Origin of the sequence: Okeania sp. SIO2C2 (assembly GCF_010692625.1) — a bacterium.
GTDB classification, from domain to species: domain Bacteria; phylum Cyanobacteriota; class Cyanobacteriia; order Cyanobacteriales; family Microcoleaceae; genus Okeania; species Okeania hirsuta.
This window is the reverse complement of record NZ_JAAHGM010000006.1, coordinates 115,343-290,310: the sequence shown is the minus strand read 5'-3', so window position 1 is coordinate 290,310 and position 174,968 is coordinate 115,343. Positions and strand designations below refer to the sequence as shown.

133 protein-coding genes, 1 tRNA gene and 3 pseudogenes (1 of these 137 cut by a window edge) are annotated in these 174,968 nt (G+C 36.3%); 85 read left to right on the top strand and 52 right to left on the bottom strand.

What is annotated here, in order from left to right; genetic code table 11:
• Positions 1–54 precede the first annotated feature (54 nt).
• The 6 genes from F6K18_RS06445 to F6K18_RS06420 all read left to right on the top strand — a co-directional run bounded on the left by F6K18_RS06445 (position 55) and on the right by F6K18_RS06420 (position 6,238).
• Positions 55–600 carry a lysozyme gene (locus F6K18_RS06445; protein ID WP_287519598.1) on the top strand — a complete coding sequence of 182 codons (546 nt, stop codon included), beginning with the start codon at positions 55–57 and terminating at the stop codon, positions 598–600.
• A gap of 493 nt (positions 601–1,093) precedes the next feature.
• Positions 1,094–1,639 carry a lysozyme gene (locus F6K18_RS06440; RefSeq protein WP_287519598.1) on the top strand — a complete coding sequence of 182 codons (546 nt, stop codon included), beginning with the start codon at positions 1,094–1,096 and terminating at the stop codon, positions 1,637–1,639.
• 310 nt (positions 1,640–1,949) lie between these two features.
• Entirely contained in the window at positions 1,950–2,693 is a 744-nt protein-coding gene (locus tag F6K18_RS06435) for a C39 family peptidase (protein ID WP_287519597.1), read from the top strand.
• Positions 2,690–2,830 (top strand): hypothetical protein, encoded by a 141-nt coding sequence (locus F6K18_RS06430; protein ID WP_287519595.1) that lies wholly within the window; start codon positions 2,690–2,692, stop codon positions 2,828–2,830. The genes F6K18_RS06435 and F6K18_RS06430 overlap by 4 nt, the downstream gene beginning before the upstream one ends.
• A 392-nt stretch (positions 2,831–3,222) precedes the next feature.
• Positions 3,223–3,708, top strand: coding sequence for a hypothetical protein (locus F6K18_RS06425; RefSeq protein WP_287519593.1), 486 nt, complete (start codon positions 3,223–3,225; stop codon positions 3,706–3,708).
• Positions 3,709–3,808: 100 nt separating this feature from the next.
• Positions 3,809–6,238: a caspase family protein gene (locus F6K18_RS06420; protein ID WP_287519591.1), complete on the top strand. Its 2,430-nt coding sequence runs from the start codon at positions 3,809–3,811 to the stop codon at positions 6,236–6,238.
• A 6-nt stretch (positions 6,239–6,244) separates the two neighbouring features.
• On the opposite strand, the gene F6K18_RS06415 is transcribed toward F6K18_RS06420, so the two are convergent.
• Entirely contained in the window at positions 6,245–6,415 is a 171-nt protein-coding gene (locus F6K18_RS06415) for a hypothetical protein (RefSeq protein WP_287519589.1), read from the bottom strand.
• 171 nt (positions 6,416–6,586) lie between these two features.
• On the opposite strand from F6K18_RS06415, the gene F6K18_RS06410 reads away from it, so the two are divergent.
• From F6K18_RS06410 to F6K18_RS06400, 3 genes are all read left to right on the top strand, one after another.
• Positions 6,587–6,739: a hypothetical protein gene (locus tag F6K18_RS06410; protein ID WP_287519587.1), complete on the top strand. Its 153-nt coding sequence runs from the start codon at positions 6,587–6,589 to the stop codon at positions 6,737–6,739.
• A gap of 183 nt (positions 6,740–6,922) precedes the next feature.
• The gene (locus tag F6K18_RS06405) at positions 6,923–7,939 is read left to right on the top strand and encodes a CHAT domain-containing protein (RefSeq protein WP_287519586.1); all 1,017 of its coding nucleotides are present in this window, start codon (positions 6,923–6,925) and stop codon (positions 7,937–7,939) included.
• A 432-nt stretch (positions 7,940–8,371) separates the two neighbouring features.
• Positions 8,372–8,530 (top strand): hypothetical protein, encoded by a 159-nt coding sequence (locus F6K18_RS06400; RefSeq protein ID WP_287519584.1) that lies wholly within the window; start codon positions 8,372–8,374, stop codon positions 8,528–8,530.
• A 212-nt stretch (positions 8,531–8,742) separates the two neighbouring features.
• Here F6K18_RS06400 and F6K18_RS06395 read toward each other — a convergent pair whose 3' ends face one another.
• Positions 8,743–9,375: a hypothetical protein gene (locus F6K18_RS06395; protein ID WP_287519582.1), complete on the bottom strand. Its 633-nt coding sequence runs from the start codon at positions 9,373–9,375 to the stop codon at positions 8,743–8,745.
• A 217-nt stretch (positions 9,376–9,592) separates the two neighbouring features.
• The gene (locus F6K18_RS06390; RefSeq protein ID WP_287519581.1) at positions 9,593–11,239 is read right to left on the bottom strand and encodes a collagen binding domain-containing protein; all 1,647 of its coding nucleotides are present in this window, start codon (positions 11,237–11,239) and stop codon (positions 9,593–9,595) included.
• Positions 11,240–12,560: 1,321 nt separating this feature from the next.
• Between F6K18_RS06390 and F6K18_RS06385 the strand changes: the two genes are divergently transcribed.
• On the top strand, positions 12,561–17,735 hold the full coding sequence (locus F6K18_RS06385) for a tetratricopeptide repeat protein (RefSeq protein WP_287519579.1): 5,175 nt from the start codon (positions 12,561–12,563) through the stop codon (positions 17,733–17,735).
• 37 nt (positions 17,736–17,772) lie between these two features.
• Complete coding sequence (locus F6K18_RS06380; protein WP_287519578.1) at positions 17,773–18,006, top strand: hypothetical protein; 234 nt, start codon at positions 17,773–17,775, stop codon at positions 18,004–18,006.
• 162 nt (positions 18,007–18,168) lie between these two features.
• Here F6K18_RS06380 and F6K18_RS06375 read toward each other — a convergent pair whose 3' ends face one another.
• Positions 18,169–19,695: a tetratricopeptide repeat-containing serine protease family protein gene (locus tag F6K18_RS06375; RefSeq protein ID WP_287519576.1), complete on the bottom strand. Its 1,527-nt coding sequence runs from the start codon at positions 19,693–19,695 to the stop codon at positions 18,169–18,171.
• Between the two features lie 154 nt (positions 19,696–19,849).
• On the opposite strand from F6K18_RS06375, the gene F6K18_RS06370 reads away from it, so the two are divergent.
• Positions 19,850–19,993: a hypothetical protein gene (locus F6K18_RS06370; RefSeq protein WP_287519574.1), complete on the top strand. Its 144-nt coding sequence runs from the start codon at positions 19,850–19,852 to the stop codon at positions 19,991–19,993.
• Positions 19,994–20,607: 614 nt separating this feature from the next.
• On the opposite strand, the gene F6K18_RS06365 is transcribed toward F6K18_RS06370, so the two are convergent.
• From F6K18_RS06365 to F6K18_RS06355, 3 genes are all read right to left on the bottom strand, one after another.
• Positions 20,608–21,558: a serine protease gene (locus tag F6K18_RS06365; protein WP_287519573.1), complete on the bottom strand. Its 951-nt coding sequence runs from the start codon at positions 21,556–21,558 to the stop codon at positions 20,608–20,610.
• Between the two features lie 200 nt (positions 21,559–21,758).
• A complete protein-coding gene (locus F6K18_RS06360; protein ID WP_287519572.1) occupies positions 21,759–22,451 on the bottom strand; it encodes a COP23 domain-containing protein in 693 nt (230 codons plus the stop codon).
• Positions 22,452–22,975: 524 nt separating this feature from the next.
• Positions 22,976–23,422: a helix-turn-helix domain-containing protein gene (locus tag F6K18_RS06355; protein WP_287519570.1), complete on the bottom strand. Its 447-nt coding sequence runs from the start codon at positions 23,420–23,422 to the stop codon at positions 22,976–22,978.
• 383 nt (positions 23,423–23,805) lie between these two features.
• On the opposite strand from F6K18_RS06355, the gene gatA reads away from it, so the two are divergent.
• The 5 genes from gatA to F6K18_RS06330 all read left to right on the top strand — a co-directional run bounded on the left by gatA (position 23,806) and on the right by F6K18_RS06330 (position 30,322).
• Positions 23,806–25,263, top strand: coding sequence for an Asp-tRNA(Asn)/Glu-tRNA(Gln) amidotransferase subunit GatA (gatA, locus tag F6K18_RS06350; protein WP_287519569.1), 1,458 nt, complete (start codon positions 23,806–23,808; stop codon positions 25,261–25,263).
• Between the two features lie 267 nt (positions 25,264–25,530).
• Positions 25,531–26,442: an alpha/beta hydrolase gene (locus F6K18_RS06345; protein ID WP_287519568.1), complete on the top strand. Its 912-nt coding sequence runs from the start codon at positions 25,531–25,533 to the stop codon at positions 26,440–26,442.
• Positions 26,443–27,401: 959 nt separating this feature from the next.
• On the top strand, positions 27,402–28,592 hold the full coding sequence (locus tag F6K18_RS06340) for a retropepsin-like aspartic protease (protein WP_287519567.1): 1,191 nt from the start codon (positions 27,402–27,404) through the stop codon (positions 28,590–28,592).
• 569 nt (positions 28,593–29,161) lie between these two features.
• On the top strand, positions 29,162–29,353 hold the full coding sequence (locus F6K18_RS06335) for a hypothetical protein (protein ID WP_287519565.1): 192 nt from the start codon (positions 29,162–29,164) through the stop codon (positions 29,351–29,353).
• Positions 29,354–29,827: 474 nt separating this feature from the next.
• Complete coding sequence (locus F6K18_RS06330; protein WP_287519563.1) at positions 29,828–30,322, top strand: tellurite resistance TerB family protein; 495 nt, start codon at positions 29,828–29,830, stop codon at positions 30,320–30,322.
• 348 nt (positions 30,323–30,670) lie between these two features.
• On the opposite strand, the gene hpsP is transcribed toward F6K18_RS06330, so the two are convergent.
• On the bottom strand, positions 30,671–31,855 hold the full coding sequence (hpsP, locus tag F6K18_RS06325; RefSeq protein ID WP_287519561.1) for a hormogonium polysaccharide biosynthesis glycosyltransferase HpsP: 1,185 nt from the start codon (positions 31,853–31,855) through the stop codon (positions 30,671–30,673).
• Positions 31,856–33,305: 1,450 nt separating this feature from the next.
• On the bottom strand, positions 33,306–33,842 hold the full coding sequence (locus tag F6K18_RS06320) for a P-loop NTPase family protein (RefSeq protein WP_287519559.1): 537 nt from the start codon (positions 33,840–33,842) through the stop codon (positions 33,306–33,308).
• Positions 33,843–34,610: 768 nt separating this feature from the next.
• On the opposite strand from F6K18_RS06320, the gene F6K18_RS06315 reads away from it, so the two are divergent.
• The 4 genes from F6K18_RS06315 (at position 34,611) to F6K18_RS06300 (ending at position 40,054) form a co-directional block, all read left to right on the top strand.
• Entirely contained in the window at positions 34,611–35,159 is a 549-nt protein-coding gene (locus tag F6K18_RS06315) for an adenylate kinase (protein ID WP_287519558.1), read from the top strand.
• A gap of 164 nt (positions 35,160–35,323) precedes the next feature.
• Positions 35,324–36,052, top strand: coding sequence for a ribonuclease PH (gene rph / locus F6K18_RS06310; RefSeq protein WP_287519556.1), 729 nt, complete (start codon positions 35,324–35,326; stop codon positions 36,050–36,052).
• 1,428 nt (positions 36,053–37,480) lie between these two features.
• On the top strand, positions 37,481–38,218 hold the full coding sequence (locus F6K18_RS06305) for a hypothetical protein (protein WP_287519555.1): 738 nt from the start codon (positions 37,481–37,483) through the stop codon (positions 38,216–38,218).
• A gap of 9 nt (positions 38,219–38,227) precedes the next feature.
• Positions 38,228–40,054 carry a S8 family serine peptidase gene (locus F6K18_RS06300; RefSeq protein ID WP_287519554.1) on the top strand — a complete coding sequence of 609 codons (1,827 nt, stop codon included), beginning with the start codon at positions 38,228–38,230 and terminating at the stop codon, positions 40,052–40,054.
• A gap of 829 nt (positions 40,055–40,883) precedes the next feature.
• Here the strand turns inward: F6K18_RS06300 and F6K18_RS06295 are convergent.
• The 4 genes from F6K18_RS06295 to F6K18_RS06280 all read right to left on the bottom strand — a co-directional run bounded on the left by F6K18_RS06295 (position 40,884) and on the right by F6K18_RS06280 (position 47,205).
• Positions 40,884–41,582, bottom strand: coding sequence for a tellurite resistance TerB family protein (locus F6K18_RS06295; RefSeq protein WP_287519553.1), 699 nt, complete (start codon positions 41,580–41,582; stop codon positions 40,884–40,886).
• 585 nt (positions 41,583–42,167) lie between these two features.
• Positions 42,168–43,349 (bottom strand): aldo/keto reductase, encoded by a 1,182-nt coding sequence (locus F6K18_RS06290; protein ID WP_287519608.1) that lies wholly within the window; start codon positions 43,347–43,349, stop codon positions 42,168–42,170.
• A gap of 22 nt (positions 43,350–43,371) precedes the next feature.
• Positions 43,372–43,875, bottom strand: coding sequence for an AP2 domain-containing protein (locus tag F6K18_RS06285; protein ID WP_287519552.1), 504 nt, complete (start codon positions 43,873–43,875; stop codon positions 43,372–43,374).
• 1,932 nt (positions 43,876–45,807) lie between these two features.
• Positions 45,808–47,205, bottom strand: a complete 1,398-nt coding sequence (locus tag F6K18_RS06280) for a TldD/PmbA family protein (protein ID WP_287519550.1) — start codon at positions 47,203–47,205, stop codon at positions 45,808–45,810.
• 315 nt (positions 47,206–47,520) lie between these two features.
• On the opposite strand from F6K18_RS06280, the gene F6K18_RS06275 reads away from it, so the two are divergent.
• From F6K18_RS06275 to F6K18_RS06260, 4 genes are all read left to right on the top strand, one after another.
• On the top strand, positions 47,521–47,802 hold the full coding sequence (locus F6K18_RS06275) for a hypothetical protein (protein WP_287519548.1): 282 nt from the start codon (positions 47,521–47,523) through the stop codon (positions 47,800–47,802).
• Positions 47,803–47,829: 27 nt separating this feature from the next.
• Entirely contained in the window at positions 47,830–48,234 is a 405-nt protein-coding gene (locus F6K18_RS06270; protein WP_287519547.1) for a DUF1361 domain-containing protein, read from the top strand.
• A 1,089-nt stretch (positions 48,235–49,323) separates the two neighbouring features.
• On the top strand, positions 49,324–51,309 hold the full coding sequence (locus tag F6K18_RS06265) for an ABC transporter ATP-binding protein/permease (protein WP_287519545.1): 1,986 nt from the start codon (positions 49,324–49,326) through the stop codon (positions 51,307–51,309).
• 33 nt (positions 51,310–51,342) lie between these two features.
• Positions 51,343–51,504: a hypothetical protein gene (locus F6K18_RS06260; protein WP_287519544.1), complete on the top strand. Its 162-nt coding sequence runs from the start codon at positions 51,343–51,345 to the stop codon at positions 51,502–51,504.
• 295 nt (positions 51,505–51,799) lie between these two features.
• On the opposite strand, the gene F6K18_RS06255 is transcribed toward F6K18_RS06260, so the two are convergent.
• The 4 genes from F6K18_RS06255 to F6K18_RS06240 all read right to left on the bottom strand — a co-directional run bounded on the left by F6K18_RS06255 (position 51,800) and on the right by F6K18_RS06240 (position 56,618).
• Positions 51,800–52,669 carry a carbohydrate ABC transporter permease gene (locus F6K18_RS06255; RefSeq protein WP_287519543.1) on the bottom strand — a complete coding sequence of 290 codons (870 nt, stop codon included), beginning with the start codon at positions 52,667–52,669 and terminating at the stop codon, positions 51,800–51,802.
• Between the two features lie 508 nt (positions 52,670–53,177).
• The gene (locus tag F6K18_RS06250) at positions 53,178–54,074 is read right to left on the bottom strand and encodes a sugar ABC transporter permease (RefSeq protein ID WP_287519541.1); all 897 of its coding nucleotides are present in this window, start codon (positions 54,072–54,074) and stop codon (positions 53,178–53,180) included.
• Between the two features lie 562 nt (positions 54,075–54,636).
• A complete protein-coding gene (locus F6K18_RS06245) occupies positions 54,637–55,986 on the bottom strand; it encodes an ABC transporter substrate-binding protein (RefSeq protein WP_287519539.1) in 1,350 nt (449 codons plus the stop codon).
• 479 nt (positions 55,987–56,465) lie between these two features.
• Positions 56,466–56,618 carry a hypothetical protein gene (locus F6K18_RS06240; RefSeq protein ID WP_287519537.1) on the bottom strand — a complete coding sequence of 51 codons (153 nt, stop codon included), beginning with the start codon at positions 56,616–56,618 and terminating at the stop codon, positions 56,466–56,468.
• A 62-nt stretch (positions 56,619–56,680) separates the two neighbouring features.
• Between F6K18_RS06240 and F6K18_RS06235 the strand changes: the two genes are divergently transcribed.
• The 12 genes from F6K18_RS06235 (at position 56,681) to F6K18_RS06180 (ending at position 66,895) form a co-directional block, all read left to right on the top strand.
• Positions 56,681–56,830 (top strand): hypothetical protein, encoded by a 150-nt coding sequence (locus F6K18_RS06235; RefSeq protein WP_287519536.1) that lies wholly within the window; start codon positions 56,681–56,683, stop codon positions 56,828–56,830.
• A gap of 265 nt (positions 56,831–57,095) precedes the next feature.
• Positions 57,096–57,569 (top strand): type II toxin-antitoxin system VapC family toxin, encoded by a 474-nt coding sequence (locus F6K18_RS06230; protein ID WP_287519535.1) that lies wholly within the window; start codon positions 57,096–57,098, stop codon positions 57,567–57,569.
• A 6-nt stretch (positions 57,570–57,575) separates the two neighbouring features.
• Entirely contained in the window at positions 57,576–57,761 is a 186-nt protein-coding gene (locus tag F6K18_RS06225) for a hypothetical protein (protein ID WP_287519534.1), read from the top strand.
• A 13-nt stretch (positions 57,762–57,774) separates the two neighbouring features.
• The gene (locus tag F6K18_RS06220) at positions 57,775–60,483 is read left to right on the top strand and encodes a CHAT domain-containing protein (RefSeq protein ID WP_287519532.1); all 2,709 of its coding nucleotides are present in this window, start codon (positions 57,775–57,777) and stop codon (positions 60,481–60,483) included.
• 76 nt (positions 60,484–60,559) lie between these two features.
• Positions 60,560–60,931 carry a hypothetical protein gene (locus F6K18_RS06215; protein WP_287519530.1) on the top strand — a complete coding sequence of 124 codons (372 nt, stop codon included), beginning with the start codon at positions 60,560–60,562 and terminating at the stop codon, positions 60,929–60,931.
• A complete protein-coding gene (locus tag F6K18_RS06210) occupies positions 60,928–61,614 on the top strand; it encodes a hypothetical protein (protein WP_287519529.1) in 687 nt (228 codons plus the stop codon). The genes F6K18_RS06215 and F6K18_RS06210 overlap by 4 nt, the downstream gene beginning before the upstream one ends.
• A gap of 72 nt (positions 61,615–61,686) precedes the next feature.
• Positions 61,687–62,343 (top strand): hypothetical protein, encoded by a 657-nt coding sequence (locus F6K18_RS06205; protein ID WP_287519528.1) that lies wholly within the window; start codon positions 61,687–61,689, stop codon positions 62,341–62,343.
• A gap of 343 nt (positions 62,344–62,686) precedes the next feature.
• Positions 62,687–63,262 carry a Uma2 family endonuclease gene (locus F6K18_RS06200; protein WP_287519527.1) on the top strand — a complete coding sequence of 192 codons (576 nt, stop codon included), beginning with the start codon at positions 62,687–62,689 and terminating at the stop codon, positions 63,260–63,262.
• 75 nt (positions 63,263–63,337) lie between these two features.
• The gene (locus F6K18_RS06195) at positions 63,338–63,664 is read left to right on the top strand and encodes a DUF433 domain-containing protein (protein WP_287519606.1); all 327 of its coding nucleotides are present in this window, start codon (positions 63,338–63,340) and stop codon (positions 63,662–63,664) included.
• Between the two features lie 3 nt (positions 63,665–63,667).
• Positions 63,668–64,009, top strand: coding sequence for a DUF5615 family PIN-like protein (locus tag F6K18_RS06190; protein WP_287519526.1), 342 nt, complete (start codon positions 63,668–63,670; stop codon positions 64,007–64,009).
• A gap of 230 nt (positions 64,010–64,239) precedes the next feature.
• Entirely contained in the window at positions 64,240–66,735 is a 2,496-nt protein-coding gene (locus F6K18_RS06185; protein ID WP_287519525.1) for a penicillin-binding protein 1C, read from the top strand.
• On the top strand, positions 66,686–66,895 hold the full coding sequence (locus F6K18_RS06180; protein WP_287519524.1) for a hypothetical protein: 210 nt from the start codon (positions 66,686–66,688) through the stop codon (positions 66,893–66,895). Before F6K18_RS06185 ends, F6K18_RS06180 begins: the two co-directional genes overlap by 50 nt.
• Before the next feature lie 372 nt (positions 66,896–67,267).
• Here F6K18_RS06180 and F6K18_RS06175 read toward each other — a convergent pair whose 3' ends face one another.
• Both F6K18_RS06175 and cpdA read right to left on the bottom strand, forming a co-directional pair.
• A complete protein-coding gene (locus F6K18_RS06175) occupies positions 67,268–68,131 on the bottom strand; it encodes a DUF72 domain-containing protein (protein WP_287519522.1) in 864 nt (287 codons plus the stop codon).
• Positions 68,132–68,422: 291 nt separating this feature from the next.
• Positions 68,423–69,223 carry a 3',5'-cyclic-AMP phosphodiesterase gene (cpdA, locus tag F6K18_RS06170; RefSeq protein ID WP_287519521.1) on the bottom strand — a complete coding sequence of 267 codons (801 nt, stop codon included), beginning with the start codon at positions 69,221–69,223 and terminating at the stop codon, positions 68,423–68,425.
• Between the two features lie 173 nt (positions 69,224–69,396).
• Between cpdA and F6K18_RS06165 the strand changes: the two genes are divergently transcribed.
• The 3 genes from F6K18_RS06165 (at position 69,397) to pruA (ending at position 75,296) form a co-directional block, all read left to right on the top strand.
• Positions 69,397–69,468: transfer RNA gene (locus tag F6K18_RS06165), tRNA-Cys, on the top strand.
• A 519-nt stretch (positions 69,469–69,987) separates the two neighbouring features.
• Complete coding sequence (locus tag F6K18_RS06160) at positions 69,988–71,817, top strand: VWA domain-containing protein (RefSeq protein WP_287519520.1); 1,830 nt, start codon at positions 69,988–69,990, stop codon at positions 71,815–71,817.
• A 500-nt stretch (positions 71,818–72,317) separates the two neighbouring features.
• On the top strand, positions 72,318–75,296 hold the full coding sequence (pruA, locus tag F6K18_RS06155; protein WP_287519519.1) for an L-glutamate gamma-semialdehyde dehydrogenase: 2,979 nt from the start codon (positions 72,318–72,320) through the stop codon (positions 75,294–75,296).
• A 977-nt stretch (positions 75,297–76,273) separates the two neighbouring features.
• On the opposite strand, the gene F6K18_RS06150 is transcribed toward pruA, so the two are convergent.
• From F6K18_RS06150 to F6K18_RS06135, 4 genes are all read right to left on the bottom strand, one after another.
• Complete coding sequence (locus F6K18_RS06150; protein WP_287519517.1) at positions 76,274–78,292, bottom strand: tetratricopeptide repeat protein; 2,019 nt, start codon at positions 78,290–78,292, stop codon at positions 76,274–76,276.
• Between the two features lie 258 nt (positions 78,293–78,550).
• Complete coding sequence (locus F6K18_RS06145; protein ID WP_287519516.1) at positions 78,551–78,916, bottom strand: four helix bundle protein; 366 nt, start codon at positions 78,914–78,916, stop codon at positions 78,551–78,553.
• 54 nt (positions 78,917–78,970) lie between these two features.
• Complete coding sequence (locus tag F6K18_RS06140; RefSeq protein WP_287519514.1) at positions 78,971–79,180, bottom strand: hypothetical protein; 210 nt, start codon at positions 79,178–79,180, stop codon at positions 78,971–78,973.
• The gene (locus F6K18_RS06135) at positions 79,122–80,423 is read right to left on the bottom strand and encodes an AAA-like domain-containing protein (RefSeq protein WP_287519512.1); all 1,302 of its coding nucleotides are present in this window, start codon (positions 80,421–80,423) and stop codon (positions 79,122–79,124) included. Before F6K18_RS06135 ends, F6K18_RS06140 begins: the two co-directional genes overlap by 59 nt.
• 858 nt (positions 80,424–81,281) lie before the next feature.
• Between F6K18_RS06135 and F6K18_RS06130 the strand changes: the two genes are divergently transcribed.
• From F6K18_RS06130 to F6K18_RS06120, 3 genes are all read left to right on the top strand, one after another.
• Positions 81,282–83,318 carry a DUF6851 domain-containing protein gene (locus F6K18_RS06130; RefSeq protein WP_287519510.1) on the top strand — a complete coding sequence of 679 codons (2,037 nt, stop codon included), beginning with the start codon at positions 81,282–81,284 and terminating at the stop codon, positions 83,316–83,318.
• A gap of 921 nt (positions 83,319–84,239) precedes the next feature.
• A complete protein-coding gene (locus F6K18_RS06125) occupies positions 84,240–84,749 on the top strand; it encodes a ferric reductase-like transmembrane domain-containing protein (protein WP_287519508.1) in 510 nt (169 codons plus the stop codon).
• Positions 84,750–84,937: 188 nt separating this feature from the next.
• A complete protein-coding gene (locus F6K18_RS06120) occupies positions 84,938–86,326 on the top strand; it encodes a WD40 repeat domain-containing protein (RefSeq protein WP_287519507.1) in 1,389 nt (462 codons plus the stop codon).
• 30 nt (positions 86,327–86,356) lie between these two features.
• Here F6K18_RS06120 and F6K18_RS06115 read toward each other — a convergent pair whose 3' ends face one another.
• Together F6K18_RS06115 and F6K18_RS06110 are read right to left on the bottom strand one after the other, a co-directional pair.
• Entirely contained in the window at positions 86,357–87,034 is a 678-nt protein-coding gene (locus F6K18_RS06115) for a discoidin domain-containing protein (protein WP_287519505.1), read from the bottom strand.
• Between the two features lie 142 nt (positions 87,035–87,176).
• Positions 87,177–88,226, bottom strand: coding sequence for a low specificity L-threonine aldolase (locus F6K18_RS06110; protein ID WP_287519503.1), 1,050 nt, complete (start codon positions 88,224–88,226; stop codon positions 87,177–87,179).
• An 875-nt stretch (positions 88,227–89,101) separates the two neighbouring features.
• Between F6K18_RS06110 and F6K18_RS06105 the strand changes: the two genes are divergently transcribed.
• Positions 89,102–89,590 (top strand): GNAT family N-acetyltransferase, encoded by a 489-nt coding sequence (locus F6K18_RS06105; RefSeq protein ID WP_287519501.1) that lies wholly within the window; start codon positions 89,102–89,104, stop codon positions 89,588–89,590.
• Between the two features lie 338 nt (positions 89,591–89,928).
• On the opposite strand, the gene F6K18_RS06100 is transcribed toward F6K18_RS06105, so the two are convergent.
• The 3 genes from F6K18_RS06100 to F6K18_RS06090 form a co-directional block, all read right to left on the bottom strand.
• Positions 89,929–90,876, bottom strand: a complete 948-nt coding sequence (locus tag F6K18_RS06100; RefSeq protein ID WP_287276688.1) for a sensor histidine kinase KdpD — start codon at positions 90,874–90,876, stop codon at positions 89,929–89,931.
• A gap of 34 nt (positions 90,877–90,910) precedes the next feature.
• A complete protein-coding gene (locus F6K18_RS06095) occupies positions 90,911–91,498 on the bottom strand; it encodes an L-threonylcarbamoyladenylate synthase (RefSeq protein WP_287519500.1) in 588 nt (195 codons plus the stop codon).
• A 447-nt stretch (positions 91,499–91,945) separates the two neighbouring features.
• A complete protein-coding gene (locus tag F6K18_RS06090; RefSeq protein WP_287519498.1) occupies positions 91,946–92,098 on the bottom strand; it encodes a hypothetical protein in 153 nt (50 codons plus the stop codon).
• Positions 92,099–92,813: 715 nt separating this feature from the next.
• Between F6K18_RS06090 and F6K18_RS06085 the strand changes: the two genes are divergently transcribed.
• On the top strand, positions 92,814–93,380 hold the full coding sequence (locus tag F6K18_RS06085) for a hypothetical protein (protein ID WP_287519497.1): 567 nt from the start codon (positions 92,814–92,816) through the stop codon (positions 93,378–93,380).
• 44 nt (positions 93,381–93,424) lie between these two features.
• On the opposite strand, the gene prmC is transcribed toward F6K18_RS06085, so the two are convergent.
• Both prmC and F6K18_RS06075 read right to left on the bottom strand, forming a co-directional pair.
• The gene (prmC, locus tag F6K18_RS06080; protein ID WP_287519495.1) at positions 93,425–94,330 is read right to left on the bottom strand and encodes a peptide chain release factor N(5)-glutamine methyltransferase; all 906 of its coding nucleotides are present in this window, start codon (positions 94,328–94,330) and stop codon (positions 93,425–93,427) included.
• Between the two features lie 35 nt (positions 94,331–94,365).
• The gene (locus F6K18_RS06075) at positions 94,366–95,115 is read right to left on the bottom strand and encodes a Tic22 family protein (protein WP_287519493.1); all 750 of its coding nucleotides are present in this window, start codon (positions 95,113–95,115) and stop codon (positions 94,366–94,368) included.
• Between the two features lie 1,639 nt (positions 95,116–96,754).
• Between F6K18_RS06075 and F6K18_RS06070 the strand changes: the two genes are divergently transcribed.
• The 5 genes from F6K18_RS06070 (at position 96,755) to F6K18_RS06045 (ending at position 101,755) form a co-directional block, all read left to right on the top strand.
• Entirely contained in the window at positions 96,755–96,910 is a 156-nt protein-coding gene (locus tag F6K18_RS06070; RefSeq protein WP_287519491.1) for a hypothetical protein, read from the top strand.
• Between the two features lie 124 nt (positions 96,911–97,034).
• Positions 97,035–99,755 (top strand): chloride channel protein, encoded by a 2,721-nt coding sequence (locus F6K18_RS06065; RefSeq protein ID WP_287519490.1) that lies wholly within the window; start codon positions 97,035–97,037, stop codon positions 99,753–99,755.
• A gap of 112 nt (positions 99,756–99,867) precedes the next feature.
• Positions 99,868–100,011: a hypothetical protein gene (locus F6K18_RS06060; RefSeq protein WP_287519488.1), complete on the top strand. Its 144-nt coding sequence runs from the start codon at positions 99,868–99,870 to the stop codon at positions 100,009–100,011.
• Positions 100,012–100,293: 282 nt separating this feature from the next.
• A complete protein-coding gene (locus F6K18_RS06050) occupies positions 100,294–100,470 on the top strand; it encodes a hypothetical protein (RefSeq protein ID WP_287519487.1) in 177 nt (58 codons plus the stop codon).
• A gap of 757 nt (positions 100,471–101,227) precedes the next feature.
• Positions 101,228–101,755, top strand: coding sequence for a hypothetical protein (locus F6K18_RS06045; RefSeq protein ID WP_287519486.1), 528 nt, complete (start codon positions 101,228–101,230; stop codon positions 101,753–101,755).
• Here the strand turns inward: F6K18_RS06045 and F6K18_RS06040 are convergent, their stop codons facing one another.
• Entirely contained in the window at positions 101,756–101,938 is a 183-nt protein-coding gene (locus tag F6K18_RS06040; RefSeq protein ID WP_287519484.1) for a hypothetical protein, read from the bottom strand.
• 501 nt (positions 101,939–102,439) lie between these two features.
• On the opposite strand from F6K18_RS06040, the gene F6K18_RS06035 reads away from it, so the two are divergent.
• The 3 genes from F6K18_RS06035 to F6K18_RS06025 all read left to right on the top strand — a co-directional run bounded on the left by F6K18_RS06035 (position 102,440) and on the right by F6K18_RS06025 (position 108,487).
• The gene (locus tag F6K18_RS06035) at positions 102,440–105,421 is read left to right on the top strand and encodes a GEVED domain-containing protein (RefSeq protein ID WP_287519482.1); all 2,982 of its coding nucleotides are present in this window, start codon (positions 102,440–102,442) and stop codon (positions 105,419–105,421) included.
• A gap of 262 nt (positions 105,422–105,683) precedes the next feature.
• Complete coding sequence (locus F6K18_RS06030) at positions 105,684–106,577, top strand: hypothetical protein (RefSeq protein WP_287519481.1); 894 nt, start codon at positions 105,684–105,686, stop codon at positions 106,575–106,577.
• A gap of 653 nt (positions 106,578–107,230) precedes the next feature.
• Positions 107,231–108,487 carry an RNA-guided endonuclease TnpB family protein gene (locus tag F6K18_RS06025; protein ID WP_287519480.1) on the top strand — a complete coding sequence of 419 codons (1,257 nt, stop codon included), beginning with the start codon at positions 107,231–107,233 and terminating at the stop codon, positions 108,485–108,487.
• A gap of 34 nt (positions 108,488–108,521) precedes the next feature.
• On the opposite strand, the gene F6K18_RS06020 is transcribed toward F6K18_RS06025, so the two are convergent.
• The 7 genes from F6K18_RS06020 to F6K18_RS05990 form a co-directional block, all read right to left on the bottom strand.
• Entirely contained in the window at positions 108,522–109,583 is a 1,062-nt protein-coding gene (locus F6K18_RS06020; RefSeq protein WP_287519479.1) for an LOG family protein, read from the bottom strand.
• 755 nt (positions 109,584–110,338) lie between these two features.
• Positions 110,339–110,671: a thioredoxin gene (trxA, locus tag F6K18_RS06015; RefSeq protein ID WP_287519477.1), complete on the bottom strand. Its 333-nt coding sequence runs from the start codon at positions 110,669–110,671 to the stop codon at positions 110,339–110,341.
• A 1,665-nt stretch (positions 110,672–112,336) separates the two neighbouring features.
• Positions 112,337–113,500 carry a GuaB3 family IMP dehydrogenase-related protein gene (locus tag F6K18_RS06010; RefSeq protein ID WP_287519475.1) on the bottom strand — a complete coding sequence of 388 codons (1,164 nt, stop codon included), beginning with the start codon at positions 113,498–113,500 and terminating at the stop codon, positions 112,337–112,339.
• Positions 113,501–114,275: 775 nt separating this feature from the next.
• Positions 114,276–115,325, bottom strand: coding sequence for a DMT family transporter (locus tag F6K18_RS06005; protein ID WP_287519473.1), 1,050 nt, complete (start codon positions 115,323–115,325; stop codon positions 114,276–114,278).
• Positions 115,326–115,728: 403 nt separating this feature from the next.
• Positions 115,729–116,265: a hypothetical protein gene (locus F6K18_RS06000; protein WP_287519472.1), complete on the bottom strand. Its 537-nt coding sequence runs from the start codon at positions 116,263–116,265 to the stop codon at positions 115,729–115,731.
• A gap of 599 nt (positions 116,266–116,864) precedes the next feature.
• A complete protein-coding gene (locus F6K18_RS05995; RefSeq protein WP_287519471.1) occupies positions 116,865–118,100 on the bottom strand; it encodes a response regulator in 1,236 nt (411 codons plus the stop codon).
• A 294-nt stretch (positions 118,101–118,394) separates the two neighbouring features.
• Positions 118,395–119,597, bottom strand: a complete 1,203-nt coding sequence (locus F6K18_RS05990) for a response regulator (RefSeq protein ID WP_287519469.1) — start codon at positions 119,595–119,597, stop codon at positions 118,395–118,397.
• Between the two features lie 605 nt (positions 119,598–120,202).
• Here F6K18_RS05990 and F6K18_RS05985 point away from each other — a divergent pair.
• The 7 genes from F6K18_RS05985 to F6K18_RS05955 all read left to right on the top strand — a co-directional run bounded on the left by F6K18_RS05985 (position 120,203) and on the right by F6K18_RS05955 (position 130,308).
• Positions 120,203–123,109 carry a tetratricopeptide repeat protein gene (locus F6K18_RS05985; RefSeq protein WP_287519467.1) on the top strand — a complete coding sequence of 969 codons (2,907 nt, stop codon included), beginning with the start codon at positions 120,203–120,205 and terminating at the stop codon, positions 123,107–123,109.
• 689 nt (positions 123,110–123,798) lie between these two features.
• Positions 123,799–124,245 (top strand): hypothetical protein, encoded by a 447-nt coding sequence (locus tag F6K18_RS05980; protein ID WP_287519466.1) that lies wholly within the window; start codon positions 123,799–123,801, stop codon positions 124,243–124,245.
• Positions 124,246–124,527: 282 nt separating this feature from the next.
• The gene (locus F6K18_RS05975; protein WP_287519465.1) at positions 124,528–125,946 is read left to right on the top strand and encodes a hypothetical protein; all 1,419 of its coding nucleotides are present in this window, start codon (positions 124,528–124,530) and stop codon (positions 125,944–125,946) included.
• 25 nt (positions 125,947–125,971) lie between these two features.
• Positions 125,972–127,369, top strand: coding sequence for a DUF1822 family protein (locus F6K18_RS05970; protein WP_287519464.1), 1,398 nt, complete (start codon positions 125,972–125,974; stop codon positions 127,367–127,369).
• Positions 127,370–127,420: 51 nt separating this feature from the next.
• On the top strand, positions 127,421–127,567 hold the full coding sequence (locus tag F6K18_RS05965; RefSeq protein WP_287519462.1) for a hypothetical protein: 147 nt from the start codon (positions 127,421–127,423) through the stop codon (positions 127,565–127,567).
• 604 nt (positions 127,568–128,171) lie between these two features.
• Positions 128,172–129,140, top strand: coding sequence for a tetratricopeptide repeat protein (locus tag F6K18_RS05960; protein ID WP_287519460.1), 969 nt, complete (start codon positions 128,172–128,174; stop codon positions 129,138–129,140).
• Between the two features lie 232 nt (positions 129,141–129,372).
• Complete coding sequence (locus tag F6K18_RS05955; protein WP_287519459.1) at positions 129,373–130,308, top strand: tetratricopeptide repeat protein; 936 nt, start codon at positions 129,373–129,375, stop codon at positions 130,306–130,308.
• 860 nt (positions 130,309–131,168) lie between these two features.
• Here F6K18_RS05955 and F6K18_RS05950 read toward each other — a convergent pair.
• Complete coding sequence (locus tag F6K18_RS05950; RefSeq protein WP_287519458.1) at positions 131,169–132,602, bottom strand: GUN4 domain-containing protein; 1,434 nt, start codon at positions 132,600–132,602, stop codon at positions 131,169–131,171.
• 740 nt (positions 132,603–133,342) lie between these two features.
• A complete protein-coding gene (locus tag F6K18_RS05945; protein ID WP_287519456.1) occupies positions 133,343–134,215 on the bottom strand; it encodes a PhzF family phenazine biosynthesis protein in 873 nt (290 codons plus the stop codon).
• Positions 134,216–134,249: 34 nt separating this feature from the next.
• Here F6K18_RS05945 and F6K18_RS05940 point away from each other — a divergent pair, with 34 nt between their 5' ends.
• The 16 genes and pseudogenes from F6K18_RS05940 to F6K18_RS05870 all read left to right on the top strand — a co-directional run bounded on the left by F6K18_RS05940 (position 134,250) and on the right by F6K18_RS05870 (position 149,260).
• Entirely contained in the window at positions 134,250–134,609 is a 360-nt protein-coding gene (locus F6K18_RS05940) for a hypothetical protein (protein WP_287519454.1), read from the top strand.
• Between the two features lie 27 nt (positions 134,610–134,636).
• Complete coding sequence (locus F6K18_RS36470; RefSeq protein ID WP_353735018.1) at positions 134,637–134,813, top strand: IS1 family transposase; 177 nt, start codon at positions 134,637–134,639, stop codon at positions 134,811–134,813.
• Positions 134,814–135,263: 450 nt separating this feature from the next.
• Positions 135,264–135,527 (top strand): hypothetical protein, encoded by a 264-nt coding sequence (locus tag F6K18_RS05935; RefSeq protein WP_375341293.1) that lies wholly within the window; start codon positions 135,264–135,266, stop codon positions 135,525–135,527.
• Between the two features lie 805 nt (positions 135,528–136,332).
• A complete protein-coding gene (gene metH / locus F6K18_RS05930; protein WP_287519453.1) occupies positions 136,333–139,908 on the top strand; it encodes a methionine synthase in 3,576 nt (1,191 codons plus the stop codon).
• 181 nt (positions 139,909–140,089) lie between these two features.
• A complete protein-coding gene (locus F6K18_RS05925; protein ID WP_287519452.1) occupies positions 140,090–140,917 on the top strand; it encodes a hypothetical protein in 828 nt (275 codons plus the stop codon).
• Between the two features lie 271 nt (positions 140,918–141,188).
• Entirely contained in the window at positions 141,189–141,359 is a 171-nt protein-coding gene (locus F6K18_RS05920) for a hypothetical protein (protein WP_287519451.1), read from the top strand.
• A 382-nt stretch (positions 141,360–141,741) separates the two neighbouring features.
• Entirely contained in the window at positions 141,742–141,948 is a 207-nt protein-coding gene (locus F6K18_RS05915; protein WP_287519449.1) for a hypothetical protein, read from the top strand.
• Between the two features lie 51 nt (positions 141,949–141,999).
• Positions 142,000–142,290, top strand: coding sequence for a hypothetical protein (locus F6K18_RS05910; RefSeq protein ID WP_287519448.1), 291 nt, complete (start codon positions 142,000–142,002; stop codon positions 142,288–142,290).
• 124 nt (positions 142,291–142,414) lie between these two features.
• Positions 142,415–142,660, top strand: a pseudogene (locus F6K18_RS05905) (DUF6516 family protein); the annotation flags it as partial.
• A 67-nt stretch (positions 142,661–142,727) separates the two neighbouring features.
• The gene (locus F6K18_RS05900) at positions 142,728–142,940 is read left to right on the top strand and encodes a hypothetical protein (RefSeq protein WP_287519447.1); all 213 of its coding nucleotides are present in this window, start codon (positions 142,728–142,730) and stop codon (positions 142,938–142,940) included.
• Between the two features lie 457 nt (positions 142,941–143,397).
• A complete protein-coding gene (locus tag F6K18_RS05895) occupies positions 143,398–144,297 on the top strand; it encodes a hypothetical protein (protein ID WP_287519446.1) in 900 nt (299 codons plus the stop codon).
• A gap of 16 nt (positions 144,298–144,313) precedes the next feature.
• Positions 144,314–145,492 carry an aspartate aminotransferase family protein gene (locus F6K18_RS05890; RefSeq protein ID WP_287519445.1) on the top strand — a complete coding sequence of 393 codons (1,179 nt, stop codon included), beginning with the start codon at positions 144,314–144,316 and terminating at the stop codon, positions 145,490–145,492.
• 4 nt (positions 145,493–145,496) lie between these two features.
• On the top strand, positions 145,497–146,921 hold the full coding sequence (locus tag F6K18_RS05885) for an aminotransferase class I/II-fold pyridoxal phosphate-dependent enzyme (protein WP_287519444.1): 1,425 nt from the start codon (positions 145,497–145,499) through the stop codon (positions 146,919–146,921).
• A gap of 35 nt (positions 146,922–146,956) precedes the next feature.
• The gene (locus F6K18_RS05880; protein ID WP_287519443.1) at positions 146,957–147,850 is read left to right on the top strand and encodes a class I SAM-dependent methyltransferase; all 894 of its coding nucleotides are present in this window, start codon (positions 146,957–146,959) and stop codon (positions 147,848–147,850) included.
• Positions 147,847–148,584, top strand: coding sequence for a class I SAM-dependent methyltransferase (locus F6K18_RS05875; protein WP_287519441.1), 738 nt, complete (start codon positions 147,847–147,849; stop codon positions 148,582–148,584). Before F6K18_RS05880 ends, F6K18_RS05875 begins: the two co-directional genes overlap by 4 nt.
• 49 nt (positions 148,585–148,633) lie before the next feature.
• A complete protein-coding gene (locus tag F6K18_RS05870; RefSeq protein ID WP_287519439.1) occupies positions 148,634–149,260 on the top strand; it encodes a YbhB/YbcL family Raf kinase inhibitor-like protein in 627 nt (208 codons plus the stop codon).
• A gap of 497 nt (positions 149,261–149,757) precedes the next feature.
• Here F6K18_RS05870 and F6K18_RS05865 read toward each other — a convergent pair whose 3' ends face one another.
• Genes F6K18_RS05865 through F6K18_RS05855 form a run of 3 tightly spaced genes read right to left on the bottom strand, consistent with a single transcriptional unit; the run spans position 149,758 to position 152,174 of the window.
• Entirely contained in the window at positions 149,758–150,519 is a 762-nt protein-coding gene (locus F6K18_RS05865; RefSeq protein WP_287519437.1) for a class I SAM-dependent methyltransferase, read from the bottom strand.
• An 18-nt stretch (positions 150,520–150,537) separates the two neighbouring features.
• Positions 150,538–151,920 carry an MmgE/PrpD family protein gene (locus tag F6K18_RS05860; protein WP_287519435.1) on the bottom strand — a complete coding sequence of 461 codons (1,383 nt, stop codon included), beginning with the start codon at positions 151,918–151,920 and terminating at the stop codon, positions 150,538–150,540.
• Entirely contained in the window at positions 151,917–152,174 is a 258-nt protein-coding gene (locus F6K18_RS05855; protein WP_287519434.1) for a hypothetical protein, read from the bottom strand. Before F6K18_RS05855 ends, F6K18_RS05860 begins: the two co-directional genes overlap by 4 nt.
• A gap of 172 nt (positions 152,175–152,346) precedes the next feature.
• Between F6K18_RS05855 and F6K18_RS05850 the strand changes: the two genes are divergently transcribed.
• Together F6K18_RS05850 and F6K18_RS05845 are read left to right on the top strand one after the other, a co-directional pair.
• Entirely contained in the window at positions 152,347–153,351 is a 1,005-nt protein-coding gene (locus F6K18_RS05850; protein ID WP_287519433.1) for a gamma-glutamylcyclotransferase family protein, read from the top strand.
• 487 nt (positions 153,352–153,838) lie between these two features.
• On the top strand, positions 153,839–154,471 hold the full coding sequence (locus tag F6K18_RS05845) for a GUN4 domain-containing protein (RefSeq protein WP_124146681.1): 633 nt from the start codon (positions 153,839–153,841) through the stop codon (positions 154,469–154,471).
• A gap of 212 nt (positions 154,472–154,683) precedes the next feature.
• Here F6K18_RS05845 and F6K18_RS05840 read toward each other — a convergent pair whose 3' ends face one another.
• The 5 genes from F6K18_RS05840 to F6K18_RS05820 form a co-directional block, all read right to left on the bottom strand.
• Positions 154,684–155,667 carry a zinc-binding dehydrogenase gene (locus tag F6K18_RS05840; RefSeq protein ID WP_287519431.1) on the bottom strand — a complete coding sequence of 328 codons (984 nt, stop codon included), beginning with the start codon at positions 155,665–155,667 and terminating at the stop codon, positions 154,684–154,686.
• Between the two features lie 9 nt (positions 155,668–155,676).
• Positions 155,677–156,675: an NAD(P)-dependent alcohol dehydrogenase gene (locus F6K18_RS05835; protein ID WP_287519430.1), complete on the bottom strand. Its 999-nt coding sequence runs from the start codon at positions 156,673–156,675 to the stop codon at positions 155,677–155,679.
• Positions 156,676–156,819: 144 nt separating this feature from the next.
• On the bottom strand, positions 156,820–157,623 hold the full coding sequence (locus tag F6K18_RS05830; protein WP_287519429.1) for a hypothetical protein: 804 nt from the start codon (positions 157,621–157,623) through the stop codon (positions 156,820–156,822).
• 438 nt (positions 157,624–158,061) lie between these two features.
• Complete coding sequence (gene glmU / locus F6K18_RS05825; RefSeq protein WP_287519428.1) at positions 158,062–159,429, bottom strand: bifunctional UDP-N-acetylglucosamine diphosphorylase/glucosamine-1-phosphate N-acetyltransferase GlmU; 1,368 nt, start codon at positions 159,427–159,429, stop codon at positions 158,062–158,064.
• A gap of 869 nt (positions 159,430–160,298) precedes the next feature.
• A complete protein-coding gene (locus tag F6K18_RS05820) occupies positions 160,299–161,189 on the bottom strand; it encodes a tRNA (5-methylaminomethyl-2-thiouridine)(34)-methyltransferase MnmD (protein ID WP_287519427.1) in 891 nt (296 codons plus the stop codon).
• A gap of 42 nt (positions 161,190–161,231) precedes the next feature.
• On the opposite strand from F6K18_RS05820, the gene F6K18_RS05815 reads away from it, so the two are divergent.
• From F6K18_RS05815 to F6K18_RS05785, 7 genes are all read left to right on the top strand, one after another.
• Positions 161,232–162,647: a hypothetical protein gene (locus F6K18_RS05815; protein WP_287519426.1), complete on the top strand. Its 1,416-nt coding sequence runs from the start codon at positions 161,232–161,234 to the stop codon at positions 162,645–162,647.
• A 451-nt stretch (positions 162,648–163,098) separates the two neighbouring features.
• Entirely contained in the window at positions 163,099–163,656 is a 558-nt protein-coding gene (locus tag F6K18_RS05810; protein ID WP_287519425.1) for a hypothetical protein, read from the top strand.
• A 10-nt stretch (positions 163,657–163,666) separates the two neighbouring features.
• Positions 163,667–164,494: a sulfurtransferase gene (locus F6K18_RS05805; RefSeq protein WP_287519424.1), complete on the top strand. Its 828-nt coding sequence runs from the start codon at positions 163,667–163,669 to the stop codon at positions 164,492–164,494.
• 173 nt (positions 164,495–164,667) lie between these two features.
• Entirely contained in the window at positions 164,668–164,856 is a 189-nt protein-coding gene (locus F6K18_RS05800; protein ID WP_287519423.1) for a hypothetical protein, read from the top strand.
• Complete coding sequence (locus F6K18_RS05795; protein ID WP_287519422.1) at positions 164,843–165,097, top strand: hypothetical protein; 255 nt, start codon at positions 164,843–164,845, stop codon at positions 165,095–165,097. Before F6K18_RS05800 ends, F6K18_RS05795 begins: the two co-directional genes overlap by 14 nt.
• 1,467 nt (positions 165,098–166,564) lie before the next feature.
• Positions 166,565–168,247 (top strand): tetratricopeptide repeat protein, encoded by a 1,683-nt coding sequence (locus tag F6K18_RS05790; protein ID WP_287519421.1) that lies wholly within the window; start codon positions 166,565–166,567, stop codon positions 168,245–168,247.
• Positions 168,248–168,593: 346 nt separating this feature from the next.
• Positions 168,594–169,355, top strand: a complete 762-nt coding sequence (locus F6K18_RS05785; protein ID WP_287519419.1) for an FkbM family methyltransferase — start codon at positions 168,594–168,596, stop codon at positions 169,353–169,355.
• A 1,389-nt stretch (positions 169,356–170,744) separates the two neighbouring features.
• Here F6K18_RS05785 and F6K18_RS05780 read toward each other — a convergent pair.
• The 4 genes and pseudogenes from F6K18_RS05780 to ltrA all read right to left on the bottom strand — a co-directional run.
• Positions 170,745–172,256 (bottom strand): MBOAT family protein, encoded by a 1,512-nt coding sequence (locus F6K18_RS05780; protein ID WP_287519418.1) that lies wholly within the window; start codon positions 172,254–172,256, stop codon positions 170,745–170,747.
• Between the two features lie 573 nt (positions 172,257–172,829).
• Positions 172,830–172,955 (bottom strand): annotated as a pseudogene (locus tag F6K18_RS05775) (photosystem II q(b) protein); the annotation flags it as partial.
• A 630-nt stretch (positions 172,956–173,585) separates the two neighbouring features.
• A pseudogene (locus F6K18_RS05770) lies at positions 173,586–173,672 on the bottom strand (HIT domain-containing protein); the annotation flags it as partial.
• 110 nt (positions 173,673–173,782) lie between these two features.
• Positions 173,783–174,968: the 3' portion of a group II intron reverse transcriptase/maturase gene (gene ltrA, locus F6K18_RS05765; protein ID WP_375341292.1), read on the bottom strand. Its footprint extends 656 nt past the window's final position; only the last 1,186 of its 1,842 coding nucleotides appear in the window; the start codon falls outside the window, past its right edge; the stop codon is at positions 173,783–173,785.

The window sequence follows — 174,968 nt, the reverse complement described above, 5'->3', positions numbered from 1 at the left end:
AATTAACCTATTCCAACAACTAATCTACTTTTACTATTTTACAGGAGTCAAATAATGCAAGCTCTACTAACAAGATCACAAAACTGCCTAAATCTAATCAAAAAATGGGAAGGATTATCTCTTGATGCTTATCTCAACTCAGTAGAAATATGGAGTATTGGTTATGGAACTACCGAATATCCTGATGGTAAAAAGGTGAAACAAGGAGATGAAATTAGCATAGAGCAAGCCAGAAAATTCCTTCAAGATCAAGTCGATCGGGTTGCTGATGAAGTTAATCAATTAATTAGAGTTTCTCTTACCCAAAACCAGTTTGATGCTTTAATATCTTTCTGTTATAACGTAGGAATTGGTACATTCAAATATAGCACTTTGGTAGAAAAACTCAATCAAGGAGATTATCAAGGTGCTGCTAATGAGCTTCCCAAATGGAACAAGGTTATGGTTAATGGGGTAAAAACAATACTGCCTAGTTTAGTTGATCGTCGGGATGATGAAAAAAATCTTTTTTTAAGCAATAATTTGATCAGCAATAATGAATTATCATATCTAGCTGGATTAGGATTATTTGACCCGATGGCAGTATTATTAAAACCCTGACATTGAGTCAATGCACAAATCAAAAATTGTATTAGTAGGATCAACTCTTTTAATACAACAAAGTCGATATAAACTATTCTCATTAACCTGCTTCAGCAACTAATCTACCCTCACTATTTTTTTCGGACGTTTGATCTCAATAATTTCCGCTCAATCACTTCTGATAATTTGTCCAGTTCCAATGATTTTTGGGCAAGTAGCATAACCCAAAAATCACGAGAGATAAGTATAGGTAGAACACAAAAGGTCAGGATAAATTTACCTGAGATTAGCAACTAATCTACCCTGACTATTTTTAAGGATTCCAATGATGAATAATACCAGATTTCCTGACTCAAAACTGCTTGATTTTGTTAAGTATTATGATAGTAACAACCCCAACCATCGTAATGCTTTCTTGAAAATCGCTTCCTCTTTGCCCGATGACTTTTACAATAACAATTAACCTATTCCAACAACTAATCTACTTTTACTATTTTACAGGAGTCAAATAATGCAAGCTCTACTAACAAGATCACAAAACTGCCTAAATCTAATCAAAAAATGGGAAGGATTATCTCTTGATGCTTATCTCAACTCAGTAGAAATATGGAGTATTGGTTATGGAACTACCGAATATCCTGATGGTAAAAAGGTGAAACAAGGAGATGAAATTAGCATAGAGCAAGCCAGAAAATTCCTTCAAGATCAAGTCGATCGGGTTGCTGATGAAGTTAATCAATTAATTAGAGTTTCTCTTACCCAAAACCAGTTTGATGCTTTAATATCTTTCTGTTATAACGTAGGAATTGGTACATTCAAATATAGCACTTTGGTAGAAAAACTCAATCAAGGAGATTATCAAGGTGCTGCTAATGAGCTTCCCAAATGGAACAAGGTTATGGTTAATGGGGTAAAAACAATACTGCCTAGTTTAGTTGATCGTCGGGATGATGAAAAAAATCTTTTTTTAAGCAATAATTTGATCAGCAATAATGAATTATCATATCTAGCTGGATTAGGATTATTTGACCCGATGGCAGTATTATTAAAACCCTGACATTGAGTCAATGCACAAATCAAAAATTGTATTAGTAGGATCAACTCTTTTAATACAACAAAGTCGATATAAACTATTCTGATTAACCTGCTTCAGCAACTAATCTACCCTCACTATTTTTTTCGGACGTTTGATCTCAATAATTTCCGCTCAATCACTTCTGATAATTTGTCCAGTTCCAATGATTTTTGGGCAAGTTGCATAACCCAAAAATCACGATAGATAAGTATAGGTAGAACACAAAAGGTCAGGATAAATTTACCTGAGATTAGCAACTAATCTACCCTGACTATTTTTAAGGATTCCAATCATGAATAATACCAGATTTCCTGACTCAAAACTGCTTGATTTTGTTAAGTATTATGATAGTAACAACCCCAACCATCGTAATGCTTTCCTGAAAATCGCTTCCTCTTTGCCCGATGACTTTTACAATAACGATGCAGAGTGGGTAAAAATTTACCGTTCTCACCCTGCTAAAAAAATTGGTCGTTCCTCTGCTGGAGTAAATCTAGATGTCACTTACTTTTCTCAGGGTGACAACTATCGCGATGCTCATCGCACTTGTTTTTCTTCTTCTTGTGCGATGCTGTTAAATTATCTCCGACCTGGAGTCATCAGGGGTGATGATGATTACGTTCGTGAAGTTTTCAACAGAGGAGACACTACTGACTCCTGGGTTCAAATTCAAACTCTGCGACACTTTGGAGTTACTGCTGATTTTGTTCAAAACGCAAATAATAATACTCTCAAGAAGTACCTCAACCGAGGCATTCCTGTTCCCTGTGGGATTCTTCACAAAGGCTCTTCTAATAACCCATCGGGTGGAGGCCACTGGATTGTAGTTATTGGTTATGAAGACAACAAAAATGCTCCAGGTGGGGGATATTGGGTAGTTAACGATCCCTGGGGGGAGATCGATCATGCCAGTGGCACTTACATTTCCGAAAATGGTAAAATGTTGAAATATTCTTATAGTCTGATGAACGCCCGTTGGACTGTGAGTAATAGTACCGATGGATGGTGTGTTTTGGCAAAATCTTGGATTGATTGAACAAGGAGTCAGGAGACAGCAATTCTGGAGACAGAATCAATATTCGTGGGGATAGTCTCCGACACGCCACTTCGTGTCTACAAAACCCCAACCAATTGTGGATACCACGGGTTATGGGTCGCGCAACCCCGCCTTGACTGGCGAAATATTTTTGGAGCGAAGCTCAAATCCCCTACTTCCCCTCCTGGGAGGGGTTAGGGGTGGGTTGGGAGGGGTTAGGGGTGGGTTGGGAGGGGTTAGGGGTGGATTAACTTCTGACTTCTGACTTCTAACTTCTGACTTCGTTAAGGCCTACTTGTGGCATAAGGTGCGTTGCAACTGAGCCTACGAGTACAAAGGTTTCTAAGTATAAATACTAGAATACCCAATAATATTTTTGACCGGAATTGCCAGCATAATTACTGTGATATGATAGTCATAGGTAATTTCACAAGCTTTATTGGGACTTTGGTGTCCTGAATTATCTTGGACTCCTACAAATTCTCTCAAAGCTCAATACAACAACTTGAGAAAATATTAGAGGAACTTTATGGCAGACATTAATGAGTTAATTGAAAAACTGGCAGAACTTGATGAGGAGACATTGCAAGCTCAACTTGGGATGCAACTACAAAGCTTGGAAGATGATTTAACCACAAGTGCTTCTGTAGAATCTATCAATATCAATACCCTGACGGCTGTTCCCAGAGGTCCAGAGGGTAATAAATTTATAGAATTTGGTCAGAATTTTTTTAAACGCCTGAATGGAGAAGCTTACGATTTCTTATGCGATCGTGACCCCTTTGGTGACGGTTGTAAAACAATGCAAAAAATTGAGGATGCTTACAATGAAAGTTCCACAAAAGCTGCGGGTATGTTAACTCCCATTTTGGTTACTAATTTAGGGTTAGCTCCGGCGATCGCTGCTATTGTTGCTACCTTAATTGTGCAGAAAATTGCTAGTGCAGCAGGGGAGACAATTTGCTCAATGTGGCAAGACAGTTTTGATGGGTCTAAACCACCTGAAATAGAGTAGGAAATGTTTTGCTTTTGCTGAAAGTTTTTTCAGCTTAAAATATCAACCCCCATCCTTAAAAATGAAGTTTCAATAACAAAAAAATTAACAGAGGAAGACTATGAATTTAACAACATTATTATCATCAAATAATTGGTCAATTTTTTCTGTAAGAGCTGTTTTAACTACTGTTATTCATCAGCTTCGATTATTAGTAACATCCGAAGAAAATCTTGGCATAACAACTACTAATATTTTGCACTCCGAAAAATCCAAGGCTTCAGACAGACCAAAAAATAGAACAGACGGAGGTCGTAGAGGAAGTTCTAGGGTTTCAGATAGACCAGAAAATAGAACAGACGGAGGTCGTAGAGGAAGTTCTAGGGTTTCAGATAGACCAGAAAATAGAACAGACGGAGGCCGTCGAGGAAATACAGATGATGATTCAATATTATTTCCTGAAACACCTAACCAAACCCCCAACTTTCACGCTTTGCTCATCGGAATTGACTTCTATTTTCCCCATGAATTAGAAGGTGGCAGCTATAAAAATTTACGGGGTTGTGTTCGAGATATTAATCATGTTGAAACCTATTTAAAAAATACTTTCAACCTCACATCCGACCAAATTATTAAACTCACAGCTACTGCTTCAGATAATCCTAAGCAACCCAAAGAATCACCCGAATTTTTACCAACTTATGAGAATATAGTTGCTAAATTTAAAGAGGTAACTGCTAAAGCAAAACCTCAAGACCAAGTATATATTCATTACTCTGGTCATGGTGGACAAGCGAAAACAATTTTTACAGATATTAAGGGTATTTCTGGTATAGATCAAGGCTTAGTTCCCACAGATATTGGTCAACCAAATTCACGCTATTTACGTGACTTAGAATTTGCCCAACTTCTCGAAGAAATGGTGAATAAAAAATTAGTTGTAACTTTGGTACTCGATAGCTGTCATTCCGGTGGTACAACAAGATGTGGAGAAGACAAGATTCGTGCTGGAGGTTTTATTGATATGACTCCCCGACGAACTAATAGTTTAGTTGCACCTATTCAAGAACTAACAAAAAATTGGCAAAATCTAACAGCAAATAGTCGCAACCTTACCGTGGCCAATGGTTTGTTGCCACAACCAAAAGGTTATACTTTAATCGCAGCTTGTCGGGATAATGAATTTGCTTATGAGGATGTTTTTGAAGGAACAGAACGCAACGGCGCTTTAACTTATTTTCTCTTAAAAAATCTGCGCAAATTTGGCACAGAAATTGCTGTAGAAGAGCTATTTAATCGCATTTCTAATTTCGTTCATAATCGCTTTGAGCGACAAACACCGATGCTAATTGGACAGACAAAGCAGACTTTTTTTGGTGGTCAATCTGTTGTTAGTAGGCCTACTCCTACGGTCATGGATGTAGATATTACTAAAAACCGAGTCAAAATCCAAGCTGGTCAAGCTAATGGCATCAAAAAAGGGGCAGAATTTGATATTTTCCGATTTACAACCAGAGATTTTCAAGACAGCAAAAATCTAATTGCTACAGTAAAAGTAGTAGAATTAGGAGCATCTGATTGTTGGGCAGAAGTAACAGAATTACACAATATCAGAACCATCAATAATAACTTGAGCGAAGGAATGATTGAAATAGGTTCACCTGCGATATATTTAGGACCAGGGGTGAAACAAATTCGTAAAGTTTGTGTTCTTTTTCCAGACCCATTACCGCAAATTCCTGGTGTAAATGTGGCATTATTGCCTAATATTCTCGCAGCTAAGAAAGAACAAATTGAAGGTCATCGCTGGATAGAATTTTGTTCGGAAACAGAAATTGATGTAGATTATTTTGTTTCACTGAATGCTGCTGGAGAATATTGGGTTTTAGATGCTCTGAAACAGCCAATTAAAAATATTATTTTTCCAATAAAAGCGGATGATCCAGAAGCTAGTGAAAAGCTAATTAATCGCTTAATTCATCTTGCCAAATATCAGACTATTTGGGATTTGGATAACGAAGAATATTTAGCTCCCTTAAATGGAAAGCTTAAGCTTGAATTAGGTACGTCAGTGAAACGAGAATTTGTACCTTTAGAAACTGACAATAATATTTATGAATTGGAAGAGGGCGAACGGGTTGTTCTCCGAATTCATAATCTATCTAATCAAACTTTAAATATTACGGCTTTGATACTTCAGGCAGATTTAAGTATTGTAAAATTCTATCCAAAAGCTGTGCCTTATGAAGTTTTAGAACCAGGAAAATATAAAGAAACTCGCTTTGACCTCGAACTGCCAAAAAATCATCAGGAATGGGTGGATATAGTTAAAGTATTTGCGACTGTGGATGGAACGAATTTTGAATTGTTGGAATTACCAGTATTAGACCAATCTCGAAGAGGTTTTGGTAATCAACAACCTACTAATAAATTAGAGGAATTATTGGCTGCTGTTGTAGATGAAGATAGTCCTCAGCGAAATATTAAAGTTGTTACTGACGCTAGTGAGGAATGGACAACAGAAAAAGTGGTGCTAGTGGTGAAGAAATAATATTAATCATGTCATGGCGAGGCGTTCATTAATTGATAATTGATCATGGATAATTGATAATTTCCTCTGGTTAAAACCGTTACGGAATTGAATATAAGGAAATATTATTTCTTCTCTTGGTCGATTGGAGATGGCGAGGAGACCCGCTCTTGACAGAGCCGCTCCGAAGATCGCCATCTCACCCTTCGGGAAGCTGCGCTAACGACTGCTGTCTTGGTTGATTGGATATGGCGAGGGGACCTCGCCATCCCTCAACCGCTTTTTTCCCCTTAAAAGGGGAGAGTTTAAACCAGAATTATTTAATTATTAATTATTAATTATTAATTAGGGTTTGCGCTCAAAAGTCTTATGGGTGAGGGTAGGAGACAGGAGACAGGAGACAGGAGACAACCCACCCCTAACCCCTCCCAGGAGGGGAGAAATGGGAACGAGCGAGGAGGTAGGAGCGGGCGTTTTGTCCCAAGATTGTTCTGCTCAACTCTTGACCAAAATAATGCTTAAATTTTCCCCTCATATAGCAATGAACAAGTTGCTTAGGACTTATGCTGATGATGAACCTCAGACAGGGAAATATTTTTCCCCCTGTTCCCCGCTATAACTGTTTAACCGGACATGATATTAATGGTGATAAATTGGCGATAATATTCAACTAATTTTATAGATTTGATTTAGTAACTTAAACTTATGAAAAACATTTTAATTCTCTCAGCAAATCCCTCAGATACAAGTCGATTACGTCTGGGAAAAGAAGTCAACGATATCCGCAAAACTCTTAGACAATCAAACCATAGAAACGAATTTCAAATTATTCCAGTTGGAGCGGTTCAGATTGATGATTTACAACAAACACTCTATGATTATCATCCCACAATTGTCCACTTTTCCGGTCATGGAACAGGAAATAATGGGTTAGTTTTAGAAGATAATTATGGTAAAACTGTATTAGTTAGTGAAGAAGCTTTAGCTCGATTATTTCAAAGTTTTCAAAATCAATTAGAATGTGTTTTACTTAATGCTTGTTATAGTGAAATTCAAGCTCAAGCTATTCATCAACATATTGATTGTGTTATTGGCATAAATCAAGCTATGGGAGACGAAGCTGCGATCAAATTTGCCGTTGGTTTTTATCGAGCATTAGGTGCTGGAGAACCCTACGATCGCTGCTTTGAATCTGGCTGTACTTTAATTGATTTAAACAGTATTCCAGAGTCAGAAAAACCGCAATTAAAATATCGACCTAGGAAGGAAAATTTAGCCATGAATTCTCAAAACAAATTTAATCATAATTCTTCTCAATCAAATCCCAAATCTTTCAATCAATCCCAAAATTTTGGCAACATTAGTATTGGTGGAACAAATAATCCTTTTAACCCAACAAATACTAGAAGTAGCAATGTGAATATTGACCAAAGCCATACTCAAACTATCGGAGAAAATTCTGAATCAAAAATAGATACAGCATTAGCTGAATTAGGAAAGCTTAAACAGGAAATTTCTGCCACAAATGCTCTCAGTTTAATTCAGAAAAAACAAGCAGAAATTCCTGTTGAAATACTAGAAACAGAATTAAAGAAACCTCAACCTGACAAAGGCTTGATAGATGAAGCAGTTGAGGCACTTAAAAAAGGATTAGAAGGTGTAGAAAAATTAGCTGGACCTGTGATGAAAGTTGCAACAATTTTAGCCAAAGTTTGGATTTAATTTTCTCTCTTAATCAAGGGTGAGATTACTTCGAGGGGTTCGCGTCTACCTATTTAGGGTTTGCTGAAAAAGTCTTTTTGTGAGGGTAGGAGTCAGGAGACAGGAGACAGGAGACAGGAGAAAAGGGAATGAGCGAGGAGGTAGGAGCTAAGTTTTGTAAGAATGATTTTTCTGCCTAACTATGCACCTAAAATACGCTACTTTTTGAGCGTGAAGAGCTGAAACAGGCGCACTTTTTTCGATATCAAAAAGGCTAAAACCTTTATCTGTAAATACTTTTATATTTAATCAGCAAGCCCTATTTATACCAATTTGATAAATGTTTGCTACATTTTCTTGAGCGGGGGAGTAGGGGAGTGAGGGAGTAGGGGAGAGGTAAAGTGAATTGGTATTAGTTAATTAGATTCAAATAATCTCTTTAATAACTATATTATGACTACAGAACAAAATGATCAACCCCTATCCAATCAAAATCAAACAGCCAGAGATTTGACAGTTTCAGGTAGTGAAAATCCTGTAAATTTTGTCAATACAACAGAGGGCACTACAAGTATTATTGTGCCTTACTACCACCATTCTTCACAAAGTTGACAACTCGTTCCCGTAAATCTATGCTGTAAGCCATAATCCAAAAAGTTAATTCTTCCCCCTATTCTACTGCTGGTTCTTATTTGTAACTACTAGAGTTGTCGCTAAATAGATAGAAAAAATCGCTCAAATTAAGACACAGTAGTAATTCCATACGTTTTGCACTGGAAATTGCTAAAATCCTTACATGATAAGGGTTTAGCAGTTTTTTATAGTTATAAAGCGACAAGTCTACTATAGATATTTTCACTCCAGACAAAAACATCCCGACTATTATTAGCATCTCCCACCACTAAATTAGTTGCAAAAGAGTCAAAAGCGACTACTTCCCCGGAAGCAGAAATCGCTGGATTAAAAGAAGTCAAATTTCCTTCTAACCCCTGATAATTTACTGATATTTTAGTCGTGACACCATTTAGCAAATCCCGCACGAATATATCATTAGTGCCATTGCTATCCCCAGGCACCAGTAACGGATCGAAAGAATCAAAAGCTACAAACCGACCATCGCCAGAAATCGTCGGTGCAAAGGAACTTCTACTGACTTGATTACCAAAAATATCCACAGAGACGCGAGTCGTGATGCCATTTAGTACATCGCGCACAAATATATCTCTGGCATCATTGGTATCTCCCGGTACTAGATTAGTTGCCCTAGACTCGAAGGCAATAAAGCGACCATCGGCAGAAATAGAAGGACTGATGGAACTGAAATCTCCTTGGTTGCCTAAAGCATCTACTGAAATACTGCTAGTAATCCCAGTTAGGATATCGTGCCAAAAAACGTCTCTGGTATTATTGGTGTCTCCTGCCACAATATTAGTCGCAAAATTTATCTTATTCGTCAAAGGGACATCTCCTGCAAATTATTTTTCTCACCCTTATTATTCGTAAAATTATTTTTTCAAATTAGTATGATAATTAATTTTGCCTAAATACTTATCATTTTTACTGAAACTTTGAGATTTTAAACAGAAATATTTTAGTTAAATCAAGTAGGGGTTTGGTGACTAAACCCCTACTACTATATCAGAAAATTTTTATCTACAAAAAAAGCACTATAGATTAGAAAAACCCTAAGTTAGAACTATTATCAGTTGCCACAATAGGAGAAGCTTCTGCTGTCAAACTATTGAACAGAAATTCACTAAAGTTGCCAATATTGACATTATTAATATCACTACCTGGAGTTACATCAACAACTGGATCGGCAGTAGTTTGAGAGAAGCCAAATTTTTGCACTTCTCGTATTGTGTAAGTATTAGGAGGTAAATCCTCAAAAGAATAGAAACCAAATTCATCAGTTATAGTTGCAGGTTCCCCAATATCTAAGAGACTATTGTTATTCAAATCTAGATACAAGGTGAAGTTATCTAAACCATTTTCTCCAAGGTCTAATATTCCATTAGCATTTCCATCATTAAATTTAATGCCATTAATTTGACCTCGGTTACTTACATTCCCAATATTGACATCTGTAATGTTACTTCCTGGAGTTACATTGATAATTGGGTCGGGAGTAGTTTGGTCAAAATTTGGTGCTTGATTTTCCCTAATTGTATAAGTATTAGGAGGTAAATCTAGGAAAGAATATTCACCATTAACACCAGTAATAGTTGGAGGTTCTCCCTCATCCAAAAATCCATTTTGATTCAGGTCTAAATATAAAGTAATATCTGATAAACCTAATTCTCCAGGGTCGAATATTCCATTAGTATTCGTATCATTAAATTTCGTGCCGCTAATTTGACCTCGATTATTTACATTGCTAATATTGATATTAGTAATATTACTTCCCGGAGTTACATTTAAAATGGGGTCGGGAGTAGTTGTAGCAAAACCTGGTGGAGAAATTTCTCTCAAGATATAAGTATTAGGAGGTAAATCTCGGAAAGAATATTCACCATTAATACCAGTAATAGTCGGAGGTTCTCCCTGATCCAAGAATCCATTTTGATTCAGGTCTAAATATAAAGTAATATCTTGTAAACCATTTTCTCCAGGGTCTAGTCTTCCATTAGTATTTGTATCATTAAATTTAATGCCACTAATTTCACCCCGGTTACTCACATTTCCAATATTAACTGTTAGATTACTTCCCGGAGTTACATTTAAAATTGGGTCAGGAGTAGTTTGGTCAAAATCTGGTGGAGAAACTTCTCTCAATATATAAGTATTAGGAGGTAAATCTCGGAAAGAATATTCACCATTAACACCAGTAATAGTTGGAGGTTCTCCCTCATCAAAAAATCCATTTTGATTCAGGTCTAAATATAGAGTAATATCTTGTAAACCATTTTCTCCAGGGTCTAGTCTTCCATTAGTATTCGTATCATTAAATTTAATGCCACTAATGCTACCCCGGTTATTTACATTCTCACTATTACCAATATTGATATTTGTCAGATTACTGCCCGGAGTCACATTTACAGTTGGAGTGGGGGTAGTTTGGAAAAATCCTGGTTGTTGAATTTCTCTAATTACATAAGTATTAGCAGGTACGTTATTGAATAAATAACCTCCGAAATTATTGGTAATATTAGCAGGTTCATTGAAGTCTAAAGAACCATTATTATTAATATCCAAATAAATTGTGAAATTAGGTAAACCAGATTCGTTAGGGTCTAACCTACCATTGGCATTAATGTCATTAAATTTTAAGCCACTAATATTACCTGTAGAGTTAAATTGAGATGCTGTTAATGTTGCCATATATTACTCCTTTAACTATATAAAAAATAATAGAATGTTATAAATTGAATGTATAAGGAAATATAAAAAAGTAGATAGAGGATAGAAAAATAACAAGAATATAAAACTATTGGTTGCCAGAAAATATGCCTGAAATATTGACTAAAATATAGCTATCGTTTACCGAAAAAATCTAAAAGCATTTACTCCTAAAGGTAACTGCTTTTTTCGGTATAAAAAAGTGCATATTTTCAGTTTAAATTCCTAAAAAAATTAGCAAAAAATGCAGGAAAATAGCATAAAAATTCAGGAACGAATATATCCGATTTATCTCCTAATTAATTTCTCGTTTCTCCTAACTACTGTCTACTACCCTACTCCCAATCCACTACTTCTGAAAAAGACCTTTGAGCGCAAACCGTAGCTAGTCTTCTTTAGGGCGTATACAGACTAATATCCTATCTTTACTATTAGCCATTAATGTAAATTCATCCCATAGGTTCCATCATTAATATTTTGTTGAAAAACACTTTCTTATATTCCTGTGTACTTTATTTTGAGAAAAATATTTTTGTCTGTTAAATCAAGTCAAGAAAAATTTTATCTGCTAGTTTTAATTTAAAATTCTGAACTATATTGATAAATCCGGATAGATAACTCAGTTTTATTACACAAGCCTAAATAGGGTTTGCTGAAAAAATTCTTTTTAAGGATGATGGGGAGCAGGGGGAGTAAGGGAGTAGGGCAGTGCTTACAAGGGTAAGTTTTTAAGATTTGACACGGAAACGCGGAGACACGGGGACATGGAGATGTCTATTAAGTAATTAATTCAATCTACTTGCTCTATTATATTCATTAAAGAAAGCCTCCGCGTCTATCTAGTTTGCGTGTCTTCCTCTCTCCGCGTCTCCATGTCTCCCTTTCCCCGCGTCCTCTCCACTTTTCTTATCTTGAGAAGAGGAACAAGTCTTTAAGAAAGTATCTATAAAATAAATCTTAAGGAATGCTCAAAAGTTCACGTTTTGGTAGGTTACGGCGAGTCACAAAGCTAACTATTAACTTTAACTATGTAATCTGCATAACCCACCCTACACCAGGATTTAATATTTTATTTACCGAGAAAAGAGGTCCAAAGCCTCCCCTTTTAAGGGGATGAAAAAGCGGTCGTTTGCGGAGAAGTCCGTTAGGATGGGATGCCGAGGTCTCCTCGGCATATCCAATCGACCAAGAGAAATATTTAATTCAGTATTTCAAGCCTCCGACTTTAGTCGGAGGTTCGCTGATAACTGATAACTGATAACTGAAATTACAGATACCCTCTAAATATTAAGAAACAAAAGTTATGTTACGAGCTTTAATTTTACTTACTTACCTTTTAATATTTTCAGAATCTGCTCTTGCAGAGTCTAGGCCAAATCATCGTAAATCATCACAACTTATAGAAACAACATCCACAAACAATCAACCTTTTTCTCCTCAAGAACAGATTTTTTCCCAAGCAGAAAAACTGAGGGAAGGAAAAACAATTGATTCTCAGTTACAAGCCATTAAAAATTTAGAACAAAGATTATTAAATTTCAAATCTTCAGGAGATAAATCTGAAGCAGCATTAACATTACTAAAGTTAGGCTCAATTTACAAAAATCTAGGCGCAACAAATCTCGCATTGGAAAGTTACAAAGAGGCTTTATCTCTATATCAAGAAATAGGAAATCGTCTCCAGGAAGCATTTACTTTGGGTGAAATTGGAGATATTTATGTAGTACAGTTAAAACAACTCAGACAAGAACAGCAATTTGCATTAAGAAATCGTTTATTCATAAATTCTCGCTTGCGGAAATTAGTCTTCGATAAACAGCGAAACAATGGCAAAAAAGCCAGTGAATTTTATCAACAATCTCTGGAGATTTACCAAGAAATTAATAATTCTACTAATGCCAATATTGATAAATTTGCTGCACGGCAAGGAGAAGCAAATATTATTAATAAAATGGCTCAAAGTCACAACGATTCCTACGAAAAAGAGAAATTACTTAAACAGTCTTTAGCAATTTATCAAGAAATAGGAGATAAAAAAGGAGAGGCTCTAATTTTAGGTGAACTGAGTGAGTTGAATCTCATTAGGCTTCATCAAGATCAAGCTGGTTGGGATTTATTTAATCAAGCTATAGCAATTTATCAGGAAATTTATGAATCTGCGGATGATGATAATTTTGCTGCACGTCAAGCTCAAGCAAAACTATTAAGTATTGCAGTTAGATATTGGTGGTCTGACAATCAAGAAAAAGCCTTGAAATTTCATAATCAGTCTTTGAAAATTTACCGAGAAATTGAGGATTTTCAGGGAGAAGCAGTGACTTTTATTAATATGGCTTATTATTATAATATGTCAGATAATGGGCCAAAAGAATTAGAGTTTTATAATCAAGCACTAAAGATTTATCAGGAAATCGGAGATGGTATTGGAGAAGCTAAAGTTCTCGATCGCTCAGGTAGAATTTACTATTTTTCAGGAGAGTTAGAAACAGCATTAGAATTCTACGAGCGAGAATTAGAAAAAATTCAGGGAGTTAGTCAATTTTACTCTCAATTGGGAGATTTAGAAACAGCGTTAATATTTGACTATCGTCAGTCTGTTATTTTGTTCAAAATAGGAGAGATTTACTCTCAATTATCAGAAGAGCAAAAAGAAGTAGAAGTTTATAAACAAGCTAGAAAAATTTATCAAAAATGGGAAGATACTGAAGGAGAAACAAGTTTTTTGATTAGAGTTGCTGAACGCTACGGAGAACAAGAAAACTCCGAAAGAATGCTAGAATTTTTCAATTCTGCTGTTAAAGTTTATCAGGAAAAGGGAAATATTCTAGAAGAAGCAAATCTCTGGCGCGACAAGATTGCAGTTATTTATTTCAATGTGTTGCAAGACTCTGAAAAAGGATTTGAAACTTTAAATCAAGCACTCAAAATTTACCAAGAAATTGGCGATAAAGCAGAAGTTGCATTGACTCTTAGAAAGATTGCTATTTTTTATCTGCGTTTAGAAAATCAAGAAAAAGCTTTAGAATTTTACAGTCAAGCTGTGGTTATTTCTCGAGAAATAGAAGATTTTAGTAGAGAAGTCTATACGCTTCGGAGCATAGGTAAAATTTATTACGAATTGGGCAACAAAAAGAAAGCATTAGAAGTATTTAATCAAGCCGGAAAGGTTTTTCAAGAAAATGGTGAGTATGAAAAAGCAGTTAATATTATCATTAATATTGCTAAAACCTACGCTCAACTAGGAGACAAAGAGACTGGATTGAAATTCTATCAGCAAGCCATCCCCATTTATCAACAATTAGGGGATTACGAAAAAGAAGCCTGGATTTTGAGAATAATAGGTCAGCTTTACTACAAATTAGACAATATAAATCAAGCTGTAAAAACCTTTAATCAAGCACCAAAAGCTTATCAAAAAAATAGCGATAATTCTGGGGAAGCCTGGACACTTTATGAAATTGGTAGAACTTATACGGAATTAGGAGATTTGAAAAAAGCTTTAGATTCCTATCAGCAAGCATTACCCATTTATGAGCAACAAAATGATGCTCCTTGGGGAGAAGAACGAACGCTAGATATGTTAATTAGAATGAGTCGTATTTCCACTTATTTTGGCAAATCAGAGTTAGCCTTAAAATTATGTAATAAATCCCTAAATCATGCTCAAGAAATGCTGTTATCTGAGGCTCGGATATCAGCAGAAGTCTTTAGGGAAATTGGCAAACTCTGCTATCAAATTGGGGATACAAAAACTGCTTTAAAAGCCTTCGATCAATATGGGAAACTTTATCAACCCCATAGAGGAAATCAAAAGGTACGGAATTTGACCTTTATCAATCAAAATTTCTTCTTGGTCGAGTCAGAAGAAGCTTTAGAATTTTGCAAAAAAAACTCACATTTTGCTCTACAAATTCCTGATGTACATCCTGCCCCTTGGGATCAAAGATATGATTCAAATCCTTTGAAAGCCTCAAATGAAGAAATCGGCCAAGTTTGTAATCAAATTGCTAATTCAGAAAACCCTTTAAAATCTTTCGATCGATTTAGAAGATTTTATCAACAAAGTGGAATACCAAAAGAGGTACGTGGTTTGATGCAGGTTGCTGAAGATTACACTGAATTAGGAGACTCAAAACAAGCATTAAACTTTGTTAATCAAGCTAAAAGTGTTAATCAAAAACGTAATTCTCCCGAAGGAGAAATCAATACTTTAATTTGGATATCTAGAGTTTATTTCCAGGCTGGGGATTATCAAAATACCTTAGATTTTTTAAGTCAGGGATTGAGAATTTCCCAGAAAATAGACAGTCGTAGTCAAGAAGCTTCTATACTCACAGAAATTGGTGATATATATTCTAAACTCGGAGATGAAGAACAAGCCTTAGAGTTTTACCAGAAAGCTTTGATCATTTACCAAGATTTTGATAATTATCGTAAACAAATCGAAATCTTAAATCGAATTGCTGTGAGTTATGATAAATTGAAAGATTTAGAAAAAGCTTTAGAATTTTACCAGAAAGCCCTGAAAATTGCCCAAGAAAATAACAGCCCTTATTTAATATTTATCTTAAGGAGTACTTCTAAACTGTACTTAAAACTTGAAGAGTTAGGAAAAGCTTTAAATTTTTTAACACAAGCTCTTAAACTTTCTAATGCTCCTTCTTACCTTTATACCGATATCGGTAAAGTTTACTCCGATTTAGGAGAACTCGAAAAAGCTTTGGAATCCTTTAATAAATCTCTAGATTTGCTGGGAAACAACTATCCTGAAGGCAGAGCAGAAAATCTCTTTGGTCTTGGGATAATCGAACGAAAAAAAGGTCATTTCAATAGGGCTTTAAATCACATCGAAACTGCAATTTCTTTGATTGAACAAACGCGAAGCCGTAAAATTTCATCAGAAGAACGTCAGACATTTTTTGCCTCCAAACAAGACTATTATGAATTTTACATTGATTTATTAATGGAACTCCATCAACAAAATCCTTCAAAAGGATATGATGCTCAAGCACTTAATATTAGCGAACGTTCTAAAGCTAGAAGTCTCCTCGAACTTCTCGCCGAAGCTAATACCGATATTCGCAAAGGTGTTGACCCAGAATTAGTAATTCAAGAGCAAAGTTTACAACAACAATTAGATGGAATTGAACGACGAAGGGTAGAACTTTTAAACAAAGAAGATTACAGTTTAGAAGCAAAAACTGCCATCGAACAAGAGCGACAATTTCTGCTCCGTAAATATGAAGCAGTTCAAACAAAAATCCGAGAAAAAAGTCCGAGCTATGCTGCTTTGACTCAACCTCAACCTCTAACTTTAGAACAAATTCAACAACAAATTCTCGATAAAGATACCCTTTTATTACAATACTTTCTAGGTGAAAAACGTAGTTTTCTCTGGGCAATAACTAAAGATAATATTACTAGCTATCAACTACCTCCAAAAGCATCAATTGAAAAAGCAGTCAGAGAATTTCGTGGCACTGTTACCGATAGACGTGCCAACTCCACTGCTTTAGTCGAAGCGTCTAAATCTCTTGATCAGATGATTTTAGCTCCTGTTGCTTCTCAATTGAAAAATCAACGCTTGGGAATTGTCAGCGATGGCATCTTACATTACATTCCCTTTGGTGCTATTTCCCTACCAACCACTTCATCAGAAGAAAAATATTTACCTTTGATAGCCAAACACGAAATTGTTAATCTTCCTTCTGCATCAACATTAAGTATTCTGCGCCGAGATACCAAACAACGAAAACCTGCACCCAAAACCATTGCCATCGTTGCCGATCCTGTTTTTAGTGGTGAAGATAATCGACTGGAAACTGCCGTATCAACTCCTAGTGAAAATTGGGGAAAATATAATCTCAGTCGTTCCGCTCGACAACTAGATGTGGGAATTTGGGATAGACTCCCAGCTACTCGCACAGAAGCAGAAGCAATTATTGCCATGTTGCCAGAGTCGGAGAGTATATCTTATCTTGATTTTGCTGCTAATCGTACTAATGCCACCAATCCCGAATTAAGTCAATACAAAATCATCCACTTTGCTACCCACGGATTACTAAATAGTATGAACCCTGAACTTTCTGGCATTGTTTTGTCGATGCTAGACAAACAAGGTAACTCTCTCAATGGATTTTTACGCCTCCATGATATTTTCAACCTTGATTTTTCTGCTGACTTGGTAGTGTTGAGTGCTTGTCAAAGTGGATTAGGTAAACACATACGAGGTGAAGGGTTAGTAGGATTGACTAGAGGATTTATGTATGCAGGTACACCGCGACTACTTGTGAGTTTGTGGAATGTAGATGATGCTGCTACTGCAAGATTGATGAGTAAATTCTATCAGTTAATGTTGAAAGAGAAATTATCACCAACAGAAGCATTAAGAAAGGCACAATTAGAAATGGTTTCTGAGACCGAGTGGCAATCTCCTTATTATTGGTCTGCTTTTACTTTGCAGGGGGAATGGCGTTGAATTTTTATAGAACCCCTAAGCGTCTCTTTGATTGGGAGTGTGGAAAGAGGGGGAAGAGGGGGAAGAGGGGGAAGAGGGGGAAGAGTGGGAAGAGTGGGAAGAGTGGGAAGAGGGGGAAGAGTGGGAAGAGAGGTTTTTAAGTGTTGATATCAAACAAGTGTGGGGAATATGGAGAAAGGTAGAAATTAAGAACCATAAATTAATTTTTTCCCCCTACTCCCTCTTTTCTGGAGATAAGCTTAGGGCTTCTATCTATATAGAATCTGGATAATTAGTTATATCAAATCCGCTTGATTCGGTATAAAAAAATATTCCATCTGAGCGCTATTACTAAATCTTTCTAGCTCTCCTCATCTAGCTCACTCCCCTACTCAAGAAAGTGTAGAAAAGTTTTTGATAAATTGTATTACCCGGATTCTATATCAAATATTAATTACCACAATAAATTAGGTTGTTTACCAGAAGGATAATTTCTTCTTTCTACCTCTCTTTGATTTGGTATCCACTCCACATCATCGGGTGGCAAACTATTTTCCTCCAGAGCATTTAAAAAACTCAAAATTTCTGGATCGTTAGGCTTAAGTTTCACTGCTTCCTTGGCAGCTTCTCTAGCTTTTTCATAATCCCCTAAACGATAAAAAGCTTCCCCTTTTCCCATCCAAGCATCAGCAAAATCAGACTTTAATTGAATTGCCTTATTATAAGCAGTGATCGCTTCTTCATATTCCTGAAAATTTGTTGTTAAAATATTTCCTCTGAGATACCAAACTGCAAAATCATCTGGCTTATATCTAATTACTTGATTGAAAGATATTAATGCTTCGTAGGGTCGATCTAAATAAGCAAATAAAGCTCCTTTATCTCGCCAAGCTAAATAAAAATCTGGTTTAATTTTTACTGTCTTTTTATAAGCATCTATTGCTGCATCATATCTACCTAAAGCAGACAATATATTTCCCTTGCCATACCAAGCTGGATAGAAATTTTCTCTGATTTTTATGGAGCGTTCAAAAGCTACTAATGCTTCTTCAAATTTCTCTAACCGATGCAAATTATTTCCACGGTTTGCCCATGCTGCTGCACTAGAAATATCTGTTGTTTCTGGAACTTTTAAATAAGCTTCTATAGAAAAAGCTTCTTTTTCAGTTAGTTGTGGTGGTGGGAAATGTTCCAATTGAAGATTTAATCTCATATTGAACTTATCTGCTAACTGTAAAAAGGTATTTATGGGAATTCCATAACTAAGACCAATACTCACTCTCTCCACTGAATTAGACTTTTCATCATAAATTTTTGTACCTTCAGAAGCACCATGAATTCCAATTACTCTTCCTTGAGTATCTAAAATAGGTGCGCCACTCAAACCTAACTCGGTAATATTGTTATAAAAAAGTTCATAACCATTAGAAACCGGGTCTTTGATAAAAGCTAATTCATAATCTTGATTAATTAATAATCCCGGACTAAATAAATGTTCTCTTTGGGAAAAAGGTAATCTCGATGCAGGCCAACCAGACACAAAAATATGACGAAATTCAGCTTGATAATCATAATCAGCTAAAGTAGCTATTTGATACTTTTTCTGACTCTGAAATTCTAAAAGTGCTAAATCTACTCCTGGTAATTTAATTATTCTTTGATAATCAATTTTATGTCTTTCTCCATCTTTGGTAATAACTGCATATTCATCTTGGGTTTCTACAACGTGCTTGGCAGTTAAAACATAATAAGTATCTTTTTTACGATAAATTATTACCCCAGAAGCTGGATTTATCGAATCAATTAATACTGTAAATTCTGCGGCAATTTGATTAATTTCATCTGCCATTAAAGCTATAGCAGTAGGTTGTATGGAAACAATTGCTGTAGAAGGAAAAAGTAAGAGAGAGGAAGTCAGAAGTAATGGCTGAATTGGGAATAATAAATTCACAAAAGTCCATAGATAATTTTTAAAGTTCATAGCATAAAGAAGAAGGAAGAAGGAAGAAGTAAGAAGGAAGATGGAAGATGGAAAAATCAAGAATTTAAGTAGGAAGAAGTAAAAAGGAAGATGGAAGATGGAAAAATCAAGAATTTAAGTAGGAATCAACATTTACGAAACTCCATAGATAATTTTGAAATCTATATTTGATAATTCAGCACTCAGATGGAAAATCAAGAATTTAATTAGGAATCAACATTTAGGAAACTCCATAGCAGAAGGAAGAAGGAAGATGGAAGATGGAAAAATCAAGAATTTAAGTAGGAATCAAAATTAACAAAAGTCGATCAACTATTTTGAAGTTCATATTTGATATAGCAGAATGAAGAAGTTTGATAATTGATTATTGATATTCCCAAGTTTGCAGCTATTTCATAAGTCAAAAATGGCGACTGCTATAATTCACCACTCAGACAGAAAATCAACAATTTAAGCAGGAATCAAAATGCACAAAATTCCATAAACAATTCTGAAGTTCATATTTTCCTCTTTTTAAGAGCTAGTAGTTTTATTGCGTATGTCGCAATAGGAGTTTTTGCTCAGTTCCATTTTCTGGAGTTAGTGGTTTTATTGCGTATGTCGCAATAGGAGTTTTTGCTTAGTTCCATTTTCTGGAGTTAGTGGTTTTATTGCGTATGTCGCAATAGGAGTTTTTGCTTAGTTCCATTTTCTGGAGCGAGTGGTTTTATTGCGTATGTCGCAATAGGAGTTTTTGCTTAGTTCCATTTTCTGGAGTTAGTGGTTTTATTGCGTATGTCGCAATAAGAGTTTTTGCTTAGTTCTATTAATACAGTAAAACTTTTAGTAAAATTAATATTTTTAATTTCAGTAGGAAATTATTTCATCTAAAAATAAACTTTTCTGCCGATACTCTTTGTATGAAACTTATTCCTACGACCTTGACCTTTCGCGAAACTCTTGACTCATATATGAAGTTGGCAAAATAGAAGGAGAAAATTTCCAATTCAGCACCTCAATAAAATCAGGAAACAATAAATAATTGAAAATCTTACTACTAGGAGTTTGAGTCACTTTAAAATTTGGTACAGATGCGAATTGGGGAGCTAATTTAACAACAATTTCAATGGGAATAGCAAATGCTAAATGACTCATTTGTTGACGCAAATTAATATTAGGCCGCTCGCCATCACTATACACATAAGGATCGCCCCATAAAGGATAAGCGTGCATTCCATTAATACCAATAACTTGCCCATAAATATTCAGCAACGGACCACCGCTCATCCCCTTTTTAATCAAATTAGTGTAGCCAATTTGATAACCTTTTTCTAAAGGTTTATCAGACAATATTGACACTTTTCCCCTGGTAAATAAAAACTCTGTATCTTGAGGTTTTTCTAAAATAGGAAACCCAGCAGCAAAAATCTTATCTCCTTCAGCAAGAGTATGAGAATTTCCTAGAGATGCAACAGTGTAGATATTATCAGCACTGCGAAATTGTAATAGAGCTAAATCATTTCCTTGAAGACCCTCATTTTCTATTTGATTTGCTTCATAGAAATTACCATCTGGAGTTTGAATCAGATAAGATTTATCTTGAGTATCTAAAACGTGCTGATTAGTAACAATTGTATAGATTTGTTCTTGCCGTTTTAAAATAATTCCTGAACCCCAACCATTTTCAGAAATAACTTTAACCGTGATTGATTTAGCTAAACCTTTAAGCTCTTCAATAGTACAAAAATTATTACAGTCAGTACAATTTTGAACTTGTATTTGAATTTCTGAATTTTTGAGGCGATCAAAATTTTTAGATAGTGCTTGTATTGGGAAGTAAAATAACCAATTACCAATACAAACTGTTAATATTAGCGATCGCAAATTCACAGAATATTATACCAATTTCCAAAAGTAATACTATACTTAAGTCGCACTTCAGTTATTAAATAATTAACACAAGTTGAATAGCCTTTTTGCTAATTAGCAGCTCAGTTAATGTTAATTATTATTATGTTTAATTCTCCCCTATTCCCCCGCTCAAGATGCTGGGAGAAAAGTTTTTGAGAAATGGTATTACTCCATTACCAACCAGTGAAACTAGAAGTTTGAGAATTATTAGAAGACCTGTCATATTTGTTTTTTACTAAATCTTCTATATAGTCATTAAAGTTTAAATAGAAACGGGAACCACTTTCATATAGTGGACCTGTAGAAGCACCAACTCGAATATCAAATAACTTTTGAACTGTTTCACTAGCACTTTGCTGAGGTTTGAGAGTAAATAATACCCCTTGGCAAGGACCTCCCTTTCTACCAGAAACACAAATTACTGGTTGACGATTAACAATACCAGTCGTAATGTAATCTAGTCTGCCATCGTCATAGAAAAATTGAAATTTATCTGATACTTGGCGGCAACGAGTCAGGGGACTATATCCAGCAGATAAGAAATAATTAGAAACCCAACGAATAACTGTATAAGTACCTTGTGGTGTTTTGACAAAAGTAGTTGGGATACCATTTTTACCCCGGTCACAATAAAATTTATTAGGTCGAATTATTGGTGAAACTTCTTTGACTACTGGCTTTGTTTTTTCAGAACAGCTTTCTTTTTCTGTACATACATTCTGTTCCTTTCTTTGACATAGTTCTTCTTTAATTTCACAAAGCAATCTAGGTTTTGGTCTAGCATGAACAGGATTATTGATAGTTAAATGAATCCCTAAACAGAAAGCAAATGCTAAACATATTTTTGTACAAATATTGATTTTCATAACCACGAAATCTTGGGATATTTATGTTGTAGGTTATTGCCATTGAAAAAGGTAGAAGGCATAAGGGAAAATTGCTTATGAATAGTCTTCGACAAGCTACGTTTGTGTCTACAAACCCCAAAAATTTTAAGCATCCCCGTCGTTGACAGTGGGCTATTAAACCCGCCACAGAAAAGATAAATAATTGATAATATCAAGCATTATTTATTACTTATAGCCTCAACAACCTTCATTCAATTTCTCAAGATTTTCGCTCTTGCTCCGGAAAAGCTTTTAATGTAAGCATTTGTTGCGGAATTTAGGTACAGTGAGGTTTCTTCGCCATACCTCAGTCCTTAATATTCGTCCCTAACACAACAGAAACTGCACCCTTGTTTCTTAATTCTCTTAATTCCAAAATATTTTCCTTACAACTTAACCTTACAACTTAAATAGCACTGCAATGCAGGATAAAAATCTAAAATTCCTGTAAAGAACAATTTCTCCAATTCAAAATCCCATTTAAGATACGATTCAACATTTTTCTACTTTTTTTTCCAGTCAATGCCTAGTCGTTTTAAGTAATCCCAACCTCGTTGAGGCCAGACATGGTCGCGACCAGTTTTCTGAGCAATCCAACGGGCTACTTTTGGACCAGACCATGCTCGACCATCAGGAGCAGGCCCTTGTAAAGCCTCTGAAAGTTCCTGCTGTTGAGCTGGTGTCAACAAAGATTTAGCAGGTGGTGGTTGACGGTCTTTACTGCGATTTTTCACAGATTCTGGCCCTTCCCTATTGTAGCGCCCAACAATTTCCTTAGCATAATCGTAGTTAAGTCCCACAACTTGAGATGCTTTTTTAATAGACCATTGTTGAGCAATTAGAAGCAGGAGATGCCACCGACGAGATTCGATGGTATCTGGAGCTTGTCGGTAGCGAATTTTCAATTCCTCTACCGTAAGATGTGGTTTCAAACTAGCTTTTGCTGGCATACCTCCTATTCGGAAATTATGGAAGTTTTTAATCTTATCTACCTCTATGTGCCAATCTCCGGATAAAATCTACCTTGGAATATATAGAACAAGTCAAAAGTTAAAAGTCAAAAGTCAAAAGTCATCATAGCCCTCGGCATGAGTGTTTATAATTGCCCTAACCTATTTGCGCAGTGCTATGTATAGCAATAGACAGGGCGCGGACATAGTAATGATAAAGCTCTTGAGACAGGGGAATATTTTTCCGACTGTTGCCTGTTGCCTGTTGCTTGTTGCCTGTTGCCTGTTCCCTGCCATAGGAATTTTTGATGGTTAATTATTTATTGTTAATTCGATATAAACGTATAATCTAATAGCTGAACTTTAGGAATGATGGTATAGGCATGGCATCCATTAGCGAGCTGCATCAACAACTAATAAGTAAAGAACGCTCTGCTGTAGAAATTACCCAAGAGGCCTTAAAACGCATCAGCCAGTTGGAGCCAAAGTTGAAAAGCTTTATCTGTGTCACGGCAGAAAAGGCCATAGAACAGGCACGTCAGGTGGATGCCCAAATTGCTGCAGGAGAGAAAATTGGACAACTAGCAGGGATTCCCATCGCTGTGAAGGACAATATGTGTACCCGAGGTATCCCTACTACTTGTGGTTCTAAGATTCTAGAAAATTTTATTCCTCCTTATGAATCGACTGTGACTCAAAAACTTTTAGATTCTGGTGCAGTTATTCTGGGTAAGACAAATCTAGATGAATTTGCTATGGGTAGTTCGACGGAAAATTCTGCTTATCAAGTTACGGCTAACCCATGGGATGTGGAACGAGTACCTGGTGGTTCTTCTGGGGGGTCGGCCGCAGCAGTGGCATCTGAAGAGTCTGTAGTTGCATTGGGTTCAGATACTGGTGGTTCTATTCGTCAACCAGCATCTTTTTGTGGAGTAGTGGGCATGAAGCCTACTTATGGTCTGGTTTCTCGCTATGGGTTGGTGGCTTTTGCTTCTTCTTTAGACCAAATAGGGCCTTTTGGTAGGACTGTTGAAGATGCTGCAATTTTGTTGCAGGCGATCGCTGGTTATGACCCTAAAGATTCTACGAGTCTTAATGTGTCTATCCCGAATTATACTAGGAACCTGAGACCGAATTTAAGACCAAAGGGGCAAATTAGAATTGGTCTAATTAAGGAGACTTTTGGTGAGGGTTTAGATTCTGTTGTTAATCAAGCTTTTACTAAGGCAGTGGAACAGCTACAGGAGTTGGGAGCGGAAATTCAGGTGGTTTCTTGTCCCAGGTTCCGCTACGGTTTGCCTACTTATTATATTATTGCTCCATCGGAAGCTTCAGCTAATTTAGCTCGTTATGATGGGGTGAAATATGGCTTCCGCGCTCCTAAGTCGGAAAATCTTTTGGAGATGTATGCTCAGACTCGTGCTGAGGGTTTTGGTACGGAAGTTAAGCGCCGAATTATGATTGGTACTTATGCTTTGTCGGCTGGATATTATGATGCTTATTATCTTAAGGCTCAAAAAGTCCGGACTTTGATTAAGGAAGATTTTGATAAGGCTTTTGCTCAGGTGGATATTTTGGCTTGTCCCACTGCTCCGACTACTGCTTTTAAGGCGGGTGAAAAGACTGATGACCCACTGAGTATGTATTTGTCTGATTTAATGACTATCCCAGTTAATTTGGCTGGTTTACCTGCTTTGAGTTTACCTTGTGGTTTTGATGAAAAAGGTTTACCTATTGGTATGCAATTAATTGGTAATGTTTTGAAGGAGGCTTTATTATTTGAAGTTGCTCATGTTTATGAACAATCAAATGATTGGTATAAACTTCTGCCTCGCCTTTAGAAAGTTGGTTTTTAGTTATTAGTTGTGAGGCGTTAGGTGTTGATTCAACAATTAATAATGAATAATTAATAATTAACAATTACCTCTCTTTGAAAAGAAGAAGATTGACGCGGAGCGTGAATTTTTTTTCTTCTCTTGGTCGATGGTCGGACAGCGAGGAGATATCGCCATCTCTCGACCGCTTTTTTCTCCTTTAAAGGAGGGGCTTTAAATCTTAATTATTGGATAAATTATTGGTTAATCAAAACCTAACTGCCGATTTTTATTATGTGGCAATTTCATTATTTTTTAGTTGCAAAGTTGATTTTAATTGTTGGGATAGTTTTAGCGATCGCTTATGTTGCTGTCTGTATATTTTTGGTATTTTTACAGCAGCGATTTATGTTTTTCCCTAGTTCTGTTATAAAAATAACGCCGAAAGATGTAAATCTTTCCTATGAAGATGTTTGGTTATCTGCTTCTAAGAAAAAAGGCAAGTTAGAGCAAATACATGGATGGTGGATACCTGCTAATTCTGAGGTATCAAATTTTCAGGGTGTGCTGTTATATTTGCATGGTAATGGTATTAATATTGGAGCGAATGTTGAACAAGCTTATAGATTTCAGAAATTAGGTTTTGATGTTTTATTGATAGATTATCGTGGTTATGGGCGAAGTAAAGGGAATTTCCCTAGTGAAGCACAGATTTATCAAGATGTAGAAATTGTCTGGAATTATTTAGTTAATCAAAGAGAAATTAATCCGCAAAATATACTGGTTTATGGTCATTCTTTGGGAGGTGCTATTGCTATTGAGTTGGCTATAAGACATCCGAAAATGGCCGGATTAATTATTCAAAGTTCTTTTACTTCTATGCAAGGGATGGTGGATTATAGGGGAAGAATGTATAGATTTTTTCCAATCAAATTAATCTTACATCAAATATTTGACTCAATTACAAAATTACGGAAATTAGATATACCTATTATGTTAATTCATGGCAGGGAAGATGGATCGGTTCCTGCCTATATGAGTGAAAAATTATTTGCAGTTACTCCTGCTAAAATCAAAGATTTATATATAGTTCCAGGTGCAGATCATAATGATGTTGCTGCTATTGCTGGTGATGAGTATTTAGAGAGACTTAATAAGTTTATTAATCGATTAAAAAAGAAGCAGAAACAAAGCATTGAACAATAGACATATCTATCTATAAAAGAGGGAGTAGGGGGAAATAATTGATAATTTATGGATAATAATTGATTATATTTTTGATTTTCACGCCTATGTCTAATAGACCTCGCAGCCAAAGTAAAATTTAATTTTTTTCTTCTATAATATTTATATTTGATGTTTTTGACTTCTGTTATTAAATCTAATAAATAGAAGAGTATTATAGTGTCGATCGGGAAGTGTGAATTACAGTTGTCTTTTTCCTCCTTGTTTTACCTATTTCCTAAAGCCTCAGAATTATGGAAATTGCTATATATTATAGTAGGGAACAAGGAAAATGAAACAGTGGGAAAAATATTTCCTCTAACTATCAAGGAGAAAAAAATCCTTTTTGTCAATCCTCTTGTTTTAAGGGGAAGTAATTATTAATTGTTAATGATTAATTGTTGAACTTACCGCTCAACTAAACTTACTCAAACTTACTCAAAAGTCTAAAAGTCTAGTCATTCATAGTGAGTCAAGCATTACAGGGTTAAACGGCAAACTCTTTATTCCCCAAAAACATCGGGAATTAATTTTCTAATAATATTAAATGCTCCATTCACATCAGCATTTAATAACTTATTATATCCTGTTTTATACAATCCTCTAGCCATTCTTTTCCCTTTAAATATCGGTTTTGATTCACCTTATGTTGGTAATTAATATTTATGTAAAGAAATTGATTGTGATGTATATGATTCTTCAGTAATTATTACTTTGAACCCAATTAATCTGAGCTTTATATCTTAACATCTCTATTAATCTATAATGAGGTATATTAACAAACTGTTGATTGTTCTTTTTCCCTAGATTAATAGATTATTTCCACTTCTTATGATGTCCAATTATTAAGGTTCCTATTTGGTGTACCTCACACCAATCTATTTATAACTCCTGAGGACTGAGGACTGAGGACTGACTCTTTTGCTATCGGATTTGATATTATGCCAAAAACTACCTCAATTAAATTAATTATTTCAGTCATAGGAATTATTGGTTTTCTTTTTGCACCTCAACCCAACTTTAGCGAACAAAATCATCCTACTACCCTTGCTCAAATACCATCATCAAAACCTAGTAGACTATCCCAAGAAGTTCTACAAGAACTCACTCAATGTCTCAGAGAAATAGTTAAACCCACAGAAGCATCTTTAGAAACTATACAAGTAGCTTCTATGCAATGCACAATGAGAGTAATAATGTTAACTCCAGATGGTAAATTTCGCCCAGATGCTAATCAAAGAATGGAAGCGTTATTAGAAATAAGTGGAGCTAGTTTACCAGAAATTCTGAGTCAAGGAAAAGCTACTGTCAAGCTTAAAAAACTTACAAATAGTCAGGTATTTACTCTTCCAGTAATAGTGGCAGGGGAAACTAAAATTTTTTTATTAGATACAGGTGCTTCTAATACAATTATAGACAGCAAAATAGCTCAAAATTTGGGTTTAGCAAGTACTCCTATTCCCAATGATTTATTATCTTATTTTGTTGTTGGTGATGACTGTTCAAATGTTAATGCTAATATCCATACTTTACCTACGATAAAAGTTGATGCAGCTACAGTAAATGGTTTGCAAGGAATGGGTTTGTCTAAAACAGCTATTCCTGGTAATTTATCAGGTGTTTTAGGTTTAGATTTTCTGAAAGGTTTTGATGTAATTATTAATCCCCAAACTTCCCAGTTGGAGTTACTACCTCCTTCTACTTCTGTTAATAATGCTATTCCTTTGATAGGTAGAATGGGAGTCATGTTAGCTGAGGTAAAAATTAATGGTAAAGGACCTTTTCTGTTTCTATTAGATACAGGAGCAGATTTGATGGTTTTATCTCAGAATTTAGCCAATAAATTGGGAATTGATATTGCTAATACAGAAAAAATAGATGTTTTAGGATTTTGTGGTACTGAAATTGCTCAGAAAACCAAGTTGAATACTGTGAGTTTACAGCAGTATGAAGTATCTCAATTAGATGGGATTATTATTGATAATCAAGTTCTTGATTTAATAGGTATTGATGGGATTATCGGTCAGAATTTTCTTAATCGTTATCAACAACATTGGCGATTTGATAAGTCTAATAAGCTAGGGTTTCCAGAAACGGGAAGCTTGTTTTTAACTCCATTAGGGAATGATTAAATGTAGGAATAAATCAAGAAATATTATGAGGGATTCAGAAGGGAATAAAGATGGAATATGGAATAATCAAAGATGGAAGATGAGGAGAAAGTTTTCAAACGCTAATTATCCGGACATGATATTAATACTAGCTCAAAATTCAAGATAGTAAAAGGGAGTTAAAGGGATGTTGAACATCATAAAAAAAAGCTGACTTGATTCAAAATATTGTTCTTAATATCTTAATCAACTTAGCTTTTTATTCAGACTTTCAGCACAACTTTAATACTTTTAATGAATTATCAATTTGTCAAAATAGTCTCATTAAAGAATAAGGAATAATGAATAATAGAGTTGTCGCTAAATAAAGGGAAAAAATCACTCTAACCTAGACAGAGCAATAATTCCAAGCATTTTTGCTATCCAATAGCTACAATCCTTACAGAACAAGGTTTTTGTGCATTTTTTAATTTATAAAGCGACAAGTCTAATGAATAAGGAAGAAGAGGATAAATTTTTCAAACGCTAATTATCTGAATATGATATTAATCCTACCTCAAAATTCAAGATAGCAAAAAGGAGTTAAAGCGATGTTTAATATCATAAAAAAAAATAATTTGATTCAAAATATTGCTCTTAATATCTCAATCAACTTAGTTTTTTATTCAGACTTTAAACAAAACTTTAATACTTTTAATGAATTATCAATTTGTCAAAATAGTCTCATTAAAAAAGAAGGAATAAGAGGAGAATATTTTGGCACCCTAATTATCCGGACATGATATTAATTCTACCTCAAAATTCAAGTTAGCTAAAAATATTTAAAGCGGTGTTTAACATATAGCAATATGATTTTAGTTGTGAGATATTGGAGACTTTTAGGCAACAGCTCCGAAAGGCAACAGGCAACAGGGAATAAGAAAAAAACGAATGTATATGAATAAGATAACTGCTATATTCTATACTTTAAAGGAACACCTCAATTCTCACATCTGATTTATGATTGCTATAATAATAAAATAATAAAAAAAAGCTGACTTGATTCAAAATATTTTTCTTAATACCTCAATCAACTTGGTTTTTTATTCAGACTTTCTGCACAAATTTAATACTTTTAATTAATTATCAATCTTTCACAATAGTCTGGTTGACAAAAAAAAAATCCTGTGATAGAAACAATAAACTATTAAAAGCTGTTATACAAGATAAAATAGTAAAGAAATAAACAAACAATAAATTGGGAGGCAAAGCCTAACATGAGTTTATTAAATAAGGTTCTTGGAGTTTACAATCCAAATCGAATGGCATTCTCACAACAAGAAGCAATAGCTGCTATTGCAATATCTGCCATTGCCTCAGATGGTTATCTTTTAGATCAAGAAATAGAAAGACTTATAGTACTTTTGACGCAAATGGAAATGTTTAAAGGTTATTCAGAAAAACAGATTACAAATATGCTAGATAGATTGCTCAATTTACTCAGTGAAAAAGGTATAAGTAATTTAGTTGCTATAGCCAACGATGCGCTACATCCAGAGTATAAAGAAATAGCATTTACATTAGCTATCGATCTAATCTTAATAGATGGAGTTTTTTCTGGTAAAGAACAAACATTTTTAACTCGTTTGTTTCAGGTATTGGAAGTGCCTGTAGAGAAAGCTTCAGCAATTTTTCAAGCTCAGTCAGCAAACCATCAGGAGACTAAAAAAAAGTCTAGAAAGTATAGAAATAATCAAAATTATGAAAAGTAAATAAAATGTGGTTATTTACTATTTGTAAAAAAATCACAAATTTATTGATAGATAAAAAGGTTTGACGATGACTATTTAGACTTAAATTAATTAATAGTGAACAGTTATCATTTATCAGGTGTATTATAGGGGGTTTAAACAGTTATTAGCACTCGACAAGTGCTTCAATATCAAAACTTTATCTGCTAAACTAGGCTAAAAAAAGTCATATCCTTTACCCTATACTACCTATCCTAATGCACCCCAAACACTTAAGATAAAATTCGTTTAATTAGCAAAAAAAATCGTTTATTGGAGTTAGCAAAAGTAAACTGATAACTGTTAACTGAATAATAGGCCAATTACGACTTATTGATAGGTAATAATTTTTTGGTAAGCCTGAATAGTTTGTATAGCGATCGCTTCCCAACTATAATTTTTTCTAGCTAACTCTTTAGCATTCAAACCTCGTTGTTTTCTTTCAGCTTCATTTTCCAAGGCTGACTTAATTAAAATAGCCATATCCTCTATTTTACAACTACCAACCCAACCTGCTTTTGCATCTGCTACATCTTGACAAATATGAACTCCATCGGAAATAACTACTGGTGTGCCTGCCACCATTGCCTCTGCTACTGCGATACCAAAATTCTCATAATAAGAAGGCAACACAAATACATCAGCAACCTGTAATAAACTTGCCTTAATTTCTCCTGTAACAAACCCCGTTATTTTTGTACATTTAGCAAGAGGTGAAACCTCTATTTGTGACCGAATTTTTGCTTCATAATTAGGGTCTTGAGGATTAGCACCTGCTAAAATAAATTGAAAATCTATCCCTTCTGCTAATAATTTTTCTAAAGCTGGTAATAATAAATCTAGACCTTTTTTAGGTTCAATTCGAGACATAAATAAAATCACAGGATGTTTAATTTCTATGGCTTGAGATTGAAGATAATTAACTAACTTTTCATCCTGAATATTATCTGGGGGGTTAACACCTAAAGGGATTACTAAATCTCGTGTCGATAAACCAAATCTTTCAGAAACTTTTGCCTCTTCTAAACTAGTAAAATGAAGTGCTGCAGCATGAGCAATATTCCGCTTTTCTAACAGAGAAACATAAATTTTTTTGAGTAAATTTTTTTTCCGTAAATCAGCCGGGTCTAAAGTACCTAAAGGTCTTAAAATATAGGGTAAATTATTAGCTCTAGCCACAGTTGCAGCTATAGTAGTTACTGGTGAAAAAAGAGCATGAATATGAGCCAAATCAAATTCAGAAGCGTGTTGATTTAACCATTGTAATAACTTCAGAGAAAATTTATAACGACGGAATGGAGAACAACGAAAATAACGAATTTGATAACCATTTTGTCTAACAGGTTTATCAAGAGGAACATCTAAAGGTGGTTGACCTATATCCCCATTAGAATCTGTAGTAAGAATAGTAACATCTATATTTTGAGCAGCAAGAGCAGTAGAAAGTCCTAATACCATTTGACTAGGGCCGCCATAAACAAGAGAAATAGATGGTACTATCTGTAATATTCGCATAATTTAATTTAACTATATTTGATACCCTATAGTATAAATCCCCATCAATTCTTTAGTTGTTCAACATTAATTTACTTCATCATTTGATAAATGTTGTCAAGTCTTAGAGACTATTTGTAAAAGGAATAAATTTAGTAGACTGACACAGCTAAAACTGTGCAATAGATTTTTCTTTCTAGCTGTCTTTATCTCCCCTATTCCCCTGCTCCCCTACTCCCATCTAACGCACCCTGTTCAAAAATCCAAAATTAGCGATCGCCTGACATATTTCTCCTTGCTTGAAAATTAATCAGGCCAAATAGACAAATCGAAAGTCCCCGCTAATTGAGTTAGCCACACTTACGTCTGCCACGTGTGAAATTTTCTGCCACATAGCAATTAATAACCCTCAGAGCATTGCAAGCTCCACCATCGCCCTGACTGCACAAACGAGCTAAGTTGCTAGGACCACCTGCTTAATTAACCTGGCGCAAAAAATCACAGGCCCTCCGTAGCAACTGTTTTGACTTCTCACCCGACTGAAGTACGGGTGATTCTAAGGAGTTGTTCCAAATCGGTTTAAAAACACGATTCGTCACACCTACTAGCTGTCACTGGACTTAATTTTCCCAGTGGTGGCAGTCAAAAACCACCTACAGACTCAGATGTGCTGACAAACATACCACACACATTGCCTTTACTTTTTTAGTCTGATTTTCAGAGTGGTTTTACTCAAGTCAGAGCTATAAATCCCTATCTCTGCTGCCTACTTGCCTGTGCCTTAGTCTTGATAGAACGGTACTACTAGTTTCTTACTGGCGGGAGTTTCACCCCTACTAGCAAAGAGTCTATGGGACAAACCTTGTTCCTACTCGCATTCATTAGTATTATTCCACATTTTGGGATACAAGGGATTAAATACCGACAACTTGTTTTCATCCAAGGGCTAAAGCCATTTGGCTTTCAACTGCACGTTTTTTTGTAAAGAGAGAATTTAGAAAGCAAAACCTCTTCCCTTTTCTCTCTCCTAGATAATTAGAGCTTGCTGAATAAAGCTAAAAGTTAGGATAGCTTACGTTCATTAATGGATAATTGATAATTGACAATTACCTCTGGTTAAAACCGCTCTTGATTGAAGATAAGGAGATATTATTTCTTCTCTTGGTTGATTGGATATGGTTAGGAAACCTATCCATCCCTCAACCGCTTTTTTCCCCTTAAAAGGGGAGGCTTTAAACCAGAATTATTTAATAATTAATAATTCGGTAATGGAGCTTTTGATATTTAATTTATCTCCTAGTTATTGGCTCTTATTAGCATCAATTTGCTGAAATTCAAGAAAATTTCTTAACATAAAATGACCGAAACCATTACCTGTTCCCCCGTCTCCGCGTCCCCGTGTCTCCGCGTCCCCGTGTCCTACCCCCACTAACTAATTTTTTTTAGCAGACCCTAATAAAAACTTTCTTCTTCATGGTCTATGACTGCGACGAATTTTAGTAATTTGGTCTGCCATGTCCAAAATTGCTTCTGGCATATCTGGTCCTGTCAAAATTACATCTACATGAACAGGACGTTTTTCTAGAAACTCTATTACTTCAATGTCTGGAATTAAGCCAAAATTAATAGCTACGCTTAATTCATCAAGAACTACTAACTCATACTTTCCTTCATCTACAACCCTTTGAGTATAGTCCCACAAATCCAGTAATGAATTTTTCTGACTTTCATCTATATCCGGCGTATCAATATAACCACGAAGACCACAACGAACCCAATCCAGATTTTGTCCTAGTTGCATTGGATGATCATGTCCCTGGTTAATTCCTCCTTTGAGAAACTGTACAATCAACACAGGAGTTCCTTGGCCAGCTATCCTCAAAGCTTGAGCCATAACATCAGTAAAGAAATTGCGCTGACCACTTGTGAATACTTGCACCAGACCTGGAACAGTGTATGGTAAATCGCTAGGAATATTTAGAGAAGGGGTTTGTAGTTGTGCAACCATTATGAAAATTAAAATTGAGAAATCTATTTTTGGTAATATACTGAATTTTTCCAGTTTGTAAGCTGGACTGAAACATTGCCCAAGGACAATACTTGTTTTACAATATATAGTGCTTTTTTTGATTATACTATAAATTTAACACTATATATATGTCAAATTCAAATAAATAGGTAATAGGGAACACAAGAGTCAACGGATAGTTCTAAGATTCTCTATCCTGACTATGTTAGGACTACCAAAGCACTTAATCAGGACTTATGCAAAAAAGAAGTTATACACCATTTGTAGGGGTTAACGGCCGTATACTCCTACCATAAGTGGTGGTTATGCATAAGTCCTGTTAATGATGAATTATGACTAAAAATACCAAATGGGTTCTATAGCAATATGATTTAGGTTGTGAGATATTGGAAACTTTTAGGGAACAGGGAACAGGGAACAGGGAACAGAGACCAGGGAACAGGGAACAGGGAACAGGGAACAGGGAACAGGGAACAGGGAACAGGGAAGAAAAAAAAGTACATTATATTATATAAGGAACAGTCAAATTCTCACAACTGATTCCTGATTGCTATTATATATATCTGAGTTTTTGATAAATCAATTAATCAGGACTTACGCATAACCACCATATCTAGTAGGGGGTGACGGCAGTTAACCTCTACAAATTGTATATAATTCCACTTTTTGTGTAAATTCTGTTAATGCTGCTATATAGATATATAAAATAATCAAGTATTGTATTGTGACTAATCAAGTTGAGGGACTGTGAGACTGATAATTTTAGGTGGTCCAGGTGCTGGGAAAGGAACTCAAGCACAATGGTTATGTAATCATCTACAGATACCTTTAATTTCTATTGGCGACTTACTTAGAGAAGCGATCGCTACTCAAACAACATTAGGCCAGATGGCGCAGCTTTATGTAGAAAAGGGGGAGTTAGTACCAGACCAAACAATGATCCAGTTTGTTCGTCAAAGACTTTTACAGTCTGATGTTAGCCAGGGTTGGTTAATTGATGGTTATCCGAGAACTGCTTTTCAGGCGGAAGAACTAAATTTTTTATTAGATGATTTAGGGCAAAAGCTAGATTGGGCAATTTATTTACAGGTATCTGAGGAGATACTTATGAATCGATGTTTTCAGCGATCGCGTGCTGATGATGACCCAGAAATTGCCCGTCGTCGGGTAGAGTTATTCTATGAGCGTACTATTCCTATTTTGGAATATTATGAATATAGTCAAAGATTACTTACTATTGATGGGGAACAACAAATTACCCAAGTTCAACAACAAATATTACAGCAATTTCAATAATTTAGAATTTAGAATGCGCGAATTTAGAATTACCTCTTCTTATAAATTAAGAGGATTGGATTATAAGGATTTTTTTCTTTTTTCTCCATGAATGAAGAGGCTTTATACCTGAATTTTTCGGTAATTCTCAGTAGTTTATTAATTAATCAATTTTATAGATATCTATGTCTTGGCAACGTCCTGATGGCAGACAACCAGAGCAATTGCGTCCTGTCAGTTTTGAATTAGATTATACTAAATTTGCTACCAGTTCTGTGTTAACAAAGTGTGGCGACACAAAAGTACTTTGCACTGTTACTATCCAACCAGGAGTACCTAAATTTTTGGCAGATACGGGACAAGGTTGGTTAACTGCAGAATATAGAATGTTACCTGGTGCAACTCCCCAACGCCAACAAAGAGAATTTATGAAACTTTCTGGACGCACTCAAGAAATTCAAAGGTTAATCGGACGTAGTTTGAGAGCATCTCTGGATATGAATTTATTAGGGGAACGCACTATTATTGTAGATGCTGATGTTTTGCAAGCAGATGCGGGTACTCGTACTACTTCTATTACTGGGGGGTTTGTAGCAGTGGCGAATGCTATTAATAAGTTGATGCAGCAGGGAGAATTGGAGCGATCGCCTATTTTGCATCAGGTTGCTGCTGTGTCAGTGGGGTTATTGGAGAGGAAAGAATTTTTGGATTTGAATTACACTGAAGATGTAGCTGCAGAAATTGATTTTAATGTGGTGATGAATGATAAACCTGCTTTAATTGAAGTTCAGGGAACAGCAGAAGCAGGTAGTTTTAGTCGTACTCAACTTAATCAAATTTTAGATTTAGCAGAAGCAGGAATTCAAGAGTTATTTGTAGCTCAACGTCAAGCTATTTCCAATTCGGTAGTGTAGGTTTTGCATAAGTAGAGAGCTTCTGAAAAGAAGGAAATTGACGGACAATTCTTACTCCTACCTCCTCTAAATTCCACGTTTCTCCTGACTGCTGACTCCTGAGGACTGACTCCTACCCTTACTAGAATACTTTATTCAGCAAACCCTAATTATGATGATTTACGACAAATTTAGGGTAGATATACCAGTCGCTACTATAGTTAGAAAATCGGGTAATTATGGCTTGTGGATTAACAATCAAAGCATTGAAATCTAAAGGTTTCAGCCTTATTAGATTGAAAAAAAGTGCCAGCTTTTCGGTCAAGAAAGCTCAAAAAGTTAACATTTTGTGCAACAGTTGGGCAGAAAAATTAAAGGATAATTCTTCCAACTACATCTTCTATAATACCCATTTCTCCTGACTCCTACCCTCAACCCCTCCCAGGAGGGGAAGACAGGAGACAGGAGACAGGAAGAACGGGGAATGAGCGAGGAGGTAGGAGCTAAGTTTTGTCCCAAGATTGTTCTGCCATAATCGTCCCAAAATACTAGCTTTATGCAGCTCTTTGAGCTAAAAAGCTGGCACTTTTTTAGACAAAAAAATCCTACAACCAATATCAGTCAATGCTTTTAGATTTAATCAGCAAACCCTAACTATAGATAAAACACAATGGACAGATCAGAATATATTTGTCATAGGAGTTATCTACCAAAAACGAGCCTCACCTATTTATTGGCAAGTTTGAGAAAAAAAAGGTAGTAGTAATTTAGGACAACAGAAGGCAGTTATTCGGCCAGTTTTACATTTTAACAGAGTTAGGGCGAAAAGAGGGAAGACATAGTAATTTTTGGGTAGATATGGTGAATTGTGGGCTATAGCTGGGGAATATTTAGTTAATATCATCCCATAAATAATCATTGTACGACATCTGTGGTACAATGATTAAGTTAGTTCGCAGTTGATTATTCTAAGATTCACAGGAATTACTTAAAACAAGGTATTTCTATCATTACCAGGGCTCGCTTTTGCGGAGAATTTCCTCAGGAAAGCAATCTCAACTGTCAAAATTGCGTTCCTCATGGGTAAGTCCTGATTCATCGTAAAATTTCGGTAAGTGGGAAACCACCGTCTTTTAAGCGGTGGATGGAAACGACTCGACGGATTTTAATCCGTGGTCAAAAAAATGTATTATAATTAACCAGAAACTTAAAAAGTAGCCTCAATGGCCTTTTTGCCGGAGAGAGTAGTGGCAATTGACACCGCCAAGTGGACTGCTGCTGTATACGTACTACGGTACGGTACTGGCAATGTGGTTGTTTCGAGCAATGTGGAAATCGTGGTTTTAACCCGATTTACAACTCCTCTGAAGAATCCACGCGGATTTATCCCGTGGAGTGTCAAAGTGATAGTTTCTTAGATTTCAGCAATACAATATTTAGGGAATAGTAATGAACAGTCAAAGAGTCTACACATATCGAGGTGGTCAACGAATCAATTTAATCAAAAGTCCTGACAAATTTGTGCCACGTATGTTGCCACAGGACTTAGGAGCAATAGGTATCCAAAACTCAGAACAGCTTTCTTCATCATCCTCTCGTGTCACATGTAGACCAGAGGAACTGGAAAACCTTATGCAGCAATGTCGTACAAAAGCATCTTGTCATCACCAGTATGAATTAGATGGGTCTAGTGATCAATATTTGATCACTGATCGAATATTTGTGAGGTTCAAAGATCCGAATATATCATTTGATAGGATTTCAGAATTAATAGGACGATATAGTCTTATTCTTTTAGAAAAGTATTCTGATAGAGATTATCTTTTTCAACTTACCAATGCCACGGGGATGAATCCTGTAAAGCTTGTTGTTGCTTTGACAGAAAATGAATCCCTTGTGGAGCTATCTGAAAATTCTCTAAACTATCAGATCCAAAAACATACGTTTGCACCCCCTACTGACCCCTCATACAATAGGCAATGGCATCTTCACACACATTTCAATCATCCACAGTTCGATCCAAGATCATCTTCACGTTGTGAAGATGCCTGGCAATTATTACAGGGTTATGGGAGCCATGATGTTGTAATAGGGATAACAGATGACGGTTGCCACATGGGTCATCCTGATTTCAATTCACAAGGTAAGTTTGCCGGATGGGGGTACTTTGAGGGAAGAATACATTAGACAAATCAAATGTATGGTTCTGATCCAAATCGTATGTATGAAGTAAATCGTAATCATGGTACAGCCTGCGCTGGTGTAGCTGCAGCGGAGGCTGATGCTGCGGTTACAGTCGGTGCTGCCCCTGGATGTCAATTGCTATTCATTAAATGGGAAAATGCATTCATAAATGGGAAATGGCCTATGCTTATTAATGATGATAAGATACTTACCGCCCTAAACTACATTGCAGACAAGGTGGATATCCTATCAAACTCTTGGGGAAATTCTAGCCCGCGGAGTTCCTACACGCAGGCGGTTAATGACAGAATAACTGAACTGGCCCAATACGGAGGACGCCGTGGAAAAGGTATAGTCTTCCTATGGGCAGCAGGTAACGAAAATACGCCTGTTAATGAAAACACCTCTATTGATGTCCCAAGTTTTCCACTGCAACAAGGTTTTGATATACAAAGAAGAGTGATAACAAAGACAGCTCGTTTGTTCCGTAAGGGATTGGCTGATCACCCTAATGTAATGTTTGTTGCTGCCGTAGGTAGCAATGCACAGCGGAGTCATTACTCTAATTACGGAGATGGTATTGATATCTGTGCTCCTAGTAACAATTCTAACACTTATAATGGTACACAATATGGTCTGGGTATAACTACAGCTCTTGGAACAGAGGTTCAATATATACCTCAACCGAATATATTTCAACCTATAAGAGTTCAACCTATAAGAGACACCGAACAGGAGAATTTTGGTGGCACCTCAAGTGCCACGCCATTAGTAGCAGGAATTGCTGCTCTTGTTATTTCCGCTAATCCAGAACTTCGTGCCTCAGAGGTTATCTCCATTCTTAAACGCACTGCAAGTAAGGACTTAAATTTCCAGGGTTATGAAAGAACACCTTCCCCTATCAATAATTCAGATACAAGTTGGGATGTTTCTCCGGTAAATAAACCACCCTTTCAGGGAGGCGAATTCAGAGATATTGGGTCTGCGGATGGAACCTGGAGCCGCTGGTTCGGACATGGTAGAGTTGACGCTCGTGATGCTGTAAATGAGGCACTTAACTGGAATAGTGAATCTAAATTAGAGAAGAAATATTATGCTAGTGTAGAGCCAATGGTAATTCCTGATGCTTATGTATATGGGGATTTCAACACTATATATATAGAGGAAAGGAAAAAAATCAACGAACTCCGAGTCAATGTTGATATTGTACACCCTCGTATTAGCGATCTGGGTATACGGCTTCATCCTCCATTTCCTAATGTCCCAATTATCCTTCATAACCGAACCGGAGCCTTCCAAGCCAATCTAAAACAGACTTACACAATTAAGGAAGTTCCTCTTTTAGCGTCCTTAAAGGGAGTGGATATTTTTGGTACTTGGGGACTACTCGTCAGTGACTTCGTTTTTGGTAATTATGGTACACTCCAGAGTTGGAGTTTGGAAATTGATGTTATGGATTCCCTGATCGTGGAAATGAATCAGCCAGTTGCGATACCTGATAATAACTTAGCAGGCATACCGAGTTCTATCCAAGTTGACACTGATTGGACTATCCAGGATCTTGATCTAACCGTAGATATCACACATCCACGGATATCTGATTTGCAGTTAAAATTGATAACGCCAGATAACAGGATGTATATACTCCAAGACCGTCAACATGGATTCGGTAACCGACTTATTAAAACCTGGAATACAAAATACTTCCCCATCTTCAACCAACTTCGTGGCACTGCTTCTCGAGGCCAATGGTTACTTAATGTTGCTGATGTGGCAGGTTTTTATTTTGGCCAACTTAATCGATGGAGTATAGATATTACTGGCGTTCCCAGAGGTTAGGAAAACTTTTGCCCATAATGATTGGGAGTGTGCAAGAAAAATAGGGTTGCACAGTGACGAATGATTTTATAGAGTTGTCGCTAAATAAAGGGAAAAAATCACTCTAACCTAGACAGAGCAATAATTCCAAGCATTTTTGCTATCCAATAGCTACAATCCTGACAAAACAAGGTTTTTGGGATTTTTTTAAGTTATAAAGCGACAACTCTTATATAAATCCCGAAAAAAAGCCTAATTATCAAATGGGATGAAGAGCTATGTCAAAACTACAAATTCTTTAACTTAATACAGGTAACTCTGATAATTTATCTGATCGCTTAAATTTTTAATTGACTCAAAAAAAGCTTTGATTCTAGTCTTTTGTTGAAAAAAAATCAAGCAAGGTGGGGGTACAGGTGTGCAGCGATCGCCTACACCCTTACTAATAATAGTGATCATTTTCAGATTATAACTTGCAGATTTAAACTCTTCCTTGTATCCTTTCAACCATTATCTGACAAGAGTTTTCAGGTACTTGTCACCCCGTGAGTGCTCGCACTAATTGTCAAACACCAACCAGTCGGTTGCTATATAGCGCTGTGCGCAGGCAACAGCTCATCTGGCAACAGGCAACAGGGGGAAGAAATTGCTGATAATATAAGACTTTTAGCTATTTGGCCTTTCCTGCAATTTGTAAATATACCAGCGCTCATTGCTATATCTCTTGAGTTTTTACACAAACGCGGCCCAGCGGACATAATGTTATTTCAAGTTCAGTAGCATCAGTATAACAAATAGTGCGAGCATCTTGCTCGCAATTAATGAAGAGGGAATAATATCATGTCCGCATTTAGAGCATCCAAGGTGGAGCTTCTTCCAATTCCATTTCTACTTGAGCTTCATCTCGAGTTTCATCAATATTAAGTATAACTAACTCGTTATCTGGGGTGCGGATTTTTATATTTAGCGATCTTAAACCTGTAGTTGAATTAATATAGCCTTCGTATTTAGATCCTATAGGTAATTCTGATAAAATTTCCTCTATTTTTTCAATTAATTTTTCAGAATTACGATAATACTTTGTTGCATCTGCAACTATTTTATTCACCTTTTGTTGACTAATTTTTAGAGTACTAGCTAACTCAAGCACAAAACTATTTTCTTCTTCTGTTACTTTATCATCTGCTATGGCAATTTTTACTGCTAAATCAAAAGCATTTTCTATTTCTTTTTCATCTTGAAGTGCTTGTTTCGCTGCCGAAAATAATGCTTCGTTTTTTTCTGTACGAATAATTCTTAAAACTTTTTTTCTAGCTGCATCAACTTCTTTAGCGTTAAATCCTTTTCTTAGTAAAAAACCCTCTAAAATTTCTACTTCATTCATATCAATATCACCATCAACTGCCATGACCATTAAACCAATAGCAAAAATGGCTTCATTAGGGGTTAATTCCTCTGAACATTTTACTTGACTGTTAAAAATATGTTCATACGACATAGATTTTCTTGAGACTATCAAATTTTGATTATATATGGATATATTTAACAATTAATTATTAATTATTAATTATTACCTCTCCTTGAAAAGAAGAGGATCGACTTAAAGGAAAATTTTTTCTCTCTTGGTCGATTGGATATGGCAAGGAGACCCGTTCTTACAGACCCGCTCCGAAGATCGCCATCCCACCCTACGGGAAGCTGCGAAGATCGACCGCTTGTTTCTCCTTTAAAGGAGAGGCTTTAAACTTTAATTATGGATGCATCTCATATTTGCAAAAATACTTTTTTACTATATATTCCCTGTTCCCTGTTCCCTGTTCCCTGTTCCCTAAAAGCAATATTTTTTTGGCTTTATTCAAAATTGAGATGCACCCTTAATTATTCCGTAATCAGTAAAGAATTTGTCATTTCAGTTATTCAGTACCGACCGCTAAGGTCAAAGGCTTGAAATACTAAAATTTACTTTTCTCATAGCCTGGAAAAGAGAGACTAGAAACCATCTTTTTTGGTCAAAAATTTAAAATTATAGATAACTAATTCAAGTCTAAAACTATTAGCACTTTTACTTACTCCGATATTAATTCCAAAATATTTTTTACACAATCAAAATAAACTGCTATAAATAAACTAATTTTTAACTTTTAGACAAACGTTCTACTGGCTTTCCTCCTAATAGTTTATGAGCATCTTGAAGAATATCCGGAACTTTTTCGGAATGGGGACTATTGGCCAGGCATTTGCTCAGGTCATATTTTTCTAATTCTTCAGCATTTGCACCAGGAAACCAGTGGCTACCATTACCCAATAAGTTATAGCGCATTTTACTGTATTCGACCATATCGTAGGCGATCGCTAGATTTCTTAACCATAAAATCACAGGGATATTGATATTTCCAGGAGTCTCTTCTAGAGGGGGCAAACCAATGTCCCAAGTTTTGAACCAATTTTCTCCTAGTTGAGCGATCGCTTCTTGCTCTAGTCTTGCCAATATTGATGGTAATATCTCATCAGCTTGATCTAACAATTCAATTGTTTTGAGATGTTCGTCAAAATCTGTTGGTTGTGATGCACCCAAACTCAATGTATGCACTTGAGGGTGACTCAAACAAAATAGATCGTTAAATACTATCGGACTGAGTGGAGAGCATAAATCTAATAATTTCTGTGGTGGTTGATACAGTTTACCTCCTTTATCAGAGGGGCTAATAATAAATACTCCCATATCAAAGCGATTAGCAGCCTCTATTGCTGGCCAATTATTTTGATTAATGTAGTACCAGTGTAAGTTAACATAGTCAAATTCATTTGTTTCTATAGTTTTAACTATGACATCAGTCGGCCCGTGAGTAGAAAAACCAATAAATCTGACTTTGCCCTGTATTTGGAATTTTCGAGCCACATCCAGACAACCTCCTGGCCTAATTGAGTTATGGAGTATTTCTAATGTGTTAATCCCATGTATGCCTAGCAAATCAATATATTCTAGTTGCAAAAATTCGAGGGACTGCTGTAACTTACTTTGGAATTCTTGAGGATCGGCGCTTGGGCTTACTTTTGTCTGGACAATCAGTTTTTCCCTTGGTAGCTTGGGTAAAATTTCTCCAAGCTGCATCTCGGATGTACCATAACCACGAGCGGTTTCTATGTGGTTAATTCCGCATTCTAGGGAGCGACGAATTGTATTTTCTAAGTTTTGTTGATTATTTGGTGGGATTTGATTTTTTGGAACATCTTGCCATTTATAGTTATACCTCATTCCACCGCAGGAAAATACTGGCATTGGTAATTCTGTTCGCCCGAAGCGTCGATACTGCATCATATGAATAATCTTTCTGAACTTACATTAAGGGATCTTCTACTACTTCTATATTATTATTCATAGTAAAATTCGTTCTGGCTAAGGAACCGTAATATTTTCTTGCTGCTTCGTCATAAGCAACAGCCGCATCTTTTTCTACATCAAAGCGACCTAAACGTATTTGTTTTTTGTACACTTTGATTTCAGCAATCCATTTTCGTTTATCTTTACACCAGTACACTCCCCGATATTTAGATGAATGTTTGACGCTAGGTCTCCTGTGCATTCGCGCACTTCCTTTGACTAGACGTAAATTCTCTCGTCGATTATCTAGTTTGTTGTGATTAATATGATAAACAGATACACCCATAGGAGCGTCCATAATCACTCTGTGCATATAAACTGTGGTTCTTTTGCCATCTTTCTTGATTGTTCTGGCAGCAAAACCATCTATCAAATACCATTTATGTTTTGATAATTCCTCATAGTCTTGTTCATCAACTATTACTACCTGTCCTCTGGTAATCAAGATTTCTTTTGACATTTTTTCGGCCTTCTTATTAAATTAATAAAGTTATTATTCTCCCTTGTTTATCTGAATTAAGAGAGTAGAATACAAAACATTTGAGGCCAGTACGGAGTATGTATGTTTTTTAGAACATTTTATTTAACTTTTTATCTCTCTAGCTACAGCTAGATTATTTTGTCTGACTGCACCCCATTTGTCATTAATAGATCAACACAAATTGATTTATTTTTTTCATTGTCTATGTCTATAAGTTGATAAGTTTAAGTTATGACTCTTATGGTCAATTTTTTTGTTTAGTGAATCTTTATTGTATTTATTCTTTAGTAGGTGTAGTTTGATTTTCTTTGTTTATCACCCCCCGAATTATAGCTACTTTTAACCTGTCTATAAGTTTTTGCTACTAATTAAGACTTCATCTATAAAATCAATGATAATCCCACCTTAAATTTTTTGCCACTTTCTAGAAATAAATTAAGTAAATTAGCGGAGTCATAGAATGATATTTCACGAAAGTAGAAATATCCTAACTTCTATTGATAGTCTCTATAGCCTTTCTAGATTGATGTTCAATCAATAGGAGTTTAAAGTTGGCTACTGTCGATTAGGTTGTATAAATTATTCTTCAGATACTATAGCACAGATAAGGAGGATGAAGCATGGTTAAGTCTATTACTTTATGAGTAATTAAAGCATCTATAACCCCTTTTTCCTGAAGTTTTTGATTTATAAATAATTAAAAAAAAAAAATAGATTTATTATAAATGTAGAACATGGTAAATTTTGGGCGCTATGTATCAAATTGTAAATTAGCTCAAAAGTTTATATTGATTGCCTTTAGGGTTTTTTTGATTAAAAATGCAACGTCTTTTTTCTAGCCTGCTCTACTTAGGTAAGAATAAAAAGTTATTAATTTGAAAAAAATCATTTCATAAAGTTATATGGAATAGCATAATGCAAATAAATATTCTCAAAAACAAGAACTTTCAAAACTCATAGGAAAGTTATTACAAAAAGCAGGTTTAATCACAGGAAACCAAGTATAATAAATTTTGCAATATCAACGTAGTAACTATCACCTAAGATTTGGATAAATTGCTGTAATGTGGAGAATAACTAATCAATAAACTGTAGATTTATTCGTATACCTATTTGCTCAACTAATTACGGATAATCATAAAAAAACAGTTGGTGAGTATCTGAAATTAGCAAAATTATTGAATGAGAAACAAATATATTCTATCTTGGTAGAACAAAGTCAAACAAATTTACGTTTTGGAGAGGTTGCAGTACAAAAAAGGATGGCTGAAGCAAGAAACAATTGATTTTGTATTGCAGTACATTCAAGGTGAATTTACTCCTGCTGTATAAAGCTAAACAGTTTTTTGATTCAGTGAAGTACATAACTTCTGCTTTTTGCTTTTATCTCTGTTTTGTCACTTTCGGAGAGGGCGATATTTACATCTGTTACAGGGTAGGCATTTGAGAAATTTGGACATATTTTATATTTTCTATTAGGAAATAAAGTAGCGATAGAACTCCGTTCCGCTGACATGATCGCTCTCTAGAGAATAGGTCTGAAACTTAGAAATTACAAGTCTTTTCCAAAAAGGATATGTCATATTTGACTATATTTTTATGAACTATCTGTACTCTACTCTCAATAAACATCTGGCTAAAAAAAATAGACTTTTTGTAGAAGTAGGCAATAGCTCATCTGCTCCAGAAGGCAAAGGGAAAGAAACTTTATGAGATAAAAACACAAAAAATGAGGCATTGCTGAGGGATGGGATGAATATAAGTAGGTGGACATCCGGCCGGCCCGAAAATATAAGAAATGGGCAAGATACCTATTCCACAAAACTATTAAAATCATCCTGCATTTATGCAACGCCAAAATGCTACCCACATATAACTTCCGGAGATATCTAATAAACACTTTTGATCTGCTCAATGTCCTCCAACTACTACATTTTTAATCATCAAGTGAGGACTGCCAATACTTACAGGCAAAGGTGCTTGACCTGCTTTACCACAACTACCACTACTGTAAGTAAAATCATTACCGATCGCTTCAATATCTTTGAGAGTTTGAAATACATTCCCTGTCAAAGTTACATCACTGACAGCTTCAGCAATTTTTCCATTACGAATCATATAACCTTCTGCCGCAGCAAATGTAAACATTTCTCCATTAGTTTGGCCACCTATACTCCCTATGGCATAAACCCCTCGATCGATATCTTTAATCATTTCCTCAACAGGGCGATCGCCTGTTTCAATAGCTGTATTAGTCATTCTGACAATAGGTGGATACATTGCATTTATCGCCCTAGCATTTCCTGTAGGTGCTTCTCTCATTTTTCCAGAAGTTTCTCGATTATGCAGACGAGTTGTTAATACTCCATTTTTAATTAAATATTTGCGCTGTCCAGGAACACCTTCATCGTCATATTTTATAGAACCACTCAAACAATCAATGGTAGCATCATCTATTACATTCAACTTTTCTGTACCTATTGGTTTACCTAATTTCAGTAACTCTTCCATATGAGGGTTCTCATAAATAGAGTCTGCCTCAGAAAGATGACCAAAAGCTTCGTGAATAAATACACCTGCCAGATGAGGATCTAACAATACAGTATATTGTCCACCTTTAACGGGTTTTGCCTCTAGTTGACGGATGGCCTGTTCTGCTGCCCCGATAACTTGGTTGTCAATGTCGCAGAGAGTGTGATAATCTGTACGAGAACTGATATATTTGATGCCCTGTTTAACTAAACTGCCTACTCCACAAGCAATGGCTCTGAATTTGCTATTGACATCTAGGCGTTCTTGTGCTATGCAACTGCCGATAGAATTGACAAAATAAGTAATAGCAAAGCGATCGCGATAACTGACATTTGTGGTCTGAATTCGAGGATCGAAGTGTAGCAATAATTGATTGTAGGTTTCAATTAATTGTCGCTTTTCTTCTAAAGATATGTCACGGGGGTCGCGGCCAAATTTGACTGCTACATAATCTTGAATAGGTTCAATGGGAGCTAGTTGAGTATTTTCTTTTCCTATTAAATAAGCGTAAGAAATTGCTTCTTCGATTCTATTTGATAGTTCTGAAATATTGTTGAAAGTAACGAAACTCCATCCTCCTTTGTGGCAAGCACGAATACTTCCGGCAAGGGAAAAATGAGAGTTAATTGTATTTAATTGTAGGCCAGAAAATGAAATAGTAGTTGATTCACTTTGTTCTAGGCGAATTTCTAGATAATCGACATGATTATGGTAGTTATAAATTTTATTTTGTAATTGCTCTAGAAGAGAATTATTTTTTGTGAGTTTTGTAGCCATTATCTATTTTTATGCTGATATTAGTTGTTCTTGAATCAAATAAATTTGATGAAAGTTTGTAGTTATTATTCACTTTTTTACTTGAAATTTTTACTTCTGGCTTATAGTTGCTTGTTCGGATATTATTTATAATAATAAATGTTTGTATGAAACACCAGTGTAACCTAATTAGAGAATACCTGCGTTCGGCTATTATTTATAATAATAAATGTTTGTATAGAACACCAGTGGAACCTAATTAGAGAATACCTGAAAATCTTAATTTCATCTTAGTTAGGATTGTAGAATAGTTGTACATACATTTTTGAGTTATGAATGAAAGGTGAAATAATAAATGTAATAAACACAGCTTGGCAATTTATAGAAGGTAATAGCAGATTCATGTCTTGGAATCTATTTTTAGCTTTATTTACTTTGGCCATGAGTTTTTGGTTGTTTTCCAAACCTCGCTCCATTTTTATACGATGGGGAGTTTTATTACTATTGGGTGCTAGTTTATTGCCAAATATAAATAGAGTTGTGGCCTATGGCAGTAAATTGAATATTGAAGTGGCGATCGCTATTACTTTAGTATTAATAATTTTAGATATATGTTGATTACGTCGTCCCCAGCATTCTTCTTTATTGTGGTGGTTTTGTTTATTAATTTTTATCGCTTTTTTACCTAATGCTCCTTATGTATTAACTGATATTATTCATCTCGATCAAGATCTTCGTCAAAGTAATTCTGTATGGGTTTTGACTTTAGCAGTAGTTCCCCAATATTTGTTATTTATGTTTATTGGGTTTGAAGCTTATGTTCTTTCTTTAATTAATTTGGGCTACTATTTACAGCGAGAAGGTTGGAGTAATTTTATTCTGGGAATAGAGTTAATTATTCATTGTCTTTCTGCTATTGGTATTTATCTGGGAAGGTTCAAGCGTTTTAATAGTTGGGATATAGTTACTAATCCTAATACTTTGATAAAAAGTGTTTATAGCGATATGTTTGGTCAAGGTCTTATTGGGTGCATCTCAATGCAAGAATAAAGCCAAAAATTTATCGCTTTTAGGCAACAGACAACAGGCAACAGGCAACAGGAGATATATAGGAAAAAAGTATTTTTGCTTGCTGTGAGATGCACCCGTCCTATTTTAGTAATATTAATTACTTTTATAGTTATTTTTAGTTTGTATTGGCTAATGAAATTAGTAACTTTAGCTATACTGCAACAATATCAAATAAATCAAGCAGAGGAAAAAAAATTCTAGAGCTTCACCAAAATTTTAGTCAGGTATTTCAGTCTTTAAATTGACTATTTAATTTACTATTTATTGTGCTAGAAAATTAAAATAATGAAGAGGGTCAATTTAGAGTAAGATTCAAACCTTCTTCTAATTTAATTGCATTTTTTTTGAAGTCACAGGGGTTTTCACTCATGTTGACTACAAAGCTTCTGCCTTCTGCCTTTAAGTAAAAATCTCTGTATTTTATGTTAATGAAAACTGCTATAGCAATCCTATTTTATTCGTGTCAAAAATCTTACTGCTTTTTAGGGAACACTTAACTGGGAACACTTAACTGGTAAGAGTTTCAGTTTTTTTATTTACTTTTTGATTACCCGCAACCTATTTAGGATTGCTATATAAACCAAAAATATAGGGAAGAAATATCTAGGAAAGACTAAAGTTTATGTAGTTAACATTTGATTTTTATTCAAAATTGAAGCAAGTCATTTCAGTTATCAGTTATCAGTATCTCTACCTGTTTGTGCAGCATTCCGCAGGAAAGTCAGAGGCTGGAAATATTGAACTTTATTTTCTCTTGGTCGATTGGATATGGCGCAGGGTTCCTCGCCATCCCACCCTACGGGAAGCTGCGCTAACGACCGCTTTTTCATCCCCTTGAAAGGAGAGGCTTGAGACCTTATTTTTTGGTTAAAAAAACTATTAACTTTTAGGAAATTTCATTACTTATTTGGGAAATATAAGTAGCTTTAATTAGCAATATATGGGCATGGTTTAAATCCTTTATAACCCTGTTTTTTTTTTGATTTTTTATATAATATATCACCGTGTATTTACAGATTAAAAATTATAGGTTATAATCTATATTAGTTAACTGTTAGAAAATCAAATATGAATAAATTTAACAATAAACTTTGGAATAGTTTTTTGCAGATTGCTCAACCGTATTTTTATCCACTAGAACCGGGGGGGAACAAAGTATTTTTAGGATTATTATTTCTGCTTTTAATGTTTTTATTTGCTGCTGTTTTTTTAGTTGTTAGTTTGATTTGCTTGGTTAATGAAGCTATATTTGGTGAGTCATTTAATAGTATTGCTCCTGGTTTAGTCAATACAATTCACAATATTATTAATTCGCACTGGATATTTGTTATTGCTTTAATGTTTGTCGTTCCTGCCATTGGTTTTTGGTACTATAAAAAACAGCTTATCCCACGTTGGCAACCTTGGGCATTGTTAAGTTTGTTACTATTATTATCTCTATCAGTTAGTGGTTTAAATGTAATTATTAGCTATGTAGGCAACTTTTTTACAACTGCATTATCTGAAAAAGACCAACCTACATTTTGGCGGTTCTTATATGTTTATGCTGGGGTTTTTATTGTTGGTACTCCTATAGTTGTTATTTACACGTATACAAGGCAAAAACTAGGACTTTACTGGCGAGAGTGGATGACAAATAAGTTTCTAAATAACTACTTAGAAAATAGGTCATATTATGAAATAGATTCAAAGGGGAAAATTGATAATCCAGACCAAAGAATTGCAGAGGATATTAAATCTTTCACTAACCAAAGTTTATTTTTTATCCTCACAATTCTCAACTCAATAATTGACGTTATTTCCTTCACAGGAATTCTGTGGTCAATATCAATACCACTCTCAATATTTCTCATTATTTATGCTGTGGCGGGAACATTAGTAGCAGTAATTTTTGGCAGAAAATTAATTCCTTTAAATTTCTACCAACTCAAACGAGAAGCAGACTTTCGTTATGGATTAGTTCATATCCGCGACCATGCCGAATCAATTGCTTTTTATCGAGGAGAAGAGCAAGAATTATCTCAAATTAGACAAAGATTTACTCAGGTTTTTAATAATTTTAATTTGCTGATTGGGTGGCAAAGAAATGTAGATTACTTTACTACAGGTTATCGATATGCAGTAATTATTTTGCCTTCTTTAATTATGGCTCCTATTTACTTTGCAGGTGAAATTAAATTTGGAGATATTAGTCAGGCAGGTTTTGCTTTTAGTCAGGTTTTAGGAGCTTTTTCTTTAGTAGTTAGTCAAATCGACAACTTAACTAATTTTGCGGCTGGTATTAACCGTTTGGATAAATTTAGAGAAACATTAGAAGATACTAGAAAAGTATCAGAAGTAGGAACTAGAGAAATTGATGTAACAGAAAGTTCTAGATTAGCGTTAGAAAATATTACTTTAAATACTCCTTTAAATCACGAAGAAATTAATGAAAGTCAAAAGACTCTGGTGAAAAATTTATCAGTAGCAGTAAAGTCAGGTCAAGGATTATTAATTGTCGGAAAAAGTGGAGCAGGTAAAAGTTCTTTATTAAGAGGAATAGCAGGTTTATGGACATCGGGTACGGGTCGTTTAGTACGCCCGAATTTGGAGGAAATATTATTTCTACCTCAGCGCCCTTATATGATTTTAGGAAGTTTACGAGAACAGTTGTTATACCCTCAAGTTAACCAAGAGTTTAATGAGTATGAATTAAGAAATATTTTGAAAGTGGTTAATTTAGAAGATTTACCAGACAGATTAGATGGTTTTGATGTGGAGTTACCATGGGAAAATGTTTTATCTTTGGGAGAGCAACAACGTTTAGCCTTTGCAAGACTATTATTAATTAAGCCTGATTATGCAATTTTAGATGAAGCTACCAGCGCTTTAGACCTACAAAATGAAGCGGAACTTTATGAAAAATTACAAGCAACTCAAACAACATTTGTCAGTGTAGGACATCGTTTAAGTTTGTTGAAATATCATCAACAAGTTTTAGAATTAACAGGTGATGCTAATTGGCGAGTATTATCAGCAGAAGATTATCAAGCAGAAGCTAGTTCTTATAATTAATAATTAATAATTAGGGTTTGCTGAAAAAGTCTTATGGGTGAGGGTAGGAGACAGGAGACAGGAGACAACCCACCCCTCGCCCCTCCCCCTCCCAGGAGGGGAAGACAGAAGAAATGGGAACTTAGAGGAGGTAGGAGTAAGAATTGTCCCTTGATTTTTCTGCCCAACTATGCGCCTAAAATACTAACTTTTTGAGGGTTTTAGACTGAAAACAAGGCACTTTTTTCGACCCCAAAAAGGCACTTACCTTTATATGTAAATACTTTTAGATTTAATCAGCAAGCGCTAATTAATTATTAATTATTAAACAATTCAGGTTTAAAGCCTCCCCTTTTAAGAGGATAAAATCAAAAATTTTCCTTTTAGTCAATCTCCTTATTTTAAGAAGGGGTAATTATTAATTGTTAATTGTTAATTGCACCCTTCCCAAACCTGAGAAGTAATTATTCACTACTAATTGTTGAAGGGCTAACTTCTAATAGCTGAATGCTTACCCTTTGACAGCTCCTGCAGTAATACCTTGAACAATTCGACGTTGAGCTATCAACACCAAAATTAACAAAGGAAATGTGCCTATTACTGTTGCAGCAGCAATTGGTCCGTAGGGAATTTCAAATACAGAAGTCCCCCCTATTTGAGCAACTGCAACGGGAATAGTATACATTTCGGAACGAGTAATAAAAGTCAGGGCAAAAATAAACTCATTCCAGGCAAAAATAAAGGTTAAAATTCCTGTGGTTACTAATGCTGGAATTGTTAGAGGTAAGACGATATTCCACAACATAGAAATTGTGTTGTAACCATCTATTTTAGCTGAGTCTTCTAAATCTTTTGGTAACTGTTGGAAAAAGCTTCTTAAGACCAGAATTGTCAGAGGTAAATTTATCCCAGTGTAAGGAATAATTAGGGAGATATAGTTATTACCTAAACCAAGAGATTTGATAATTTCTAACAGACCCAAAAATAATAATACATAGGGAAACAGACTGACGATTAAAATACAGGCAATAATAATATTTTCTCCAGGGAGTTTTAACCGTGCCAAAGTATAAGCAGCAGGCGCTCCTATTCCTAAACAAATAACTGTGGAAATAATAGACACAAAAGCACTATTAAAAACATAGCGGAGAAAACCCAAACCCAAACTAAGATAGTGGTCAAAAGTTAATTGGTTGGGAGTAGGGAAATAGATATTAGGAACTGCTGATATTGCCTCATTTGTTTTGAAAGAAGTTAGTAATTGCCATAAAACAGGAGCTAGGAAAAATATGACAATTAACACCACACTTACCCATAGAATTATTCTGCTAACTTTTACTGATGATTGATTTTTTGATGATGATTTTTCAGCTATAGACATTTTTTATTCCTTATTGACAGCAGTTATTGAGTTGATGAGGTACAAAGTTTTATTGCTCTAGGGAACAGAAAACAGGGAACAGGGAACAGGAAAGGAATAAATAGTCTTATAACCCACATTCCGCACTTCAATTTGTAACATAAAAATTAGTATAAAATCCGTAGCAAACTTAAGTATTTATGCTATATAAATTATCTTCATTTACCTCAATGGAGAGTCAAATTCTCAGTTAAATATTAAGCATAAATACTTACTGAATCCTTGACTCCTATTGACCACTATAATTTACTTCTTACTTCTTACTTCTTACTTCTTACTTCTTACTTCTTACTTCATTATTTCTTACTTTTGACTTTTGACTTTTGACTTGTTTGTTGACTTAATATTTAAATGTAGGATCTAACTTCTGCCTTCATATTACTTTAACTTTTGAGTTAATTTCTAACTTTTAACTTTATAACTTCATTTCTTACTTTTGACTTTTGACTTTTGACTTTTGACTTGTTTGTTAACTTTTGACTTTTAACTTTCGCATAGCGATACTAGCGATCGCTACGGCAAGAATTAACAGTAGAAATGTTACTACTACTAAAGAAGCTCCATAACCAAAGTCTAAATAACGTCTAATAGTGGCATATATATAGATAGAAACAGTTTCTGTTTTTCCAGCAGGTCCACCTCCAGTCATTACTTGTACCAGGTCAAAAGTACCAAATGCTTGAGCAAATCTGAATAACAAAGCAATTACTATTTGTGGAATTAATAATGGGATTGTAATTTGTCGAAAACTTTGAATAGAGTTAGCACCATCAATAGCATGAGCTTCGTATAAATCAGAAGAAATAGATTGTAATCCTGCTAATAAAATGATTGCTATAAAAGGCGTTGTTTTCCAAACATCAGCAATAATCATTGCTAACATTGCTCTGAATGGGTCGCCTAACCAAGTAATATTAGTTTGAATTAATCCTAAACGGAAAAGTAGGTCATTAACTATGCCAAATTGGTCATTAAAAATCCATGCCCAAGCTAATCCCATAACTGCAGTTGGTAATGACCAAGGAATAAGACTAACAGTACGAACAAAACCTCGTCCTCGGAATGATTTATCTAAGATAAGAGCGATACTCATTCCTAATATTAATTCTAGAAAAATGGAGATGGTGGTAAATATAGTAGTGTTCCATAAACTTTGCCAAAAACGACCATCAGTTAACATTCGACTGTAGTTTGTTAAGCCTGAAAAAATAGGTTTTAATTCGGTACCTAAATTTTCTGTAAATAGACTTAGCCAAAAAGCTCTGCCAATGGGATAAACAAATACGAATAGTAATATTAGAATAGCTGGTAAAATCAACAGGGACCCTATTAATTTTTCTCTTTTTTCAATTTTGTTTATTGTCATTAATTTATACTATTTTTGAGCAATCAATTGGTAAGTATTTCTCCATGAAGTTGCGCTTAATAAAAGATAACAGCTATTAGTAAAATTAAGGTTTGGGCAAGAATTATTAAGCGCATTATTACAGAGAAATGGTATTACATAATTTGGGAAGAAATAATAGCTTTTTATAGCCACATTACCGAATAATTAAGGTTTAAACTCTCTCCTTTAAAAGGGAAAAAGCGGTCGATCTTCGCAGCTTCCCGTAGGGTGGGATGGCGATCTTCGGAGCGGCTCTGATAAGAGCGGGTCTCCTCGCTGTCCGACCATCGACCAAGAGAAGAAAAAATTTTCCTTTTAGTCAATCCTCTCCTTGAAAAGAAGAGGTAATAATTAATAATTAATAATTAATTGTTGAAACAGCTATAGCTCTAAAATTATAATTATCTTTGCCATTATGGGTTTAATATCAAATCTGCTTAATTAGGTATAAAAAAATATTCCATCTGAGCGCCATTGCCAAATATTCCCTTACTCCCCCACTCCCTTACTCCCCCGCTCCCCTACTCCCCCACTCCCGGAGTCAAGTTCCTAACAAAGCACGAGTTTCTGCTGCAGCACTTTTCATTGCTAATTCTGGAGTACGAGAACCAGTTAAAGCAGAGCTAAGATAACGTTGTAAAATATCTGAAGCTTGAGCATATTGAGCAATAGGAGGACGTAATACAGAATTTTCAACTACTTGAAATAAGTTTGGTAAATAAGGAAATTTTGCTACTAGATTTTTTTCGTTAAAAAGTGATTTTCTCGCCGGAACAAAACCTGTTTCTAAAATTAATTTACGTTGAACTTCTGGTTTGTTGAAGTATTGAATAATTTCCCATGCTTCCTCTGGATGTTTTGTGCTTTTAACTATTCCTAATCCCCATCCACCTGAACAAGCTCCACTTTCTTTTCCTAAAGCGTGAACCATTGGTTTAATAGCAAATTTTCCAGCTATTTCTGATTTTGATGCTAATGGATATACATAAGGCCAATTGCGTAGAAAAACTGTCTTACCACTTTGGAATAAACGACGTGTTTCTTCTTCTGCATAAGTAGTTACTCCAGGAGGAGAAATTCCTGCGGTAATAGTTGTGCGTAAAAAGTTTACTGCTTCTATCGCTTCTGGTCGATCTAAACCTACTTCATTTGTTTCTGGGTTAATCCAAAAACCTCCATAACCTTTGAGAATTTCTATAAACATTGCGGATAAACCTTCATATTGTTTACCTTGCCAAAGATATCCCCATTCAACTAATCCTTGCTGTTGTAATTCTTGTGATATTTTGATTAGCTCTTCAAAGGTATTGGGAGGTTCAAACCCACCTTTTTTTAATAAGTCTGTGCGATAATAAAGCATACCTCCATTGGAGATTAATGGCATCCAATAAAGTTGATTTTTGTAAGTTCCTCCTTCTATATCTCCTGACAAATATGTTTCTTTTAATTGTTGTTTATCGATTTTTTCAGAAAGGTCTTGTAACCAGTTAGCAGCAGCAAATTTTGGCACCCAAACTGTATCCATATAAGCTAGGTCATAGGGTGAATCTCCTAGTAAAAAAGAGGATGTATAAAGGTCTTCTACTAAGTTAGTATCGTTAGGAGCTTTGACAATTTCTAAGTTAATATTGGGGTGAGCTTTGTTAAAGTCTGTTTGAATTGGTTCTAATTGAGTAGCTGTGATAGCTGACATTAATACTTGGATAGTTACAGGTTTTTCCTGGGTCAGTGCAGGTGAAATTGAGCTATATAAAATACCTAGGAAAGTTGCTACAATTAAGATGGTTATTTGAAATTGTTTTTTCAGTCTAATTATCAGGAATTTTAACCAGGCATGAATTTTTGGTATTAGTTTTTCTAGAGTAAGGTTGAAAAATTTAGTATATTTCATTATTTTTGTAGATTCAAGAATGAACAATGACTTCATCTAATTGAATAACTTTCATCATCCAAGCCCCCTAAATCCCCCAATTTTGGGGGACTTTTAAAAGCAAATTGACTCTTGTTCCCCCCAGAATTGGGGGGCTAGGGGGGCGAAATTCAGTATCAAAAAACTTTTCAGATATCCTCTAAGAAAGAAATCAATGCCCTCTAAATCCCCCAATTTTGGGGGACTTTTAAAAGCAAATTGACTCTTGTTACCCCCAGAATTGGGGGGCTAGGGGGGCAAAATTCAGTATCAAAAAACTTTTCAGATATCCTCTAAGAAAGAAATCAATAAATCCTCCTATCTAATTAGGATTATTTCAGCTCGTAAAGCTATTTCAGTTAAAGTTTATCAACAGAGGCAATTATGAAATCAGAATACGATTTTTCCCAAGCACAACAAAGCAAGTTTTACCATCCCGATGCTAAGTTTCATTACTCCATTTATCTCGAACCAGATTTAGAAATAGTATAAGGAACAATACGAGCAACTGGCAAACCTTGGCGGGTAATGACAACTTCAGACTGGTTAGTAGCAATTTCGTTAATAATTACTGTTAGATCGATATTAGTTTTGTCTATGTCGAGATGTTTCATGCTTTCACGGCGATAATGATTTTATCTTCTGATTTTAACATTAGAAAAGAGGGAATAGGGATATGAATAATCTGAAATATGAAGCTCAATTTGCAGTTTGTATTAAAAATAAAGATTATCCTGCTTCTTTGGAATTACATAAAATTTATGTAGCTTTAACTGATGAAGAGGTGACAAGAGATGGTGATTTAAGAATAGTTGATGAAAGCTGATTCTGGGTATGATGCAAGCCCCCCTAGCCCCCCAATTTTGGGGGGAATAAAACTCTAAAAGTCCCCCAATTTTGGGGGATTTAGGGGGCGTGGACTAGAACCAAACAATCACGCATTCATACTTCAATTCAGCAACGCCGATTATCTTTATCCTGCCGATTATTTTGTAATAATTGAATTGCCAAAAGTTGTTCAAGATGCTGTTTTAGCTATTGTTTGATTAAGTTATTATTAGAAAGTGAATAATTATGGATGAACAAAATTTGTGACTGAAACTGTATATATCGAAACCAGTATAATTGGCTATCTAACTCTGAGATCGAGTAATAACTTAATCCTGATGGCTAATCGACAAATTACTATGGATTGGTGGGAAAAATGCCGGAGTCAGTTCACACTTTACATCTCTCAGGTAGTTTTAGATGAAGTAGCTGAAGGAGATGCCGAAATAGCTACTAAGCGACTGGAGATTTTGCAAGATTTTCCCTTACTTGGATTAAATTTAACAGTGGAAAACTTAGCCAAAAAATTTTTGACTCTAAGCAACTTACCCCCTAAAGCTGCTAATGATGCATTACATATTGCCCTGGCTACATTCTATGGTTTAGATTACCTGTTAACATGGAATTGTAAGCACATTGCTAATGCCCAGATTCAGAAAAAATTAGGACAAATTAGTCTGGAATTTGGATATCCTTTACCAACTATTTGTACACCTTTGGAACTAATAGGAGATTAAATAAATATGTGGCATGATGAAGTATTAGCAGAAATTTATAAATACCGAGAAGAATATGCTAAATCTTTTAATTATAATTTACACGCTATGGTTGAAGATTTAGAAAAAAAACAAGCTGCTAGTGGCAGAAAAATCATTTCGACACCAATCAAACCTACTCGCCAAGAAAACAAGTCTTTAGTTGAAACTTAAGTGGTTTTAACTGATGAAGATGCAACAAGGTGAGATATTTAAAGTTCTATCTCGTTGGCCTTTTTTTTTGCGTGTATCGTACGCAATAGATACTAATAAAATTGTACCTAATAGCAGGGAACGGCAAATTGTTGAGCAACTTCTAAAAGATAACCCAGACCAAATTGATGATGATTTTTTTGCATTAATAAAAGGTGGGATAATAGAGCTTTTTTTGAGAGTGCTAGCACACTTTCCAAACCAGGCAGAAGGTATAGCAGCGTGTATGGTTAATTTCGTGGAGATTCTTTGCCAAAGTTCTCATGGCGATCGAGCTAGAAATGTGGAAATTACTATTTCAACTTACCAAGCTGCCATAACAGTATTTACACAGGAAGCATATCCTGAGTATTGGAAATCTATCCAAAATGATTTAGGTAGTGCCTATGTTTACCGAATTTATGGAGAAAAGGCAGAAAACTTAGAAAGTGCAATTAACTGTTATAAAAATGCCTTAGAATTATGTGAAGCAAATACGGAAGATTGGGCAAAGATAAATATCAGTTTGGGTGTAGCCTACGTTCAGAAACTTCGGGGTAATAATACAGAAAATGTGCAGCAGGGAATTAATTGTTTATCCAATGCTTTATCAATAATCACACGCCAAAACTTTCCTTTGGAATGGAGCAGAGCCAAAGCTAATCTCGGTATTCTTCATCTTGAATTATATCGCATAGAAAATAATGAGAATAATTGGGAAAAAGCAATTAATTATTTATCTCTTGCATTAGAAGAATGTACTCCTAATAGCGAAAAATGGGGAGAGCTGCAAATCAGTATAGGTTTTGCATATCTTGGGAATAAAACAGAAGCAAACTTATTAAAATCTATTGCCCATTTTGAAACTGCGTCAACAGTTTTTCAGTATGAAAATTATCCTGATAAATGGGCTATTACGCAAATCAATTTAGGTGCTGCTTTTCTTTCTTTATCTCAGATAAATTCAGAAAAAGAGTTGCTATTAAGAGCTAGGCATTATTTCAATAATGGAGCGACAATTTTTAAGCGCGAAGCTTTCCCAGAAAACTATGCAATAATTAATACTAATCTTAGTGTAACATATCAAAAAGAACAGCAATTTGCTGAAGCTTTTAATTACTTTCAAAATGCTATTAAAACCCTAACATCTATTCGTGGAGAAATAGTTTATGGCTCCGAGCGACAAGAAGACAAGCAAAAACTAGCTGAAGACTGGAATGCTCTCTATCAAAGCATAGTAGAAGTTTGCTTAAAACTAGATCGAAACATTGCAGCAATAGAATACGTCGAACGCAGCAAAACCCGTAATTTAGTAGAACAAATTCTCACAGACAAAAAAACTATTTCTTCCCCAGAAGTTATTAGTAAACTAGATAAACTTCGAGATGAAATTTCTAGTGGGCAATACAAACTCCAAACTGGTGCGTCAATGAAACCGACAGCATTAGTACAAAAACTAGAAAAACTTCGGCAGGAACGTAATGATTTACAAAATCAATACTTATCTGTTGGTTGGGATTTTCAATTTGATAGATTCCGGTCGAGTCTGGGCGATCGCACTGCTGTTGTTGAGTTTTATATTGCCAGCGAGCAGCTACTTGTTTTCATTATTACGAGGGAAACTCAACAACCAATCGTTTTATCACCAGATTTGATAGACCTGAAAAAATTAGAAAACTGGGCAAACAGCTACTTAAAAGCCTACAATCAAGAAAAATCAGATTGGTGCATAGAGCTATCTGACAACTTAAGTCAACTGGCAAAAATTCTGTGTCTGGATAAAATTATAGAGCAAATCCCTACAGAATGCGACCAGTTAATCCTAGTTCCCCACCGTTACTTGCATTTGTTGCCACTTCATGGCTTGCCTCTTGCTGGAGACTCTACCCTTTTTGATAGATTTCCCAAAGGCGTTAGTTATTCCCCTAGTTGCCAACTTCAGCAACTTTTCCAAACTCGACAACGGCCTGAATTTACTAACCTATTTGCTGTTCAAAATCCAACAGAAGACCTTGGCTATGCTGATGTTGAAGTTGAAGCTATCCAAAATTATTTTAATATTAATAATGTTCTCAAACAAAAAGCAGCAACAAAGGAAGCTATTGATAAAATATCCCTTGATATTTTCCACTGTGCCCATTTTAGCTGCCACGGCAAGTTTAACCTTAGCCAACCTCGTAAATCTGCTCTTGTCTTAGCCAATACACCTTTGAATTCTGTTGCTCAAGAAAAAGATGAGATTGACTTCGACAAGTGCATGACTTTGAATGACATTTTTAGGTTGAATTTAGAAAAATGTCGCCTTGTTACTTTATCCGCTTGTGAAACTGGATTGATTGATTTTCTGAACGCTAGCGACGAATATATTGGTTTACCCAGTGGGTTTCTTTACGCAGGTGCTTCAAATGTTGTCAGCAGTTTGTGGGCAGTAGATGAAGTCTCCACAGCTTTTTTACTCATCAAGTTTTATCAAAACCTCAAGTCTGGCTTAACCGTTGCTATAGCTCTCAACCAAGCTCAACTATGGTTGCGGGATGTTACGGTAGCCGAATTACAAAATTGGGCAAGCGAGCTAAAATTAGAAAAACAATTTGTTCAGCAGATTGAGAGAGACCTAAAAGACCTAATAAAATGGTTTGATTCTGATGAGCAACCCTACCAAGAACAATTCTACTGGGCAGCTTTCTGCGCTGTTGGAAAGTAACCTTTAGGCTTTTGTTCAATCTACTTTGAGTCAAAAGTATTACCAGTTAACTTACTATCAAAAATCCCAATTGAAAATGACAACTGACCCTCTACTTCAATCTCTTCCACTTCTTCTGGAAACTAAACCAGAACTGTTTTCTACTGACGACCTCCAAGACTTGCAGCAAACCTTGGCTCGTTTGGAAAATAATTCATCAGAAAATCCCGACCCAACTCTTATAGATTGGTGTAGACATAAAGAACGAGTACCTATTAAGAATGCTCTCAGAAGCTTGGCAATTAGAAGAAAAGAATTAGATGATGTCCCACCTTTCCCAGCAAGCCAATCTGCTAGTTCCACTGACTTCAAACAAGAACTGAGTCAAAAAGTTAAGGAAAAACTATCTGAAAGAACTGACTCAAGCAAATCTGATTCAGCTAAACTAGACCAAAATCAGAAACAATGACTAGAAAAGTCTATGCACCCAATGTCCATTTATTTGCTTTTCATTGGAAAAACGACAACCAACCCAACCAACTCTGGGACAAATACAGTAGCATTCTGTCCCAGAAGTTTGGCCTTACCAAACCCCTAGAAATTGAAGAGCAAATAGGATATCGGGTTAACTTGCTCAAACATAAAAATGTCGCTCTGCACTTTGAGAGTAAAGTCTCCCTAGATGGCACACAGTTCTCAATTACCGGACGTGTCACTCCCGTCCGCATTCACGATACCTACGGTCTCGCTTTCAACGCCCGCCGTCCCGAATTGGATGAGAATGGGAAAAAAACAAACTCCCTAGAACTGAACTTTCTGAAACTCCTTAACCCTTCAGAGTGCCTAATGCCCAAAGAAATAGGGAGTTCCCTTGGTCAAACCTTACTCCTAACAGTTTGGTACAAAGAAAAACAGGGGTTTCCGAGGAAATCTTTACAAAATCGCCAAAAACTTAGGGAACTGGCAGACAATTGTTTGAGAGAATTTATTCCCAATGAATATTCTTATCCTGACTTTTACCGAGAAGGTCAACTATTTGGCAGTTCTATTTTTGAATACGGCGTTCCTACTCAAGGAAAAGACTACTGCCATGTACTGGTTTGGATATTCTGTGAAACTGGCAGCGACAGGAAATTTACCCGCCATTATTAATATTTCATTAGTCTATTTTGTTATTTAAACAATGTCGTCACAGCTTACAAACTCAGTCGTAAAGTTCATAATGTGCTTCGCGAGGAGTATCTAGCTATTGAACCCTATATTGAAAAAATTTTCCAGGGAATGCCAGTCGATAAAAATCTAACTCAAGAAGAATTAAATAAGTTCAAAATATACTTAAAAGAAATTCCTCAAAAATATTTATCATATACTCAATTAACTCGTGACCTAGACCACTATCGCCTAACAATTGACATCAACGCCCAAAACTATAAACGAGAACTCAACCATATTCAAAGCCAACTTCCAGGGGAAAATCTCAGTTTCCTGTCTCAATTTTTTGACGAAGACTGTCGCTTATTCAGGGAACAACTCCAATCAGACTTAGGCTACTTTCAGCATGGAGCAGCATTACTAGAAAAGGCAATGACAGCAATTCAGGGAAGAGTAGACATCGAACAAGCTCAGAGCGATCGCTCTTTCCAAAATACTATAGCAATTATGGGTGTGGGTTTAACCTCAACAGCAGTTGGTGCTACTGTTGCTCCATATATAATTTCACCAGAACCCGGAAAACCTCTATTACTACCGTTTTCTTCTAACAATTTCCATCCATTGACTCAAGCACTATTTTTAAGTTTAGGTTTTGGTGTTGTAGGAGCAGCATTCACTGTTATTATTCAGATTCTGAAAAGGAGAATTGGCCGAATGAAGAAGTATTAACAGTACTTTGTAGTATCTGAATGATCGGCAGGACTTAAGCACTGACAATAGATATAGGGTTTTGGTGTGTTACGCTAGCACTTTTCATGTCGGCTCTTAGCCGAAACACACCCTAAAAATAGCTAAATATTAAGTTGTTTATTTATGGCTTTAACTTCTTTTATATAACACCATTTATCAAAAATAAATAGCCTACCAATTAACTTATGAAAAATGATTAAATATAGGTAAAAAACATCAAAGTAATACCAATTTCAAAAAATATTGTTACAATGAAATAAGTACAAAATAATTAAGCGATCGCGCTAAAAGTTTTTTTACTCATAAAGCCTTCTCCAAAACCATGATTGCTAACCAAAACACAGATTACATTCCTCCTGAAGAATATCTCACAGAAGAAGAACTCAGTCCCGTCAAACACGAATATATTGATGGACAAGTATACGCAATGGCAGGTGCTAGTGATGCTCATGTGACTATTTCTCTCAACCTAGCTTCAGCATTAAGAAATTATCTCCGAGGCAGTGGTTGTCGCGTCTATATGTCGGATATGAAAGCTCATATAGAAACTACCAATACATTCTATTATCCTGATGTTATGGTAACTTGCGACGCCAGAGATAAAGCTTTGCCAAATCATAAAAAATATCCTTGTTTAATAGTGGAAGTTTTATCCGAAAGCACAGAAGCATTCGATCGCGGTGACAAATTTGCCAATTATCAGCAATTACCAACCTTGCAAGAATACGTTTTAATTAACCAAAAACGCCAGCGTTTAGAATGTTTTCGTCGTAATGCTGAAGGTCTTTGGGTATTGCACACTTACACTCAAAGCAGTGAAATTATCCTGGCAAGCATTGACTTTCGGACTAGCATTGATAGTTTGTATGAAGATGTCACTTTTGGAGAAATTCCGTAGATTTTTTTCTGATTCTACCACATCAAAACTTTGATAAAAAACTTGCCAATTATAATAGATACTCAAGAGTCAACTATGAAATTAAAAGATTTAGAACCCCAACTTTTGGCACTAACTCCAGCAGAAAAATTTCAAGCTATTCAGCTTTTAACTCAAAGTTTAGCTAGTAGTTGGTCTGGTATTGAAAAGACCTCCGGTGTTTGTGGTGGTAACGCCTGTATTGCTGGTACTCGCATTCCTGTTTGGGTATTAGTTAATGCTCGTCGTTTGGGTGTGAGTGAGTCGGAATTGCTGCAAGACTATCCCAGTCTCCAAGCAGCGGATCTAGTTAATGCTTGGACTTATGCTGAGATATATTCTCAGGATATTGAGTTAGCTATTCGAGAAAATGAGGAGATTTAACCTATGGTACGTCTCTATGCTGACGAACAGTTTCCTAGACGAGTTGTAGAATTGCTAAGAACTTTTGGTCACGATGTTCTCACAGTACAAGAAGCAGGATTAGCTAACCAAAAGATTCCCGATCTAGAGGTACTAGCTTTTGCTACTCAAAATGAACGTGCAGTTTTAACCTTAAATAGAGTTGATTTTTTTCGACTGCATCGTACCTTATCAAATCATGGAGGTATTATTGCTTGCAAAGATGATTTTGACAGAGAAAGAATGGCTAACAGAATTAATGATGCTATTTCTGCACAAGAAACATTAACAGATCAATTGATTCGAGTTAAACGCCCACAGCATTAACTAAGTCAAAAGTCAAAAGTCAAAAGTCAAAAGTTAAAAGTAAGATTTTATCAGCTCAAAACTTTTACTATACAATAATTTCAGCCAATTATTTCACATTTAAAGTTGGAAACTATTTGTGACATCTTTAAAGTGAATTAGTATAAGTATGGCGATCGCTCAAGAGGTTCATAGTTGCTCTTTAGCACCAGAGGTCTATTATTTGAAAAGCTCTGATAATAAAATTTGTTATGATAAAAATTACGAAACATATATCAAAAAATATTAAACAAAAATGGCAGCACACCAAACCCAGGTCTAAATTTATTCTGAGTTTTGCACTATTGTGCTTAACTGCGCGATCGCTCCCTCTGTTTGCCCCCATTCGCCCTCAAGACATAGCTCAAAACCAACAAACTCTAGAATTTATCGACCGCAACGGTTTGCCACTCGGAACTATCCTCACCCGCGACCAAGAAAATACAGTAGTCGTCCCCCTAGAACAAATTTCACCTCTATTTATCAACGCCATCATCGCAGCAGAAGACAAAAGATATTATCAACATGGCGCTCTAGACATAAAAGCAATAGGGCGATCGCTCCTGGAAGCTATCCAAGCAAAACAAATAGTTAGTGGAGCTTCCACTATCACCATGCAACTTGCCCGAATGTTGGAACCCACACCACGCACCCTGGTCAACAAAGTGCGTGAAATTTGGCTATCTTGGCGCATTACAGCAGGGATGAACAAAAATCAAATCCTGCAATCTTATGTCAACCGTTTACCCATGGGAGGAAATATCTATGGGGTAGAAGCAGCATCCCGTGCTTATTTTGGCATCTCAGCTACAGACCTGAACCTTGCCCAAGCTACTATTCTTGCTGCTTTACCAAACGACCCCACTGACCTCAACCCTTACTATAATTGGAGTCTCCTCAAACAACGGCAAATTTACGTTCTAAAGCGCATGGTTGAAGACAATTATATTACCAGTGCTGAAGCTGAAAAAGTACTTGCTGAAAAAATAACTCTACAACCAAAAAATCAAGGTATTATTGCTGCACCACACTTTCTATTTTGGTTATCTCAAAATCAATCTACTGCCATAAATAAACATTTATCTACAACAACTACTCCTACAGTTATTCGTACTACTATTGACAGACCTTTACAACAATTTGTTACTACCCAAGTTCAACAAGTAATTCAAAATCTTACCCCTTATAATGTGCATCATGCTGCTGCTATCGTAATTAATAATCAGACTGGAGAAGTATTAGCTTATGTGGGTTCTCCAGATTATTTTAATACGCAAAAAATGGGTAGTAATGATGGAGTACAAGCACTACGTCAACCGGGTTCAACTTTAAAGCCTTTTTTATATCAATTAGCATTAGAAAATCAAGTAATTAATCCGAATACTATTTTGCCAGACGTACCGACATATTATGCAATTCCTGGAGCCAAACTTTATAGCCCTACTAACTATAATCAAGATAGATTTTTAGGACCTGTTATTGTCAGGGTTGCTTTAGCAAATTCTCTGAATATTCCGGCAGTAAGAGTATTAGAAAAAGTGGGAGTAGAGCAATTTTTAAACCGTCTACATCAATTGGGTTTTCAACATTTACAAGCTTCACCAGAACATTATGGTTTAGGTTTAAGTTTAGGCAGTGGAGAAGTTAGTTTATGGGAGTTGGCAAAAGCTTATTTAATTATGGCAAGACAAGGAGAAATTATTCCTGTTGTTACAAGGGAAAGGTGGGAAGCAGAAGGCAGAAGGCAGAAAGAATCCCCCCTATCCCCCCTACCCCCCTTTGAAAGGGGGGAAAGGCAGAATTATTTGGAAAAAATTACTTTTTTTCAAGATAGAATGAGAGAAGATTATTTACAGACAAAAAATAAAAATCTACCTCCACTACCTAAAGCAAAATCTGAATGGATGTTAATAGCAAATATGTTAAGCGATACTCATGCAAGAGCAGCAGAATTTGGAGTTAATTCGGCTTTGAATTTGCCATTTCCAGCAGCAGTAAAAACTGGTACTTCCTCAGATTTTCGTAATACTTGGACAGTAGGTTTTACTAATGATTATACAGTGGCGGTTTGGGTGGGTAATTTTAGTGGGGAATCTATGGTGGAAATATCAGGAGTGATGGGTGCTGCACCTTTATGGAATAGGATTATGTTACATTTGCATGAAAAGATGGAACCGAAAGGTTTTCGACCGCCAAAAAATATGGTTCAACGCCCAGTTTGTACAATTTCTGGGTTGCGCCCGAAATCTGATTGTCCGTCGGTAATAACGGAGTATTTTTACCCAGAACAATTGGCAGAATATGAAAATTTATCTGCTCTTTATTCGGTGGAAAATTTGCCTGATGAGTATAATGAATGGTTGGCAAAACAGAGTAAATCTAGTTTGGTTTCTGGTGGGTTAAAGATTTTGTTTCCTCAAGAAGATGATTATTTTTTAATGGATGATGTTGGAGGAGAGAAAAAATTAGAATTTAAGTTGGCAAATGCACAGGAAAATTCTGTGGAATGGTGGTTGAATGGAGAGAAATTAGCTGTTAATTCTGATAATTCTTTATTTTGGAAATTATCTCCTGGTAAATGGACTTTAGAAGTACGTTCAGCAGATATTATAGACAGAGTAAATTTTGAAGTTAAATTGCCGAGTAAGTCTCCTTATAATGGGTTTTCTATTCGTGTTAGGAGTCAGGAGTCATATCAAATCCGGTAGCATCGGTGTAATTAGATGGGGAGATGGGGGGATGGGGAGATGGGGGGATGGGGAGATCGAGAAATATTTGGCAATGGTTGAAGATGGAAAATTTTTTTATACTGAATTAAACGGATTTGATATCAGGAGGAAAAAAGTAAGGAAGAGGAAGGTTCATTAATTAATAATTGATAATGGATAATTGATAATTACTTATGGTTAAAACCATTACGAAATTGAATATAAAGAAATATTATTTTTTCTCTTGGTAGATTGGATATGAATCCGATACTTCGCTATCTATTGACCGCTTTTTTTTCCCTTAAAAGGGGAGGCTTTAAACCAGAATTATTTAATTATTAATTATTCGGTAAATATCTACAGGGAATTGAAGTTTTTTCAATCTTATAGCGGTTTTCACAAAAGTAGACTACAAAGCTTATGTCTTCTGCCTTTAAGCCAAAATCTCTGTATTCTATGTTCATTAAAACTGCTATAAAAGCCTTCTTCCTTCTTAATTCTGCTATATAACATCAGCAATTATTAGAAATAATTACCATAAACTTAACTGAGTAGGTGACTGGTTAAGTAAATTCCAAGGCAGGGATGGAATAGGAATTTTTGCTGTTTCTAATAACTGTTGAAAATGACGTGCTGTACCAGGCGATCGCTCTTCTTCAGGGCAATGAACAAAAAAGTAAATTGTTATATTTTGACGCAACCATTGCTCAATTTGAGTTACCCATTCTTTGAAAAAAATTTGATTTACTGACAACTGAGGATGAGAAATAAACCTCACAATGGTAAATGGAGCAGTCACCTTAAACTGTAAAGGTAAATTGGGTTTACGGTTTTGAGACCGCAACTGGGGGTTATCCTTGCCAGTGTAGACAGGACGCGAGTCTAGCAAAACTTTCCCCACACCCAGTTGTTTGAGAAGACTATTTAACTGTTGAACTTGAGAGTCTTCAAACCAGTCAGGATGGCGAACTTCCAAAGCTAAAGGTATCCGGTCTCGTGGCCAAGCTTGCAAAAATTCTGCGAGGTCATCAAATGAAGAGGGGCCGTAACTCGGCGGTAACTGAGCAAAAAATACACCCAGGCGATCGCCTAAAGGTTGCATCTGTTTGAGGAAGTCTAAAGCATCCGGGATAAAAGGTTTTAATAATCCATTATGAGTTATGTTGCGTGGTAGTTTTAGGCAAAATTGAAATCCAGGAGGCGTTTGTATTGCCCACTTCGTCACAGTCTCTGGTTTAGGGGTAGCATAAAATGTAGTGTTACCTTCAACGGTAGTGAAACGGCGACTGTAGAGATAGAGAAACTCAGAAGAAGAACTTTTGGGAGGATAAAACTCTCCCACCCAAGGTTTAAATGCCCAAACAGCGCACCCAAGAAAGAATTTTTTTTTAGTCATTTGAAGAAGGTTTTAGGTTGTAGATTAATTATTTAATATAGAATCCAGTTATACAGTATATGTTCATAATTCTATAATTACTTCAATCTTCCCATCTCCCCATCAACTTTTCCCAACTTAGATCCCTTCTTCTCTCCTTAGATAACTAAAACGCCTTCTTCCTTCTTCAATTACTAATAGACATCTCCAAAAATAAAAAATAAAATCAATTATCATACAGAGATTATCAATTATTTCCCCTCCTGGGAGGGGTTAGGGGTGGGTTCCCTATTCCCTCTTTTCTGGAGATATCTAATATCCACTAGCTGCCATATCACATTCATAAATATAGTTAATCCTTTCAATTTTGGTAGTATAATTTCCATCAGGATATAAGGTAAGTAATCGTAATCCAGGTGGTTGTTTATCTAGAAAAAAATTAGGATTTCCTGGTTCAAATTGAATACAAGTAGAAGGAGTTGATAAATAATGAATACCATTTATTTCCTTGGCAAATTCTTGATGAATATGACCAGATAAAACGATTTTTACTTGTGGATAACGATTAATTATACTTAAGAACTTTTCTGGGTTATGCAAAAGAATTTTATCCATCCATTCTGAATTTATTTTTACAGGAGGATGATGCAAAGCAATTAAAACTGGTTTATTTCCAGTCATTTTAATGTTATATTCTAACCACTCTAAACTTTCTGGAGAAATTTCACCATAAACACGTCCAGGCACATTGGTATTTAGTAAAAAAAAGTTCCATCCACCCATTTCAAAATATTTTGCCGCAGAAATAGGAGCAGAATTTAATACCCGTTCCATTGTAGGTAAATTATCGTGGTTTCCTGCTATCCAGTAAGTAGGAATGTTCAGAGGACTCAGTAAAGATGCTAAACGTTGATATGATTTAGAAGTTTCATCTTGGGAAAGGTCTCCAGTAAGTAGCAGTACATCTGGTTGAGGTTGCAACTGTTTGAGTTTCTCCAAGACTTTCACAAAGGAGCTTTCCGTAGGAAGTCCATACATTGTTCCTTGAGTAGGGTCCGCAAATAAATGGGTATCGGTGATTTGAGCAACAAGCACAGGAGGTTGGAAAATCATTGTTACTGAGTAAATTTTGTGATAACTGCTATAAGAGCGTTAAATTATTAAAATAGCTTCAAATATTTGTCCACAGTGCAATTCAAAACATCAGTTTAAGTGATCTATATCACATTTATCCTTGAACTTGCCATATATTTGTGGATGGTGTACTATACTAAAAAGATAGTAATGGCGGCATGGCCAAGCGGTAAGGCAAGGGTCTGCAAAATCCTCATCCCCCAGTTCGAATCTGGGTGCCGCCTTTTAATATAATTAATGCTTCTCCTAACAGAGACTTTGGATGAAGGGATATCCCTATCTTCTGACTCTCTTGCTGGAATATTTATCCCCGTCAAAATTTGAAACTCACAAAGGCATTCCCAATATTTTTTAATAGAACCCATAAAGATTTTATCTCTGAATTAAGCGATCGCTCTATGTATCTCAACTTAATTGAAATACATTCATATTACATTGTATTATTGCGACATACGCATTAGTAGAGAAGGAATCTGAATTAAGCGATCGCTTTATTATCCCCACCAATTTCAGAACTACATTCATATTACATTGTATTATTGCGACATACGCATTAGTAGAGAAGGAATCTGAATTAAGCGATCGCTCTATTATCCCCACCAATTTCAGAACTACATTCATATTACATTGTATTATTGCGACATACGCATTAGTAAAGAAGGAATATTTTGCCTAGTGCTATAATGAATTGAGTGCAAGATGTGAGTATTACACGATCGACTGTTTCAAAGAGGTAAAAACTGATGAAAGCAAATTATTCTCTTTCCCACTCTCTAATTGCCATTGATACTGAAACAACACTCGACTTAATTCTCAATTTCAATACTGAAGAACAAGTCCAAGCATCTAACCGTCGTTCGCTAAACTTGAACTTAGTTATCGATCGCTCTGGTTCAATGGGCGGTAAACCTCTACGTTATGCAATTAAAGCTGCTCAAAAGTTGGTGGAGTCGCTCAACCCTGATGATATTGTCTCTGTTGTTATCTATGATGACAGCGCAGAAACGATATTACCCCCACAGAAAGCAGCAGACAAAGCCAAAATTTCTACTCAAATAAATCGAATTAGAGCAGGAGGTTGTACGAACCTGAGTGGTGGTTGGTTGATGGGTTGCGAATGCGTTAAATCTCAACAAACTGAGGAACGACTGAATCGCGTCCTACTGCTGACCGATGGCCAAGCTAACATGGGAATTACCAACCCTCAAGCTTTAACAAAAACTGCCAAACAACAAGCTGAACAGGGAATTATCACTACAACTTTGGGCTTTGGAACTAACTTTAATGAAGACTTGCTCATCGATATAGCAGATGCTGCTGGCGGAAATTTTTATTTTATTCAATCTCCAGATGACGCAGTTGATGTTTACCGCATCGAGTTAGAAAGTTTGACTTCTGTTGTGGCAGAAAATCTCACAGTAACTCTGCACCCAGAACCATCAGTGCAGATTTCTGAAGTATTGAATAACTATCAGTCAACTACTCAGGGAGAAGCATGGGAAATTTTATTAGGAGATGTCTATCAAGTTGAAGCAAAACAGCTAGCTCTACAACTATTAATTCCTCCGCAAAAAAATCCTGGTCCTTTCACTATTGCTACTATAGAGTATCAGTATCAAACGACCATTGATGACAATATTCAACAGGTATCAGAACAAATTCCCGTTGTAATAACAGTGGGTTCTGCGGAAGAAGCAAGTCGCATCGAAGCTGATATGTTGGTACTCGAACAGACAAGTCAACTGAAAATAGCTCGCCTGAAAAATGAAGCGATCGCTATGGCAGATCGAGGACAGTACAAAGAAGCTGCGGAAGTATTACGTTCTCAGGTGGACGAACTCAAGAGTAAATTATTAAATGAAATATTTGAAGTAGCTGAGGAAATTGCCCAATTAGAATATTATGCTCAACGCATCGAAAACCGCAAACTAGATAGTGCCAGTCGCAAAGAAATGCGCGACCAATCATATCAAACTCTAAACCGGAGTCGCGATGATTTGAAATTACGAGGTTCTACTGCTGGAAATGCAGATAGTTTGGAAGCGGTTTCTACTGCTGAGGGCGGTATTTTAGTCAAATGTTTTCGAGAAGGTGGAAAACTACGAGTGCGTGTAATTTCAGAAGGGTATAATTCTGAATTTAATGTTCAGTTCCCCCGTGGAATTCGTCAAGAAGGAGTTACTTATGTTGTAGAAGAGATTCAACTTTCAGCTAATGGTAGTTTTTACCGTGCTACTGGCAAGATTTGTCGCTTGGTTGAACCCGGTAAGGAAAAAGCAGTAACTACTGAAAAGGGTAAATCTCAAAAGTTGGCAGCAGCTAAAGCAACAGGAGGATTGGAAGATTTGGAACCTGTTGATACTGTAGGTGATGGGGTTTTAATTCAGTGTATTAAAGAAAAAAGTAAGCTTAGAGCAAGAGTCGTTTCAGATGGATATAATCCCGATTTTAATATTCGTTTTCCCCGTAATATTCGGGCTGAAGGAGTATTATATGTGGTTGATGAAGTACGAGAATCTGCTGATGGTAAATCTTACATCAGTTATGGAAAAATTCGTCGGTTATTACAATAGACGGCGTTGGTAAATTAGTGTGTGATATTAATCTTAATTCTTTAGGAGTCAGGAGTCAGAAGTCAGGAGTCAGGAGGGAATAAAGAAGAAGAAACAGGAGTAAAAGGAGAAAGTTTTTTGGTCGCGTAAAGGTCACGGAGTTCTATCGGACTCTTATCCGGACATGATATCATACCTCTTTTCACCAACGTCCAATAGACATCTGCGGAAAAGAATATAATTTTTGCAGAAGTAGGCAACAGGCAAGAAAATTTCTGAAAAAAGACACAAAAAATGATCTATATGTGTAATTTCCACCAGGTGTCTAATAATAATGATAGTGCTTTATTTAAACTTTTCCTACAAAATATACTGTCAGATTAAATGATAATATTTAGATAAGTATAACGTAACGGAAATAGGCTCATAAAAACACTAACTTCAAAGAAACTTTAGTGAGAAAGACCCAAATTAATCCGATACACCTACTCAATTGATTCAACTACACTTTGTCAAAAAAAATGGTCGCACAAATACCTAATAGTAACTATGAAACTCAAACCCAAGAAATAGCAAAACAACTCTTGGCAGCAACTCAAGAAAAAAACCGTTCCTGGTTAGGCCAACTGCAAAATCAAATGCGGTGGGATGATAAACTCCTAGACTGGGCAATGGCTAACCCTGGTTTGCGAGTACAACTATTTCGCTTTATTGACTGTTTGCCAGCATTACACAGTAAACCCGAAATAGCTGCTCACCTCCAAGAATACCTGACTACTGAAGAAGTTGAGCTACCAGAAGCTCTCAAAAAACTCCTCAACTTTGCCAACCCAGACTCAGTTCCCGGTCAACTGGCAGCGACTACTGTTGCACCCGCAGTTGAAACCCTCGCCCATAAATACATTGCTGGGGAAAACATTAAACAAATAATCAAAACTCTAAAAAAACTACGGAAAGAAAAAATGTGCTTCACCGTAGACTTACTCGGAGAGGCAGTAATTACTGAAACTGAAGCACAATCATATTTAGACCGTTATCTAGAACTGATAACCCAACTAACCCAAGCTGCTAAAAATTGGTCGTCAGTACCTCAGATAGACGAAGCAGAAGGCGAACAACTATCACGAGTGCAGGTATCTGTAAAACTTACAGCATTCTATTCCCAGTTTGACCCCCTAGATGCTAAAGGTAGTCAGGAACGAGTGAGCGGACGCATCCGTACTCTACTCCGACGTGCCAAAGAACTAGGTGTAGCAGTTCACTTTGATATGGAACAATATAGCTACAAAGACCTGACTATAGCTATCCTCAAAGAACTGTTGATGGAGGAAGAATTCCGCAACCGCACTGACATTGGCGTTACTATCCAAGCATATCTGCGGGATAGCGAAAAAGACTTGCAAGGAATCATTGACTGGGCAAAACTCCGGGGTTATCCTGTTACCGTTCGACTGGTTAAAGGTGCATATTGGGACCAAGAAAGCATCACAGCTTTACAACACGACTGGCCACAACCTGTTTTCAACGATAAACCAGAAACCGATGCCAATTTTGAACAGCTGACTCAGATGATGTTAGAAAATCATCAATATATCTATTCAGCTATTGGTAGTCATAACGTTCGTTCTCAGGCAAGAGCGATCGCCATCGCTGAAGCTCTAAAAGTACCTAGACGTTGCTTCGAGATGCAAGTTCTCTACGGTATGGGCGACCAAATAGCTCAAGCATTAGTGGACAAAGATTATCGCATCAGAGTTTACTGTCCCTATGGCGATCTACTGCCAGGAATGGCATATTTAATTCGTCGTCTCCTGGAAAATACAGCTAACAGTTCATTCCTTAGACAAAGTTCAGAAAATGTTCCTGTTGAAGAATTGTTAGCGCCTCCCACTATTAACAGCAAAACAACAATTCACGATATTGTTAAACCTGTTTTTCCTAATGCTGCCGATAGCGACTATGCTGATGCTGCTCAACGAGAACAAGCTTATAATGCTATTGCTCAAGTACGACTACAGTTAGGCAAAACATATCTCCCGTTGATCGACGGCGAATACATAAAGACCGAGCAAATAGTAGATTCTGTTAACCCATCAAACCTGAAAGAGGTAGTCGGGAAAATTGGTTTAATATCTGTAGAACAAGCAGAGCAAGCAATTCAAGCAGCTAAAGCAGCATTTCCTAGTTGGCGGAAAACACCTGTTACAGAGGGAGCAAGGATATTACGAAAAGCGGCGGACTTAATGGAAAAACGCCGTCACGAACTTTCAGCATGGATGGTATTAGAAGTTGGGAAACCCCTTAACCAAGGTAATGCGGAAGTTTCCGAGGCAATTGATTTTTGTCGCTACTATGCTGACGAAATGGAAAGGTTAGACCAAGGTTATAAATATGATGTAGCTGGAGAAACCGATCGTTATTATTATCAACCTCGTGGTATTTCTTTGGTGATTTCACCTTGGAATTTTCCTCTAGCTATTCCTACAGGAATGACTGTTTCATCTTTGGTGACTGGAAACTGTACTTTGTTGAAACCAGCAGAAGTGTCATCTGTGATAGCATCTAAAATTGCTGAAATATTAGTAGAAGCTGGTTTTCCCAAGGGAGTATTTCAATTTGTGCCAGGAAAAGGTTCGACAGTGGGTGATTTTATGGTGAAACATCCAGATGTTAATAGTATTACTTTTACTGGTTCTCAGGAAGTTGGTTGTCAAATTTATGCAGAGGCGGCAATTTTACGCCCTGGGCAAAAGCACTTGAAGCGGGTTATTGCTGAGATGGGTGGTAAGAATGCGATTATTGTTGATGAGAGTGCAGACTTAGACCAAGCAGTTGCTGGTGTAGTGTATTCTGCTTTTGGTTATAGCGGACAAAAATGTTCTGCTTGTTCCCGGGTTGTGGTTTTGGCATCAATTTATGAAGCTTTTGTGAATCGTTTGGTGGAGGCTACGCGATCGCTCAATATTGGAGATGCGGAGAAACCAAGTACACAAGTTGGTCCGGTGATTGATGCTAAGGCACAAAAACGGATTAAGGAATATATTGAGCAAGGTAAGCAGGAAAATGAAGTTGCCCTGGAGATGGCAGCGCCAGATGATGGTTATTTTGTTGGTCCGGTGGTATTTAAGGATGTGTCACCCACGGCAACTATTGCCCAAGAGGAAATATTTGGTCCGGTGTTGGCGGTGATGAAAGCGCAAAGTTTTTCAGAAGCATTGGAAATTGCTAATGGTACAAATTTTGCTTTGACTGGTGGGTTGTATTCTCGTACTCCTTCTCATATCGAACAGGCAAAAGCAGAATTTGAAGTGGGGAATTTGTATATTAATCGTGGAATTACAGGAGCGATCGTTTCCCGGCAGCCATTTGGTGGGTTTAAGTTGTCTGGTGTTGGGTCGAAAGCTGGAGGACCTGATTATCTATTGCAATTTTTGGAACCACGCACGATAACTGAGAATGTGCAACGGCAAGGTTTTGCTCCTATTGAGGGCGTGCAGTAGCTTACTATGTGTGCAGTGTGGCAGGTGTAGGGAGTGTGGGGAGATGGGGAGATGGGGAGATGATATCAAATTCGAGGGAATTGGACATAAAAAAATTCTCCAATCCTCATAACTACTAAACCTTTGTGATTCTTTTTCCTCCTGAGGACTGAGGACTGATATCATGTCCGGTTGAATAGTTAAATAATTAGGCAAGAGACAGGATAAAGGAGATAGGAGATAGGATACAGGAGATAGGGAAAAAAGTGTTTTCATCACTATAGTCATTCCAGTTAAGATTGAGACAAGGGTTTCTTACCTTGAAAGAGTTTCAGCTAAAAAAGTGTTCCAGTCTTATTCAGAATGACTATAATTATCCGGACATGGTATGACTCCTCCTGAGTTAACCAATCTATAACTGTTTAACCAAATTTGATATGAGGAGGTGGGAAGATAAAGACAGATTTGCCAATGGCGCTCAGATGGAACATTTTTTTTTACCCAGGACTTACGCACGGACACTAAATTGAGTGATGGCGTCATATCAAATCCGCTCGGGTTCGGTATAAAAAAAATTTTCATCTTCATCCAAGAGCAAATGTTTCGCGCATTCTCTTCCCTCCTGACTCGGTCCTTCCCCTCCTGGAAGGGGGAGGGGCGAGGGGTGGGTTGACTCCTGACTCCTAGATTAACTATCTAATTACACCGATGCTACCGGATTTGATATCATTCGGATCTTTGCGGAGCGCAAATGCCATTTGCTCCTACATATGGCGTTTTAAAGGTTAATTTGCGTAAGTCCTGATACCTAATTAAACGGATTTGATATCAAATGGCGCACATTGCGTTATTCACTTTTATATCAGGTTTCATTAATTAGACGTAAATATTAATGATCTTCATAAATTATCTTGAGAATCTATCAAATTTCCCCCTACTCCCTACTTCCTACTCCCTACTACCAAGATGTACCTCATCCACTAGAAAACTGCTGTAAGTCAATGCTCCCTAATATCCAAAGCACGTTGTTGAAAAAGTTCAGCTTCTTTATACTTTCCTTGCTCATAATAGAGATCTGCTAAATTCTTCAGACTGTGTGCAACATTACGATGCTTTACACCAAAGGTTTTTTCATTGATAGTCAAAGCACGTTCCAACAATAATTCTGCTTCTGCGTACTTTCCTTGCTCAGAGTAGATTTGTGCCAAATTGTACAGACTGTGTACAATATGAGGGTGGTCTGTACCCAAAGCTTTCTCATTGATAGCCAAAACACGCTGCAAAATAGGTTCCGCTTTTGTATATTTTCCTTGGGAATAGTAGAGTGCTGCCAAGTTGTTGAGACTATCTTCGATGTCGGGATGCTCTGTACCCAAAGCTTTCTCATTGATAGCCAAAGCACTATGCAATAGTGGTTCTGCATCTTTGTACCCTTCTTGAGAGTAGAATTGTGCCAATTTTTTGAGATTTTTCCCCTCACCAGGTCTATGATGTGGTGGTGGTCGGCGATCGCCTCGTCCACGAAACCTTCGTGAGGAAGGTTGCTTGTAAGATCGTGAAAGTGGCAATAAGTTCAGAGCATCATCAGGTTTATGATGTGGCGGGTGTCGTCGATCGCCTCGTTGATCAAATCTGGGTGATGGTCGTCGATCGCCTCGTTGATCAAATCTGGGTGATGGTCGTCGATCGCCTCGTTGATCAAATCTGGGTGATGGTCGTCGATCACCTCGTTCATCAAACCTAGGTGGTGGTGGTTTGCGATCGGTGAGGGGAATTTGACTCTGCATCAAGCGATCGGAATCATGTAATTCAAGTTTTTGTTGCCGCCATCCCAAAGCAAGTAAACTAATAACTCCTCCCCAAACTAAACTAGGATAAACAAAACGCATCCACTTTTTTTTAGGAGTTTGTTTATCCCGATCTTTTGCTAAACTTGCCAACTGTTCCTCAATCCAATTTAGATTAAAAATTGTCCGATAAATTTTGTTAAAAACAACTAATCTATCTTGTTTTTTTACTACTATTCCTGACAAACGTAGTACCATTTGTATTCGACTTTCATCAGTTTTAACTCCTCCCCGCAGCAGAATTTTTCTATATAGTCTAAGTAATTCAGGTGTAAGTTGATTTTGACTAAGTAAATGATGCCGAATATATGTTAAATGAGTGGGATAATCTTTTTCTTGCCAATATGTCAAAATATGTTCTTCTACTAACTTATCAATATCCGGCTCAGTGTTATCTGTATGATCGACAATAATTTGACAAAGTTTCTGAGTTAAAAATGGTTGACCTCCAGTCCAATCGAAAACTCGCCGTAAAACAATTTCCGGCTCTTCTACTATTCCTATTAATCCCTGAGTTAAATTTTTTCCTTCTTGAAAATTTAATGCTGTTAATTCAATGGGATGACCAATATTAAAAGGAGTATGTCTTCCATCTCTAATTAAATCTTCTGGAGTTGCTACTCCAAAAAAACAAAAAATCAGCCGATGATAATCAGATTTTTCATCCTCAGATCGGTGATTATAACAAGAGCGAATAAAAGCTAAAAATTCATTTTTAAAGGGTAAATTTACCAGTAAATCAATTTCATCCAGAAAAATATAGATTTTTTCAGTGGAAAAATTCACAAATAAAATCTCTTCAATAAATCTAGCCAAACGCTGGATATTTGTCAAAGTTTGATAACCTTCAATCCAGCTTTGATAATCAATCCTATAAGCTAAACCAAATCCTCGAAATAGTTCTTCTAAAAAACCGTCATACCAAGATTGTTTTTGAATAGAAAAATCACCTAATCTACTCATATCTATTGCCGCACATTTACAACCTTGAGACCGTAATTTTTTCATCACTTTTACCCGCAAACTAGATTTACCCATTTGACGAGCATTAAACACATAACAATATTCTCCACTTTGCAGTTTTTCATATAATTCTGCATCTTGTTTTCTCATTACATAAGTAGGGTCATTAGCGGATAAACCCCCACCACTTAATTTATAACTAACCATAATATTTTAAGAAGGAGACAGGAGACAGGAGACAGGAGTTTTTTTAGGAGTCAGGAGACAGGAGTCAGGAGACAGGAGTCTTTTTAGGAGACAGGAGACAGGAGACAGGAGACAGGAGGGAGGAAGAGGGAGTAAGAAGGAGACAGGACTTACGCAAATTCACTTTGAAAGCGCCATATGTAGGGGCGAATGCCATTCGCCCTCACTCTATTTAGTTTCCGTAGGAGACAGGAGGAAGAAAGAGTAGGAATTAGGAGATTATTTGCGTTGTTCAATTGCGTTTATATATGAATCTAATAGTTTACTTACTTCTTCTAGATCCAGTAGAAGTTTTGAAGTATCTCCGTATCCAAGGTCATTTGCCAGAATTAGGTAATACCGACTTTCTTCTAATGAACCTTGTGCAATATTCAAAAATCGGATTTTATCTGCTAGACTCTTTTTTCTAAAGCCTTCTACTATATTAGCTGGTACTGATACGGATGCTCGCCTTAACTGACTTGTTAATCCATAGGTTTCTGTTTTTGGGAAATTGCTGCTAAAACCATAGACATCTAAAACAAGTTGATGTGCTTTTTGCCAAACTATTAAATCTCGAAAGTTTTTAGCAGGTTCTCTTTTCATTCTGACTCCTGATTCCATCTTCAAACTACGCTCCAAAAAGCATCATTCTAACTCCTAACTTCCAAAAAGCCAACTCCTGACTTCTAACTCCTTCTTCCAACTCCTGTCTCCTGTCTCCTGTCTCCTGACTCCTTCTTCCAACTCCTGTCTCCTGTCTCCTGTCTCCTGACTCCTTCTTCCATCTCCTGTCTCCTGTCTCCTTCTTTTATCCCAACCGTTCCTGAAAATATTGTCGATATAACTGACAACGAGGTTCAGCATCATCACCTTTAATTGTAATTAATCCCATAGCTTCTAATTGATGTAATTCTCGATTTTTATTGGGTAAACGTACTGGAGAATTACTTTGTAAGATTTTGTGAAAAACTGCTTTAATATTTGTCTTTTCTAATATTGTTTCTAAATGTCTACTTAAATGTTCTTGATAAATTCCGCTTTCAGTAGGAGCATATTTTAATAGTTCTGTAATGGTTAATTCATCCTGAGACATTTTGTACAATCCTAATCTGATTAAATAAGGATGTCCTCCCACCATTGACATTAAAGGAGAAACTATTTCTGACTCTAGTTGATGTAAATATGCTAACTGAGTTACCTGCTCTAATGTAAATTCTTTTAACTCTATAGGTAAACCAACATTAAAAGGAGATTGATAAATATTTAATTTGCCATGATATTCTGTGGAATAAGCAATTATCATTCGTAGATTTTCCCAAATTTCTAAGTTATTGCTTTCTTCATACCAACTCCTTAACATGGCAAAAAAATCTTTAGATATTTCTGGATAGTTAAAAATTTCATCTACTTCATCTAAGAGTAATACTACTTCTTGTTCTAAATGATATAGTAGTGCTTCAAATTCTTGAGTGCAAGATATTTTAGCATTGTGATTATCCCAAATTTTCCAGCTTGGACTATCAGTAAACCGACTTTTGATATTTTTGTTAAATGCTTTCAGAAAATTATTAATATTACTGATATTTTCTGGTTCAATTAGGCTATCAAATCTGAGATAAATCGGAATATAGTTGTTATTATTTGCTTTTGCTTGTATCCTCCGCAACAGAGAAGTTTTACCCATTTGTTTTGGTGCTTTTATTCTCACTAGCGAACCAGGGTCTTCTATTTTTTCATAACATTCAGACTCAATAGAACAACGTTTAATTCGATAACGTTCTATATAAAAGGGAGAGTCTGGTTTCTCTGGTCTACCAGGAATAATAATTTTGTTAGTCTTAAAACCATAGTCAGCTCTTAACTGAGGATGGACTAAGTTTGATTGATATTTGCTGAATGTTTCTAATAAAAATCCCCGAAATGAACTATGATTCTTGGGTAGATTAAATTTAGTAGCGATCGCCTTTAATTTTTTCCCTACATTTGACGTATCCCATTTCATTGACTGAGCAATTTGTTCATATTTATTGCCTGCCAAAAATAAACTTAATGTTTTTACTTCATCATCTGCCAAGCCAGAGTAAATGTGTTCAAAAATTTGTTGATTCATCAATTTTATTTTTAAATTTGACTAAAATTAATGTAAGCATTCAGCCGTCAGCTATCAGCTATCAGCTATTGCTTTTAGTTAGTAATAAAAGCTTTCTTATATTATATCCAGAGAATTAACGAAAAAAAAATTTTTGTTTTACGAGCTTTAATTATAACTATGCCTTTTAATTTGGATAAATTAAGTTTTACTAAGGTTGTTTAAATCAAGATAACTTAACAAAGATTAGAAAGTCAAGATTAACATTAATAAGATTAAAATTACAGCCAATATATTTTTCGGCGTTGCATAAATGCGGGATGATTTTAATAGTTTTGTGGAATGGGCATCTTGCCCGTTCCTGATATTTTCCCGTTCCTGATATTTTCACCGCAGACAGGGACAGGCAGGATGCCTGCCCCCACTGGAAATACATTCTTTTAATTCTATAAAGCTGATAGCTGACCACTGAATGCTTACTCTAAGAGAAACCTTGACTACTGGATAAAATGTGAATCATATTTTCAGGTACATTCCTTACTATCTGCTGAATGTGAAAATATTTTCACATTGATGAGGATTAATTCATTTTTCTAGTTAGTGAAGATGTAACCTGAAATTTACTGTCATTTATTCCCCATTTGAAATTTAGCTGAATTAAGATTATTTGTAAAGGGAAGAAAGATAATTTTAATCCAAGATAATAGCTTTTAGATTAGAATAAGTTAAGAAAAAATCATTAACTTGCCATTGTCCCAAAAATATCCCTTGTCTGATAGCTGATTATTTCACAGCTTGACTACTAGAAAATCATCATCAAGCAAAATAATTGCTTTCCTAATTCCCCTTTCACAATAATCAGAAATACAAACAAAAAAGATGAACTCATTATTAGAAGATCAGCAAAACTTTGACTCTGAAGATACTAATAATAACATCAATCTCACCCTCGATCCGGAAACTCAACTCGTAACAGTAGATGACTCTTCACCAAGTATTTCCGTTTTATGGGACCAAGCAGTACAACAAGCAGTTATCAATACTTCCCCAGGCCCAACCATTGCTTCCCGTGCTTATGCGATCGTACACACAGCTATCTACGATGCTTGGAGTGCTTACGACCCATTAGCAGTAGGAACTCAACTAGAGGATGACCTACAACGTCCCCTGTCAGAAAACACTGATGCCAACAAAACAGAAGCCATAAGTTTTGCTGCTTATCGAGTACTCTCAGAATTATTTCCCACTGAGACAGACCTTTTCAACGAATTAATGGCTGAACTTGGTTATGACCCTAACAACACAACCACTGATACTACTACTCCCGCTGGCATTGGTAACGTTGCCGCCGAAGCACTATTAACATTCCGTCGAAATGATGGCTCCAACCAACTAGGAAATGACCCCAATGGTGACGGTACTCCCTACTCCGACATCAGTGACTATGAACCTAGTAATCCCATTGGAGACCCCATTGACATCGAACTCTGGACTCCCGAAGCAGTTCCCATTGACGCTGAACCCGGTGAAGAAGAGCGAGTGCAAACATTCCTCACTCCTCAGTGGGGTGATGTGATACCTTTTAGTCTCGCTTCAGGTGATATATTTCGACCAACAGCACCAGAACCATTTTTGCTAGTAGATGGTGAAGTAGACTTGGAAGCACGCACAATTACTCTAGCAGACGGTTCAGTTGTCGAAATCACTCCAGATATTATTGGCACTATTATTAATCCTGCATTCATTGAGCAAACAGAAGAAGTTATCGCAATGAGTGCTAACCTCACAGACGAGCAAAAGTTAGTTGCAGAATTTTGGGAAGATGGCAGTGGAACATCCTTCCCTCCAGGAACTTGGATGACTTTTGGGCAATTTGTCTCAGCTAGGGATGACAAGACATTAGATGAGGATGTCAAACTCTTCTTTAACTTGGGTAACGCAGTATTTGATGCCGGAATTGCCACTTGGGAATCTAAAACTTTTTATGATTATGCTCGTCCAGTACGAACAGTAAGGGAACTAGGGGAATTAGGATTAATTGGTGAATTTAATCCAGAGCTTGGTGGTTTTGCTATTGATGCTTGGGCAGGTCCTGGAGAAGGCACTCAAACAATTTTGGCTACTGATTTTCTCACCTATCAAACTCCTGGTAGTGACCCTTCACCTCCTTTTGCTGAATATGTATCTGGTCATAGTACCTTCAGTGCTGCTGCTGCTGAAATTCTCCAACTATTCACTGGTAGTGATGATTTTGGTGCTTCGATAACTTTTCAAGCTGGTGAGTCTCGCTTTGAACCTGGTGTTACACCAGAAGAACCTATAACTTTGGAGTGGGAAACTTTTAGTGAAGCTGCTGATGAAGCTGGTATTTCTCGTCTTTATGGTGGTATTCACTTTGAAGATGGCGATCTAAATGGTGGGGAGTTGGGACAACAAGTAGCGGAAAGTGTCTGGCAAGAAACTCAGTTGGCGATCGCTCCTAATGTTACTATCGGTACAAATGAGGATGATGATTTAATCGGGACAACTGCAAATAATCTGATATATGGAAATAGAGGTGATGATATTATCCAAAGTTTAGATGGTAACGACTTGCTTCACGGAGGTAAAGGTGACGATCTACTTGATGGTGGTCTAGGAGATGATATTATTGGTGGTCAGCTCGGTGATGATATTCTCACTGGTGGACTCGGTGGGGATATGTTTGAGTTCGGGTTTGGTGATGGTGACAATATTATCACTGATTTTGAAGATGGAATAGATGTCATTGGTTTAGAGGATGGTTTGAGTTTCGAGCAGTTGACAATTTCTCAGATAGGAAATGACACTCGCATTAGTACTGAACGACTTTCGATTACATTACAGGATGTACAGGACAGCGCGATCGGCATTGATGATTTTCTTGAGATTGTTTGAGTAATATCATTAGGAGTCAGAAGTCAGGAGTCAGGAGTCAGGAGAAGAGAGAATCACTTTGATGAGCGTAGTTATGAAAATTGGAGAATTTTTTTATCATTTTCTTTGTGGGTTTAATACCCCACCGTCAACTGGAGTGTTCACGCATTACTTGGGGGAGCGAATCCCCATGTAATTTTCCTCCTGTCTCCTGTCTCCTGTCTCCTGTCTCCTGTCTCCTTCTTCAAGTCCAATTCCCCCGGATTTGATATCATTTCAGTTATCAATACCTTCTTCCTACTACTATAAAAGCTTTGCAATTTATAGTTCAGGACTTACCCATGAGGCACGAAAAACAGGGATTTGAGATTGCTTTCCTATCGGTTGCAATGACGAAAAGACCTTGTACTTTGTAAGTCCTATAGTTTTTGGCAAACTCCATATCTCAAAATGAATGAGGTTTTACTTTGACACATAGTATTTTGACAAATTTATGAAAATATGATACCAGGTACTAAAAAAATCAGGAGATACTATGTTATATTATCATTTTCTTTGTGGGTTTAATACCCCACCGTCAACGGGGGTGTTCACGCATTACTTGGGGGAGCGAATCCCCATGTAATTTTCCTCCTGTCTCCTGTCTCCTGTCTCCTGTCTCCTTCTTCAACACGACTTACGCATGAGCTACGAAAAACTAGGATTTGAGATTGCTATCCGTTCCTGACTGCTGCGCAAACCCTGTCGGTCGCTGCGGACGAAAATACGTTGTACTGCATAAGTCCTAATTATGTCCGGATAAGAGCGTGATCAAAAAACTTTCTCCTTCTTCTACTGTTCTTCCTCTTCCTTATTCCATCTCCTGACTCCTGTCTCCTGTCTCCTGACTCCTTCTTCCATCTCCTGACTCCTCCGTCGTTTATTTATAAATATTCAACCAACATGATATTAGATACAGCACCACTTGCTAACTACTTAGGTTTATTCGGATTAATATGCTATATCCTCACTTTACTACCAACAATTTTGAGGATTGTTTTTCCCACAACCAAAAAAACAGAACTTCCTAAATTTTTATTGAAATATCGTCGTCAAATAGGTGTAATTGCTTTTTTATTTGCTCTTGGTCATGGAGTTTTGCTACTTAGCAAAAGAAACTTTGATGTTTTTGATTCCCAAACATATTCGATATATGGAACAGGAATAGTGACTTTAATTATTTTCACACTCCTAACAATCACTTCTAATGATTGGAGCATCAAAAAAATGAAGAAAAATTGGAAGAAATTACATCAATTGACATATTTTGCCATGTTTATTTTAGTCTGGCACGTCATATATACAATGTGGGGTCATTGGAGTCATATCACCCCATTAGGAGTAATCGGAATTACTGGCACCACAATTTTATTTATTGCTAGAAAACTAATAGAGCGCAATAAAAAATCATAGCAGGGAACAGGGAATAGGGAACAGGGAACAGGGGGGAAAACATTTCCCTGTTTTAGGTTCATCATCAGCATAAGTTCTAAGCAACTTGTTCTTTGCTATAGCAAAAATAAAAGCCGAAAATTAAAGTGACCAAAAGTCAAAATTAATCATCAACTTTTCCAAATTAAGAAATCTCACAATTAAAATCTATGCTAACCCCACAACAGTTCCGTAAATATGCCACAATAATAGCAGCAACTACTATAACAAATCTTGGTGGGTTGTGGTTGTGGCGATCGCTTTCAACACCAACTATAAACTTGACTCAGGAACCAGAAAAAACAACTCTACCCTCCCTTACTCTTTCCGGACACAAAGGATGGGTATATGCAGTTGCTATCAGTCCAGATGGTAAAACCATGGCCAGCAGTGGTTATGATGGCACGATCAAAATTTGGAACTTCAGCAATGGTCAGTTGCTTAATACCATAGATGCTCACAAAGATGCGATCGAATCTCTTGCCATTAGTTCAGATGGAAAAGTCCTCGCCAGTGGTAGTTGGGATAACCGTATCAAACTTTGGCATCTTGCCAATGGCAAACTCATTCAAACTCTCGAAGGTCATACCGATGATGTGAAAGCTATAGCTATTAGCGTTGATGCTCAAACTCTTGCTAGCGGAAGTTATGATGGCACAATCAAAATTTGGAATCTTAAAACTGGATCTGTTGAGAGGAATTTTAAACATTCCAGTCCCATCACATCTCTCTCTTTTAGTTCTGATGGAGAAATGCTTGCTAGTGGTAGTAAAAATGGTCAAATCCAAACTTGGCAAGTGAATACAGGTAAACAACTCCACTCATTAGCAGCACATAAAAACACAGTTTGGGCGATCGCTTTTAGTCCCGATGGCAAAATCCTTGCTAGTGGGAGTCAAGACCAAAAAGTTAAGTTATGGCAGGTAGAAACTGGTCAACTTCTATGCACTCTAGACGGACATGACAAAGCAGTTTTATCTGTTGCTTTTAGTCCTGATAGTCAGACTCTTGCTAGTAGTAGTTACGACAAAAAAATTCATCTGTGGGACGTAGATACAGAAGAAATACTAGAAACATTTAAAGGTCATGCTAAACCTGTTTGGTCTGTAAATTTTAGCCCTGATGGACAAACTCTTGCCAGTGGGGGTGCCGATCAAACAATTAAACTTTGGTCTATGTCTGCTTTGAGTAATAAACAGTTACAGAATACAACTGCCTCATCTGCTGTGGTAGAAGTTGTTGCATCAGAGATTACTGATCAAGCTAAGTTAGAAGAGTTAAATCAAAAATTGTATGACCGAATTGACCAAAGTTGGCAACAAACACCAGTATGGTACGAAGATTTAGTTTTTTGCATCACAGTTAATGTTGATGGAGCGATCGCCAAATTAGAAATGATGAATGAACCTGCTAATAAGTATGCAGAGCAAACGCCTTTACCCAAGTTATTCAATACTGCTAAATCTGAAATTACCGACCAGAAGTCTGTTGCTTTGTTCCGAGTAGTGATGACTCCAACAGGTGTACTTGAAGTTAGTCCTTGGTCTGGTTGGTTATAGTGTGAATTGCTTTCAATTGAGGCTGTAAACCTATTTTTCTTGCTTCTGTTTGCCCTTGAGGGAAGTAGCACCAAAAGCACCTACTGCTAATAAACCTAGTAGAAAAGTAGGTTCAGGTACAGACTCAGCAGTCTCAGCAGTAGCAAAAGCAACCTCGCCAATAGCACAGAAAGTGGAGCCTTCACAGCCTGTTATCTCAAATCGGACGAATTGTGCATTGACAACAGAGCCGAAATCAATAACTTCCGCAGGATAGCGATTAAAATTTGGATTAATGATTGGAGATACTCCACTCAAAACAGTAGAGAAATTCGTTCCATCATTGGAAGACAATATATCGAAAGAGGAAATTCCGCCGTCCGCCTCATCGTTCCAAAGTGCAAGGCGGTCAATAGCCAAAACACTACCAAGATCGTAGGTTACAGTTTGGGGTGCGCTTTGAAAATTAGTGAACCATTCGTTACCAAAGAATGATGTAGTGTGTGTAGGATTTAGACCGAGATAAGTATCAAAATAATCTACGCCACTCGTAAATCCAATACTGAGACCTGATTGGTTAATAGTGTTGCCAATTTCCGCACCAGGTGTAAACTCTGAAGTTGCTGTTGCATCCACTGGGCTGACGATCAAAGCAGCCTTAGCTTGGTCAATACCTACCAGCATAGTTAAACCTAATGTTACACCAGCAGCAATGGAAAGCTTTTTCAACATGATTAAATCTCCTTAGAAAACTTATTAAATTTATTTTTATTGCCTACAACATTAATCTATCCTTCCACCCCGATTTATGCAACCCCTTTATGCTCAACTTTGCAGAATCTTTAATTTTTCAGAAAATATACGGAGATTTCTATTCCACCACATTAACCACAGAATGAGACCGAACACTTTCCAAAAAAGCATCTACATCTTCATCCCTAGTATTAAAAGCAGTTACAACTCTAATTATAGGGAAAGTTCCCTGCTGCCAAACATAAAACTGAAAACCATCCGCTCTCAAACCAGTAACCACAGACTCAGGAATTTCTACAAAAATTTCATTTGCCTCCACTGGATGACATAACCTGACCAAAGGAAACTTGACCAAACCTTGCGCTAATTTTGTAGCCATCTGGTTAGCATTGCTAGCATTTTTCAACCATAGATCATCAGTAATATAAGCTTCTAACTGAGCAGACAAATATCGCATTTTTGAGAATAAATGCCCACTGCGTTTGCGACGGTAGCCAAATGTTTTTGCCAATTCTTGATTAAAAAAGACTACTGCCTCCGCTGCCATCGCTCCATTTTTAGTGGCCCCAAAACACAATACATCCACCCCTGCTCGCCAAGTTATATCTGCTGGGGCACAACCCAAACTAGCAACAGCATTAGCAAAACGCGCTCCATCCATATGTAGATAAAGATTGCGATCGTGAGTTAATTTTGCTATTTCAGCTATATCTTCTGGTAAATAAACTGTTCCTGCTTCCGTTGCTTGAGTAATACTAACTGCTGCTGGTTGAACATGATGCACTATACCAATACCAGCTTTTTCTAGTACTGTTGCTAAGTCAGAAGGATGAATTTGAGCATCTGTACCACTGAGCGTCACCAATTTCGCACCACCCGTATAAAATTCTGGAGCACCACATTCATCTACATTAATATGAGATTCAGCATGACAATAAATAGCTCCATAGGCAGGAGCGATCGCTGATAAAGCAAGAGCATTAGCAGCGGAACCCGTAGCAACAGGGAAAATTGTCACTGGAGCTTCAAACAATGTTGAGAATTTAGCTTCTAAGCGCTGAGTATATTCATCTGCACCATAAGGCATTGCAGACCCTTCATTAGCAGCTATCACAGCAGCCATAATTTCTGGACATACCTCAGTCACATTATCACTACAAAAGTTCATATTTCCCATATTGTTAACTTTATTTCGCTAAAGGACTAAAAAAATTGGTGTTGCTAAATAAATGTATGATTTCACAGGAGTCAGGAGTCGTAGGGGCAGATGGCCATATAGCCTGACGGCATGGACTTCGCAATTGCGCCCCTACATGATATCAGTAGGTACAAAGGAGTTTTTCGGTGACTAAGATAGTGGAACTTACACCCTCGTAGAGTCTATATTTACCTGAATAACGCAGCACCAAATATTAATTACTGCTGATCAATAGACATCTCCGGAAACTCAGTTTTTGTCCAGGTCTGACAAGGGTCTGAGATTAATTATCGCAGAGGTATAATGGTTATTATTAATTATATATATATAGTAAAAATTACACACAAAAAAAACTTTTCATATAAAATTATAGCTAATTCAATTTGTTATCAAATCTTGACACAACTAAGAAAAAACATCTTCTTAGTATATTGATAATTAGAAAAAAGAATGATACTATACAAAATAGTTAAGAAATAAACCTCAACTATTACTAGCTTTCAAAATTTGGAGGTAAGTAAAATAATCTACAATCAAAACAGCACTCAAAAAATATCAAATAACCTAAATATATTTATTAGTTTTATTTCTCTTTGAGCGGAAAAAAGCTGATCTAAAAGATAAAGATACAAATTAGTCCAAAAATCTATTCAATAGAAACAAAAATAGGCAAAAGTAAAAATTATTTATCAAAATAATTGGGTCTAAAATCCCGCCTTGATTAGCGAAATATTTTTGGAGGGTTGCTCACACATCCCCGTAACAAAAATAACTTCTGATTTCTGACTTCTAACTTCTGACTTCGTTAATGACTCCTATTGAAATTTATAGAGAGCTGACTAAACATGAAAAACACTACCAGAGATTATCGTCATATACAATTCTGCGAAGGTAACTCAAAAGTAGATATTGCCCAACTGGTGGCTTTATTTGATTCCGCAGCAGTATGGGCAAAAAATAGAAAAATAGAAGATTTAGAAATAGCCATTGCAAACAGCAACCCAGTCGTGAGTGTATGGGATAGTCAAAAAATGATAGGTTTTGGTCGTGCTACATCAGACTGCGTATACAGAGGTACAATTTGGGACATAGTCATTCACCCAAACTATCAAGGTGGAGGACTAGGACGCAAATTAGTGCAAACAATTTTAAGTCATCCACGAATGTGCCATGTAGAACGAGTCTACCTAATGACAACCTACCAACAGGATTTCTACAAACGCATAGGATTTCAATACAACCAAAGCACAACAATGATATTGCACAATCAACCAATGGAAGGAGAAATAGAATTAACAACTAGGAACAAAGCATTACTACTTGCTCAAAAGTAATATCATGTCCGGTTGAACAGTGATAAATAAATAACTACGGAGGAGTCAGGAGTCAGGAGTCAGGAGTCAGGAGGGTTTGCTGAATAAATCTGAAAGTATTGATAAATAAAGGCATTAGCCTTTTTGGGGTTCAAAAAAACGCCAGCTTTTCGGTGCCAAGAGCTGCAAAAAGCTAGTATTTTGGGCTGACTATGGTAGAAAAATCATTCTTACAATTCTTACTCCTACCTCCTTGCTCATCCCTATTTCTCCTGTCTCCTGTCTCCTATCTCCTGTCTACTACCCCTACTAAAAGACTTTTTCAGCAAACCCTAAGTAATTAAGATTAATATCATACACTAATTCACCAACGCCGAACTCTCATTGTTTTCTATACTCATAGGAATAGAACATTGAGTCCGGTTAAAATCAGACTCCTTACCATCAGAAGGTGTTGCCAATACCTCTAAACGTCCATTCATTATTCCTAACAAAGTTTGATTCATTAACAACCTCATACCAGGAGAAAGCTGAAAATCACAACTCACAACCTTTTCTGTTTTCTCCTCATGACTCTGTTTGAGTAAATCCCAAGACTCACTCCACGCACTAACTGGACGTTGATCGTCAATCCAGATATTAACATAACCAGATTCTTGTGCGGGATGAACAGAAACATTAATACTACCTTCATTCATTTCGGCGATCGCAGTATCAACTAAACCAATCAAAACCTGCTTCAGACGAGACTCATCCGCCAAAACATAAATATTAGGGTCTGGAGGTAATATCTTCAAACGAATACTACGGTTAGCAGCTTGTAAACAAGTTAAATCATCCACCGCCTCTAACACTTTACTAAGCTGAAGCGGTTCTATTTTAAGTTTTTCAGTACCATGCTCGGTTTTAGCCACATCAATAATTCGATCAAGTAGTTCCAAAGTTTTTAACGCAGAATTATACGCTTGGTTAGCAAATTCACGTTCCTCTTCCGGGTTATCAGCTAAATCAAAAATAATTAACTGTAGCGTACTAATCATACTATTCATCGGCGATCGCAACTCATGAGAAGTTCGAGCCAAAAAACCAGCCTTAAACTTACTCATTTCCGATGCCATCTGGTATGCAAGTTGAGTCTGTTTCAGTTGCTCTAAAAGTTCTTCTAGTGGATCTAAATTAGATACTTCAGGTGATGACACCACAGAAGGTGTTGACAAGTTCTCAGTTTTTTGCCTCAACCATAACCTGCCGCCTATTAGTCCAAACCCTAATCCTAATGCCAAGAATAAAAAATCGTTCCATCCCATGGGAATAAAAATATTAAAAAATATAACCGTACCCTTAAAATTTTAACTTGACCGCTCCCTGACGCAGGATTTCCCAACAACTAATTTCGTTCCACTTAGCAACAGTAGAAGGCACTCCAGAAGCCAAGATTATCTCCTGTTCGTGGGACAATACTAAAACATCTGGAAATTGAGCATTAATTTCAGCCATTCGACCCAGGGGAGGTTGACCTGAGAAATTAGCACTTGTAGTAGCCAAAGGCCCAGTTTGAGTCATAATTTCCCTAGCAATATCACAATTAGGTATCCTGATTCCAATGGTAGTTGGGTCAAAAGGGTTCATTTCTCTAGGAACCATTTCCGAAGCTGGCAGCACCAAAGTTAAAGGTCCAGGCCAATACTTCTGAGCAACCTCTTGCCATAACTGCAACTCTTCATCACTTCCTCGAACATAAGACCACAAAGATGCGGGAGTTGCCCCCATCAAAATCAAAGGTTTATCTGGACTACGACGTTTTGCTTGAAAAATTAAATCTGCTTTTTGAGGCAGAGCCGCTAATGCTGGTACAGTATCAGTAGGAAAGCTAACTAAATTACCAGAAACTGCCCCCTCAATTAGAGTCTCAATAGATACTAAACTCATTTATTTTGTTTTTTGTTTTTTGATTTTTTTTAAAAATTATAGCTAATTTTAGCATCTCTGGGATAAAAACTCTCAGCTCAGGGAGCTTAATAAAATGAAATAAGTTTCAAATTAAATTATTTCAACAAGTCACCGTCATTAAAATTAAACATTGATCTTAACTGCGACCCTTGCTTAAGTTGAAAAATTAAATCTACTTTGTCAGGTCAAGCTACCAGTAGTGGTATAATATCAATAAGAAATTTCACTAGATTACCAGATAGAGTTTCAATACAGACTAAACTAATTATTTGATTTTATTTTTGATTTTTAATTTTTCAAAAAAATATAGGTAATTCCAGCATTTGTGGCAGAAAAAACTCTCAATCCATGGAGCTTAAGAAAATGAATTGAGCCTCAAATTAAATTATTTCAACCAGTTGCCCTGATTAAAATTAAAGGTTGATCTTAACTGCGACCCTTCATTAGAAAAATTACAGCACTTTTGTCAGGTCGAGCTGGCAATGGTGGTATAGTGTAAGTAGGAAAACTAACTAGATTACCAGAGGCTGCCCTATCAATTAGAGTCTCAATGGATACGAATATTATTTTGTTTTTCATTTTTTAATTTCCCCAAAAATTATAGGTAATTCTAGCATCTCTGGCAGAAAAAACTCTCAGCCCAGGGAGCTTAAGGAAATGAATTGAGCCTCAAATTAAATTATTTCAACCAGTTACCCTGATTAAAATTCAAGGTTGATCTTAACTGCGACCCTTTCCTGGAAAAATTAAATCTCCTTTGTTAGGTCGAGCTGCCAGTGATGGTACAATATAAGTAAGGAAGCTAACTAAATTACCAGATATGGCCTCCTCAATTAGAACCTCAATAGATACTAAACTGATTATTTAATTTCATTTTTCAATTTTTAATTTCCCAAAAATTATAGGCAATTTTAGCATTTCTGGCAGAAAAAACTCTCAATCCAGGGAGCTTAAGGAAATGAATTGAGCCTCAAATTAAATTATTTCAACCAGTTACCCTGATTAAAATTCAAGGTTGATCTTAACTGCGACCCTTAAACAGCACTTTTGTCAGGTCGAGCTGCCAGTACTGGTAAAGTCTAAATAGAAAAGCTGACTAAATTACCAGATATTACTCCCTCAATTAGAACCTCAATAGATACTAAACTTCATAACTTTACTCTCTAAAAAAATTTTAGATTTTGTTTGAAAAAAATAGGCAAATTTATAGCAGGGAAAGTAGAATTGAAATAGTATTTATATCATCCAAATATTGATAAATACTATGTTTTACCTTTGACTTATAATAAAATCTATGAGTAATTCTGAACAAAAGAGTTGGAACAAAAGAATAAATGTTTTTTTAATAGGTATAGCTATTCCTGTAACTGGTATACTTGTAGGCATTTTCGTTCCAGAAATTAGATGCTCTTTAGGAATAGCACAAAATAGTTGTAAAAATAAATATTGCAAAAATCTATTCCAAGAAGGTAAAAGAATTGAATTCAAATATAGACCTATAAAGAAAGACCATATAGAGGTTGGAAAAGTTAAAATTAATCAAGTCACAGATAAAAGTGATGGAATAACAGTAGTAAAAGGAGAAGCAACTCTTCTTGAGCATTCATCTCCAGCAAACACAAATATTGAACTTCCATTATTACAAAAAGATCATAATTTTCCTCCTAATAAAAATCACAAACCTATAAATTTCGATATCAAAATCAACAATGAAATAGATAAATGGGAATTACTTTGGGTTGCTGATCAAAGTCTTTCAGAAGGCAAGAATGGAAGTTGTGAACCTGGAAAAGCCGGAATATATATGGACCACCCCACAGTACAAAAAAAATACCAATTATATTTTCAACTTATTCCATAACAAAACTCTATGAAAAATTTTGAAGCTCAAGAAAATAATATTTCCTACCTCAAATAAGCCATAGCAAACCGATCAACACCCTCAATATCCGGAAAAATCTCAACCCCACAATAAGCTCTATTCTCCTGCAACATTTCAGCCACCTTATCCCCTTGTCCACTCATCATCTCCACCAACCAAACACCACCAGAAACCAAATATAGTGGAGCCGTTTCAATCAAATATCTAATACAGTCCAGCCCATCAGCACCACCATCAAGAGCAAGATGAGGCTCATGCTCCCTAACTTCTACCTGCAAAGTAGAAACCATATCGCTAGGAATATAAGGAGGGTTAGCCACCATTCCACTCACTTTACCCCGCAAATGCTCCAATGGTTCCCACCAAGAACCTTGACAAAAATTTATCTTGTTCCCTAAACCCAATTTTGTCCCATTCTGTCTAGCAATAGCTAAAGCTTCTGGACTACAATCCACAGCATAAATAGAAGCTTCTGTCAATACTTCTGCCAACCCAAAAGCGATCGCCCCACTACCAGTTCCCATATCTACCCAAATTCCTTGTTGAAGATGGGAAACACTATTAGTAGCTGCTACAACCAGATCGATTAAACACTCTGTTTCTGGCCTTGGTATCAAAACCCCAAAACCCACCTCCAAAGAAAAATTCCGCCAATAAGTAACCCCTATTAAATATTGAAGCGGAACCTTTTCATTTAAACGTCTATACCAAAGATTATTCAACTCAACTAAAGAAAGCCTCATTGAAATATTAGGCCAATCTTTAAAAGACTCTAAACGAAGCGTTAATCGATCTAGTCCAGCAAATTCTTGCAACAACCAATCAACCTCAGCAACATAGATACCTGCCTTTAAACCATCACTCTGAGCACTGCGATACCATTGCCAAAGGTCTAGACCTGAAACTACACACTCCGAAGAAAAGTCCATTAATCGCGATCGCTGAAAATTGAAATTTTAATTTATTAATTACCAGATTGTTTTAACTGTTGTACAAACTCTAAAGACTCCCTGGGAGGAATAAAAATAATTTTTTCTAAGAAAGGATCGTCATCTTTCTCCAGGGCCTTAATTACACCTTCAAGATTCACAACTTCAATTTTCACAGAAGAAAAAACATCAGGTTGTTGAGTCTTAGCTCGCTCCAACATTCCCTGCAAATCTTCCTTATTAAAAAACATAGGAATAACTTGTTGTTCCCCACGTTGAATAGTTAAATATCCACCATCAGGTCCACCTTTAGCTATAAATAAAGGTACTCCATTGAACTGGTTAACATCCTGACCATTTTGCTCAAGTAAAATCTTCGCAGATTCAACCTGCCTCTTAATTGGAACATAAGCAAACTGCAGCTTTTGCTGATTATTCTGACTAGATTGGCTCATTTCATAAACTTCACCTAGAGATACAGGCACAACTTTAACTGTAGCTGCCAAATCAGGATTTTCTCCTTTTAATTTTTCTACAAAAGCATCTGCATCACTCTTACTAATAAAAACCCCTGCCACAGAAGAATTTTCATTACCTTCTTTTTTGATAGAAGCTACAAGAGGAGAGCCATTTTGATCGGTTATTGTAAATACAGGCACAGGAGTTAACTTCTGCAAGACTTCTTCTGCAGATAGCGCTAATGCAGACATATCTTTGACAGAAGGTCTTATCAAAGTGCTAGTTACTATTCCTAACACTACACTTAGGCGAATTAATGATTTCATAGATTCTCCAAATTATTTAAAATAATGCAGCAAAAATAAAAGTTATGAACATCAAATAACTTACAGATAGACATGAAAATATCATGTTAATTTGTTCAATAAGCCACTAATAAACATGATTTAATCTTTTTAAGATTTAACTATCACATCAATCATCAAAATATTTATTCCATAGTTTACTAAGATATCCTGATTTTTTTACCGTTTTAAAAACATATTTAGCTGTGATTAATTAATAATTCAATAAAATCATTATTTTTGGAAAAATTAAATTATGGAATTGAGCGATTACTTGATCTCAAACAGTATTTTAATTAATCATAAAAATAGTTTAATTTTATGCTTTTAATTTCACTGAATTATAAATTTTACGAAAATTGTTATTTTAGATAAAAGCTAATCTATGATTAATTTACTAATGTGGTAAATTGAAAACCATAGGAGTATGATTGATGGAAAAACAGTTATAACTGTAGCTGATTATAACACAATTTTTTTCATTTGCTTAAGCTAACAATAAATAAAAACATAGTGGTTTACAGATACTTAAGACATAGTCTTTCTCCTAAAGGAGGGTTAAATTATCATTTTCTTTGTGGGTTTAATACCCCACCGTCACTTGCGGTGTTCACGCATTACTTGGGGTGAGAATCCCCATGTAATTTTCCTCCTGTCTCCTGTCTCCTGTCTCCTGTCTCCTTCTTCAAAAATTATTCAATTCTAGGTTAAGCTATCGACTAAAATTCAAAATTTTTTGCCTCATCCAACGGAATATATAGATTAATTTTCAAAACTATAACTACATTGAGAATAGGAAAGCATGTCGCTATTAGCGTTCAGCACTCAGCTTTTTAACAAACGAGGGAGTGTATCTGTTTTATAACCCATTTGGTATTAATGTCTGCGACCCGCTTTTTTTTACCAGGAGTCAGGAGGACTGAGTCAGGAGATGGAGAGAAGACATAAGGGAAAAGGCGGATGTGAACCCGCGTCTCGCCATGGGAACGCCGACCAAGAAAAGGGAACGGGCACCAAGCAGATTGAAAAATACTCTCTACTTCCCTATATTCCCGTCTTCCCATATCTTTTTAAATAGATATCAAATGGGTTCTATAGTTGTTTTAATTTGAGTAGACTACAAAGACTAAGTAACTGTGCAAAATTAATTTAATATTTTGGACCTAGGGCGTGTCATCAATTAAGGAGGTTGACAAAATGGGTATTGTATGTTCCAGGTAGATGGCGATCGCTATGCCAATAAAATGACTGAGGCTACCTGTAGGAATTCCTCCCAGAAAGTTTACGGAANCACCCCAGAAATGCTGAAGCAGGGATTAGTGCAGAAGATACAAAGCGTCACCCTCGTTACTACTTGCCTGTGAGAACTATCGTATTATGTCGATAAATTGCGCAAATTGTTAACTAAGTCGAAACTCCCCACATTCCCCTGCTACCGGATTTGATATTAATATCAAATCCGTTTAATTGGACATAAAAAAAATCTTCAATCGTCATAACTACCCTCATCTTTGTAATTCTTTCTCCTCCTGAGGACTGTCTCCTGACTCCTGAGGACTCCTAACTTAACCATTCTATGGCTGTTTAACCGGATTTGATAACCCATAACGAAAAAGAGGTGTTGGTAAAGCGCGTGTATGATATTAATCTTAATTACTTAGGAGTCAACCCACCCCTCGCCCCTCCCCCTCCCAGGAAGGGAAGTCAGTCGGACCGAGTCAGGAGGAAAGAAAGAAGAATAAACAGGAGTAGAAGGAGAAAGTTTTTTGTTCACTAATTATCCAGGCATGATATCATACCTCAAATCACCAACGCCCGAAAAAGATAAAAAAAAACCAGTAAGAACTAGAATAAACCAAAACTCTATTCCATATTGCCAAAACAACACTATAAACTCCGTTATGTGGCATCAGTATATCCGACAAGAAGTTCAAATCCATCTCAAAAACTTTATTTATCCACTGCTAAGACCAAAACGTGTAGCAGTCTTTGAAGCTTGCTTAATCGGAATCGTATCAGGATTAGCAGCAGTCATACTAAAAGAAGGTGCAGGATGGCTAGGTAGTTTGCGTATAGCTGCATCCCTCAAATATCCACCTTGGCTATTATTACCAATTTTTGGCGCGGTTGGAGGACTTGTGGCAGGTTTATTAGTAGAACGTTTAGCACCAGAAGCAGGAGGAAGTGGAGTACCCCAAGTCAAAGCTGCCCTCTCAGGTATGCGCATTCCCTTAAACTTCCCGATCGCCATGGTCAAAATGTTCACTACCATCCTGACAGTAGGTTCTGGATTAACATTAGGGCGACAAGGCCCAACAGTGCAAATAGGTGCATCCTTAGCAGCTTGGATCAGTCGTTTAGTTCCCACTTCTCCAAGTTACCGTCGTCAGTTAATTGCTTGTGGTGCTGCTGCTGGGTTAGCTGCTGGTTTCAACGCTCCCATCGCCGGAGTTTTATTTGTAGTAGAAGACCTAATGCAGGATGTTTCTGGTATCACCTTGGGGCCAGCAATTATTGCTTCTTTCGTCGGTGCAGTTGTTTCCCAAATGCTAGGGGGAGAAAGTTTATACTTAGATAAGAGCAGTTACTTAGATACCTCAATTACAGGATTTTTACACCTCAAAGAAATTCCTTTTTACATAATTTTGGGAATGTTAGCAGGTTTATTAGGGACAGTATTTAGTCGAGGAATTATTGCGACTTCCATATTTCAGCGCCGACTAAAATTAACATTACCTTGGCGAATAGCTATCACAGGATTAATTAGTGGTTTAATTATCGCATCTTTACCAGAATCATTTCGTAACCATACTGGTTTAAGAGAATTGCTAGGCAGTAACGAAGCCAACTTAAAATGGAGTTTCATTGCTTTTGCCGAACACTTTCTCTTAACAATATTTGCCGCCAGTTCTGGTGCCCCGGGCGGATTTTTTGCTCCATCCTTAGTTATTGGATCTGCCCTCGGTCAGATAGTTGGAATTTGCCAAAGTAATGTAGTCGGCATCGAACAACCAACAATTTTTGCTCTAGCAGGAATGGGGGCATTCTTTTGCGCTGTCTCAAGAGCACCCATGACAGCAGTAGTAATGATTTTTGAGAAGACACAAGATTTTCGCTTAGTGTTGCCACTAATGATTGTTTCTATTGTCGCTTTATTGATGGCAGAAAAGATAGATAAGAAGTCTTTATCCGACCGGGTTTTAGATTTCAAAGGTCTACAACTCAAGAAGAAGAAGTCAGCAAATGATTATTTGAGCAATATTCGTGCGGATGAAGTCATGCACACTCCTGTAGAAACTCTTGATTTTAATTTAACTTTGGATGAGGTAAAGCAGAAGTTTTCTAATTCCCATCATCGAGGTTTTCCAGCGCTTGATGATAGTAGCTTGCTCGTAGGTATTGTCACTCAGACAGATTTAGCTTACACTCGCAAACGCGAACTTTCTGGAGACACCCTATTAAAAGAGTTTATGACACCTCATCCCATGACAGTTAAAACTACAGATAATCTCAGCGAAGTTTTGTATCTTTTACATCAATACAAACTTAGTCGTTTACCTGTGATGGAAGGTCGTCATTTGGTAGGAATTATCACTGATACTGATATTATCCGAATAGAATCAGAACAAATAGGTAAGACAAATCTGGGAACTCATAGTCAAAAACCTTCTTATATAGTTTATCAAACGCGATCGCCTCAAATAGGGAATGGTCGATTATTAGTACCATTAAGTAATCCTAGTACCGCCCCCGCATTACTAAAACTCGCTGCTGTCATCGCCCGGCAACGCAACTATGAATTAGAATGTTTACAAGTTCTGATTGTGCCTCGTCAAAGTTCCCCAGATGAGACTGTCGTAGATACAACTAAGAGTCGTCGTTTATTAGCAATGGCAGAGCGCATAGCTAAGGATTTGAAAATTCCTATGCACACTCAAATTCGGGTTGGTCACGATGTTGCTGATACTATTTTGGAAACTATTAAGGAAAGACATATATCTCTAATACTGATGGGTTGGAAGGGTGACTATTCTGCTTCTGGTCGTGTTTTTGGCAGTATTGTGGATACTCTGATGCGACAAGCTATTTGTGAAGTAATAGTAGTGAAATGGGGAGCTAGAAAGTTAAAAGAGGAAGAAATATTCAAAGGTATTACTAAGACTAATGAAAGATTTGAAGCAGACCGGGATCATCTTGTTTCTGATAATATGTATTCTTTTTTAGGATGGCGACGGTGGTTAGTACCCATTCGAGATATTCCTACACAAGCAGCAGCAGTAAAGCTTTTGCCTGCCTTGGTTTCTTTGAGTGTGAAGCCAGAAATTCTCTTATGTCAGGTTTTAACTAAGTCTGTTGTTAAGCCTAATATTGAGGAAATGAAACAAGCAGCAAAGATTCTTCAGCATCGCTTGGATACAGAAGTTATGGCTACTTTAGTCTGTGCTACTTCTGTTTCAATTGCTGTAGTTGATTTGGCTGATGCTCATAACTGTGACGTTGTAGTTATTGGTGCTAGTAAGGAAGGATTTTTGAAACAAGCAATTAATGGCAATATTCCAGAGGCGATCGCTCGTGGTTGTGATTGTACTGTAATTCTGGTGCGGACTGCTTATAGTGAATGATATCTGATCGGGAGATGGGGAAATGGGAGTGTGAAGTTATATCAAATCCGGTTAAACAGTTATAGATTGGTTAAGTCAGGAGGAGTCAGGTAGGGGAGCTGTCGGATTGGCGATGTACAGGAGTCATATCAAATCTGGTAGCATCGGTGTAATTAGATTGGGGGATGGGGAGATGGGACCCACCCCTCGCCCCTCCCCCTCCCAGGAGGGGAATGTGGGGAGATGGGGAGATCGAGAAATATTTGGTAATGGTTGAAGATGAAACATTTTTTTATACCGAATTACAGCGGTTTTCATTTGGGTAGACCACAGTAGGAACTTTCCATAGACGATCTTTATCGGAAACCACGATGTTTAGGCTGAAAATAATATTTGGAGGCAAGTTGCGATGACGAAAATTTGTTGACAATCAAGCAGTAGAGTTATTCATACAATGTGCCATGCAAGGGCCGAATGATTCAAGCAGGTAAGTCCAAAAGCTACAAAGTTGAAATCTAGTTAACTCCAACTAAGGGGAGTTGTCGCGATCGCAACTTTTATGCAACAAAGCCTGATCGAAGAGGAATTAAAAGAATTAATACACTGCTTAATAAGGGCGTTATATCAAATCCGGTTAAACAGCCATAGAATGGTTAAGTTAGGAGTCCTCAGGAGTCAGGAGACAGTCCTCAGGAGGAGAAAGAATTACAAAGATGAGGGTAGTTATGACGATTGAAGATTTTTTTTATGTCCAATTAAACGGATTTGATATGATCTCTGGTTAACGATCAATTAATAAAAGTAAGTTTTTTGATAATATGATTTAGAGGTTTGCTTGAACTATTGTTCAAGTATGGTGCAGAGAGAACGCACTACACCCCTATCCATTCTCAATAAGCGTTCTCTTTTAGTTGAAGTATTATTCAGTTTATTCGGGAAATATCTTTGTATATATAGCTTTCAACCAGCTTATCGCCCCGTGAGCAAATAAATATATAGCGCTGCGCGCAGGCAACAGGCAATAGGGAACAGCTCATTTGGGCGAATAAAAAGCTGTTTGCGCAGCATCTCAGTTGGAATAATATAAGATTTTAGTTATTGGACACCTCCTGCAATTTGTAAATATGCCAGCGCACATTGCTATATGATTTAAATGCGTAACAGTTTAGCACTACGGATTTAGGGCGTGGATATTTTTGAATTTTGCTTCCTGAAGAATTCCACAGGGAAAAACTTAGTTACAGATTAATTCTAACTTATGACTTGCCTATAGCGCTATAATATTTGCCCAATATCTATACAACTTTATCAAATCTTTATAATCAGGGTGTTTTTGATAAAGATTTGATGAAGATGGTTGCTTTTGTGAATATACAGGTTGATATCAGCTTTTATTTATGTCTATACTGTGAACAATTGATTTTGCTGAAAAAGTAATTTCAATAGGGGGTGCTTCACAAAGATGAAATATTAACTCAAGGTAATTTACGATTATGGATCAACAGGAATTTCCTCAAGTAGAGACGGATAAAGAGGATTACGCACCGGGTGAAACGGTGACTATTAGCGCGACTGGATTTGAACTAGGTTCAACGATTAAGTTTGAGATTGAAGATGACCCTGCTGATCCTGGAGATGATGGGGATGTGGATGCATATGATCCTATTGAAGTCACTGATGGAGGCGAAGGTGACCTGGATGGTACAGAGAATGGTCAGGTAGTGACAACCTGGGAAGTACCGACAGATAATAATGGTACTGGCTTGGGTCCACCAGATGCGTTGAATGCAACGTTAAATTTGACGGCGACAGGTACGGGTGCTGATGGCTCTTTTGGTACAGCAGATGATCGGTCAGCGACAACAACTTTTACAGATTCCTTTCCACAGAGTTTCTTGACTACCAACAACCTTTCAATTGATGAAATTCAAAAATATCTGATTGTTGGTTTGAAGAGTCAGGATAATGGAGATGCAGTCAACCTCCAAAATGGTGAGTTTGGTGCAGACCGTGATGTCTGATCAAGTGGAGGCACGAGTCCAACAGGTGCCTCTTTCCCGACCATTGATAGTGTCTTCGATCAGCGGTGGGAGCCATCTGGCAATGAAGCATACCTGGAGCATCCAATCTTCAATACTCAAATTGCTCCGTTCGAGGGAATTGACTACTCCGGCAATATTGCTCTCACAAGTTCTGATGGTCAAATCTCTGTTAGTAATACCGACATCTTTGCTGACCTTGGTATCCTTACAACTAACTCAAACGATCCAGTTCAAAGTATCTCTAATGCGGACTACTTTGATTTTGGGGTAGATGAGAATAACCCCACTGGGCAACTTCCTACTAACTCCGCTGGCACAAATGGTGATGGTTTCACCACTGGTGTCAATCTCGATCCTCTCACCAATGAACTAGACGACTGGAAAACCTTTATTGAAGGTGCTACTGGTGAAGGAACTATAACCCAGAACATTGAGGATGAGAATTACAAGGATGGCAGTGGTCCATTTGTAATTGAGTTGGTTGAACAGGGGGGAACTGCCAACGGATCTTCCGATCTAAGTTTTACCGACACAAATGGAGATGGTGTTGTCATCATCGATGTTGACAGGGGGGAGGATGACTGGGCACTTAACAACTCAGATGTAATCATTGATGGCCCGGATGATATCACAGCCATCTTCCGGGTCAACGGTGAATCTAACATGAACATGAGCAATACCAGTATCCAGATTGGAGAAGGTGGTATTGCCAATGATGACAACCCATTCGGAGCAATTTTCTTCAAGGGTGACTCTGAAGGAAATAGTGGTGATGCGGTTTTCTCCGGTAATAACGTTGTTTTCAATGGAATTGCTTTCTGGGAATTAGCCGGAGAAACCAATGATAATGGCAAGAACGAAATTGACATTCAGAACGGTCAAGGTTGTGCACAGTTTATTGGTGACACGGTACTGCATAGTGACAGTCGCTTTAACTTATGTACGGTGTCAACTGGGGAACAACCCGATCTACTCGACTTTGGCGATCTAACGGACAACTATCAGACACTTCTGGCCAGTAATGGTCCCAGCCATGTCATTAACCCAAATATCCAAATTGGTGCATTAATTGATGATGAGACAGATGGTCAACCTAGTGCCAATGCTGATGGTGATGGGAATGATGAAGATGGTGTAACTATCCCCACATTGACAGCTGGTGAGAATGCAACGTTCGAGGTTGATGTCACTAACAATACGGGTAGTGATGCAACTCTCTATGGCTTCATTGACTGGAACAACGATGGTGATTTTGATGATACAGGTGAAACAGCTACCACAACAGTAAGTGATGGTACGACTAACGGTACTGCCAACTTGAACTTCTCCGTACCCAATGGTGCAGCTACTGATACACCGGTAGGTGCTCGTTTCCGCTTGAGTACAGATAGTGGCCTTGATGCAACAGGTGCAGCTAGCGATGGCGAGGTAGAAGATTATCTAGTTACTGTTCAAGAAGCACCTGTTCCCAGCATCGACATCGAAAAATCCACCAATGGAGAAGATGCAGATACACCCACAGGTCCAATTCTTAGTGAGGGAGATACTGCTACTTTTACCTACAACGTTACTAACGATGGTGATGTTGGTCTGGAAAACGTTGTGGTGACGGACGATCAAGACTTAGTACCTGTAGCAGTTGATGCTGATAACGATACATTTAACGATGGAGATACTAATCAAGATAACATCTTAGACCCTGGAGAAACCTGGGAATACACTGCTAGTACTACTGTTACTGCAGGTCAATACACGAACATTGGCAGTGTGACAGCAGATCCTGTTGGTGGAGGAGAAACTGTTACTGATAGTGACCCCAGCAACCACTTTGGTGCTTGCCTCTTTGAAACTGTTTTTAATGAGAAACTAGGTAGTACAGATGAGGCAATTGATGTTGTCATTGGTTATGGTGCAGACTTTAATGGTGATGGATTAAAAGACATTCAAGTGACCTTGCGCGTTGCGGATGCCTCCAACTCTAGTACAGAAGATATGATTGGGGTCGCCTTTGATATTGACGATCAGAACTTAATCAATACATTAGGCTTGACTATTGATGACATTACTACCTACGCAAATGGCAATTCTGGTACAAGTGATAGTGTTATCAATTCTCCAGTTGCTGGTACAGACTTTATTATTGGTCCAGATGCGGTAGATTCAAATAATCTTCTTGGTGTCAATCTTTCTGGTGGCGGTGTAGATAGACCCTATGATGCTCTAGTTAAGTTTGGTAATGGGGGACAAGGAGATGGCATTGTCCAAGAAGGTAGTTTTATCATCTCAGGGACGCAAGATTTAACAGATGATCTGATTCGCGAAATACTTGAGCAAACAGATTGGTATGTTCGTCTCCAATCAACCAATGGTGGTAATGGAAGTGCTAAAACGGCTGGTTTTATCTCAGAGATTCCTGACAAGGATCCACCACCAGCAAACCCCAGCATCGACATCGAAAAATCCACCAATGGCGTTGATGCAGACACACCCACCGGACCTGTAGTGCCAGTAGGTAGTACCGCCACCTTCACATACAGCGTCGAGAACACAGGCAACGTCCCCCTCGATAATGTTCAGGTGACTGATGACCAAGGTGTTGACGTTACTGCTGTAGAAACAAATGGCTTCAACGATGGGGATACCAACCAAAACAACATCCTCGACCCAGACGAAATCTGGCAGTATACTGGCAGCACCACTGTGACTCCTGGTCAGTACACCAACATAGGCACAGTTACAGCGGATGACCCCGATGATAACCAAGTCACAGACAATGACCCCAGTAACCACTTTGGTGAAGCTGCTCCAGCTATCGACATCGAAAAATCCACCAATGACGTTGATGCAGACACACCCACAGGTCCAGAGATCGAGGTCGGAGACACTGCCAACTTTGAATATGTAGTCACCAACCCAGGCAACACAGCATTAGCAGATGTCACAGTTACCGATGACCAAGGTGTAACCGTCACCCCAACCGAATCCGGTGGTTTCAACGTAGGGGATACAGACAACGATGGGTTGTTAGACCCAGGGGAAACCTGGAGATACACAGGTAGCACCACAGTTACCGAAGGGCAATATACCAACATTGGTACAGTCACAGGCAACCCGGTAGATGAAAATGGCGACCCACTCACCAACCCAGATGGCAGTGATCTTCCTAATGTGGAAGCTGAAGACCCCAGTAACCATATTGGTATCTCTGAACCTACTCCTAACATAATCGACGGTACCAGTGGTATGGACATGATTACAGGGACTCCTGAACGAGATATCATCACTGGCTTTGAGGGCATGGATATGATTACCGGAGGTGGTGGAAATGACGACTTTGTCTACAAGTCATTCTTAGATCAAACAGATTATATCATGGACTTCCAGACCGGTAGCGATCAACTTGATCTCAGTCTCCTACTGGCAAATGAAACAAACTTCTTCACCGCCTTCCCTGCAGGAAATGCTCAGGATGCCATTGATGAAGGCTATGTCATTGTCACTGATTATGGAGCAAATGGATCGTTAGTCCAAGCTGATCCTGATGGGTTAGCTGGTCCAGGATTTGTAGAAAATATGGCCTTCCTGGTTGGAACTTCATCAGCTAACGGCAATGCGTTTGATCCGACCACGGATCTCATTGTATAAGTTTCCATTGCTTAGTTGGTCGAGGAGGCTGCTCACAGAAAATCCAGTTTCTCAAGCCTTTTAGGGATTATCTGTCATAGAGACATTGCATGCAATGTCTCTACAAAACCCCACAACAAAACGGTTAAATATGGGCAATCAAATCATAAATTATTGAATATTGATTGCATAATGTGTTATCATATAAAAAAGGGTGTACTCAATTAATTTCTCACGATACAGGTTCTATCAATCCTTTATTTCTGTAATTAACTCAAAGACAATGTTCAAATTTTTATCAACATCTAAATCCCTTTTCAGTCGTTGCTCCTGGTTGGCTATTAGCAGTTTCAGTTTAGTCAGTTTGGGCAGTCTAGCTGCTAGACCTGCTCAAGCTGCGATCCTCAACGGCAGTTTTGAAACTAACCCTAATAACCTTAATGGTTGGATGACCACTGGAGATGTCAGTATTGTAGGTACTTTTAACGATTTTGACCCCACAGATGGTTTATTTCAGGCTTTGTTAACCACTGCAACAGCCATGAGAGATGACGATAATATTGGTCTTGGTGCATACAGATTTTCAGATACTGATGCCACTTTTGCCACTGTCAACGACCCTGAACTACAAAATTTCTTAGGCTTATCTCCTACTGCCTTACAAGTTCCCGGAGCACTTTTTACACAAGATTCTAAAGAAGGTTCTGCGATCAAACAATCTTTCTCTTCAGCAGTTGATTTTGAATTGAGTTTTGATTGGAGGTTTCTGACCAATGACGGAGAAATATCTCTTCTCCCTTTTGCTCCCCCCGATCCTAGAGATCGTGCCATCGTAACTATAGATGACGGCACAAATATCACTATTCTGAATTTAGACCAAAGTACAGGACTTTTCCCTGTACCAGGCTCCCTGGTAGCACCCGAATTTTTCAAAAATTCTGAAGGAATATTCTCAATAGATCTTGCCGCTGGCAATTATACTGTGGGCATAGCAGTTTACGACGTAGCTGGCACGGATAAGACCTCAGCTTTGCTAGTCGATAATGTCACAGTAGAATCTTCTGACGATCCACAACCTGTTCCTGAACCACTGAGTACTCTAGGATTATTGGCTGTTGGTGCTTGTATTGCTTGTGGTAAAAAGCGTCAGCAAAATACTCAAACTTCTAAACAATAACAATTGTTTTTACCCATCAACGATAAATAACCCTATTATCATAAGGTAATCGAATTTTTCGATCTGAAGTAGAGTTAATTGGTTAAGAAAAAATGGAGGTGAATACACATATGACTCCATTCAAGTCGAACCTCAAGGACAATTTTTTGTCGAAGGCGATCAAGTAATTGTAGATGTAAAAGTCAGTGAAAATAGAACTCTTCGTATTCAGGGGCAAGTCGATTGGTCTCGAACTGGCTGCACTACAAGTGTATATTGTTGGACTTTACAGAGAGAGTTTTAGCCAACTTTATATGAGCAGTAAAGTTTTTAGACTACTGCAGGGTGGCGGAAATAACTGACCAGTTACAAAATTCTAAAACAATTACAAATCAAAAATGATTGACTGTCAGATGTGCGTCTTACATTCCGGAGGGGCTGTATGCGGAATTACTTCCGCACAGTAGCCACCCCGTAGGAAACCTCGCCAATTAGCACTCTTCAATGCATGACTTTTAACTTCCCCGTAGCGGCACTAGAGGCTAGGACTTTATCTCAACGTTGGTTGAAGACCCGCGCTCTCCCGCAGGGGAGCGGAGGGATGGGAAAACCAATCAATGTTGCGGTTTTACAAATAGTCTGTTAAAATGTAAATGTGGAAAAGTAAACAATAGATGGTTGAAAAAGCGTACAAATTTAGGTTTTACCCTACTCCAGAGCAGGAAAGTCTGTTGCGGAGAACTTTGGGTTGTGTACGCTTGGTCTACAATAAAGCTTTAGCACAAAGGACTCAAGCTTGGTATGAGAAACAAGAACGGGTAGGGTATAAGCAAACTTCTGCTATGCTTACCAACTGGAAAAAGCAGGAAGATTTAGATTTTCTTACAGAAGTAAGTAGTGTACCATTACAGCAAGGTTTGAGACATTTACAGAGTGCCTTCTCTAATTTTTTTAGTGGCCGTGCTAAATACCCAAACTTCAAGAAAAAACGGAATGGTGGTAGTGCTGAGTTCACAAAATCAGCATTTAAGTGGAAAGATGGTCAAGTCTATCTAGCCAAATGTGTTGAACCATTACCTATAAGATGGAGTAGGCAACTACCACAAAACTTTGTACCAACCACAATAACTGTAAAACTTGACCCTTCTGGCAGATGGTCTATATCTTTGAGAGTCAGCGACACTAGAAATTTAAAAATCAAACCAGTACTGAAACAAATAGGTATTGACTTAGGAATTACCAGTTTACTAACTACAAGTGATGGAGAAAAAATTGCCAATCCAAAGAATCTTCAGAAATTACATAAAAAATTGAGGTTAGCTCAAAAATCTCTATCTAGAAAAACTAAGGGATCTAATAACTATCAAAAAGCTAGACTGAAAGTAGCTAGGATACACGCAAAAATAAAAGATTCAAGGCTTGACTATACCCACAAGCTAACTACTCAGCTAATCAAAGAAAACCAAAGGATAGTAGTTGAGGATTTAGCGGTAAAAAACATGGTTAAAAACCATAAGTTAGCAAGGGCAATAAGTGACGCCAACTGGGGGGAATTAGTCAGACAATTAGAATACAAAGCTGAATGGTATGGGCGGGAATTAATTAAGATTGATAGATATTTTCCTAGTTCTAAACGTTGCTCTAATTGTGGACACATAGTAGAAAAATTACCTCTAAGTATTAGAGAGTGGGATTGCCCAGAGTGTGCAGCTCACCATGACAGGGACATAAACGCTTCGGTAAATATTTTGCGGATGGGAACCCGCGTCGGCGATAGACGCAAGGGAACGCCCACCAAGAAGGCTGCGGGACTCGCAGTGTCAGTCTGTGGAGCGACTGTAAGACCTGAAGGGAGTAAATCTCGGAAGGCGGGTGCTATGAAACAGAAAGCCCCTAACAGTGATGTTAAGGAATCCCGCGCTGTCTCGTAGAGCAGCGTCGGGAGGATGTCAAGTAGAAATAATATTACTTATGTTCTGGATGAGTTGGTGTATTTGCTCCCATCTTATTTATCTGAGCAATCATTTGATATAATCTACCAGTATCTTTTTGGTTAAAATGCATCACTAAACGTGGTAAGTAGGCAGTTTCATCTCCAGACTCTTCTGGTAAAGCTTTACTTTTTTCAATTCTTCCCATGGTCAAAATATCGCTAAACTCTTGATTCAAAAACTCTACATCACTCTCTGAAAGTTCTGAATTCAAACGAATCACAAACTTTTCTCCTACATAACGACTCGAATGATAAATTCGATAAAAGTTAGCGATCGCTTGACAAGCTTCTTCCAAGTTATCTGTAATAGTATATAAGCTAGGGTCTTCTGGACTAATCAAACCACGCCGAAGCAGTTGTTTATGAATAAAATCGTTCCAATCACGCCAATAGTTTCCACCAGGAGAATCTATTAATACTAGCGGCGCTGGGCCATATTTACCTGTTTGTGTTAATGTTAAACTTTCAAATGCTTCATCTAAAGTGCCAAAACCACCGGGAAATAAAGCTAAAGCATCACTTTCTCTGAGAAAAAATAACTTGCGAGTAAAAAAGTATTTAAAGTTAATTAATTTTTGTTTTCCTTCAATAAAAGGATTTGATTCTTTCTCAAAAGGTAACTGAATATTTAAGCCGAAAGATTTTTCTGCCCCAGCACCTTCATTGCCAGCTTGCATTATTCCGCCCCCACCACCTGTCATTACCATAAAACCTTGCCGAGTAATGCGACGGGCAAAGTTTACGGCCATTTGATCTTCTGGAGCTTCTGGGGATGTTCGTGCAGAACCAAATATCGTAATTTTGCGAATATGGCGATAGGGATAAAATATCTCAAATCCTTTTTCCATATCCTGTAGAGAAGCTGCTAATATCTTCCAATCTAGGCGGTCTAGCTCCTCTGATGCCATACTGACAATGGTGGAGAGCGATCGCTTAATCCATTTCTCATGTTTTAGGGTCGGCAAATTTTTGACTAACTTAGTCACTTCTGCCTCAATAGACTCAACTGCTGTTTTCTGAAAATCTGAGGCCATTAACTTTTTCCAAATACTTAATAACTTTAATTTTTACTGGAATTTTTTAGTTGATGGTTTTTTCATTTTTCCCAGTTAATCGTATTTTATCTCCTAATTTCGCCCTAATTCTTTATTATAAATCTAAGGAAAAAGAAAAAAAAGCATAATTTTTTAATTTCCTTTTTGTAAAATTCATACATGATAATTGGTACAACTACTAGGACATAGAGTGATGAAGAATCGAATACTGTCCAATTTTTTTCCACTATTGCCTGTTCCCTAATATATAGCAGTCGAAGGAAAGGACACATACAGATCAAAAGCTTAAAACTTAGACAACGCCAGATTTTTCCTTCTTGCTTCTTCCTTCTTATTTCTTCCTTTTAGTATACAAGGTACTAAAACCTTAGTATTAAATTGGGGCTTTCTATTTATAAATAAAAATACAAAACTTCCGAGACCACTGAGAATCTCGGCTAAGTCATAAAATAGGTTGATTCTACCTTACTTGCTTGAGAACTAGGACTGTAGAAAGAAAACAGTTTTATTATTTAGATTAGTCCACTAGAAACCTTACAGAGGATTATTCTCTCAATGAAAATATAACTGAGAATTACTTTCTGCTTTTCAGCATAAACATATCTCAGTTTAGATCGTTTTTCCTGTTGTTCTAGAGATAGTTCATCAAATTTTCAGTGTATCTTAATTAGTTGTAAACATTTATAGACACAAACAGTTTTCTCCAACTTTCTACATATCTGTTTCAAAAATTCTCAATCATTCTCCAGGTACTTTTCTAAAGTTTGAGCCAATGTAGTTTTAGGAACGGCTCCAACCACCATATCAACTCTTTGGCCTCCCTTAAAAATCATCAAGGTAGGAATACTGCGAATCCCATACTGGCTTGCTACATTAGGATTTTCGTCCGTATTTACTTTAACTACTTTTATTTGTCCTTCGTATTGCCCTGCAATTTCTTCAACTACAGGAGCCACCATCCTGCATGGCCCGCACCAAGGTGCCCAGAAATCTACTAAAACTGGAACTTGACTTTCAAGCACTTCTTGCTTGAAACTGCTATCGGTGACTGGTGTTGCTGCTGTCATTCTTTACTAATCCTTAAATATGAATCTTTAATAGTATGGCGTAGGATTCTTGCTTCTTGCAGATTGCCTCTTGACTAGATTTAACTTGGTACCAAAGAAACCCTAAAATTTCTCCCAAGTATATCAGCCAGGATGGCTTCACAAGTGTTTCAGACTTGGTTGCTAGTTCAATACACGTTCTGTCTGACCGCAAAGGTATGCCTATTTACTAGGCTTAATGCAACTCAAAATTTTTTTTATACAGTTCATCAGTTGCCAGTTACGTCTGTTTGAAAACACCTTTATTATAATTTGGTATTTTTTGATTTTAGCAAGTTCACTTTTCCCAGAAAACACCAAATTTATTATTAGTTTAAGTGTTTTGGGAAAAATTTAAGATAAAATCCTGAAAAATATGGTAAGTTTTGATTCTACCAATGTATCTATAAAGAGTATAGTATAGACTGGTATCAAGGTTAACAAACTATCATATAACATTAAATTAAAGTCTTCTCTAAGTACAATGTCACTTTAGTTAGTTAAGTCCACCATACAATCTTAAATAACTAGCTTTATTAATACTTTCTTTTATATCTTCTTCTGTGTCAAGTAGTATATAGAAAAATTAAAATACAAAGCGGAGAATCTTTTTTTCAAGTTAAGTTTTTCCCTATTCTCAAAAACTCTAGATATCTATCCATAACTTTAACTTGATCAAGTCACAAATAACTAAACTAAGCAAACAAGTAACTATATTTATTTATACCGTACTTGATTTGCGCGAGAAATTTTATAAACAATTAAGCAATTAACTGAGTAGCTTACGCCGAATCTGTGATAACCTAATCACTATCAAAAAAATTTGATCTGAATCAAGCCTTAAGTGGCCATAAGGAACCGCCCAAACTAGAAAAGCTCGGGCGGAGTGTGGTGTGAGGAGTGAACGGAAACATGCATCTCCGCTATTACTATTGTGACATTTATTTTCAGATAATTCCAGGGTAATTTGTAAATTTCAAAACTATTTCACAAATTTTGTCAAGGGTACAGAGATATCTTAAGTCATTGACATACTCTCCAGCGGTCAGCGACGGAGATTCTCCTAAAACCAGGATTCTTGGTTTGTGCTCCGCAAAGCTAGGCCAACAACGAGTCCACTTAAACTAATTACCAGAAGATATCTAGCTCTGAGATGGCTCTCTCCCCAAGGGTTTGCTCTATTCCAAAAGCCTCTGGGCTTATTCCCTACGGTACAGTTCAAAATCCTATAACTCTTTTCTTGGCCAGCATTTCCTCTATTGGTCGGCGTTCCCATAGCAAGGAAACCTTACCGGGTTCCGACCGCTTACCCCTAAAAGCTACGCATAGTCTGTTGAATACCTTTAGTTCTTTTCTAACTATAATACAAAGTCCCCCTTTTAGGGCTATCGATTACCCACATCTTTCTTAAGATAAAGCTTGACAAAATAGACGAGTTATGAATAAGTCTTGGATCGGCTTTTTCGGGAGAAAAAATGTATTTTTATATATATTTTTCTTGAAAACTTCAGTAGTTTTACTTAGCTACTATGATTTTTTCTCCTTTCTCCCCTGCTCCCTGCTCCCCTTCTCCCCACAAGTATTTCAAGACTTATGGGTAAGGGATAGCTTTTAGGGGGAGGCTTTAAACCTAATTTTTCGGTAAATCTACTTGCCCATACCTAATTGTTGAGCTTTTTGATAAACTTTACCCTCAGTCAACAATGAAGGAGCAATAACAACCTCAACTTGCTGCATTTCTTTCAAATCTTTAGCTCCCAAAGTGCCCATACTCGTTTTGAGAGCGCCCAATAAATTATGTGTACCATCGTCCAATAATGCCGGACCACGCAGAATTTGCTTGATAGTGCCAGTAGTACCTACCCTGATCCGAGTGCCTCGTGGCAAAACGGGACTAGGAGTAGCCATACCCCAATGATAGTCACGCCCTGGTGCTTCCGCAGCCCTAGCTATAGGCGAACCAATCATCACCCCATCAGCGCCACAAGCAATACATTTACAAATATCTCCACCAGTAATCAAACCCCCGTCGGCAATAACTGGGACATAATTGCCAGTTTCTTGGTAATAATCATTTCGTGCTGCTGCACAGTCAGCTACAGCAGTAGCTTGGGGAACTCCTACACCTAAAACACCACGAGATGTACAGGCAGCACCAGGGCCAATACCTACTAGCACCCCTGCAGCTCCTACCTTCATTAAATTTAAGGCCACTTCATAAGTAACACAGTTACCTAAAACCACAGGCATAGGCATTTCTTGACAAAGCTTAACCAAATCCAGGTTTTCCACTGACTCAGGTGAAAGAAATGCAGTCGAAACAACTGTTGCCTGGACAAAAAATAAGTCTGCACCGGCATCAGCGACTACTTTTCTATATTTCAGTGCTCCCGCAGGTGTTAAGCTTACTGCTGCAATGCCACCTTGGCTTTTTATTTCCTTAATTCTCTGAGAAATTAATTCCGGTTGAATTGGAGTTGCATAAAGCTCTTGCATTAAACCCACAAATTCATCTTTGCCCACAGAGCTAATTTTTTCTAATATTGGCACTGGGTCAGGATAGCGAGTTTGAATACCTTCTAAGTTGAGAACTCCCATTGCTCCTAACTCAGATAATAGAACAGCCATTTTGACATCAATTACTCCATCCATTGCACTAGCAATAATGGGAATTTCTCTTTCAATGCCACCGATGCTCCATCTAGTGTCTGCTAAACTTGGATCGAGTGTCCGTCCCCCAGGAACTAGGGCAATTTCATCGATTCCGTAAGCTCTGCGAGCTGTTTTTCCACGTCCAATAAATATATCCACTACTTTTACCTATTCCCAAGACCATTTTAGTTAGGGTATCAAATTCAGAGGAGCATTGGTCATTAAGTCAAAAGTCTATAATTGAAAGTCAAACGCGAACTAGCATGAACAGGAGTCAGGAGTCAGGACTCTTGAGTCCTGACTCCTGAGTCAGTAAGAATAGCCTATATATCTATCTATAATATATTTAGTTAAAGTAAAACTCTGTTTTTAGTCAGATCGACATTTTTAGATAAAGTCTTTTCAGCAGGGAAATTATTCGTAGCATTATTTTTTATATTTCATATTACTTCCGACATTCCGCACGTCAATTTATCAGGTTAAAAGTAGTATAAAAATTCCTGTATTGGCAGGTATTTCTGAATAAATTATCTTGATTGACCTTTCTCCAGAGTCATATTATCCGGAAAATATTCAGCATCAATACTCAATCACTTACCCAATTATGACTACTATTATTTTCTCCTGACTCCTGAACTCTGAATAGACATTTGGTAAAAATAAACTTGCCCTTTATTTGCTATAAACTAGAGTGTAATAACTCAAAAAATCATTTTTCGTGTTTTTTTTCTAAAAATATCTTCCCTGTTCTCTCCATACCTATTTCCTATTCCCTACTTTTACAAAAAGTCTATATCTTTTTCACGCCTATGTCTAATATATAGCAAGAAACGAATTGATTAGGACATAGATTAATAATGAACCGTAAGACAGATAAATACTTTTCCCACTTTTCCCTGTTCCCTACATACCTATTCCCTATTCCCTGCTATAGTTAAAAACCTTTAAATCCTAAACCTGTTTCTTTTTGCTGAGGATGAACCGTTTCAGCAAGTTGATTAATAGTAGTTTCGTTTTTATTCCCGACTTGACTCAATATAATTCCAACTAAAATAATAGCTCCCCCGATATAGTGAGCAGCGATGGGTTTTTCTCCTAATATTAAATAGGCTGCTATGACTCCAGCAATGGGGTTCAATGCACTGGCAATAGAAGCATCAGAACTACTGGTTTTACTTAATCCTTTTAACCACAAAATTTGACCTATTACTACAATAACTGCACTATAAACTAACATCCATTGCCATAAAAAAGGCGAAAATAGTTCCATAAAATGACCGCTTCCATAAAAATATAATGCGGCAATAAAGAAGATAAAACCTCCAAAACCATTACGAATAATATTAAAAAATCCTACCGGAATTCGATGAAGACGTGCTTTGCTAATAGTATTAGAAATTGCTGCAGCGACCGCTCCCATTGCTGCTAAAATTTCTCCGGAATTGATAGATATCATATTTATAGAATCTACTGAATTTTGTTCAAAACTTTGCAAAACTATAATTAAAATAACTCCGGCAAATGAAATAATTGCTCCAGTAATTTTCCACCGATTAACTTTTTCTCCTAGCAAAAAAATAGCTAGTGCTAAAGTTAAGGGAGGTTCAATACGTCCAATTAATATTACATTGTTAACCATTGTGCGAGAAAGTGCTTCAAATGAGGCAGCAGGAGATAGAGCACCAGCTAAGAATGCAACAGCTAACATACTTGCCCAATCTTGACTTGAAAATTGTTGAAAGTAACCTAGATTTAGCTGTTTTCTATAGATAATAATTAAAATTAATAGGGCACAGATATTTCCTACAAATAAAACATTACAAAATGAAATGGGATTTTCTCCAGGAAATTTTTCGGCACCAATTTCTGTTAATTGTTTTGTAATTGCGTTAGAAGAACCGAAAATAATGATTGCTAATAATAAGTAAATTTGTCCGGGGATTTTTTGCCAAAGGTTAGAGATATTTGCTATTTTTTGATTCATTTTTAACTATGGCTTGCTGATTAAATTTAAAAGTATTGACATCTAAAGACAAGTGCCTTTTTGGAGTCGAAAAAAATGCCTGGTATCACGTCTAAAACGCTTAAAAAGTTAGTATTTTAGGCTCATAGTTGGGCAGAAAAATCCCAAATTGACAATTCAAATCCGAATAGTTAAGGTAAAAATCCTCTCATGAGCAAGGAAAAACAAGAAAAATTTTTCATAATTATTCAGCCCATTTCGTTTTCACTCTGGAGGTAATTATTAATTATTAATTATTAATTATTAATTATTGAATCCTACCTCCTCGCTCATTCCCATTTCTCCTGTCTCCTGTCTCCTGTCTCCTGTCTCCTGTATAGCTGTCTCCTACCCCTACTAAAAGACTTTTGAGCACAAACCCTAACTAGAGTTTCCAAGATTGATGACAAGTCCAAGAGTTATTGGGATGGCGTTCATAAAATCGTAATTCCCATAATACCTCTGTTTGGGGATTGATAATTTTTTTTGCTATTTTTGCTAGTGTTTGTTGTTGTTCAGATGGAAATTTGTAGGCTAAACTGAGATGTAAATTATTTTTGAGGCGTAATTCATCAATACGAGTTTTTGAATTGGCTATATGAGCAAAGTTAGCAATCAATTTTTCTAGCCAAATTGATTTTAATTGGAGATAATGAAAGTCTGTTTTTAACTCCATATCTACAACAACTATAGGTGGCGCTGGGCAATTTTGACTAGTATTGTTTAAGGCAGTATCTAAAGCTTGAAGATAAATTGGAACTGCGGTTAATTGGTCGTGAAAAAAACCTGTTAAGGTACAGTGCGGCATATATTGATGTGCAGCATTTTCACTACATTCTGCACGAGTAGTGGTGAAATATTCTTCTAGTTGATTATTTAGTTCACCTACTGGGCAAGCATATACGATAAATTCTCGTAGCATCAGATTATAGATTAAATTGATTATTTTTGAGTTTACAGCAGAAGAAAGAAGGAAGAAGGAAGAAGGAAGAAGGAATAATCTTACCGAATAATTAAGGTTTAAAGCCTCTCCTTTAAAGGAGAGAAAAAATTTTCCCTACTGCGTCAATCCTCTTCTTTTCAAGCAGAGGTAATTATTAATTATTAATTATTAATTATTAATTGTTGAAGTTGTCTTAGTTTTAAGCTTTTGATTTGTCCTAACCTTTCCTTCGACTGCTATACAGCGCTTTTCAAATTGATGAACCACATCGTCACAAAAAAAATCGTGTAGGGGCGTTTTGCTCCGCAACATATAAAGCTGCAGCTTTGCGTTAGCAAATGGCCATTCGTCCCTACTTATTATTTGTAACATTCTTTTTTTACCCCTGGTATTACTCTCCTCTCCTGAATTCTGACTCCTGAATTCTGTTTGCGGAGCATTCCGTAGGAAATTCTGAATATAGAACTCCATTCCACTTTCCTCAGGAATGTTAGGCAAACACGAACAAAAACTTTCTTTTACTCTCCACTCCTGAATTCTGAATTCTGAATTCTGACTCCTGACTTCTCATATTGCAATTAAGAAAACTGTAGAGCTAGGGTTTCAGATATAGGTGTTTGAGGTAAGCAAGAACTAGAAGTTACATATTTATTAACTATTTCTAGAACTTGTTTTTCTCTAATTGGTTTAATGAGATAATCTGAACATCCTACCATTGTTGCTCTAACTCTACCTATTAACCGATTACTACTTGTTAAAATTATTACTGGTGTTGCTTTTAATGCTGAAATACGACGAATCTGAGCACAAATTTCATAACCATTTGCTATGGGCATGATTAAGTCTAGAAAAATCAGATCTGGTTTTTTTTCTATCAAGGTTATGATTGCTTTGACTGAGCTGTTAATTCCGACAAAATCAAAACTATTAGCAGTCATAATTTGTTTCATTTGATGACAAACTATTAGGCTATCATCTATACAAGCAATTAAAGCTTGATTTTTTTTCTTTTGGCTAAATTCTCTTTGTTTATATAACTGTAGATTTGTTTTTTGGAACTGGGGAAATATTATGGGAATATCTGGTAGTTTTGTCAGCTTGATTAATCCTTTTTGAATATGAGGCAAGAAAAATTTTGCTAGACGAAACTGGTCTGATTTTATCTGACTCGCCATATCTCTTAAACTACATTGACTGTTGATTAATTTGCCTAATTTAGTATAGAGAATGGGTGATATTTGTTCTTGGAATTGCTCTGGTTTATATAAAATAATCCCAAAATTAGGAGATAAATGTTTTAACCCTGAACTACTCCAGTTACACCAATTTTCTACTGCTTTTTTAAGAATAATTTTCGTGTCAATTAAAAGTCTTGGCCAACGCAGGATATTTGTCGTAATATTTGGTTCAATCTTATAACTTATTTGTCTCTGATTTTCCTGTTGTAATATATCAAATAGTACTTCTAAAACTATTGATTTAACAATCTTTTCAAACTGTTCTCTAGTAATTTGCTGTTCCTGAAGTAAACTACACAATAATTGATAAATCCAGCAATTATGATTATTATTAATTTGGAAAGGGTCTAAATTTATCGGATTAATTTTAACTTGATAGCGTATTATATGTTGTCGTAATTGTCGCCGAGAGTGTTCACAGCTATAACCCCAGACTATACGACCTCTAAAAAAGTAAAGACTCCACTTATCTATAGGGCTAGCTAACACATTCAAACTACCTGTAAATTGCTTTCTACTAATAGTTATTAGTCCATTGGTTAAACTCGGATTATTAATATTTGCAATGGATAACATAAGTTGTCTAAAATAGTAAAATTTGTATATATTTTTTATTATAAAATATAGTATACATAATATGATTTTTGATACTGGTATTTAAGATATTTTTAACTTTATAACAATAAAATACTGACAGTTTTGTAGATGTAGTAGTGAATTAAAATAATATTAGTTTTGGCTAAACTGAAACTTCTATTCCTTCGTTGCTTCCAAAAACTGATTCTCAAGTGAGATTAGCTTCAAAGACGGTTTTAGACTAATACTATTACGATCGTTAAATTTTGACCTAGCTACACAATTGCAAATAACTTATAAGCTTGTTTGATCTGATTTTTCTGGTGATTTAGGAGGATAATTTTGTAAATATCGCTTTACTACTGCCAATATTTTTTTCGGTTGAAGAGGCTTGGTTATATACCCTGTGGCTCCCACCATTTTAGCACGAACTCTATCGACCACTCCATCGTTTCCAGTGATGATAATTATGGGTATATTCTCAAAAATAGGTACTCGTCGCAATTGAGTGCAAATTTCATAACCATTAGCAATTGGCATCATTAAGTCTAAAAAAATTAGATCGGGTTTATTTTCAATAATTATTGGTAATGCTTTAATAGAATCTTGAATTCCGATAAATCTATAATCTGCCTTTTTCAGAATTTTCTCTAACATATAACAAATTTGTTTACTATCATCTACACAAATAATTAATTCTTGGACTTTAGCTGGAGCTTTCTTTTTATTTACATTGGGCTGTAATCCTGGACTTCCTTCAATACGTTGTTGATCTGGAACTGACTTAAGAATAATTAATTCATTACGCACATAAGGCATTAAAAATAAAGTTAATTGACGCAAATCTTTATTCATCAAAATAGCTATTTCTCTAAGAGTTCTTTGGCCATCGACTAATTTAGTGATTATTTGATAAGAGTTAGGTTTAGCTATTTGTTGTAACAATTTTTGTTTGATAATTTCAGGAACTAAATTAGGAGAATATTCAGTTAAATTAGACTGCTGCCATGCTAAAAATGATTTATGAAGAGTAGGAATTATAGCTTCAGGAGGAATGATTACTGACATTAAAATCAAGGATTTTTCCAATCCTTTTGGAGATAAATTATAAGCTAATAACTCTTGTGATTGCTGCTGTAAAATATCAAATACAACTTCTTTTATGTTCTCAATTATAACTGCTTTTACTTGATTTTGAATTAATACTTTTTTTCTAGATAAAATAGATAGAAGATGATAGTAATAATAATTAAGATCATTATGTTCTCGTAACTTCATATTAGCCAGAGAAATATTCGGGCAAAATTGATGCCAAATTCTATGAAATCTGCGGTTAGGATGTTCACCTCCAGTAGCCCAAACTAGACGACCAACACAAAAGAATATTATCCAACTTTTCTGAGAACCTTTTACTTCTAACTTCCCTGTAAATTGATCGGGAACCTCATTGAGCAACAAATTAAAAAGTTGATTTTTCCTATTTTCATTACTGTTCATTTTTCATACCAATTGAATCAAGAATTAGGGAAATAAAAATTAAAAACTATAGAATATAGATGTATCAGAAAATATTTTAGACTATTTTTGAGTACAGTATTCTAATTATAATCAAAATTATTTCCTATTTTCTAGTGAAATTTGTTGGCAATGTAAAAATGCGATTTTCAGAATTATTTTCCTGAAAAAAAAAGAATAAAAAAGCAGCAAATAAATCTATCATTTTATGTATTTCTATAATTTATTATTTTTTATTTTACACTGAAAAATTTTTTTTAAATAGTATTAAGTCCTACTCATCCGAAATCAACTCCCTAGTAAACAAAAGTTTCTCATAACAAGAATCTAAGAGAGACAAAATAGTACAAAATATCTTTTAAGAGCATATAGGGTGAGAACCATAATGCTAAATGGCCATATTAAGTTTGTATGGTCTTTAACTAGTGCAGGATGGCGGAAATAACTGACCAGTTACAAAATCCTAAAACAATTACAAATCAAAAATGATTGACTGTCAGATGTGCGTCTTACATTCTGAGGTTTCCTCAGAATTACGCACTCGATGCATGACTTTTGACTTTTGACTTTTTTAGAGGACTCCTACAGTGAAGAATTCCTATCTCTACCTTAGTTACTTGAGCGCGATCGCTATTATTCTTTTTCCAGTACCCACCATCACAAATATCCCGAATGTCTTGGCCCAAACTCCCGAAGTGGAAAGTTCGCCAGAATCTTCTGCCTCCAAGGCTGAAGCAGATAAGTTATTTGAAACAGGTGTGGAACAATTTCGGACAGGAAAGTTTGATGAGGCCCTCGAAAGCTACGAAAAAGTTTTAGCAATTCGTAAGGAGCTGGGGGACCAGGCCGGAATTGCCCAAACCCTAAATAATATGGGGGATGTTTATGTTAACCAAAGGGAATATGCCCAAGCTTTAGATGTTTTGCAACAAGCTTTAACTATTCGCCGAAAAATCAACGACCGTCCAGGGATATCGGAGACTCTTAATTTGATTGGTTTTACTTATCAACGACAGAGGGAATTTTCCCAAGCGTTAAATCTGCATCAAGAGGCTTTAGATATTTCTCAAGCTGTGAAGGATCGGCCAAACGAAGGAGAGTCATTACATAATATTGCTGCGGTTAAGGCCAGTCAGGGACAACTTGACCAAGCACTTGAATTTTATGAACAAGCGCTGACTATTCGCGAAGAAGTGGGCGATCGCCGAAATAGAGGACGTACTCTCAATAATATGGGGGTGGTCTACTTTCGGATGGGTAATTATGACAAAGCTTTGGAAACATACCAAAAAGCTTTAACTGTGCGTAGAGAAATTAATGATAATGCTGGAGTTGGTCGGTTATTAAATAATATAGGTTTTGTCTATCGGGAAAAGGGTGAAGATTCTGAAGCTCTTAAATATTTTCAGCAAGCTGTGGCGATGTTAGAAGGTATTGGCGACCAAAGAAGTGTGGGGCGAATTTATGGTTTTATGGGGAAACTTTATGAAAAGCAAGGAGAAGAAGATAAAGCATTAGAGGTTTATGAAAAAGGGTTAGAAGCTGCTAAAGTTGCGGAGGATAAGACTGCTCAATTAGAAGCTTTGAGTTATTTGGGTGATGCTTATTATGAGATAGGAGAAGATGCTAAAGCACAATCAATTTATGAACAAAGTTTAGCTTTTTATCAGGAAGCAGAAGATAAGGCAGGGGAAGGTAAAACAACTGTTGGTTTAGGGAAAGTTTATAACCGTTTGGGTGAAAATAATAAAGCAAAGCAATTTTTACTAAAGGCTTTGCCTATGAATAAAGAAGTAGGGGAAAAGTCGGTTATTGCTGCTAATTTTAATGCTTTGGGTGAAGCTTATTATAGTTCTGGCGATTATTCTATTGCTCTGAATTATCATAAACTTGCTTTGAATAATTTACCAGATAAGGAGGATAAAAATGCTGTTGCTGTGGCTTATAAAGGAATAGGAGATTCTATGTTTCAGCTCAGACAATATCCTCAAGCTTTAGAAAATTTAGTGCAAGCATTGGCAATATATAAAGAGAGTGAGGAAAGGGTTAAGGAGGGTAAGATTTATGAGCAGTTAGGCACTATATTGGTAGTTCAGGAAAAACCTGATTTGGCAGTGGTTTTTTATAAGCAAGCTATTAATTTGAATGAAGCTATGCGGAGTCAGGAAGGCGAGAAAAGTTTCTTAGAAAAGCCTGAAGAAATTTATCGGAATTTAGCAGGTTTATTATTACAACAAGAACGTATTATGGAAGCTCAACAAGTATTAGATTTGTTGAAAATTCAAGAGTTAGATAATTATCTAGGGAATATTAAGGGAAATGAGGCAACAGTAACGGGAGTTAAGTTATTAGCTGCTGAAGAACAAATCCTAACTGAAGAAACAACAGATATTTTAGAACGAGAGATTGACAAAAATAACTTAAAAGCGGATTTTCCAGAATTTAAGAATTTGCAAGCAAAATTACAAAAATTACCTGGAACAGTGCTATTTTATCCGTTGATTTTGGCAGATAAATTAGAATTGGTATTAATCACAGCAGAAGGCGACCCCATACACAAAACCGTAGAAGTAAAAGCAGAAGAAATAGAACAAGCGATCGCTGAGTTTCGGCAAACAATTTTGACTCCGGTTGGAGATGTCAAAGGTTCTGCGGAAAAACTCTATAATTGGTTAATCAAACCAATAGAAGATGAGTTAACTAAAGCAAATGCCAATACTATTATTTATGCACCAGATAATCAACTACGTTATCTTCCTTTAGCAGCACTTTATGACGGAGAAAAATGGTTAGTAGAAAGTTTTGGAGTGAATAATATAATTGCAGCTAGTCTAAGTAATTTTGAGGCTCAACCGAAAAATCAACCCCGTGTATTAGCAGCAGCTTTAACCGAAGGTAATTATCAAGTTCAGGTAGGAACTCGCCAAGTTGAATTAACACCAACAACAGTAAAATTAGTCGAAAATTTAGCAGAAACAATTCCTGGTACTCGTAAACTTGTTAACAGCGAATTTAGTTCTGAAACAACAATTAGTAGTTTTAATGACTACAATATTGTGCATTTAGATACTCCCGTTGTCTTATTAAATGAAGAAACAGGAAATGGGAAACCAGAAGATTCTTTTATATTATTTGGAGACGGCGATCGAGTGACTCTACGCGACATGGAAAATTGGTCATTACCAAATGTAGATTTAGTCGTATTAAGTGCTGCCGAAACTAACATTGGTGGACAAATAGGTAATGGGGAAGAAATAGTCGGTTTTGGTTATCAAATGCAAAATGCTGGAGTTGAAGCAATAGTTACATCTTTGTGGCGAGTTAATGATGATTCCGCTCAATTAATGAATACTTTTTACACAGTTTTACAAGAAGGAAAAAGCAGAACAGAAGCATTGCGGGAAGCTCAAATAAATATGATTACTGGAAAGGATAAAGAAGCAAATAATCCTTACTATTGGTCATCATTTATCTTGATGGGAAATGGATTTTAGGCGTTGTTGAATTAGTGTATGGTATTAATCTTAAATTACTTAGGAGTCAGGAGTCAGTCCTCAGGAGTCAGGAGGGAAGAAAACAGAAGAAAGAGGGAAGAAGGAAGAAGGAAGAAGCTTGATTAGTAATATCCTGCTGTTTGAGCTATTTCATAAGTCAAATGTAGTAATGACGACTGTTATTTCTCAGGACTTACCAATGAGGTACGAAAAAGTAGGATTTGAGATTGCTTTCCGTCCCTGAATGCTCCGCAAACCCTGTCGATCGCAATGACTAAAATACGTTGTAATGCGTAAGTACTAATATCTATAAATTAGAAACCCGGTTACTGAAATTAACCGAGTTTTTTTTGTGCATAACCTCTAATCAATCAGATATATGTTGATGTGAAAGAGGTTGAGGTTTCCTTTTATATAATAGAAGAAGAAAGAGAGAAGAAGGAATAAGAAAAAAGCTTGATTAGTAATATTCTGCTGTTTGAGCTATTTCATAAGTCAAATACAGTAATAGCGACTTTTATATCTCAAAGTAACAAGTTGCTGAGGACTTGCTGATGATGAACCTCAGACAGGAAAATGTTTTTCCCCTATTCCCTATTCCCTATTCCCTATTCCCTATTCCCTATTCCCTATTCCCTATTCCCTGCTATAGACATAAAAATATTTGTACTATCTACCCCAAAAAAACTATGTTACCTTCAAACTATCCTGAAAATTCTACCGATAATCTTCTTCCAGTTATTAATGCGAATAATATTTTTATCATACCCGAACAGTTAAATAGTTATAAAGAAGAAATCTTATCTGTTAATAATATCTTAACAGAACAGCTTACAGATGAAATAAATTTCCTCCCACAAATAAATAGTAATATTACTCCTGACCTAAAATATCACACTGAAGTTATCGAAAACCATTCCGAAACAGATTTACTAACTGGTGAATTAATTGACTCTCAGAGAATAGCTAGTCAAATCAACCAATTCCCACAGTCAGATAACACTTTGATAAACGCTCGCGATATTGGGGTTTTGAATACCAATCAAATTTGGAATGATATTGAAGCGAAAAAAGCATTTCCTTGTTCCTTTTTGCCTCTTCAGTTCTTCCTTCTTTCCTCAATAAATATTGCATAACCTCTAGGAATATAGAAATATATTCCAATTGAAGGGATAAATATCCTGATATTAGAGCAAACTTTTGACCAGGAAAAATGATTATACAATTAACAATAATCAGCATTGTGGATTGAATATCTTACGGGTTAATGTTTTATAGTAGTCGAAGCAAAGGTTAGGAAAGATCGAGAGCTTAAAACTAAGACAACGTAATACTTTTCCTTCTTCCTTCTTTCTTCTGCTATAAGCTAATATATCTGGATAATTGTTCATTTTTATTGATCTCAAATCTAAAAGTAAATGGTTACTGCTTCTAAATACTGGAGACAGATTAAGATTAATAGTTCCGGGTCTCGTCAAATCCTGGAAATTACAGAGGCAAAACAATTTTTTACCTCAATTTTTCCAGAATATATAACAGATAGTGAAATTTCGGACATTAATATTCAGCGTAAACTTTTAGCATTGGTGCAAGATAATTCAGATACTAATTTAGAGAGAAATTCTTTATTAGCAGAACGCTGTCTTCTCTGTTTTATATCTTGGCAAATTGATGGTGTTTGTCAACAATTAGCCGCAAATTTTGGTACAAATCATGGCTTTACTAGGGAAAATTTATTCCCTTATGTTTTGACTGATGATGGTAGAATCTCTAGTCAAAAAAATAAAACTTCTTCTTGTTCTTTTGCTCAAGAAATTCTCCAAAATTTCGACCCAAATCAAAGCAATTTAGCTAGCTGGACAACTAGAAAAGTTAAACAGCATCCTGAACTTAATAGTTTCTTACTAGAATGTGGAGTCTATTTAATTAGTGATTGGGCAATTCTAAATGATACTCCTCCCAAACAACTAGAGAAAATTTTCTCAGTATTTTATCATTTTACTGCTTTTGAAACTCAAGAAAGTCTGAAGATTTTATCAAGTTATCATGCTATTTATCGGGCGCAACGTCGCCAAAAAAGTTTATCAAGAGCAGGGAGAAAATGTTTGCCACCAACTACAGAACAATTAGAACAAATTGCTCAATTAATCAAAACTAAAACTGGTAAAAATATTTCTCCAAAGCAAGTATTGACTAAATTGCAAGACCTGGCTTCTCAAATACGAGAATATCGAATTTCTGTGAGAAGTGGTTCTCTACCGACAATACCATTAGATACTTCTAACCATAAATCTTTAGCTAATCAGATTTGTATTGTTCAAGAAGCTGATTCAATGGATGAACAGAATGAATTTTTGAGCAATTATAGAAAGCAATTTCTTTTAAGTTTAGATGATGCTATAGCTAAAGTAACAGATTCTTGGATACAATTACTAAAGAAAAGAAAAAACAAAAAAATAGAACAATTTATCCAAGGGTTACATCTATATCATTGTCAGGGAAAATCAATGACAGAAATTGCTCAAAATGTTGGCTTGAAAGCGCAATATCAAGTAACTCGCTTACTAAAATTAAAATCTTTTCGGGCTGATATTAAACAGGAATTATTAATTAGTTTGCGGGGTCGTATCTTAGAAATTGCTCAAGATTATGCAGATCCAAAACATCTAAAAACTATAGATAAAAAAATAGAAATAGCTCTAGATGAACAAATAAATATAGTCTTTAAAGAAGTAGAATCAGAGGGTTATAATTCTCAGTCTAGTTCTAAAGAAAATTTATTTGCTCAAAGAGTTTGTAAGCATATAGATAAATTCAATTATTGTAATTTATCATAAAACTTATTATCAAGGAAAACTTTCAATGAAAAATGAATTAACGAATCAATTAGAAGATTTGCTAGAATTTCAGGGTATTGCAACAGAATCTATTCATTTATCATTAGAAAAAGTTGAGCAAGCCATCCAAATTAGCAATCAAATTCCTAACGAATCACGACAATGGCAAACTTATTTGAATGGGTTAGCTTTGTTTGGATTTGAACAATGGTTAGAAGAACGAGGTACAGATAATTTAACAGTTAATTTAGCTGATGCTTCTATTTTTAATCCAGTTCTTTCTAACTCAATTCCAGCCGTTTGTAATCTGAATATTAATCAGTTTAAAGTTTGTCTAATTACTCAAGGTAGTTTTATAGATGAGGAAGTTAGTTTACCTAGAGCAGTAGTAGATTTACCAGAGTTCTCCCATCATTTATATGTAGTGGTGGAAGTACAAGAAGAGCTAGAAAAAGTTGTGATTAATAGTTTTATTTCTTATGCAGATTTAATGGGCAATAAAACACAGCTTAATCTACTGCCAGATGAAGATTGGAATTATCAAATTCCCTGGAGTTGGTTTGATACAGAAATAGATAATTTATTACTTTATCTTCGTTGTTTGGATATAGCAGGAATTGCCTTGCCAGAGGTACAACCTAAGTCAAATAATTTAGCTGCAGCTAAAGCTGAATTAACAAAATTATTACCTCAGCTATCCGCACAAAATTTATGGGAATCTTTTAACTGGGAACAGGGAAAAACTATCCTAACTAATTCTGAGTTATTAAATTGGATATATAATTGGCAATTGCAAATAGATATAGAGGAGGGGAATATTCCGAATAATTTAGTAGAAATTACAGAAAATTCAGAAAATTCTTTAAGTAGTCTGAGTAAATATTTACCAGATTTACTTAGTATCTTGACTGAACCTACAATTAATGTGGGGCGTTGGTTAAAGAATGAATTAGATGATTTTGCCAATGAATTATCCTGGGTTTTATTGCCAGAATTATCGGCACTATCTCCCATGAGAGGAATATCTTCTCCTACAGAAGAAATTGCCGGAATTATCAGAGAGTTGCCCAAAAATGGTGTATATATTCCTCCTCATGCTAGGGTTGCTTATCACGATTTATTATTAGCTGGAATTCCTTTAAGATTGTATGCTTTAACTTGGTCTTTAGTCTCAGATTCAACATTAGAATGGATGTTGCTATTAATATTAAGTACGCCTACAGGGATGGGTTTACCGGAAAAAATAAAATTGCGGGTTAGTGATGCAACGGGAATTTTAGTTGAACAGAAATTAAATTCCAATGAGGATGATTTTTATATATTTACTAATGTTGTAGGAGGTTGGAATGAGAAGTTTATTGCTACAGTTTATTTGACACCAGAAAATCAGGAGACTTTTCCTCCTTTTGAATTTAATCCATGATTTTGATCGGTTTGGCGTTATCAAATTTTGCAACAATAATGCTAAATCATTTTGAAGAAGGAAAAAGTGGATGGGATTTGTAGACAGGAAGTGGCAGGTCGAAGACTATCCCCAACCAATTATGGACGGTGGAGTATTAAACCTATAAAGAAAAACATAAAAGTTGTTGACGAAATTGAGTGGGCAAATAAATATTGAGTTATTCTAACTGAGAAAAAGTTTGCTACAAATTTTTAGGTGAGGAAACCTTCGGATAGACAACTTAAATGTATCAACTCATAGCATTTTTTTTAGATATTTATTATCTATTAATCAGTTTAATTGCGCATAGATCCAATTTAAACTGATGGGTCATAGGGAATAGTAAAGTTTTTAGCAATACTAACTAAATATTTAAGGGTTTAGCATCCTATACTGACTACTAATATACAGTTATAATTAGGCTCGTAGTTGGGCTTAAGCAATCATACTAAGAACTAGTGTAACAATAACCATTACAGTTTTTTTGATGGAAGCTAATTTCACAATTGATCCCAGATAAAATCTGTACAAATTATTTTTACATGACTCCTAAGTATTGTAAGGGCTAGAGCAAAACTATGAACAAAAACTTTATTATAAGTAATTATCCGCTAGCATAGCTCCCCGGAGGGGGCACATGATACAATAAGTAACAATTATTTTTGTACTACATTTTATCTCCACAATGTAGTGCAAATTTCTGCATAACCTGCCAACTTTGAGAAATAGAGTAGTTTACAACCGGAAAATTACCAGTATTGTTCTGGAGGAACTACTTATCGTGTCCACTGCTATCTATTCCGCAGAATTAAAACAACTATCTCAAACAGGCGATCGCTTATTCGATCTGGGACAATTTGAAACTGCATTAAATACTTTTCAGGAAGCGTTAAAAATTGTGCTCACATCTGAGCAACAAATAAATATTTTAAACCGTATTGGATTAGTTTATCGTCGTCTGGAAAAATATGATTGTGCCTTAAAATATCTCAATTTAGCCTTGCAACTTGCTCAAGAAATTGGCGAACAAAATCGAGTTGTAATGATTTTGAATGATATTGGCGAAACTTATTGTTTGTCTATAGAATATACTTCTGCCTTAAGATACTATGCTCAAGCTTTAGAAATTGCCCAAGATTTTTGTAATTTATTAGGAATGGGTATAATTCTTAATCATTTAGGCGAAATATACAATTTACTAGGGTTATTTGAACAAACTCTTAACTGTTGTCAAAAATCTCTAGAAATTTTCCATAAACTTGAAAGAAAATCAGAATTAGATAAATTAGCTTGCCAAACTAACATTGCTACAGCTCTTTATAATATAGGAGAAGCTTACTTATGGATCGGTCGATATACCCAAGCAAAAGAAATCCTAGAACTTACTTTAGCTATTCGTCAGAAAATTTGCAAAGTAACTTTGAATAAATTTAGTCAAACTACAGATGCTTTAGATAAAAATATTCTCCACAATAATTATCTTAATAGCAAAAAATCATCTCAAACAAACCAACTACTCCAACAAGAAAAAATTTGCTTCAGTCAAAGTATTATCTCCCAATATAGAGCAGAATTAGCCAATACTATGAATTTAATCGAGAAAGTTTATTGCCATATAGGTCAACAGCAAAAAGCAGAGAAGTATCGTCAAGAAAAACTTGAAATTTGGGAAAGTTGTGGTGAAAAATCTTTAATCTACAATACCTATATTTTGCCCTTTTATTTAAGATTTCCTTGTCATTATGCGTGAAAATAAATTATCAGATTAGTTGGCAATACTATTACTTATGCTAGTATATAATCTATCCGTGCATTAATCAAAAAGTTCGGCGTTGGTCAATCAAGAGATGAAACTTTAAGAGTAGTCTGTTTCTGATACCTCTAAATATTTTACCAAAGTAAGTGATGGGTCTCACCCCTACTAAAAAATCATCTTACCAATTACCAACGCCAAAAGTTCAGTATTGTCAGGGAGCAATATTATGAAATCTTATGCTAGCCATCAAAATGAATTGAAATATCTATTTCAAACAGGCGATCGCTTCTATAGTATAGGTCAACTAGAAACTGCATTAAAAAATTTTCAAAGAGCTTTAGAAATTACTAGATTAATTAATAACCAGGAAACAAGACTCAATATTGTCTATAGAATTGGATTAGTTCACCGTAAAATAGGAGAATATTCCAATGCCCTTAAATACCTAGAACTAGCCTTAGAACTAGTAAAAAAAATAGGAAACGAGGCAAAAATTGCCACTATATATAATGAAAAAGGAGAAATTTATTATCTTTTAAAAGAGTATAGTAATGCTTTGAAGTGTTATTCACAAGCTCTAATAATATTTAATAAATTCAAAGATATCGTAGGTATCGGCAAAACAATTAATCACATTAGCACGATTTATAATTTAACTGAATTATCAACTCAATCCCTAGAGTATTCTCGCAAATCTTTAAATATTTTTCAAAAGCTTGCTCAATCGGCAAAAAATGATAAATTGACAATTAAAATCAACGAATCAATTGCACTGCATAATATGGGAGAAGCATATTTTCTAATCAGTAGACCTCGCCAAGCTCAAGCCTTTTTAGAACTTGCTTTAGAGATTCGGAAAAAACTCTGGGAAGATTCTCTAGATCGGTTAGCATTAACAATAGATAATATTCCTAAAATAGAAAAAAATCATTATTCTAGCTATGTATATCCTCAAAAAATGGCAACTTATGAACAGAAAGAAAAAGATGGATTTCGCAGAAGTATTTTTGCTGAATATGGTAAAGATTTAGTAAAAACTCTTGATTTAATCGAAAAAGTTTATAAAAATCTAGGGCTAGAGAGACAAGCGAATAACTATCATCAACAACGGATAGAAATTAGTGAAAAAATTAATAGTAATTCTTGGTTAGTTACAACTTAAGCTGAAGTAAGATTATAGCAAATTCAAAAAAAGTCGATTTCTTAATCTGTAGTTCCTACTCAATTTTTTACAACTTTACTACCTCTGATAAATTGCAAAAGTTATAAGCTTTTGAGCATTTAAAACATATATTCATTTTTTCTTAAAGGCAACAGGTATATCGCTACGCGTAAGTCAGAAGTTAGAAGTTAGAAGTCAGAATTAATCCCGGACTGACTTTGAGCATTTATAAATTTCCTAACTTATTTGCGTAGTGCTATAATACCAGTTTGATAAATGTTTGCTACAAATAGATAGGATATTTCTTAGGAGTCAGAACTCAGAAGTCAGAACTCAGGAGTCAGAATGAATGGCTTTAATAGCAGTTTTTAGGTCTGAATTTATCTTTTTACTCCAAGAGATATCTTTTATAAAGTAGGGGCGTTTTGCTCCACAATATGTAAACTAGAGAGCTTCTACGTTAGCAAATGGCCATTAGCTAGCTCACAACTACGTTAACGCCCTTACTGCCCCTATTATTGGTCACATTCTTTTTTGACTCTTAGTATAATATCAACAGGACTTACGCACAAGACGAAATTATACACCATTTCTACGGGTGAACGGCCGTTCACCCCTACCATAAGTGGTAGTTATGCGTAAGTCGTAATCATATCAAGTCTAATTAATTGACCACACTAAAAATTTTCTGCTCTTTCTCCTGTCAAATTTCTCAAACCTACTGCTATTAAATGTTGCCTGTTGCCTCAGACCTTAGTATCATTTTTAACAGATGTTTGCGTAGTATTTCCAGACCGAAAGGAGACCGACTAATTGCGCACTCGATGCCTGACTTTTGACTTTCAATTGCCCATAACCCTCTATATTTGACAAATATTAAGTCTTTTTACCATGGCAGAAAATAACTTTTCTAACTCCATAAACCATACCCAGTTTCCACTCATAGCAAACATTGCGGGTAAATGACCATAAGGTGCTTTTTCTAAATCAAATATTAAGTTATCGTGATTAGTCCAACCAATTATTGAATGCCAACCCAAGCGATCGCCCAATTTTTCATAAGTTAAAAAAAATGTTTGAGTAGGCAAATTTTCCCAAATCTCTTTTTGTGCAGAAAAACCAAACTTACTATTTGAATATTTTACCCAAAGTTGATTAATAGTCCGTAGATCAGTGCAAGGTAAATTATTAATTGAATTAATATTTAATTTATCTCTATTTTCTCTATTAGTGATTTTTAACATTAACTTTGCTGTTTCTATATCTGCTTCTCGCCATTTTTCAGTAGCCAATAAATCACACAATTTACTATAATCAACTCCCCTTTCTGAATTTAAGTTTACTTCTAGAATAGATGAAGAGTCTACCAAATTACTTACCTGTTTTTTAGGTAGTGAAACATCAACATCATTAAGTTTAATCAATGCCATAATTTCTGTCGCTGACTGAAACCTTTTCTTCGTTGCTCCGACAATCATCCGGTCTAATATATTGCCCAAACGATCGCTAATAGGAGAAATTAAAAAATCTCGCCATACCCAATCATTTTCACTTACATCAAACAATTCAAACGGTTCAACTTGAGTCAATAAATGAATACAAGTCACACCCAAACTATAAATATCACTAGCAAAAATTGACTTCCCAATAGCTTGTTCCGGCGCAGCATATCCAGCAGAACCAATAACTGTTCCCGTCACCGCCAAAGCAGTACGAGTTGCAAACTTTGCTGCCCCAAAATCTACTAATACTAATTCACCTTTTTTCTGGGAAGATATAGGTTGCTTAATAATATTACCCGGTTTAATATCCCGATGAATTACCTTTTGAGAATGAATAAATTCTAATACTGGCAATAAATCATTTAATAACTCCCAAATCTGAGTTTCATTAAACGCCCCTACTGTTTCTAACTCCTGCTGTAAATTTTGCCCCTCAATAAATTCTTGAATTAAATATTGACGATTATCTTGAGTAAAAAATGCCAGTAATTCAGGAATTTGAGGATGTTTTCCTAAAGCTTCTAATCTCACTGCTTCTTTAGCAAATAATTCTGCTGCTTTTTCCATATTTTGTTGATATTGAACTTCAGGAAAAAACTGCTTGATTACACAAAAAGCTTGAGATGGTTTAAATTCATCTACTGCTTGAAAAGTTCTACCAAAACCACCTTGACCAATAATTTTAATGGCAAGATAACGTTCTGCTAAAAGTAATTTTGACCCACATTGCTGACAAAATTTTGTATCAGAAGGATTTTGATTTAGACATTCAGGATTTAAACATTGACTCATAATTTAAACCAGTTATATTATCTGCCCCCTCCGTGGGAGCTACGCTATCAGATAATTAGTTATAATAAAATTTTTGTCTGTAGTTTTGCTCTAGCCATTTAAATACTTATCTTATTGCTTAAGCCTAACTACGAAGCCGTATTATAACTGTTATACCTAACATAATATTACATAAAAGAATATTACAATATTTTGATTGTAGGGAAGACAAAACTCTCACCAATGATTCTAAACTAATATATATAATTTCTCAAATAGATGAGGTACACAACTTTTTAATTTTTGGTAAGAGAGAAGAAGAAACAAAGAAAAAATACCATATTTTATTAATATGAAAACCCCTATAGTAGTCTTATATCATGTCCCCTTGAATATTTATAAATAAGGGAGTAGGGACGTTCATGCAACCTTTGTACGCAGTAGAGATAATAGAGATATTTACCCTGTGTAAAAGCATAGGTTTTTTCATCACTAATTATCCGGACTTAATATTAAATGATTTATCTTTTTCTTTTGGGTTTAAGAGCTGGTTGATCAACTTAGTTAAAAGTCTTACATCACCTAGCTTTCAGGAATTTTGGAACTAAAGGATGATAACTCGCCAAACCTAAGTATAGCCAGACACTCAGCCTCTTAATATTTACTTGATAAATCCGCTGTAATGCCCCGCCGTCTGGGTGTTTACAAGCTTGTTAGGATTTAAGTCCCCATCCACTTTTTCCTTCTTTCTTCTTCCTTATTTAAGCAACCAATTTTCCTTGAGCAACCATGATAACTTTACCACCAACTAATACTTCTATTCCTTCTACTTTTTTCTCTGCTTGTAACAATAATAAAGAAGGTCGATTAATTTCATATCCCTGTTCGACCCTAATATTAACTTTTGCCTCACCAAAATAATTATACTCAGCTAAATATCCTGCTAAACAACCATTAGCACTGCCCGTTGCCGGGTCTTCAGTAATTCCTAAATATGGTGCAAACATTCTCACACTTAAATTATTAATACTATTGTATGTCTCAGGGCAAAATATTAAAATTTCTGTAGCTTTTGCTATCTGAATAAACTGATAATATTTATCCAAATTTACTTGAGCTTTCTTCAATGCTTTGAGATTTTTCAAAGGCACAATGATAAAAGGTATCCCTGTGGAAACTTCCTGAATAGGAAACCTCATATCTATATCACCCACATCTAAATTTAATACCTCTGCTAAAGATTCAATTTGATGTTTTTGAGCAAAAGTAGGCATATTCTGAGCCATCCATAAAACTTCACCTTTCCAACTCACAGCAATTTGTCCTACACCCAGATTTAAAATTACTTGTTCCACCGAATTTTTAATAATTTCTCGTTGAATAATATAGGCAGTTCCTAATGTTGGATGACCAGCAAAAGGTAATTCTTGAGTAGGAGTAAATATCCGCACATCATAACCATTATTTCGTTGTGTTGAAGATAAAATAAAAGTAGTTTCTGAATAGTTCATCTCTCTGGAAATTTGCAACATTTCATTATCAGAAAGATTCTCAACTTCAGAACCTGTAAATACAGCCAGTTGATTACCAGCATATTTAGTTTCAGCAAATACATCTACAATGTAAAATTTCATAGTATTTTGTTACCTTTAGGCTTATATAACTCATTTGGTATCTTTATTGGCGATTCAGTTTTTTGACAGGAGTCAGGAGTCAGGAGGTGGAGGGAAGGAATATGGGAAAAAGGTTGAAAAATACCTCCCACCTTCCCATCTCTTTTTAAATAGATCTCAAATGGGTTCTATATTCGATCTAATTTATCAGATCGTCAAAGTTTGTAGCTACAGAACACCTAGACCGCGCAAATCGGGTGGAAAGAAAAATATTTTTCCCTTAAATATTAGTTATATTAAAAGAAACTCACTCAAAGGTCTAACCATATATCAGTCTATGGTTCGGAAAGTAGGAGTATTAGCGCTAGTATATGCTTCAATTTTTGGTAGTCCTGCTCGCGTAATAGCAATATAATTCAAATAGGTTAATAAAGTTAAGTTTGTGGAGAGCAATTGTCCTGAGTGCCAGTCTACTAAAATCATTAAATATGGACATACCCACGATGGTAAACCTCGTTTCCGTTGTACTCATTGTGGGCGACAGTTTGTAGAAAATCCTACCCGAGGACCTATGGATGAAGCAACAAGAATCATGATTGATCAAATGTTGCTCTTATAGATTAGCATTGGCAGCGATCGCTCTGATTAATATCATGTTCCCCCTCCGGGGGAGCTACGCTAACGGACGGGTCAGTTATAAATAAAATTTAAGGACTGACAGTACCGACGGTATCAAATAAATACTGAAATTGTCTTTACTTTTCTCCAATATTTCCTCTTTTTCTCAAATATTTCCTCCTGACTCGGTCGTTCCCCTCCTGGGAGGGGGAGGGGCGAGGGGTGGGTTGACTCCTGAGGACTCACAACATTTATTTATAAGTATTCAACCGAACATGATATAACTGGTGTTTCAACAAAGTTGGTTGCAGATTTACCTTCACCAGAAGTATGACTTGGTTCCTCCACAGGTTGAGGTTAGTCACAAAAAATTGGCCAACAGACAATTCAAATGGATCAAATGTGGTGATTTGTTGGTGCAAAAAGTAATCAACAATGGATTTGGTTAGCAATGGATGTTGAAACTCGTGAAATTGTGGGAGCAGATATTGGCGATCGCTCTCAACAATCAGCTCAAAATCTTTGGCACTGTTTGCCAGGGGTCTATGGTCAATGTGCAGTCTGCTACAGTGATTTTGGGGAAGCTTACGAGATCATACTACCATCAATGCGACATCAAGCTCTGGGCAAGGAGACTGGTAAAACAAGCGATATAGAAAGATTTAACAATACCATGGGACAGCAACGTATCGGACGGTTAGTACGAAAAACCTGATGGTTTTCTCAAAAATTAAGTAATCACATTGGAGCTATCTGGAATTTTATACATCACTATAATGCCACAATTTGTTGACCATTACTATGTAGGACTACCCAATTTTTTTACTAGCCAACCATTGATCGATATTATCTGCTCCTAGCTGCACTTCCAACAAAGCATTTTTTTCAAATTATCCAGAATTAATTCACGGACAACTTGATAGCTATAAAAAGCAGCAATACTAACTACAACAGTAGTACCTGCAACCAACAAACGTAACAGAAAACTACGAGTCGATTTCTTGTCTTGTAGATGATTTTTCCACCAAATACTTAACCTTTGACAAAGTTTTATTGCTGGTAGTTACTCTGTTCTAGTCATAGCTATTTTATTCTAGTTGATTGAATCAAATCATTAGTTTTTTAAGCACCTTAATTCACTATAATTAATCAGCCTGATTTTTATTATACCAACTTGGTCTGCTCAAAAATAATAACTTTGTAATGGTAATAGAAATAAATTCTTAATTCATCTATCATTTTTGATGATATATCATTCTCATTTTAAAATTATATTTATTGGTAATTATCCTATAACTACTAATAAAATTTTGATAGATATTAGGATATATAAGTCATCAGTCACTAAGTCATAACTTCAAAAAAATTGAAGTTAATTTGAATTATTATTTAACTGTAGACAATCTATGTTCTAATTGCGATAGCACTTCTTAAGACATATTATCATAAAGAAAATAAATTGCTCTTAAATTCTCAAAAGAGTAGTATAAAATTAATATCTAAAAACCAAAAACTTGATTATGAACAGCTCATTTTTGAATCGTCTCCATAGCCCAGAACGCCCAGTAATCGTCTTTGATGGGGCAATGGGTACTAACCTACAAGTGCAAAACCTAACCGCTGAAGACTTTGGCGGTGCAGAATATGAAGGTTGTAACGAATACCTTGTCCATACTAAGCCAGAAGCCGTAGCTAAGGTCCATCGAGATTTCCTCGCAGCAGGTGCCGATGTGATAGAAACTGATACTTTTGGTGGGACAAAAATTGTCTTAGCAGAATACGATTTATCAGACCAAGCTTACTATCTTAATAAAACAGCAGCCGAATTAGCAAAGTCTGTTACTGCGGAATTTTCTACCCCAGAAAAGCCTCGATTTGTGGCTGGTTCAATGGGACCAGGAACTAAATTACCTACCCTCGGACATATTGATTTTGACACCTTAAAAGATGGTTTTACGGAACAAGCAGAAGGTCTTTGGGATGGGGGAGTAGATTTATTTCTTGTAGAAACTTGTCAAGATGTTTTACAAATAAAAGCTGCTTTAAATGGTATAGAAGAAACCTTTGCTAAAAAAGGTGAACGTCGCCCCATCATGGTGTCAGTAACTATGGAATCTTTTGGCACTATGTTAGTAGGTTCTGAAATTAATGCTGCTGTGACAATTTTAGAACCTTATTCTATTGATATTTTAGGATTAAATTGTGCCACTGGTCCGGATTTAATGAAGGAACATATTCGTTATTTATCGGAAAATTCTCCTTTTGTTGTTTCTTGTATTCCTAATGCTGGTTTACCAGAAAATATCGGCGGACAAGCTCACTACAAATTAACTCCTATAGAGTTAAAAATGGCATTAATGCACTTCGTTGAAGACCTAGGAGTACAAGTTATCGGTGGTTGTTGCGGTACTCGTCCAGACCATATTAAAGCATTATCTGAAATTACTGAAACTCTCACACCAAAAGAACGAGAATATAACTATATTCCATCAGCAGCTTCTATCTATTCTTCCGAAACTTACGAACAAGATAACTCCTTTTTAATTGTTGGGGAAAGATTGAATGCTAGTGGTTCTAAAAAATGTCGAACTTTACTCAATAATGAAGATTGGGATGGTTTAGTTGCCTTAGCAAAATCTCAGGTAAAAGAAGGGGCACATATTCTTGATGTTAACGTTGATTATGTGGGGCGCGATGGGGTTAAAGATATGCACGAATTAGCATCTCGCTTAGTCACAAATGTTAATTTGCCTCTGATGTTAGACTCGACTGAATGGGAAAAAATGGAGGCTGGTTTAAAAGTTGCTGGCGGTAAATGTTTGCTCAATTCTACTAACTATGAAGATGGAGAACCTCGTTTTTTTAAAGTATTAGAATTGGCAAAAAAATATGGTGCTGGTGTGGTAGTTGGAACCATCGATGAGGATGGCATGGCTCGGACGGCCGATAAAAAATTTGAAATAGCTAAACGAGCTTATGATGCAGCAATAGAGTATGGCATTCCTGCCCATGAATTGTTCTTTGATACTTTAGCTTTGCCAGTTTCTACAGGTATTGAAGAGGATAGGGAAAATGGAAAAGCCACAATTGAATCTATTAAAAGGATTCGAGAAGAATTACCAGGTTGTCATATAATGCTTGGGGTTTCTAACATTTCGTTCGGTTTAAATCCCGCAGCAAGACAAGTGTTGAACTCGGTATTTTTGCATGAAGCAATGGCAGTAGGTTTGGATGGTTCTATTGTTAGTGCCAGTAAAATTTTACCCATGTCAAAAATTGAACCAGAACATCAAGAAGTTTGTCGGAAACTAATATATGACCAACGGGAATTTGATGGGGATATTTGTACTTACGACCCTCTGGCTGAGTTAACAACAATGTTCCAGGGTAAAACAACTAAAAAAGACCGTTCTGCTACACAAAATTTACCAATTGAAGAACGTTTAAAACAACATATTATTGATGGGGAACGTATCGGTTTAGAGGATGCTTTGGCAATAGCTTTAGAAAAATATCCGCCATTAGATATTATCAACGTCTATTTATTAGATGGTATGAAAGTAGTGGGAGAATTATTCGGTTCCGGACAAATGCAATTACCATTTGTATTGCAGTCTGCTCAAACTATGAAAGCAGCAGTTGCTTATCTACAACCTTTCATGGAAACAGAAGAGTCAGGTGAGGATAATTCTAAGGGAACTTTCTTGATAGCGACAGTGAAAGGAGACGTTCACGATATTGGTAAAAATCTCGTGGATATCATTCTTTCCAACAACGGTTATCGGGTAATTAACTTAGGAATTAAACAACCAGTTGATAACATTATTGCTGCTTACCGCGAACACAATGCTGACTGTATCGCCATGAGTGGTTTATTGGTGAAGTCAACCGCATTTATGAAAGATAATTTGGAAACATTTAACGCAGAAGGTATTACCGTACCCGTGATTTTAGGTGGTGCTGCTTTAACTCCGAAATTCGTTAATGAAGATTGCCAAAATACTTACAAAGGTAAAGTCGTTTATGGTAAAGATGCTTTCTCTGATTTGAATTTCATGGATAAATTGATGCCAGCAAAATCAGAAAATCAGTGGGATGACATCAAAGGTTTCTTGGGTGAGTTAGCAGAAGAAAATGGTAACGGTAATGGTAATGGTAAGGTTCATAGTAATGGTAATGGTAAAGTTGCTACTGCAGAAAAAGAGGAAACTAAACCTGCTGAACCAGTTGTGGTAGATACTCGCCGTTCCGATAAAGTAGCAGTAGATATCGATCGCCCGACTCCTCCATTCTGGGGAACTAAGTTATTACAACCAGAGGATATGCCATTTGAGGAATTATTCTGGTATTTAGATTTGCAAGCGTTGATGGCAGGGCAATGGCAATTCCGTAAACCTCAAGGTCAACCACGGGAAGAATATAATGAGTTTTTAGCGGAGAAAGTTTATCCTATTCTGGAAACTTGGAAATCACGGGTAGTTAATGAGAAGTTGCTGTATCCCCAAGCAATTTATGGTTATTTCCCTTGTCAATCAGAAGGAAATACACTTTTCATTTACGACTCCGACGAAATGAATAAGACTGGTAAAGCAACAACAGTTGTCACCAGTTTTGAATTTCCACGGCAAAAGTCAGGACGACGGTTGTGTATTGCAGACTTCTTTGCTCCCAAGGATTCCGGAATTATTGATGTGTTCCCGATGCACGCTGTAACAGTAGGAGAAATAGCCACTCAGTTTGCTCAGAAGTTGTTTGCTGCCGATGAGTATACAAATTATTTGTATTTCCACGGTATGGCGGTACAAACTGCCGAAGCAATGGCAGAATGGTTACACGCTCGGATTCGTCGGGAGTTAGGTTTCGGTGCAGAGGATGCAGATAATATTAAGGATATTCTCAAACAGCGTTATCAAGGGTCGCGCTATAGTTTTGGTTATCCTGCTTGTCCGAATATGCAGGATCAGTTTAAGCAGTTAGACTTGTTGGATACTAAGAGGATTGATATGTATATGGATGAGAGCGAGCAGTTGTATCCTGAACAGTCTACTACGGCGATCATTACTTATCATCCAGTGGCGAAATATTTTAGTGCGTAGGTAGTTAGGAGGAGTCAGGAGACAGAAGTCAGGAGACACAATGAAAGAAGGAGTAGAGTAGTAGGGTGCGTTACACTTCGTTAACGCACCGCCAAACTATAAACTTTTTGGTGGGTTAGCGTCAGCGTAACCCACCCTACCCGCTTCTTCATTTACTAGAATAATCAACCTATTGGTAACATTGTTTGACAGAAAAGATATGCAAAAAATTAAAATCAAGCTAGTTACTCTCGGAAACTTAAAATACCCAGTTGATTTTCAGTTTATAAAAAAGTGGAAGTCAAAAATTTTTAGTGCTGAACATCTCGATCAAATACAGATTTTACCAGAAATGGATGGTGAAAAATGGTCGTATACTGATAAATTACTCGCAAATTTAATTAAGTCAGATAAAAATTATGACTTTACAGTTGGTATGATCAACTATCGTTTAGAAAAGAATTACTATGTTAGAAGAGTGGGAAAAGATTTATGTATGCTTTCGTTATATGAAACAGCAGAAATTATTCATGATGCAAATTTGACTATTGAAAATTTTATCATCCGTAATCTTTATGAATTCTGCTCAATTTACTTAGAATATGGTAGAGATGCTTCTTTAGTTGAATATAGTGTAGCTCACGATGAAACTCGCAGTTGCTTATTTGATATGTGTGGAAACAAAGCTGATCTTGTTTTTTCTACTGCAAGACCTAGAATTTGTGAGCCTTGCAAAGCTAGAATAATGCAGTCTCAGTTATCCAATGAATTTATCTCAAATATAGAAAAAGAATTATGTCGTATTAGAAAATCCTTGTACTATAGATTGACAGATTTCATTAAGGGAAATCTCATATTAGCTATTACTATTACTTCTATGAGTGCTATTTTACTTAGTGTAATTGCAAAGGTTATTTATGATGTCTTTAAATCGTTATTAATTCCTTCTTTGTTCCAAGGTGAGCAGCAAGAAAAGATACAATTTCTTACACCATCTCAAAGGCAAGAAAGTTTGTTAAAGTCTGAATGAATACAATCAATTTTATACTAAATGTAATAGGGAGTATATCAGCCATGTCAGACAAAAAAAGAATTAGTATTTCCGGTGTCAAATATCTGGATATAACCAAAATAACAAGTTTGGTATTGGTATCAGAAACAAAGGAGAAATTATAGATTCAAAGTTTGCTCGAACAATCGACGAATCTCAGGAACAAAATTTAGCACAAGCAGCAAAAGAGATTCAATAATTATTAGAGCAACTAGATAAAACTTAGACGTCAGATACAACGATTAACAGAATGAAAATTGCTACAAGAGTAATTACACAAATTGATAATAATCCAACTAAGGCAGAAAGAATATTAAGTGCGGTAAAAGCTGCTGGAGTTGCTCCTGTTGAACAATTACTTAATCACTCTGCTATTAGCTTTGTTATTGCAGCGTTAGAAGACTGGCAAAAAACTAAATAAGTTAAATAATTTTAAACGTTTCAATATAGCAATTCTAAATAGGTTGTAATATTTGATCGTAGGAGTTTGGTATCTAAACCCAAGTGCATTAGGGATTTGGAAACCAAACCCCTACAGTTTTTTTCACAAATCATTTAGGATTGCTATAGTCTAATTTAGTGTGGGCAATATGCTCACCTTTTCTACACAGCGCTTTTGACGATTAGTAGACCACAAAGTAGGGACGTTGCATGCAACGTCCCTACAGAGTTATCATTTTCTTAATGTTGTTCATTTACATTTAAAGGAGACAATAAATATGCCAGAACTAAAAATTAAATGTCAACATCCAGAATCATTAAAAATTTTCTTAAAAACAGCAGTATAAAAAGAATTACAGTCTTTGTCTGATGGTATTGAACAAACCAAACAAAGATTGCAGAAATTTGAGACTAAATATCAGTTATCTACAGAAGAATTTCTCAGAAGATATGAAAATGATGAATTTACAGAAACTCTAGAATTAGATGAATGGATTGGAGAATCTTGGATGCTGAAAAATCTCTGTGAAGAAGTAGAAAATTTAAAGGTGGTTGAGTTTGTTAATTAAAGATTATGTTCAAGAAATTCGTGAAGTAATTAAATAATGAAGGAGGTAAATATGCCAGAACTAAAAATTAAATGTCAAAACCCAGAATCATTAAAGATATTTTTTCAAGATATGGTAAAAAAAGAATTAAGCTTAATATCCAGTAGCATTAAACGTACAGAAAAACGACTCTTAGAATTTGAAGCAAAATATCATTTATCCACAAATGAATTTCTACAAAAATATGAAAATGATGAATTTGAAGAAACTTTAGAATTAGATGAATGGATTGGAGAATCAATAATGTTAGAGCGATTAAGGAAAGAATTAGAAATATATAAAGGAGTTGATTTTGCTGATTGAAGAATATTTTCAGCTAGTTAATGAAGCTCTTCAGACATTTTCAATAATTCAAAATTTTACATTTAATCCCAAAAAACAAGGTACTTATCAAGGTTTTATTCGGGGATAAACTAGATTTAAAGACGATTCAATGCTTTACTTTCGCGAGTTTGTAGATGTAAAAATAACTGTAGAGCGTGATATGTATTCCTACCAATATATGACTGCCTCAAATAATCTGATTTTTCGTTATGACAATACTAGACACCATAAAAAGCTCAATTTGCCAAATTTTACTCACCATAAACATGATGGAAGTGAAGAAAATGTTATTTCCTCAAATGCTCCTATTTTAGTAGATGTATTGCAGGAAATTGAAAGTTTAGGATAAGCATTGCAATTCTGAGACAGAGTAATTTTAACGAATTAATATACAAAATTAATTGAGGTAATTAAACATGAAATTAACAGCTACAGAAAAAGGCTTATTAATACCTAAAGAATTGTTAGGAGAAAGCCAAGAGTTTGAGATTATTCAAGAAAATGGAAAAATTATGATCACGAGCATCAAAAAAACACCTTCCATTTGGGATTTAGGTAAAAATCCTGTGGAATGTGATGTAGAAGATGGCACAATTAATCACGACCGTTATCTGTACAATCAACAATGAAAGAAATCTATTTTTGAGATACTAGCTATATTTTGGCTCTAGAAATAAAAAATGAAGATGCTCATCAACAAGTATTACAAAATTGGGATTTTTTAGCAAAATATCAGCCTTTTTTCGTAACAATAACTCAATATTTCATATAAGTCCTGGACAATGGCTTTGTTGCATGAAAGTGCTAGAAGCATTATAAAACAATGGTTTCTCAATAAAATCTATAAATGATCAAGTGCTGCCCTATAAGGGTTTCAGGATATTAGTGCAACAAAGCCTTTAGAAATAGAAAATTCTAGTACAGCAAAGTTTTTAAGAATTAGACATCTCCAGAAAAGAGGGAGTAGGAAGTAGGTGGAAAAAATTGATGTATATAGTGCGATAATTGATTTTATTTTTGATTATTGGAGATGTCTATTGGTATAATAATGTATCAATCAGATTATCGAAAACAATAAATACTTTTATGTTTGAAAAGACACGCAATTTTTTAGAAAGTATCAATTTACCATCAGGGGATCAATATAGCCTTCACAGTTCCGAAAAACGATTTCCTGACGGGTCACATTTTGGCATTGAGGTGCCAACAGTTAATGATATTACAACTGCACAGGCACTTTTAGAAGAATGCAAATATTTAGGTGTGACTATTAACCGAATGATAGAAACCTATGGTATGTTTCGCCACACTGCTGCTGAAATAAAATCTTTCGTGAAACTATGCCAAGACTATAGTTGTGAATTAGTTATGTCAACAGGGCCACGAGCAGTCTATGACACTAGCGCAACGGCTAAGTGTGATGATGGAAAAAGAATTGGGTATCGTTTAAGAGGCCAAGAGCAACTTGTGCGAGCTATTGAAGATATCAAGCGTGGTATTGAGCTTGGGGTGCAAAACTTTGTTATCTATGATGAAGGACTACTATGGACTCTAGGTAAAATGCGTGCAGCCCAGGAATTACCTGGCCACATTAGATTTAAAGTGTCAGCACACTGTGGCCATGCTAATGCTGCTGCCTTAAAGTTATTAGAAAGCATTGGAGCTGACAGTATTAATCCCGTTCGCGATTTACAACTTCCGATGATTGCTAGCTTACGCAGCGCAGTTAATATTCCCATTGATTGTCACGTTGATTGTCCACCATCTTCCGGTGGGTTTGTTCGCTCCTATGAAGCAGCAGAAATTGTGAGGATAGCTTCCCCAGTATATCTGAAAACAGGTAACTCCGTTCTTTCCCGTCATGGTCAAGGAACTAATGCCCAAGATGGCAAAGCAATGGCCAGACAGGTTGCAATTGTATCCGAAATGATGCAAAGATATTTTCCGGAAGCTATTCAATCTCCAAACAAACAAAAAAAGAAATAAATCAGGAGTGACGATTATGAATCAGAGTTTCATTCTGCCAGTTTATAAAAGGCTTCCTGTTGCTTTTGAGTATGGAAAAGGTGTATGGCTTTGGGATACAGAAGGGAAGCAATATTTGGATGGCATGAGTGGCATTGCCGTGACGGTTTTAGGTCATTCTCACCAGGCTGTGATTGAGGCTATAACAACTCAGGCCCAGAAACTTCTGCATACCTCCAATGGTTATTGTATTCCCTGGCAAGAAAAACTCGCTCAAAAGCTGGCTCAACTCAGTGGTATGGAGCAGGCATTCTTCAACCATTCTGGAGCTGAAGCTAATGAGTTAGGACTAAAAATTTCTAGACTTTATGGTCATCAAAAGGGCATTAATAATCCCAAAATCCTGGTAATGGAAGGAGGATTTCATGGTCGTACCCTTGGAGCATTGAGTGCCTCCGCTAATCCTAAAATTCAAGCAGGTTTTGAACCGTTATTACCTGGTTTTGTGCGAGTCCCTTATAATGATGCTGCTGCTATAGAACGGGCGATCCAAGAAAATCCTGATATTGTTGCCGTTCTTCTAGAACCAGTTCAAGGCAATGCTGGTATCATTGTGCCGGATTTTGGCTATCTGCAAAAAGTTCGACAAATTTGCGATCGCGCTAGTTGCCTGATGATGCTTGATGAAGTCCAAACTGGAATTGGCCACACTGGTAAAATGTTCGCTTATCAGCATGAGAATATATTGCCCGATGTGTTATGTCTGGCAAAAGCACTAGGGAATGGCATCCCCATTGGTGCTTGTTTAGTTAGAGGCCTAGCCACAGGACTGATAAAAACTGGCCAACATGGTTCAACTTTGGGAGGAAATCCTTTTACATCTTGTGTTGCTCTTACTGTTTTAGAAACTATCGAAAAGGAAAACCTATTGACTCAAGCTACTGAGGTTGGTGAATATTTATTGAAAAGGCTGTATCAAAAGCTTATATCTCACCCAATGGTTACAAGTATTCGCGGAAAAGGTTTGATGATTGGTGTAGAATTAGACCGTCCTGCTTTAGATCTTCGACTCCTTGGACTTGAAGAAGGATTGCTGTTTAATGTAACAGCGCAACGAGTGATTCGCTTACTCCCTCCTTTAGTATTGACTACCGCAGAAGCTGATATATTAATCAGTCGTTTGGTCACTTGCATTGACAAATTTAGCCAGGTTTAGTCTGATGAACTTAAAAGATCGAGAACTACTGCAAGATTTTTTAGACCTAATGGTTGCTTATATTCAAAATAACCCCCTAGAAAATGACGCGGTTGTTAACTACTATAATTATCAAGCCTTAGAGAAAAAGTTTGATACTAATATTAATACTCAAGGATTGTCGGAAAAAGACTTATTAGCTACGGTTGAAGCTTATCTTCAATATGCAGTTAGAACTATCCATCCCCAATTTTTTGGTAAGTCCTATGGTGCTTATACAGTTCCTAGTTTAATGGGAGAAATCTTATCGGCGGTCACTAATACCTCAATTGCTACCTATGTGGGTGCACCGTCGGCTACAGTTCTGGAAAATGCCCTAATTCAGAAAATGGCTGGATTAGTAGGATTCCAGAACGGAGATGGTATTTTCCTGACTGGGGGGACTCAGGCGAATTTGGTAGCTTTACTTTGTGCCAGAAATAAGGTTTTGCCCCTGGTTAAGCAAAAGGGATTACAACAGAACAATTTAGTCTTTTTTATTTCGGATCAAGCTCACTATTCATTTATCAGTGCTGCTAATATTTTGGGGATTGGTATTGATAACTTGGTCAGAGTTCCTGCTAATAAGCAAGGACAAATGAATGTTGTGGCACTAGAGCAAGCCATTGTAACTGCGCTCAACCAGGGTAAAATGCCATTCTTTGTAGCTGCAACTTCGGGAACCACAGTTTTAGGAGCTTTCGACCCCATTGATAAAATTGCTGCTGTTACCTCCAAATATAATCTTTGGCTCCATGTCGATGCAGCTTATGGTGGTTCCTTTCTTTTGAGCGATCGCTGTCAGTCTTGGTTCGATGGCTCCGAATTAGCTGACTCTTTCGCTTGGGATGCCCATAAACTGATGGGTATTCCCCTTCCCTGTTCGGTGATTTTAACTAAGAATAAGGGAGTTCTATATGAGGGATGTACCACCTGTGATGTATCAAAAGCTTCTAGTTACATCTTTCATGAATATGATGAAGCGGCTTATGATTTAGGCAAGAAATCACTCCAATGCACCCGCAAAGTACATGTTTTAAAACTTTGGCTGGCTTGGAAATACTATGGCGATCACGGTTATGGTCAACGAATGGATCGGTTACTGGAATTGGCTGAATACGCAGAAAAGCAAATTCGGACTTTACACAATCTAGAATTGGTATTTCCCCGAATCAGTGTTAACATCTGTTTTCGATATCGCTCGCCATTAGTCACAGATCTTGATAGTTTTAACCGTAGGCTCCGCAATCATCTGATTCAACAGGGCAAACCCTTCCTCAACTATTCCACATTTAGAGATCAGGGATTTTTACGGATTAATATGATCAATCCTGACTGCTGCGAACGAGATATTGATGATGCTTTAGAAACGATTATTACTGAAGCAAAAGCTCAGGAAGAATCTTCATAAATTTTGATGTTTTTTAGGTGAATTAAATTAAGATCATGACAGGAATTTGGCAACCTATTGATTCTGAAAATTCCGTGTTTGAAGAACCGGTTTATTCAGAACTGATTTCCGAACTTTATGGTTCTAGTTGGTATAGTAGATTATCATCTGCAGAAATTGACTACTATCGCAGTTATATTCAAGATGGCACAACCTTAGAAATAGGCTGTGGTACGGGAAGACTGTTAATTCCTTTGTTTGAAGCAGGTTGCGATATTTATGGGATGGATATATCAGCCCCGATGCTAGAGCGACTCAAAGAAAAATTTCCCCCTGATCAGCGTCATCGGGTTATTCAATGGAGTGTTTTGCAAGTCCCTTATCCCATAGATGATGAGAGTTTAGATTGCATTACGGTTCCCTTCTCTTCCTTCAGCTTAATCCATGATGGCTATGTGGATCGTGTAGATGAAAATACAGCTTTCCGTGAGTTTTACCGCATTCTTCGCCCCGGAGGTCTACTCATTATCAATGATGCCCGAACCTACATTCATGATAAAGCAGGGGGGTCAGCCGCGATCGCTCAACAAGAACTAGATGGGAAAGAGGATAAAGACATGGAAGGGTGTGTCCAGGATGATACGCTGATTCTCACCTTTAAGCAGCAGCATTCCAAACATGGTGAGATTAAAGAAGAATGGATCAGTAAGTTTTCCCTCAAAGAAACCCGCATTATTCCCGAGTTAGTGATTCGAGAGCGGGAAATTGTCTTTACACGGGTTAGTGATGGTAAAGTCTTAGAGCGACAATCGGAAACTATTCCAGTCTGGGATGTGGAAGACTATCCCAAGTTAGGAAAAGATGCGGGGTTTGAATATTTAAAAGGTGAAGAAACTCCCGATTTTCATGTTTCTGCTACTGTCAACCATATTTTTAAGAAACCATTATGAGTCAAGACCATCCTACAGAAGATCAAGGTTTTCTAGACAGACTAATTGCTGCTTATGAGGTTCATAGAGGAGTGCTTAATCCCGATCAACAACAAGGCATTCGCATGATTTTTTCTGACTTATCAGGTAACAATCAAGCGGTTAGTCAGAACTACGATATTGTCGCTCCTTTCTATGATGACTTGCTCAATTTTATGGGATATCAAGCACCCGTAAAATTAACTGAAACAGTGAGTCAATTTCTGGATTTACAGGATTCCAATTTATCCATTTTTGATGCAGGAGCTGGAACCGGTTTACTGGGAGTGGATCTCCGCAAAGCTGGTTTTCGAGGCAAATTAGTGGGAGTGGATATCAGTGCGGAAAGTATCCAATATATTCAATCCTACCGTTCGGGAATTTACAATCAGGTAACTGTGGGGGATCTGACTGATTTATCAGAAATCCCTGATGCCTCTTTTGATGCAGTGCTCAGTGCTGCTGTCATTGGTTTAGCGCCTCAAGAATCTCTGGATGAAATTCTGAGAGTGACCAAATCCCAAGGTTTAATTGCCTATAGTTTTAATCAAAACCGCTACGATAGTGATATATCTTGGAAAAACAAGCATGAATTATTAACAAACCAAAATCTTTGGCAAAATATAGAGGGTTATCCAGATAAACATATCTTTTATGCCAATCAAGATTTGGGCATATCTAGCTACTTTTACATTTTTTCTTTTTGCAAATGTTAGCTGCTCGGATGCGGTTTTAAAATTCAAAAAAATAGGGGATAATTACAAGATGAAACTTTGGAGTGATAACTTTTCAGAGGGTGGCAAAATTCCAGAAGAGTTTGCGTTTGGCAAATACCACCCAGAAAAACATATGGAATTATCAGATAATAAAAATCCTCATTTAGCATGGAGTGATTTGCCAAAAGGGACTCGTTCTCTGGTGTTAATTTGCCATGATCCTGATGTGCCAAGCGTATTTGATGATGCAGAGCAAGAGGGTAAAATTGTGGCAGCTAGTCTACCTCGTGTGGATTTTTATCATTGGGTATTGGTAGATATATTACCCGATATTAAATCTATTGCTCCTGGTGAGTTTAGCGATGGCGTGATTCCAGGAGGGAAGAGTGGACCTGAAGCCCCTTTAGGCACGCGACAGGGGATTAATGATTATACACAAGGGTATGTTGGCGATCCAGAAATGGCAGGGGATTATTTTGGTTATGATGGTCCGTGTCCACCGTGGAATGATGAAAAGATTCATCACTATCATTTTACCCTCTACGCACTCAATTTAGACTGTTGTCCAGTTGAAGGTCGTTTTAGCAGTAGTGATGTCTTGCAGGCCATAGAAGGTAATATCCTAGAAAAGGCTGCATTGACGGGAACTTATCATATTTATCCTAATCCTAGATAGGGATTGCTGAAAATTGAGACCGTTCTTTTTCTACCATAACTTGCTCGGATTACTAATTCACAAGGGTTTGAGCCTGTTTGTTACGCCGTCCGTTTCAACCCCTTATCCTACCCGCTTTTTAACTATACTTGTCACTCCCCCAGGGGCAGCAGGGCTGTTTCATTCTCGATCCTAAAATTCCTGGGTGAGGGCTTTCAAGCCCCTTAAGGTCATGTCCGGTTAAACAGTGATAAATAAATAACTACGGAGGAGTCAGGAGGACCGAGTCAGGAGGGAAGAAAGAAGAAGGAAGAAGAAGGAAGAAGAAGAACAGGAGAAGAAGGAGAGAGTTTTCTGATCACTAATTATCCGGACATGATATAAGGTCACGGAAATCGCCGTTTTTTTCTACTATTGGGTTTAATTTTAGAAAAACAGGCGCGAAACTTTGGCCACTCGGGAGGTTCAGGAAACCAAAAAATTGAGCAATGTTACAGCCCTGCCCCCCCAGGGGTAGTTCACTCTATCCGACCAACTCTCATATGTAATGGCCATTGAAATATAATTTTCCTCTCGGGATCGCCCCAAGCTTTGACTAGACGATTGGAGAATTCCAAGATTGGTTCGTGGGATTGAACAGCGATCATTTTTTGAATCGCAGACCAACTATTCAAATATCTCATAAATTCTTCCATGTTCAATTGGGTTTCCATTGTGAAAACAGGTGTTTTAAACTCAGAAAAAGGAAAAGGAATGGTTTGATAATTTTGAATTAGTAGGTTTATTTCTTCATCCCAATACTGGTCAACCACTGTGGTGAAAAATTTCCTACACATTTGGTCTAAATGCTCTTCTCCTGGGAGGAACTGAAAATACCAGTAGCCCCAGATAGCAAGAATTCCTCCAGGTTTAGAAACTCGCTGCACTTCCTGATAAAATTTTTCCAGATTAAACCAATGAACAGCTTCTGCAACAGTTATTAAATCTATCGATTGATTCCCTAGCCCAACTTTTTCGGCCACTGCCACAGAATAGTTAATCTTATCATGATGAAATGCATGACTAATTTGCTTTTCGCTGGCATCTGTAGCATAAATTTGCTGAAAGTTAGGGGTTAAGCTCAAGGCTACTTGACCATTACCAGTGGCACAATCCCACGCTGCTTGACGATCAGGTACAAGTGCAGCTAAATACTCAAATAAAGATTCTGGATAATGAGGTCTATAGTTTCTATAATCATTTGCTTGCTTTGAGAAGTAGTCTTTAAATTGTGTAACCAAAGTCCTTTTCCTCTAATTTCATTTAGCCAATTCTGATGATATCAGATTCTTAATCGCAGTTTTGATAGAGTCTATCTTTTCCAAATTAAGCACATCAGTATAACCCTGGGTAACTTGTTGTGAAGATAAGCTCAAAGAAGCACAATCCCAAAACTTAGCTTTCAACTCTGATTCGGTAAGGGGATTTTGAGGATGACCCTTAGCGATCGCAACTTCTTGGGAAAGATAACGCCCATCTACTAACTTGACCTTCACTAATACCGGAAGTTGCTCCTCTTGCACTGGATCATTGGGAATGGAGGAATTGACTTGACGCTTGACCCGTGCTAAAAGTCTTTGAATGTCAGGTCGGTGAACATTCTCATCTGTAAATTGAGATAACCCTAGCTTTTTATCTGCGATTGCCGCAGCAAGACAATACTCCATGCTAAATTTGGCTTCGAGTCCAGTAAGAGGGCGGTAGTATTTCAAAACCCCGGAGGATGCTGGCCCCATAAAACACTCCACTTCTTCCACTTCCTCAGCAGAAAAATCATGAACTTTAACTAACTCCAAGATGGCATCAATTGCTCGATGAGTAAAAGCACAGCAAGGATACTGTTTTATACAGGAACCAGACCGAAGAATTTCATAGGGATTACCCAGATTGTCAGTCATAGGCTCAAATTGAAAGCCATTCTCTTGGGTGAATTTCTCAGCAAAACCCAAAGAAGTTTCCAAGATAGCCTCATGAGCAGTTAAACCCATCTGAGCAAGGGTTGCTGCTTGCACCCCTGACATAGCTGCATGTCCCACATGAAGGGGTTTAGTCATAGTGCCAAAATTAGCTCTCAGCCCGCTAGCTAGGGAAGCTGCAATACCTAAAGCCATAGCAATTTCGGAGGATGATAACCCTAGTAATTTCGCTGTAGCTACTGTTGCGCCTATGATTCCCAATGTGGAAGTGGGATGCCATCCAAGGCGATAATGTGCTGGATTCATCCCTCTGCCAATTTTGGCTTCTATTTCATATCCGAGAATGTAAGCAGTCAAAAGCTCTTTTCCAGTAGCCCCTTGCGCTTCTGCTACTGCTAACGCTGCTGATAATACTGGTGCAGAAGGGTGACCCATCATCGCCCAGTTATCATCGTCATAATCGTAGCTATGGGCAAACGTACCATTAACTAAAGCAGCAAGAGGAGATGAGGTTTGTAGTTGTGTCCCTAACGCACTAGATTGTTTGGTTCCGCCAAGACTCTCAGCATAGCGAAGTAAAATGTTGCCAACAGAAGTTGTTGCTCCAGCTAGCATCACGCCAAGGGTATCTAAAATTGCATTTTTAGCTTGATTCACAACCGTTTCCGGCAAATTGTGATATTCGATCTGCTGCACAAAAGCAGCTAACTGCTGTGTGGTGCTCAAGTGTAAGTCTCCAAAGTATTATTTGCCGAACAATTTCTCTTTCCGAAAGATTTAGCTGTTAGGAAGCTGTTTGCCAAGTAATAAAATAATAATAAAGAGTGATTTTTTGTTGTCAAAGACTGTTCCCTATCTGGACTTTTTTTTTTGACATCAGGCATTTTTTCATAACGTTGTTCAAATTCTATCTGAGTAAGTTGGTCTCCGTTTTCGAGAGGAGGAATTGTATTTTGGGGTTTTAGTATAGTTTGAGACATGGTAACGCGATGTGCAACTTTTATCGTAGTTTTGCTCTAGCAATAAGACAAGTAGTTGGGCTAAAGCCCAACTACAAACAAAATTACTTAATTATATTACATTAGTAGTTTAACTTAACTCAGAAAAAATTGATAAAATGAAAATTACTAATTACTCACTAATCGAGGTTATATGCAACCAAATTCGGCACAATTTTCTAGCTCTACTTCTAATATTAAATACTTTGCCTATGGCTCCAACTTATCTAAATCATTACTAGAATTCAAATTAGCATCAAATCTTCAAACAAAGGATAAATACAATACAGAACCTAATTCACTGATTTTACATTCTCAACCAGCTATATTAAAAAATTTTGAATTTAAATTTAATTTATATGTGCCGACGAATAATGTCGATCCAAGTTACGCTAATTTAGTTTATCAAAAAAATTCTATTGTACATGGTTGTTTGTATGAAATGTCACCAGAATGTAAAGCAGTAATTGATGGATTAGAAGGTAAAGGTCAAGTATATCAAGAAGAAATTGTACAAGTTTTGCCTTATGGTTCAAATACTACTATTAATGCTCTAACATATATAGCTTATAGAGAAAAAATTCAATTCCCAGGTCTGACAATTAAAGAGGGTATACCGCCTTCTAAAAGATATTTAAATACTCTAATTTATGGTGCTAAAGAATGTAATTTAGATTCTGAGTGGATCGAATATTTAAAAAATCAAAAAGTTGCAACAATGCCTTTAATTAAATTATCAAATGAAGAGCTGAAAAAGATTAAGGAAAAAATTTATACTCCTCAAGATTTAAAACTTAAAAATTTACCATTAGACCAAGCTTTTAATGAAAAGGGAGAACTGATCAGACCTATTATTAGCAGTATTTGTGGGTTAGTATTTATGTGTAATCCGAATCAAGGATTTGCCATTGGAGCAAGGGCATGGATTAAACAAATATTAGGAAGAGATATGACTGTATTTTATGCAAGAAGATGTTTGCGAAATGAAGGTGTTTCATTATATGAAACGGAACAAGATATATTGTTGGCAGATCGAGATTGTCTAGATTATGTTATCGCAAATGCGTGTAATTTATTGAGGCAATCAAGAATAGAAGGAGAGGGTGTATTTTTACTTGGTAGGACAACTAATTTTCATTTGTGGAAAGATTATTTGTAAGCTATCAGCTATTGCTTTGCAGGAGGTAAAAGCGATTGATAAATTGAGGCCAAGTTCAACTTGATGTTGCTGAAACGCCTTAAACTTTACTATTAATAGCTGAATCGTTACGATTATTTGACTTCAAGAAGTTAGTCAAATTTAAAAATGTATGATAATGTTTATCGTAACTTAGTCCTTCTCCGAGATAGAGGTGGATTTTAGCCTAAATATTTAGCAGTTGGTTGCTAATTCCAATATATTTTCTATAAAATTTTAATTAAATAGGATTACTTATACAGCGTATTTTAGGTTTATGAGGTAAACTGACAACAATTTTACAGCACTTTTTAAGATGGTGAGGTACAGTTCAATATTAATCTCTATCTTCTCTTTCCTCTTCCCTACTCTCTACTCCCTACTTCCAAGATGTACCTCATCCACTAGAAAATTGTTGTATTTTTAATAAATTCTAGAACATGATGATAAATAATTTGGAGGTTAATTTATGATTAAGTATAAATTCAAAAATTTAATTGTTTTTTTATTGATTATTTTGGCAGCATTTCCATCATTAGCAAATTCTAATAATCTAGAAATATTAACCCACAATAAATCAGATATTTCTCAATCTCAAATTATTACTTCACCAGAGCCAGAGAATTCTCCTTATTCTAAGTTAGAAAATTTATTAGCAGATAATAAATGGCAAGAAGCAGACGAAGAAACATACGATCTGATTTTAACTTTAACTCAAAGAAAGAGAGGAGGAGGTATCAATACAAGAGCAATAAAAGAAAAAATTTCTTGTGAAGAAATCAGTAATATAGACCGACTCTGGCGGAAGTATTCTGAAGATAAATTTGGTCTTAGTATTCAAGTATCAATTTACTTAGAAACTGGCAATAATTTGGAAGCATACGACCCACAAAGTTACCAACTATTCGGCGATCAATTAGGTTGGAGAAAATCCAGAAAATGGAAAAAATATGAGCAGTTAAATTTTTCAGAAAATGCTCCTAAAGGTCATTTGCCAATAGCTTTAAGAGAGCTAGATGCTACTGTGAATATCCCAGAATTTATGATTACTAAACGTTTGCGTCGGATATTATATTCTAAGGTTCAAGAATGTAACCTCTAAATTAGAAGAAGGAGTCAGGAGTCAACCCACCCCTAACCCCTCCCAGGAGTGGAAGTCAGGAGTCAGGAGGGAAGAAATAAGAAGAGGAGGAAAAGGAGAAAGTTTTTTGTTTGGTGGCGCACAACTGCCTTAACGTGTAAAGGGAACGGAGTTCTATGGCGCTATTATCCGGATATGATATTACAAAGACATTGTCTTTTCTCCAATACACTTTATCCCTCAACTTTAGCAACTATTTTACCTCGGACATGACGACCTTTTAAACGATTTAATGCTTCTGGTATTTCCTCTAAACTAATTACTTCTGTCAACATTGAATCAACTTTTTTTTGTCTGACTAATTCCCCCATTTCTCTTGCCATTTTTCCTAAATCTTTAATTGCTTTTTTATCCCCAGATAAATAAGCACCTCCCAAAGCAACTTCATGGATAGAAGCAGCAATACTAAAAAGTTTAAACTTACTAAAATCAGGCAACCCGGCAATACAAGCAATTCCACCATTAAATGCCAACATTTCAAAACCTTTTGTTGCAGTTTCTGAACTAACCGTATCTAAAATTGCATCAACACCACGTCCTTTAGTAATTTCTTTCACCCTAACAACTACATCCTCATTTTTATAGTCAATTAAATGCTTTGCTCCCAACTTTTGCACATAATCAAAATTATTCTGAGAACAAGTTGTAATTACCTCCAATCCAGCTAACACTGACAACTGTACCCCAAAACCACCAACCCCACCAGCACCACCATGAATTAAAATAGTTTGCTCTGACTGAATGTGCAAGCGTCGATGCAAAGCTTGGTAAGCAGTCAAACCCGCACAAGGAATAGCAGCAGCTTCAGTAAAAGAAACACCTTCTGGAAGTGGAGCAACTGCTATGGCGGTAGCGTTAGTATATTCTGCATAACCTCCGGGTTTAGACAAATTTCCATGATAATAAACTCGATCTCCAACTTGCCAGTCAGTCACATCAGCACCGACAGCATCCACAACTCCCGCCACATCTAACCCTAAAATAAATGGATAACTCCACCTTGACGACCCAGAAGCAGCTACTTTGTAGTCAACAGGATTTAATCCTACTGCATGAACTTTTACCCGTATTTCTCCTGCTTTTGGTTGTGGTAAAGGCATTTCGGCTATAAGTAAACTATCGGGAGTTCCTGGTTTTTCTAATACCAATGCTTTCATTTTTCTCTCCTAAAGTTGAATTGTAATTTTGCCAAAATGGGAACCTGTTTCCATATAACTTAGTGCTTCTGGAGCTGACTCAAATGGAAAGACGCGATCGCATACAGGATGTAATTTATTAACATCTATGGCCTTATTCATTGCCTCAAACATCTGGCGCGAACCGACAAAAATTCCTTGTATACGAACTCCTTTCATAACTGCGGGTAAAGGATTAAATTCTGCTTGCGCTCCTGCTAATACACCTATTAAACTAATTTGCCCTCCCATTTTGACTGCTTTTAAAGACTTACTCAAAGTATTTGCTCCACCAACTTCCACAATATAATCAACTCCCACTCCATCAGTTAACGCCAACACCTGTTTTTCCCACTTCGGTACAGACTTATAATTAATGACATCAGATGCACCTAACTGCTTCACCTTCTGCAACTTTTCATCACTACTGGAAGTTGCAATGACTCGCGCTCCTGCCATAACTGCAAACTGTAAAGCAAACAAAGAAACTCCACCTGTTCCCATAACTAGAACAGTTTCCCCTGGTTTTAAACCTGCTTCCATTAAAGCGTGCCAAGCTGTTACTGCAGCGCAAGGTAAAGTAGCTGCTTCTATATCAGATAAGTGAGACGGAATACTTACTAAACCATCTTCAGACAAGACTACATATTCTGCCAACATTCCGTTAACTTCACCACCCAAAGCTGACTTAAATGCTTCCTTAGTTAAATTACCAGATCGCCATTTCTGCATAAAAATACTCGCAACTCTGTCTCCAGGTTTAAATTTAGTGACACCTTCTCCTATTGACACAACTTCTCCTGCTCCATCGGAACATGGAATAACAGGTAAATTTAGATGGGGGTTGTAAAGACCTTTAACCATTAAAATATCTCGATAGTTAAGGGAGACAGCTTTAACTTTCACTAAAACTTCTCCAAATTTTGGTTGTGGTTGTGGTCTTTCAGTACAGACTAAATTACCAAATTCCTGAATTTCAAAAGCTTTCATAATTAGTTATCAGTTATCAGTTATCAGCAAAATTTGTAGAGTGCGTTAGACGGCTAAAATTTAGACTATGAAAGCCATTTAACAGTCTGTCTAACGCACCATTTTATCAGTTATCAGCAACATTTGTGGGGTGCGTTAGTTAGTTCAGTAGAGTGCGTTACGTTTTCCTGGTTCATGCTGCGCATTCATGTCGCGTAGCTTTTTATGTCCGCCCAAATCAAGAGGAAGAATTATAATATTTTCTCCTGAACCTCCTTGAGTTCCATAATACGGAAGAATACACCACTGATTCAAATCTGGATTTATCCATTGTTTTCTAAGATGATGATTAATTCCAGTAATATCGAAAGTACTAATAATTTGCAGATTACTGGGGTTAGAGATATCAACTCGAAGAATATAAGTTGGCTCAACAACATTATCTAGCAAATAAGCAATTGATTGATGAATCAAGATATCATGGGCATTTTTCTTCTTTCTCCATCCCCAACCTTCTAATTCTAAGTCAACTTCATCCAAGGTTTCCAAATCTTGACTCAAAGCAACAAGCTTTCCTCCAGTGCAGACAAAAATATGATTTCCATCGGTTGCCATTGCTGCCACATCAGCACATTCATAGACTTTAAGTTTTTCTAACGATGGTGATAATTTTATAACTTTTGATTGAGGTCTATCTGTTTGCTCTTGATTTGGTCTACGTTCAATATTTTTACCCACAATAATTGAATCTGATGAGGCTACAAGTTCCCAAGAACTTGGAGGGAAAGGTGTCTCTTCCAAGTTAACTACGGCTTGGGATTCATATTTTTGGGTTTGACTATTATAGGTAAACTGAGTAAGTTGAGTACCAGACTCAACAAGAAGGTCTGGCAATGAGTAGGATAATGCTCTTTCTTGAGATAAACTAATGTCGGTGAAAAAGTCTTTAAACATGATGTAAAGTCTCAAGGCATTTTTAATATGTTTAAATCTGACAAAATCCGGATTAAAAAAGGTATATACTACAGCAAAAGCATTGGCGGTTAGGACTTATGCTGATGATCAACCTCAAACAGGGAAATGTTTTTCCCCTTGTTCCCTGTCCCCTGTTATAAGCTGAATTTAGCTAGAAATATTAGGTTAACTGTTCGATCTTTTTGTCATTAGACATCTGCGGAAACTAAATTTTTACTAAGGTATTTAAAGGGTTTGAGATTCACGATCGCCAGAGGTCTATTGTTGATAGAGTAGGACTACACAAAGGATAGGGTGAGCGCTGGCCAATCCAAGGGACACTTTGGAACTCGAATAAGTTAATTACTTACTTCAAACTTGGCGCTCTGCGCTACCGTTCTGTTTTATTTTCTAATGCTCCGACTCATTTTCCTCTTGCTTACTTTCATCACATTACTTTAACCGCCAACCTTTTCTCGTAAGTTGTCGAGAGCGAGCAATAACCAAACTGTCATCTTCCACATTCTTTGTTACTACCGAACCTGCCGCTACCGTCACATCTTCCCCCAAAGTCACAGGAGCAACCAATACACTATTTGCACCAGTCTTAGAGCGATCGCCAATTTCGGTATGATGTTTTTTCACTCCATCATAATTAGCAATAATTGTACCTGCACCAACATTTACCTTTTCTCCCAAGGTCGCATCCCCTAAATAAGATAAATGAGCTGCATTAGTGCGATCGCCCACCTGAGCTTTTTTCAATTCTACGAAATTACCAATTCGACAGCGAGAACCCACTTGAGAATCTCCTCGTAGATGTGCATAAGGGCCAATACGAGTATGATCTGCCACCGCACTATCAGAAATCACCGAATACAAAATCGATACATTTTTACCGATCTGACTATTTTCAATCAAACTTCCTGGCCCAACACGACTACCAGCACCGATGATACTTCGACCCCGAATATGAGTTTGTGGTTCAATAATCACATCCCGTTGTAACAAAACTGTATCATCAATAGTGATACTATCGGGGTCTATCAAAGTTACTCCAGCACTCATCCAATCATCTTTAACCCGCGTTTGCAAAATATCATAAGCTGTAGCCAAGTGTTTACGGTCGTTAATACCAACAATTTCTTGATAGTCATTCACATCAACTGCCATAACAGGGCTGAGAAAATTAACTGTATCTGTTATGTAGTACTCTTGTTGGTCATTATTTGTGGTAAGTCTTGGTAAAATCTCTGCTAAAGCTGGCCATCTAAAACAGTAGACTCCGGCATTTACTCGGTGGTTTTGTTTCTGAGCTGCCGTACAGTCTCGGTCTTCTACTATTTGTGTAACGATATTATTTGTATCACAGAATATTCTACCGTAACCTATGGGATTAGGCAGATTCGCAGTCAAGATGGTGGCTGAATTTTGATTTTCTTTGTGAGTGTCAATTAAATTCTTCAGAGTTTCTGGCCGTAATAATGGTACATCCCCATTTAAAACCAGAAGGTCTTCAGAAAATCCTTCAAGACTGGGTAATAACTGTTGAACGGCATGACCAGTCCCTAATTGTTCCCTTTGCTCTACAAATTCCGGGGTGGGTAAGTTATCGTCTTGATTCTCAGTATTAAGAAGAGACTCTTGTACAAGGTCTCCACGATAACCAACTATAATAATTATTCTCGATGGTTGAATAGAAACACAACTTTTCAAGACCCGTTCTACTAAGGTACAAGAACCTAACTGGTGTAATACCTTAGGTAGGTCAGATTTCATTCTGGTGCCACGTCCAGCCGCTAAAATTGCTACCGCTACCATGATTTTTGAGATTATTTTCTTATTGAATAAGAAACGTTATATTAGCGAATCTATAATATTTATCCTCTCATATATGGCAGTCCTCGAGGTGGTTGTTTAGAAAAAGTGGGAGATAGGGAGTAGGGGAGTAGGAGAGTAGGGGAGATTGAGAAAGATTTGGCAATGGCGCTCAGATTGAACATTTTTTTGATACCGACATTAAGCGGATTTGATATAAAAAGCAGATAATATAAGACTTTTAGCTATTGGGTAGTCTCTGCAATTTGTAAATATACCCTTCAAGCACTGCTTTTTTTTCATCAAATCTCACTTTTGACTTTTAGCTATTGGGTAGTCCCTGCAATTTGTCAATATACCCCTCAAGCACTGCTTTTTTTTCATCAAATCTCACTTTTGACTTTTGACTTTTGACTTTTGACTTCTACGGTGCTTTAATGGAACATTTTTTAGCGGATTTGATATAAAAAGCAGATAATATAAGACTTTTAGCTATTGGGTAGTCTCTGCAATTTGTAAATATACCCCTCAAGCACTGCTAAGTGCTTAAGCAAAATTAATTACCTAATTTTATTCTCTGTAATTTTTACAGCATCAGCTTTTTAGCTTTAGAGTATGTTTCATTAATTTTGCATGACTACTTATACTAGACAGTGCAAAGTTCTGGGAATAACTATTGCTAGTCAAGGGTTTCACGGACCCAAGGTTAAAAATTCTCCATTCACAACAGTAGGTGCTGTAAACCTTTCCCAGTAACACTTTCAATCTTGATAGCCAACTGTTTTTTAGCAGAACTTTGTACTCTCCAGTACTTATAGTTTCATAGTTTCATATATCCTCACTTTTGACTTTTGACTTTTGACTTTTGACTTTTAAATTTGAACTCCTGACTCCTGACTCCTGACTCCTGACTCCTTCTTCAACAACCAACGTTTTTTCCAATGAGATGTAGGTTCTAGGGATGATTTTTGTTGTTCTAACTGGCGACGATGCATAATAATTTCCGCCGAGTCTGATAAGTGGGGGTCTCGGTAGGGAATACTAGCGCGAGTTAGTAAATGTTCTTTTTCTTTTTCGGACAGTGGGGGTAAATATTCTTCAGTAAAACTGGCCACTGTTCCTGGCGATCGCCTACCTACTGGTGCAGTAGAACCAATTTTTAAATGAGCTTCTAGTAATGCTTTTCTGACTGCTGCAGAGCAGGAATATGTTGCTAGATAACCATCAGGTTTGAGACACTTACCTACTAAGCGCAAAAATTCTACTGTCCAAAGTTGAGGACAACTAGGTGGAGAAAAGGGGTCGAGAAATATAGCATCAGCTTGGAAACCGGAGTTATTTAGTTCTTGAATAGTTATTCTAGCGTCCCCGATGGGCAGTTTGGCTTGAATTTTTTCTGTTTGTAATTGATGGGTATTAGCTAGAGTAGCTAATAATTCTGGCACAGGGTCAGGCCAATTATCTAGAAGACCTGTAGCGATCGCTGCTTTTGGCACTTCTGGGTCTAACTCTAGACCCACCAATTGAACTTGACAACCAGGATTAATTTTCCAGATGGCTGCTAAAGCAGAAGCAGTGTTATATCCTAGTCCATAACAAACGTCAAGTAGGCAGACCACGGGTTGATGTATTCTAGATAATAGTTGAACTGGGTAAACAAATTTAAATTCTGCTTCTTGTTGAGCGCCAAAATGAGAGTGAAAAGTTTCACCAAATTCGGGTGAAAAAAAAGTAAAAGAGCCATCTGCTGTTGGTTGTGGCATGAATTTGTGATTGATCAATTTTTCCTCTGAAATAGTTATCTAATGAATAAACAGAAAAAATTATACTTACCTCCTTGGTTTCCTTGTCCTAGTTCTTGGTTAAAGGCTTTAATTATGGTTTATTTTATAACTATTTTAGTTGCCATAATTAAGGATTTAAAACTGGGAATATATTGTTGGCAACAACTAGGGGAAAGTTTAGAGTTATTCATTTGTTTGAGTATTATTTTTCTGTTTTTTTTGATTCCTGTTTTTGCTTTTTTGCATCATTACTTTATTTTGATTTTTCATATTTATCGGAAAATTTTACATCGAAGTTATCGGTATAATTTTTTCTTATTCCCGCCAATTACAAGTTGGTGGAAAGCTTTATATAGTTGGTTGATAATTATTATTAGTACTCTGGCAGCAACTTTAATATATACATTAATTTTGCCTTGGTTTAACCTAAATTATCAAATTGCAATTTTAGAAAAAAGTCATTTTTTACATCCTGAAACATTTATAGATAAGTTACTTTTATTTGTTTTTATTAGTGTTTGGTTAATTGTAGCAGCTAAATTATATCAATTTGAATTTTTATCTAAAAGTTTTTTGGTATTGAACAAAATATATAGTCCTACTCTACAAAAGACAAGTTTATCCAAACAACCTCAGATTAATTTGATTGAAGAAGGAAGAAGGAAGAAGAAAGAAGGAAGAAGCGGTGCGACCCCGCGTCGGCGACAGACGGAAAGGAATGCCCACCAAGAGAGGAAAAAGTGGATGGGGACTCAAACCCCAAGCAATTGTAAACACCGTGTAGACGGCGGGGTATTTAAACAAAAAGAAAAAGATAAAACAGAGAATGAATTGACAAAAACTAGCACCTATTCTGGAGTTAAAATTACAAATAAACCTCAATCAGTATTGGCGACAAAAAAAGTCAAGCTAGTTCATCAAATAGAAGAAAGTAATTACTTACAAATAATCCAGAAAACAATCAAAAACAATATTTTAGTATTACTGATTATTCCTTTACTTATATTAGGCGTATATGGATTTTATCAATGGCAATTAATGTCCGAAAATCCTGTAGTTACAGTACCGGAAATACCCTCACCAATAACAAAAAAAGTTGAGTCCGAAAACCTAGAAGTTGAAGAAGTAAAAACTAAACCTACACCTGTATATTCCCCAATAAAAAAATCTTCACCTATCCCAAAAACAACTATTGTATTACCGCCACCAGACCCATTTAAACTTGCAGTTAATCGAGCTATAAATGCAGCAGAAATGGCTCAATCTGCCCAGACTAAAATAGAATGGGAAGCAGTAGCAAGTCAGTGGCAAGACGCAACAGAATTTATGAAAATAGTGCCAGCATCTCATCCTAAATATAAACAAGCTAGAAAAAAAGTCAAAGAATATCAAGGCTATGCTGACTATGCAATTAGAGTAGCGAAAATTAAAAAGTAAAGTAAGCATTCAGCTATTAGCTGTCAGCGGTCAGCTTTTTAATGAATGAAGTAAAAATTAGTTTAACTTATACTAAATTTTCCACCCATAAATTGAAGCACAAGAAAGACTTGTTTTGACTTTTTAACCCATACAATTCAAGGTAATGAAGCTGATAGCTGAAGTCCGAATTTCCGAGGTGATGAGGCAAGTTGACGGCTGTTTGCGCAGCATTCCACAGGAAATACTTACGAAGTAAATAAAAACAAATATAGCAATCAGGAATCAGATGTGAGAATTGAGATGTTTCTTAAAAGTATACGGTATAGCAGTTATCTTATTCATAAGATATTCATTTTTTTCTTCTTCTCTTTTGCCTGTTCTGCGTTCCCTGTTCCCTAAAAATCTTCAATATCTCACAACTAAAATCATATTGCTATATTTGCAATTCATTATTCAGAGGTAATTAATTATGGTTCAATATAGATTTATCGAACTTGCTAAACAAGGAAATTCTAAATCCATTGCTACCCTATTAAATGGAACGTTACATCCTCAAGGTATTAATGCAAAAGTTAGTGCAGTAAATGGATGGTTACACATACTCCTAGAATCTGAAGAATTGCCAGAGAGAAGTTATATTGTAGATATAGTTAGACATCAATTAATAGAATTAGCTCCTGAATCAATTAAAAGAGTTAAATTACTAATTAAAAGATACAGGGATGATTATGCAATTTGGGGTCAGGAGTTTGATTTAACATTAAATTCCTCATCTAGTTTAACTTGGCCTAATTTTGATGATAATCAACAATATAGATTTGATTCAAAGCCAAAAATTAATACTATCAAAAATAGAAGTTGGAATCATCTCAAAATTAGTAAGATAACTCTAGGGATAGTTGTGGTAATATTATTCATGGCAGTAGTTGTTTTTATCAGTAAAATGTTAGTGAAGCGATCGCCACAAACAATCAATAGTTTTACCACCTATCCTCAACTATTATTATCAGAAGAAAACTTAATTTAACTTAGTAAATATGACTAATAAAAATATTCTTATTTCTCCTCAGTGGTTAGTAGACCATCTCAATGACCCAGACCTAATCATCATCGACTGTCGTTTTTCTTTAGCTGACCCAGAATTAGGCCAAAAACAATATCAAGCAGGTCATATCCCTGGGGCATTCTATTTTGACCTTAATCAGGACCTTTCCAGCGCAGTACAAAAACATGGCGGGCGTCACCCATTACCCGATCCTGATAAACTTGGTCAAAAATTAGCAAGTATAGGTGTTAAATACCGAGAGACTCTAATTGTAGCTTATGATGATTCTCGCTTTGCCTTTGCTTCCCGTTTATGGTGGTTATTGACATACATGGGCCATGAAAAAGTTGCTCTTTTAGATGGCGGTTTTTCTGAGTGGCAAAAAAAATATCCAATTACTAATGAAATTTCTGCCCGACAAACAGGTTTTTTTGAACCACAAATTCAATCAAAAATGGTAGTAGATATAGAAACAGTTAAAGCAAAAAAAGATTTGCCAGAAGTAGTATTAGTTGATTCGCGAGATAGCGATCGCTACTTAGGAAAACATGAACCTATTGACCCTATTGCTGGTCATATTCCAGGGGCGGTTAATTATCCTTGGAAACAAGTTACTGATGAAAATAGTCAGGCGAAAGTTTCGGAACAAGTTTCTCGCTGGGAAGAAGTAAAAAGTGCTGAGGAAGTTATTGTTTATTGTGGTTCTGGTGTGACTGCTTGTGTGAATTTATGGTCGTTAAAAATGGCGGGTATTAATACAGGAAAACTTTATGCAGGTAGTTGGAGTGATTGGTGTTCTTATTTAGTAGATAATAAGTAACTTCAGTTAACATTTATCAGTTATCAGTATTTCATGGCATAGGGAGACTTTAAATACTGAATTTATTGATTTTTACCCCTTGAAAGGGGAGGCTTGATACCTGATTTTCTGGTCAAGTAAGAATAAGCAAGAATGATTCTATAAAGGATAAAATCAGCATAAATAATCTAATTTTGGCTGAAATAGTTATGGAAGTAATTTTTTATTCTGGGTTTCCTGTAACTCCTTATCTCAAATTATGGTTATGGAAAATATCAGGTATTAAGACAATAAAATTTGATGGAGGTAGTGGTAATTATTGGTGTTCTTATTTGCTAGAGAGTCAATCAACTAAAAGGAGTAATTCAGATGAAATTATATGATGTTCTCTTGAATACTGATGAAAATAGTCACGGAAATTTTGGGGAACAGATTTATTCTTGGCAAGTTAAGGAAGTAATTTTTTATTCTGGGTTTCCTGTAACTCCTTATCTCAAATTATGGTTATGGAAAATCCCAGGTATTAAGACAATAAAATTTGATGGAGGTAGTGGTAATTATTGGTGTTCTTATTTGCTAGAGAGTCAATCAACTAAAAGGAGTAATTCAGATGGAATTATATGATGTTCTCTTGAATACTGATGAAAATAGTCACGGAAATTTTGGGGAACAGATTTATTCTTGGTAAGTTAAGGAAGTAATTTTTTATTCTGGGTTTCCTGTAACTCCTTATCTCAAATTATGGTTATGGAAAATCCCAGGTATTAAGACAATAAAATTTGATGGAGGTAGTGGTAATTATTGGTGTTCTTATTTGCTAGAGAGTCAATCAACTAAAAGGAGTAATTCAGATGGAATTATATGATGTTCTCTTGAATACTGATGAAAATAGTCACGGAAATTTTGGGGAACAGATTTATTCTTGGTAAGTTAAGGAAGTAATTTTTTATTCTGGGTTTCCTGTAACTCCTTCAACTAAAAAGCAATACGGTTTCCTACGGAATGCTGCGCAAATAGATAAGACCAAAACTCCTATACTATGGAACCATTAGATAAGCTTTTCAGATCACAGAACTTCCAAAAAAATCCTTAACTGAATCGTATTGAACTAAAAAGAAGGAATTCAGAAAGAATCAGAAACTGTTTGGTTGAATACTTATAAATATTACGGAGTAAGTAACAGCCAAAAAAAGGAAAAGAGATAGAATTAGGGAGACTTGCTTAAGATATAGAGTCAAGTTTTTTTACTGCTAATTAAACGGACTATAGCTAAAAGAATAAAATTTTAGTAAAGCTTTGAGGTTATACAATTTACAGAACTTCCAAAAAAATCCTTAACTGAACCCTATTGAACTAAAAAGAAGGAATTCAGAAATAATCAGAAACTGTTTGGTTGAATGCTTATAAATATTACGGAGTAAGTAACAGCCAAAAAAAGGAAAAGAGATAGAATTAGGGAGACTTGCTTAAGATATAGAGTCAAGTTTTTTTACCGCTAATTAAACGGACTATAGCTAAAAAAATAAAATTTTAGTAAAGCTTTGAGGTTATACAATTTACAGAACTTCCAAAAAAATCCTTAACTGAACCCTATTGAACTAAAAAGAAGGAATTCAGAAATAATCAGAAACTGTTTGGTTGAATGCTTATAAATATTACGGAGTAAGTAACAGCCAAAAAAAGGAAAAGAGATAGAATTAGGGAGACTTGCTTAAGATATAGAGTCAAGTTTTTTTACCGCTAATTAAACGGACTATAGCTAAAAAAATAAAATTTTAGTAAAGCTTTGAGATTATATAGCAATGTGCGCTGGCATATTTACAAATTACAAGAACTGTCCAATAGCTAAAAGTCTTGTATTACCGGTCTTTTATTCCCCCAGATGAGCTGTTGCCTGTTGCCTGCGCACAGCGCTATACAATAGCCTACCTGAAGAATTGCTATAGTAATATTGTCTTCTATAAATAAAGAAGTCTACTTGCCCTCAGAATAATATTTTTTCAAATAAGTTATTGCCAAAAACACCAATACAAAAAATAGAGCAAAACTTGACATCTTAAATAACCTTATTCAATAATTAACAACCATACTATGAATATTAAAACAAAAAAAAATCAGATTTTTCTTATCTCTATCTGTATCACAACTTGCATTTATATTACACTTACTTTAAATCCTTCTTGGTCAGCTAGTGAGAGAAACCAAAATCAATTAAACAGTGTAGTTCCTCTATGGAATAACTTAGGAAATATCCATCATCAAATAACAACAAATTCTCCCGAAGCTCAACGTTACTTCGACCAAGGTTTAACCTTGATTTTTGGCTTCAACCATGATGAAGCTAAACGTTCTTTTCAACAAGCAACCAAATTAGATTCTAATTGTGCAATGTGTTATTGGGGTATTGCTTTATCAGAAGGTCCTAATATTAATGCACCGATGAATCAAGAATCTATTCCTACTGCTTATCAAGCTATCCAAAAAGCTCAAAAACTTTCTACTAAAACTACTCCGATCGAACAAGCTTATATTAAAGCTTTATCTCAAAGATATTCTGCTCAAAATTTAGAAAATCGTCAACCTTTAGATATGGCTTATGCTAATACCATGAGAGAACTTTCCAAACAATATCCTAATGATTTAGATGCAGCAACCCTATTTGCTGAATCTTTAATGGATTTAATGCCTTGGAATTACTGGAAAGAAAATGGTGAACCTCAAGCTTTAACGAACGAAGTTGTTAAAACATTAGAATTTGTATTAGAAAAAAATCCAAATCATCCAGGGGCAATACATTATTATATTCATGCCATCGAAGCTTCCTCATATCCAGAAAAAGCAGAAAAAGCAGCAGATAATCTCCGGAATTTAGTTCCTGCTTCTGGTCATTTAGTACATATGCCATCTCATCTTTATCTCAGAATTGGTCGTTATCACGATGCAGCTAGTAGTAACCAAAATGCGATTAAAGCAGATGAAAAATTTCTAGCAACTTCTCAACAAAAAGGATTATATTCAGCACTTTATTATCCTCACAATATTCATTTTTTCTGGTCAGCAGTTAGTATGGAAGGACGTAGTACAGATGCAATTAATGCTGCTAGAAAGTTAGTAGATAAAGTTTCTATTCTGGAAGTTAAGCAGTTTCCTTTGACTGAAATGTTTCTCCCAACTCCCTATTTTTCCTTGGTACAATTTGGTAAGTGGGATGAAATTCTTACCGAATCTCAACCATCAAATGAGTTACCCTATACAATGGCAATATGGCATTATGCAAGAGGTATGGCATGGGTTGGTAAGGGAAATTTAGAAAATGCTCAATTTGAGTATCAAAAAATCAACAAATTATTACAAAATTTACAATTTAGTAGTTTAGAAAAGGCAAATTTTCCTGCTACAAATTTAATTTCAATTGCCAATCATTTATTAATGGCAAAAATGGCAAACCTAAAAGATAAAAATGAAGAGATGATTTCCGAATACCAAACTGCCGTAAAACTTCAGGATAATTTACCCTATATGGAACCTCCTTATTGGTATTATCCTGTACGTCAATCTTTAGGCGGAGCTTTGTTAAAATTAAATCGGGAAAAAGAAGCAGAAGCAGTTTATCGTCAAGATTTACAACAGCATCCAAATAATGGTTGGTCTTTATATGGATTAGCAGAAAGTTTATTTGCACAAGGCAAACAAAAAGAAGCTGCTGAAGTCAAACAAGAGTTTGAAAAAGCTTGGTTAGCAGCAGATATTAAACTAACTACTTCTGAGTTTTAAAGTAGGTGTTCTAAAGTGCTTAATAATATTCAGTTAAAAATTTTTTGATGAGATGTGAGCTTGAATAATTATCAGCTAATACAGCGCTTTTCACTCTTGATGAACCACATCTTCACAAGCAAAACTTTGTAGGGACGTTCCATGGAACGTCTGTGGTCTACCGTGCAGGAAAACCGCTGTAAGGCATCATATCTAGTTTAGAAGAGCAGAATTAAATTGGTTTGAATCTCTGAAGTTGTGGCATTTTCCTAGAACTTAAAATTCCAGATTAGAAAGTTGAAAAAATGTAGAGTTATCTAGAGATAGTTGTAGATTATTAACCCTCATTGAATAGGAAAACATTAATATGTATGAAACGATAAAAAGTACACTTAGCAGATATCCTGTAGTATACGAGCCATTACGCAAAACATTAAACAGTTACAGAAACCTGAAAATACAATATAACAATAACAAGAGACTGAGAAAAATACAAAAGCAAATATGGACACATATTAAGCATAAAAATTCTGTTTTCTTTGTGCAAGTTGGCTCAAATGATGGGTCTCATGGAGACCCCATTAGGGATTTAGTTATCAAAAATCCAAATTGGAAAGGCATATTTATTGAGCCTATTCCTTTCCTTTTCGAGAGATTAAAACAGAACTATAACAATTCTGAACGATTTATTTTTGAAAAGATTGCTATATCCACTCAAAGAGGTGTTCAGAAATTCTATTATGTTTCTGAGGAAGCAAAAACAGAATTAGGAAATCTACCAAAATGGTATGACCAATTGGGTTATTTCAATAGAAATCACATACTTAAACATTTTCAAGGGAAGCTTGAACCCTATATTATTGAAGAAGATATCGAAACTATAACTATACAAGAAATATTTGACAGAAATAATATAGAAGCAATAGATATTCTTCATATAGATACAGAAGGATTTGATTATAGAGTACTATCACAAGTTGATTTTTTGAGATATAAACCCTGTGTTATCATGTATGAGCATAAGCATCTTTCTAATGATGAGAAAAATTTAGCAAAATCACTCTTGAGAAAGTACAATTATAATTGCTTTCCTTATGGTGGTGACACCTTGGCATTTATCAATGGCTAATCAGTGCTAATAACAACTACCAAAAACTTTTCTCTACTTCGATTTTCTATTTCTAAATATTATTTATTGGAGTGAATACTTGGTATTTGGTAGCTTTTGTTATGAATGAACCTTATTTTTTCCAGGTTCCAAGTATAGCAATACTTTTGATAATTTGTATAAGGTAAACAAAAAGAAGTTGCTGAAGTTAAATAAAAGTTTGAAAAAGCTTGGTTAGAAGCAGATATTAAAATAATGGATAATTGATAATTAATCCCTAGAGGTTTAAAGTCTCTCCTTTTAAATGGATAATTGATAATTAGGATTTGCTGAATAACTCTTTTTGTCAGGGTAGGAGTCAGGATAAATGGGAATTATAAAAGAAGTAAGCAGTTTTTGGTCAAGATTTGCAACAGCATCCAAATAATGGTTTGTCTTGATTTGGATTAGCAGAAAGTTTATCAGCACAAGGTAAACAAAAAGAAGCTGCTGAAGTTAAACAAAAGTTTGAAAAATCTTGGTTAGAAGCAGATATTCAAATAGTTGATAATGGATAATTATGGTTTCCTGAATAACTCTTTTTGGTAGGTTAGGAGTCAAGAAAAATTGGAATTATAGAAGAAGTAAGCAGTTTTTGGTCAAGATTTGCAACAGCATCCAAATAATGGTTTGTTTTGATTTGGATTAACAGAAAGTTTATCAGCACAAGGTAAACAAAAAGAAGCTGCTGAAGTTAAACAAAAGTTTGAAAAAGCTTGGTTAGAAAAAGAAAAAGGTTATGACATAACCTTAGTCGTTGCTTGATTTTTGGAAAAGCTAATAGCTGAATATTTACATTATTTTTCCTTCTTGGAAAAGCTAATAGCTGAATGCTTACCTTATTCTTATATCATTTCTCCATAAAGTTGCGCTTAATAAAAGATAACAGCTATTAGTAAAATTCAGGTTTAGGTAAGAATTATTAAGCGCATTGTTACACAGAAATGGTATTACTTCTTACTTCTTACTTCTTCCTTATTCCTTCTTACTTCTTCCTTCTTACTTCTTCCTTCTTACTTCTTACTTCTTACTTCTTACTTCTTCCTTATTCCTTCTTACTTCTTCCTTATTCCTTCTTACTTCTTCCTTATTCCTTCTTACTTATTCCTTCTTACTTCTTACTTCTTACTTCTTACTTCTTCCTTATTCCTTCTTACTTCTTACTTCTTACTTCTTACTTCTTCCTTCTTACTTCTTACTTCTTACTTCTTACTTCTTACTTCTTACTTCTTACTTCTTCCTTATTCCTTCTTACTTCTTCCTTCTTACTTCTTACTTCTTACTTCTTACTTCTTACTTCTTACTTCTTACTTCTTACTTCTTCCTTATTCCTTCTTCCTTCTTCCTTCTTCCTTATTCCTTCTTCCTTCTTTAAAAATCAAAATAAATATAAGGCAAACCCTCCGGTGCCAACAACCAAACAGTAAACAAAAATACAGGCACTAACAAAACTTTCAACTGCCAATTTAACTGTAACTTCAGACCACGATGAAACCAATAATTAATCCCCATTGCCACCACAACTCCACAAATTAACCACACCAACTGTAACCTTTCTAAACCCATCGCCTCCAGATAAACTTTATCCACAAATTGAACATCAGCATCATAATTCCACCAGTGAGAAAACACCCAAAAAGAATCCCTTAAATTCGGGAGTCGGAAAAATATCCAAGCACCAAAAACCATACTCTGAGTTAACAACCAACTAATTAAAATTCCAGGCAAACTTTCCCATACTTTTTTTACCTTAAAATGTTGAGAAATTGCCTCTACTAACCGATGAACAACTAATGCCAAACCATGCAAAACACCCCATACAATAAATCCCCAAGCAGCACCATGCCAAATACCAGCAATTAACATCACAATTAACAAGTTCAAACAAGTCCGAAATAAACCAACCCTCGAACCCCCTAATGGAAAATACAAATAATTTCTCAACCAATCTCCCAAAGTCGTATGCCACCTGCGCCAAAATTCTGCAATACTTGTACTAAAATAAGGAAAATCAAAATTTTGTGGCAAACTTAAACCCATCAAAAAAGCACTACCACGAGCAATATCAACATAAGCACTAAAATCAAGATAAAGTTGTAATCCATAAGCAACAGTTGCTAACCACAAATCACCACTTCCTGCTCTTGGCAAATTACCAAAACTCAGCTCTACAAAAATTCCTAAATTATCAGCAATTAAAGCTTTTTTTACTGCCCCAGTTGCAATTAACCAAATTCCTTCTGTTACTTTTTCTAAATTAGGGAATTTTAATGCTGGTATTTTAACTGAAACTTGACTATTTTTTCTGCTAGTCATTCCTAGCTGATTTTGCAAATAATGATAACGAGTAATCGGACCAGAAATAAGTTTTGGAAAAAATAATTTGTAAGATGCAAATTCTAGCCAAGAAGCAGCAGCAGGAGCGCCTCGATAAATATCTATTAAATAGGCAAGACATTCAAAACAAAAAAAACTTAATCCCAAGGGTGCCGTCACATTATTGTCTACCCAATTAGCAGTTTCTAAAATATTAGGTAAATTATAAAGAATACCAATACTGTTTAATAGAAAAGGTATATATTTAAAGCTTAATAAAAGTAAGATATTGCAGATTATGCCTAACCACAATAATAGTAAACGATGTCGGTTCCATTGTGTATTGGCAATGCGCCAGTCTTGGGGTTCCCCAATAGCTTGAGCAAGGTAAAAATTAAATAGAGTAATTATTAATAACAGTGGAATATATTGAGGTTGAATAGTAGCGTAAAAAATTAAACTAGCAACTAAGAGGATTAATACTCGCCAAGACTGTCGTGGCATTGACCAGTAGATTCCTAATACTATTAATAAAAATAGAGTATAGTTAAAGGAGATAAAAGTCATACCGTTTCACGGAAGTCAAAAGTCAAAAGTCAAAAGTCAAAAGTAAGATTTTATAGGTTTAGAGACTCTTTGTAAAAGGAATATTAAATCCAGGCGTAGTAGACTGAGACATCTAAAAAATGGTGCAATAAGTGTAGGTTGGGTTGAGGGACGTTAGCGCAGCTTATCCGTAGGATAAACCCAACAACAATCTTTCTCCCCTAAGGACATAGCATGCTTAGTCCCTACTCTATTCCCTAATGTCTTCTGTTTCGCAGACCCCTATTTTGGTGATCTGCGTACACCGGAAACTTGCCTCTTCCGTCCTTTCGGCGCTTCTTAAATACTCGCCAAACCGGAAGTGCTCGCCAAACCGGAAGTAAATGCTGCATTCTGATTGGCTGTCAGCCCTGGCCCATCAGCCAATCAGAATGCAGCATTTCGCCACTACATAGCATCGCTATGTAGTGGCATCGGCGCCCTCGGCGGCCTCACCTGCCTCGGCGACCACGGCGACCTCGGCGACCTCGGCGACCTCGACGGCTTCGGCGGCCTCGGCGGCCTCGGCGGCCTCGGCGGCCTCGGCGCCCTCATGAGAAGGGTGGGGATCATTAATACACCGAACCAACCGATGTATAAACGATTGTCTGTGCTGGTGATCCAGCTACAGAACTTTTCCCATACGTTGGCGTTTTCACGCTGTTGTAAGGTAGTTGTCATTGTTTTATAATTGCTATGTATTTTTCAAGGTTCTCGAAAGCGTTTTTGCTTTCTTGTTTACTATATTAAACATCTAATTTAGTTTTGTAAAGGGTTTTAAGAAAAGTCTTTTTGAATTTTATTATAAGTTAGACTTATGCTTTCTCCTTGAGACTCCTATAGATGGGGAGATGGGGAGATGGGGAGATGAGGAGATAAAGACTACCTAGAAACAAAAATCTATTGCACACAGGACTTACGCAAATTGACTGTTAAACCACCATCTGTATGTAGGGGCGAATGGTATTCGCCCTAGCCATAAGTAGAGTCTCTGCGTAAGTCCTGATTATATTGTAGTTAATCGGTGCAGCTTGATATTAGGCATTGCTGAGGGGCGGGATGAATATAAGTGGGGTGGATATCCTGCCTGCCCAAAAATATCAGGAACGGGCAAGATGCCTATTCCACTTCCACAAAACTATTAAAATCATCCCGCATTTATGCAACGCCTGATATTAGGCGTGCCACTCCACTACATTATTTATAGCATCACGCAAATAGGGCGCAGGCATTCCTCTATTCCCTACTCCCTACTCCCTTTTCACTCAAATTTATTGTCAAACGCCAAAGAACGTACTGCTATATCTAGAATTACCCTGGAGGCCACTGCATTTGACGACCTCCAAGAATATGAAGATGTAAATGAAAAACAGTTTGACCAGCTTCAGCTCCATTATTGTTAAACTAAGCCAGGCAAGTTACCTTGACCGACTCGTCTTCAGAACCGGACGTGAGACTTTCACCTCATCCGGCTCCTCTCTTAAACGTCCCTTGTCATGGGTACATCCCTACCTTAATATCAACATATCATCAACCCATAAATAACTTTCAGGTAAGTCCTGTGGCTTAAATTGTGGATATGTCTTGTTATCTGATGCAGTTTTAGTATCGTGGCAATGTCGGTGCAACAATTGTTTGTTCTTATATGTGTTGTCACCACCTTTAGACCTTGGTTTTATATGGTCAACTTCAATTAGGTCAGTTGGTCTAAAGGTTAGTCCACAAGATGCGCATTTACCTTTTTGTCGCTTAAGTAGCGTTGTGACTTCTTTCCTTACGCCTGGATGTTTACCGATTCTGCTACCCCAATAAGTCCAGTCACCGTCATAAGGGGATTTATTACCTTTAACTTTGATGTGCCTTATAATAGGTATATCTGAGTGTCGGTTTAGTATATACTCACCGTCGTTAAGTAACCAATTTCTGGTCTCTTTGCAGCGAGGGAAATACTTTTTCTTTACCCATTTAGCCGACTTATTTGGATGCCTTCTACTGGCCCATCTCCATATTCTTACCCATAGGAGGTTATCTATTTTGCTGAATACCTCTTTACTGGCGACGGTTGAGAAGTAGTTAGCCCATCCTCTTATTACCGGATTTAACTTAGCTATTAGAGCTTTAGTCGGGGCGGTTTTATTCTTATCAAATATATCCGCCAGTTTTCGATAATGAGTTTTTATACTCTTGGAGGAGGGTTTAATCAGAGTCTTATATCCTTGTTTGGTTGACTTTACCTTCCATTGCCTGACTGTAAAGCTAAGAAAGTCAAATCCAGGTTTGTTCCCTTCATATTCTTCTAAGGTGTGGACAATTTTGGTCTTTTCTGGTTTTAGCTCTAATCCTACCTGGTTTAACCACTCCTGTATTACGGCTTTTGCTTGCAGGACTACTTTGATGTCTTCATGTAGGATAACGAAATCATCAGCGTAGCGTACTATGGTAAGACTTTGACATTTACTTTTCCAACCTTTTTGATTACCTTTTTTGTTTTTAAGGTCTATAGTTTTGGCAAATTCCATTAGTCTTTCCTCCATACCGTGCAGGGCGATGTTTGCTAGTAAGGGTGAAATTACCCCTCCCTGTGGTGTACCTTCCACAGATTCTAGGAATTGATTGTTGTCCATCACTCCAGACTTTAACCATTGTTTAATTAGTCGTCTGTAGGGAGATTGACCTATCTTTCCTAGAAGTGCA

Coding starts and splice junctions, on each gene's coding strand:
- F6K18_RS06025 (WP_287519480.1), top strand. CDS start 107,231: ATGGTTGAAAAAGCGTACAAATTTAGGTTTTACCCTACTCCAGAGCAG.
- F6K18_RS06440 (WP_287519598.1), top strand. CDS start 1,094: ATGCAAGCTCTACTAACAAGATCACAAAACTGCCTAAATCTAATCAAA.
- F6K18_RS05990 (WP_287519469.1), bottom strand. CDS start 119,597: ATGAACAGTAATGAAAATAGGAAAAATCAACTTTTTAATTTGTTGCTC.
- F6K18_RS06385 (WP_287519579.1), top strand. CDS start 12,561: ATGTTACGAGCTTTAATTTTACTTACTTACCTTTTAATATTTTCAGAA.
- F6K18_RS06335 (WP_287519565.1), top strand. CDS start 29,162: ATGTTTAATATCATAAAAAAAAATAATTTGATTCAAAATATTGCTCTT.
- F6K18_RS05890 (WP_287519445.1), top strand. CDS start 144,314: ATGAATCAGAGTTTCATTCTGCCAGTTTATAAAAGGCTTCCTGTTGCT.
- F6K18_RS06000 (WP_287519472.1), bottom strand. CDS start 116,265: ATGCTACGAGAATTTATCGTATATGCTTGCCCAGTAGGTGAACTAAAT.
- F6K18_RS05950 (WP_287519458.1), bottom strand. CDS start 132,602: ATGAGTCAATGTTTAAATCCTGAATGTCTAAATCAAAATCCTTCTGAT.
- F6K18_RS06235 (WP_287519536.1), top strand. CDS start 56,681: ATGAATAATCTGAAATATGAAGCTCAATTTGCAGTTTGTATTAAAAAT.
- F6K18_RS06135 (WP_287519512.1), bottom strand. CDS start 80,423: ATGAATCAACAAATTTTTGAACACATTTACTCTGGCTTGGCAGATGAT.
- F6K18_RS06125 (WP_287519508.1), top strand. CDS start 84,240: ATGATATTAGATACAGCACCACTTGCTAACTACTTAGGTTTATTCGGA.
- F6K18_RS06030 (WP_287519481.1), top strand. CDS start 105,684: ATGTTCAAATTTTTATCAACATCTAAATCCCTTTTCAGTCGTTGCTCC.
- F6K18_RS06075 (WP_287519493.1), bottom strand. CDS start 95,115: ATGAAATCATTAATTCGCCTAAGTGTAGTGTTAGGAATAGTAACTAGC.
- hpsP (WP_287519561.1), bottom strand. CDS start 31,855: ATGCGAATATTACAGATAGTACCATCTATTTCTCTTGTTTATGGCGGC.
- F6K18_RS06405 (WP_287519586.1), top strand. CDS start 6,923: ATGAAAAACATTTTAATTCTCTCAGCAAATCCCTCAGATACAAGTCGA.
- F6K18_RS06160 (WP_287519520.1), top strand. CDS start 69,988: ATGAAAGCAAATTATTCTCTTTCCCACTCTCTAATTGCCATTGATACT.
- pruA (WP_287519519.1), top strand. CDS start 72,318: ATGGTCGCACAAATACCTAATAGTAACTATGAAACTCAAACCCAAGAA.
- F6K18_RS06050 (WP_287519487.1), top strand. CDS start 100,294: ATGCAACAAAGCCTGATCGAAGAGGAATTAAAAGAATTAATACACTGC.
- F6K18_RS06330 (WP_287519563.1), top strand. CDS start 29,828: ATGAGTTTATTAAATAAGGTTCTTGGAGTTTACAATCCAAATCGAATG.
- F6K18_RS06100 (WP_287276688.1), bottom strand. CDS start 90,876: ATGGGATGGAACGATTTTTTATTCTTGGCATTAGGATTAGGGTTTGGA.
- F6K18_RS06285 (WP_287519552.1), bottom strand. CDS start 43,875: ATGTCAAAAGAAATCTTGATTACCAGAGGACAGGTAGTAATAGTTGAT.
- F6K18_RS05885 (WP_287519444.1), top strand. CDS start 145,497: ATGAACTTAAAAGATCGAGAACTACTGCAAGATTTTTTAGACCTAATG.
- F6K18_RS06150 (WP_287519517.1), bottom strand. CDS start 78,292: ATGGTTAGTTATAAATTAAGTGGTGGGGGTTTATCCGCTAATGACCCT.
- F6K18_RS06420 (WP_287519591.1), top strand. CDS start 3,809: ATGAATTTAACAACATTATTATCATCAAATAATTGGTCAATTTTTTCT.
- F6K18_RS06225 (WP_287519534.1), top strand. CDS start 57,576: ATGTGGCATGATGAAGTATTAGCAGAAATTTATAAATACCGAGAAGAA.
- F6K18_RS05995 (WP_287519471.1), bottom strand. CDS start 118,100: ATGTTATCCATTGCAAATATTAATAATCCGAGTTTAACCAATGGACTA.
- F6K18_RS06220 (WP_287519532.1), top strand. CDS start 57,775: ATGAAGATGCAACAAGGTGAGATATTTAAAGTTCTATCTCGTTGGCCT.
- F6K18_RS06090 (WP_287519498.1), bottom strand. CDS start 92,098: ATGAAAAACAAAATAATATTCGTATCCATTGAGACTCTAATTGATAGG.
- F6K18_RS05935 (WP_375341293.1), top strand. CDS start 135,264: ATGGATGTTGAAACTCGTGAAATTGTGGGAGCAGATATTGGCGATCGC.
- F6K18_RS05815 (WP_287519426.1), top strand. CDS start 161,232: ATGAATAAACAGAAAAAATTATACTTACCTCCTTGGTTTCCTTGTCCT.
- F6K18_RS06190 (WP_287519526.1), top strand. CDS start 63,668: ATGGTACGTCTCTATGCTGACGAACAGTTTCCTAGACGAGTTGTAGAA.
- F6K18_RS05790 (WP_287519421.1), top strand. CDS start 166,565: ATGAATATTAAAACAAAAAAAAATCAGATTTTTCTTATCTCTATCTGT.
- F6K18_RS06145 (WP_287519516.1), bottom strand. CDS start 78,916: ATGAAAAGAGAACCTGCTAAAAACTTTCGAGATTTAATAGTTTGGCAA.
- F6K18_RS05945 (WP_287519456.1), bottom strand. CDS start 134,215: ATGAAATTTTACATTGTAGATGTATTTGCTGAAACTAAATATGCTGGT.
- F6K18_RS06345 (WP_287519568.1), top strand. CDS start 25,531: ATGTGGCAATTTCATTATTTTTTAGTTGCAAAGTTGATTTTAATTGTT.
- F6K18_RS06065 (WP_287519490.1), top strand. CDS start 97,035: ATGTGGCATCAGTATATCCGACAAGAAGTTCAAATCCATCTCAAAAAC.
- F6K18_RS06020 (WP_287519479.1), bottom strand. CDS start 109,583: ATGGCCTCAGATTTTCAGAAAACAGCAGTTGAGTCTATTGAGGCAGAA.
- F6K18_RS05900 (WP_287519447.1), top strand. CDS start 142,728: ATGAAATTAACAGCTACAGAAAAAGGCTTATTAATACCTAAAGAATTG.
- F6K18_RS06415 (WP_287519589.1), bottom strand. CDS start 6,415: ATGGCGATCTTCGGAGCGGCTCTGTCAAGAGCGGGTCTCCTCGCCATC.
- F6K18_RS05955 (WP_287519459.1), top strand. CDS start 129,373: ATGAAATCTTATGCTAGCCATCAAAATGAATTGAAATATCTATTTCAA.
- F6K18_RS06105 (WP_287519501.1), top strand. CDS start 89,102: ATGAAAAACACTACCAGAGATTATCGTCATATACAATTCTGCGAAGGT.
- F6K18_RS06180 (WP_287519524.1), top strand. CDS start 66,686: ATGGGTTTTCTATTCGTGTTAGGAGTCAGGAGTCATATCAAATCCGGT.
- F6K18_RS05820 (WP_287519427.1), bottom strand. CDS start 161,189: ATGCCACAACCAACAGCAGATGGCTCTTTTACTTTTTTTTCACCCGAA.
- F6K18_RS06110 (WP_287519503.1), bottom strand. CDS start 88,226: ATGAACTTTTGTAGTGATAATGTGACTGAGGTATGTCCAGAAATTATG.
- F6K18_RS06195 (WP_287519606.1), top strand. CDS start 63,338: ATGAAATTAAAAGATTTAGAACCCCAACTTTTGGCACTAACTCCAGCA.
- F6K18_RS06210 (WP_287519529.1), top strand. CDS start 60,928: ATGACTAGAAAAGTCTATGCACCCAATGTCCATTTATTTGCTTTTCAT.
- F6K18_RS06045 (WP_287519486.1), top strand. CDS start 101,228: ATGGATCAACAGGAATTTCCTCAAGTAGAGACGGATAAAGAGGATTAC.
- F6K18_RS06085 (WP_287519497.1), top strand. CDS start 92,814: ATGAGTAATTCTGAACAAAAGAGTTGGAACAAAAGAATAAATGTTTTT.
- F6K18_RS05880 (WP_287519443.1), top strand. CDS start 146,957: ATGACAGGAATTTGGCAACCTATTGATTCTGAAAATTCCGTGTTTGAA.
- F6K18_RS05875 (WP_287519441.1), top strand. CDS start 147,847: ATGAGTCAAGACCATCCTACAGAAGATCAAGGTTTTCTAGACAGACTA.
- F6K18_RS06425 (WP_287519593.1), top strand. CDS start 3,223: ATGGCAGACATTAATGAGTTAATTGAAAAACTGGCAGAACTTGATGAG.
- F6K18_RS06245 (WP_287519539.1), bottom strand. CDS start 55,986: ATGAAATATACTAAATTTTTCAACCTTACTCTAGAAAAACTAATACCA.
- F6K18_RS06435 (WP_287519597.1), top strand. CDS start 1,950: ATGAATAATACCAGATTTCCTGACTCAAAACTGCTTGATTTTGTTAAG.
- F6K18_RS06355 (WP_287519570.1), bottom strand. CDS start 23,422: ATGCCAGCAAAAGCTAGTTTGAAACCACATCTTACGGTAGAGGAATTG.
- F6K18_RS06200 (WP_287519527.1), top strand. CDS start 62,687: ATGATTGCTAACCAAAACACAGATTACATTCCTCCTGAAGAATATCTC.
- F6K18_RS06265 (WP_287519545.1), top strand. CDS start 49,324: ATGAATAAATTTAACAATAAACTTTGGAATAGTTTTTTGCAGATTGCT.
- F6K18_RS05835 (WP_287519430.1), bottom strand. CDS start 156,675: ATGAAAGCTTTTGAAATTCAGGAATTTGGTAATTTAGTCTGTACTGAA.
- F6K18_RS06130 (WP_287519510.1), top strand. CDS start 81,282: ATGAACTCATTATTAGAAGATCAGCAAAACTTTGACTCTGAAGATACT.
- F6K18_RS06060 (WP_287519488.1), top strand. CDS start 99,868: ATGTACAGGAGTCATATCAAATCTGGTAGCATCGGTGTAATTAGATTG.
- F6K18_RS06255 (WP_287519543.1), bottom strand. CDS start 52,669: ATGTCTATAGCTGAAAAATCATCATCAAAAAATCAATCATCAGTAAAA.
- cpdA (WP_287519521.1), bottom strand. CDS start 69,223: ATGATTTTCCAACCTCCTGTGCTTGTTGCTCAAATCACCGATACCCAT.
- F6K18_RS05855 (WP_287519434.1), bottom strand. CDS start 152,174: ATGTCTCAAACTATACTAAAACCCCAAAATACAATTCCTCCTCTCGAA.
- F6K18_RS06035 (WP_287519482.1), top strand. CDS start 102,440: ATGAACATGAGCAATACCAGTATCCAGATTGGAGAAGGTGGTATTGCC.
- trxA (WP_287519477.1), bottom strand. CDS start 110,671: ATGACAGCAGCAACACCAGTCACCGATAGCAGTTTCAAGCAAGAAGTG.
- gatA (WP_287519569.1), top strand. CDS start 23,806: ATGGCATCCATTAGCGAGCTGCATCAACAACTAATAAGTAAAGAACGC.
- F6K18_RS05920 (WP_287519451.1), top strand. CDS start 141,189: ATGAAAATTGCTACAAGAGTAATTACACAAATTGATAATAATCCAACT.
- F6K18_RS05785 (WP_287519419.1), top strand. CDS start 168,594: ATGTATGAAACGATAAAAAGTACACTTAGCAGATATCCTGTAGTATAC.
- F6K18_RS05980 (WP_287519466.1), top strand. CDS start 123,799: ATGTTACCTTCAAACTATCCTGAAAATTCTACCGATAATCTTCTTCCA.
- F6K18_RS06290 (WP_287519608.1), bottom strand. CDS start 43,349: ATGCAGTATCGACGCTTCGGGCGAACAGAATTACCAATGCCAGTATTT.
- glmU (WP_287519428.1), bottom strand. CDS start 159,429: ATGGTAGCGGTAGCAATTTTAGCGGCTGGACGTGGCACCAGAATGAAA.
- F6K18_RS06275 (WP_287519548.1), top strand. CDS start 47,521: ATGAAAGGTGAAATAATAAATGTAATAAACACAGCTTGGCAATTTATA.
- F6K18_RS05795 (WP_287519422.1), top strand. CDS start 164,843: ATGAAATTATATGATGTTCTCTTGAATACTGATGAAAATAGTCACGGA.
- F6K18_RS05805 (WP_287519424.1), top strand. CDS start 163,667: ATGACTAATAAAAATATTCTTATTTCTCCTCAGTGGTTAGTAGACCAT.
- F6K18_RS05975 (WP_287519465.1), top strand. CDS start 124,528: ATGGTTACTGCTTCTAAATACTGGAGACAGATTAAGATTAATAGTTCC.
- F6K18_RS06140 (WP_287519514.1), bottom strand. CDS start 79,180: ATGATGCTGAACCTCGTTGTCAGTTATATCGACAATATTTTCAGGAAC.
- F6K18_RS06410 (WP_287519587.1), top strand. CDS start 6,587: ATGGGTGAGGGTAGGAGACAGGAGACAGGAGACAGGAGACAACCCACC.
- F6K18_RS06185 (WP_287519525.1), top strand. CDS start 64,240: ATGATAAAAATTACGAAACATATATCAAAAAATATTAAACAAAAATGG.
- F6K18_RS06005 (WP_287519473.1), bottom strand. CDS start 115,325: ATGAATCAAAAAATAGCAAATATCTCTAACCTTTGGCAAAAAATCCCC.
- F6K18_RS06260 (WP_287519544.1), top strand. CDS start 51,343: ATGGGTGAGGGTAGGAGACAGGAGACAGGAGACAACCCACCCCTCGCC.
- F6K18_RS05895 (WP_287519446.1), top strand. CDS start 143,398: ATGTTTGAAAAGACACGCAATTTTTTAGAAAGTATCAATTTACCATCA.
- F6K18_RS05780 (WP_287519418.1), bottom strand. CDS start 172,256: ATGACTTTTATCTCCTTTAACTATACTCTATTTTTATTAATAGTATTA.
- F6K18_RS06250 (WP_287519541.1), bottom strand. CDS start 54,074: ATGACAATAAACAAAATTGAAAAAAGAGAAAAATTAATAGGGTCCCTG.
- F6K18_RS05845 (WP_124146681.1), top strand. CDS start 153,839: ATGATTAAGTATAAATTCAAAAATTTAATTGTTTTTTTATTGATTATT.
- F6K18_RS06340 (WP_287519567.1), top strand. CDS start 27,402: ATGCCAAAAACTACCTCAATTAAATTAATTATTTCAGTCATAGGAATT.
- F6K18_RS06305 (WP_287519555.1), top strand. CDS start 37,481: ATGAACAGTCAAAGAGTCTACACATATCGAGGTGGTCAACGAATCAAT.
- F6K18_RS06215 (WP_287519530.1), top strand. CDS start 60,560: ATGACAACTGACCCTCTACTTCAATCTCTTCCACTTCTTCTGGAAACT.
- F6K18_RS05970 (WP_287519464.1), top strand. CDS start 125,972: ATGAAAAATGAATTAACGAATCAATTAGAAGATTTGCTAGAATTTCAG.
- F6K18_RS06120 (WP_287519507.1), top strand. CDS start 84,938: ATGCTAACCCCACAACAGTTCCGTAAATATGCCACAATAATAGCAGCA.
- F6K18_RS05910 (WP_287519448.1), top strand. CDS start 142,000: ATGCCAGAACTAAAAATTAAATGTCAAAACCCAGAATCATTAAAGATA.
- F6K18_RS06095 (WP_287519500.1), bottom strand. CDS start 91,498: ATGAGTTTAGTATCTATTGAGACTCTAATTGAGGGGGCAGTTTCTGGT.
- F6K18_RS06390 (WP_287519581.1), bottom strand. CDS start 11,239: ATGGCAACATTAACAGCATCTCAATTTAACTCTACAGGTAATATTAGT.
- F6K18_RS06280 (WP_287519550.1), bottom strand. CDS start 47,205: ATGGCTACAAAACTCACAAAAAATAATTCTCTTCTAGAGCAATTACAA.
- F6K18_RS06360 (WP_287519572.1), bottom strand. CDS start 22,451: ATGAAAATCAATATTTGTACAAAAATATGTTTAGCATTTGCTTTCTGT.
- F6K18_RS06320 (WP_287519559.1), bottom strand. CDS start 33,842: ATGGTTGCACAACTACAAACCCCTTCTCTAAATATTCCTAGCGATTTA.
- F6K18_RS06400 (WP_287519584.1), top strand. CDS start 8,372: ATGACTACAGAACAAAATGATCAACCCCTATCCAATCAAAATCAAACA.
- F6K18_RS06375 (WP_287519576.1), bottom strand. CDS start 19,695: ATGAACTTTAAAAATTATCTATGGACTTTTGTGAATTTATTATTCCCA.
- F6K18_RS06175 (WP_287519522.1), bottom strand. CDS start 68,131: ATGACTAAAAAAAAATTCTTTCTTGGGTGCGCTGTTTGGGCATTTAAA.
- F6K18_RS05810 (WP_287519425.1), top strand. CDS start 163,099: ATGGTTCAATATAGATTTATCGAACTTGCTAAACAAGGAAATTCTAAA.
- metH (WP_287519453.1), top strand. CDS start 136,333: ATGAACAGCTCATTTTTGAATCGTCTCCATAGCCCAGAACGCCCAGTA.
- prmC (WP_287519495.1), bottom strand. CDS start 94,330: ATGGACTTTTCTTCGGAGTGTGTAGTTTCAGGTCTAGACCTTTGGCAA.
- F6K18_RS05850 (WP_287519433.1), top strand. CDS start 152,347: ATGCAACCAAATTCGGCACAATTTTCTAGCTCTACTTCTAATATTAAA.
- F6K18_RS05870 (WP_287519439.1), top strand. CDS start 148,634: ATGAAACTTTGGAGTGATAACTTTTCAGAGGGTGGCAAAATTCCAGAA.
- F6K18_RS06445 (WP_287519598.1), top strand. CDS start 55: ATGCAAGCTCTACTAACAAGATCACAAAACTGCCTAAATCTAATCAAA.
- rph (WP_287519556.1), top strand. CDS start 35,324: ATGTCTTGGCAACGTCCTGATGGCAGACAACCAGAGCAATTGCGTCCT.
- F6K18_RS06300 (WP_287519554.1), top strand. CDS start 38,228: ATGTATGGTTCTGATCCAAATCGTATGTATGAAGTAAATCGTAATCAT.
- F6K18_RS05840 (WP_287519431.1), bottom strand. CDS start 155,667: ATGAAAGCATTGGTATTAGAAAAACCAGGAACTCCCGATAGTTTACTT.
- F6K18_RS06240 (WP_287519537.1), bottom strand. CDS start 56,618: ATGAAACATCTCGACATAGACAAAACTAATATCGATCTAACAGTAATT.